Source organism: Thalassotalea sp. PS06, from assembly GCF_007197775.1.
Classification (GTDB): Bacteria; Pseudomonadota; Gammaproteobacteria; order Enterobacterales; family Alteromonadaceae; genus Thalassotalea_A.
This window is the reverse complement of record NZ_CP041638.1, coordinates 346,029-576,714: the sequence shown is the minus strand read 5'-3', so window position 1 is coordinate 576,714 and position 230,686 is coordinate 346,029. Positions and strand designations below refer to the sequence as shown.

The following is a 230,686-nucleotide window of genomic DNA, read 5'->3' as shown; positions in this document are numbered from 1 at the left end:
CTTCAGTAGATAAAGGACGTTGTTCTTTTGAAGGCAACGCCAGCATAGCTTGCGCTTCTTCAGATAACTCCTGAACACCCTGAAGGTTCTGGAATACGTGTGGCATACCAACATCTTTGAACGTTACATTGTTAACACCGAATGGACGCGCTGGATCGACATAGAAACCACGTAGATACGTGTAAATCCAGTCAGCTCCGCCTTTACGGGAACGGGCAACAAGTGTTAGATCCGGTGGCGCCGCACCAAACCAGGCCGCAGCTTCTGCCGCTGGCATGTTATTGGTAATGTGATCACCTGGCTTTTCACCGGTAAACATCAAGGTTGCCATGCCTTCCTTTTCGTCAATGCCCAAATCCTTAAAGGTACGATTGTAGCGTTGAAATTTCAAAGAGTGACAGCCCAGACAATAGTTCATAAAGGTTTCAGCACCGTTGCGCAATGAAGCCTTGTCAGTAATGTCGTTGTTAGCTTTATCCAATGGTCCGGTTGCGCCGGCAGCAAGTGCCAACGCAGGGAATAGACATAATAGGGTTACTAGAATTTTTTTCATTATTAAGACATCCTTTCCGGAACTGGCTTGGTATCTTCGTTTTTCGAATAGAACCAAAGCGCAATGAAGAAACCAAAGTAACCTAGAGATGCGATACGACCAATCAGGTTCGCTAAATCAGACGCAGGCATGGTTCCTAAAACACCCAGAATCACAAAACAAATCGCAAATTGGGTTAAGTTTAGCACGTGCCACTTGCTACGATAGCGGATAGAACGCACCGTACCGCGGTCGAACCAAGGAAGGGCGAACAGCATACCGATAGCCGCGAACATACCAACCATACCAAGTAACTTGTCCGGGATTACACGTAAGATGGTGTAGAACGGACCGAAGTACCAAACTGGAACGATGTTTTCAGGCGTTTTCAAGGCATTTGCTGGTTCGAAGTTAGGTGCTTCAAGGAAGTAACCACCGCCTTCTGGTGCGAAGAACATCACCCAACAGAATAAGATTAAGAAACCAACAACGCCCATGATATCTTTTACTGAGTAATACGGGTGGAACGGCACCGCATCAACGATGTCATATTTCTTGGTGTAGCTCTCGTGGAACTTGAACTGACTCTGCTCAGACTCTGGAACACTGCCCTTAGGCTTCTTGATGTCAGTACCTTCTGGGTTGTTTGAACCTACTTCGTGCAATGCAAGAATATGTAGGAAAACCAGTACAACTAGGACTAGCGGTAGAGCAATAACATGAAGTGCGAAGAAACGGTTTAGCGTTGCACCAGAGATAACGTAATCACCACGAATCCAGGTAGTCAGGTCATCACCAATGATTGGAATCGCACCAAACAAGGAGATGATAACCTGGGCACCCCAGTAAGACATATTACCCCAAGGTAGTAAGTAACCCATGAAGGCTTCAGCCATAAGCACTAAGAAGATCAACATACCGAAGATCCATAGAAGCTCGCGAGGCTTTTGATAAGAACCGTACATTAATCCACGGAACATGTGCAGATATACGACGACAAAGAACGCCGAAGCACCAGTGGAGTGCATGTAACGCAACAACCAGCCGTAATCGACATCACGCATGATGTACTCAACGGAGGCGAATGCACCATCACCTGATGGTTCATAATTCATCGTTAACCAGATACCAGTAACGATTTGGTTTACTAGTACCAACATGGCTAGAGAGCCGAAAAAGTACCAGAAATTGAAGTTTTTAGGAGCGGGATACTGACCGACGTGCTTGTTCCACGCTTCAGTAACCGGTAGGCGCTGGTCAATCCAGGCCATGAAATTAGCGAACATTATGCATCTCCCTTACCAACACCAATGATTAGGGTGTTGTCATCTAAGAATGAATGCTCAGGAACCACAAGGTTTAACGGAGCAGGTACACCAGAGAATACTCGGCCTGCCATATCAAACTTGGAACCGTGGCACGGACAGAAGAAGCCATAATCAACGCCCTCGACCTGTTCTGCGAAATCACCTTTTTGATAAGATGGTGCGCAACCCAAGTGCGTACAAACCCCTTCAGCAACCAGATATTCTGGGTTAATGGAGCGATATTGATTTTGCGCGTATTCAGGCTGTTGCGCTTCGTTTGATTGCGGATCGCTTAGTTGATCTTCGTGACCACCTAAGGCGTCAATCACGTCCTGACCACGGCGTACTATATAAATCGGTTTACCACGATAGTTTGTACGAACCAACTGGCCAGTAGCAATTTTACTGATATTAACTTCCACAGGGGCACCGGCAGCTTTCGCTTTTTCGCTCGGATTCCAGGAAGCAATGAAAGGCACAGCTGCACCAACAACACCTGCTCCGCCTACTACCGAAGTAGCGACTGTCAGAAAGCGTCGACGGCCGTTATCCACGGGCGCATTGCTCATTCCATCTCTCCATTATTAACTAGACAATAAATTTTAAGTTTTTATTTCGTTCCCTTTTGCATTGCTCAATTTCAGCGAATTGCAACAAGGTGTTTCAGGGACTAAAAAATTTTGCCTATGATAATGAAATAGCCTTTTTTTTACAAGGTAAAACAATCATCACGGCCGATAAACCGTAAAATAAGTACGGGAATAAAATTCAACGGGAATGGGAGTTTTGAAAGTGTCGCAGAAGTTTTAAGCAGATGTTAAAAGTTTAGAGTGTTCAGCGACAGGGATCAGTGTTTGGCGCCTGTTTAGACAGTTCAGTAGGAGGTGCTGGTAAATTCAGATATAAACCCTGACTAGCACCATCCATGGCTCGTGAGGAGATGTAAAGGGATGGTTCTATTAACGTTAATTGTTGAAGTGGTACGTATACCAAAATAGGTCATCTACGGACGTTATGTGCCACAAGCGGGAGTAGAAACTCCCTGAGTACGTATCGTAAACGATACTCCGGGTACGTGACGGAAAACGTCACTTCGAGTACACAATCAAAGATTGTTCCGGGTTACCGACATGGATGTTGGTATGCAGAATTTGTCTGGAACCGAAATTCTGTACCCGCGACAAAAACGTCGCTTCGAGTAAAAAGCAAAAACCCTTGCGTCATTCCCTGATACTACAGGGAATCTTGGCTTGGGCCGAATGTCTCTAGTGTGCCAGGAGCTTCAGTTAACTTTTTATTGGGGTGAGGACTGCGTCGGTGAGGATTTCATCGCTGAGGACGCTGTCGGTGAGGACGCTGTCGAAGTTTTATTCGAGTCATTGCGGCGTAGGCCGTAATCTCGTTTTTTTGGCAAAATTCCAGTCTACCCGAACGTCTCTGAAGTGCCATTCAGAGTCGTTCAGATATTCCTTGCAATTAAGTGCGTTTTACAAAAGCAGACGTTCTGTAACGCCCCGCCCAGGGGCAAAAATAATGTGGGCTATCATAACGAGCGGAGCGAGGACAGCCCACATATTTTTGTCCAAGCCCTGCTTTTTTTTGGGCGAATGAAGCGACTTGTTATGCGTCTTTTTGACTTTCACAGAAATCCTCTGTAAAAAAGTTACCATAGTGAACGCTATTAGGATCCCATACGTCGTCAAGTAGCCCGTAATGCAAATCGACTTTCGATTGCTGAATATTTAACTCTGATAGTTTCGTTGAAAATTCGGTAGGATCATAAAATTCCAAGACTTTTCCAGTGTCAATTTGAAGAACAAAGTATCCTTTTTTCTTTTCTGCAATGGCATAAGGAAACTTTCCACAAATCTTATCGTGTACTGGAGTATGTATACCGATAACGAAGTCGCCTATTTTCTGATAGTCATGGATTGTAGGCCCAACAATAACCTCACCATGTCTTTCAATTTTCCAATCGTCATACCTTCCTAGTTTCACTTCATAACCGTATCCAATTTCCCAAATAGTGTCATGGGCTAAATACAGAAGAGCAAATAAAGGAATTAGATAGATAAATTTATTGGTCAATGTACCCCATGCTCCATGACTCATAACAATTTAATAGTGCGCAAATCGCGCATATTTCTGATTTGCGGTCGCGCACTTTTTTGAATGGGTTAGTTTTAACAAAGTTGATAACTAGTTGCCAGCGTTATTAAAAATATGCGGTATTAATTTTTTGAGAGAGACAAAAGTAAGCAAATTGCTCATTTTCATGAATATAGGGGAAAGTTACTAAATTCTGTATTTACACAGTGCCGTTAATTGACAATTTATGAGTTTGTTAGCAATCCGTCCGCTTTGTAGAACTTACCAAATATTGCCTTATATTCATAACCGTCTGTAGAACGCTCTTTATAGTCATCCCTGGTATGAGAGGATTAGTAAAAGGATTTACGATATGTCGATATATCAGGGATGACAATATATCGACTAAGCACGTTCCTAATGCAAACCCTTGCTAGCACCATCCATGGCTCGCAAGGATAAATACAATCCCTGTATAAAAAAAAGCCGGTAAAAACCGGCTTTTTTGCAATATAGAAGTAAAATTAACGCTTCGAGAATTGTGGACGTTTACGCGCTTTGTGTAAACCAACTTTCTTACGTTCAACTTTACGAGCATCACGAGTAACGAAACCAGCTTTACGCAGGTCACTACGTAGGCTTTCGTCGAATTGCATCAATGCACGAGTGATACCGTGACGGATAGCACCAGCTTGACCAGAGATACCACCACCAACAACAGTGATGTTAAGGTCAAACTTTTCAATCATCTCAACTAGCTCAAGCGGTTGACGAACAACCATACGAGCAGTCTCACGACCGAAGTACTCAGAGATGTCTTTTTTGTTGATTGTGATGGTACCGTTACCAGCTTTCAAGAACACACGAGCAGTTGAGCTCTTGCGACGACCAGTACCGTAATATTGATTATCAGCCATTGCTTAAAGCTCCAAAACTTTAGGTTGTTGTGCCGCATGCTTGTGCTCAGGACCAGCATACACTTTTAATTTACGATACATGTCACGACCTAGAGGGCCTTTAGGTAACATGCCTTTAACTGCAAACTCAATTGCACGCTCAGGCGCTTTCTCGATTAGCTTTTCAAAGCTAATTTGCTTCAAACCACCAGGGAACTCAGTGTGCGAGTAGTAAATTTTACCTTTCGCTTTGTTACCAGTAACGTGAACTTTCTCAGCGTTAACAACAACGATGTAATCGCCAGTGTCAGCGTGAGGAGTGTATTCTGGCTTGTGCTTACCACGTAAACGACGAGCAATCTCAGTAGCGATACGACCTAAAGTTTTACCTTCAGCGTCCACTACAAACCATTCGCGTTGTACGCTGTCTGGCTTAGCTACAAAAGTTTTCATTAAAAAAACCCATAATTAAAAAAGTTACATTAAAAAGCAGAATTGATTCTGCCGGTTAATAAAGACTTCGCTATTACCCCTTCGAGTATCGAGTCTGTTGCCTGAAAACAGGCGTTGTAACGTTGGGAGGCGCGAATTATAGAGAAATTTTATCAAAAGATCACGTATAAATTTCAAACAATGAGAAAAAACTTAATATTTGAGGAGGTAAGCTTCGCTGGTGGAAGGTGGAAGGTGGAAGGTTATGGCCAGGGATTGGCCGGTATGCCGAAAATGCACAAGAACATGGATGTTCGCAGGTAGAATAACGCACTAATACATGGATGTATGTAGCTAGAATAACGCAGGAGCAGTTTTCGAGGAGCAGTTATCGAGGAGCAATTTTCGGTGGAAGAATAAATCAACTTGCCTACAAATGAACCTCAATCTCAAATGCACTCGGGCCTCGGAGACTCCAACCTAAAATATGACGCAGCGGAATATTTTACTCCCTCTTCGTCAGAGTCCACCATAAAACACGAGGAAATCGAGTGTTTTACTCCACCCTCGTTAAAATCCACCATAAAACACGAGGAAATCGAGTGTTTTACTCTACCCTCGTTAGAATCCACCATAAAACACGAGGAAATCGAGTGTTTTACTCCACCCTCGTTAGACTCCACCTTAAAACACGAGGAAATCGAGTGTTTTACTCCACCCTCGTTAGACTCCACCTTAAAACACGAGGAAATCGAGTGTTTTACTCCACCTGCTACGGAATATGTTCTGCGGCCAGATAATCCACCGACTGCATTTCCTGTAGGCGACTCAAGCAGCGTTTAAATTCGAAATTTAAGGTGCCATCGGTATATAACGCTTCCATCGCAACTTCGGCTGAGATAATCAATTTAACCTTGCGCTCATAAAACTCATCCACCAAGGCGATAAAACGGCGCGCCGCATCATCATTGCTCTGCCCCATTACTTTCACGTCGCTGACAATTACCGTCTGGTAAAGCCTGGATATTTCCATGTAATCGGTTTGGCTTCGAGCAGTTTCACACAACTCGTGAAAACTGAAATAAACGATACCGTCGGCTTCCAATACCGTTTCTAGCTCGCGATTACTGATTTCGATAACCTGACCTGCCCGCCCTGCTTCCGGCGCCAGCTGCTTAAAATACTTCTGTAATTGGGTAGACGCTTCGTCATTCAAAGGATGATGGAAGAGGTTTGCCTGCTGCAAGGTGCGTAATCGATAATCGACGCCGCTATCCACATTCACAACCTCAGTGTGCTCATTTATCAATTTTATCGCCGGTAAGAAACGAGCCCGTTGAAGACCATTTCTGTATAAGTCATCGGGAATAATGTTTGAGGTAGCAACCAGGGTAACCCCATGGGAAAACAGATTCTCAAATAAAGTACCAAGAATCATTGCATCGGTGATATCAGAGACAAAGAATTCATCAAAACATATAATTCGGGTTTCATCGGCAAACTTTTTAGCGATGATCTGCAACGGGTCGGACTGCCCCGACAACGACTTCATTTCTTGGTGCACCCGATGCATGAAGCGATGAAAATGAACGCGCATTTTATCTTCAAACGGTAAGCAATCGTAAAAGGTATCAACCAGATAGGTTTTACCGCGACCGACGCCGCCCCAGAAATAGAGGCCTTTTACCGGCTGCGGTTTAGATTTACTGTAGACTTTTTTCCAACCCGACCAGACCTTTCTAAAACCACTAACCGCCACCGGTTGCACCATCAGATCATCGTACAGGCGCTGTAAATGTTTGATGGCGTTTTCCTGTGCCGGGTCGTAACTAAAATCGTCGCGTTGCAGATCCTGTTGATATTTTTGTAATGGCGTAAGCTTGAGCATAATCGTCTACAGGGCTGGTTTTACCAGCCGCTTTTGCAAAATAAGTTAATGTACTGAAGTCAATTTGCGGCTATTATAAAAGAATATAAGAACAAGTGGCACTGTTGTTTTCACAGCCAATTGTCCGCCACACGTATCGCTATTATAAGGGTAAAATATGGATATCATTATTTCGCTAAGTATCTTTGTTGCCGGTTTAGTTATCGGAATCGTTGCAACTCGTCTGTTGTCCAGTGCCAGCCAGGAAAACCAACGTTTAGAAAAAGAAGTTGAAGAGAGTCGTACATCATTGGAGTCCTATCAACAAGACGTGGCCGTTCATTTGAAAAGCTCGATGGAGCTATTGGGACAAATGAATGAAGCCTGTACCAAAGCCATGTTACAAATGGAAAAAAGCACGGAATTACTTAACAAAGTAAATCAGGAAACCAATGGCATGCCATTTTTTGGGGCCGAAACAGAAGCAGAATTACAAGCCGTTGCTAAAATGCAACGCCGTAAGAAAAAAGTAGAAAACCTTACCGAAGCGCCTCGCGACTATTCCTCTGATCCAAGCGGACTGTTTGACAAATAAAAACAATTCGTTACATTTAGGTTCGGCTCAATTTGGAACTTTCAATTGAGCCCGGAGTCTTTACCTCCTGAGGGGCTATCAGTCTGCCTGTGCCATTGGCGCCACCGGCTTCAGATTGGTTTGTTCACAACCCTTGAGTTTTGCTAAATAAATACCAATAAATATGCAATAGGATGAAAAACCTCATCTGGCACGGCATTTTTATATGTTTGTAGTAAATTTTGGAGTCTCGATACCTATGAAAAAACTCTCTTCTATTACTTCACTGGCACTGATTGTCGGCTCACTGGCACTGTCAGCACCGAACAGCTACGCAGCCTTACCACAATTCTTCGAAGATGAACCCATGCCAAGTCTGGCGCCAATGCTGGAAATGACAACTCCCGCAGTGGTCAGTATTTCTGTTGCCGGTACCCAGGAGGTACAGCAACAGATCCCAGACGCCTTTAAGTTTTTCTTCGGTCAGCGTCGCGGCCAGCAACCTCAGGAAAGACCATTCAGAGGCCTGGGTTCTGGTGTCATCATCGACGCTAAGAAAGGATATATCGTTACCAACAACCATGTGGTTGATGAAGCAGACGAAATTCAGATTAACTTAAAAGACGGTCGCCAGTTTGAAGCGAAGAAAATTGGTAGCGATGCCGAAAGCGATATCGCCTTGCTGCAAATAAAAGCCGACGATCTGACAGAAATCAAACTTGCCGATTCCGATGATTTACGAGTTGGCGATTTTGCCGTTGCTATCGGTAGTCCTTTTGGTCTAGGTCAGACGGTAACATCAGGAATCGTTTCAGCTTTGGGTCGAAGTGGCCTTAATATTGAAAACTTCGAAGACTTTATCCAAACCGACGCTGCTATCAATTCAGGTAACTCAGGTGGCGCTCTGGTTAACCTCAAAGGCGAATTGATTGGTATTAACACGGCTATTTTAGGCCCGAGTGGTGGTAATGTTGGTATCGGTTTTGCCATTCCATCGAATATGATGCGCAATCTTACCAACCAGATCATTGAATTTGGTGAGGTCCGCCGCGGTGTCCTAGGTGTTACCGGTAATAGCATCAATGCCGAATTAGCCAAAGCCATGGATTTAGATACCAATCAAGGTGGCTTTATCAGCCAGGTCGCGCCAGATTCGGCGGCTGAAAACGCCGGTATTAAAGCCGGTGACATCATCATTGCGGTTAATGGCAAGAAAGTAAAAACCTTTAATGAGCTGCGTGGAAAGATTGGTTCGATTGGCGCCGGCAAAGAAGTTGAGCTTACTATCTTGCGTGATGGTCGGGAAAAGGACGTTACTGCAAAACTGAAACCTGCCGCGGATGCTAACATTGCTGCAGCAACCATGCACCCAATGCTGAAAGGCGCACAATTCAGTAGCGCTGAAAACAACCAGGGGGTTGAGGTCACCGAGCTAGAAGGGAATTCTCCAGCTCAGGCGGTGGGCCTTCGTAAAGGCGATACTATCATCGGCGTTAACCGTAAAAAGGTCAGCAATCTGGCCCAACTTCGCAGCGCTTTAGAAGGCGTTAAAGGCGTTGTGGCACTGAATGTTGTACGCGGAAATACCGAACTCTACTTAATGATCCGCTAATCATATCGCTGCCTGTGTCCCATGGCCCAGGCAGCACCCTTACCTCTTTTACCTACTACAATCCCCTGCAAATAAATGCTACTCTTTAGACTATACCAATAACAACTTACTGAAATCTTTTGAAAATAGTTCCCGCACTTACCTATATCCTGCGTGCCACCAGCTATGGGCTGTTAACCGCAGTTGTGTTACTTATTCTTGTGCCTGAATTGCGCTCTGGCAGTTCCGCATCGCTGAACATTTTCAAACCGGTCGATGAAAAACCCAAGCCAGTCTCCTACGCCAGTGCCGTTGCCAAAGCGGCGCCTGCAGTAGTGAATATTTACAGTGAAAGCATAGAAACGAATCCAAGATACCGCAGCCGCTCATTACAGCGAATAAAGCTGGGCTCCGGCGTTATCATGGACAGTCGCGGCTATATCCTGACTAATTATCATGTGGTATTAAACGCGGATCTAATTACCGTGGTTTTACAAAATCAAACTGAGCTAACGGCGGAACTAATTGGCAGTGATGAATTAACCGATTTAGCGGTTCTTAAAGTTCAGGCAAGCAACCTGCCGGTGATCCCAATGGATGACTCACAAACGCCATTAGTCGGCGATGTAGTTTTAGCTATTGGCAATCCTTTAAACCTTGGCCAGACAATTACCCAGGGAATAATTTCCGCGACTGGGAGAAGTGGTTTAAGCAGCACCAGTTATCGAGAATTTCTACAAATGGATGCTGCCATCAATGATGGTAATTCCGGCGGCGCGTTAGTAAATTCTAATGGCGATCTGGTCGGCATCACAACCGCACAATTCAAACGCTTAAACCCGCAGATAAATATTCAGGGTATATTTTTCGCAATACCTTATAAGTTAGCGAAAAAAGTCATGTTGGAGTTGATAAGTAATGGGCGCGTTGTCCGCGGTTGGTTGGGCATTAGTTCGCAGCGTTATAATCCGCAATTAAAAGGCTTTGTTATTGACGCTACAACGCCTGGAAGTCCTGCTCAGGTTGCTGGTCTACAAAAGGATGATGTGGTTTATAAAATCGATGGTACCGCGATAGTAAGTATTAACCATGCCCTGGATATTGTTGCCGAAACCAAACCTGGGACCGTACTTAATTTTTCAGTGATTCGTAATAAACAAGCGATAGAAGTACCGGTAAAAATCGTTGAACTTAATCGTTAAAATCCAAATAAAGCTTCAGGCACAAAAAAGGCGCACCTAAAGTGCGCCTTTTTATTCACTGTTTAGCCGTTACTACATTTACTTATCAAAACGAGTGATATCTGCACCTAGCTTTTGAAGCTTATCTTCGATGTGCTGGTAACCACGGTCAATATGATAAATTCTATCGACAATGGTTTCACCTTGAGCAACCAGACCTGCAATTACCAGACTCGCAGAGGCTCTGAGATCTGTTGCCATCACCTGTGCGCCCGTTAAGGTTTCTACACCTACAGATATCGCAGTGTTGCCTTCCAGTTTCATATCGGCTCCCATGCGTTGAAGCTCAGGAACATGCATGAAACGATTTTCAAAAATCGTTTCTACGGTCGTTGCTGTGCCCTCGGCGATAGCATTTAGGGTGACGAACTGAGCCTGCATATCAGTAGGGAATGCCGGGTGTGGTGCGGTACGAATATTTACCGCTTTTGGACGCTGGGTCATTTCCAACTCGATCCAGTCATCACCAGTCGTCACATTTGCACCCGCTTCCTGAAGCTTACTGATAACCGCTTCTAAGGCAGTTGCGTCAGTATTCAAACAACGAATCTTACCGCCAGTAACCGCAGCTGCTACCAGGAAGGTACCGGTTTCAATACGATCAGGCATTACCGGGTAATCAGCTCCTTGTAATGCTTCTACACCTTCAATGGTCAGAGTGTCGGTACCCGCTCCGGATACTTTAGCACCCATCAGATTGAGGAAATTCGCTAAATCGACAATTTCAGGTTCTCTGGCCGCATTCTCAATAACGGTTGTACCTTCGGCAAGCGCTGCCGCCATCATCAGGTTTTCAGTGCCTGTTACGCTAACCGCATCCATAAAGAATCTGGCACCCTGCAATCGACCTTCTTTACGAGCGATGATATAACCATTTTCTACAGTAATTTCAGCACCCATAGCCTTAAGGCCCTGGATATGCAAATCCACGGGTCGAGCGCCAATAGCGCAACCGCCTGGAAGCGAAACTTCGGCGTGACCAAATCTTGCAAGCAGAGGTCCTAGCACTAAAATCGATGCGCGCATGGTTTTTACCAACTCATACGGCGCCAGGCAGTTATTGATATTACTGGCGTCAATTGCCACGCTGTTGTGCGAAGACCAGTCGACTTTAGCACCGAGCTCTGCCAGTAATTTAAGCGTTGTATTGATGTCGTTCAGGCGTGGAACATTGCTCACCTGCAGAGGCGATTCTGCGAGAATGGTGGCAAAAAGAATGGGTAAAGCGGCGTTCTTTGCGCCAGAAATGGTAACGTCCCCATGTAATTCGTTACCGCTGTGAATTCTAAATGCTTGCAAAGTAGTTCTTCTTTTCAGGTTAACTTAAGACGGTAGTAAAAATTTCTTTTCCCGTTGCCACTGGCTATTGGTAAAAGTTTTGATACTGACGGCATGAATATGGCCCTGATTGATGGCCTCGGTTAGGGGGGCGTAAACAGTTTGTTGCTTTTTGACGCGACTCATTTCTTCAAATTCATCGGAAACAGCAATAATACTGCATTGTGAACCGTCAAAGGTTACGTGCAGATCATCAAGACTTAGTGCGTCATTTAAAATTTTTTCGATATCGGCGGCTTGCAATGTCCATTCTCCAATATTAGTTATCTTTAATCGGCAATAGCTGCTCGACTCGGCTCAGTCTGGCGAGTTTAACCAATTCTGCAGGCGGATTGGAATAGCTAATTACAATTTGTTTTTTAGTTGCCAGCTCTACCAAGGCCAGTAGCCAGCTAAGTCCCGCCGTATCTACCTTGTTTAGAGCTTTAAGATCAACACGTTGCTGATTCGACGCTAATATTTCGAGAAAGTTTTTGTTTTGGTTACCAATAATGGATTTTCTCGTCAGCTCACCATTTAATTGCACATTTTCGCCATCAATTCGCGCAATGGTCAGCGATTCACTGCTCATTATTTTTCAATTCCTATCTCTTTCATGGCGTCGTCTTTACCGTTTTTCTTGAAAACGATGTCGCGTTTACTTTTCTCAAGCAACATTTCAGTAACTTTAGGCACCCCATTTTGAGCCAGTATACTGCGCAGTTCTTTTTGTTTTGCATCTAAAAGGCTTACACCTTCGGCAACCAGATCAAACGCCTGCCATTCGTTCGTTTTGGTGTTCTTACGTACCTTAAACTTCAGATTTATCGGAGGTCGATTACCATCAATAACGTCGACACCAACCATAACTATCTTTTCTTTGTCGAAACTTTTTTCCGGTTCAAACTGGATCTTCTGGTGATCATACAGGGTAAAAACCTGCGCGTAGGACGTTATCAGATACTCGCGAAACGCAACAATAAAGGCTTTAATCTCTTCGTTACTCGCATTTTTACGATAGTTACCTAACACTTTCAGCGCCGCATACTGATAGAACACGTAAGGCATCATTTCTTCCTCTACAATGCCTTTTAGCAAGTTCGGATCGGCTTTAATCTGTGCTTCTTCTTTGGCTAACCGATCAAAAGTAATCTGCGATACTTCGTTGATCATCTTATAGGGATCTTCTTTGCTCACCTCTGCCGCAAAAGCATTCGCTGTGAAAACCAAAACGCTTAGTAATACCGCTTTTAAAGATATAAATTTCATCATTTCCTCTTAATCGTCGCTTCCCTGACTAAATAAAAACTGGCCAATCATTTCTTCTAAGACCAGAGCCGACTTGGTATCTTCAATATAATCACCCGGTTGCAAAGTACCAATTCCCAGGTCTTCATCAATAAATCCAGGTTCCAATCCAAGATATTGTTCACCAAGCAAACCCGCCGTTAAGATCGACAGCGACGATGACTCGGAAAAACCTTCGTATTGAGAATAAATGCTCAATGTAACCACTGGCATATAATCGTCAGAATCCAGGGCAATCTTTTCCACTCTTCCTATGATTACACCGCCAACTTTGATCGGGGATCTGACTTTAAGCCCGCCTATATTGTCGAATTTAGCATACAGATTATACGTTTGGCCATTGCCCTGGATGCCTGCATCTGCAACTTTCAATGCTAACATCAGTAATGCCGCAATCCCTGCCGCTACGAATAAACCAACCATTAATTCAATTTTTTTTGACACCATGTCAATTCACCAATTTTCCTAACTTTCAATAACGCATCAAGCTACCTTAGCTGGTAAACATCAATGCCGTTAAAATAAAATCTAAACCTAAAACGCAAAGCGACGATTGCACTACGGTTGCCGTTGTCGCGCGACTAATGCCCTCAGAAGTAGGCACGCAATCGTAACCTTTATAGACGGCAATCCAGGTAACAACAAAAGCAAACACCACGGACTTGATCACGCCATTGAGAATATCATTATACAAGTCTACCTGGGCCTGCATAACAGACCAGAATGTCCCTTGATCGACACCTAACCAGTCGACACCGACTAAGTGAGCGCCGAGAATACCAACCGCGGAGAAAATCGCCGCAAGCAAAGGTAAACTGATAAAACCGGCCCAGAATCGTGGTGCAATAATCTGGCGCAACGGATCAACCGCCATCATTTCCAGACTACTCAACTGCTCAGTAGCCTTCATCAAACCTATTTCAGCGGTAAGTGCAGAACCTGCGCGACCGGCAAAAAGCAATGCCGCGACAACAGGCCCCAGTTCTCTTAATAAGGATAATGCTACTAATGGTCCTAAACTTGCCTCGGCGCCAAAGCCTACCAATATGGTATAGCCCTGCAACGATAACACCATACCGATAAACGTACCCGACACTAAAATAATCACCAGAGACAACACACCTACTGAATATAGTTGCGTCATTAATAACGGCATGCCTTTTCTTGGTGAAGGCCGATGTACGATTGCTGAAAGCAACATCAACATGGCTCTTCCTAACCCGGAGATAAGGGCAATGGTGTTGTGCCCTAACCTTTGAAAATATTCTAACATCCTTATTATTTTCCTATTAACTGCTTGGCGTAAGGCTCAGCCGGAAAATGAAACGGTACCGGACCATCATCTTCACCTTTGATAAACTGTTGTACCAGTGGTGATTGTTGCTGTCGAATTTCGTCTGCGGTGCCATGACCGATAATTTTCTGTTCGGCAATGATATAAATATAATCGGCGATGCTCATGACCTCAGGAACATCGTGAGATACGACAATAGAAGTTAACCCCAGGGCATCATTGAGGTCACGAATCAGGCGAACGATGACGCCCATGGAAATGGGATCCTGACCGGCGAATGGCTCATCGTACATGATAAGTTCAGGATCTAAGGCAATAGCCCGGGCCAGAGCCGCTCGTCTTGCCATACCACCGGAAAGCTCAGAGGGCTTCAAGTGCATAGCGCCACGTAAACCAACCACTTCAAGTTTCATCATTACCATCTTTTCAATGATGTCTTCGGGCAACTTGCTGTGCTCGCGAATTGGAAATGCGACGTTGTCGAAAACCGTCATATCGGTAAACAAGGCGCCTGATTGAAACAGCATGCTCATACGCTTGCGGCTTTCATAGAGATCATGGCGAGAAAGTTTATTGATGTCGTTGCCGGCAAACTCGATGTTACCCCGGGTTGGCTTTAACTGCCCGCCAATAAGTTTCAACAAGGTAGTTTTACCGATACCACTAGGGCCCATGATAGCCGTGACCTTGCCCTTCGGGATCGTCAAATTGATGCCGTTATAAATACAGCGTTGTTCACGATAGAACGACAGGTCGTTGATATTTACCAGATTATCCGTCATAAGGTAGCGAGATGTGTTCTCATTATCAGTTATCCAAACAACAGGATTCTACCTAAGCAGAATCGCCGCTGCAGCTTTAAATCGTAATAATTTGTAAACTATATCATTATTGAGCAGCAAGTGACCATTTCATCAATGATATAAGTTAGTTCGATTAAATCGATTGAATAGATCATTTAGAACGTTGAATTATTTCATCGAATGATAGCAAATGTCGGGTCACCGACCTGAGAATTCAAGCCAGTGACAACGATAGTTGTGAGCAATAATGCTAAGTGGAAGAGCATGACAGAAATTTTTGCATCAATCTCTTAGCGATTTTAAAACCCTGTAAGTGGATAGATGAATTAATTTTCTTTAAGCCAGACATCAACACATGGTGACTTTAAAAGTGATAACCAATTCGCCAGATTAACGCATCACCGTAATCGTCAACGCCAAGTTTATTAGAAAAGTAGCGATACTGCAGGCCGACATAAAACTTTTTCGAAACGTCATACCAGAGCCCGAACGCGCCATTCAACCCGGTATCACCGTTTTGGTAATCGGCATATTCGTGGTTGCGGGCAAACTCTATTTCATTCCAGTTAGTCAGCATAAAACTGGCACTACCAATATTGAAAAACCATCCCAGGTTCCAGCCCAACATTCCGCCGTTGTAACCGGAAATATTGTTACCAAATGGATCACTGAATGGTGAGGTAACATGATGGAAGCCCAGAAACGGTTTGAACCAATAGTTATCGCTACTCCACCCCAGATAACCAAAACCAAGTACCCGATTCTGTTCATCGACAAAACCACCAGATTCAGAATAATCATAAACCTGCCCGTATAAAGTCAGGTTGGTATGAACTCGGTAATGAGCGCTTGCTTTGAATGCTTGAGATCTGACTTCCGCGTCCTTATCTAATTTCTCCGCTTCCATAAAGCCATAAGCTTCGCCCCAGTCAAAGGTTATCCCGGCCTCTATTCCCCAGGTTATGTGGTCGTCTCGATCTTCGCTGACATCGATTCCATTATATCCCTGAGTCCCCTGTTTCCAGGATAAGTAATCAACATAGGTATTGGCGAAACCAAACTGATACTCAGCAGTAGAACCAGAAAACGACGCAAGTGTTGTCAGTAAGATAAGCGTTTTTCGCATTGAGCACCCTGGATATCGAATGATTAAAGCGTTGATTTATTGATTATTAAACGGATACCACGGCGGTTAAATATAGTGCGGCCGTATTTACAACTATCCATTCGCTAATACTAGCTGCAATTACGAAAAATCTTACCTTAGGTCAATGCCTTATTGGTCAAAACATGTACATTTTGTCGTTCTGATATGATTTTTGTGAATTTTACCCGGTTTATGCTTTTCATTTTGATGCTGACAAGCGACAATTTAGACAGCGAATATGGAGTACTGAATGTTCACAGAAATACTAATATTAATTATCTCACTGGCTATTCTGGTCTGGAGTGCTGATAAGTTTGTCTATGGCGCAGCTTCGGTCGCCAGAAATTTAGGAATCGCGCCGATGATTATCGGCTTAACCATTGTGGCAATGGGCTCTTCCGCTCCGGAAATGGTTGTAGCGGCAACGGCAGCCCTGCAGGGAGCACCGGATACCGCAATAGGTAACGCCATTGGTTCGAATATTACCAATATCGCATTGGTATTGGGTATAACCGCAATATGTAAACCTCTTCTGGTTTCTTCTTCAACCCTAAAACGAGAAATCCCGCTCCTACTTATCGTTACCTTTTTCGCCAGCGTGATGCTTTATAACCTTTATTTCAGTTTTGCTGAGGGTCTGGCACTATTGATAGGGTTCATTCTGTTTATCACCGTGTTGGTAATCATTTCCTTGCGTCAGAGCAAAGAAGAGCGAGACAAAGATCCAATGCTAGCTGACGCAGTTTCGGAAATACCCGAAGACGTTGGCACGATGGCAGCTTTGTTCTGGCTTATCCTTGGGATGACATTGCTCCCCTTGAGCGCAAACTTTCTGGTAGATTCGGCCACTAGTATCGCCAAGGATTTTGGCGTTAGTGATTTGGTCATCGGCTTGACCATCATCGCTATTGGCACCAGTTTGCCTGAATTAGCGGCTAGTGTCGTCAGTATCATCAAGAAAGAGGATGACCTGGCACTAGGCAATATCATTGGTTCAAATATCTTTAATATTCTCGCCGTACTGGCAATTCCTGGACTCCTCTCACCAGGTGATGTAGATCCACAGGTTGCCAGTCGCGATGTACCTTATATGATGGGGCTTACCCTACTTTTATTCTTCCTTTGTTTCAGTTTAAAGGGTAAATTTGTTATTCGACGCATTGAAGGCGGTATACTAGTTGCCGCGTTTATATTCTATCAATATCTGATTTTTTCCCAGATGGCATAGATAATGGCCGAATAAGGAATCCATATGACGTCTAATAACGAATTTATTGAGCTCGCAAAGCAGGTCATTGCCATAGAGCAAGAGGCCGTTGCTAACCTGGATCAATACATTGACGAGCGTTTCGCCAATGCCTGCCAGTTGATTTTTAAAACCCGCGGGCGGGTTATCGTTATTGGCATGGGTAAATCCGGGCACATTGGTGGCAAAATTGCCGCGACGTTGGCGAGCACAGGCACTCCGGCATTTTTTGTACACCCGGGTGAAGCCAGTCATGGTGACCTGGGGATGATAACCAGTGACGACGTGGTGTTGGCGATCTCCAATTCTGGGCGCACTAATGAAGTGCTGGCAATAATGCCGGTATTAAAACGTATTGGCTGTAATATCATTGCCATGACGTCTAATCCTTCGTCAACTTTGGCAACCCTTGCAGACGAGCATATCTGTATCAGCGTACCTAAAGAAGCTTGTCCGCTCGGATTGGCGCCGACTTCGAGTACCACGGCGACATTAGTAATGGGCGATGCTATAGCGGTAGCACTATTAAATGCTAAAGGATTCAGCGCTGACGATTTCGCCTTATCCCACCCAGGTGGCAGTTTAGGGAAACGGTTATTATTACGCTTAATCGATATCATGCATACCAAAGAGCGGTTACCGGTTGTTCGAGAACAAGCAAGTATCAAGGAAGCATTATTGGAAATGTCAGAAAAAGGTCTGGGCATGACCGCGATAATAAATTCCGAAGGGGTTCTGGTTGGTTTATTTACAGATGGTGATTTGCGGCGTATTCTCGAAACCGATGTAAACATCCATTCCGATACCATCGTTGAGGTAATGACTAAAAATCCAATTGTTGCTAAACAGGATATGCTTGCCGCTCAGGCGTTGAAAATGATGGAAGATAAAAGAATCAATGGCTTAATCATTGTCGATGAGCAACAGCGTCCAACAGGTGCAATGAACATGCACGATATTTTAAAAGCAGGAGTTTTGTAAACATGGCTGGATCGCAAACCGATACCTTATATGGACCGGTTGAAAGCAGAATTTTAAAGATTGCCAGTAAGATCAAATTGCTGGTGTGCGATGTAGACGGCGTTTTTTCCGATGGACGCATTTATTTAGGTAATGACGGCGAAGAACTGAAATGCTTCAATACCAAAGACGGGTTTGGTATCAAAGCATTGCAAAAAGCCGGGGTTGAAGTTGCTATAATCACTGGACGAACTTCAAATATCGTAACCAATCGTATGACCAACTTGGGCGTAAAACATCTGGTACAGGGAGAAGAAGATAAGCTTCCGGCGATGAAGAAAATTATGGAAACCTGTAAGGTATCCATGGATCAAGTCGCATACATCGGTGATGATGTTCCAGATATGCCTTGCATTATCGAAGCGGCGCTAGGCGTTGCGGTTAGCGATGCCCACCCACTGGTGAGTCAGCACGCTAACTACATCACCTTTTTAAATGGTGGGTGCGGCGCTGTCCGCGAGCTTTGTGATTTAATCATCCAGGCAAAAGGGGTAAGTGCTTCGGTGATAGGAAAAAGTCAATGACCCGTACACACGCCATTTCAACATTAATTTTCGTGATCGCCCTGGGTATTTACGGATATATGCAATGGCAAAACGCCAATATGCTTGATGCTCTATTGGCAACTGATGAAGAAAAGCCCGATTTTATCGCTAATGATTTACAGACCAGTAAGTTTGATAGTGATGGTAACCTGAGTCATACCATTTATGCGGAGCAAATGAGTCATTACGCCAACAGCGAAGAGACTTTGTTTAAGCATCCTTCTTATACCTTATATCCAAATGATGGCACGACACCTTGGAATATTTCTGCAATTGAAGGTAAGTTAATCTCCAATCAGGAATTGCTGCTTCAACGCCGGGTCAGAGCGGTTGCCGACCAGGGTGACAACTTTATTTCAGAAATCCACTCAAAAGCGTTACAGTTAGATTTAATTAACAATACTATTAGCTCGGATCAGACCATCATGATCAAAGGTCGTGATTTTACTATGTATGGGTCCGGACTGTTCGTCGATATCGACACGACAAAGATGACAATAAATGAACATGTACAAACCATCTACAAGAATCAATAAACCACTTTGGTCCCTGTTATTATCCCTTGTTGTGCTGATGCCTTCAGCACACGGTGCGCAATCCGACTTTGAACAGGAAGTGGTAATTCAGGCCAAACGTCAGGCCAGCGATTTGAAGAATAAAATCGCTAGGTACCTCGATGATGTAAAAATAACCCAGGGTAGCCTTACCATTACCGCTGACGTTGTTCAGGTTGTCAACGACCCGAAAACGCAGAATAAAAGTTATCAGGCCAAGGGTGAACCAACCCGCTTTAGTCAGCGTCTGGATGACGGCAAACTGATCGAAATCGAAGCGGAGGAAATTACCTATACACCCAGCACCAATACCCTGGTTATCAAAGGTAATGCTAAAGTGAGCCAGGAAGGCAGCATGGTTCAAGGTGACATCATTACCTACAACATGGTGACAGAACAACTCACAGCAGAAAGTCTTGATGATACGGTGACCACCATTTTGCAACCAGAGAAAAAGGACGAGCCGCAAAAGTCAGGTAGCGAACAACAACCTGAAGATGAACAGCAACAGCCAGAGCAGAACGAAGAACAACAGCAGAACACTGAGTCAGGTGAGGAGCAATAGCGTGGCAAATCGTTTAGAAGCCCGTCACCTGGCAAAATCCTATAAAAATCGTCAGGTGGTTAAAGATGTGAGCCTCGCGGTGAGTGCCGGCCAGGTGGTTGGATTGCTTGGTCCAAATGGTGCCGGAAAAACAACGTCGTTCTATATGATTGTAGGTCTGGTTCCCAGTGATTCCGGTTCCGTTACTCTCGATGAGGAAGACCTGACACTTTTGCCGATGCATGAAAGAGCGCGGCAAGGTATAGGTTACCTGCCCCAGGAAGCATCAATTTTTCGCAAACTCTCGGTGCGCGACAACATCATGGCAATATTACAGACTCGAAAAGATTTAGATAATGATGGTCGTGAAGAAAAACTGGAAAGCCTGGTTGAAGAGTTTAATATAGGTCATATTATTGATAATACAGGGCAAAGTTTGTCTGGCGGGGAACGTAGACGCGTAGAAATTGCGCGAGCTTTAGCGGCTGACCCGCACTTTATTCTCCTGGACGAACCCTTTGCGGGTGTCGACCCTATCTCCGTTAGCGATATCAAGAAAATTATTCTGCACTTAAAGCAACGCGGTATTGGTGTACTCATTACTGACCATAACGTCCGTGAAACTCTCGATGTTTGCGAACATGCTTATATTGTTAGTCGCGGCGAATTGATCGCCGAAGGAAACGCCGAACAAGTATTGAGTAACCAGCAAGTACGCGATGTCTATCTAGGTGAGAAATTCACGCTATAGTTAAATACGGAAGACATAAATTTTGATTATTGGAAGAAGTAAGTAGACTCAGATGAGACCCAGTCTCCAGCTCCGAATGGGGCAACACTTAACCATGACGCCGCAGTTGCAGCAAGCGATCAAGTTGCTGCAACTATCGACGCTTGACCTGCAACAGGAAATCCAGGAAGCCCTGGATAGCAACCCGTTGCTGGAAGTCGACGAATCAAGCCTGAATGCTGACAGTGACAATTCTGAAACAAATAATCTTGACTCGCTTGAAGCAAGCAGTAACGTCAATGGCGAAGGCGACGAAATCTCTACCAGTGATGCCCTGAAAACCGACAATATCCCTGAAGAATTACCTACCGATTCACAATGGGAAGATTCTTATAGTGCCTCGGTTTCGTCCGCAAGTTCCCAGCCTGCAGATGACAGTTACGTTTTTCAGGGTGAGACCAAAGATTCAATTCAAGACCACCTGCTGTGGCAAATGGAACTAACCCCATTTTCTGAAACCGATAAATCCATCGCCATTGCCATCATTGATGCCATTGACGATAAAGGTTATTTGACCATCAGCAGTGAAGATGTATTAGAAAGCCTGGGCAATGATGAGGTCGAGCTTGATGAAGTTGAGGCGGTACTTAAACGTATCAATATGTTTGATCCTATCGGTGTTGGGGCTCGCTCAATTGCAGAGTGCCTGATTATCCAGTTGAATCAATTTGCCAAAGATACCCCTTATCTGGAAGAAGCGAAAATGCTAATCGATAAGTATATCGATTTATTGGCGATACGCGATTTTCGACAAATCATGCGCAAAACCAAGCTCAAAGAGCCACAACTCAAAGAGACCATGCGTCTAATCCATTCTTTAAACCCGCGGCCGGGTGATGTCATTAATGAAAGTGACGACCAATATGTTATCCCAGATGTTAGCGTGTTTAAAAAAGGTGGCCGCTGGGTGGTAGAGCTAAACGCTGACAGTGCGCCAAAACTGGCAATCAATAACCAATATGCAGCCCTTGCCCGCTCAACATCTTCCAGTGATAGTCAATTTATTCGTTCTCATTTACAAGAAGCGAAATGGTTCATCAAAAGCCTGGAATCACGTAATGATACCTTGCTGAAAGTCTCCAATTGTATCGTTCAGCAACAACAGGCATTTTTTGAATATGGTCCAGAGGCCATGCGCCCTATGGTCCTGAATGACATCGCCGAAGCCGTTGATATGCACGAATCAACCATTTCCCGGGTTACCACTCAAAAATACATGCACACCCCACGGGGCATTTTCGAATTAAAATATTTCTTCTCCAGCCATGTCAGTACTGAAAATGGCGGCGAATGTTCATCCACTGCGATCAGGGCACTGATTAAAAAAATGGTGGATGCAGAAATACCAAGTAAGCCACTAAGCGATAGTAAAATTGCCGACCTTCTTGCCGATCAAGGCATTAATGTCGCCCGTCGAACTATTGCTAAATATCGGGAATCCTTGGCAATCCCGCCCTCAAATCAGAGGAAGAGCTTACTTTAACAGCCAAAACCGTTCTGAGGAGCCGAAAAATGCAAATTAATTTGTCAGGTCACCATGTTGAGATTACGGACTCTTTAAAAGGATTTGTGGATAGTAAATTTGAAAAGCTAGAGCGACATTTTGACCACATAAATAATGTCTATGTGGTACTGACCGTCGAAAAACTCCAGCAAATTGCCGAAGCCACCGTCAATGTAAATGGTGGCGAAATCCACGCTTCCTCAGAACATCAGGATATGTATGCCGCGATAGATAGCTTAATCGACAAACTCGATCGGCAAGTGATTAAACACAAAGAAAAAATATCGAAACATTAACTATATAACCCAATGAAATTAGAACAATTATTATCCCCGGACTGTACTGTGTGTGCAGTACCGGGAACCAGTAAAAAGGGTGTGCTACAACAAATTAGTCGAATCGCGGCAAATGCGTTTAAAAATGCCACGGAAAAAGAATTATTAAACGCCTTGGTTGCCCGGGAAAAGCTGTCCAGTACAGGTATTGGTAAAGGTATCGCAATTCCCCATGGGCGCTTACAGCAGCATCAGCAAATCATTGCCGTTTTAGTGACGACCGAAAAACCGGTTTCGTTTGATGCAATTGACGACCAACCTGTAGATATTTTCTTTGCGCTTTTCGTTCCCGAAGACCATTGCCAGCAACATTTGCAAACCCTGGCAGCCATTGCTGCTTTTCTTGGGGATAAAAGCAATGCTAAGCGCTTGCGTCGGTGTAAAAGCTCCGAGCAATTATTTAAGATAGCCACGGGTCAGGAAGACTAAGGAAGCTTCAATGAAATTGCTAATCGTCAGTGGCCGTTCAGGTTCAGGTAAGTCCGTTGCATTGCGAGTACTTGAAGATCTTGGTTATTACTGTGTCGATAATATACCGGTAAACCTGTTACCGGCATTAACCCATACGGTAATCAACGATTACGATAAAGTAGCGGTGTCTCTCGATGTGCGTAACTTACCAAGTAACCCAGAAGACGCCCGGGAAATTATCAATTACCTGCCAAATACCGTTGAACTCAACGTCCTTTATCTCGACGCCGATGATGATGAATTGATTCGCCGCTATAGCGAAACCCGCCGCCTACATCCATTGATCAAGAAAGATATGGCTCTTGATCAGGCGATTGAAATGGAGAAAACCCTTCTCGAACCTGTCGCCGAACGCACCGATCTGTATATTGATACCTCAATGCTTACCCCCCATCAACTTGCAGATATTGTTCGCGAGCGGGTGCTTGGTTCAAAGACCGGAAATATGGTTATTGTCTTTGAATCCTTTGGTTTTAAAAACGGTGTACCTAATGATGCCGATTTTGTCTTCGATGGGCGATTCCTGCCTAACCCATTTTGGGAACAAGACCTCAAGCATAAAACCGGCGCAGATCAGGAAGTAAAAGATTTCTTTGCCAGTCAACCGATCGTCACCAAGTTCATATGGCAAATCAATAGTTTCCTGATGACCTGGTTACCGCATCTGGAGCGTAACAACCGCAGTTACCTCACTATTGCCATCGGTTGTACCGGTGGACAGCATCGCAGTGTTTATATTGCCGAAACCCTCGCCAAGCATTTTGATAAGCAGGAAAATGATGTGCAAATACGGCACCGGGATCTCAATGAAAAATGAGTAAATATCAGCAGAAAGTCACCATAGTTAACAAGCTGGGTTTACATGCAAGGGCAGCAACGAAGCTAGCTAAACTCACCCAAAAGTTTAGCGCTGCGATTACCTTACAACTCGGTGATAAACACGCTCAGGCCGACTCGATAATGGCGTTAATGCTGCTAACCGGCAGCCAGGGTAAAGAAGTATTAGTAACTGCGGAAGGTGACGATGCAGAGGCAGCATTACAGGCTGTTTGTCAGCTATTTAGCGATCGTTTTGACGAACCGGAATAAAAATTCCGCTCCGACCATAAAATAGCTGAACATCTCGTTAACATAAGATACACTTGCCCTAACCAACTAAATAAAATCATTAAGATTTTTAATCGATCGCTTTTGCGCAGAAAAGCAACAAGTTAGACCGCAGCTCAGGGTGATTCATGCCAGAAACTTCAGAGCAAGAAATTAGTCAACAACGTTTTTTGGAAATCAATACCGCTCTACAAAGTGGTATGTTCGTTTACGTCCGAAAAATGTTTCAGACTATGCCTCCTTACGATATTGCTCTGTTACTGGAATCCTCGACATCAAAATCCCGTAACCTGCTTTGGCAATTAGTCGATCCTGATTTACACGGTGAAATCCTCGAAGAACTTTCTGAAGAAGTTCGTAAAGGCATTCTCAAAAGCATGGACCCGGAAAAGGTCGCCGCCGTTGCCGAAGGCATGGACATCGATGACTTAGCCGAGGTTTTACGCACCTTACCCGATGCGGTTTATCAGGAAGTTTTGCGCTCAATGGATTCCCAGGATCGAGCCCGGGTTGAGCAGGCATTATCCTACGATGAGGATACCGCCGGCGGTATCATGAATACCGATACCATTACCCTGCGCCCGGATGTCACCATTGACGTAATTCTTCGTTATCTGCGCTTAAAAGGTGAATTACCAGAAGCGACAGATTCCTTTTACGTGGTATCAAGAAACGATAAGTTTATCGGCTCGGTTTCCTTAGCCGACTTGGTGACAGCTCGCCCGGAGCAAACCATTGCCGATATCACCGACTACAATACGGTTCCGGTGCAGGTAAACATGTCCGATACCGAAGTGGCGACATTGTTTGAACGGTACGATTGGTTTTCAGCCCCTGTTCTAGACGAAGAAGGTCATTTGCTTGGCCGTATCACCATTGATGATGTCATTGATATTATTCGTGAGGACGCCGAACACTCGATGTTGAGCATGGCCGGTCTAGACGATGAGGCAGATACCTTTGCACCGGTTTTCAAGAGTACCAGGCAGCGTTCTGTATGGCTTGGCGTCAATCTGGTTACGGCCTTAATGGCTGTCGCCGTGTCTTCAATGTTCGAGGGGATATTGGCACAAATGGCGATTCTCGCAGTACTTAACACCCTTGTACCTAGCATGGGCGGTGTCGCCGGTGGACAGACGTTAACCCTGGTGATTCGTGGTATGGCACTCGGCCATATCAGTGACAGCAACGCCCGCAGTATATTTACCAAAGAGCTGGCGATTGGTTTTCTTAACGGTCTAATCTGGGCGATTCTGGTAGCCGGCATTGTCGCTATTTGGAAACAGGATTTAATGCTCGGCGGGATCATTGCCTTTGCTATGCTAATGAACCTGACGGCTGCCGGGGTAGCGGGCGTAAGTGTACCTATTCTATTAAAACGAATGAATATCGATCCAGCATTAGCTGGAAGTGTGATTCTCACCACCGTCACTGATGTGGTCGGTATCTTTGCATTTCTTGGCACAGCAACCTTGTTGCTCGGCCAGTAACAAACAATTATTGCCAATGAAGGAAAGTAGTTAACGTGGCTTTGTGGTTATCAGTAACGATTCTGTGCCTGGGCGCAGTAGGATTAATGTTATTAATCGTTGGCGGTCTGTTCAGTGCAATTGACGCCCTTGGTAAAAAGCACTATGTGTTTGGCTGGCTGAATTTTTTAATTATTCCAGCCATTGTTTATTGCGCATTACACTGGCGCGATGCCCGATATCCGGCAAAACTAACCTTTTCGGGTTTAGCTTTGCTTTTGCTTACCGGGCTTATTATTGTAATTTCTGAATTACTATAAACGCTATTGACCGGATACCTGCATCTGTTCAATTAATACCGAACCGGTTCTGATTGAGCCTCGCTCATCAAAATCGCTACCAGTTGACACCAAGCCTTTGAACATATCTTTGAGGTTTCCGGCGATCGTGACTTCCGCGACCGGGTAGGCAATTCCACCATTTTCTACCCAAAATCCAGCAGCACCTCGTGAATAATCACCATTAACGATATTCACCCCTTGTCCCATCAGCTCGGTAACCAATAACCCAGTTCCCAATTGTTTTAACATGGCATCAAAATCACCACCATTGGCCGATATTTGCCAGTTATGGATGCCACCAGCGTGACCATTGGTCTGGCGTTGTAGTTTACGTGCTGAATAACTGGTTAACAGAAAGTTTTGTAATACCCCATCGTTGATGATTTCCATATCAGCGGTTTTTACCCCTTCAGAATCAAAGCTGCTACTCGCCAATCCTTTGAGGATATGTGGGCGCTCGACGACATTCAGGTGCGATGGGAATACTTCCTCGCCCAGCGCGTCCAGTAAAAATGACGATTTACGATATAAATTGCCGCCACTGATTGCCGCGATTAAATGTCCAAATAACCCATTGGCTATATCTGCACGGAATAATACTGGCACTTTTTGGGTAGCAATCTTTCGGGTACCGAGGCGATTAAGTGTTTCCTTTGCTGCCAACTCTCCAACCCGCTTTGGCGACCATAATTGTTGATAATCACGACTTACACTGTAGGCGTAATCTCGCTGCATTTCGTCACCTTCACTGGCAATCAGCATACAGCTCAGTGAATGGCGGCTGCTCGGATAACTAACTAATTGTCCATGGGTATTACCATAAACCTTGAAGCCCTCATAGCTAGCAAAGTTAGCGCCGTCAGAGTTGGTCAGCCTTGTATCCAATTGTAACGCCGTCATTTCGGTTTCTTTGGCGATATCAATCGCTTGTTCAGATGTAAAGGCATGGGGATGGTATAGGTCTAAATCTGCTGGCTGATATTCCAGAAGCTCGGCATCAGCCAACCCTGAACAAGGATCTACCGATGTATATTTAGCAATTTCGATTGCCGCCTGAACCGCCTGTTCAAGAGCCGAATCAGATAAATCTGCCGTTGACGCAGAACCCTTTCGGCCTTGTTGATACACGGTAATACCTAACGCCCCATCATTGGTAAACTCGACCGTTTCTACTTCACCAAACCGGGTCGCTACACTCAATCCCTGTTGCTTACTCATTGAAGCTTCTGCAGCATCCGCGCCTAATTTTTTGGCTTTATCTAGGACATCCGCGAGGCGTTGTTTCACCAGTTGCATTTGTTCGGTCAGGGTTTGTGACTCCGACATGATTTAATCCAATTAAATAATCCACATTCTTTGATGCAAGCTTAACATAGACATCACCTTGATGATGAATAAAGTCAGGGTAATGATGTATAATTTTGCCATTACTTATTTATAAGCAGTCATCAATGAGCAAAAAACACGATATCGACGACCAACAAGATGAGGAAATCATCTACGTCAGCAAATCTGAATTAAAGCGAGACATGAAAGAATTGCAGGAATTTTCGGTAAAGATAACTAAGTTAAACAATAAGCAACGCGATTTGTTGCCGCTAAATGAAGAAGTTCGCGAAGCTCTGGTAATCGCCGATAAAATCCGCAACAAACATGATGCCTTTCATCGTAACATTCAGTTTATCGCTAAACAGTTATACAGCGACAATTTCGAAGAAGTCAAAACGGCTTACGATAAAATCACCAACAAACATGCCCAGGAACTTATTAAAGTTTCCAAACTGGAAAAAATCCGTGAGGATTTAATTAACGGTGGCAATGATATCATCGAAGAATTGTTGGCAGAAAACCAAGGCTTCGAACGCCAACGCTTGCGACAACTGACAAGGCAGGCGGCGAAAGAGGTAAAAACAGGAAAGCCCGGCAAAAGCTTTAAGGAGTTGTACAAATATCTGTCGGAGAATGTTTCGATTTAAATTAACTGCCAGGTATGACACAGCTTTGCATACGAGTCTGATTCTCGCTTACTGCATGCGGTGATGTTAGTTTTTCAGGAATTTGCGACAGGATACGTTGTTTACAGATATCTTCAAAAGCATAAGCAGTATCGAGACAGTTGTAATAATCAACACTGTCTGAATGCCCACCGGCAACGCTAAGACACAAGCGTTCCACGCCTGCCATGGCATCACCAAGCACAGAATCCGAAGATCGCTGAAATTCGGGTTCTGACGATGCGAATATGATGTCTAATTTATATAATGCTAAAGCCGATACTACCAGCAGGCCAAGCAGAAATTTGTTCATGCCTACTTCCCTGTTTGCAAAACCTTGAGACTACTTCCATTTGCTCAATATTCAACCTTAACGTGTTTAAGGAAAAATGACAACGCTAACTTGCTCCCTCGGCGGGAAAGTAAAATCGCTGTTAGCTGGCTAATTCTATAGAGGCGCCAGTGCTCGGAAATTAGTTTAAAAAGCAAACACTGTTAACTGGTGCCACCTACGGTCAACTCGTCGACCTTTAAGGTCGGCTGACCAACCCCTACCGGTACACTTTGACCATCTTTACCACATACGCCAACACCATGATCCAAGGCTAAGTCATCGGCGACCATACTTACTTTCTGCATGGCTTCAGGACCCGAGCCAATTAATGTTGCGCCTTTTACTGGTGAAGTGATTTTACCATTCTCAATTAAATAGGCTTCGGCGGTGGTAAACACGAATTTGCCACTGGTGATGTCTACCTGACCACCGGCAAAATTTGGGGCATAAATACCTTTTTCAACGGAAGCAATGATATCATCTTTGCTATGTGGACCGTTCAGCATATAGGTATTGGTCATACGAGGCATGGGCAAATGCGCATAAGATTCACGTCGGCCATTACCGGTTGGCGATACGCCCATTAACCGGGCATTTTGCTTATCCTGCATATAGCCTTTAAGAATACCGTCTTGAATTAATACATTATATTGTCCCGGCGTTCCTTCATCATCAATCGATAACGATCCGCGGCGATTGCTCATCGTCCCGTCGTCGACCACTGTGCATAATTCAGATGCAACTTTTTCACCAACTTTTCCGGAAAATGCCGATGAGCCTTTACGATTGAAATCTCCTTCAAGACCGTGCCCTACCGCTTCATGCAGTAATACGCCCGGCCAACCAGCACCAAGCACCACAGGTAATGTACCTGCTGGTGCGTCAACAGCGCTGAGATTCACTAGTGCCTGACGAACCGCTTCTTTGGCATAGAAATGGAATCGAGGCTCATTATTTTGTGCTTCAAAGAAATAATCGTAGCCAAATCGACCACCGCCACCACTACTTCCGCGCTCACGTTTACCATTCTCTTCCACTAACACAGAACAATTTAAGCGCACCAACGGGCGAATGTCGGTGGCATAGGTGCCGTCGCTGGCGGCAACGAGAACTTTCTCGTAAACACCAGAAAGGCTGACGATAACCTGTTTTACCCGCCCATCCGTTTGTCGGGCACAGGCTTCGACATCATGTAACAAGGCAATTTTTTGCTGCTGATTGAGACTACCAAGTGGGTTATGGGCGCTATAAAAACTATGCACTGACTGCTGAGAAAATGCATTTATCGTAAAGCTTTGATTCTCTCGAGTGATACCTCGAGCCGCATCTGCGGCTCTGTTCAGGGCGTTAAGATTTATGTCATCGGAATAAGCGAATCCGGTTTTTTCACCGCTAATGGCTCGCACGCCAACGCCACGCTCGATATTAAAAGAACCTTCTTTAACAATGCCATCTTCCAGCACCCAAGACTCATGATTTGAAGACTGAAAATACAGATCGGCGTAATCTATCTGCTTTTGACAAATAAAACTCAATGTTGATTGCAGATCATCTGCAGTCAACTGGCTACTATCTAATAGTTCTTGTTCAACAAGGTTCATAATTATCGAATTAAAACTTAATTTCGGAGATTGAAGAATATAGAGGCTATTTTACACTGTCTGGCAACATTTCGCTCAGATAATTAGCACCACCGTGCAGGAAATCAGCTTAAGGGTGCCCGCTTATATTGAGTTATCAATCCGACTTAAGGTCGACGATAAAACGATTATGTTCGTTAACCGGGATATTGCGCCTGACGGTCTCCAGAAAATCAGCATCGAATTGCAGTGACGCGAAGCCCTCTCCTGCTCCTGCAAACACAGTGCACTCGCCCCAGGGATCAACGATCATTGCATGACCAAAGGTTTCCCGACCATTGGCATGCACCCCTTGTTGTGCTGCGGCGACGATATAAACCTGATTTTCTATCGCCCTGGCTTTTAATAAGGCAAACCAGTGCGCTTCTCCTGTCACCCGGGTAAACGCGCTCGGTACACAAATGACCTTCGCCCCCAGTTGCCGATAAGCGCGAAACAATTCTGGAAAACGTAAGTCATAGCAAATTGCCAAGCCAACCTGAATACCCGCAATGTTGACGCAGCTCAATTTTGTTCCCGCTTCGGTCAGATTGGACTCACGATATTGCCGGGTGCCATCATCAACATTAACGTCAAACAGGTGCAGTTTTTGGTAATCGGCAATTAACTTGCCATCGGGTGAGTAAAGCAAGCTGTTGGCATAAAATTTATTAGCTAACGGGCTTTTCACCGGCACTGACCCTGCGAGTAAAAAACATTGGTACTGGCGCGCCAAAGCCGCCAATTGAGTCTGCATACAGTTATCGGCAGCATCGCTTAGAGGCTCGGCGATCTGAGATTGCTGCTTATCACTTCCCCCAAAATACAGACAACATTCTGGCAACACCACCAGATGCTCTGATTGTGTATCAAAGGTTTGTTGATGCTGTTGTAACAAGCGCTCGATTTGCGCGAGATTCTCACTGACATCCGGAACAGAGGTCATCTGCATAGCGGTAAGCAACATTGCTATTGTTTTCCTTTGCCTTCTTGCTTAACGTTTTGTTTATTTTCTGGTAGAGATGCAACCGGTTTTCCGACACTCGGTGCGGGAGATACAATTTCAGTTGTGGGTTTGCGATCGTCGACTTTGATTCTGCGACTCTTACGTTCAAGTTCTTTAAATACTGGCTCATCAATGGTACCGGTTAGTTCAAAGCTTATCACCGAGATAACTTCCGATTGCTGCAGGACTTCATCCACAACCATAGCGCCGAGTCCTGCCGCCGGGTTAACCGCAAACGCGAGGATAATTGGAATCGACGAAGTCACTTTCGGTGCAAATGACATACGATAATCAAGGCTTTCATCGATAAGGTTGGTATTACCTTTGATGGTAACGTTACCGGCTACGCCATCCATGCGCAGATTATCGGTATAGATGACACCATTATTTAAAATAAAATCGCCTTTGATATCGTTGTAGAACATGCCTTTGGCGAATACATCGCGAAAATCGAGAGTGAGTTTACGAACCAGAGACTGGATACTAAACAGCGCCAGTAATCTCGCTCCTTTGTCATCAACATCCGCGAGATAACCGTCGTCAAGACGAGCACTTACCTTGCCATGCAAGCTTTCAAGCTCAAAATTTTGCGGACCACCCTGCCAGTTAAAACTAAAGGTAGAACTGATACCACTATCGCGGATTTCCGAGCCAAAACCCAGTCGGTCCATTTCCGAACCGAGATCTTTGGCGGTAAACTTACCTTGTATATCGGTAATGTTCGCTTCGTCATTAACCAGCCATTGCCCAGTCAGGTTGAGGTTGAAGCCTTTGCGCGAAGCAGTAAAGCTCTCTAATTTCGCGACATTTGTTCCTGTTTTAACTAAGGAAAAGTTAACCTTACCAAGGTCAAGACTTTGATATTTGCAGCTTGCGCACTTGAACAGAATTTTTGGCATATCCTCCGGCAGAAAAGCCACTTCAGAAATCGCTTCTTCTATTTCCACTATTTCCTGCTCAAGCTGCTCTTCGGTTTCAGGAATGTCTTCCATCAGGTGAATGAAATCCGCATCAATCTCAATTCCCTGGCGGGCAAAATCGTGATGAAATTTAACCCGGCTGCGAGCCTCATCAGAATTTAGCTGCAGTAGCCACCACGCTTCTTTATCAACCAAATTAAACGATACATCATTTAAATCCTGATCTAACAGCTGCAATTGCGCGATGCTGCCACGAATCCGCTCTGGAGCCTGAATAAAGCTTGGTGCCGAAGACTCGCCGGCAGTGCTGGGAATACTCTCTAAAATATCACTGACCAGGGTATACCAGGGTTGTAACTCTATTTGTGGTAAATCCGTGGTGATATGAAAGCCTTCAAGCGGTAAAAACATTTTCTCCCGGCCGAGAATTAAGTGGGAACGTTTAAATCGGACCTGTTGATGAAGTAATTCACCAAAAAATTTCAGGTCTTCACCCAGATTAACTTCGATATTTGAGTTGCTAACCCTGCCGCTGGCTTTGGCATTTAATGCCAGAGTTTGGCCTTCAGGTTTCCGGTATGGTTTCGGTAAGGTCAGGTCGGCATTTTGTAAATCGGAGTTAATGTCCAGCTTGTAGCTAAATTGCCCTTCTTCAGGCATAAAAAGGGCGAGTTTCCCCTGCCAATCCAGGCCTCCGGAAAGGTAGTGTTGCAGTGGCTCAGGGATCTCATTTTGATAATGCTGCGGCTGCCAATTGCCGGCCAGGTCTAAATCCACCTGATAGAAGTTATCTTCTATGCGACCATCCACGTTCATGTTAAGTGGCAGGTTACGCCAAAGCATATTCAGGCCGGTAGCTTTTATCGCTGAGTTTTCAAAGCTTAGTTTTCCACTGATGTTATTAAACTGCATCGCTGGCGCATTAAGGCTAGCCGATAAATTCGTGAAGTTTACGTCACCTTTGGCAACCGCTTTACTCGTATCAGTAAGCGGCAAATCCAGAGAAAACCAACCAGAGACATCACCTTGGGGATTAATAAATGTCAGCGTTTCGCCAACACTCTCTTGCAATGGGCTGTCCAGCATCAAGGCTTTTAAACGTTCACCATTAGTAGAGACCGGAGTTCTCACCGTAAGCATACCTGCAGCGCTTTTTAATTCAGGTATACCAACTTTTACGTTACGAGTTGGGATCCCCTTTAACCGGCCATCATGGGCGGTAATCATCATCGAGTTATTGGTGAAATTCAGATTAGCTTTTAAATTTTCAATCGCCGGCCAATCTTTGTGGAACTGGTATTTACTCTGCTCTATTTGTGCATCGACAACGAATACACCGGATTTATCGGTAAATGGAAAGTCCTGCAGATCGCCATTGAACAACACCTTAGCTTCAGTGAGGTTGCCATAAAAAATTGACTGGTTCAGATACGCTACCAGCGCCGGTGACATCTTCTTGAGCGGTAGATAATATTTCGCCCGGCTAACATCGCCATCAGTGACTTTTACGGCAAGCGCCATATTCATTGGCGCATTTTTCGGACTGGCGAGTTTCATCTGACCATCAACAGACAACTCATCAGAATCGAGATTTATCTTATCCGCCTCGAGACGCCAAAAGCCTTTTCCGTAATTTACTCTGACGTTGGCATTCAGCTCGGTGACCGGTATTGGCCTTGCAAAGTGCTCGCCAAAATCTAGTTCGCTGTCACTACTGGTTACGCTGGCAAAAATCTTATTATTAACGCGAGTCACAGTGCCGTGGAAGTTTTCGATGCCCGGTATGGCACCCACATTTTTCCAGCTAAAGTCTTGCATTTTCATTGACGCGAGTTGGTATCTGGGGCGCTGCTGCACATGCAGTTGTGCTACGTCGCCTTTAAGCTGCAGTTGTGAGACAAGCTCATATTGTTCAAACAGGCCTTCCGTTACTGGCAGGATTTGTGACCACTCTGAGACCGAAATTCTTGGTACATAGGTATGGCGAATACCTTTATCCTGCAAGATCGACAGACGCAACGGTGACAATGGCTGATTGTTGAGGGTTAATTGCAGTGGTGAAGACTGTAACCGAAAATTATTACCCTGACCGATACGTTGCCAATCGATTTGCCCTTGAGTCAGGCGAAGATCTAAAGGTTGTTCACCTTGCTCCCATTGCAGTGAATTCTCGCCAAGCTTGAGACGCATCGAAGTTACCAGTCCCTGAGAAACTTCAAACCAGGATTGGAAGTTAATGTTAGATGCTAACTCGTTACCCCGTTCACCTAAAAAGGTATCCAAAAATGGCGTGATATTAAGATTTGAAGCCTGCAGATACATTTTTCCAGCAAGCCCCTGTTCGGTGCCAGAGCGCAAATCTATGAGTAATTTGGCGGAATTATCAGCTAGTCCCTGCAAGTGAATATTACCGACTCCGCGATGGCGCTTACCCTCATTGAGCCAGGCCATCTGCGCAATTTCAAACGTGTGCTGTTGCTCGCCTTTGTCGACGACAAAGAAGCTGTCCTCAACCGTAAAGCGGCGAGTTTTCTGCAGGAATATATCGACAATAGATTGTACATCCGTGTTCGACTGTTTGTTTTGTTGCTGAATAAGTTGTTGCGGATTTACTGTTAACTGAGCACCGATCAGATGAAAGTTTTTGGCGATGAATGCACGCTGTTGAGCACTATTTATAATATCCAAAGAAACATCGATTTGTTGAATCTGCAGATCCAATGCCTGTTCTTGAGATACCGTCACATCTTTAACGACCAACGCCGGTCCAAAATTTTTCCAGCCTGCTGAAAGTTCCCCTATGGTGATTTCGCCGTCATACAGTTCATTGACGTAATCTTCAAGGCTGGCTTTGTAGGTGTGAGCATAAGGCAGAAACAAACGTGCAGCTGAAAACAGCACTGCGAACAGCACGAGCAACACCGCCAAGGTTTTGTAGAGGCGGTTGAGCCAGATGTTAAGCCATCGCTTCACGCCTTTCACTACATCATCACCACATCAAATTGTTCCTGGTTGTACATAGCCTCTGCCTGCACTTTGATCTGTTTGCCGACAAATACCTCTAGTTCTGCCAAATGATGGTATTCATCTTCGTTGAGAGATTCACTCACTGCGGGAGATGCATAAACAATAAACTTGTCGGCATCATAGGCACGGTTTACCCGAACAATTTCCCGTAATATTTCAAAACAGACCGTTTCTACCGTCTTCATATTGCCGCGGCCATCACAAACCGGGCATTGTGAGCACAATACGTGCTCGAGACTTTCACGTGTACGCTTTCGGGTCATTTCCACTAACCCGAGAGACGAAAAGCCGCTTACAGAATACTTCACCTTGTCTTTAGACATGGCTAATTCCAAACTGTTCAATACCCGTTTTTGATGCTCATTATTAGTCATATCTATAAAATCAACAATGATGATACCGCCGAGGTTTCTCAGTCTTAATTGCCGGGCGATCGCCTGAGTGGCTTCTATGTTGGTATTGAAAATGGTTTGTTCGAGGTTACGGTGACCAACAAATGCGCCGGTATTTATGTCGATAGTGGTCATAGCTTCGGTCTGATCGATGATCAGATACCCACCGGACTTGAGTTCGACTTTACGCTGTAAGGCTCGCTGTATTTCATTTTCAACATCGAATAAATCGAAAATAGGCCTTTCCCCCGGGTAATACTCAATGATTGGCGACATTTCGGGCACAAATTCCTGGGTAAATTCTTTGATTTCTTCGAAGCTTAGTTTTGAGTCAACCCGAATTCGCTCCAGGCCGCCACCGACAAAATCACGAATAACCCGAACCGCGAGGTCAAGATCCTGGTAAAGAGGCAGTTTGGTTTGTTTACGTTGCTTTCGCTCAGCAACTTTTTTCCAGACTCTTCGCAAAAATTCGGCATCGTGTCGAACTTCTTCATCCCCCGCGCCCTCTGCCGCAGTGCGGACAATAAAGCCACTTTGTTCATCACAATATGGGGTAACAATAGATTTTAAGCGTGCTCGTTCCTGTTCGCCGTCAATACGCTGGGAAACGCCGGCATGACTAGCGTTTGGCATCATAACCAGGTAACGCGAGGCAATGGTGATGTCAGTTGTGAGTCGGGCGCCTTTAGTGCCAAGCGGATCTTTTACCACTTGTACCATCAGATACTGGCCTTCGTGAACTAAGCTTCGGATATCTTTTTCGCTATCGTCTTTCTCGGTTCTGTCAGCAGTTATGAGGCGGGTGCGGATATCACTGGCGTGGAGAAATGCGGCTTTATCAAGGTTTATATCGACAAATGCCGCCTGCATACCAGGTAGTACACGAATGATTTTACCCAGATAGATGTTACCGACAATGCCGCGTTTACCATTACGTTCAATGTGCACTTCCTGCAAGGTGCCATTTTCTATCAGGGCAACACGAGTTTCACTTGGGGTAACGTTTATCAGAAGCTCGCCACTCATCGACTTATCGGTATCCTTTATTTTAAAAAGCGATTTAATACTTGTTCGGTCTCGTATAAGGGTAGGCCAACTATTGCAGAATAGCTGCCATCAATGCGGGTTACGAATTTGCCACCAATACCCTGAATTGCATAGCCGCCGGCTTTGTCGCAAGGCTCAGTGGTTTGCCAATAGGCTAGCATTTCTTGCTCATCGATTGACCGAAAATACACACTGGATTCGACTAACACTTCCTCGAGGCGTTCAGCGCAACGAACCGCAACCGCGGTTAGTACCCGGTGACGGTTGCCAGATAATCGTATAAACATGCGTCTAAAATCGTCATAATCCTGGGGCTTTTCGAGCACCGTATCATCGACCACCACTATGGTATCTGAGCCCAACACCAATGCTGATGAATCGAGATTTTTCTGACCTGCAGCAGACTTTTCCCGAGCCAGACGAACCACATATTGCTCTGGTGTTTCTCCGACAACAGGAAACTCTTCCACTGAACCGTCAATCAGTTGAAATTCTACACCGAGTTGACTTAATAGCTCCTGTCGCCTTGGCGATTTTGAAGCGAGATATAACATATCGGGGCCTAACGAACCTTAAACTGTCGTCGTATTTTCCGTAACAGTAGAAATATCACCCACCAAAGACTGGCACTGGTTATAACCGGTATCAGGTAGGTCATGGAAAAATCAACGCCGAATACAAACCGCTGTACCCAGAAAATAATCAAATGATAAAAAGCGGTTAATAATCCGATGATAAGCGATTGTTGCCAAAGAGAAAAGTTTCTAATGGTCTGATAATTATTGACCATCACATAAACCACTACCGCAAGCGCAAATGCATTGATTCCAAGAACACTACCAAGCAGTACATCGAGGAGCAGGCCTACGAACCAAGCCGTCAATACACTGACTCGATTAGGCAAAGCCATCGACCAGTAACACAGCACCAACAGCGCCCAGTTTGGACGGTAGGCGTCGACAGCTATCGGTAAAGGAATAATTGAAAAAATTAATGAGATAAAGATGGTGATATAAATCACCTTGGTATTATGTTTTGCCTTCATCCCTGACCTTCCTGGCTTTTCTCATTTGCTTCTTTATCGGGAGAATTCGGAGATACCTGTTGATTTGGCATATCTGGCCAAAGCAGCAATAAATAGCGCAAACGATCAATTTGTACCAGAGGTTTAATAGTGACTTCGGCGAACTCCCGGAAACTGTTAGCACTAATTTTGGTAACATTTGCAACCGGATAGCCCTCAGGGAATTTACCGCCAAGTCCTGAAGTCACCAACAAATCACCTTCTTGGATGTCTGTCGATAAAGGCACATGAATGACTTCCATGACATTTACACTACCGGTACCTTTACCAATCAGGCGAATTCCATTGCGATGAATGCGCAAAGGGATTGCATGGGAAATATCGGTAAGTAGCAGAACCCGGGAGTTATTCACTCCGACATGAAGAATTTGACCAGCAACACCATGGTCATCAACCACAGGTTGTCCTTCATAGAGTCCATCTTCCAACCCCCGATTAATTACTACCTGATGGGAATATGGATCTGAGTCAACGGCGAGTATTTCCGCGACCATTTTTTTGTAGTCCTGACGAACTGGTGATGCTAAAAGATTGCGAAGACGATCGTTCTCCTGCTTGAGAATATCCATCTGCAACAACTTTTCTTTTAACTTGAGTTCGTTTACCTGATAACGTTGATTTTCGGTCATCAGTTGCTTGCGACTCACCAGATTTTCAGCAGTGGAGTCCAGAAACTGCTTAGGTGCGTTGGCAAGATATTGCAAAGGGCTAACCAGGGACTGCATAAACCCCCTGGCCACTTCGAAACTCTCCAGCTCGTGATCGCAATACATAAAAGCTCCGGACAGAACCAGAGCTAAGAACATGCGTCGATGGCTGGAAAACCCTTCAACAAAAATTGGATTCATGGTTATTTCTCTTCCTTAATGTCGAGAAATGTGACTATTCATCAGAGAATATATCACCACCATGCATATCGATCATTTCTAAAGCTTTACCACCACCTCGAGCCACACAGGTCAATGGATCTTCAGCAACGATAACCGGGATACCGGTTTCTTCGGCCAACAGGCGGTCAAGATCTTTCAATAAAGCACCACCACCAGTCAATACCATACCGCGTTCAGAAATATCTGAGGCTAGTTCTGGTGGAGACTGTTCAAGGGCAACCATAATCGCACTAACGATACCTGTAAGAGGCTCTTGCAAGGCTTCAAGAATTTCATTGCTGTTCAAGGTAAAGCTGCGCGGTACACCTTCTGCCAGATTGCGACCACGAACCTCAATTTCAACCAGCTCTTCACCCGGATAGGCAGAACCAATTTCATGCTTGATGCGCTCAGCAGTAGCTTCACCGATAAGGCTACCGAAATTACGACGAACGTAGTTAATGATGGCTTCATCAAACTTGTCACCGCCAATACGAACCGACGACGAATAAACCAAACCATTTAGAGAAATGATACCCACTTCGGTTGTACCACCACCGATATCGACAACCATAGAACCAGTTGCTGCAGATACTGGCATATCAGCACCGATTGCCGCTGCCATTGGCTCATCAATCAAGTACACGTCACGTGCGCCAGCACCCAATGCTGACTCTTTAATCGCACGACGTTCAACCTGAGTAGAACCACAAGGAACACATACCAATACACGTGGGCTTGGACGAAGTAAGTTATTTGAGTGAACCTGCTTGATGAAATGCTGAAGCATTTTCTCGGTCACAAAGAAGTTGGCAATTACGCCGTCTTTCATCGGACGAATCGCTTCAATGTTGCCAGGTGTACGACCTAACATTTGTTTTGCAGCGGTACCTACGGCGGCAACGCTTTTCTGACCACCAGCGCGCTCCTGACGGATAGCGACAACCGATGGTTCGTCAAGGACAATGCCCTGATCTTTTACGTAAATAAGTGTATTAGCGGTTCCCAGATCGATAGATAGATCATTAGAGAACATGCCACGTAAATATTTAAACATGGTCGTATTTTCCTCTCGATACCACAAGGTATTTTTGCAACCCACAACCTGGACTTGCCGTGGGTGTGTACAACCAAGAATGGGGGTTCTTGAGTGAGTAATTAATTGGCCTAATCATACCCCAGTAAAATCAGTATGTATCGCCTAAATTTGAAAAAATAAGTAAAATTTTGCATTTTTTTTCGGAACACAAAACAAGCTCTTAAATTTCAGTTTGTTAGACTAGGTTTAGCGCCGTTTTTTATGACCAAAAAGTTAATAAAAAGTTGCCCTGGAAACAAATTTCTTTATCTAAACCATATCTCATTGCGGTTTTCTGAGAGGCCAGATTAAACAGAGTGCCCTGTTCACAAGCTGTTTAAATTTCAATCGCACAACATTAACCTACTGTGTTGGCGCACTGACGATTATTTTGGGTACAATAACAATATGCCCATCAATAAAAGTGTGTAATTGTGTCATTCGATCTGACATTGCCTTCGCCGATTCAGACTCTTTCGCATCCTTTGCTGGAACAAAAATCCATTAAGGTCTGGATAAAACGGGATGATTTAATCCACCCTGTCCTTTCAGGCAATAAATGGCGCAAATTAGTCGCTAATGTCGAACACTGTAAAGACAACAATATAAAACGCATCATAAGTTTTGGTGGTGCATATTCTAACCATATACATGCTCTGGCTTACGTTGGTATGCAATTTGGGATTAAGACCACGGGCATCATTCGGGGTGAATCACATTACGCCGATAACTATACGCTGCGCTGGGCCAGGCACTGGGGGATGGAACTGGAGTTTGTCGACCGTAAAACTTATCGCCTCAGAGATGATGCTGAATATGTTGCGCAGTTGCAGCAGCGTTTCCCAAATGCGGTGATTATCCCAGAGGGAGGCAGTAATGATCTTGCGCTCAATGGCGTTGGTAACATCATTAGAGAATTGGCAGATCAGGTAGACTACCAATATCTGCTTTGCCCGGTTGGCAGCGGTGGCACTATTGCCGGCCTTATTAACGCTGCTGACAACAAGAAAACGATAATTGGCATCAGTGCCTTAAAACAAGATGGTTATCTCAATGATCAGGTAACTGAGTTAATTGGTGACAAGGTTACTGGTGCAAAATGGGAAATTCGAAACGACTATCACTGTGGCGGTTATGGCAAATTTAAACCCCAGCATTTACAGCAAATGATTGAGCTAAAAGATCAGTTAAATATCCCTCTTGAGCCGGTTTATTCCGGAAAAATGATGCTCGGCTTTTTGGATTTGCTACGAAACGATAAGTTTCCCCCTGGCAGTCGCATTGTTTTACTGCACACAGGAGGCTTGCAGGGCCTTGGCGGAATGGCTGAACGCGGATTGATTGATGGCAAGCAATGGCCGATTCCTGAATTGCCTGCGGCAGATTAGTCGAGGGTTAGTCCTCGGCAATTGCTCCACACATTGCTCTAATAGGTTACTTCCCTGTACGACCGACACAATCGATATACCAACATCCTTGTAGGTAACCATTCATGGCTCGTAAGGAAATGTAAAGGGATTTACGGAATGTCGAGATATCATGGATGACAATATCTCGACGAAATACATCCATGTATAAACCCTCACTATCACCATCCATGGCTCGTGAGGATAAATACATCCATGTATAAAAAAAGCCGGCATTGCCGGCTTTTCCTTAAACAACTTTAGTTGCTTATGCTTCTGGGATAACAACTAGCTTGATAGCAGTGTCAACGTCCGCGTGTAAGTGAATTGCGATTTCGAACTCACCAGTTTCACGGATTGTACCTAGAGGCAAACGAACTTCAGCTTTAGTTACTTCTACGCCAGCTTCAGTGATCGCGTCAGCGATGTCACGAGTACCGATAGAACCGAAAAGCTTACCTTCGTCACCAGCTTTTGAAGCGATAGTCACTTCAGCTAGTTCGTTAAGCTTAGCAGCGCGAGCTTCAGCAGCAGCTAAAACTTCACCTAATTGCTTTTCAAGTTCAGCACGACGTGCTTCGAAGTGTTCAACGTTAGCTTTTGATGCAATAACAGCCTTACCTTTAGGTAGAAGGTAGTTACGTGCATATCCAGACTTAACAGTTACCTGATCACCCAGGCCGCCTAATTTGGCGATTTTATCTAGAAGAATTACTTCCATTTTAACAGCCCCTTTAGGTTACTTGTGAAGATCAGTATATGGTAATAGAGATAAGTAACGAGCACGCTTGATCGCACGACCAAGTTGACGTTGATACTTAGCTGAAGTACCAGTGATACGGCTAGGAACGATTTTACCACTTTCAGTGATATAGTTTTTCAACGTTGCGATATCTTTGTAATCGATTTCGCTTACGCCTTCTGCGCTGAAGCGACAGAACTTACGACGTCTAAAGAAACGAGACATTTAATTTCTCCTAATTAATCATTTCAATCTGTTGGGCATGTAACACCAGAATGGGATTGCCATTTCGGCTTTCATGGCGATTAATAAAGCCACGAATTTTTACGTTACAGCCTGCAGTTAAATCACGAGTTAAGCTTTGTGACCATTGTCCCGTTGCCACCACCTGCATTCTGACAAATGCGTTACGGGTTAAGCCATCTTCTGTTTGCACTGATTTGTGGTCAATCACAAATTGACAATGATGAATCCCGGCGGGGCTGGTTGATAACTTTGGTGGTTTAACCACCTCACCTGTCAACTCAAGACAATTATCAGTCACTTAAGTACTATTCTTCGCTTGCAGCTTCTTCGGCTTTTGCTTCAGGTGCTGGAGCAGCTTCAGTAGTCACTTCTTTTTAGCTTCGCGGCGCTCATCGCGACGGTCTTCTTTAGCCATTGGAGAGGCTTCAGATACCGCGCCTTTAGTGCGCATGATCATGTTACGAATAACAACGTCGTTATAACGGAAAGAAGTTTCTAATTCATCAATCACAGCTTGTGGAGCTTCAACGTTCATAAGAACGTAGTGAGCTTTGTGCAGCTTGTTGATTGGGTAAGCTAACTGACGACGACCCCAGTCTTCTAGACGGTGGATCTGGCCTTCAGCGCCTTTGATCAGGTCGGTATAACGTTGGATCATACCAGTAACTTGTTCACTCTGATCAGGGTGAACCATAAATACGATTTCGTAATGACGCATTACGAGCTCCTTACGGTTGTAGCCTCTTGCTGGCTCAGCCATCACCAGTATAAAGGCAAGGAACAAAATATTAAGGCTGAATTAAGGTCGCGTATTGTAGGGAAAATAGTCAGCTAACGCAAGTAAAAGTGAAACGGGGGTTGGAAGTTCTTCAGAACGCATCGCAAGCGATGCTTCGAGCACGTGACGGAAAACGTCACTTCGGGTACACAATCAAAGATTGTTCCGGGTACGCGACAAAAAACGTCGCTTCGAGTAAAAAGCAAAAAACCTTGCGTCATTCCCTGATACTACAGGGAATCTTAGCTAGAGCCGAATGACTCTAGTGTGCCATAAGCCGAAGTTACCACTTTCTTTAGAAGAGGACAGCGTCGAAGAGAACGTTGTCGTAGAGGACTCCGTCGGTTTTGGCCATGGATGGCTTATATGCAGAAAATGCAGGAGCAATTTTCTGTGAGGACGCTGTCGAAATTCGTCATTGCGGCGACGGCCGTAATCTCGTTTTTCGGGATGGAATTTCAAAGTGCCTGAATGACTCTAGTGTGCCACAAGCGGGAGTTTAAACTCCCTGAGTATGTATCGTAAACGATACTCCGGGTACGCGACAAAAAAACGTCGCTTCGAGTGAGGTAAGCTTCGCTGAGGGAGGTGGGAGGTTTTGGCCAGGGATTGGCCTATATGCCGAAAATGCAGGAGCAATTTTCGGTGGAAGAATGCATCAAAAAACTTTGCGTCATTCCCTGATACTACCGGGAATCTTAGCTAGGGCCGAATGTCTCTAGTGTGCCAATAGCTGCCCGTTAGCAATTGCTAATATACGCTGGTTTCGAGGTGATAACGCCTCGTTAAGAGGCAATAAAATTGTTGGCTAAAATTAAGCGACGAAGGAGTAAAAGCCAACAGTTTTTTGTCCTTTTTTAAACGACTTGTTAGGGATATTACTCCAACAAAGCCTCTTTAGTTTCAATGAGTAAGCGAGCAACTTCAAGTGCCTTTTTACTATTTGCGGACATTCCCATTGAGCCTGACTCTACTTTAATTAAATAAGCTGAAACCTCATGATCTTTCGAGTTGTTAAGTAACAATTTAAAAACTTGCGGTAAATAGGATTGGTACTCATCACGAGCCATCGGTATATCGCAAACACCTATAGGATCCCAAAGGTAAAATAGGATTTCATCAACTCGACGATATAGCCCTTTTTCTGAAGTACTGAGCTTATTATTCATATATCCCTAACAGTTTATTATGTAGACGGCTTAGTAATTCCCGTCTATTTTGGTCCCCTTAAATTACCAGAAAGAAACTAAAATTCAATCAGTTAAAAATCATCCAAGCGCCAATGTGCCAGTTTTCGCGGAAATTACTGAGAAGGCTTAGTAATCACTCTCATGAAAGGTTGAGAATTTTCTTTCATTTTAGGTGGTTAGCTAGATTTTCGATAAACGTCAGGAATTACTTAGAATTCTTAGTAATTCTCGTTTGGGGGAATTCTGAATGACTGCAGATCGCTCCAATCAGCCGATCACGACTGCCTATAAATATCTTATGAACTTAGTTCAAATTTGCATGTGGTAATTAGCCCCTTAGGAGACTCGGTTTCACTTGTGGCAATGAAGAACCACTTTTTCACAGCATTTATGCAGCTCTGTTCGAATACGCCTTTTGGCGAGCATTCTAAAACTTCTATATTATGCGGTTTACTCGATTCATTAAGCTTAATATCGAAAGAGACACGGCAATATCCTTCTATGTTTTGTTCAAAAGCATCTTTCGGATACATTGCTTCAATATGTACGACTGGCTTTATCTCATCTCTATTCTCAATTGCGTTCGCAATCACAGGAGAAACACTGCTTGTTTTCTCAGATGTTGTTTGACACCCTGAGAGTAGTAAAAAGGCTGAAAGTAACCCTGTTTTTATAATTATTTTCACAACTTATTCCTATTCATTTTACGTCTGCTTCTCGCTCTTCTGAGACATTAACCGTTTCTTACTGTTAACGTCAATCGAGTAATTCAATTACAACTGACGGATTGTAATTATGTATATTGACGAGCTATTTTATTTCTTTAACTCGGCGATAATTTTGTCTGCGCGTGCAGGTGAATGATTCCTTTCAACGGTTAAATATTCATATAACGAAGCCGCCGTTCTGCCACCCAAAGAGTAGCTTTCAATCGTTGCTCCATGATTCAGCAGCGTTTTCGCATTCCTATAGTTGCCGATCATTACAGCTAGTAAAAGAGGTGAATAGCCAGATTCGTTAATTGTATTCACATTGATTTTATTGAGACTAAGGAGATATTCGAGCGTGGTCTCATGGGCAGCAGACGCATGTAGTAAATTGGAACCATGAGAATTTGTTTCAGTTACAACTTCTGGGGACGATTCAACGATCGACTTTAAAATGTCTAAACGTTCCCAGTCAACAGCGTAAAGGGCCTTGGTAATATCGGGAACATTCATAGCCAAAATATCCGGAGTAAAATCGATAATTTCCACCCCTTCAAAATCATCTATAAAAACCAAACGATTATCGATTATCTTATGTGGAGGCACCATAAGCCTCAGATTGCTGTAACCAGAGTGATTATCAACCTTGCCCGCATAATCAAAGCTAACACCATTACATGGGTCCATAAAGCCACCGTCTGTTTTGGAAACAGAACAGCCTAATATGGGGCTGGACATACTATAAATTCCAAATTCAGGGTTCTCGCTCATGTAAACATTATTCTCTGTTATATATTGTTCTGTGAACTGACGAATCGCGCTAGCAAATTCATTGCCCCGTACCCTTGCAATAGATTGATAATAAGTAAAACGGTCACGCTTATCTGGAGTGTTTTCAAAAGACTCCTGAATTAATTTTAATTGTGCCGGAGTTCTTCGATGAATCAGTATAGGGTATCCGTTCCAAGAAGTTTTCTGTATTGAATCTAAGGGTGGATTTACTAAATTTATCTGTTCTGGTTTTAGGGAAGTCCCTTCAGAAATAAAGGAAAGTGATAATAGCGCGATAGCTAAGCAGGCATGCGTTTTAGTAATTAGTCTAGAGTCCAATTTAAAAATAAAATTCATCCTAATCCTTGAGGAATTATCCCTCTCTTTAAGCTTTTTCCGTAATTAAAGTTCAATACAATTAGAGATAAACCTATACGTGACGAATGTCTCTAGATCGCTCATTTCAGCCCCTGGTGCCTACTTATTCAAGCTACCACTGAATAGCTTGGGTTTAATATACAAAATAACTGAGCCAATACAAAATGACACGGGTACAACAATCAAATTTGTAACTGTCGCCTCAATGAGCGAGGCCATAATCATTTCAGGCTCGTAGGTTTTGTAGTAGTAAACATCAAATGTTAGATAGGCGAAGAACACTAAGTAAGTTAATACACCTGTCCCTACAAGGCGTGTGTAGATACTGCGCTTATGAAATACAAAACCGACAACTGTTGAATAAATTATTAGACCTGTAAACAACTCAATGATCCTTATGTTTTAGTTGCCGGAAACTCTTCTCTTCAATATAAAAACTAACGAACCGGAATGTCTCTGATTCGCTCACACCAGCCGCTCGCGACTAGCAATGTTTCAATAATTTACGTTATTTATGGCGACGTCGCAAATGTGCCAACAGCCGCCCGTTAGCTATTGCAAATATACGTTGGTTTTGAGGTGCGTTAACGCCCCTGCCATAGTGATCTTGTTAGTAACGACCAAATTTAGCTAACTTAATTATTTCCAATATTTCAGAGTCTGAATAAGGCGAAAGCTGTATGCTAAGAAGTAGGCTAGCTGTATCAATAGCCTTTGAGCCATTTCTCGATAGTACATTTCTATTGTATTTAACCCTTAGTTTCAAAAACCTTCCACTTTTGAACCTAAACACGGATGCATCTAAAATACTTCCCCAAGGAATTAGGTTTTTAAACCCATATTTATTCAGTCCATTTTGGACGATACCTTCCTCATGAATTTCAACTCGTGCTGCTCGTGCTGAAAGAAGAGTTACACAAACAAATACAATACTTATTCCAAAAGGAACGAGAAACATCACAATGAGAAGTTCACCGTTATTTAGAATATCAGTAATATTCCCGACCTTATAAAATAGCGCACCAAAGAATAGTGTGTTTATCATCAGGCTTGTAAACAAAATAGAATTTTTGATGGTAGCTTTTGTTGGTTTTAACTTAATAGGTAACTTCATCGTAAAGTCGCTAACAATTTTATAGTACGCAAGTTGCGCATATTTTTGGGTGTGGAAGAAAGCTCGAAGTTCAGCAGCTAAAAAAGAACAGCTTTCCAAAACATCAACGGCTGCAGATCGCTCAATCCTGCCCTTCGGCTTTCAGCAAAGTTTTTTCAAGACTTCGTTTCTTATAGTTTCTTCGCCCAGCCAAGTACCCAAATAGATAAATTAACGGCATACTCAGAACAATTACAGTGGAAATGTTTACAAATAGCTTGGGAACGTGGATTTCCAATGTACGTGCGCTTCTGACTTCAATTAAGTCAGCAAGTTGTTCCGTGGTTAATTGAACCTCTCCTGTTCTAAGATCTTTCGCGAGTTCAGTACCTGATTGCTCTTGCTGGAATTGAGAATCCAGGTAAGTTTCTAGAGTTGAATTCAACTTAAAACTAATTACTATCGAACATGCTATTAGCACTATGACCTGTAACAATACTCTATGCATTTCATTCTCAATTAATTATTTTTATAAGTCTAAAACGGCTGTTTATCGCTCATCAGAGACATTAACCTTTTCAAACTATTGACGTCAAATCTATGCCAACCAGAGTCATTCAACATTTCTATTGCATCGGAAAAGCGAGAAAACTAAACAGCTATTCCCCAACAGGTAATGCATCCCAGCCCAAGTCTTCAACCAGCTTTTGCAATTGCGGCGGACGATAGCTGCTGTCGCTTTCATAGCGCGACTTTACACTAGGATGAATCAAGGTTGGCTTATCAGCAATTAGCAAGGGCCTGTCTAAGGGTTTCTTTACCCGATACACATGCTTTCGAGAACGGTGAATGGGAGCCAGAGTACCATCGGTTAATTCTTCATTGATATGAGGTTCAAGCTCAAGACCCGTTGCTTGTGCCTCTTTTAACATCCAGGCTAGAGGCGTATCTGCGGCCACCCGCCCCGTATCTTTCTCAGGCGGATAAGAACCGCCTACATCAGAGTGCACTCCGGCAAACCAAACCTGTTTTAAATCAACGCCTGGTCTTGGTACCCAAACCGTAGGCTCAAAATCCTGACGTTTCTCATCGATTGCCAGGGCGTGGCGGGCAAAACTAATGTTCGATCCCATCTTGGTATCGTAAAACTCATCATGACTTTCAAATAAGCCCATGAAGCTAAACGGGATCCCTAAGGCTCCGACGGTGTCCCAGACACCAACGAAGTGGATATGTTTTGATGGATGGCAGTAATCATTAAAGAAAGCTTTGGCGTGGTCGCCTTTTGGATTGTTTTTATCGACCGGGCTTTTATAGATTTGCCAGGCCTCACTAATACGGTTTGCGTGTTGGCGCTTTAAAATTCCACAATTGTTTATTAATCCACTTAATGCTCTTACCGTATAGGCACCACGGCTAAAGCCAAACAGATAAATCTGGTCACCTTCCGCGTAGTTTTGCACGATATAACGATAACCATCGAGAATGTTTTTATGGATACCTGCGCCAGTTGCGCCCGCGCCGGCAGAGTTGTGATAGGAACCCAGACCCCAGTCATAGAATACGTGTTGTTTATTTTCACTGCTACCCGGAGAAATTGCTCGTGCCAGTTTTAATACGTTGGTAGGGAAGTCTTTTTGCAAGTCTTCTTCAGGTCGATTCCAGGTACCATCAGCACAGATAATAATGTTTGCCATGAGTAATCTCTCAAAGAGCCATAACATTAGTGTACCCAGATTTATAAGTTTCTCAATAAAAGCAGATAGATGGAGAGGTAAATACCAAGAGGGCAAAGTCGTTAATGTTGTCAACCACCCTGCCCCCCTTTCGCAACGAGAGGGGCTCAAGGTGATTATGAACTTAGATTCTGGCGAACAATCTCAAATAGGCAGATACCACAGGCAACGGAAACATTTAAGCTTGAAACCGCCCCAGCCATAGGGAGTTTTACCAACTCATCACAGGTTTCTCGAGTCAGTCGGCGCATGCCTTTACCTTCAGCTCCCATCACTAAGGCAATTGGGCCGGTAAGTTTGCAATCATAAATCGATTGTTGTGCTTCTCCGGCAGTACCCACTAACCAGACACCAAGTTCCTGCATGGCTTTCATTGAGCGGGCTAAGTTCGTTACCTGTACCAACGGAATTGTTTCGGCGGCGCCTACGGCGACTTTTCTTACTGTGGAAGTAATGCGTGCAGCGTTATCTTTTGGAACAACAATAGCATCGACACCAGCGGCATCGGCATTACGCAAACAAGCACCGAGATTATGCGGATCGGTAACCCCATCAAGAATTAGTAGAAAAGGATTCTTTCCCGATTGCTTAGCGTTTTCAATAATAGCGTCCAGATCGTTTTCGGTGTATGTCTTACCGGGTTTTACCCGAGCAATGACTCCCTGATGCTGCTCTCCCTGGCTTTTATCATCAAGCGCTTTACGGTGCACAAACTGCACTGACACACCATATTTGCGCGCCAGGTTAATAATCGGCAGCAGGCGCTCATCTTCGCGGCCTTTTAAAAACCAGATTTCAATAAACCGCTCTGGTGCGCGTTTAATTAACGCGTTTACGGCATGGATACCGAAGACAAGTTCGTCGTGTTTTGCCATATCTGTTACTAAATTACCTTTGATATATCAATATTATGTCGTTTTGCAGGGCGTTGTTATTTTTTCTGCGGTTATTTCGACGTCTTCTTGCGAGCATTTTTTCCCTGGCGACTTCGGCGTTTTTTTACACTGCCTTTTTTGGCCTTTGGTCCTCGTTTATCTGCGGGTTTATTCGCAGAATCCTTATCTGCTTGCCCTCTGGAGTTTGTTGGTTTGGCTTGAGAGGTCGTATTTGAACCACCCGCCCCCGGCTTAGTCCGACGTCGCAGACCTTTGGCTTTGCCTTTTGATTTGGCCTTACCGCCATTAACGGGATCTTTAATGGTTAAATCAATTTTTTTATCGTCAATATTAACCGCTGCCACCTGCACTTCGATAATATCACCGACATGATACTTGACCCGGCTATTTTCGCCAATCAAACACATCCGCACTTCATCATGATGGAAAAAGTCCTGACCTAAAGAGCTAATATGTACCAGCCCCTCAATGTGAAAGTCCTGGAGCCGTACAAACATACCAAAATTAGTCACCGTAGCAATAACACCCATGAATGAATCACCGACGTGATCTTGCATAAACTCACATTTTAAGAAGTCTGCTACGTCACGGGTGGCTTCATCGGCACGACGCTCTGTCATCGAACAGTGTTCACCTAGCTCAGTCACCTGCCCCAAGTCATATTCGTAAAAACCGACATTAACCTTATCGTTTTGTTGTTGTTCCAGAATCGATTTGATCACTCTGTGCACGACTAAATCCGGATACCGTCGGATCGGTGAGGTGAAATGGGCATAGGACTGTAGGGCTAAACCAAAATGACCAATATTTTCCGCCTGATAAACGGCCTGCTTCATCGAGCGCAGCAACATGGTTTGAATCAGTTCCTGGTCCGGGCGTTCACTAATTTTATCAATGATATCGCCAAAATCCGCCGGCTCTGGGTCTTTCTTTTTCTCCAGTTGAATGCCGAGCTCGCCCAGATAACCTAGTAAATTGCCGTATTTTTCTTCATTGGGCTTGTCATGAACCCGGAACAACCCGGGTTTTTGATGTTTTTCAATAAACTTGGCAGTCGCAACGTTGGCCAGAATCATGCACTCTTCAATGATTTTGTGAGCATCGTTACGAACCACAGGTTCAACCGATTCAATCTTGCGATTAGCATTAAAGATAAAGCGAACTTCTTCAGTTTCAAATTCGATAGCACCACGATTACGGCGAGCTTGTACTAAGCAATGATAAAGCTTATGCAGATTTTCTAAATCTGTTACCTGGGCCTGATATTGCTCTCGAAGCTCAACATCACCATCTAAAATCTTCGCCACTTTGGTATAGGTGAAACGTGCATGGGAGCGCATTAATGCAGGATAAAATTTCGCGCCGGATAACTTACCACGCGCACTCACCGTCATTTCAGCAACCATACATAAGCGGTCAACATGAGGATTTAACGAACATAATCCATTTGATAACACTTCCGGCAGCATCGGGATCACCTGCTCCGGGAAATATACCGAGTTACCGCGCTTTATGGCTTCACCATCTAAAGCCGTCCCTGGGCGAACGTAATAACTGACATCAGCGATAGCAACCCACAATCGCCAACCGCCTGATGGATTCGGCTGACAATAAACCGCATCATCAAAATCGCGGGCATCTTCGCCATCGATGGTGACAAGGGGTAGCTTGGTTAAATCAATTCGTCCCTGCTTTGCCGATTCAGGTACTTCTTCGGTTAAGCTCGAGGTTTCCGCCAGCAATTCATCACTCCAGGTATGGGGTAAATCGTGCTGATGAATGGCAACCTGAATTTCCATCCCTGGGGCCATATGATCGCCCAGAACTTCGGTGATTTTACCAATGGCAGAAGAACGTTTCGATGGCCGTTGTAATAAATCAACGATCACCATCTGGCCATGTCGGGCGGCACCACGTTTGTCCTGGGGAATAATGATTTCGTGAGTTATTCGCGCATCTTCTGGAACCACAACCAGAGTCTGATGCTCAACAAATAAACGACCGATAATGCCTTCTTTTCTCGGCACTAATACATCCAGGATTTTAACTTCCTGCTTGCCCTTATTATCGACACCTTCAACAACACGAGCTTCAACGATATCGCCATGAATCACATTGCGCATTTCGTGGAATGGGATAAATAGATCTTTATCGCCTTCATCGGGCTTTAGGAACCCAAAACCATCACGATGACCGATAATTTCCCCGGTAATAATCGTGGCTTCACTCGCTTTTGCATATTGTTTAAACTTGGTAAAAACCAATTGCCCGGCATTTTCCATCGCCCGCAATCGCCTTTTCAGGGCGACTTTTTGTGTTTCGTCTTTGTAGGACAGGAGTTTACATATCTGGACAAAGGTAAGCGGATGGCCTTTTTCTTCAATCAAAGACACCAGGAATTCTCGACTGGCTATTGGCTTGTCGTATTTTTGTGCCTCGCGGCTAAAGTGGGGATCTTTGGATTTCACTATGTCCGAACGTCCTATCCAAGTTGAGAACAGCGCAACTGAGGTAACTGACAATGACTCGTCATAAGTCGCCGTGTGCGTAGGAAAACTTTTTCAACAGTATATCGTAGATAGGTTGCTATCACCTAACTTTGTATAAATGTAAAACTTTTTGCTTCGAGACGAAGCGTCGAATATAACCTATGAATAGTATTGAATATTCCAGGTAAGACCTGTATAAATTTGCCCTCTAAGCAGAATTCTTTTAATTAGAACGAGAACGAAATATGAAAAAGTTATTAATCTCCAGCTTAATTTGTGCGGTTGCATTTTCTTCACAAGCGATGGCAAACGACGTACACCCGATGTGCGGCGAAACCGAACTTGCTGACATCATGGGCGATATGAAAGACAACATGAAAGCTTATAAAAAAGCGATGAAAGCTGGCGATACTGAAGCGATGAACGCAGTAGTAACAGACCTACTTGCCAACATCGATAAAAGTGATGACTTAATCCCACTACAAATCTCAGATAACAAAGAGTTAAGCGCTGAACAGCAGGCTGACTTTGAAAAGTATCAAAAAGGTATGGCATTTTTACAAGGCGCGGTTGAAGAGCTAGGCAAAGCGACAAACGATGATGAGCGCAAAGCGGCACTAGGTAAAATAGGTAAAGCCAGTAAGCAAGGCCATAAAGCCTACAAAATGGATTGTGAAGACTAATTAGTTAGTTAATTTAAGTTTATGTCGAGTAATACTGTAAAAATCTGGGATAGTTTTACCCGAGTTTACCATCTGAGCCAGCTGATTTTGCTGGCTTTGCTTTGGTATACGGGTGAAGAAGGGATGTTCGAATGGCATTTTATTGCGGGTTTTACCCTGCTTGCACTTTGGCTAACCCGGATATTCTGGGGCTTTGCTGGCAGTCATACATCAAGGTTCGTTAACTTTGTTAAATCGCCGGTAACCGTATTTAAGGCCTGGCGCTGCAATGACATTGCCCGTCCACATGTTGGCCATAACCCGGTTGGCGCGTATATGGTTATGGCATTATTACTCACCTTAGGCTTACAGCTTACCACCGGATTGTTCAGCTCTGACGATGTATTCAGTGAAGGGCCACTGTATGCCTTTGTCGGTGAAGATACCGCGTCATTTATGGTGTCATGGCACAAAACCCTGTTTGATGTACTGCTGGTATTGATTGCTATTCATGCACTCGCTGGCATCTTACATGTTATCCGTGGCGATAATGTCATTGGCGCGATTATTACCGGTCGTAAGAAACAAAAAGCCTTGCCGGTAAATGACAATGAGATAAGGTTCAAGAATGGCCTGATTGCGATCACCGTGTGGTTACTGCTAGCCGCGGTGGTTAACTACTTTGGTCTGAACTTCTCTAGCTACTAAACCACAGATACTGCAATCAAAGAGTTAGCGACAGATTGCCTGCCTTTTTGTCGCTAACAATAAAATTTCCCATAAAATCAATAACTCCCCTTTGCATTTCGTTAAGCTTGTGTTGCAATGAAACCTCAATGAAGCAGTAACCTTGAAATCCCCATGAAAATACCCGCAGCATTTATCTCTATCTTTTCCTGCCTTTACTGTGTATGCATGGTCTCTCTGGCCAATCCATCAGCAGCGCAACCGCAACAATGTGGCAATGTTCCGGAAGCGGAAGCTTTGGTGACATTAATCGCAAATGATCCTCAACAGCAGCGTCCTCATCTTCGTTGCAATGGATTATTAACAAAGCTGGCGTTAGAAAAAGCCAAGGTTATGGCTGAAAGAGGATTAGTGATGCATAACTTAAATGGTAGCCCTAACTCCCATCTTAGAAATGGCGGTTATCAGTTACCGAACTATTATGGGGGAATGATGAGTAATCAGGTAGAAGCCATCGCTGGTGGCTACAGCTCTGCGGAACAAGTCTGGCGAGCGTTTAAGCTATCTGATGCGCACCGCCAGCATTTGCTTGGCGAGTTACCGTTTTACCGGGAACAGGATGAAATTGGTGTCGGATTTTTCCTTGATGAGAATGCTCCTCATGTTCAGTACTGGGTGGTGTACGTGAGTAAAGGCGATAGTCCTGATCAACAAAGTGAATTTACCAAAGAGCAGATCCCCAATAAATCAATATTTGATCCTGTCTTAGAATCTGATAACAATCAGGAGGGTTTCTAACATGCCGAGCCAACCAATAACTGTCTGGGTAGATGCCGATGCCTGCCCGGTAGCCATAAAAGAGATACTTTTTAAAGCGGCAGATCGTACCCAGACTCCAACCCGATTACTGGCTAATCACTCAATGCGGGTGCCACCATCGCGATACATACACTTTACTCAGGTAAGTGCTGGTTTTGATGTGGCAGATAATGAAATCGTGCGCAGGGTGCAAGCAAATGATCTGGTGATCACTCAGGATATTCCCTTGGCAAAAGAAGTCATCGACAAAGGCGCAATCGCACTGTCCCCCAGAGGTGAACTATTCAGTAAAGAAAATATCGGTGCTCGCCTTAATATGCGCGACTTTTACGACACTATGCGTGCCAGTGGCGTACAGACATCCGGTCCAGCGGCTTTATCTGCGGCTGATAAACAACAGTTTGCCAATCAACTGGATAGATATTTACAGCAACACCGAAAATAAAAGCGGTTGAACGCTTTCATGTGTCGACAAACGGCGTTAACTTATAAAAAACAACAATGCCGTATCCGTAACATGTCAGAAATACAACAAACCACCCCCTCTAAATTTCGTCAACAGCTTTGGTTCAAGGTATTAATTGCCCTAATTCTCGGCTTCGCTGTTGGCACACTATTTAGTGAAAACCTTGCTCTTATCGACAGCGCTACGGCCAAATCTATCGGTCAGTGGCTGGCATTACCCGGCACTATTTTTATGATGCTACTGAAATTTATCGTGTTACCTTTGGTGCTCAGCTCGGTGATATTGGGTATCGCCAGTTCCAATGATGTCAGAGCTATTAAAACCCTGGGCTTTGGCGTTATTTACATTCTCCTCACTAGCACAATAGCGATTGCATTAGCCTTTCTATTAGCAGGTTGGATCCAACCAGGCGCGGTGATGAACTCAGATTATCTGGGCAGCCTGACGAATCCCGATATGAAACAACTAGACCTTACTGAAAATGGTTTGATTGGCATCATTACCGGCATATTCCCCAATAACGTGTTTAGCCATTTAAGCAAAAACCAAATGCTTCAGGTTGTCGTTGCGGCGATTATTTTTGGCTTTGGGTTGTTGCACATGGACAGAAAAAGCGCGCGACCGTTACTTGAATTAATGGAAAGTGTGCAGTCGTTATGCATGACTATCGTATTGTGGTTAATGAAATACACCCCGATTGTAGTGTTTGGCCTGATTGCCAATGTCATTATTACTAAAGGGTTAGGAGCAATTAGTGCGGTGTCGATGTTTTTCGCCAATGTTCTCATTGGATTGTTGTGTATCATCGCACTGTACCTTGTGCTCGTTGCCCTCGTTGCCAACAAATCTCCAATGACATTTCTGAAGAATTGCCGGGAAGTGATGGCGCTGGCATTAGCGACTTCATCGTCAAGTGCAACCATGCCTGTCACTTTACGAGTTACCGAAACCCTGCACGGCGTCAAACCTCAGGTTAGTCGACTCATCGTGCCATTAGGTACCACCATTAATATGGATGCTACGGCTATGTATCAGGCGACTGTGGTGCTATTTATCGCTCAGGCATTTGGTATTGATTTAACCAACACACAAATGGTGACTATCGTCTTGCTAAGCCTGGTCGCCTCGATTGGTGCCCCCGGCATTCCTTCATCTTCTCTACCAATACTTGCTGGAACATTAGCCAGTCAGGGACTGCCCGTTGAAGGTATGGCGCTGATTTTAGGTGTTGATCGGTTATTAGATATGGGCCGCTCGGTGGTTAATGTCACGGGCGATATGACAGCGGCAACGGTAATGAATCGCTTTATCAATGATGACAGTGCTGTGCCCAATAAGAAAACTTAGCCTCACCATGTTAACCCGATAACCGGCTGAATGTGCAACCAAGCCTATGCTCGACAATTGGTAAGAGTTTCACTGTCGAAAATTCTTTCTCCGGTGCCTATTGATGATTAATTAAAGCACCGGAAAAAGAATAGTTATATTGGCTTTTCTGAGAAGGCTACAGCAATTGTTCGACAGTTCCATTTTCATCCAGCAATACCGCTTCGCTCATCAGGTTATTGTTATTTAAATAGCGTGCGATTGACGTAAATGTTGCCGTGTAAATCTTACCACTATGGTCTTTCATGGTTAGATCCTTCATAAACGCAGAGCCTAGCATTAAGGTTATAGGGCTGGTTTTTATCCGTTGCGGCTGAAAATGCGCTTCGGCATTGGCTTTTAGCTTCGCCATATCGGTCGTCTGATAAATACTGGCATTAATCAGATCTAACGTATGCTCGGTACAGTTTTGATATTCGTTATTGAACGGATTCGACATTACCGAATACTCTGCGTTATGTACCTTAACGTTGTCACCCCGGGCAATCGCCTGTATCAGCCTTTGCTGCAGCGCCGGCTCAGGAATAATGATCCCGGCTTTAAGCTCATGCACACCCCAGAAGAAATCTATCGGGTAATCGGTAACTAACTCACTCTTACTCTTATCATCCTCCTTGGTATATAAGTTGTGAACGGCGTAACCCTGCACCTTATCACCATTATCCAGCTGTATTTGCGAATACACAGCGATTGCCGCATGGGTAAATGTTACTCCGTCTGGCAATTGCGATTTAGGTCGGCCAACTCTGCCGATAATAAACGCTCTGGCTCCCTGCTCTGCGGCGTAACGCTCCACGTTCTTCGCAAAAGACTTTAATACCTCTACATCATGTTGATTATCCTCTGGGCTGGCACTGCCAGCCCAACTGCTGTTAATCGAAAGGCTTAATATCAAGCCAAGTGCTATTGATTTAATCCAGGATAAGTTTCGCATCAGTATTACTCCTGACCATCATTGTCTTGCTGACCGACATTGGCCTGTTGATTGTCAATGTTGATCACGACATTTGGCGCTGGATCGGCATTAACCGTTTCTACCGGAGATGAGGTAACCGTAAGGTCGCTGATAAGCAAGGGTTCGGTAGTAATGGCATTGGTCATTAACGCATCGCCGGCTTTACCACTGGCGTTACCAGCCACGCCAAGCACGGTTAACGGCACCGCCACCACACCACTTACGGCTTTGCCACTGGCAACACCGGCATTGGATACCGCCAAGCTAGTATGCTTACCCGCTTGCCCGGAATGTTCAGATACACCGCCAGCCGCAATTGCCGAGCCAGACATCAATGCCAGAATCATTGTTGAGATAGTTGAGATAATCGTTAGAGTTTTCATAATGGTTTCCTTCTAAAAGTTTGTTATCTACTTCAATCGATGAAGCACGGTAACTATGGAAGGGGAATGCAATTATGTATACCAACAATGTTAACGTCGTGTTAATCTCAACCTAAGGTATTATAAAAATGTACTTTTGATAAGAATTGAACTTTCTTGAGGCGAAAATAAGACATGTCACAAATTCCCAAGACAATGCAATTGCTTAAAAAGCTGCTAAAACAGCAACACTTAACCTATGCCGATATTGCCCGGCGTTTTTCGATGAGTGAAGCCAATGTAAAGCGATTCTTTTCGCAGCAAAAGCTAACCATGGATCGCCTCGAACAACTTTGCCAATTACTGGAACTTAGCCTGTCGGACTTTTTTCTTCTGGTAGAGCAGCAAGAACAGAAAATCTCCCAGTTAACCCTGGAGCAGGAGCAGGAATTGGTTGATGATCCCAGGCTTTTATTGGTTGCCGCCTGCGTCCGCGATGGCTGGAGTTACCAGGAAATTATCGAGCAATATCAAATAGAGCCTCTTGAGGCGGTACGATTAATGGTGCGTCTCGATAAATTAAACATGATTCAGCTGTTGCCGAACAATCACTATAAGCTTCTTATCGCTCAGGATTTTCAGTGGATTAATCGCGGTCCACTGGAACGATTTATTGCTAATGACGTAATGAATAAGTTTCTGATGTCCGATTTTCAGGATGATCATGCTTTTCGGTTTTACTTAAGAGGCAGCTATAGCGCTTCGAGTATCAATCTGATTAAGAAAAAACTTCAATACCTGAAACAGGAATGCGCAGAATTGAATCAACAGGACAGTCATATTCCCCCATCCGACAGACAGAATATCGGCGTGCTTTTAGCCATGCGTCCATGGGAGCTTTCCACCTTCCGGAAACTGCGTCGGGACACATAGCAATTACCGCCTAATTCAGGCACACTATAGCGAAATTTAAAACGGACATGGACTACTTCAAATATGGCTGATTTATCCGTTGCGGTAACGCAAATAAAACAAATGTTAACGATGCAAGATGCGATGAATTCACGTGTCAGCGAAACTTGGCGCGAAAACGGTTTTGAGTGGTATCGCGCAATCTGGGTAGAATGTGCAGAAATGCTCGATCATCACGGTTGGAAATGGTGGAAGCATCAGGAATGTGACGTGCCACAAGTACAACTTGAACTGGTTGATATCTTCCACTTTGGATTAAGTTTACGTCTAATGCAGGAAGCAGATACCAATAAAATCGCAGAAACCCTGGCGACGGAAATTCAACAACCGTTAGCGGGTGATGATTTTAAAAAAGTGTTAGAGGTGTTAGCGGGCGCAGCAGTTAGTGAGCAGCGTTTCGATGGCCCAAGTTTCGCTGCCTGTTTGCAATTGATGGAAATGGATCTGGACGAACTATTCCGCCAGTATGTAGGTAAAAACACCCTTAACTTCTTCCGCCAGGATCATGGCTATAAAGATGGGACTTACATCAAAGTCTGGAATGGTAAAGAGGACAATGAAGTGTTAGCCGATTTAGTCGACTCATTGGATAGCAGCGCCAGCGACTTCCAGCAGCAGGTCTACAACGGCTTGAAAGCGGCCTACCCAGCTTAAGCAAACAAGCAAAACAATAATTCATACGAAAAGACCTGAGCAATATACCTCGGGTCTTTTTTTATGCCTAGCTCTCACCTTTTGTGGCTCAATACTTTATAATCCGCACACTTAACTAATTTCCAAAGGTCATTGCATGAAAGTCGGTATCATTGGGGCGATGGAGCCCGAAGTTGCTATTTTGAAATCGAAACTGGAAAATCCAGTGGAATCTACCCATGCGGGTTACACCTTCTACAGCGGCACCATTGAGGGTACTGACGTAGTTTTAGTACAATCGGGCATCGGCAAAGTTGCATCTGCCCTTGCGACCGCCTTATTGATTGATAAGTTCTCTCCAGATTACGTGGTAAATACTGGTAGCGCCGGCGGCTTTGAGCAGTCGTTAAAAGTTGGTGATATCGTGATCAGTTCAGAAGTTCGTTATCATGACGCCGACGTAACTGCATTTGGTTACGAAATTGGTCAACTCCCGGCAATGCCAGCAGCGTTTATTCCGCACCCGACGCTGGTAGAAGCGGCACAAACAGGAATTAATCAGCTAGAAGGTATCCAGACCCTCACTGGACTTATCACTACGGGTGATACCTTTATGACTAAAGACGAAGATATCGCTAAAGCGCGCGCAAATTTCCCAACCATGGCTGCGGTAGAAATGGAAGGCGCGGCGATCGCGCAAACCTGTCATCAGTTTTCTGTGCCATTTGTAGTGATCCGTTCAATGTCAGATATTGCTGGTAAAGAATCACCGACATCATTTGAAGCCTACCTTGAGACGGCGTCGGTTAATTCATCACAAATTGTTCTGAATATGCTAAATGCGCTAAAAGACAAGACCTTATAGGGCGTTAGCAATTCGGAAACCGCCGGTTTATCATCCGCCGCCGTAACACTTCAATGGGTTTCGGTGGTAATATGCGCCACTAACCATTAAACTTCAAGTTAAGCTTGCCAATAAGGGAGTGAACATGAAAAAGCCGCTTTCTCTGGCGCTATTAGCGCTGTTTCTGTTTGCCTGTGCCGAAAAACTACCTATTAGCCCAACCGATTTATCCGAGGAAACGACACAAAGTCAGTTGTTGGTGATGCTGGAAAGTGACGAAGACTTTTTGCTGCTCGATGTCAGAAGTATTGAAGAGTTTACCGAGAGTCACATTACTGGTGCGGTCAACATCCCTCACGAACAAATCGAACAGAACATTTCCCTGCTAGCTCCATATAAAGATAAAAATATTGTGGTGTATTGTCGCTCCGGACGTCGGGCACAAATCGCGATAGATGCCCTCAACAAAAATAACTTTCAAAGGGTCAGCCATTTACAGGGAGATTTTCAGCAATGGCAGGCCAATAAGCTACCCTTAACAGAAGAGACGATTAACACTGAAACTATAGACTGATATCGCGATGGAAGAACACCACATCTCGGCTTTTATCGAGTATTCAAACTCTATCGCGATTGTGGCGTTTGCATTATCTGGTGCGTTAACTGCTGGGCGTTATCGCCTCGATCCTTTCGGAGTCATGGTGCTTGCTGCGGTTACGGCAGTCGGAGGCGGTACTATACGTGATTTGATCATGGGAGTTGAAGTATTCTGGCTGTCGCGAAACGACTACATATACTCTATCGTCATAACATCCCTGGTAACCATGTTATTTGTGCGGCGGCCTAGCCACGTACCGATGCGATTATTAATGGTTGTTGATGCCTTTGGATTGGCTATGTTTGCGGTTTTAAGTGCACAAAAAGCGCTCGATTATCAAATGACCGGACTGATGGCAGTCATCATGGGAACCATTACAGGTGTAGCCGGGGGGATAATTCGTGACATTATATGTAATCAAATCCCGTTATTACTGCGCCGCGAATTCTATGCGGTTGTCGCGTTATTTTCCGCCAGTTTATTCGTTATATTTGATGGCCTGGGATTAAGTGAAAACTTTTCGCTGTTTGTAGCGATGGCTTGTGGATTGATGTTAAGGCTAGCTGCCATTTATTGGGGATTTTCGTTACCAGCATTTTCTATCGATGACGATGACGATGTTCATAACCAGCGTGGTCACGAGGATGAAGAGGAACACTAAGCCAGTCAGACGAGGCGACTATTCGCTCTCGTCGAAATGTACACCCCAGCCATCGTTATAGCCATCATATTGGCGCGCCAGTTTTTCAAAGTACGCTTCTTTGACGCGGATATTGTCATAGCTAGGTATCATTTTTACCGTGCAATCCACATCCCAAACCTCAGGGGTTTGATCCGGGTGCAATTTAACCTCAATGACTTCTTCCTGAGTTTTCAAAAAGTCTGCCATTGCCTGAGCATTATCCTTTACTTCAAACAGCTGAAAAAATTCAACAACCACAGGCTGACTCAAATCCATACCAGCATCCTGCATATCCAGTAATACCGAGCCAATTTCATCATTAGGAATGGTCATAGTTTGTCTCGTTTATATAAATTGCCGCCATTATACTCAAACCCACCGATGGGACAACTACTTGCTGTTCGCTCTGAGTCTAGATAAATCCAGTAAAGATTCCTGAACTGCTTCAATAATCAACTGACGATTTTCGTCGGAAGTGTTTTTCGGCTTCATTTTCAACGGACTGCTCTGACGGTAAACCGAGCGCATGTTTGAGGTGGAAATCAAATCGATAATTAACATATCGGTACGGATCTTCCTGTTAAGGCTGCGCTGCTCTTTCTCTGTACAAATAAGGCAAGCCTTTACTTTACGATTGTAGTTCTTCAACTCCTGCAAACTGGTTTGTACCAGAAAGTAGCTAACAACCACATCAGCTTCGTCCTGCTCCGTATAGGAAAACGCCAGCTCATCCATAGCATGCTCAATAGCAAGCTCAATGCGATTGCGTTGAAAATCACTTAATCGTTGCACATCATTGAACTCATGGTGGCGCGGGAACAGGCTATAGCTGGATATATCAACAAAGTCATAATCCGCATTGTATTGTGCACTAGGCTGGCTAGAGCAGCCTGTTATTAACAGGCACAAAAAAAGCCAGGAGAAGATAATTTGCAGGGGAGATCGACGGTAACTCAATGTTATTCTTAATTTGTTGCCCTAGTTTTTACTTTATACCAAATCCTAAAATTAATCACTCACTGAGTGTCTCGCAAATCGCCCTATGACATAAGTTTTAACGATTATATGCAAATTCAGGTTAGTAATTTCAGATGATTCGAAAATTGTTTTACTAATTTACAGGCAATTAAAAAGCCGGCAACGCCGGCTTTAAGAATCACTATAAGCAATTACAATTAGCTCAGGGTAACCTTGGCAAACTTACGTTTACCTACCTGGTAAATCGCCGTGGTGCCCGCTAAACATGCCTGTTTATTATCGGTAACTTTTTCACCATCAAGCTTAACCGCGCCTTGCTTGACCATACGCATCGCTTCGGACGTTGAAGATACTAATCCCGCTTCTTTAAGCAGATTACTAATACCTATTTCACCATTTTCCGTGGCGATATCCATTTCTGGGATATCGTCAGGCATCGCGCCTTTTTGGAAACGATTGATAAACTCCTGATGCGCCGCATCAGCTGCTTGCTGATCATGGAAACGGGCAATTAGCTCTTTGGCTAATTCAATTTTGATATCGCGCGGATTTGCACCCTGCTCTACCTGAGATTTGTAACCTTCAATTACCTCAAGTTCTTTGAACGACAATAAGTCGTAATAACGCCACATCAGATCATCGGAAATTGACATCACTTTACCAAACATTTCCGTTGGCGAATCAGTGATACCGATATAGTTACCTAAGGATTTTGACATTTTCTGAACGCCATCAAGACCTTCAAGCAATGGCATCATAAGTACAGTTTGTGGGCGTTGGCCTTCGGCCTTTTGTAACTCACGCCCCATTAACAGGTTGAACTTTTGATCGGTTCCACCCAATTCAACGTCGGCTTCTAATGCTACGGAATCCCAACCTTGCACCAGTGGATACATAAACTCATGAATAGCAATTGACTGGCCTTCTTTAAAACGTTTTTTAAAGTCATCACGTTCCATCATCCGCGCAACCGTTTGCCGAGCAGCAAGTTTAAGCATGCCAGCAGCGCCTAGCTTCTCCATCCAGGTAGAGTTAAATTCAACGCGGGTTTTCGCTGGATCAAGAATTTTGAATACCTGCTCTTTGTAAGTCTGAGCGTTGGCAAGCACATCTTCTTGAGTCAACGGCTTACGAGTAACATTTTTACCCGTAGGGTCACCAATCATGCCGGTGAAATCACCAATCAGGAAAATGACTTCGTGGCCCTGCTGCTGAAATTGACGCAGTTTATTAATTAATACCGTATGACCTAAGTGCAAATCTGGCGCGGTTGGATCGAAGCCAGCTTTAATTTTTAACGGCTTGCCGGTTTTTAGCTTTTCCAATAACTCATCTTCAAGCAATATTTCTTCGGCGCCACGTTTAATCTCAGCAAACGCCTTGTTGATATCGGTCATTAAGTTGTCTCATTTGAATTCGAATAAATCACTATTGGTTACAATTCTACTGTATATTTTCGGGCAATTTAAGTGTAAAAGTTATGTGGATTTTGCTTTTTTTGTTATAGTTTAAAATGATACACCCATGAAAATCCCAAGAAATAGCGTTAATACTTTGAATAATATAATTAATCTTTATTCACAACTTCCCCGTAAGCATCAAATGTTAATCATTTGTTGCAGCTTTTTCGTGCTATTTTTGCTGCTTTTGCCATCAAAGTCCGGCAAGGACCATAAAGTTGCAGGTTTACCATCAGTCGCGATCGGTGAGAAAAACAAGTTAGAGCTTACCCATCTGGCAGTAACAAGCGAACAGAGCGAAGCTAGCAATGCTTCAGACTCAGTTCATTGGCAAACCGTTACGGTCAATGGTGGCGATTCCCTCGGCAAAATTCTTTCCCGTTTGGGTTTTAGCGCAAAAACTACGCATCAAATTGCTAATACCGAAGGCGCTGACGTTCTCAAACGACTCAAAGTTGGTGATGAAATAGAAATCGCCAGCAATGATGATAAACAATTAATCGCGCTGAAATATGCAGTATCGCCGATTAAAACCTTATTGCTCAACGAGCAAGATAGCGGCTATGCAGTAACCTACGACGAGAAACAAGTTGAGCGTCGCATTTCTTATGCTCAAGCTACCATTAAGTCAAACTTCTGGAACGCAGCTCTAGGTGCTGGCATGACTAATGCCCAGATCATGAATCTGGCCAATATTTTTGGTTGGGATATTGATTTCGCTTTAGATATTCGTGCTGGAGACAACTTCAGTGTGATGTACGAAAACGAATACATTGATGGTGAATTTGTCGGCCATGGTGCAATCCTTGCCGCAGAATTCGAAAACCAGGGCGAAATGTTCCAGGCGGTGCGTTTTAAAGATGGCGAGTACTACACGCCTAGTGGTAAAAGCATGCGCAAATCCTTCTTACGAGCGCCGGTTAGCTTTAACTACATCAGTTCCAATTTCAAACCTAAACGTTATCATCCAATCTTAAAACGATATAAAGCCCACAATGGTGTTGATTATCGAGCGCCAACAGGAACTCCTGTAAAAGCTGCGGGTAATGGCCGAGTTATCGCCTCGACGTACAACAAGTACAACGGTAACTATGTGTTTATTCAGCACGCCAATAATATCGTAACCAAATATCTGCACTTTTCTAAACGTGCGGTTAAAAAGGGTCAACGCGTGAAACAGGGCCAGGTAATCGGATACGTCGGTTCAACTGGATTATCACAAGCACCACATTTGCATTACGAATTCCTGCTAAACGGCGTACATCGTAATCCACGTACCGTTAAACTGCCTGACGCCTTACCTATCGATAAGAAATATCAGGAAGAGTTTACCGCTTCGGCAACTCAGTTATTAACCGAACTTCAGGGTTCAAAACGCACTTTATTGGCCGCTACGGATGTCAGCCAAGAACCAGTCGCCGAATAACCAAACCAGCCTTTATATTGGCTTAATGTCTGGAACCAGCGCTGATGGTATCGATTTGGCGCTGGTCGATTTTGCCCATTCACAGCCGCAATTAATCGCCAGCTATTTCACCCCATACAGCAAAGAAATCCGCGAGCAAATTACCTCGCTTTATGTACCCGGTGACAATGAGATTGATCGTGCCGGCTCTCTGGATAAAGCTTTGGCAGTGTACTTTTCTAACGCAATCAATGAATTTTTGGTGCAGCAGAACTTAACGGCTTCCGATATCTGCGCAATCGCCAATCATGGCCAGACTATCCGCCATCGCCCTGAAGGCAAAACCCCATTTACCCTGCAAATCGGTTGCAACCAAACATTAGCCTGCCAGACAGGTATTCGTGTTATCGGTCAATTTCGACAAAAAGACATGGCTCTCGGCGGCCAGGGTGCACCTTTGGTGCCAGCTTATCATCAGGCGATTTTTCACCGTGATAATGCCAATGTATGTGTCATTAATATCGGCGGCATTAGTAATATTACTTTCCTGCCGGCACATAGTGAGCAAGACATATGCGGCTTCGATATTGGCCCTGGCAATGCATTACTCGATGACTGGTACCGCCAGCACAATCCTGACTGCAGCCATGGCATCGACATCAATAGCGACTGGGCGAATCAGGGTAATGTGATAGCTGAGTTATTGAAAATATTTAAACGCGATCCTTTTTTCGCATTGCCTTATCCGAAAAGTACAGGCCGTGAGTATTTTCAGATGGACTGGTTAAACGAGAGGTTAGCTGAATTTACCTCGGGTGCTATGGAAAATGCACCACAGGATATACAGGCAACTTTATTGGCACTAACGTGTGAAACCATTGCCGATACCGTGCTTGAGCTTAGTAGCTCTGGCGAGGTTATCATTTGTGGTGGCGGCGCTAACAACCAACGTTTACTTGACGCCCTTGCGCAATTACTACCTAAGCATCAAGTGATGAATTCGTCCGATAAAGGCGTCGATAATGAAACTCTTGAAGCCGAAGTATTTGCCTGGTTAGGCCGACAATTTGACCTTAAATTACCATCCAATTTGCCGTGTGTAACCGGTGCGTCTAAAGCCGTCCCACTGGGTATTGAATACCTGCCTTAAATTACTTTTCTCAAAACTTAGAAATTAATTTGAACTATTACGCCAAAGCTGAGTCTTAATCTTCGTTGTCGGCATAACGCCGGCCCATATCTATCACTTTCACTAAAACTCGGAGGAAGTATGGATTTTGACAAGATTCGCATAGGAATGATCTGCGGTAGTCGAAAGGGAAGTGGCACGGTAACCTGGGTTGATGGTGCAACTCAGACGGTTTATCTCACGGATTTACAGGACAACCACAGTTTTGAAGTGGGACTTGAAGAGATAATAGACGACCCGCAAATACACAATCATGACGATTATTATTACTAAATCGTAGTATCGATTTAAACAGTTTCTCCCTCTCACGCCAGAGTCGCGGTTACGGACTCTGGCGTGTTTTTATCTACTAATACATTCCACTATCCATTAAATCCGATTCCGGTTACTCTAGAATTATTGTTTAACAAAGAGCTGTGATCTTGGTTGAAAAAGAACTTGCCGTTGGTGAACTCGCCAAGCGCACCGGCGTCGCTATCTCCACGCTACATTTTTATGAGAATAAAGGATTGATCAAATCCTTTCTTGACAGCAGCAATCATCGCCGTTAACACGATTCGGGTCATAACCGTAATTAAAATTTCCATTAGCCTGGCACAAATAAAACAACAATTCGATCAGTTACCCAACCACAAGAAAGTCACCACCAGCGACTGGCAACAATTATCCCGCAATTGGCATCAGCAGTTAGACGAGCAAATAAAGGCGTTAACAGCGCTAAGGGACAATATTGATGGTTGCATCGGCTGTGGATGTTTATCAATGAAACGTTGTCAATTGGTTAATCCAGGTGATATTGCCGCAGAACAAGGCCCGGGCCTACATATCGAAACCCAATAAATGGTCGTTTAAAGTACTGGCGCGAACAAGCGACATGCATTAACAGCAAATTTAAACCAGATAGATTTATTACTGTAATCGTCATCATTCATCATCGTACTTCGGCCAAAATCCGATTCGAACATTGACTGGACATCTTTTGCAAATTCCTCACTACCGACGAGCGCCGTTATTTCGAAGTTGAGTCGAAAGGAGCGATTATCAAAATTGGCTGTACCTATGGATGACAAGTTATCATCGACTAATAAAACTTTCTGGTGAGTAAACCCTACCTGATAGCGATAAAAATTGACGCCACTGTTTACCAAATCGTCGAAAAAACTGAAAGCGGCAAAATAGGTGAGTAGATTGTCAGGAACCTCTGGTACGATTATTCGAACATCAACGCCGCGAAGCCTTGCTAATTTTAGAGCGAGAATAACCGATTCATCGGGAACAAAATACGGTGTCGATATCCAGATACGATGTTCGGCATTATTGATGATATGGGAGAACATCAACAAAGCCGTATCCATTTCGTCGGCGGGTCCCGTAGGCACGATAAGTACGGGTTGTTGTTCGTCATGTTGAGCGGTGATTTGCCAGGTTAGATCCGGAAAGTAATCCGCCGCCCAGCGGAAGTCTTCCAAAAACGAAACCTGCGCCGCAAGTGCTGCAGGTCCAGAGATTTTTACATGGGTATCTCGCCAAGGGCTCATTTTTTCATCTTTCCCAAGATATTCATCACCGACATTATGGCCACCAATCCAGGCAACCTGGCCATCGACAACCACCACTTTGCGGTGATTTCGAAAATTAACCTGAAATAAGTTATGAATGCCTTTGCGGGTATTGAATGGATGCACAACGACATTCGCTTCCTGCAATTGTTGAATATAAGACGTACCAATACCGACTGAGCCAAGTTCATCATATAAAAAGAATACCCGCACCCCCTGCCTGGCTTTTTCAATCAGCAGGTTTTTTAAGCGATTCCCTAAGCCATCTGGGCGGACAATGTAAAACTGCACCAGCACATAATCCTTAGCTTGTTCTATCCCAGCAAAAATAGAGTCAAATGTGGCTTCGCCATTTATCAATAATTCACAATAATTCCCGGTAACCAATGGCACTCTTGCCATCCGTTCAGCAGCGTGAATCTGAGGGTTAAGTTCCTGTTGTGATACAACGTATGGCTTGATATGGGTTACCATATCGGCAGGGTCGTCCTCTTGATTATCAAGCAACTTTTTCCGCGCCAGCACATAGCCTTCAAATTTTTTACGCCCGAAGATCCAATAGGCGGGAACGGCGATAAAAGGAAAGGACAACAACGAAAGTGCCCAGGCAATAGCGCCCTGAGATGTACGATTATAAATGACAGCATGAAATGCTGAGATAATACCCAGTACGTAGAGTACCGATAAAACTATACCGATAATGATCAAGATTTAGGCCGAACGCGCTTTAGAAATTCCCAGATTAATATCGAAGAAAATCCGCCAACAACACCGGATACGTAATCAGGCAGGGAAAAACCTAAAATACTGCGCACTAGCAAACCAATTAAAAAGCTTACTACTAACATGACGGCAAGCGTAATGAGACAGCGTTTCCACAAAGGCAGCATAGTCGAGGTAGATTTAATGTCAGTCATGATAATCCTCGAATGAATATAATCACTTATACCAATTTCACCGGGTGTTTTCCTTACTCGGTGAGAATTTAATCGAATTGGTATTAGTCTAGTCGGCGATTATCATAAGGAGCAACTTGTCAGGGTTTATCTACCAAGATTTTAGGTGGAATTGTCTGAGGTTTAAGAATAATCAACGGTCATCAAAAAAGCCGATGCGATGCATCGGCTTTTTCATGTTATTCAGGTATCACTGCAAATCAATCGATTAGAAGCGACCAACCAGGGTAACCATCGCATTTAGTGGCGCACCTACGGTTGCCTGGTGCGTTGAATGCGCATTCGGGAAGTAAAGCTCGTCAGTTAAGTTTTCAATGTTTAACTGTACGCGCAACTCGTCGCTTACATCGTAATAAGCTGAGGCATCAACGCGAGTATAGCTTGGTAATACACGGGTGTTACCATTGTCGATGAAGCTATCATCCTGATAAATCGCGCCCAAACCAAAACCGAAGGCATGGGTTACCTGATAAGTAGACCATACAGAGAAGGTGTTTTCTGGCAATTCACGAGGTGTTTTGCCGGTACTGCCATTCTCACCTTCAAGGTTGCTGTAGTTAACAGAAAGTGACCAGTCGTCTGTCAACTGACCGGCAAGTTGCAATTCAAAACCAGAGATTTCTGACTCGATGACATCAAGCTTTGAAGAATCATTATCGGAAACCTGTGGCGATTTCTGTTCATTTTCAAATACCGCCGCCGTAAAACTTAAGCCTTGCGCGAAATCCCACTTAAGACCGATTTCTTTACTCTTGTAGGTATCAGGATCTAGTTGATCATTATCACCATTGATGTTGGCGTACTGCTCACCACTGCGAGGTAAAAATGATTCGCTGTAGCTCGCATAAAGCGAGATATTCTCTTTTGGCTTATAGATTAAACCGGCACGAGGAGACACTTCTTCATCGGTACGTGAGCGTGTTTCAAGTACATCCGGGTCAGCATTGAAAACTTCGATATCGAAGCTGTCAAAACGCGCCCCTAAAACTAAATCAAAGTTATCGGTTAACTGAATTTCATCCTGAATATAAACCGAGTAAACATCCAAAGTTACTCGAGTATCATCATTGAGGTCGCTAAAGGTAGCTGTAACTGCAAGACCCTGAGCATTTACACCAGCTAAACTGCTAAAATCCAGTGGTCGGCTAGCGATGAAGCTTTCTTTGTCATTGCCAGTGGAAGAAAATACTGGATTGATTCGGTCCTGATCGGAATTAGTCTGAATATATTCACCACCAAAGATTAAGGTATGCTCAAGAGAGCCTGTCATGAAATCACCAACCAAATTAGCAGACAAGATTAGATTGTCGCGTTCGGTGCTATCGACATAACCATCAAGCGTCACGATATTGGTGGTCTGGTCATAGCCGCTTGCGTAAAAGTTGGAATAAACTTTATCGTATTCACCGTAAAAGGCGTTGAAGTTACCTTTTAGGTTGTCATTAAATTCTTGCTCTAAAGACGCTCGGAATACATGTGCATCAAGAGTTTGATAGTTATTATCCGGGTCGCCAAATACCACATCTTTTAACGCTTCAACTGGCTTGCCATCAATACCGGTTGGAATACCACGATCGATAAAGCGATCATGATTAATATACTCGTAAGATAAATCTAAGGTTGAATAATCACTTAATTGAAAGCGAGCCGTTGGGTTGAAACCGATGCGCTCACCGTCAAAAAAATCACGATCATTCTCTAATTGCTCGTACATGGCATTGATACGAACCGCTGAAGATTTAGAGGTAGAAAAGTTAGTATCGATTTCCGCATCCCAGCCACCGAAGGAATTCGCATAGGCTTTATAACCGGTAAATTGATCACCAATTTCGGCTTTTTTAGTTACACGGTTTAAAATACCGCCTGTACCGCCACGACCGAACAATAAAGCATTTGGGCCACGTAGGATTTCAACCTGCTCGATGTTGTAAAGCGCACGGTAGTACTGAACGTCATCACGATTACCGTCAATAAAGAAATCTGCAGTTGAACGCACACCACGGAACACTACCGAGTCACGATGACCTTCACCTTGAGAGGTATTTACACCCGGGGTGTAATCAATGATATCGCCAATGCTGGTAAAACCCTGCTCGGTGATTTGCTGTGCAGTAACAATGGAAAGACTTTGTGGTACATCGATGATAGGCGTCGGAGATTTAATCGAATTGGATTCATTGATAGAAAGGTATCGCCCTTCAACTACAATTTTCTCAATATCTTTGTGATCATCCGCAATTACAGAATTACTTACAATCAAAGCAGCTGCGATACTTGTCAGTTTAAATTTCACTTTATTAGCCTTTGTTAGTCGTTGTACCAGATAAGATCGGTATCCGTCGCAAGTGAGCGATAATTCGCTAGTTTACACCTGCGCTTTCGGAGTTAAGAAGAATTGGGCGTAATATTAATGCGAACTATTATCATTTGCAAATAAAATTTAAGAATATTCACAAACTAAAATTTTATCAAATCACCTGACGAAAAAAGCAATGGAGCTAATTGGGGTTTCCTGAGGATCACCAATAACGGAAGGCATTAAAACAACGATAGTTTATAGCGATATTCTCGCCCAAATAAGGTTAGCTATAACTCATGCTATTATTAAGGAACTTCAACACCAAAAAAAAAGGCCTGCAAAAACAGGCCTTTATTATAAAAATCAACAAAGTCAATTTTGTTAGTCGTTAAAACGGAATATCGTCGTCAAAATCCATTACCGGCTCTTGTGGGTTTACCTTAGGAGCCTGCTGTTGGTTATTTTGCTGGAAACCGCCCTGGTTTTGCTGGAAGCCACCCTGTTGTTGTGGTTGCTGAGCCGCAGGTTGTGAAGATTGCTGATTAAAGCCACCCTGGTTTTGCTGATAACCACCCTGCTGCATTGCTGGTTGTTGAGCAGATTGCTGGTTGAATCCACCAGCCTGGCTTTGGTTAAAACCACCACCTTGGCCAGCGCCCTGGCCTGCACCACGAGAATCTAACATTTGCATTTCGTTAGCACGGATTTCCGTAGTGTACTGATCCTGTCCCTGCTGATTCTGCCATTTACGTGTCTGTAAGCGACCTTCAACATAAACTTTTGAACCTTTTTTCAGGTACTCGCCAGCAATTTCCGCCAGGCGATTGTTGAATACGACGCGATGCCACTCGGTGATCTCTTTTTGCTCACCGGTTTGCTTGTCTTTCCAGCTTTCTGAGGTTGCGATCGTTACGTTACATACCGCACCACCGCTAGGGAAAAAACGAACTTCAGGGTCTTGCCCTAAATTACCTACAATAATTACTTTATTTACACCACGACTGGCCATGATTAAATCCTGTATTGTCTTTTGCTAATTATGATAATAACTCGCCGTTAAGGAGTGTGTACGAGCTACATTCGCTGTGTCCTTCGCGACAAAATCTGCGAAGAAGAAAATCAGTTTATCACTCGAAAGCGAGATTCTAAAGTAAAAATATGCACCTTTAAAGACACTTTTTCAGCTACTAATTTTTTGCCTTATTCAGCGCTTTTTTCGATGAAAAAACAAAAGCCACGCAATGCGTGGCTTTTGTAATAAATATCAAGATGTAACCCTCTATTTTTCAATCTTCATTGACAGAGTTACACGTCGACAAGCTTAGTCTTCAAAGAAAAATGGCTGACGCTCATTATCATAATTGCCAACTTCATTCATGGTGTTGGCATCGTATAATCGACCATTGATCATCACTTGCTCAACACGATCAGACTTACGGATATCCTGAGTAACGTCGCCATCAACAACGATAATATCGGCAAGCTTGCCTGCGCTAAGAGAACCTAGCTGCTTATCAAGACCTAAATGCTTTGCCGGATCTATGGTTGCTGTGCGGATTGCTTCCAGAGCGGTCATGCCACCCTGAGCCATCATCCACATCTCCCAGTGAGCACCTAAACCTTCGCGCTGACCATGGGCACCGATTCCCACAAGAATATCCATATCCAGCATTTCTTTAGCCACTTCAGCAACACTGATGTGATTGTAGTGATGCTCAGGCGCTGTAGTGCGACGCATAGAGCGCGGTGCTAGTACGTCCATTGGCACATACTTGCTCAATAGCGGATGTTTCCAGACTTCAGTTTTATCATACCAGTAGTGCTCGCCAGAGATACCACCGTAGGCGACAACCAAGGTTGGAACGTATGCGGTATCCGTCGCTTTCCAGAACTGACGAATATCATCATAAATCTTAGCGGTGGAAATCGAGTGCTCAAGGGAAGTATGACCGTCGGCAACCATGGTCAGGTTGTGTTGCAATAACGAACCACCCTCTGGTACCACCATTACGCCCATTTCACGACCAGCCTGAATAATTTGCTGACGTTGGTTACGACGCGGTTGGTTATACGATTTCACCGTAAATGCACCAACTGACTTTAATCGTTCCACCTGAAAACGGGCATCATCGAGGCTATCTACATGAGACGTATAACCAGGTGCAGAGGCACCGTATAGGATACTACCGGTTGAGAAAATACGCGGCGCGACAATTTGACCATTTTTCTGCAATTCACTGGCAGCGAAAATCTCTGTCGTGTCATTAGACGGGTCATGGATTGTGGTAACACCCAAGGCTAATGTTGCGTAATTTTTCCAGTTTTGCTGAGGAATGATTTCATTGCTACCCTGTGCACCATGAGCATGCGCATCAATTAACCCAGGCATAACGGTTTTGCCACTAGTATCGATAACTTTTGCCGATTTAGGGATAGTAATATCGGCCTTGGTACCAACGGCTTTAATGTGATTACCTTCAACTAAAACCACACCATCGTTAATAACTTTATCACCTTCCATCGTCACGACTTTACCACCGACAAAGGCGACTAAACCTTCTGGCGCATCAGTTTTCTTCTCAAAACCGATTGCGGTTACCACAGGCTCAGACGCTTCGGCTGTATCTGCGTCTGTATCTGCATCTGCGGATTTGATATCAAACATCCCCGATAAAGAAGCCTGATAAAGATTTGGTCCAAGGCTCCAGTAGATTTCATCACTGTCGCCATTGAAACTGATACTCTCACCAGCTCGGGCAGAAAGCTTGCGAACCGGAATATTAGTCGCTGATGGACCGATGTTGATCACATCACCGCGTTCCACGAGAGGCGTGACAAATACTTTGAAGCGCTCAGCAAAAGCCAGATACTGACCATTTGGTGCTACGCGAAACTCGGTTGCATACTTACCTGTGTACAAGGTTTTTTCATTCTTGCCATCAAGATCAATGCGCGCTAGTTCTGGCATTTCACCGTAACGTTGCAGATAAATACGATCATTACGATCGGCAAATTGTGGCTGAATACCGTTCTCGGTAATTAGATTGGCATCACCACCTTTAGCAGAAACCGCATAAATACCAGGCTCCAAGCTATGAGCCGGTGGGGTGATAAATCCTCCCTGGGCTTTTCGGTAAACCACGGTTTTACCGTCCGGAGAAAATACCGGTTCGATATATTTACCCGGCTCTTCTAATAGGTTTTTACCACGGCCACTGCGTGCTGATACCACACGAATATTGCCTTGTTTTTGATCATTCCAGGTAGCAAAAACAATTTGCTTACCATCGCGAGAAAAGCTCGGGTTTAATTCAAAATGGCTAGTCTGCTTAGTTAAGCGCTTAGGCTTACCATCCGGCAGAGAGCGCACATAGACATGACCTAATGCTTCGAACACCACTTTGCTGCCATCAGGTGAAATTTCAACATCGCGAAGCATCTTCACGTCAAAGTTTTCAACGTCGATATCCTGCTCAAAACGCACGGTTTCCTGCATTTGCTTTTCAGTTTTTACATGAAAATCAATCACGCTGGATTCTTGGCTATCAACATCCAATTTATGGATTTTACCGCCGGCCCAGAAAATAATCTCGTCGTTATCTGGTGTCCAGGCCATGGTTGGATAAACACCGTGAATCGCCCAGGTTTCCTGCATGTCACGATCTAGCTTGTCGTAGACTGCGATTTTTTCACCGGTTTCAATATCGTAGATAAATAGGGTGCTCTGAAAATCAACACGGCTGATATAAGCAAGCTTCTTACCGTCGGGAGATGGCGTTGGGCGAATCGCACCACCGCGGCCTGACAAGATCACTTCGATATCGCCGGTTTCACGATCCAGACGCTTAATTTTATAAATGCCCTTTTCACTATCTTTTGAGTAGTGGAAGGTCTTACCCGGGGTCGCATCCTGTGAGAAATAGACATAACGGCCATCAGGAGAAAATGCCGGCTCACCCAAATCTTTTTGTTGATTCGGACGTTTGGTCAACATCATGCCACTACCACCGGTCTTGTGGTACATCCAGACTTCACCGGCGCCAAGTGAGCGAGAACCGGTAAAATGTTTACGGCCAACTAAATAGTTGCCATCTGGACTCCAGGCTGGAGAGTTCACAAGACGAAATGTTTCTTTGGTAACGGCAACAGGGTTTGAACCATCAGCTTCCATCACCCAAAGGTTATCTCCACCGCCCTGATCCGATGTAAATGCGATGTACTTGCCGTCAGGAGAAAAGGTTGGCTGCATTTGCCAGGCGATATCGGTCATTAGCGCTTTCGCTTCACCGCCAGTCACCGGCATGGTGTAAATGTCACCGAGCAAATCAAATACCAGTGTTTTACCATCAGGACTGATATCCACATTCATCCAGGTCCCTTCAGTAACATCAATGGTTACTGATTTAAATTCACCCATAGGATCATTTACCGACCATTCAGCCTTTGCTTTTTCAGAATTTTCTGTCGCCTTTTCAGCAGCGATTGCACTGCCTTGCGATGCAAAGAACAGAGAAAGACTCGCCGCAATCAGCGACGGCTTTAAACCTCGATATGACATAGCGCCTACCTTGTTATTTTCTTGAAGTAAGTATTTATACCAATCCCACTAAGTTTGTGCACAACTCAGAGTTAGGGCCGAGGTTCATTTGCAACATAGATTTTATTGATATAGTCATTCTATATTAATGAAATATAGGGCAGTAAATGGGCCTCTCACTAACTCCCTACGGGTGAGTTTTAAAGGCGTTTATCCTGCGTTACTGATTTTGACAATGGAATAACCATTCTCTGCAATCAAAGCCTTGTCTAAAAGCCTTTAAATTCTCACTGAGTGAGCAATAATTTAATAGGATTGGTATTACGTTATGGCAATAAACCATAAAGGCAAGAGGGAGTAAAGAAACTGGGAGTTAAAGGCGAGGAAATATGAGATAAAACGGAAATTATTTTCGACAGCTAGCATTATATGCAGGAAAAAATGGCAATTATTGTTACTTAACCGAATAATTGCCACATAACCGAATAATCGCCAAATACCAGATTAATTACTGTAACCCCAACGTGGCATAATATCTTGATCTATGCCTAAATGATCGAGCATGCGTCCAACCATAAAATCAATCAAGTCTTCAATAGACGTTGGATTGTGATAAAACCCTGGCGCTGCCGGCATAATGGTGACGCCCATTTGCGACAAGCTGTGCATATTGGCTAAGTGAATGGTTGAAAATGGGGTTTCTCTGGGCACCAGAATTAATTGCCCTCTTTCTTTAATGACCACATCGGCTGCGCGTTCAATCAGGTTATCACTCATGCCCTGACTAATGGCCGCCAGAGTTCCGGTACTGCAGGGACACACCACCATTTGTCTGGGTGCCGCTGAACCTGAAGCCACTGGTGAAAACCACTGATCTTTACCAAACACCTGAATCTGTTCATCTTTACAATCAAAATGCTTGATTAAAAACTCACTTGCCTTTTCCGGGTTTCCTGGAATTTTCACGCCAATTTCGGTATCAAAAACCACCCTGGCAGCGGAAGATACCAGAACATAAACCTGATAGTCCGCATGTAATAGGCATTCGAGTAACCGCATGGCATAAGCACTACCGGATGCACCGGTTATGGCCAACGTAATTTTGCCCTTAAATTCAGCCAATTGAATTTCCTTTGTTGATCCGTAACTAATTTATTTCTTTAAGATATCTAGAAGCTTAGTATGAAAGCCTGAAAAGCCGCCATTACTCATCACCACAATGTGATCGCCGCTTTGTGCATAGTCACTGACTTCACCAAGCAATTCGTCAATATCATTATGAGCACTTGCGCTGTTGCTGATCTGCTCACAGACGTCATCAACTGACCAGTCAAACGATGAGTCTTTGAAAATAAACACCCGATCGGCATCAGTAAACGCCTGCGCCAATGTATCTTTATGAACACCGGCTTTCATAGTGTTAGATCTTGGCTCTAAAACGGCTATTAATCGCTTATCACCAATATGGCTGCGCATTGCATTTAAGGTTTTGGTGATGGCCGTTGGGTGGTGGGCAAAATCATCGTAGACATGAATGTCATTTGGGGAACCCAATAATTCCTGGCGGCGTTTGGTATTGATAAATCCGGCTAACGCCTCACAGGATACCGAAACCGGAACCCCGGCATGACGAGCGGCACCGATAGCCATCAGGGCGTTATCAATATTAAAGTCACCTAATAATGACCAATGCACTTCACCTTGCTTTTCGCTATTAAAAAACACTTCAAACGCACTGCCATCACCGTGGATCTTATTTGCCTGCCAGCCCTGAGAACTGCGGCTTAACTCAGTCTCAGTCCACAATCCCTGGGCCAGGGTTTCTTGAATATAATTTTCATTATCCGGCGCCAGAATCAAACCGTTCCCCGGAACCATCCGAATCAAGTGATGGAGCTGGCGCTGGATATCTTTGATCGAGTCAAAGATATCAGCATGGTCGAATTCTAAATTGTTAATCACCAGGGTTCTTGGACGGTAATGAACAAACTTCGAGCGCTTATCAAAAAACGCAGTGTCATATTCATCGGCTTCGATCACGAAAAAAGGCGCATTGCCAAGACGTGCGGATTTATCGAAGTTCTGTGGCACACCACCGATTAAAAAACCTGGTGTTAGTTTCGCGTATTCGAGAATCCAGGTCAGCATACTGCTGGTCGTGGTTTTGCCGTGGGTTCCAGACACAGCCAAAACCCATCGCTGTTGCAGAACGTTATCCTGAAGCCACTGCGGGCCGGAGGTATAGGGAATGTTACGCTCTAGAACATATTCAACCATAGGATTGCCACGGGACATGGCGTTGCCAATAATAACCAAATCGGGTTCATCAGCAAGATGCTCTGGCAGATAACCGGATTTAAGCTCAATGCCCAATGCTTCAAGCTGAGTGCTCATCGGTGGGTAAACATTGGCATCGGAGCCAGAAACCCGAAATCCCAATTCCTTAGCTATAGCGGCGATACCTCCCATAAAGGTACCGCACACCCCTAAAATATGAATATGTTTGCTCATTAACGCGACAGCCTGTTAATCACTTCCTATTGGTGAACCCGGTGGTAATTTTACTTTTGCTTCCGGGGTAAACACCTTACCTTGCTGCAGACTATACATGATCTGGCCTGCAAGCAAGTGATACTGGCTTGATAACTTATCGTTTCCGGCTCTGTCAGCATTAATCTGCAACCAGTCTTTTAAACCCAAAAGATGTTTGTGAACATCAGCTCGCACTTCTCCAACAAGCTCTGGGTGATGATACAAGCCAAGAAGGCTGTCCAGGGTTTGCTGGTTAACTCGTTGTTGCACAATAAATTCCATTCCACCTGCAGCACCCGCTTTGATGGTTTTGGTGGTTAATTGGTTGAGTAAATCTGTTACGCCTGGGATGGTGTTATCCCGGGCATTATGCTGTTGTAAGCGAGCTAAACGTTGCGGTTCGAGCATCAGGCTAATCGTGTGTTTAGCACTCGCTTGTGCCGCCGATACCGGATCGAACGCTACTCCGGTTTTGCTCGGAAAACTCTCACGATCGCGATAATAGCCATAGGCTTTCGGTGGTATTAACGCCAGAATCGATTCCGGTAAGGTTAAAAATTTGCTATCCAGCGTTGATAACAGGGCATAAATAGCCTGTTGCTGTTTGGCGGCAGGAATTAATTTAACCGGTGATTTGTCCTCACCTTTTACCGCATACTGATAATCAAGGCCGGCGATAAGTTTAACCGCCGCTTCCACCTGGTAGCGATGAAAGTTATAGATAGGGACTAAGGTGTTTTCTAGCTCCGAAAACGGCGTACCCGCAGGGATACTGTCAGTACCAAAACTTTCCAATGCTTTTTGACGAACGTCGCTGACTCTGGTTAATTCTTTAACAGCATCTTCACCATTATCCCAAAGATGACCGTGGGCGTCAGCGCCAGAACGAGGACGAGCATCAGGATCTGACATATATTTCAGTCCCTTGTCTTTAGCGTCGCGAATCACATTCTTTAAAGCTTTATCTTCGTCTTTATAAATGCCATAAGCATAAGCGATAACATGTTTATCCCAGGCGCCAATTCCAACATCATAGGCGTTCGATAAATCGATTTCACCGGTTTCATTCAAGGTTACATAAGGATGTGGATAATCCATAACTGAGGCGCGGTTGTTAGCACTCGCTGAGAAGTTATGAGCAATACCTAAGGTGTGTCCCACTTCATGCGCAGACAATTGACGGATTCGCGCTAACGCCATCTCTTTCATCTCTGAGGTATCGGTTTGTGCTCCACCTTTAAATGGCGAGGTTAAACCAAGGGCAATTAAATAATCCTGCCGGACTCGCAATGAGCCGAGAGTTACGTGACCTTTTAAAATTTCCCCGGTTCTCGGGTCAATAACCGAAGCTCCATATGACCAACCGCGAGTGGCACGGTGAACCCATTGAATGACGTTATAGCGAACGTCCATAGGGTCGGCGTCTTTCGGCAACATTTTCACTTGGAATGCATCGATAAAACCAAGCTCTGCAAACGCTTCATTCCACCACATGGCACCATCTATCAGCGCACTTTTTACTGGCTCAGGAACACCTGGATCCAAGTAGTAGATAATCGGCTCAACCGCTTCACTTCGCTCGGCATTTGGGTTTTTCTTTACTAAGCGATGACGAGGGATTAGGCGTTGGATTAAGTTATCTTCAATAGCGCTGGCGTAATCGGCAAATTCCACCGACCACATTCCCGAGAACGGGTGAAACGTGCGGGTCTGGTAATTATCATCGGGAAGACGAATCATCGAATGATGCAGATTAACCGAGACGGCATTGGCATCCGGTGTCACCGATTTTAAATAGCTGCCGGTCCCCTGTCCTTTAAAGGTAACGATCGCTTCTAGCTCAGTATTATCAACAAACGCTTTCGTTCGTTCCTGATAAACTGCACTACGACTTTTATCAACACTAAAACTCCCTTGTTTGCGCTGTTTCAGGGTATTAGCTAAATCATGAATATCCGATAGAAGAAAATCGGTGTAATCGATAATCACTCGATTTTTATCTGAGGTTACAACACTAAACCCCTGAATGATGGAACTCGCGAAGGCTTCACCTACCGCCTGGCGCTCCATGGCATTGTCACTGTTGGCTCGATAGTAAGTGTTCAGCTGCCTTAAGAAAACTTTATCGCCGCGCTTTTCAAACTGAACCAATCGGGTATCACCAAGTTGGCCGCGATCCAGACCTATATCATTAGAACCGACACCATGGGGAAGGCTGCTTTGAAACAAAAATGGTTCATTGAATTCTGTGATTTGTAAATATACCTTGCCGGAATCATTGTCCAAATAAAATGGGACAAAACCGTCAAAGTATTGTTTGCCGTTAGAAAATTCCGACAAAGATTGAGCATTGAGCTGTGAACTCACTACAACCACAAGAAATATAAGGATTTTATAGATGCGCATGACTAGCCTTTAAAATTATTCTTAGAAGTTCAATATACATTAATTCCGTTTGTACAACTAATACAAAACCGTATAGAACTATCAGTATTAGGACAAATTACGCGTAGTGATTTTTTGGGATCTTTTGTACAATAAATGCTCTTAACAATAAATTCATAAATATCAGGCAAAATTATGCAACGTCTCGCTCCTGCTCTTCGTGAAGATAACGTCCCTCTGGATCTGATCTCATTAATCAAAACCATCCTGGCCGCGACTAAAGAAATTTCATTTCGTGTAGGTCAAGGTCACTTAAGTGAGGTTATGGGTTCTACGCTCGATGAAAACATTCAAGGTGAAGTTCAAAAACAATTGGATGTCGTAGCTAACCAACTCCTTAAAGATATTTTACTTGAGTCTGGTTTCGTCAAAGCCATTTCATCAGAAGAAGAGGATACATCGGTAGCCGGAAGCGAAAACGGCAAATACCTGGTTTCATTTGATCCACTAGATGGTAGTTCCAACATCGAAATCAACTCTCTGATTGGTACGATTTTCTCAATCATGGAATCCCCTGAAGGTATGGATGGCGCGAATCCAGATATCTTCAAGCAACCGGGTCACAAGCAGGTTTGTGCCGGTTATGTATTGTATGGACCTAGCACTACATTGGCAATGACCACAGGTAACGGTACACATTTTTATACGCTGGATAAAACTCATGGTAGTTACATGCTCACTGAGCGCAATATTCAGGTACCACAGGAAACCTCTGAATTTGCCATCAACATGTCCAATCAACGTTTCTGGGAAGCGCCAATGGCCGCTTACATTAACGATTTATTATTGGGTAAAGAAGGACCTAGAGGACGTAACTTCAATATGCGCTGGAACGGCGCCATGGTTGGCGACGTGCATCGTATTTTAACCCGAGGCGGTTTCTTCAGTTATCCGGTAGATAACAAAAACCCGGAAAAACCGGCAAAATTACGCCTTATGTATGAAGCCAATCCAATGAGCTTTCTAATTGAACAAGCCGGTGGTTTAAGTGTTACCAGTCAAGGCCGTATCATGGATATTGAACCTGATGATATCCATCAACGTGTTGAAGTAATCCTTGGCTCTAAGCAAGAAGTAGAACAATGCTTAAATTATTACACCGACAAGTAGCCTAATTTAGCAACCTTTTAAAACCGGCAACCGCCGGTTTTTTTTTCGCTTCGTATTTACTTTCTTTCTCGCAAAAACGTCAGCCTGAACCATACTAATAGATTGTCAATTCTCTACTGTAAATGACTTTTTATTTTAATGATGTCAAATGGTTAAGGTTTTTTGAGATGCAAGGTCAACCGCACAATAAAACTATACTTGTTGCCATTAGCATGGCACTGTTGTTAGCAATCTTCCTTTCCCCTTGTATCAGTGCCGCCCCGCCCAAACCTAACGTACTATATCAAGACCTATATGTTGAAGAGGAAAGTCAGGAACAGCCAGTCTCTCAGCAAGAGGAAGACGAAGATCAAATACAAAAGCCTGACAGCATTTTACCCGAACCTGAAAGTGTCGCTAATGCCGAAGATAATCCGCAAGGCCAACTAGAACAATTTGAAACAGAATTTGCCGAACTGAAAGATAAAGTCGACAATTTAACCCGAAGCCCCAATGACTATAAGGAGTTTTATTTTCGACTAAGACCCGTTATTGAAGAAAAAGTCGCTCAATTTGAAAAGGATTTACTCTCCGACAAAACAGATTTGAGCCTTTTTGCACAAATAAACAACGACGAGTACTTTCAACATTTATTCGCACAGGCTATCGAAGTAAAAAACCTGTTTTATCTTCGCGAAAAAATATTCAATGAAGCCCCTCCAGAGTTTGTCTCTTTACACACCAGCACTAAACTCGATGGTATTAAAGAGGCCAGGCTTGAAGCTAGTTATATAAAGCTGGAGCTGTTGGTTATCGCCAAAGCAACCTATGACCGCTTCAAGGAAATACCAAAGCGATTTGAGCTGGCTCCTTTAGGCATAATTACCACGATTTTAAAAATGCTACTGGCGATTTTTCTTTTTTACATGTGGCGTTCATGGTCTAAGGATGGCTTTCCAGATTGGCGAAAACGGATTCTAGATAAAAAGCCGGTTAGTAGTATCAAGCGCAAATATGCGCGTTTTATCTGGTATTTCGACAAAACTCGCAGCCCTTTAGAATGGCTAATCTTTATAAACATAATTTTAGCTTTTTTAGACGTGCTGCAAATCCCTATCTCAAAAGCGACCATATCCACCGTTGCGTTTTGGACCTGTATCACCATATTCATTTTCAAACTCTTAGAGAAAATGATCGAAAGGGGAAAACAAGGGTTATTGAAGGGCATTAGTAAGCAGCAATCCCGTTCGATTAAATTGTTAATCTGGTGGTTTGGCCTATTTATGATGATGGACTCTTTATTGAGTCTTTATATCGGTGAGGTCACCATCTTCGCATGGCTTTCAAGGCTTTTTCTGCTGCTCTTTATTCCTGTATATCTATATTTGATTAGCAAATGGCGAAAGGATGCTTTCCAGGTCGTAGGACAGGAAAGGGATGCACCTGAATGGATAAAGCGCATACACAACAATCAAACCGGTTTAAAAGGCTTTATCAGCGCCAATATTTGTGTGCTCTACTCGATATACATGGGCACTATACATATCTTTTTACAGATCATATCCAAAGCCGAAACCGGTCGGCGATTTACGACGGAAATATACCGGAAAAAGTTCATCAACGATAATCAGGAAGCGATCGATAAACACAGTCATTTGCCAGATATAGATGCGTCTTTAAAGGAAAAGTTAATATCCGCTGATGGCGGTGAAGTAAAAAGTGTCCATGCCAAGCATATAAAACTTGTGAAAAGGATGATGGATAGCGGCGACTTGAGTCATGTCTCGGTAGTCGGAGAAAGAGGAATTGGAAAAACATTCTTGCTGAACTCGTTAAGTAAAATTACCCCAAATCATTTGCGACTAAACTGCAAACCGAGCTTCAAAAATCTCCTTTGCGATCTTGCCCAACAGCTTAATGTACCCATTAACCAGTCAATGATGGAGCAGGTTCGAAACGCTATAGTAGAAAAAAACATTCGACTTATCCTAATCGACAATTGTCATTTGTTATTATCTCCCAAGGCAAACGGTCAAAAACAAATTAGAAGGCTTTGCTCATGGGTCAATAACCTGTCTGGACAATGTTTATGTGTACTTACCTTCAATAGTAGCTCCTGGCCTCTTGTCAAAGCATTGGGATTAGAGCCAGAACACAACACGACCTCCATCAAACTTAGTCCATGGAGCCAAAATGAAATTGAAACATTGCTTGATCAACGAACAGCTCAGAATAATATTGACCCGGATTTTTCGCAGTTAATCATTCCGCGGCAACTCGCTGACAATGAGGGTGAGGAACCCGAAAATCAGAAAAAGAGTGGCGTATATCGAGTCATTTGGGGCTATGCCGATGGTAATCCAGCGATTAGCTGTCGGTTACTTTCGGATTCTTTAGCTCAGGACAAAGACAAGATTATCGTTAGATTACCTGATTATCCAGATACCACGTTGATGGAGGGGTACGAAATAACAACGTTATTATTGTTAAGGGTCATTTGTCAGTTTGGGGCAATCTCATTAAAAGAAATTAAGGGGAATCTCGGTTATCGCAACTTTGCCGTAAAAAGCGCACTGGCGAGATGTCAGGCGAATGGGATGATTGGTTTTCATGATAATAAATACTCAATAAGCTGGCTTTGGTATCGCTCAGTATCCCGATACCTGTCTCGTCAAAATTTATTAATCAGGTAGAAGTCCATGCAGATAATTCATAGATTACTTAGTACCTTAATGATGATGCTATTTATTAACCCTGCCTATGGTGAAGAGGCTTCGCAAGAACTTCAGGTCATTACGACTCTCGCAGATGTTATCAGACCCGCAGGCCTTTTCGTTTCATTAATTCTTATTATCGTCGTTTGGATTTTACTCAATGTCATCAAAAAAATTGTTACTGAGTTAACTGATGTTTTTGCTGAACGACGCTTACTATTTCAAAAAGTTCTTCTTTTTGTTCAGTTTATTATCTATTTTGCCACCTTCGCTACTGTCATCTTACTGAGTTTCGACATAAGTAAAGAGCTCCTGGCAATCATGGGCGGTACACTCGCTGTAGCAATTGGATTTGCGATGAAAGATTTGGCAGCATCGATCGTTGCCGGCATTACCATTATGTTTGACCGCCCCTTTCAGGTTGGTGACCGAGTAAGATTTGGCGGAGAATACGGTGATGTCATCAATATAGGTTTGCGATCCGTTAAACTCCAAACACTCAACGACGATGTGGTAACCATACCAAATAACGTGTTCCTTAGTGATATCACCGCATCTGGCAATTATGGTGAATTGGACATGCAAATTCAGATAGAGTTTTTTGTCGACCCTTATCAAGACCTTATTAAGGCAGAAAGAATCATTAGGGAAAACGCGGCATTAAGTAAATTTGTTTATCTAAATAAGCCAATAGTGGTTAATATCTCTCAAGTGTTAAAGCATAACTTTGTTGTATATCAGCTAGTTCTCAAACTCTATGTACTCGATACCCGGTATGAAAAAAATCTTCAAACCGATATAACTTTGAGAGTTAAAGAGCAATTTGAATTGCACGGCATTAAACTACCAAGTATTGAACTCAACAGAGTTCCACGCGATTCAAGGGTGGAGTCGAATCCGTAACCGATTCGAAGGTCTTGGTCATAGATGACCTTTATGCAAAAATGCACATATACATGGAAGTATGCAGTTAGAATAACGCAGGAGCAGTTATCGAGGAGCAGTTATCGAGGAGCAATTTTTGGTGGAGTTGCAGCAAAGCTGCAATGAAAAAGGTTATTAGGTATCCCAAAACTCGAGGAAGTCGAGTGTTTTGCTCCACCCTCGTTAGACTCCACCCAAAATGCGACGCAGGGAGTATTTTATCCACCTGCGCTAGCGTCCCTCAAACGCAAAAAGCCCGCTCAACTGAGCGGGCTTTATAATTTTTCTGATTCTTCAGCCAATATTAAATACTTACGCGGCCTAGCGATAAGCTACAGGGATGTAGTGAATGTCGAAAATGCAGGAGCAACTTTTCGACTACCTGCGCTCACATGCGTTCCCGCAAGTAGTTTTCTCGGCCCTATTAACGACAAAAGCCCACTCGATTGAGTGGGCTTTTGTCGTTAATTAGAAGCCTAGCGATGACCTACTCTCACATGGGAACTCCCACACTACCATCGGCGCTATTGCGTTTCACTTCTGAGTTCGGCATGGGATCAGGTGGTTCCACAACGCTATTGTCGCTAGACAAAAATCGTACGCTAGAAGATTTTTGCCCCGTTGGCGAACGGGGCCTCCTGATGCGTTCTGAGTATTGTTTACTCCGCTATCAAGACGCTTCTAACTTTAATTCGAAAAGCTGTATTAATTTCAATTCTTACTCTATCTATTTGACTGCGTAGCATGTCAAACAACACAATTTTCTTTGGTGTTGTATGGTTAAGCCTCACGGGCAATTAGTATCAGTTAGCTCAATGCCTCGCAGCACTTACACACCTGACCTATCAACGTTGTAGTCTCCAACGACCCTTTAGGGAGCTTAAAGCTCCAGTGAGAACTCATCTCAAAGCCTGCTTCCCGCTTAGATGCTTTCAGCGGTTATCAGTTCCGAACATAGCTACCCGGCAATGCCACTGGCGTGACAACCGGAACACCAGAGGTTCGTCCACTCCGGTCCTCTCGTACTAGGAGCAGCCCTCTTCAATTCTCAAACGCCCACGGCAGATAGGGACCGAACTGTCTCACGACGTTCTAAACCCAGCTCGCGTACCACTTTAAATGGCGAACAGCCATACCCTTGGGACCGACTTCAGCCCCAGGATGTGATGAGCCGACATCGAGGTGCCAAACACCGCCGTCGATATGAACTCTTGGGCGGTATCAGCCTGTTATCCCCGGAGTACCTTTTATCCGTTGAGCGATGGCCCTTCCATACAGAACCACCGGATCACTATGACCTACTTTCGTACCTGCTCGACGTGTCTGTCTCGCAGTTAAGCTGGCTTATGCCATTGCACTAACCGTATGATGTCCGACCATACTTAGCCAACCTTCGTGCTCCTCCGTTACGCTTTGGGAGGAGACCGCCCCAGTCAAACTACCCACCAGACAGTGTCCCCAAGCCCGATTAGGGCCCCAGGTTAGAACATCACGCATACAAGGGTGGTATTTCAAGATTGGCTCCACTCTATCTGGCGACAAAGTTTCAAAGCCTCCCACCTATCCTACACATGTAGGAGCAATGTTCACTGTCAAGCTATAGTAAAGGTTCACGGGGTCTTTCCGTCTAGCCGCGGGTATACGGCATCTTAACCGCAAATTCAATTTCACTGAGTCTCGGGTGGAGACAGTGTGGCCATGATTACGCCATTCGTGCAGGTCGGAACTTACCCGACAAGGAATTTCGCTACCTTAGGACCGTTATAGTTACGGCCGCCGTTTACCGGGGCTTCGATCATGAGCTTCGCTTACGCTAACCCAATCAATTAACCTTCCGGCACCGGGCAGGCGTCACACCGTATACGTCATCTTTCGATTTTGCACAGTGCTGTGTTTTTAATAAACAGTTCCAGCCACCTGGTTACTTCGACCGACCGAGGCTTAGAGAGCAAGTCTCATCACCCTAGCCGGCGTACCTTCTCCCGAAGTTACGGTACTATTTTGCCTAGTTCCTTCACCCGAGTTCTCTCAAGCGCCTTAGTATTCTCTACCTAACCACCTGTGTCGGTTTGGGGTACGGTTCCTTATAATCTGATGCTTAGAAGCTTTTCCTGGAAGTAGGGCATCAACAACTTCAGCTCCGTAGAGCCTCGTCTCGTATCTCAGCCTTAAGAAGAACCGGATTTACCTAATTCTTCAGCCTACATACTTTCACATGGACAACCAACGCCATGCTTGCCTAGCCTGCTCCGTCCCTCCTTCGCAATTATAAGAAGTACAGAAATATTAATCTGTTTCCCATCGACTACGCGTTTCCGCCTCGCCTTAGGGGCCGACTTACCCTGCCCTGATTAACATGGGACAGGAAACCTTGGTCTTTCGGCGTGGGGGTTTTTCACCCCCATTATCGTTACTCATGTCAGCATTCGCACTTCTGATACCTCCAGCAAACTTCTCAGTTCACCTTCAACGGCTTACAGAACGCTCCCCTACCACTGGAGCATATCCTAAAATCATCTCTATCCGCACAGCCCATCGACTGTTTGGGGACGCTTGAGTGTTTTCTCTTCATTTATCAAAAAGAAGAAAACACAGAAGTCTTAAATAACTTTAGTGATATGCTCCAATCCGCAGCTTCGGTGCATAGTTTAGCCCCGTTACATCTTCCGCGCAGACCGACTCGACTAGTGAGCTATTACGCTTTCTTTAAAGGGTGGCTGCTTCTAAGCCAACCTCCTAGCTGTCTATGCCTTTCCACATCGTTTCCCACTTAACTATGACTTTGGGACCTTAGCTGGCGGTCTGGGTTGTTTCCCTTTCCACTATGGACGTTAGCACCCATAGTGTGTCTCCCGGATAGCACTCATTGGTATTCGGAGTTTGCAAAGGGTTGGTAAGTCGGGATGACCCCCTAGCCTTAACAGTGCTCTACCCCCAATGGTGTTCGTCCGAGGCTCTACCTAAATAGATTTCGGGGAGAACCAGCTATCTCCCGGCTTGATTAGCCTTTCACTCCGACCCACAGGTCATCACCGCATTTTTCAACATACGTGTGTTCGGTCCTCCAGTTGATGTTACTCAACCTTCAACCTGCCCATGGGTAGATCGCCGGGTTTCGGGTCTATGCCCTGCAACTGAACGCGCAGTTAACACTCGCTTTCGCTACGGCTCCCCTATTCGGTTAACCTAGCTACAGAACATAAGTCGCTGACCCATTATACAAAAGGTACGCAGTCACCCCATCTCAAATGACTCTTGTCATTTGAACCATCATCGGTTCTATTTCTTCGGTGTGTCTTTGAGTGAGCAAGCAAAGCTTCTCACAGAAAGAACCCATAAAGAGTTATTCGAAATAAACCTTTAACTCTGCTAGGTTGCAGAATTGGTTCTATTTCTTCGGTGTGTCTTTGAGTGAGCAAGCAAAGCTTCTCACAGAAAGAACCCATAAAAGCCATTTGATGATGGGGCTTCCACTGCTTGTACGTATGCGGTTTCAGGTTCTATTTCACTCCCCTCACAGGGGTTCTTTTCGCCTTTCCCTCACGGTACTGGTTCACTATCGGTCAGTTAGGAGTATTTAGCCTTGGAGGATGGTCCCCCCATATTCAGTCAAGATTTCTCGTGTCCCGACCTACTCGATTTCACGGTAAGTTCATTTTCGTGTACGGGGCTATCACCCTGTATCGCTGAGCTTTCCAGCTCATTCCACTAACTTACAAACCGCTTAAGGGCTAATTCCCGTTCGCTCGCCGCTACTAAGGAAATCTCGGTTGATTTCTTTTCCTCGGGGTACTTAGATGTTTCAGTTCTCCCGGTTCGCCTCGTTAAGCTATGAATTCACTTAACGATACCCGCCTGATGACGGGTGGGTTTCCCCATTCGGACATCTGAGCCTATAACGCCTTTTATCGGCTTAACTCAGCTTTTCGCAGATTAACACGTCCTTCATCGCCTCTAACTGCCAAGGCATCCACCACATACGCTTAGTCACTTAACCATACAACCCAAAGAAAACTCACGAAGAATCTCTTCAAGACGACAGACGGCATAATTCAGCGAGCAGAAACTGCTTACTGTGCTCTGTTGTCTTTTGTTGTATGTCTGACAATTTCACGCAATCTAATAGATTACTTGAGTAAGAATTAATAATCATAAAGATTATTAGCCGGATAACTTACGTTATCCGATTTGGTATTTATATTGAACCAACACCTCGCGCGACACGAGTTGTTGAATATAAACACCGGGTTTAATATCAGCTTTCCAAATTGTTAAAGAACAGGTTTCTAAAGATAGAAACTAAAGATAAAAACTCGCCAATTAAGCTTAGCTCTTATCTTTAATTTCTTGATGACAATGTAATTTCGGTTTTATCAAGGCGTTTTGGCGCGACGTTTATTTTTCAATAAACGAGTGGCAAAACAACGCAGAGAAAATGAAATTTGGTAGGTCTGAGTAGACTTGAACTACCGACCTCACCCTTATCAGGGGTGCGCTCTAACCAGCTGAGCTACAGACCTACAGTATTTTCAAACCTGTCAGTCGTGAAATGGTGGAGCTAAGCAGGATCGAACTGCTGACCTCCTGCGTGCAAGGCAGGCGCTCTCCCAGCTGAGCTATAGCCCCATAATTCTGACGTACAGGGTCATCGTCTTTATTCGTTATCAAAGCAATTTGTGTGAACACTCAAGAAAGTTGTTTTACTTAAGGTAAGGAGGTGATCCAACCCCAGGTTCCCCTAGGGTTACCTTGTTACGACTTCACCCCAGTCATGAATCACAAAGTGGTAACCGTCCCCCCGAAGGTTAAACTAGCTACTTCTTTTGCAACCCACTCCCATGGTGTGACGGGCGGTGTGTACAAGGCCCGGGAACGTATTCACCGTGGCATTCTGATCCACGATTACTAGCGATTCCGACTTCATGGAGTCGAGTTGCAGACTCCAATCCGGACTACGACAGACTTTGTGGGATTCGCTCCACCTCGCGGTCTTGCTGCCCTCTGTATCTGCCATTGTAGCACGTGTGTAGCCCATCCCGTAAGGGCCATGATGACTTGACGTCGTCCCCACCTTCCTCCGGTTTATCACCGGCAGTCTCCTTAAAGTTCCCGCCATGACGCGCTGGCAAATAAGGATAGGGGTTGCGCTCGTTGCGGGACTTAACCCAACATTTCACAACACGAGCTGACGACAGCCATGCAGCACCTGTCTCAGAGTTCCCGAAGGCACCAATCTATCTCTAGAAAGTTCTCTGGATGTCAAGGGATGGTAAGGTTCTTCGCGTTGCATCGAATTAAACCACATGCTCCACCGCTTGTGCGGGCCCCCGTCAATTCATTTGAGTTTTAACCTTGCGGCCGTACTCCCCAGGCGGTCAACTTAGTGCGTTAGCTGCGCTACCCACGGATCAAGTCCACAGACAGCTAGTTGACATCGTTTACGGCGTGGACTACCAGGGTATCTAATCCTGTTTGCTCCCCACGCTTTCGTGCCTCAGCGTCAGTTTTTGTCCAGGTGGCCGCCTTCGCCACTGATGTTCCTTCCAATCTCTACGCATTTCACCGCTACACTGGAAATTCCACCACCCTCTACAAAACTCTAGTCATACAGTTCGAAATGCAGTTCCCAGGTTAAGCCCGGGGCTTTCACATCTCGCTTATACAACCGCCTACGCACGCTTTACGCCCAGTAATTCCGATTAACGCTCGCACCCTCCGTATTACCGCGGCTGCTGGCACGGAGTTAGCCGGTGCTTCTTCTGCGAGTAACGTCACAGCTAGCAGTTATTAGCTACTAACCTTTCCTCCTCGCTGAAAGTGCTTTACAACCCGAAGGCCTTCTTCACACACGCGGCATGGCTGCATCAGGGTTTCCCCCATTGTGCAATATTCCCCACTGCTGCCTCCCGTAGGAGTCTGGGCCGTGTCTCAGTCCCAGTGTGGCTGATCATCCTCTCAAACCAGCTAGAGATCGTCGCCTTGGTAGGCCATTACCCCACCAACTAGCTAATCTCACTTGGGCTAATCAAAAGGCGAAAGGTCCGAAGATCCCCTCCTTTGGTCCGTAGACATTATGCGGTATTAGCAGTCGTTTCCAACTGTTGTCCCCCACCTTAAGGCATATTCCCAAGCATTACTCACCCGTCCGCCGCTCGACGCCGAAGGTGCAAGCACCTTCTCGTTTCCGCTCGACTTGCATGTGTTAAGCCTGCCGCCAGCGTTCAATCTGAGCCATGATCAAACTCTTCAATTAAAAAGTTGTTGTCCTTGCGGACCATGCTCAATGAATCACTTGTTACCAATTAAGGTAACTGACATATAAACGTATATTAAATAAATTAATAAAGACTCATGTGTCACAAATCATTAAGACTTTTATATTGCTCTTACGAGCTATATGGTAAAACTGTCTTAACTTGAGTGCCCACACAAATTGCTTGATAACTAATTGTTAAAGATGCGCTTTTAAAAAAGCCGAGAATTAATCGCATTCGTTAATCTCGTTGTTTCGCTGCAGGCCTTGCCCGAAGCAGGATGCGCATTCTACGCCATCCAGTTTTGATGTCAACCGCTTTTTGATAATTATTTCGAAAAAGTTGTTTTCGAATATTTCTCAGTTTCGGTCGTGATAACCGGGTTAAACCCTTGAGGTTATCGTATCAAAACACTTCGTTGGGATGTCCCGTGGAAGTGGATGCGCATTTTAGGGATTTTGAATTTCCCGTCAACTCTTTTTTTCAAAAAATTTCATTTATTTGCTTACTTGAACAATAATTAAGCAAAAGGGATTTTATGTTGATTATTAATTGTCCTTGTAGTTAGATAGGAGGGGCAAAGTATGAAGAATTAACCTAAAAGAACATTAATATATGAAACGCCTATTTTGCTTAGTTTTACTAATATGCTGTAACCTGACGCTCTCCTCTACTAGTTTCGCTAACGAAGCAAGCAAACAGGAGCAACTGTTACAAAACCTGATTGAAGCTCAGTTGTCGAATACTAACTCGATGAAACGAAGTGTTAGTAGTTTAATCAAACATTACCCCCACCACGAAGCCTTCATACTCAATTACACCTTTAAAAACTATCCGGAACAATACAAACAAATTATCCATGGTGCATTATCAGCTAACCCGCATTCCAGCGATGATGTTGTATCCACAGCATTAGCCTACGAAGTCGCGGCCTGTGATGAAGTCATAGCAACAGCTATTGATGCCGAGCCAGGATACGCTGGCGATATTGTAAAAACTGCTACACAACTAAGGCCGAATCAGCTTGACCAGATAATACGCGTTGCGATAACGACAAAGCCGATCATGGCGGATACTATTATCAACAGCGCAGCCAAAGAAAATCCTGATGCGTTCGAACTTATTATGACCATGGCTTTTGAAGAATTGCCAGATAGGTTTATGTCACTTTTAAGCAATGCTTTCTCGAACTTCCCGGAAAACTCTGAAGAAGTGGTAGAGATAGCTGTATCGTCATCGGAAAATGTAGATGCCAGATTAGTCGTAGATAAAGCGGTCGAAGCGGGCTTAAGTCAGGAAGCTGCGGTTAAGGCAGCACTTGCCGGAGGTGCTAAACAAGACACGTTAGTTAAAAACAACTAACATGTGTCCGCCAGCGTCGTTAAAAACGTAAGAACAAAAAAGCCAGCTTGACGCTGGCTTTTTTAATTTGGTGTCTAGAGATTAAACTCTTTCGAATACCGTTGCGATACCCTGACCTAAACCGATACACATAGTTGCAAGACCAATGTTAACGTCTTTTGACTCCATCAGGTTAATCAAAGTACCGGATATACGCGAACCAGAACAACCAAGCGGGTGACCTAAAGCGATCGCGCCACCATTTAAGTTTATCTTGTCGTCGATTTGATCCAACATGCCAAGCGACTTGATACAAGACAGAGCCTGAGCCGCGAACGCTTCGTTGAACTCAGCAAGTTCAATATCAGCAACCGTCAAGCCTGCGCGCTGTAATGCTTTCTTTGTTGCAGGAACAGGGCCGAAGCCCATAGTTGCTGGATCGCAACCTGCGACACCCATGCCACGGATCTTAACGCGAGGGGTTAAGCCAAGCTGTTTTGCTTTTTCAGCAGACATTACCAACATCGCACTGGCGCCATCGGAAATCGCCGAAGACGTACCTGCAGTCACGGTACCATTAGCTGGATCGAATACCGGGCGTAAACCAGACAAGCTTTCAACAGTACATTCTGGGCGAACCACTTCATCGTAATCAACCATAGTCAATGCGCCCTGCTGATCGTGACCGGCGATCGATACAATCTCATTTGCCCAGCGGCCTTCAAGATGTGCGGCGTAAGCTCTCTGATGAGAACGTGCTGCAAACTCATCCTGCATTTCACGACTAATGCCGTGCTGACGACCAAGAAGTTCGGCGGTTAAACCCATGTTACCTGCAGCTTTTGCCATATATTTGGCCATTGCCGGAGCAAAATCGATGTCATACATCATAGGAACATGGCCCATGTGCTCAACACCACCGATTAGGTATACGTCACCAATGCCTGCCATGATGCTGGTAGATGCATCATGAAGCGCCTGCATCGAAGAACCACATAAACGGTTAACCGTTACACCAGCTACTTGTTTTGGAATGCCAGCCATCAATGCGGCATTACGGGCAATATTAAAACCCTGTTCTTTGGTTTGCTTTACACAGCCCCAGATCACGTCTTCAATATCTGCCGGATCAAGTGCAGGATTGCGAATTAACAGAGCACGCATTAACTGTGCAGATAACTCTTCAGCGCGAACGTTCCTGAAAACACCACCTTTGGAGCGACCCATAGGTGAACGTACGCAATCGACTATTACTACTTCATTCATCATAATTTGTGCTCCCTTAACCTTTTTTCACATCAGTTGAAAAATAAGATTTACCTGATGCTGCCATTTCACGTAATCCATCAGTGACCTGATAGTACTCGCCTAAATGGGCGTAGTTATCGGCCATTGCGATAAACTCGTTCAAACCTAGGGTTTCAAGATAACGAATTGGACCACCTCTAAATGGCGGGAAACCAAGACCATAAATCATTCCCATGTCGGCTTCTGCGGCAGAAGCTACAATGCCCTCTTCCAGACAACGGATGGTTTCGTTAACCATAGGGATCATTAAGCGGGCAATGATTTCATCTTTGCTGAATTCTTCGCCTTGCTTAGTAACCCCGCTCAACAGGTTCAGGCTGTCAGCGCTCAGGACTTTCTGAGGACGACCACGTTTGTCTTTCGAGTACTCATAGAAACCTACGCCATTTTTCTGACCGTAACGGCTGTCATTAACCAAAAGCGAAATTGGATCATTCTCAATTTGCGCCATACGGGTTGGGAAACCTTCTGCCATCACATGAGTACAGTGATTTGCGGTATCTAAACCAACCACGTCTAACAAATATGCAGGACCCATTGGCCAGCCAAATTCTTTTTCCATCACTTTATCGACGGTGGCGATATCGGCACCATCTAATACCAGCTGACTAAAGCCGGCAAGATATGGGAATAACACACGGTTAATGTAAAAACCCGGGCAGTCGTTTACGACAATTGGTGATTTACCCATGCTTGCTGCGTATGCAACGACAGTCGCAACCGTTTCATCACTGGTATCTTTACCGCGAATAACTTCTACTAATGGCATCTTATGCACTGGGTTAAAAAAGTGCATGCCACAAAAACGCTCAGGCTTGTTGACACTTTTAGCGAGTAAATCGATAGAGATGGTTGATGTGTTTGAAGCAATAATGGCGTCAGCAGAAACCACACCTTCAACTTCTTTTAATACAGAAGCTTTAACATCAGGGTTTTCGACAACCGCTTCAACGACGATATCGGTATCTTTGATACTGTCGTAGTTAAGGCTTGGGGTAATATTATTCAATACACCTGCCATTTTCTTGGCATTTAAGCGACCGCGCTCAACCTGCTTACCTAAAATATCGGCAGCAGTGCTAAGGCCTAAATCAAGGGCTTTATTGCTAATGTCTTTCATTACAATCGGCGTACCTTTATAAGCCGACTGATAAGCAATACCACCCCCCATGATGCCCGCGCCTAACACTGCAGCACGTTCAACTTTCTTGTCGACAGATTTCGCCGCTTTCTTAGCTTTGCTTTTTACTACCTGATCAGACAGGAACAGGCCAACCTGAGCTGCTGCCGCATCGGTTTTTGCCAGCATGCCAAATGCCTGGTTTTCCATAAGCATGGCTTCAGTTCGGTTAACTAAGACCGATTTTTCCAGTAACTTGACCATTGCCATTGGCGCTGGATAATGCTTACCAGCTTTTGCCGCTACCATACCTTTAGCGGTATTGAAGCTCATGATGTGTTCAATTTCAGAAAGCTTAACTGGTTCCAGTTTTTCCTGACGTTTTGCCTGCCAGTCTAATGTTCCAGCGATCGCCTGCTTAAGCATTTTGATTGCCGCATCACGCAAGTCTTCCGGAGCAACAACGGCGTCGATGGCGTTGAATGCCAGCGCTTGTTCCGCTTTATACGGCTTACCTGTGGTCATCCACTCTAACGCGTTATCAACACCAATAATTCTTGGCAGCCGAACGGTACCACCAAAACCAGGCATTAAACCTAATTTAACTTCCGGCAAACCGATTCTGGCTGTAGTGTCCGCGACACGATAGTCACACACTAATGCCGTTTCACAACCACCACCTAACGCAAATCCAGTGATCGCAGCAATGGTTGGAACTTGCAGGTCTTCGAACATATCGAAGATATCGCTGCTACTTTTAAACACGCCGGCAATTTCTTCGTCCGGGGTTTTGAACATCTCGGTAAATTCAGTAATGTCAGCACCAGCGATAAATGCCGATTTTGCTGAGGTTACCACCACACCTTTTGCTTCGCTGCTCCCAGCAATAGCTTCGATGGCTTGTTTGTATTCCTGTAAGGTTGCCAGATTAAGGACGTTTACTGACCCTTTGGCATTGAATTGCAACTCAACGATACCACCGTCAAGCAACTGGGCAGTTAGGCTATCGCCTTGATATAACATGCCGGAACTCCTTCTTTGAATATGAGGATTGTCTTGTTGTAACGAGAATTTGTGTTAATTCTAGACGTCCGAGTTTGCCTTGTCCTGTATCGCAAAGCAAGTTTTTTTAAACAACCGTTTTAATTTGGCGTTTAAATGTGAATACTTGCATATTTCACACTGAATCTATTACTAAAAATATGAAAAATAAGAACAGTACTTGTTAAAAATTATTCCGGTGTTGAATCGTGTTTTTATTTCAAAAACGACAAAAGCACCCGAAGGTGCTTTTGTTTAATACGGCTTTATTATTTTAGAATGCAGGCTTTTCGTCCGCCTCTTCATAACGTTTAACGCTAGACAAAATTTCATCTTTTGCCGCTTGAGCGTCTGCCCAACCGTCAATCTTAACCCATTTGTTTGGCTCAAGATCTTTATAACGCTCAAAGAAGTGAGAAATTTGGTTAAGCAATAGCTCAGGCATTTCGGTCGCTTCGTTAATGCCACGGTAGATAGTCGATAACTTATCTACTGGAACCGCTAATACTTTTGCATCTTCGCCTGACTCATCAGTCATGTTCAATACGCCGATTGGACGACAACGAATAACAGCACCTGGCATTAATGGGAATGGAGTAGGAACCAGAACGTCTACCGGGTCGCCATCTAAAGATAGGGTGTGAGGAACATAACCGTAGTTAGTTGGGTAGTGCATACAAGTGGACATGAAGCGGTCTACGAAAATAGCACCAGACTCTTTATCAACTTCATACTTCACCGGATCCGCGTGAGCCGGGATTTCGATGATTACATTAATTTCATCAGGTAAGTTCTTACCTGCAGGTACTTTGTTAAGGCTCATGGCTCTTCCTACTTGTTAGGCTGATTTTTAAAAGGGCATTATTATACCCACATTAAATTTAAATTCGAGATATTCGCTGTGAAAATAAGCAATATTTTCGGGAATTTTCGTCAGTTTTCCTAAAGAAAACCTAAGATTAACTACACTTTTTACAAAACTAGGAGTAATGTAAGTAAACAAAGGTAGTTAAAACCGGGGTCAGCAGTACCAGTATTTTCGGAAAATTTTCGTGATACTACCAAGGTTCGCTGTTTACTATCGGGGTTCCACCGACTGTCCATGTTGTCTTATCGGTAACTCTTAAGAGATCGAATATAAGAACAAGTATCGCAAAACCTGTGATAACAAGAACAATGGGGATTCTATGGATAATCTACTTTATCTACCACCTATCCTGGGCCTGGTCGGCCTGATCTTCGCATATATTCTCTACAGTATTATTAAATCCTACAGCGCCGGAAATGCCACTTTAGAGAAAATTGCCGAACAAATTCATATCGGTGCCATGGTATTTATGCATCGAGAATACAAAATGCTGGCACTATTCTCACTAGCGCTGATCATTCTTTTATATTTTTTCGTCAGTGAAAATACAGCACTGGCATTCTTTGTTGGTGCTGTATCATCAGCACTAGCCGGATATATCGGGATGTTCACTGCCACCAAGGCTAATGTCAGGACTACCAATGCAGCCCATGAGAAGGGAGCCGGCCCTGCGCTTACCGTTGCCTTCTTTGGCGGTTCCGTGATGGGGTTATGTGTCGCTTCACTTGGCCTGATTGGTTTAGGTACTTTGTACTGGTACTTTGGCGGCGATCCAACGACGACTCACTATATTCACGGTTTCGGTATGGGTGCTTCCTCGGTGGCTCTATTCTCGCGTGTTGGGGGCGGTATCTACACAAAAAGTGCCGACGTAGGCGCAGACCTAGTGGGTAAAATTGAAGCCGGCATTCCAGAAGATGATCCAAGAAACCCCGGAGTTATCGCCGATAACGTTGGTGACAACGTTGGTGATGTTGCCGGTATGGGGTCTGATATCTTCGAATCTTACTGTGGCTCGATGATTGCCTCTATCGCGATTGCATCGACAATGGCAGTGGATATGCTAGGTGATCGCAGTGCGCTAATGGCTCTGCCACTCATGTTGGCCTCTCTCGGTTTAGTCTGTTCGATACTGGGTATTTTGATTGTAAAATCCATGTCCGGTAACAAGGCCGAATTAGCCCTTCGCGCCGGCACCATATCTTCAGCAGTAATATTTATCATAACCTCTTACTTTCTGGTGCAATGGATGGGTATTAACTCTGCTATCTGGGGAGCCGTCTTAGTAGGTGCTATCGGCGGCATCATTATCGGTCTGGTAACTGAGTTTTATACGTCCGCAGCGCCGGTTCGAAAAATTGCCCGTGCTGGTGAAACGGGTCCTGCTACGGTAATGATTACTGGTCTGTCCGTCGGCATGGAGTCGGTTGTGGTACCCATTCTTACCATCTGCGCCATTATCTTCACTTCCACATATTTAGCCGGCCTATATGGGGTCGGTATTGCCGCTGTGGGTATGCTAGCAACGGTTGGTATCACGATGGCAATTGATGCCTATGGTCCGGTCGCGGATAACGCCGGCGGTATTGCAGAAATGGCCGGTCTTGGCCAAGAAACCCGGGAAATCACCGACTCCTTGGATGAGCTAGGTAATACTACGGCTGCAATCGGTAAAGGTTTTGCCATCGGTGCAGCAGCGTTGGCTGCTCTGGCGATTATCGCTGCCTATGTAGAAACCATGGGACAGAAAATCGATAATTTTAGTCTTCACCTCGGAGACCCACAGGTATTGGTTGGCCTATTCATTGGTGGCATGGTGCCTTTTTTCATCGCCTCTATCACCATGACAGCTGTCGGTGATGCGGCGTTTGCAATGATCCATGAAATTCGTCGGCAATTCAGAGAAATCGACGGTTTGCTGGAAGGTAAAGCCGAACCAGATACTGCCAGATGTGTAGATATCGCCACTACGGCTGCCCTGAAGAAAATGATTTTTCCAGGAGTGGTAGCTGTCTCAGTTCCTGTTATAGTCGGTTTTGGTATTAGCCCGCAGGCATTAGGCGGAATGTTAGGCGGCGCATTATTAGGCTGCGTATTGATGGCACTAATGATGGCCAATGCTGGTGGTGCCTGGGATAATGCTAAAAAATACGTTGAGAAAGGTAACTTGGGCGGTAAGGGATCTGAAACCCACGCAGCAACGGTTGTCGGCGATACCGTTGGCGATCCGTTTAAAGATACCTCAGGCCCATCAATGAATATCTTGATTAACGTAATGGCGATTGTTTCTTTGGTAATCGCACCGGTTTTATAGAATCAAACCTGAGTTATCTTTTGAGAGGGAGCAATCCAGCTCCTTCTCAAAACTAAACTCCGATAGCCCACCGGCCATGCTGGCTACACCAAACACCTCAATACAGGCGGTCCGGCATTCAGACTCTTAGCGTGAATTGGCGTACCTTTATCTATTAGATAATAATGATAAATCGAATAATATTTATACCAATTTCATTAATATAGAATGACTATATCAATAAAATTTATGTTGTAACTGAACCTCTGCCCTAACTCTGAGTTGTGCACAAACTTAGTGTGATTGGTATTAGTCATTAACGTTGTGGCGTGTTAGTATGCGAGCGTTAAATTTGTTCTACCCCATGTCGATCACCGCTGTATTGCATTAATTCTTCGTTAGTCACTAATGTTTCTCTCTTGAATAATTGTTTATGAGCTACTCGCGTCAGTTAGTTCCTATTTAGCAAGATTGTTAATTTTATTTTGGAGTATTTTATGTCTAAAACAACAGGCACCGTAAAGTGGTTTAACGAAACAAAAGGTTTTGGTTTTATTTCTCAGGAAAACGGTGGTAAAGACGTTTTTGTTCATTATCGTGCAATTGCCTCTGAGGGTTTCAGGAGCCTGACTGAAGGGCAGCAAGTTGCATTTTCAGTAGAAGAAGGCCAAAAAGGTCCTCAAGCTGCTGACGTAACTGTGATCTCGTAGTTTATTCAAAGCCAGGCATTCGTCTGGCTTTTGTCCCAGGCCTCTTTTAAACACACACAATTTAACAACATCTCGTTTTGTCATTTATCTGACCTTTATGGTAGCTGGCTTTGCGCTTTGCACTAGGAACAGTAATGACCTGCATACGTCTTAAATATCAAACAATCGAATTCGGTAACACCGATATCCACCTTTGCGGATTACGCAATAAGCAAGAGTTTCATGACCCTGACGGAATTGCAGCGAAAATGGGAATTTCATCTGCGTCCTGGCCAATCTTTGGCATTTTGTGGCCCTCCAGTATCGTACTTGCTAAATTCATCCAGGATTTTGATACCGATAAAAAAAGAATTCTTGAGGTAGGTTGTGGGTTAGGTTTAACCAGCCTGATGTTGAACAAACAAGGCGATGATATAACCGCCACAGACCATCACCCTGAAGTAAATCGGTTTCTTAAACGAAATACAACCTTAAACAACGACCCGGAAATTCCTTTTGAACGAGTAGACTGGACAGATAAGACTGACACTCTGGGATTATTCGACTTAATTATTGGCAGTGATTTATTGTATGAAGATGAGCATATTGAACTACTCGCCAAGTTTATAGAGTCCCACGCTCTTCAGACCTGTCAAATTGTCATTGTCGACCCTGGCCGGGGAAGAAAAGCCAAATTAGTAAAAAGACTGAGCTTGTCAGGTTTTTCGAACCACACACAATCGGCAGAAAACTCTCCCGAATTACCGGATGGATACAAGGGTTACGTATTAATATTTACTCGCGTATTAGCTAGCAAATGATTTAACAAAGATATTTTCACGTTTCGTCATTCGTGTTGCCGCCTCCTTTAAATCGCAAACACCATGAAAAGCAAAGACATTAAAAGTGATTATCGCTTCCACCGTTTTAGTAAACAAAGAGTGTCGAGGTCAACTTACCTCTAAGGTGTGACTAATAATGATACGGGAGCGAAACTCCCGTTATATCCCATCACCATCAGTATGCAAACCACACTCGCGCTGCATACCGTTAAAGCGAGTATCCTGCTCTTCCATCTGTGCCGACAATGGCAAACTGGAATGCTTATCTCCTACGGAAACATAACCCTGTTCCCAAAGCGGATGATATGGCAGGTTGTTGGCGGTTAGATATTCATGCACCTGTTTGTTGTTCCAATCAATGATTGGATGCACTTTAAAGCGACCACGGATAACTTGCAGCACAGACAGGCTCTTTCGATGATCGGTTTGGCTGCGACGTACACCGGAAAACCAGGTATTTACGCTTAATTGTTCAAGCCCACGTTCTAACGGCTCAACCTTATTGCGTTGATTGTAATCCTTAAGCGCATTTTCGTCTTGCTGCCATTGTTCGCCATAGCGGGCACGTTGCCAGGCTGGAGAAATATCTGCGCGAACCACATGCAGGTTCAGGTTAAAACGGTCGGTTAACTCATCGATAAAGCGATAAGTTTCCTCAAACAGATAACCGGTATCGGTAAGGATCACCGGAATATCAGGTTGAATTTGCGTCATCATATGCAACATGACCGCTGACTGAATACCAAAACTGGATGTGAGTGCAAAGTGGGTTGGTAAATTTTCCAACGCCCACTCTACCCGCTCAACGGCAGATTTTTGCTCCAATTGCTGATTCCACTGCAACAACAGGGAATCGGGCAATGAAGCAGGAAAGCGATTATTTACAGCGAGATTCGTCATAATCATTACCCATAAAAATCAGTTGCACTGACTTTCACTTCTTTTACTATCCCTTCACGAATAACAAAGTCACCAAATGCCTCTTCAGCATTACGCTTGGCAACCCATAAGCCAATTAGCTCGTCAATGTGGCCGAGGATTTCTGTCGAGTTGATGTTGTCTTTGTACAACTTAGGTACACGAGTACCAGCAATATTGCCGCCCAAATACAGGTTGTACTTATCTGGTCCACGACCTACCAGGCCAATTTCCGCCAACATGGCGCGTCCACAGCCGTTAGGACAACCGGTAACACGGAAAATAATGTGCTCATCGGCAATACCATGTTTGGCCAGCAAGCCTTCAATCTGAGTAACATAACCCGGAAGAAAACGTTCAGCTTCTGCCATCGCAAGTGGACAGGTTGGAAACGCCACACAAGCCATCGAGTTTTTACGCTGGTTACTCACCGTTGCATCCATCAAACCGTGAGCTACCGCGATTTCTTCAATGCGTGCTTTATCCGCTTCATTGACACCAGCAACAATCAGGTTCTGGTTTGCGGTCATGCGAAAATCACCGCTATGGATTTCAGCGATTTTGCGAACACCGGTTTTCAGCGGTGCGTCATCATTATCTTTGATGCGGCCATTTTCGATGAATAAGGTTAAATGATGCTTGTTATCTACACCTTCAACCCAACCAATACGATCACCTCGCTCGGTAAATTCATAAGGTTTTGACGCTTCGAATTTAATACCCGCGCGGTTTTCCACTTCTTCTTTAAAACGATCACTGCCTACACGATCCAGGGTGTATTTGGTTTTCGCATTTTTACGATTAACACGATTACCCCAGTCACGCTGGGTAGTTACCACAGCGGCAGCTACATCTAAAGTTTTTTCCAGTGGAATAAAGCCAAAGTCATCGGCGCGGCGCGGATAGGTTGACTCATCACCGAAGGTCATTGCCAGACCGCCACCAACAAGAACGTTAAAGCCAATCAATTTATCGCCATCGCCAATGGCTACAAAGTTCAAATCATTGGCGTGCACATCGACATCATTTTGCGGTGGGATCACTACCGTGGTTTTAAACTTACGCGGCAGATAGGTCTTGCCCAGAATTGGCTCGACATCATCGCTGGTCTGTTCAACTTTCTCACCATCAAGCCAGATTTCTGCGTAAGCTTTGGTTTTAGGAAGTAAGTGCTCGCTAATTTTGATAGCCCACTCATAGGCTTCCTGATGTAGTTTCGACTCAACCGGATTCGAGGTACAAAGCACGTTACGGTTTACATCACCAGCAGTAGCAATGGAATCAATACCAATTTTGTTCAGTGTCTGGTGCATCAATTTGATTTTCGGCTTTAACACGCCGTGAAACTGGAACGTCTGACGCGTCGTCAAGCGGATGCTGCCATAGCTAGTATGATCATCGGCAAAGGTATCGATAGCTAACCATTGCTCAGGGGTGATCACGCCACCTGGCATACGGGCACGTAGCATTACATTATGCAATGGCTCAAGCTTTTGCTTGCTGCGTTCAGCACGGATATCACGGTCGTCCTGCTGGTACATCCCGTGGAATCGAATCAACTGGAAATTATCAGCGGTAAAGCCTCCGGTGATCTCATCTTTAAGATCGTCGGCAATGGTGCCACGCAAATATTTGCTTTCAGTCTTAATGCGTTCGTTTTCCGCTAAAGCACCCTGGACAATAACGTCTTCTGGAATATTGCCTTTCATTAATAAACGTCCTTTTGATAGCGCTTTTCAATTCGCATTTGTTTCAAATACTCTTCTGCCTGCTCTTGGTTCTTACCACCCTGTTCGGCGATAATTTCTACCAGAGCCTGATGCACGTCTTTGGCCATACGCGACATATCACCACAAATGTATAAATGAGCGCCCTGCTCCAGCCACTGATACACTTGTTCAGCGTTTTGCTTGAGCTTATGTTGTACATACACTTTTTGTTCCTGATCGCGGGAGAAGGCCACATCTAAACGGGTCAACTCACCAGATTTCAGGTAAGCCTGCCATTCGGTTTGATACAGGAAATCCTGAGTAAATGTCTGGTCGCCAAAGAACAACCAGCTCTTGCCATCGGCGTCACGAGCGCTGCGCTCCTGGACAAAAGCACGGAATGGTGCAACACCTGTGCCCGGGCCAATCATGATGACGTCAGTAGAATCATTTTCAGGCAGACGGAAGTTATTGTTGTGTTCAATAAACACATCGATTTCTGCGTCTGCTTCTAGCTGCTCAATCAGGTACGAAGATGCGGTACCGCTGCGCAATTCACCATCGATTTCAAATTGCATCAAACCAACCGTTAAATGCACTTCTTCATCAACTTCCTGCTGAGACGAAGCAATGGAATATAAACGTGGCGTTAACGCCGGAAGCAACTCAACCAAGGCTTGTGCGGATACAGTGCCTGGGTAAAGCTTTACAACATCGATAAATTGTTTTTGATTAATAAGCGCACGAGTCTGCTCGCCATCGGCTAATAGCTGTGCAAGCTCGTCACTATCACAAAGCTGTTGCCAACGGATCAGTGTCGCTTTCGCCAACGGACCAATTTCACGTTTAGCAGTCAGTGCTTCAGCCAATGAAAGTTCAGCACCATCGATAGACACGGTTTCTTCTGCTGACAGAGATAAAGCTTCAATAAGCGCTGCTACACTCGATGGTGAGTTTTTCGGCCAGATACCCAAGGCATCGCCGGGCTGATATTGAATACCACTTTCGGCCAAATCAATTTCAAGGTGCTGCACGACCTTATTAGAATCACGACCAGTAATTTTTTGATTCTCAAGAATCACCGCCGTAAACGGGTTTTCCTTAGAGTAAGAGCTGGTGTATACAGAACTTGCTACTTCATTACCGGCAACTGGAAGTTGCACAACCTGAGCGGTATTGGCCGCAAACAGCTCTTTTACTTTTTCAAGCTGAGCGTTTTGCCAGGCATCGGCGTCAGACTGATAGTCAACATCACAATCAACACGCTCGCCCAAGCGTTTAGCACCAAGCTTTTGCAGATACTGATCGAAGTCTTTACCCGTCTGACAATAGAATTCGTAGCTGGAATCACCCAAGGCCAATACCGAGTAATGTAAGTTTTCTAACTGAGGCGCACGTTTTGACGATAAGAATTCATGCAATGCCATGGCATCATCAGGTGGCTCACCCTCACCATTAGTACTGGTAACGATCAATAAATGGGTTTCGTTTTTGATGTTCTTCGGCTTGTAATCACCCATGTTTGCCAATGTGGCAGCAATACCCATGGATTGAGCTGATTGCAGCACTTTTTCAGCAACACCTTTAGCATTACCGGTTTGTGAACCATATAAAATTGTCAGGCTGGACTGTGTCTCAGCACCTGCTGCAGGCAGCGCGGTTGCCCCTGCACCTTCACTTTTTGCCGCCAGATAGCCACTAGCCCAGGCTAGCTGCAATGGCGAATACTGATGAATAACCTGCTGTAACTGCTTGAGCTGATCGGCGCTCAAGCTGGCAGCGTTATCATTATTTGCTTTAACCAACATGCGTTGTCCAAATAGAAGACGGATGAATAATGGCTAAAGGATAAACATTGCTTAGTAAAACATAAAAGAATAGATAACCATTTTTTATTCCAAAATGGCATACATGAGATATTTGGTTTTATAGATTTGTCAAAATCAGTCGATTTCAGGAATATTACATGGTTTTAGGAATTTCTCGCCTAAATTTACCCCGTAACAGTCTCCCCATAATGAAGAGGTGCGATTCGCGCTTCTTTAAAAAAAGATAGAAGTTTTTAAAAAAGACAGAAGCTTTTTTAATCAACACGAGGTCTTCCGTGCTTTAAGTAAGTAATCCCTCACCAAGCAAATTACTATCTGTCTGAATTTAAAATGGCACAGCAATCAAAAAAGGATTACCGATAGGTGACCGTGCCGAGATAATCCTGCTGTGATTACACAATGGTAATCATTTGTCGGTTACTAAATTGAATTAATACATCTGAGGAAGGATTCCAAAGTGAGTTCGAATGACTGTTATGTCGACTTACCACTACATTTCGCGGACACACTACAACTGTTGTGGGAACACAACAGGAGGTGTTAATGACAAATGGTTAAAGTTGCAAACGATATCCTGCCGAATTTAAGAAGTTGGTTACTATTTAACGGTTTTCCAGTTCCTAGCAGATGTTCTTCCTGCCAATGACGTAATTACTGAGTTTCCTACCCCATCCGAAGAGTTGTGCAGTTTCTTAGCTTTTTTGCGTTTTTTCTTTTTAGATTTGTTAATATTTTTTTGTCGGGACTTAAAACTCTCTATGGCTTCAGATATCGAACAACCAGATATTCGGCGAATTTTCAAAATGGAGAGTTTTTCTTTCCGGCCATAAATTTCTAATAAACAGAACTCTGGGTCTTTAAAGGCAGGAACTAGCTCATAAGATTTCCGTTCAATTACATCAAGGCATAAAAATTTGTTTGATGGCGACTTTTTCATAAAACCTCCGATATATTGTAGCGAGCGAATCTCGCATTTTTCTGACCGGGATTCGATCGCTTTCCTGAGCATTAGAGAAAAATATTAATTTAGTGCTTGTATACTAAGTTAAATTGATCACTTTAATACTCATACGACTTCGGAAAATCCCTTATCAGCGATTAGTTTATCGAAGTATGAATTATTTAGTAGGCGTTTAGCTTCTGCATGCAATTGTTCAAAGTTAGCCTCCTGGTCTAATGTTATGAAAAGTTTATCACCACTTTTCTGTACTTTTGTAACGAACTCTAATAGTTCGATATCTTGAATGAACGCAGATAAGTGCATTTCAAAATTTTCTTCTTCTGGCAAAAATGGACGATTCACATTCAAATCTGATTCGGAAACTTTTCTGACTGATAATTTATACTGCATGATACTCCTTTACTGTTTATTTGCATCCTAAATTGAGCCAGTTTTAACGAAAGATTGCATTAGAAAGTCAGCCATCAATGTTACACCAACAGACTGATTTGTAGGATATAAAATCATCTGGGGTGGGTCAAATTTCAATGCAACTTGTGGATCAGTTTTAAGTGCAAATTAACAGGCATTGGGGGCATTCCCGATGAGTTTATGCTCGATAATGGGACAGCATACACCGCCAATCGTGTTCTCGAATTCATCACACAACTAACAGACCTGAAATTCGCGCGGGCACATCATGGTGACGATAAACCTCATGTTGAGCGTTTTTTTGGGACTTTGATCACCCACTTTCTTGAAACTTATCCAGGGTATATGCCAAAACGTTTTTCCAGAAATAGTGCTGAAGCCAAAGAAATTGGCAAGAAAAAATTATGGACGTTTGATGAATTCGAACGTGAGTTAAAAAACTTCCTTGATGATTATAACCACCGTGAGGACCTAAATGAAACTCGATAAGCGGCTTTTTAAAAACCCAGGCGATGCATTCAAATCACTAATCAATGAAAGTGAATGGTATTCCGATAAGAATATTCCCGCCGAAAATCTTCGCATTGGCTTTAAAGCCAATGTGAAAATGGATCGCAAAAATGGGTTTCGCATAGGGCATCAAAAATTCGCAACCAATTCGGACGTATTCTTTAAGCTAGGTGCAACGAATTCAGTAAAATCAATCGTCATAGAAGTGTATTTTGACCCTTATGACTGCCGCAATGTAAGTTGCATTGCCTATGACCAAAAAGAACACCCTATTGAATTCGAAACACATAATGTGGTCTATAAATATAGTGAGCACCCAATCTCTTTTGATGATGCTATCCCTTATCAAACAGCGTACCAAAACAAACTTGCTTACCACGAGCCAAGTACGGAAGGTAAGCATGTCAAAAAAGACAAGCAGGACCATTCCAGAGACAAAACCACCTCCGTCAATCTGGAGAATGATACTTTCATTCCAGCCGACACAATAAAAAATGGCGGAAAAAAACCATCGAAACAGATCAAAAACAAGAAAGCTAACAAAGATTTATTAAAAAGCGGTACAAGCCAAACTGGACGTACCCTCATTCGTAAAAAAAATTATGGGGAAATAGACAATAATGACTGATAGTTCACCTATCGATTATGCGGCTACATTTGAGAAACGGCCGACATTCACATATCCACAGTTCGACACGGCGTTAGAGCAATTATCATTTACCTACAACATGCAGAGCTATTCAAAACGCCTGGCTTTGGTGGTGGGAGTCTCGGGCACGGGTAAGTCGATGGTTGCTCAAGCTTTCGTCAACAAACTGAATCGAGGAAACGAATACCCGATAGCTTATAGGGTTGAACTAAATCGGCCTAAAAGTATTACTGTGTTACTGGAACAAATCGCCGCCCCACTGGTCACTCTAAGCACAAAGGTCGGGGAATCTAGCATGCGATACGGTCTGTGCGCGGCCATCCAATCTCAGAACATTAAATTTATCGCCATAGATAATGCTCATCACGCTCTGCCTATAGATGAGAACTGCTCTCTGAAGCAGGCTTTGTCGGAAGAGTTTAATCACCTTAATGATTCTTGTGATGCGACGTTTGTTTTATTCGGCACCGAGCCAACTGAAAGTAATATGCTGGAGGCAGAATACAAAAAGTTATCATTTGGGCGGCTAGAAACTCGTACCAATGCCATCGTAAGAATGCATAGCTTTAAATTCGATGAAACTTGGTTCGAGGCAATGAAATACATGCTGTCACACATCGCTGCACCGCATGTTTTGAAGCTAAATAACGAGTTGTTATTTAAAATGTTTGTGGCAACAGATGGCAATTTTATGGTTTTGAACGATTTGCTAATTGGTGCACATGTACTGGTTGATCAGGGTCAGTTTAATGTAATCGATGACGATACTCTAGCTTGGGCTTTTGACCATGTATGCAGCAAGACGGCAGCAAACCCGTTTCTCACTGACTTCAATTCCCTAAAAGAAATTTTTAGTTACCTCGAATATCAAACAAGCCCAGAGGAATAAGGTTAATGAAACTTACTCAGAGCTTAATCAGTTTACTCGCCGAGAAAGCCAAAGTACTAGGTGGGATGAGATTCTTCGAACTTGTGAGTGAGCGGGATTATCTCGCTCTTATTCGAAATCGATTTTACAAGTTGAGTTTTGCCGTCAAGAACCTGCTTGACTTAAACAACAACAACTTTAATGAATTTGAAATCACTACACCGCGAGTATGTGTAAAGTGCCTACATGAAAAAAAGCATTATGAAGAATTTCAAAGTGCAAATCTGGTAATTTGCCCCAAACATCATCTTTTACTGGAAGATCACTGTCATCAATGCAGGAAAGCGCTAGTCTTTGACGTAAACCTATTTCGGGGTATTTGTCCAAACCCTCGGTGTTTTACCAGATTACCCATAAACTCGGGGACCAAAGAGATAGCATCACTCCTTCCTCGCCAAGTACGTGACTGCATTCAGGTCGGAGTAATTTCAATAGCGATTCGACATGGAGATGTCACATCCCAAAGCTGTTCTGAACCAAAAGCAGAATTTTCCAATGGTTTTGATACATTAAGCTGCCAGCATAATTTCGATAAGTTATTAGCCGATATCTATACATACTTGAAAGCGGAATACCTGCCACAACACTTTTTTAGGAACGCGGTTAAAGGGCTATTGGGTGGTGTAGATATGAATACTTGGCCTGTAAATTCAGACGCCTTTAACAAGCCAAACAATCGTGAGCTTTCAGCTCTTAACTCACCAACTCATATGCAATTTGGCGAATTTTGCGAGTATTTAGGGATTTCTAAAAATACTGGGAAATTTTTGATTCGTTCTAATCATATTGAATGTTCAAGCGGTTCTCGTGTGACCAAAAAATCAGTCATCAACATTACTCCGTTCCTGCAATGGCTTTCAAACTGTCAGTTTAAATCTGCAGGGAAGTTGTTAGATGTTCACAGTTTTAACATACACCACCCTGGATTTAATGCCACTGCATGTGATGTATTCACCGCGGCAATTAACGGAAAACTTACCTTAAGTTATAAAGCAAATACAACGCTGGAAGACAGTTTAAAATTTGACCCGCAAGATTTGATTGACTACTACTTGAACAACGGTCAGTCCGAACATGGCGATACGATTGATTTTAAAAGTGCCTGTGACGTTTTGAAAAAAAGCCCTCCAGAGCTGGAACTTTTGATCCGCAATAGGCGGTTAATTATGAAATACGAAAAAGAACATGGCGGCTACGTGTTAGACCGAAAACAAGTCATGGACTACCTATCATCGAACCGCTCTATCCACCAACAGTCTCTCCTTTTTTAAAAAATCACCTTCATTTAAAAACGACATCCATGATGTCGTTTTTTGCCATCGACGTCTCTAGTTAATTTGCTATATTACTGAAATTGTGCAAACTTAGGTTGTGCAAGTAAAGGTAATAAGTAGCGCCTGAATCTCTCGGGAAGAGCCCTTATAAATATTCCTGAAAATTATGAAATAAATCATAAATATTCACGAATTATTTGAAATTCTCATTTTGAGAATATCAATTAAATCAATCCAATAAAATTCCTAGAATTCCTAAAAACAAAATATTTAACAGATTGTTGTTGTCAAAATCAGTCGATTTCAGGAATATTACATGGTTTTAGGAATTTCTCGCCTAAATTTACCCCGTAACAGTCTCCCCATAATGAAGAGGTGCGATTCGCGCTTCTTTAAAAAAAGATAGAAGTTTTTAAAAAAGACAGAAGCTTTTTTAATCAACACGAGGTCTTCCGTGCTTTAAGTAAGTAATCCCTCACCAAGCAAATTACTATCTGTCTGAATTTAAAATGGCACAGCAATCGTTTGTCGGTTACTAAATTGAATTAATACGACTGCTGAACGATTTAATGAGTGTGTTGCGTCCATCGGTTGAACTCACAGCCAGGAACGGTCTGTTAGCAATTGCTAATATACCAATATGTTACTACTACCAGCGAGGTAAATATTGAAGAAAAGTTCAAGAAATATTTTACGGAGTCGATTAACTGCACATGCTCAATCCTTCTCACTTCAGATATTACAATGCCCAATACCACACAATATAGCTGTACCAAAAGGAAGAATTGATATAGACCACCGAATTAGAGGATGATAACACTATTTTCTGTTTATCAGGAGCTTACGCTAGATTAGACAAGCAAACTGGGAAGAAAAAGCACTTACGTTAACGCTTGGGTTATCGCAATTGAATTTTCGAGTCATCTACTATCAATCTGCTGGTGTAATATAGCAAGTAACTAAAAACCACCCAGTGTTTGCGTTATGCCAGATAAACTGCTTTCAGGTATACAAAAAACTAAAAAATTAAGTAGGGCGACAATAATCAGCCCCAATTTAATTCGAGCCCATAATTTAGGGGTGCCGCCCCACATTTTTACTTATTTATTTCCCTGGTAATCACCCCAAAAATACAGTACAAAGAGATAACCCCCTGTTTCTTCAGGATAGTTGCACTTCGTTCAATCTCGTTGATTAATAGAGCAAATTTTCAATCCAATCAATGTTACTTAAATATTCTAAAGAAGCATCAGTCCATTTATTATTCGTAAGATCAACTTCGGCTAGCGAAGGGTTAAACGAAAAATCAATTTCAGTGAGATGATTTGAAGAAAGATTTAAATTCTCGATATTAGGTAATAGGCTGAGATCTATATTTCCCAACTCGTTACTTTCTAAATTCAACGTTATTAAAGACGGTAAATCTAAATCTACAAATTGAATATCACCTTCAACAATCAATTGAGTTAAAGCCTCATGATTTTTAAGAGTTAAAGAAGAAAACCTTGCTCCTGTAATAACTACTTCAGTTAGCTTCTCGTTATATTCCAATGAAAGTGATATTAAACTTCCTTCACTAACTAGCCCATTTCCGTCTTCATCAATGTAAAAAAACTTCGTATACAAATGCAAAGATTCCAGCTCACTTAAATTAATTAAATCAATTGCTTCCAGAGGACTCTCGCTAATAGTAATTTCTTTTAACTTAACCGCATTGGAAACATCGACTGTGGTTAGTAATAGGTTATTTTGCAGATCAAGTTCTACTAGGTTTTCTAAATTATTAACATCGAGATAATTCAGTTTTGAAGATGTTAGAGCGAAGTTCCTAATCCCAGGAAAGTCATATGCATTAATGATGCTGCTATTACCTACTCCATGGAAACCAACACTCGCTAGGTTTGGAAAGTTTGCAAGATCTGCAGTTGTGTCTATATACGTAGCATTACAGAAAAATTCAACTAACTCGTCCGCATAAACAAGTCCATCATCTGAAGATGATGCCAACACACATTCTTTAACGATATCTGAAGTAAAATCAATATCTTCTATTTTAACCGTTTGTCATTATCGTCAGAACAAGCCGACGCCAATAAGGTTGAAAGTAACAATAAATAAATTCTGTACATGTTGTTAATCGCTAGCATTAAAAGGCTAGCTCCTCCTGAAGTATTAAAGACCTGCTTGCTGTTTTAAGCTTGCGAGAGATGAAGTGTAATTTGCGCCTTTAAATTGATCTTTATATGACGAAATCAGTTGATTCTTCTTATTATTCGCTGCATTGTAACCAAACGAACCATGATGTTGGTATCTATACCAATATGTAGCGCCGTCTATTTCGTCACGTACCTTATAGTCATAACAAATGGCTCGAATTGTACAGTTTGTGGTTTGATGGGAAGTCATTCGAACTTCACCATTAATATAGCTATCCGTGTCATTCCCTGCTTGAAGGTATTTATTGTAGAGGGGTTGTAATGAAGACTCTAAGTCTTGTTGATCAAACTCCCCTGTGTTAACTAATTCCTCGAAGAAAGAAACTCTCAACCCAATAGCTACGCCAAGGTGACCAGTTAATAAATAATGATCTGTTACATTGATAGGGTTAAAAGCGGCGTGATTAACGGCGTTTGAGGTTTGATTTTCTACACTATCTAAATTGAAACCACTACTGCTTTTCGAATATACAGACATACTATCCGCAGCCGAATCAATAGTCTGTTGCAAAGCAGAGACTTGAGTTACGCTCAAAGAGCCGACAACAGTATCTTTGATCTCTTGGACTTGTGCATTAGAAAGTCCCGTATAGACGTTAACTTCAAACAGACTATTTATAATTCCAAAATTACCAGGGGAAGCAGTTACAAGATTTTCTGCAATATCATCAAATATGAAAATTGATGCGTTCGCTTGAGAAGTAAATGCTAACGATGCAGCTAAAACTACATTTTTTATTTTCGTAGACAGTTTCATTTTGATTTTTGTCCTTCAAACGTAATGAATTTTTATTATGCAAGTTGAAGCAAAGCCAACTTCAAATTCATTCTCACGTCATCAACAAAAGAATTAAAGAGGGGAGCGGCACTCCCCATAAAATCAAAATATTTTTTACTGAGGCAATATTTTCCCAATAAAAGCTCTGTGCATAGGCTAGTCCTCTTTTTCACACCAAGGTTTAGGTTGGCAAAGAGTTTCAGGATCATCAACACTCAGTTCGATATGAGCAACGACACTCGTGCTAATGCTGGCCATAAATAGACAATTTGCGGTTATCAATAAAGCAAAAGTTTTTTGATCAACATAACAATGTACTCCTAACTATGAATTCATCACAGATAGTACGCAAATTCATTAAATTATCGTGTATAAAATTCACTCTATTTTATTGGGAATTTATTGCTAGTTATTTATATAGCTTATATTTAGTGCCTTTTTAATGTGTAACTGCTTACGTGAGAGTTGTTTGCGGTATGTTTACTAAAAAGAATAGAATCATCATAAAGTGAAAAGTTCCATACCCCTTTAAATGGCAAATTTATGTTTTCTATCTCATCAGTATCCATATCAAACTTAAGAAGCGACTCCGCAGATGCAAAATAGAGCTTCCCGTTCGAATATTCCCAACTATTGTTGGAAGAGATTTCATGTTTAGCTTTGTACTTAACTACATCTTCTAGTTTCATTGAAGAGTTGAATATTTTAATTAATTGATCCCCAGTCAAGTACCCCGCATATTTATTCTCAAGACAATCACTTTTAACTAAATCCACATTGGAATTAATTAGAGATACTTTACCCTCTTGATTTAAATAAAGGTTAGTCAAGCCTTTCGAGTGAATAGTATATAATATCGCTCGACCATCGCATGCAAAAACAGCACTCATAACCTTTCCTTCAAAGGTATGAATAGGTTTAATAACTAAATTTTGAATGTTGAGTGTGAATACATTGAAATTTTTGATGAAAAGAAGGTTTTCGCCATCATTAGAAAACGATAAATTGCTTAAATTTTTATCTTCATCATAAGAGGTCAGTTGAGTTAATTTTTCTTTACTCTTTAAATAAATTTGAGAAACTCCTGTGCGGTTTGAAGTGAATGCAATTTGGTTATGTTTATTCATTACAGGTTCTTTATCTAAAAACGACGACGAAATTACTTGAGAATATGTCGCAGCGCCTTTACCTATCAGCCCATGATAGATGTTATTTTTTAAACTCCTACCTTCGACAACAAGTAACTCCTCTGGCGCGATGAGTTCAGCAAAAGAAATGCGATCATCTAATGTTAAAAATGATGACTCTTTATTCGTTTTTAAATCGAAAACCATCAACTCTTCTTTTTTAGGAAATACAATTTGATTTTCATCTAACCAAAAAGCCGAAAAAACAGGATAATCTACAGTATGAAGACTCTTTGTAACACCGTCACTAAGATTTAATTTTACTAAGGAATAAACTTTAGAATTTTCTTTCCTAACTATTAATAAATCGTCTTTATTCAAATGGTGAAAATAATTAAAATCAGTCGAATGGATATCACCAGTTTTTGATTCGATTTCACCTGTATTGATATCTAGTTCATAGATATTAATTCCGATATCTTCATTTACTTTCCCAGAAAAGTAGATCTTATTTTTCAGGTTACTTATAGGTGATGTAATGATATTAGACCCACAACTAACTAAATGTGCTGTTTCTCTAAATTCAAACTTGTTTTCGTGTGTGTAAGCTACTTTATATAGTTCACAACTATCGCTCTCATGCTTTTGAATGAATATATCTTTGGTACCCTTCGCAAAACCAACTGAAGTTATATTTTCTTCGACATCGCTTTCATAGAGTATTTCCGTACTTTTAAAATCTTTGATTACAAGTTGGAACTGCCCAGAACCTTCATGCATCCGGATATAACTAATATATTTTTTATCACTTGAAATGCTCGGATAAGATATTTGACCATCTTTATAAGAAAGAAACTTCTTGCCCGTAATTTCAATGTTCTCAGGGTGAGAATTGCCCACAAAAAAAACAAAAACCAAGAGAGTGATGAAAAATAATGATAAGGCTATAATTTTTTCTGTTAATTTATTCTCTTTGGCTACTGGAGGTTGAGATTGCTCCTTTTCAATAGTGGTTTTAATTGCCGCAACAAATGAATAGCCAATTTTAGGATGAGTTTTTATATATTTGTTTCTTTCTTTGCTGCCTTCTATGTTCAACAGCTTTCTAAGTTCAGATATTGTGGAATTGATTGTGTAATCTGAGACAATTCGTTTATCCCACACATGCTCTAGTAATTCATCTCTCGTTATAACTTTATTTGGGTTAGCCAAAAAGTACATTAGAAGCTTAGCTATTTTAGCTTCCATAATAATGGACTCACCACTTTCATGAACTAAAAGAGCCTCACGCGCCTTAAAAGTCCACTTTTCAAATAAATCTTTTTCTTCCATTAACTTAGCACAAATACAACATCTAGCTTGCTAGAACTTTAACAGATATTAGTTTACTTCAACAGACCAAGTTGTTTTTTGGGGAGCGCTATTATCAATGCAGCCCCTGAGGAATAACACGGCATGTCATTCAATAAACCGATATTTGACGAATGTTTCTAGATCGCTCATTACAGCCCCTGGCTGCTTATCCAAATTACCGGATTAAGCCTACTTAGGCAATCAACCAAATTCAGTCCTTAAGTAAAAAGTGTTAATTTGCACTTAAACCTGATCCACAATTTGCATTGAAATTTGACCCACCCCAGATGAGTTTATATCCTACAAATCAGTCTGTTGGTGTTAGATTGATGGCTGACTTTCTAATGCAATCTTTCGTTAAAACTGGCTCAATTTAGGATGCAAATCAACATTGGCCACTATAGATCGTTATGAGTACCTATCCTGATTGTCTTTCCGATTGAAACTGACTGTTGAACAATAGGACTCAGTAAGAATGAGTATTGATAATCTTTTGGCTTCAATTGATATTTTTCCCATGCGGTTGCGCCCCAGCTATTGTCGCCACCGACCCCCGTTTGCTTATAATCCACATTCACACTAACTAAGTCTTTTTTCACAATATCAATATAGTGACGCTGGGCTTTTTTAATGCCTGGATCAAAGTCCTGTAATGGTTGATGATGTGCGCTAAAATCAAACGTCGGGAGGCCGGATATTTTTACGCCGAAGCCATCATTATTCACGAAAGAAGCCCAGCGTATATCACTGCGGTTGCCGTTTTCCTGAGGGCGAATATAGTTAAATGCCAGATCTTCAACTTTGCCCTGATAAAGCCCTACAAATGATGAGCTTTTGCGATCCCAATAATTCTCATGCGGGCCCCGGCCATAATAGGTGACATTGTCAAATTCACTCAGCAATTGAAAATTGCTACCGATGCGCGGTATCGAACTAAATGAATTTTTAGTTCGGTCACCATGAAAGGAAAATGCCACATCAACTTTAATGACACCATCGCTGCTGATGTTATAACGGTAGCTCATCGTTGAATCCACTTCTTGCAATTCCACTTGTTGTTCGAGTACAAGAAGTTTGTCCGTGTGCGAAATGACACTTATACCAAGCGCTTTTTGATTATAAGTTGCTCTTTTCCAGGGCTGCGCCTTAATTACGTAGGCATTTTCATCTCCTCCAAAATCATTGTCTGTCGGCGCTCGCCATAAATTAAACTTAAGAGGTTGTTTGATTAGTTGAGTTTCTCTCACCTGATAACCAGATAGGTAACCTAATCGATCAAACGTTATTAACGTTTCTCCCGCGTCAATAACGGTCTGCTCACGCTCGCGAACAATTGATATTCCGGCTTCATTTTCTGTAATAAGCTTATTCAATTCACCCTTTTGTAATTGAATTTGCTCACTTGAAAGTAAGTGGCCTGCATCGATTATCGGTAACCCTTCTTTGGCATAAGCATAGAAATTAATGAAATACTCTTTGCCCTTTTTAAACTTTGGTAATTGACTGGCTAAATCTATCAATGCAGTGCTTTGAGCTCGAACTTCTTTGTTGACGATACCTTCTTTAATCACTTTGCCATCTTCAATAAGGCGCCATTTGATGCTCACATCAGATGAATCTGCAAAGAAACGTTCATTATAAATACTGAACGTCGACTTTGATTGCTTAGCAAAGTGAAAGTCTTGGTAAACCTTTTTAACTTCAAAAAGTGCTGGATGAGGCGTCCTATCCGGATTTACTAACCCGTTTAAGCAAAAGTTATTATCGTGATGCACGCCTTCAGGTTCAAAGTCTCCACCATATCCCCAAAACTCTTCTCCATTATGGTTTTGTGTGATTAAGCCTTGATCCATCCAGTCCCATATAAAGCCGCCTTGCAACTGTCTTTCATTGCGAACAGTGTCCCAGTAATCTTTAAAGTTGCCACTAGAGTTCCCCATCGCATGGGAATACTCTATCCAGAAAAATGGTCGATTGGGATAATGTCCCAAATATTGTAGCTTAATCCAGTCCATTGATGCATACATCCATGTGACGGCATCTTGATGAGGTCGAGTGTCTTTAGTGTAAATGGATTTCTGTTCAGCTCTTTCGTAAATTGTTAATCGAGAGTCGTCTCGTTGTTTTAGCCAATCGTAACCTTTTACAAAGGTTAAGCCATCACCCGCTTCGTTTCCCATTGACCAAAAAGTTATCGATGGATGGTTTTTATCGCGCTCGACCATTTGCTGTATTCGAGCTAAATGCATCGCTTCAAACTCAGGTTTATTAGCAGGTGTATCCTCTGGCTCATAATAAAACCCGTGCGACTCTATGTTGGCCTCATTTATTACATATAAACCATATTTATCAGCAAGGTGGTAAAAGTAAGGGTCATTCGGGTAATGAGATGTGCGAACAGCATTAATATTATTTTCTTTAAACATTTTAACGTCAGCAAGCATGTCTTCTTTACTCACTACGTGTGCTGTGCGCTCGTTATGTTCATGACGATTAACGCCTTTCAATAATAGAGCTTTACCATTTAACAAAAGTTGACCATCGCTAAGCTCGACTTTTTTAAATCCGATCTGTTCACCGATATATTGAGACGGAGTGCCATCTTGATAACTTATTTTCAGTGAAAGCTGATAGAGGCTAGGCATTTCTGCCGACCAGGCATTGACATGCTTAACAGTCAGCTTCGTATTTATCTCATGTTGCTGATTGGACAAGATTGTGACTGTACGTCTATCTTTTACGACAGGTTTACTAGTCTCAGCCTCGCTTAATTCAATATCAACAGTTAACTGCTTAGCCAGTGCGTCATTGTTTTCAAAAGCAAGTGATAAATCCAACTGACCATTTTGATAATTATCTGATAGGGTTGTTTTTGCAAAGAAGTCCCTCAAGTATGCATTTGGCGTAGTAAACAAAAATACATCACGTTCAATTCCGGATACTCGCCAAAAATCCTGATCTTCTAAGTAACTACCGTCACTAAATCGAATCACTTTTACCGCCAATAAATTCTCGTCGGGTTGCAAATACTCAGTGATATTAAATTCTGCTGGAGTCTTAGACCCTTCACTGTAACCAACTTGTTGTCCATTCACGTATAAATAAAATGCTGAATTTACTGCTCCAAAGTGAATAAATACTTGTTTGTTTCTCCATTCTGGCGGTATTTGGAACGATTTCCGGTAAACCCCTGTAGGATTATCATCGCTTGGTACATAAGGTGGATTTTTAGGAAAAGGATATTTGATATTGCTATATATTGGATAATCATAACCGTGCATTTGCCAATTGCTTGGCACCGGGAGTTGATCCCAAGACGAGTCTTCATACTCTATCTCATAAAAGTTGTCCGGCACCGCAGTCGGATTAGCTGACCATAAAAACTTCCAGTTATCATTTAGTAATCTGTAATAGGGTGAGCGACTATAATCATCGGCTTTGAGTTTTTCAGCACTATCAAATGGAATAAAAGTTGCGCGAGGTAGCTCTGTGTTAACTTTATAAACACTTAAATCTTGCCAGTACTCTGATTTCTTTGCGTTAAGATTAACTGCACCAAATTGTGCGATTAAAAATGTAAATAAAATAGTTAATCGTTTCATTATCGTTTCCGTTTAAGCGAAAGACATTTCAGGGATGTCTCCCGGAACGATAAGTGTGCCCGCGGTTTTGGCGACTATCTCTTCAACTGAAACGCCAGGAGCTCTCTCTCTTAGAACAAACTCACCATTGGCAATTTCAAGGTAAGCCAAATCGGTAATAACTTTGGTGATACAGTTAACGCCTGTTAAAGGTAGCGAGCATTTAGCCATTAATTTAGACTCTCCGTCCTTGCTGGCATGTGTCATTGTGACGATAATATTTTCAGCACCAGCAACTAAATCCATAGCACCTCCCATGCCTTTAACTAACTTCCCTGGGATCATGTATGATGCGATATTTCCTTGTTGATCAACTTCAAAAGCGCCAAGCACGGTTACATCAACATGACCGCCACGAATCATCGCAAAAGATTGTGCAGAACTAAAAATAGCCGCTCCAGTGGCAGCGGTGACGGTTTCTTTACCGGCGTTTATCATATCTGCATCGACATTGTCTTTTTCTGGGTAAGGCCCCATTCCCAACAACCCATTTTCAGATTGCAACATCACTTCTACACCATCAGGGATATAGTTAGCAGCAAGTGTCGGAATACCTATTCCCAAATTGATGTAGTCACCGTCGTTAAACTCTTTCGCAACACGCATAGCAATTTGTTTTCTTGTTAATGCCATAAATTTACCTTTAGTTGCTTAATGTTATTTTTTCGATACGTTTTTCAAAATCACCTTTTATAACGCGATCTACGTATATTCCCGGAGTATGAATGATGGAGGGTTCTAGCTCGCCAGGCTCAACGATTTCTTCGGCTTCGACAACGGTGATCTTAGCGGCGGTTGCGGCCATAGGATTGAAATTTTGCGCGGTGTGACGATAAATGCAGTTGCCATAGCGATCAGCTTTCCACGCTTTGATAATGGCAAAGTCACCAACAATGCTTTGCTCAAGAATATAATTTTTTCCATTGAAACATTTCGTTTCTTTACCTTCACCTACTAAGGTGCCATAACCAGTTGCGGTATAAAATGCAGGAATTCCGGCACCGCCAGCTCTCATTTTTTCGGCTAATGTTCCTTGTGGTGTTAGCTCTACCTCTAGTTCCCCATCTAACAACTGCTGCTCAAACAATGCATTTTCACCGACGTAAGATGAGATCATTTTTTTAATTTGTTTATCTTTGAGTAAAATGCCCAGGCCGAAGCCATCGATACCACAATTATTGGACACGACGGTTAATCCTTTAGTGCCTTTACGTTTGATCTCGCTAATCAATCCCTCGGGAATGCCACAAATCCCAAAGCCACCGGAAATTACAACCATATCGTCTTCCAGACCACTCATTGCTTGCGAGTAATCGGTGACAACTTTGTCAAACCCAGCCATAAACACCTTACTTTTTCTAATTCTAAATAAGGCTTACTATGAAGTTTTAACTAAAGAAAACAATTGATAAATTTGAAGGGGTTGTTTAGAAAAACTAAACAAATTAAAAAAGACAAGATGTTGGCATTACTTTCTCAGCCTTGATAGGTCAGCACTTTCTTCAATTTGTTTGATTAACCAAGATTGAAATACTTTTATCTTTTTAAAATGTGACTTCTCTTTTCTACAAACAAAGTACCAACTGTATAGGTGAGAACAGCGTAATTCAGGAAATGGCTCAATTAACATACCGCTTGCTAACTCCGTCTGCAGGTAAGGTTGCATACCAATAGCAATTCCAAACCCTTGTAACGCAGTCGATAACGCGTGATCATAACTATCGAATTGCAATCCTGAATCAGGGTCAACATTCTCAAGTTTGGCATTTTTCAACCAGAACAACCAGTCATGTTTTGACGGGTGTACCTGCAGTAGCGACGCATCTTTAAGGTTATCAATAGTAAGTTGAGCTGGAAATTTTTGCAGGTAACCGGGGCTACAAACAGGAAATAACTCTGAAGTAAATAAATAGCTATAATCGAGGTCAGCCTCCCTTGCCGAACCAATTTTTATGCAAGCATCAACATCACTATGAGAAAAATCAACATCTTCATGAGATGTATGTAATCTGACATTTATTTCCGGATAGCGCCTCTGAAAATCTGGTAACTTGGGGATTAACCAACGAATAGCGATAGTGGAATACAGCTGAATTGTGAGCGTTTTTGAATCCTGTGGCTTCAGCAGTTTTTCGGTACCATAAGCGAGCAAATCAAATGCTTCCCTTAAGACCGGATAATATTTTATGCCAGCATCTGTTAACTCAATATTTCGGTTTTTACGACTAAACAGATCAACGCCCACATAAGCCTCTAATTGTTTTATTTGATGGCTAATTGCGGAAACAGAAACACAGAGTTCATCAGCAGCGCCATTAAAAGAACCTTGCCTCGCTGCCGCCTCAAAACTTTTTAGAGAATTAAGTGGTGGTATTTTTCTCATTATTATTTACTCAATTCCAGTTGAATAAAACTCAAGTTAATTAGGTAACTTCAATTTGTCAAATGGCAATAACACTGTCAATATCATCAAAAACAATAATAAATTTAATATGACACAATCTGAAATCATGCATTTAATTCAACGAGGGCAAAAGCTATTGGCGAGCGGGCAATCGCGAGAAGCATACAGTATTGGCCTAGCCGCAGTAGCAAACTCACCTGATTCAACGGACTCTCATCTTCTGGTTGCGATAGCGGCTCAACAACTTAAAAAACTTGAAATCGCATTTGATTCAATCACCAAAGTTATTAAATTAAATCCCAATATCGAATTAGCGCACGTCGTTCGTGCAAACATTTCGAGCCAACTTAATTCTGTTAAAACTACCGTGGAATTGTGTAAAAACAGTATCCAGTACTTTCCTAACAATTCGCAGATTTGGTTTCAATTAAGTCAAAGTGAATATAAGTTAAATAATCATGCTTCAGCCGACACCGCTTTTAAAAAGCATTTGGTATTATCCGCCAGCTCTCCAGTATTAGGTGAAGCACTAAAGCAGTTTTTTAAACAGGATTTTTTATCCAGCGAAAAAGCAGTCAGACAGCACCTAAATAAACATCCAAATGATGTAAGTGCCCTAAGACTGCTGGGTGAAATCGCATTAAATTTAGGGGTTTTCGACGACGCCCAACGTTTGTTTGAAAAAGCACTTTCCTTAGCACCTAAATATAGTTTAGCCCGCCTTAATTACGCTCATGTGCTGACCAAGCGAGAACGAAACAAAGAAGCCTTAAAGCAAATTCAATTGCTGGAAAAACAGCAACCAAATCACCCTCCAATACTAACAATTAAAGCTGCTACATTAGTGAAGTTAGGCCGATATAAGGAATCTATATCGTTATATCAGGAATTGTTAGAAGCACAGCCTAATCAACCCGAGTTATGGGCATCATTAGGTCATACATATAAAACCACAGGGGAAAAGCAAAAGTGCGTTAGCGCTTACCTTAACGCATTGAAATTCAACCCGGATTATGGTGACGCATACTGGAGCTTAGCAAATCTAAAGACGTATGAATTTAATGAAGAACAAGTCACTCAAATGCATCAAAGCTACGCACGGTGTCATCAACATCAAAATGAAAATCTCGCACAAATATGTTTTGCACTTGCAAAAGCATTAGAATCAAAAAAGAAAATTGATGAGTCATTTTCTTATTATCAAATCGGTAACCAAATAAAAAGTGAACTTGAGCCTTATGATAGAAAGGAGTTAGAACAGCTGGTTCAACGAAGCAAAGCTTATTTTAATCGAGAAAAAATATCTGCGATTTCAACCTTGAAGCACAGCAAACCACATAAAACCACGCCAATATTTATTGTTGGTCTCCCTCGATCTGGTTCGACGTTGTTAGAACAAATCCTTGCAACTCATAGTCAAGTCGACGGAACTAAAGAATTAGCAGACATAGTTTCACTCGCTCGAAAATTAGGTAATAGAAAGAAAAAGCAAGATAATGATGAGTATCCGCAATCGATTGCTAAATTAACGGAACGAGAAAAGTGGTTATTAGGTCAAGAATATATAAATAGCAGTGCTCATTTGCGTAACGACGCTCCGTATTTTATCGATAAAATGCCAAATAATTTTCAGCACATAGGTTTAATTAAAACCATTTTACCCAACGCTAAAATAATAGATGCGAGAAGAAACCCTGTCGCTTCCGGCTTCAGTTGCTATAAACAGCTTTTCGCCACGGGACAAAACTTCAGCTACGATTTGAAAAATATTCAACATTACTATCAACACTATTTGTTGCAAATGGAGTTTTGGCAATCCTGCTTTCCAGACGATATTATTACCATCCAATATGAAAATGTTATCCATCAAACCGAGCAACAAATTCGGAAACTATTAGAATTCCTTAATCTTAATTTTGAAGTTAATTGTCTAGATTTTTATAAAAATGAACGTGCTGTTGCAACAGCAAGCGCTGAACAGGTTCGTCAGCCTATCAATACTAAGGGACTTGACGCCTGGCAACCATATCAACATCACTTATCAATATTGCTCTCAATATAATATTCACACTACTGTTTAGATTTTCTAAACAGTAGTTAACAATAACTCGTTTGAACTTCACTTTAATCGCTTGATAGTCTGAAACAGCTATTTAGTAAAAAACCAAAAAAATAAACCGGTTAGCTAACACTTTAAGTGAAGGTTGCCGCGCCATAAGAATAAATAAAAAATTATAAAACGGGGAAGGTTTATGAAAAGAGCAACCACAATAGTTCAAAACAAAACCAAAATTTCATTAGCCATTAATCATGCGCTTTACGGTTCAGTCATAGCTGGCTCCATTTTATCGACAACAATTTTTACCCCTATTGCGCATGCTCAACCTCAAGAGAACAACGCAAAAGATGTTTCAGGGATTGAAATCATTGAAGTTACCTCTCGAAAACGCGTTGAGAATATTCAAAATGTCCCAAGTAGTGTTCAAGCGTTATCGAGTTCAGACCTTGAAGAGCAAGGCATTGAAAACTTTGAAGACTATGCGTTGTTACTACCCAGCTTATCATTTACCAGTGCAGGTCCAGGTCAAGCTCAGGTATACATGCGCGGTGCTGCTGACGGTGGTGACGGCAATGCTTCAGGTTCTCAACCGAGTGTAGCAATCTATCTGGATGAACAGCCTGTCACAGCGATTGGCAGAAACTTAGATTTACACATATATGATATTGAGCGAATAGAGGCATTAGCAGGTCCTCAAAGCACACTATTTGGGGCAAGTTCACAATCAGGTACTCTGCGCATAATTACCAATAAACCAGACGTCGACGCATTCGAATCTGGCGTTAGTGTTGATTTTAGTACAACTAAAGAGGGCGAACCTAGCCATACCATTGAAGGTTTCGTCAATTTACCACTAACGGACAATACTGCGATCAGAGTTGTTGGTTGGAATAAACATGACGGTGGTTATATAGATAATGTTGCCGGCACACATACGTCTGCGTTATTTACTAATGGTGGAGAGTTATCTTTTGTTGAAAACACCAACGAACGCTTCGTAGAAGAAGACTTTAACACGCTTGATAATTCGGGATTAAGGGCTAGTTTAAAAACTGAAATAAATAATGACTGGGAAGCTGTACTGACAGCTATATATCAAAAACAAGAAACAAATGGCGTGTGGTATCACGACCCTGATGCACCAAACGGAGAAGTTGGGGATTTAGAAGTGCAACGATTCAATCCCGAGACCATGGATGACGAATTTACTCAAGCATCTTTGACCATTACCGGAGACTTGGGGGATACCGAACTTGTGTATGCCGGCTCCCTCATGGAACGCGATGTTCAATTTAACAGTGATTATTCCGATTATACCGATTATTACTCCACGAGCTGGATACAGTATTACGGCTGTGAATACTATGGCAGTGCAACAGCCGACTGCACCAATATGATGATCGCCTATAACGATGACAATAAATACGAGCGCGATACTCACGAGCTGCGATTGCAAAGCATCAGCGATTCGAACTTTCAATTTACCATAGGCCTATATCATGAGAGCTCGAGCCATGATTACAGACAAGAATGGGTAATGGAAGGTATCGCGAAAGGCCCTGACTTTGAACAGTTTGGCGTTCCAGATCTTTGGTATCTTACCGATCAAAAACGAGAAGACAATCAATCTGCAGTTTTCGGCGAATTTACCTACGATCTAAACGAAAAACTATCTCTGACTTTAGGTGGACGATATTTTGAAAATGAAAGTAAATTATCAGGTACATCTGGATATGGTGTGATAGCCCCAGGGTTTCCAATTATCGATGTAGATACAGATATTGACGATAGTGGCTCTATATTTAAAGCCAATACCAGTTACCAACTTACTGACAATCAACTCATTTATTTAACATGGTCAGAAGGTTATCGTCCCGGCGGTATTAACCGTGATGAGACAGAGGTAGTTCCTCGTACCTATAAAGCCGATTTTGTCGAAAATATTGAGCTTGGTTGGAAAACCATGTCTGAAGATCAAAACCTGCGATTCAATGGTGCCATCTACACAATGAGTTGGGACGATATGCAGTTGACTCGCTATGATGCCTCGTTTGGCTCTCCGGTCGGCCTGACAATAAACGTCACCGAGTCTTCTATTATCGGCATCGAATCAGATTTAACTTATATGTTAACAGCTAATCTTCGACTCAGTGCTGCCGCAAGTTACAACCAAGCTGAATTGGCAGAAGATCTAACCGTTGGCAATAATTTTTCGCCAGAGGGTACTGAGTTACCAAACGTTCCTGAATTTAAAGGCAACATCTCTGCCCGATATTATGTGCCTGTGATGACTTACGATGGATACATTCAAGCAACCTACTCGTATGTTGGCGAACGCCAAAGCGACATATTCAAATATTCAGGAGGCGATTTTGACACTGACCAACGTGAAGATCTAGCAGCGTATAGTATTACAAATCTTTCTGCAGGTATTGAAGCTGGTAACTGGACAGCCTCCATTTACGTCAGAAATCTAACCGATGAGCGTGCGGAGTTATCAAAAGGAATCGCAAGTTGGGACTCTACTATAACTGTCAATCGTCCAAGAACGATAGGAGTATCGTTTAGTTACCTTTTTGAATAAACCATCAATTTAAGCGATTTAGGATAAGGATAGATAATGACAAAGCCCATTATCACATTAAGCGATAATTTTGTTGCTTTGATTTCCGCTGGCGCAAGCGGTATCGGTAAAGTGATTGCTGAACATTTGCTGGCACTAGGAGCAAATGTACACATTTGCGACATCTCAGAAAAAGCCATTTCAGATTTTATTGAGGCAAACCCTAGTGCATCTGCCTCGTTGTGCGATGTGTCAGATTATCAACAGGTTAACAAGGTTTACAATGAGTTAAGAGATACCTATGGTAAATTAGATTTATTAGTTAACAATGCTGGTATTGCTGGTCCAACAGCAAAAGTCGAAGACATCGACCCCACAGATTGGCGTGCGACAGTTGAAGTAGATTTACATGCGCAGTTTTATTTTACGAAGCTTGCTGTACCACTTTTAAAACATAACCCGCAAGGAGGGAGTATTATCAATATTTCCTCAAATGCTGCATTTTTCGGTTTTCCATTACGCTCCCCTTATACGGCTTGCAAATGGGCGCTTATTGGCTTAACCAAAACCTGGGCGATGGAGTTGGGCCCAGATAATATTCGCGTAAACGCCATATGTCCCGGGAGTGTAAAAGGCTCAAGGATAGATGGCGTTATAGAGAGAGACGCCGCAGAGCGAGGAGTTAGCAGTGATAAAATTCGTGAAATTTACCAAATGCAAAGCTCAATGAGATTATTTGTTGGACCAGAAGATATCGCCAATACTATCGCGTTTTTAGCGTCACCACTCGGGGCATGTATTTCAGGCCAAGCAATTGGATTAGACGGGCATACTGAAAGCCTGTCGAATAATTTATAAAATTTAGGAGTAATTATGAAAGCCGCATGGTTTAAAACATTTGGAGCACCAGCTGAAACCATAGTTTTAGGAGATCTTGAAAAGCCCACCCCGAAAGCCGGCGAAGTATTAGTCAAAATCAAAACAACCGGAGTTAACCCTTCTGATACTAAAAAACGTGCTGGGGCATTTCCTGACTTGCTCGATGATGGTTTGGTCGTTCCTCACAGTGATGGCGCAGGAATGATTGAAGCAGTCGGTGAAGGTGTAGACCCAGGGAGAGTTGGCGAGCGTGTGTGGCTATATCAAGCTCAATTTGGCCGACGTTTTGGAACAGCCGCTGAATATATTGCTATTGATGCAAGCCGTGCCCCTAAACTGGCAGATAAAGCCTCCTTTGAGGTTGGCGCGGTACTAGGTATTCCGGTAATGACCGCACACCGCTGTGTATTCGCCGATGGTCCAGTTGAAGGCAAAATCATACTAGTAACAGGAGGCGCTGGCCGTGTGGGGTATTATGCTATTCAATGGGCTAAATACGGTGGAGCTACTGTCGTAGCGACGGCCAGTAACGACTCAGATAAAGCCCTTTGCCTGGAGATGGGTGCGGATCATGTAGTGAATCACCGGGAAATTAATTGGGCTCAACACGTACTGGAGGCGACAGGGGGTAAAAAAGTAGATCGCGTGGTAGAGGTTGAATTTGGTCAAAATTTACCACAAGTTTTAGATTGTATTGCGGTTGGCGGCACCATTGCGACTTACTCCTCTATGGTAGTCCCTGAGCCACAATTGCCTTTTAAACGCATGATGTTCATGGATCTTACCATACGTATGGTTATCGTTTACGCAATCCCTGAAGAAGCTAAACAGCAAGCAATCTCTGATATTGATACGGTTTTATCAAAACAGCTTTTCTCTCACCGTATTGCTCATAGTTTGCCATTCGAAGAGATGGCTGCTTCACATGAGCTAATAGAGAAAGGTGGCTTTGGTGGTTGCGTAGTAGTAAATATTGCTTAGCAGATTCTCCCTAAATGGTAGTCTAAGAGTTCTTTTTAAAAAAGCTGTTCTTAAACTACCATTTTCTTTTTATTTAATACGACTTAATTGATAGTCTTTGATTTACGTAAGTAAATTAAATAAACCCTCCAAGAAAAGTAGCAGTATTTGCACCGCAATAAGACTGCGACGTTTTTAAGAATAATAAAAATACCAAAGGATTTATTAATGAGCGGTAGTCAAATAGATCGGCCAATGTTTATTACCACGCTGATGGTAATTATTGGTATAACTTTTCCCATTGTGGTTTTTAATGAGAGTTCAGGCAGCTTTATAACCTCCCTCTATGATAGCATTACCAGCCATTTTGGTTGGATTTACCAATGGTATGCCTTATTGGCTTTAGTATTTTTACTATGGTTGGCGTTTAGCAAATACGGATCAGTTAAACTCGCTTATCGCCAAGATGAAACCCCTGAGTACAGTACACTCGCCTGGATAACCATGATTTTCTGTGCTGGTGTCGGAGCTGGACTTTTATATTGGGCAGTCATTGAATGGTCATATTATTTAAAAACTCCGCCGTTAGGTATAGCCCAAGGCAGCAATGCAGCTAAAGAATGGGCAACGACTTACCCTTTGTTTCATTGGGGGATCAGTGCTTGGGCAATATACTGCTTACCGGCAGTTGCAATCGCCTACCCATTTTACGTTCGTAAAATTCCGTTTCTAAGACTAAGTACAGGTTGCGGTCACTTTTATTCGAGTGCAGAAGCCAACAATGCTGGTGGCCGGAAAGGACGCATTGTCGACTTTCTTTATATGTTAAGTTTAATCGGTGGTGCGGGTACCTCTTTAGGTCTATCGACCCCAATGATTGCAGCGAGTATTGCGGAAATTTTAGGTGTAAGCCACGACTTAGTATTAGAGATTGCCGTGGTCCTATTTTGCATAGTAATCTTTGGTAGCAGCGCTTTTTTGGGGTTAGATAAAGGCTTTAAACGCTTATCAGAGCTAAATTTAATAGCAACTTTTTCCCTTCTATTATTTGTGTTAGTTGCAGGTCCAAGTCTCTACATTCTTAAATCTGGAACGAATAGCATAGGTTTAATCATCCAACACTTTTTTGAGATGAGTTTGTGGACTGATCCTGTAAGCAATAGCGGTTTTGTTGAAAGTTGGACAGTTTTTTACTGGGCATGGTGGGTTGCCTATGGCCCATTTGTTGGCTTATTTGTAACCCGGATTTCAAAAGGTCGAACCATTAAGCAGTTAATATTAGGTATGTTATGCTTCGGTAGCCTGGGTGCTTGGTTATTTTTTATTGTCTTTGGCAACTACGCAATCGATTTACAGCTTTCGAATACGCTCAATATTAATGCCCTTATAGCCACATCAGGTGAAGCCACAGCCATATCAAAAATTATTCTCGCGCTACCTTTAGGTCAATTCGCTTTACTATTGTTTGCGATTGTTTCTGTCGTTTTTCTAGTTACCACATATGACTCAGCCTCTTATACCTTGGCTTCGGTAACTACCGCAAAATTGAAAGAAGGACAAAACCCGAATCGATGGAATCGACTTTTTTGGGCTTGCGCTCTGGGTATTGTGCCTGTTGCTCTAATGTATATTGATGGCGGATTAAAAGTGATTTTATCAACAACCATTGTCGTTTCTCTGCCTTTACTCGTTGTCAGTGCATTTCTCGCTTATTCGTTGGTAAAAATGTTGCAAGCCGATCATTTGTCATCTGAAGAGCTTTACAAATGACAACTCGAATTTTTAATTACTTCTTCAGTTTAATTTTTCTCAGTATTTTTAGCAGCCAACTATTGGCGATTGAAATATTGAAGAGTCAAATGGTAAAAATGCGTGATGGCATTCATCTCTCGACTGACGTTTATTTTAAAGGAGATTCAACGGTACCTAGACCAACAATTTTGATCAGAACAGTCTACAACAAAAATAAAACCTTTGATTGGAATCCCGTTTGGCGACAACTCATTGAACAAGGATATATTGTTGTTATACAAGATATCCGGGGAAGATTTGAATCAGAAGGCCACTATAAAGTCGGTTATGGCCGAAGAGAAGATGGAATAGATACATTAGATTGGATTGTTGCTCAACCTTGGTCTAATGGTAAGGTTGGTCTAAGTGGATGCTCCTATTTGGGCGAGGCGCAAGTGGTTCTCGAAACCACAAAACATCCAGCTTTAGTTGTCGGCCAACCACAGTCAGCCGCATCCGGTTATTATCGACCAGGTCGAGCGTGGCAGTCTTTTAGCGGTGGTGCGTTCGAATTAGCCCAAACTGCTGGTTGGTTTGCCAGTAACGGCTCAATCATTTTTTATGGTCCGAATTTAACTGGCCAGGCCCGAAGCCATTGGTTCAATTCTCCACAAGCAAAGCATTTTAGGATGCTACCGGACTATGATTTCAAAAAACATTTGGCGAACTTAAAGTCATTACCAACGATTGATTTGCTTGCTAAAAGCCACGCATACCCTAGTGATTACCAATTGTGGCGAAATCGTTCTCCCGACGACGTATATTTTCGGAATATGGATTTAGTAAAGCAAGATGACACAGTGTCCGTACCCAATCTATTTTTTGATACTTGGTATGATTATGGCGCTCGCGAAACGTTAATGATGGCCGAACAATTTCGTCAGTCAGCCCAAAACAAAAACACCCAGCATCAGTATGTCATTATTGGACCTGGTACCCATTGTAATTTCCCGCAAAAAGATGACGAGTTAACTGCTGGCAACAGACCGCTTGCAAATACCGCGCAACCTTATAATCAAATTCAGCTCGATTGGTTCAATTATTGGCTTAAAGGTCAGGAAAATAGTGCCACACAGCGCCCTTTCCTTACTTACTATGTGTTAGGTGCCGATGAATGGCGCACAGCTAACGAATGGCCAATAAAAAATACACAGTATCAGAAGTGGTTCTTAAGTCATACTTCCGAAGCCAACTCGCGATTAGGTGGAGGCCGATTAGTGACATCTCCTAAAAGCTCTGTTGCTCAAGATCAATTTATCTATACACCTGAAAATCCTGTACCTTCTCTCGGTGGACATACTTGTTGCACGGGTACTGATACCGGAGCGGGTGGCTATGACCAGTCAACCATAGAATTGCGACAAGATGTGCTTGTCTATACTTCAGTCCCACTTAAACAGGGAATTGAAATGACAGGGTTAATCAAAGCAAACATTTATGTCAGCTCATCAACTACCGACACCGATTTTACGGTAAAGCTAGTGGACGTATATCCAGATGGTACGGCATATAATATTCAAGAAGGCATTACCCGTATGCGTTACAGGAACTCTTTACGTGAGCCGTCTTTAATTACACCCAATCAAATATATGAGATTCAAGTCGACTTAAATGCCAGTAGTAACTACTTTGCTGAGGGACATCGAATTCGTGTAGAAATTAGCAGCTCGAACTTTCCTCGGTTTGAACGTAATCTAAATACTGGTCAACCTAACCACTTAGGCACAACCTTTGTAAACGCAGTCAATAGTGTTTTTCACGGTGGAGACAAAGCTTCTTATATTGAGCTACCAATAATTCCTTAACCATTTCAAATCCTGAAATAAGCATCGCATTTACGTGGTTATCTAACGTTAAAATTTACTCAACAAAGATTGAAAAATCATCAAGTTAAAACATATCGATTTGCATTGCACAGACATACATAACACGTGATATTCATATAATCCTGTTTATAAATATTAATAAAACTAAGACAAACCAAGCTGGGGAAATATGAAAATGACGAATATTAATAAAGGTGTAGTACTGGCGCTTTTATGCGCTCTCACACCATTGGCTAATGCGGAGGTCATAGATCCTGCAGATCCCAACATCCAATACACAGGGCGCTGGAACTTTGATAACCCATCCACACCCAAAGTAACCTGGCATGGTTCTAAACTAGTTTTTCGCTTTAATGGAACGAGTGCCTCAATAGATATTGATGCTGGTGCCCGCAGTCCATACGGCAATCAATGGCAGGAACAATACCGTGTAATTATTGACGGTGTGCCAAGCCCTGATCGCATTTTTATGCCACGTGGACGAAGCACCTACACATTAGCAAATAACCTCCCTGCGGGCGACCATACCATAGAGCTGTTTAAAGAAACCACCTATGCATATACCTCAGCCAGTACCATATACGGCATTAATATTGATGGCTCATTGCTTGCCCCACCACCGAGGCCTACTCTTAGAATTGAGTTTTTAGGTGATTCGAATATGGATGGTACCTCTAACTATAGTGAGCAAGATCAAGGTGAATCCGGTGGGTATTACGCGTATCCGGCAATGGTTACACGTATGTTAAACGCCGAAATGAACTTGCAAGCTGTTGGCGGCGCAACGCTAGACGCTAATGGTGACAACGACGTGCAATCCTTTATCTTTTCACAAAATTATAAAGATCAAGATATTAACTATCGAAGCGGTTTTAACCCGCATGTCATTGTTGTCAATGCCGGTGCTAATGACGTGGGCGCCGGAAAGGAGGAAATAAAAAGTCGTTATAAAAAGGTAATCGCTGATTTACGTACGGTATATGGAGACACCCCACATATTGTTTTGTGGAATGCTTATGGCTGGAATCTTGACGAACCTGCCAATTACAGTCATGAAGTAGTGGCTGAAGTCGGTGGTAATTTAACGGCGGTGAAATATCCCTGGATGTGGGAACAGTTCCACGGTTCTATGTGGGATCACAGTGGCCAAGCTCATATGTTAGCGGAACATATTGCGTCATTAAACCCCGCTTGGTCTATCCAAAATACCAATGATATCGCGGATGCCTACACGAAAAATGGCAACGTTGCTAACGGTAGTTTCGAGCACGTTGCGCCATTTGGCAGCTTCGGTTGGCGTTATTTTGATGATCCCGGCGTTGAACGGGTTTACGACCCTGCCGGAGCAGTTGATGGTAACTACTATGTTCGCCTAACTGCTGACACTCAAGCTCGTGGAGTTCATCAAGCGACCGATGCAACCGGTGATTTACTCCGTGGTGCAACTCAAGGTGGAGAGACATATACTATTACCGCTAAAGTCAGAGGTACAGCTCCCGGCGCCCAGGCAAAGTTTGAAACGCACTTCCAGGGTCAAGCTATGTGGACACACAAAACTGAAGATGGCAGCCCTTGGCCCTATGCAATTAAAGCTTTCGATGTAACGACAGACTGGCAAGAATATAGCCATACCTTTACCGCTGAGGCGGGTGTCTGGATGCTATTTAACTATATTTTTGCCACCCAGGGCTCAGTAGAGTTTGACGATGTACAACTTACCGTGGGAGCAGGGCAACCACCAACAAACCAAGCGCCTACAGCCAGTTTTACTGTTGATACAAACGAATTAACCGCCAGCTTTACAGATACCAGCTCAGATTCAGACGGTAGTATAGTGGGCTATAGTTGGGATTTTGGTGATGGAAATACATCTGTTAGCCAACATCCAGTTCACAACTACGCAGCTAATGGTATTTATACGGTTGAGTTAACAGTAACCGATGACGATGGTGCGAGTAGTATCAGTAGCCAGCAAGTAGACGTAGCTCAAGCATCGGGTAGCGATATTACGATGGAAATTACATCAGGCTCGCTCAGCCAAAAGGGCCGTTTAGTCGTAAACCTTTCCTGGACGAATGCAACAGGCTCTAACGTCGATATTTACCGCAATGGCGAATTTCTATGGACAACTACTAATGATGGTAGTTACAAAGACGTATCTAATGGAATGAATAGTGGTACTTATACCTACCAGGTTTGTGAACAAAACAGTAGCGTTTGTTCGTCAGAACAGTCAATTAATTTATAAAGCGTTGCCATTATCCAGGTCGGTGAAACTATGTTTACCGACCTGTCTATTCATTTCCTGCGTTAAACATAAGTGTTAAGAATTACACTCATTGGGCTATATTCAGCTAGTTCTTTTTTCAAATCTATCTGCTTAGAAAAACGAATTTCGCTCCCCGTCTGCGATAGAAAACCAGAGCATAATAATCAAATGATCTAGATAAAATCTACGTTACAGCTATGCGCTATCAACATCACGCTAATGAATAGTTAACCTGGTCAACCAGTTGACAGCCAATGTAAGCCATTGATCGGTACCATGCTCTTCATGTCCAGCGCCAAAGCCATGACTTCCTGTCGCAAATAAATGCAACTCTGCAGGCACACGGTTCTTTTGTAATGCTTCGGCATATAAGGTTGATTCAGTGTAATGGCAAGTGTCATCATCCATCGCATGTACTAAAAACGCGGGAGGAGTATTAACATCCACATGATTCAATAAGGTGTTATAGCTAACTTCCTGTGCAGTAAGAGGCCTGTGATAAAGCGTATCTTGTAACCATTGTTGGTTTTCTTTGTTTAACTTAGTTACCCCGTAAATCAGCATTGAAAAGTTGGGGTTTTCTTGGCTGTTTTCGGACAAATGTACGCTAGCAACAGTTGCCAAATGACTGCCCGCAGAAAAACCCAAGACGCCGACTTTACCTGGATTAATTTCGAATCGAGGAGCCTGCTCTCGCAGTAAGCTTAACGCCTTGCGAACATCGGTAACGGGTACTAGCTCAGGCGAGTTTGATGACTTTGGGTTAGGCAAACGATATTTCAATACTGCAGCAGTAATTCCTTTATGAGCCAACTCCTTAGCAACATCGAACCCTTCGTGATAAATGGCTTCCACTTCGTATCCACCACCGGGAAGTATGACAACAGCAACCCCTGTATTATTTCCTTGTGCAGGAAATACGGTCATTTCAGCTTCGGTCACGTCCGTTACTACAGTCGTGCCCCACAACTGTTTTTCATGCTCTACCAGATCATTACTTTTATAATACGGTGGCGTTTGGCTTTGCCATAAAAGCCACTTTTCTACCTTCGGTGTTGAATGGGCGTAGCTCGTCAATAGCGTACTTAAAACTAACCCATTCAATAGTTTTCTTATTAGATCCCACTTCAACACGGCCATTACTTAAAAGGCTTAAATGCAAATGAAAAGCGATAATCTAACCAAGGTAAAATATAGTTAGGTAGTGGCGCAGAACCCCAAGAATCTGTGCCACCAACACCACGCTGACGATAATCGATATTAACGAAAATTCTGTCTTGTTTTTCCAGCTCATGCGGGTGCAGATTACGTCTTACGTGATCGTCTTTTGATGCATCGTAATCGTCAGTGGCGTAGAATTCGGCACCAAAACCTATTACACCTTTTCGCTTACTTCCCTCTTTATCGACACCAGCAAAAGTAATGCCCTTACCGTGTTTATTGATAAAAGAGACATGCCGGACATCAGTTCGATAACCGTTTTCTGACGGACGTACATACGGTACATACATATCCTCGACATTAGTCTCATATAAACCAACAAATGCAGATGATTTTCTATCATCATAATTTTCATGTGGCCCACGACCATAGTAACTGATTTGTTCAAACTCTGGCGCTATCTGGAACATATTGCCAATACGCGGTAGCTCGCTGTATTTTTTATGCGGCGCAGCATAAAACCAATTATCTACCTGGACCTCACCATTGCCATAAATATGGTAGGTCAGTAAATAACGGCTCTCTACCGCTTCAAGCGCCAGCTCAACATCAACCTTGGCATAAGAGTCAGACACCTGTTTAACCACCATACTGGTTAATTTGCTATTACGGCCTAGTTGCTGCCAAACGGCGAAGCTACTTTCATAACTTGCAATTTCTAGGTCGTTATAAACCGGCGCTCGCCAGAACTCAGGGCGTGCTTGTGCTTTTAGGAACTCAGTGCCTTGATAATTAATCGATGAAATTAATCCAGATGTATTGTTGATGCTTATCGAAAAGCCTTCACCACTAAATTGCGTTTGCTTAATTTGGCGGTTTATCTTTAATAGTTGTTGGTTAGCTTTAGTTACAGCTACATTCACCGCGTCAAACGCTAACTGCTCTTGAGCAACAATATGGCCTTTGGCTAATAAGCCGTCTTGTGTTTTTAAGCTAACATCAAGGTTTAAGAAATATTCATGCCCTGCTTTACGCGAAGTTTTAATCGCTAAGCTGTGCAGTTCAATCTCACCCGCTTTGGCAGATAAGCTACCTATCTTACCTTGTTCAACTTGCTTGCCGTTTTCTAACAAGCGCCAAGATAATTGATAATCAGTTAAGTCTTTAAAATAGTGTTTATTAATAACCTTTATTTTGCCTTGGTTTAAGTCGACAGCTTCAACACTAATATTTTGTTGTACTTGTTTTACTTCCCACAAATAAGGGTAAGGAGAGCGATCGGCAAATACTAAGCCGTTGGCACAAAAACTATCACTGTTAGGTGTTCCTGCTGGTTCTAAATCACCGCCGTAAGCTTGGAAAACTATGCCGTCATCTGTCGTTTGCTCGATAGTTTGATCAACCCAATCCCACACGAAGCCTCCTTGCAAGCTGTCGTACTTTTCAAAGGCGTCCCAGTATTCCTGGAAATTCCCCAGCGAGTTACCCATCGCATGTTCATATTCAATTAAAATAACCGGACGATCATCATGCGCGGTTTCTGCATAACGAATAATATCAGGCAATGGTGCATACATTTGTCCGTAAGCATCGGTATGCCGTCGTAGCTGCGCTTGTTCAGACATTACAGGCGAATTTTCTTGAGCCTTAAGCCAATCATAAGTTGCTTCTAAGTTGGGGCCATCGCCCGATTCATTACCCAGTGAACGAATAATGACAGATGGATTGTTTTTACTGCGTTCGTACATATTGGAAACACGGTCAATGTATGCTGCTTTCCACTCGGGCTTGTTGACAATATGTTTATCAGGATCATACGAACTTCCTTGATTCGATGCTCCTAGACCATGAGATTCAGTATTGGCTTCATCCATTACATATAAGCCGTATTTATCCGCCAAATCATAGATGTACTGATTTTGTGGATAATGCGCCATACGCACGGCATTGATGTTAAACTCTTTCATTAACCTAACATCGTGTTCCATAGATTCACGTGAGACGACATGGCCAGTTTTAGGATCATGCTCGTGACGGTTAACCCCTTTAAATAGTACCGGCTTTCCATTTACTAAGAAGTTACCGTTTTTATATTCAGTTGAGCGGAATCCGATATGACGGCGAATATACTGAGTGCCTTGCCCTTTCGCATTCAATAAGGTTAAACGAATATCATATAAATCAGGCTGCTCAGCACTCCATAAGTTAGGAGAGTCAATTTTCGCGGTAAAACTAACACGAGTTTTTTCCTGATATTTAAGAGATTTGACTTTAAGTGCTTTAGTGTAAATTACTCGTTGGTTATCATCTAATAGTTCAACTTTTAAGGATTGAACTTGAGAGTTTTGTTTTCCACGGTTATCAATATCAGCGTCGAATTTTAAAATGCCATTTTGATATGAATCGTCCAAAGTTGTATAAGCGTGAAAATCACGAATTGCTGTTTTAGGCGTACTGTAAACATATACATCGCGTTCTATACCACTAACTCGCCACATATCCTGACACTCAAAATAAGAACCATCGGAATAACGATAAACTTCCAGAGCTAACAAGTTTTCACCAGGCTGGATGTACTTAGTTATATCAAAGGCTGCCTCAGTCTTTGAATCTTGTGAATATCCTACTTTTTTGCCATTGACCCAGATATAGAACGCTGATTTAACTGCGCCAAAGTGAATAAATACTTGTTGGCCGTTCCAGCTTTCCGGCACATCAAATGCTTTTCGGTACGAGCCAACCGGATTGTAGTCTACGCCCTTTTCAGGTAACACTAAGTCATCATCAAAGCAGGCATGACTGTGATAAAACGGTATGCCGTAGCCATTTAATTCCCAATTTGCTGGAACAGGGAACATTCCCCAGTTGCTGTCATCATAATCTGTTTGAAAAAACTTTTGTGGACGTTTGCTTGGATGATCTACCCAGTTAAATTTCCAATCACCATTTAGTAATAAGTGATTACTTTGTTGCCATGGCAATTCAGAAGCCAGCGCCTGTTCATTGTTTAAGGAATAAAAAAAACTCCGAGCAGGCTCTTTGTTAATTCTAAATATTTCTGGATTGCGCCACTCTTCGACAGCAACACTAGTAAACGATGTCACTGCCAATACAAACAACAAGCAATTTAAATTAAATAATTTCATTTACTAATGTCTCTAATTGTTATTTCTCTTTTTTGGGATAAACAGCCTTGCACATGCTAATAGGTATAAAAGTGACCAGGACGCACCTGAGTCATCAGATTTATTAGTTTCGGGCGTGGGCTCTGGGTCAGGATTCGTATTCGAGTTATCGTCAATAGTGAAACGTGTTAAATGGGCTGCTGTAATAGGTCTCTCTAATGCACCATCAGGTAGTTGCCAGCCTACTGAGAGGTTATCCCCGCCGTTATGCTCTTTGTGCAAGGTTTCAACATAATATTTTTGACCAGCGATTAAATAAATAGCTTCCGATTGCTGAGATTCGTACTTATCCCACTCTCGAAAGTTGTTCCAATCGCTGCTGTAAGCAATTTTTTGCTTATTTGCCGGATCTTCATCCGTACTTAACCACAATTCACCTTGGTTGTCCGATGCAATCCAGAACTTGTACTCACCACTTGCGGGAGCACATACATAGCCTCGAATTCGTGTACCATAGTTATCCCCCGTATCAGCTTCTATTTCAAAAACACTAATCGTTGTTTCTGTCGCTGGTTCGCTGAATGGGATGCTTGAAGGCGACGAGTCTTGGCTGTAATCACCTGTCTCGACAATATTCATCCACGTCTCAAGATTGAGGTATCCGTCAGATTCACATTCTTGTTCAGCTAAAACGGTAACCGCCTGCGTTTGAATATAGGTGTCTGAGCCAAAGTTGTTGGTAGCAGTTAGTTCAACGTCATAACTTCCTGCTCTCGCATAGGTGATTTCCGGAGACGTCAAGTTGCTCGCTTCAGGAGAACCTCCCGGAAATGACCACAATAAACTATCCGGCGCGTTAGTTGTCGTGCTAGAAAAACTGACAACGCCTCCTTCTGCCACCTTCACGCGATTTTGGATAAAACTTGGATGAGGTGATGAAGAAACATCGGTTAAATCCGCCACTAAGGTCACAATTGATTTGGCAGGAACAGTATACCCATCCAATAGTTGCTCACTGGCCAGCATACTCAAGTCTTCGGCGTTATTGGTGAGATACGGTACGAATGAGCTAACCACTTTATCTTGTGGCAAACCCAACATTTCAAAAGAAATATCTTGCGCAGCGCCACTTGCATTTGCCAGAACAACTACAATTCTTTCATCACTATCACTTTTATAGGCTGACGCCATCAAACCATTCAGGTTATCGACTCGGTCTAGACCTATACGGACGTAGCCCGGGCGAATGAATCGGCTGTAATGCCCCAGAGTCCACAGCACTTTAGATGTTTGCAAAGATTCCGCATCGAGTTCGCTATTAACTTTAATTAAACCATCTTTGTAGTTATAAGCAGTTACCCCGAGCCACCAGTGCCATGCACTCGCATTTAAACGTGTTAAATCTCTGTGAAGTACTTTAGACACGTGCAATGCATAGTCGATATCGTTGACATCCCATCCATTGCCGTCAAAATTACGCGCATCACCAGTACCACCTAGAATGGAAAATTCACTCATCCATATTTTCGCATCTGGGGATACAGCTGTTACATTTTCATTAACGAGATCTCTTAACTCACCCATACGATCAGCCCATATATCGGAGAAATAACCGTGAAGTGAGATCTTATTACCTAGCTTTTCACGCAACCCTTCATCGCCTAGCAATTTATCAATATAATTACGATAAAGACCAAGCCCTTTGCTATTCATGCCACCGCCATAGTTACTATGGCTGTTACTAAAATCACGATAGCGACTATCACTAAGGGCTGCGGTATATTCAGCAACTTCACCGGCATCGATCTCTACTTGGTGGTTTAAACCTGCTCGTTGCAAAGCATTATAAAGCTCACTGTATACTCTAATTAAATCCTCGTTGTTGTATCGATTGCCTTCTTGTGATTTGCCCTGCCACTCCCAACTAGGTTCATTTACAGGGCTAATATAATTTACAGGTACGCCAACAATATCGCCTCGCAAGTACTCAAGCACATCGACTAAAAATTCAGCATATTGCGTCACTTTATCGGGATCTAAATTGGTTGAACCTATACCACTTCCGTCATTGGGATGAGCTAAGCCATTTTTTGTTGCCCACACAGGAGGACTATTAGAGAATGCGACGAAGTCTGAAACACCACGATGGTAGGCTTCCTGTAAAAATCGTATCTGGCCGGATTGTTTTTCAGGTTCAATATCTGCACCGGAATCAGGCTGCAATAATTCGGCCCTACGATAATCTTTATTTAGGTTATCTAAACCTATCAGGCTATTAGCTCCCTGTTCGCTACTTCCCGCCCCTATATTAAAACGCCACCCAGACAATCCTATTCCTGACTCCTCAGAAAATAATAGGTTTGCTAATTTTTCGATATCCTTTTCTTTACCTTGTCTTTGCCATTTGCTAATCAGAGGATTGATAATCCACGCATCTGATGCTCCAAAATTATCTATCGTTTGGAATTCCTTGTCGTATTCAATGGTTAACTTCGTTTCGGCATTAGATAGGAAATGCATACCCAAACATCCAAACAGCACTATTAGCCTTTTTTGTTTAGTTATATTTAAATGTTTCATGTTGCTATCCCTCGAATTAGCCAAGCTGTAATCGTTAAAAAACACTTAACTGATAATCTGTAACTATCATTTAACGTCTTATGTTACTAAAGAAATTTTCCCCTTGAATATCAAAAAAAACTCAACAATCGATGAGAAAATATCACCAATTAAATTTATCTACGATTTCGGCTCTAACACCTGCCCCCTAAGTTCCTCTGTAGCTCCCGACATACTTAGCCTTGCGTTTTTCATAACAATATTAAGCACCAGTTACACATCACCTTTTTTGAATTTAAGGACCTTTGTCCTTGATTGACATCGGATAAGCCATAAAGCAGTTTTAGTAGGCATACAAAATCGGGGTGATTTAATAATTTGAGATAACAACATGAAAAAAACGATTATAAAATATCCATGGATTATCCTATCCATTCTCGCGTTGACAGCCTGCGGAGAAGGCGCTGAAGACGTATCTATAGACTATGACCCGTCTTCTTTGACATCAGAGAATGCGTCAAACGTATATGAAGAGCCGCCACGCGCACCTGATGGATTCAAAGTAATTTACTATGTAGACGCTGGTGACGGAACTCCCGGAAAACTGGAAGTTCTAGAAACATTTGGAACGCGCAGTAGCAACGAAGATCAAGCTTTCAGTCCAGATATAACCACCGGGTACTCATGGGGATATACCGCAGAAGCCTCACAATATTATGCTGATGCTGATAAATGGGGAAGTATTCGAGGTGATGAACGCGACACTCCTGGCCTTGGTGTTGAATATGCCTTTGAGTTAGATCAAGGCAGTTATACCGTAGTCATTGGTTTTGATGATCCTTGGGATGCTGAAGGTACTCGCCACGTTGATATCGTACTTGATGGAAATGTTGTTAGCGAAGGCTTTTTTATTCCTGCAGATGCCGCATATGAACGCTTTGATGATATTGAGGTCACTGATGGTGTTTTAGAGCTTTCAGTACAACGTACAGCAAGTAACACCGATGGCAGTGCCGATCCGCAAATTTCCTGGATTGAAATCTGGGGCGACACTGATGAAGAAGTCGCTGCTCCTGTACAAAAAATTTGGATTTCTGGTGAATTTCAAATAAATGATTGGGAGTTAAGCCAAGCGCCTGAAATGAAGCCGGAAGCTGATAGCTGGTATGAAATGACCGTTCACTTCCAAGATGCAGGCACCTTTAACTTTGTTGATCAAACAGCAAACTGGGATGAATACTACGGGACTGACGATAACGGCAATATCATCTACTCAGGCAGTGGCGGTTCTATGTCTGTTGATGCTGCAGGTTATTACACTATTCGCTTTAACTTAGAGTCGCTTGAGTACTCTGTTACTGAAACTGACCTATCGGCAGTGACTCCACAAGAGACTATGTACATTTGGGGTAAAGGCTTCCCTCAGTACCCTGATCACGACTGGTGGGATGAAAGCACTTCATATTTTGACATTGCCGACGCCATACCTTTGACCAAAAACTTTAACGATATGGGCGAACATGTATTTGGAATTCAAGGTTTAGATTTTTCAGATGCTATTGAACTGCAATTTGTCAATTCTACCGATGCTGACACTGCCGTTCAGTTTGGCTTTAGCGGAATTGATCTATTAAATGCTAGTGCGTCTGAATTTTATTGGCATGAGACAGTACAGGAAGACTGGCAATATATCACCTATAACGGTGCAGCAGGTACTTACACACTAATCTTTGACTATGCAGTAGGAAGAGCAACCCTAATAAAAGAATCAACCTCAATCTATATGGTTGGCGCAGGAACTCCAGGGGACTGGGACATTTCTCAGGCGGTAGAGTTAACACCATCGAATGAATGGCCGGGCTGGTATTATATTGACATCCGCTTTACCAATGAAGATTCAGGTGATGCGCTTAAACCTTACGGAGACTATAAATTTGTTAGCGAACAAAGCTGGAATGGCGACAATTATGGTTTAGCTGATATCACTGTTGACACAACCACAATGGAAAACTCTGGTGACAGCGATGGCATTCCAGCCCCAGCTCCGGGTTATTATACCGTATGGTTTGAGCCTTCAACATTGACCTACGAGTTATACGACTTATCCGCAGAAACCACTCATAGTGAAATGTTCATCGTTGGTAAAGGCTATGTCGATTACCCAGATCTAGACTGGAATCCAGACGCAGCCATACCTATGAACATCAACTTCCAGGGCGAAGGTGACTATGTCTTTGGTCTCGATTGCTTAGAGTTTAGTGACGCTGTTGATATGAAATTTTTGGGTCAAACATCCTGGGATGGTTTAGACGTGGGCTTTGTTAAAGGTGGAGAACAAACAGCTCCTATTGTTTGGGCTAAAACTGCAAGTGGTGATGGTACGTCAGACCTAAAGATTAACGGCCAAGCTGGATTTTATGATGTCTCGTTCGATTACCTATTAGGACGAGCCAGCGTTTTGCCAAATGACACCGGCACCTGTAATTAGAGCCCGAATAATTACCCAACAAGAATAAAAATGTGGCCACCGACTATATGTCGGTGGCATGCAGGAGCAAACTTATGAATTACTCAAAAACAATAAAAAAAAATTCTAAACGCTTATTTTGTTTAAGCTTTCTATCTATTTGTATCAGTAACGCTCTAGCCCAAGAGCAACTTGATTCGTCAGATGAAAACCTCAATGATATAGAAGTTATCGAGGTTAACGGCTATACAGATAGCGTGAAAAAATCCATTTTATCTAAAAAAGCGGCTGATAGTATTATCGATACTATCGAAGCTGAAGATTTAGGAAAATTTCCCGATACTAATATTGCAGAATCTTTACAACGGGTTACTGGTATATCCATAGATAGAAACGGTGGTGAAGGTAGTAAAGTCAGTGTTAGGGGCTTAGGCCCTGAATTTAGTGTTACTACGTTCAATAACCGGGTTTTGCCTAACCCTGATGGCACACGTTCATTTAGTTATGACATTTTAGCTTCTGAAATGGTATCAGGCGTAGATGTATTCAAAACGTCAAAAGCAGAGCTATACGATGGCGGTATTGGTGGTGTCATAAACGTAAGAAGTTTAAAACCACTCAATTTGGAACAAGGAATAACAGGCGCAGCATCAGTTAAAGCGATGCATGATGAGTTGTCGGGCGAAACTGATCCTCAATACTCAGCGGTTACCAGTTATAAAAATGATTCTGGCACTTTCGGTGTTTCTGCTTCATTCGCATCACATCAACGCACAGCACGCGCAGATTATATGGGCACCGGAGGTTGGGGCGAGGTAAGATTTGACTTAGATTCTAATGGGGCCAGAGAACTAGTAGCATTAACGCCTTCATATGTTGATTATGGCGTAGAGGAAGTCGATAGAGATAGAAACTCTGGCATGGTAGTTGTTCAGTTTGCCCCGAACGACGACATTACCTTTACCGTTGACGGTTTATACTCACAATACGATACATATTCCAATTACAACTCCTTTACTCATTATTGGGGCGGGATTAACACTAACCACGCTGGTCCTGGTAGCGTCAAAATAGACGAAGAAGGAACCATGGTTTATTGGGCCGGTCATGCAGCACCATCCGAAATGGTTCATTCTACCGGTCACAGACCTACTGAAACTTATATGCTTGGCTTTAACGTTGAAAAGTACTTTGACGATGGCGCTTTATTATCCTTTGATATATCCCATGCTAAATCGCAAAACACAGCAGGTGGAACCCAAAGCTTTGCCGTAAGTGGTTTTAGAAACACCACTGAGAGTTCAAGTATTTTCGAAATTAGGCCGGGCGATACGATTCCATCAATTACTTTTCCTGCCTATGATGAGAATGGCATACCTACGGGCGAGTATGTATCGAGTCCTTCTTATTTAACGGATAATTCTCTGTTGGCAAATCACTTTATGGTTGTTGAAGGTGATGATAATGAGGATACCATCAATGACGTAAAAGTTGACTGGTTCAAACCGCTAGAGCTAGGGCCAATAGTTGCTGTTAAGGCTGGTGCATTTGGCAACGAAAGAGAATTTCAACGAACTCGAATCCGTAGCGCCGACGAAGTAAATAATGGCACATCAACGGGTTTCGGTGATGATATTCCCGATCATATTGGCTCAATAATTAAACCTAGTGACTTTTTAAGTGGCGTTTCTGGTAGCTTCCCTATGGCTTGGCTGCAAACTGATAACGAAGCATTACGCGCTTATTATGAATCTGACGAATTTATCAAAAATGGGGAATACTATAATCAAAGAGTGGATGAAAATGGCAATCCCATCCCTAATCTAGATTACACTCCAGCGGTGGAACTTGCTAATAGTCCAGGAGTTAAAGAGCGCAATATTGGTGCCTACGTACAATTAGATCTCGAAGGTGAACTAGGTACGATGCTGTGGTCTGGTAATGTGGGGGTACGTTACGTTGAAACAAAGCAAACCTCAACGGGTTGGGGAGAAGAGATAATTAGCATTACACCCAACCCTGATGATCCAACCGTAAGCATCATGGAAACAACTGATCCATCCCCTCGAGAAGTAGTTCGTACTTATGACGAAGTATTACCTTCTATGAACCTCAAACTGGAAACTACTGATAATACAGATATTCGTTTATCTATTTCTGAAACGATAACGCGCCCTGAGTTATGGCGTATTGGAGTAGATACTGGTTACAATACCAGACCTAGCGATCCCGATGGCGAAGGTATCATGTATTTTGGCGTATCTGGTGGTAACCCCTATTTAAAACCTTATACTGCGCTTAGCTTAGATTTAGCTGCCAACTGGTATATCAATGATTCTTCATATTTAGGGATTACATATATGAAGAAAGATATTGACGACTTTATCGTTAATACCACTCAAAAGGTAGTAATTAATGGTTACAACTTTATATCCTCCCAAGACGATAATTTAGAGAACATTACCATTTCTTCAGTTGAAGTCGCTGCAAACTTTATTTTTGATTTTCTACCTGGCGCATTCAGTGGTTTAGGTACGCAAATCAACTACACCTTTGTTGACAGTGCCGATTCATATGTAACTACCGAGTTTTATAGTGTAGGGATAGATGGTTTTTCTGACACAGGAAACTTCATCTTATTCTACGAGTATGGTGGTTTAGAATTACGAGCTTCTTATAACTGGCGAGACAAAACAATCTCAGGCGCGAGCCAAACTGATTCATACTGGAATACAGCTTACGGTCAATGGGACGCTAGTGCCAGTTATGATATCACTGAAAATATTTCAATCTTCGCAGAAGGAGTAAACTTAACTGAAGAGGCCACTGCAGGTTATCAGGGCAGCGCTAATAGATTAACGAATTACGCGTATTATGGCCGTAGATTTTCACTAGGAGTAAGAGCTGAATTTTAATAAATTACACTCGCAGATTCTCTATGGGGTTCAGTTAACGTTTAACCGTTGCCGCCCTTAACCTTAAAATGTAAAAAAGCCACTTGCTAAAAGTGGCTTTTGTTTTTGTGCGCAATTCAATGGCAAATTTATAGAAACTCCACTAGGATTTACCAGCTTAAAGTCAGGGCAGAGATTCTTTGGGACATAGTATTCAATTCGACCTTTCCTTAATTCCCGTTTAATCGTCGATTAAAGGTAATAAAGGATCAGGATCCCTGCCAGCAGAAATGCTACCCAAAAGACCATGGTTTCAATAGGCCAAAGTTTGGCAAAGTAACCTTTCGGTTGGTTTTTATCGTCATCATAAGAAGTGCTGATTAATCGGCGAATACCAATCGTTGCCAACCTTTCCAACTTATCCATCGCCTGAGTGATTGAATAGTAAATAGGCACCACAATTCCAGGCGCTAGCTTACGATAAAACCAGTCGCTATCGAGGTTAGTCGATGGCAATTCCGGCGGATACAGATTTCTTAAATTCAACCACACAAAGGCAAGCGCCGAGAAAAACAGTAACTGCAGCTGCGTCAGCACGTGAGTGATATCATAAGGCTGGTAATCCACTTCCCAAGGCAATAACGCATATACAGTTTGTGCAGGGAAGGTACCTATGATGATACACAATGCTGCGGCAATCGCCATTGCCGCCAACATGTTCTTCGGTGGTTCAGTTGTGCGAATACCTGAATCATGGGCAAAGAATGCAAAGTAAGGAATTTTAATACCGGCATGGTGGAATACACCGGCAGCGGCAAATAATAACGCCAACCAGACATAATCATAACCTTCAGCGACGGCGGCGCTCATGATCATCGATTTTGACACAAAGCCACTGAATAGTGGGAAGGCGGATATCGATGCTGCGCCGACAATACAGAGTATGGTGGTTTTCGGCATGCTTTTATAAAGGCCACCGAGCTCCGAGCCATTGATGCGCCCTGTCATATGCAGCACCGCACCCATGCTCATCATTAGCAAGCCTTTAAAGATAACATCGTTAAAGGCGTGGGCAACGGCGCCGTTTAGGGAAAGTGCGGTACCAATACCAACACCAACGACCATAAAGCCTACCTGGTTAATCATGCTGTATGCCAATACCCGGCGCAGATCATTTTCAATTACCGCATAGAAGATTGGGAAACAGGCCATGGTAACCCCAATCCAAACCAGAAGTTCGGTGCCAGGAAAGCCTCGGGCCAATGAGTATACGGCAACTTTAGTGGTAAATGATGCCAGGAATATCGCCCCGGTCGGTGTTGATTCCGGATAGGCATCGGTTAACCAGTTATGGAAGAATGGGAAGGCACACTTGATGCCAAAGGCAATAAATATTAACCAGGCACCCAGGCTTATTATGCCATCATGCTCAAGGCCGATTTCTGCAAATCTGACGCTACCGGTTTGGGTAATAATAATGACCGCACCGGTTAATAGCAAAATCCCCGACAGCACTTTCATCACGATATAGCGCATACCGGCACCATAGGCACGATCGGTACGGCGAGCCCAGATCAAAAATACTGAGGTTAATGCCAGCATTTCCCAAAAAATAAACAGGGTAATTAAATCGCCGGCAAATACCGCACCAACGGCGCTGGCCGCATAGCTTAAACCGGCAACATGCTGCAATGTATCTTTTAGATGCAGGGCATACACCACAGCGATAAATGCGGCTAAGTGGAACAGGTAGCCAAACATCAGGCTGAGCTTATCGACTCTGACAGGCTCTAGCTCAAACCCCAGTAGTTGGAACGTCCAGTAGACGCCCGGATCTAATACCAGAAGTTGCAGTGCACCCCAAATTGGCGCCAATAACATAATGACACTGCGGATGTGACCACGAAGAAAAATCGCCGCTAATGAGCCGATTAATAGCGGCAGGAATGGCGGCAACTGTGGCAATAGCTGCGACAGAAATTCGGAAAGGCTATTTATCATAATAATCTTCCCCACGCATCAGCACTTTGCGCATCACTTTGGCAATCAATACCAAGATCACACAACCGACAAAACCATAGATTGCATAAAATGCCGGGACGTTTTCCCAGTCATGATAAATGTGGCGATGGACGATGAAATCGGCGATCACTAACAGCACACAAATCGTATAGAACACCTTAAGTATCTTGCTGATATTCTTCGGCTTATCGAAGAAGCCCGGCTTGTTTTGCTCGTCACTCATTAAGACTGCCCTCTGAAATCGGTAGACACGCCAGGTATCAAATTAATCAAATCGATAATCGGTTGCGGATAGAAAAACAGCACCACACAAAGGGTTGAGGTAATGCTGATAGCAATCAGGCTAGGTAACGGTGTTTTTATCGTCTCAGCCCTGGTCCATGGCTGTTGATTATCGTCTTTCGGGGTTAAAAACGCTTTTATCGGAATCGGTAAAAGGTAAGCGATGTTCAGCAGCGTACTTATGGTTAGTACCACAACAATAATCAATTTATCGGCTTCCAATGCACCTGCAACCAAATACCATTTACTCCAGGTGCCCGCCATTGGTGGCAAACCGATGATGCTAAGAGAACCAATGGCAAACGCTACCATAGTTAACGGCATTTTCCGGCCCAAACCGACCATCTCGCTAATATTCTTTTTATGGGCGGCAACCATGATGGCGCCAGCACAGAAGAATAAGGTAATTTTACCAACCGCATGGGTAACGATGTGCAAGGTAGCACCAGCGGCGGCAATCGAAGACGCTAATAAGGCGCCAACGACAATGTAGCTAAGCTGACTAACGGTTGAATAGGCTAATCGTGCTTTTAAGTTGTCTTTGGTCATGGCAACACATGAAGAAAGCAGAACCGTCGCCGCGGCAATATACAGCATCAAATCAGTTGTCATTATCTGACTCAGATTTTCAATGCCAAAGATATAAATAACCACTTTGAGAATGGTAAACACACCGGCTTTTACAACAGCAACCGCATGCAATAACGCACTTACCGGCGTGGGTGCGACCATTGCTGCAGGCAACCAACGGTGAAAAGGCATCAACGCCGCTTTACCAATACCGTAACAGAACAGCACCAGTAGCATGGCAATTAAGCCATCAGATTGTGCGTCGGTGAAAATCCCGCCTGGAGTGAATTCTAACGTTCCAGCACTAACCCAGGTACCCAAAATGGCAAACAGTAAAAATGCGATAGAGGTACCAAGGAGAATGCCTAAGTAAACCCTACCACCGCGTTTGGCATCTTCGGTGCCTGCATGGGTAACCAGCGAATAAGTCGACAGCGTCAGTAGCTCGTAAAAGATGAATAAGGTTAACAGGTTGGCGGAAAAACAAATCGCCATAACCGTACTGATTGCCAGCGCAAAGCAGCAATAAAAGCGGGTCTGGTTTTGCTCATTATGACCACGCATATAGCCAATGGCGTAAATGGTAGTGATAATCCATAAAAAGCTCGCGACTAACGCAAACAGCACACCCAGGGGTTCGACGGAAAATGAGATTTCTAATCCGGATAATAAGCTTGCCCAGGTTGTCGCCATCGCGACCTGTTTAAAGGTGTTATCGGCAATGCTTAACACTAAGGTGAACAGTACAATGGCAACTGCAATCGATACGGTTTCCCGAAGGTTCGGATATTTGCCGGTCAATACAACAAGTGCGGCGCCAATCAGCGGCACAATGATAGTAAGGTTTATCAGTAAAGATGGCTCCAGAGCTGACCAGATATTCATCGCGCCGCTCCCATTTCAGAAGCCGCTTGGGCTGACGTTTGAGACACCGCCTGTGCCGCTGACTGGGCGCCAGGCTCAAACAACCAGTTCGCAGCCGCATCGGCAGCGGTAACACTCAGCGAGGTATCAATGCCAAAATAGATATTGGCCAGAACCAAAATCCACATCGGCACTAGCATCATTAATGGTGCTTCTTTTATGGTTTTCTCTGAAACAGGTTCCACCGCTTCTTTGAAATAGGCCGCTTCAAGAATTCGGCCGATATAAACCACCGCTAACAATGAGCCGATAAGCACTAAAAATGCAATCACCCAATGTTGCTGCTCAAGTGCTGCGGTCACTAAATACCATTTACTGACAAAACCGGCGGTAAGAGGAACACCGATAATACTTAAACCGGCAATGGTAAATGCCGCCATGGTCCATGGCATGGTTTTGCCAAGGCCACGAAACGCTTTAATATCGACAGAACCGGTTCTGTAAAACACGGCGCCAACGGCCATAAACAGCGCCCCTTTCATTAGCGCGTGATTAAAGATATGCAGTAAGCCGGCCATTAAACCTGCAGCGGTGACCAAACTAATACCGAGAATCATATAGCCAATTTGCGCCACACTACTGTATGCCAGCATGGTTTTTACGTTGCTTTGGACGGTCGCGACATATGAGCAATTGAAGATAGCGACAATCGCCAGTACCAACAGGATCACGTCCATGCCCATTCGATAAAATACGTATTCGGCACCGTAGATGGTAAAGATGAAACGGATCATCACGTACACCGCAACCTTAGTTGCGGTACTGGCCAAAAATGCACTGACTGCCGATGGCGCGTGGGTGTACGCTGGTGGCAACCACATATGCAGTGGGAACAAAGCTAACTTGATACATACACCAATAAGGATGAACGCCAAACCGGTATTTAGAGTGCGGTTATAATCGTATTCGCCGATAAGCGCCGCCAAGTCCAGCATGTTCAAGGTACCGGTTTTCATATACATCATGCCAACGCCGATGAGTATGAACGTGGCACCTATGGTTCCCATTACCAGATAGCGGAATGCGGCGGTAAGTGCGCGTCGATCAGACGCAAGGCTCACCAGGGTATAAGTGGCAAGAGAAGAAATCTCTAAAAATACAAACAGGTTGAAAGCATCGCCGGTGGTTAAGATCCCCGACAAACCGGCAAGACACATTAGATGTGCGGTATAGAACAAGGTATGTTGGTTTACCGGAATTTCTTTAGCAACACTGGCTTTTGCATACACCAAAACCAGGGTAGAGATACCGGTGACAACGCTTAATACCAAAGCGTTGGCGACATCAAGGCGCATTTCAATGCCCCAGGGTGCCTCCCAGCCACCTAAGGCATAACTCAATACGCCCTGATCCAGTGTCATCACCAACAAGGCAGCAGCCATACAAAAACTTATACCGCTTACGATAGTTGCCAGTAACCAGGCTAGCTGGCTTCTGCCTAGCAGCATACATAAAGGTGCCGCAATTAACGGCAATATAATAGGTAAAACAGGAAAGTGCTGTTCAAACATCAGATTAGCGCGTCCTTGTCTTCAAATTCATTTTCTTCAACGGTACCGTAGGCACGTTTAATTCTAACTACTAACGCCAGGCCAACGGCCGTAGTCGCAACACCTACCACAATGGCGGTAAGAATCAGTACATGAGGTAAAGGGTTGGAATAACTGGTGATACCATCGGCAACGATTGGCGCACTGCCGCCCTGCACTTTACCAATTGAAATGTACATCATGAAAACTGACGTTTGGAAAATATTCAGTCCAACAATTTTCTTCACCAGATTGTTGGCTGAGATAACGATGTAAAACCCCGCCATCATCAAAAATACAACAATCCAGTAGTTGTAATAATCAACTATAAAACTCATTGAATGTTCTTCCTTTCCGCTTGCGCAGCGAATCCATAAAAAATACCCAGCATGGCTGCGAAAACCGTCACACCGATACCAAATTCAATAACGATGATACCGATATGTTGGCCAACAACCGGATCACTAGCCAGAACGTTATAATCGAGGAAATTACCACCCAGGAAGAAGCTCGCCACACCAGTTCCGGCGTAAATCAACACACCTAATGAGGCCAGTACTTTAAGAAAATTTGGTCGCACAACCTGAGTAGCCATGGGCAGTCCAAACACCAGGGCATACAGAATAATGGCGGCGGCAGCAATTACCCCGGCCTGAAAACCACCCCCGGGTCCATAATCGCCATGGAACTGCACATAAAGAGCGAATAGTACTGTCATCGGGATGACTAACTTTGCCACGACTCTAAGTACCAGATGTGATTTCAATCCTGAATCGATGGCAACATTGCCCTTGCTTGGCAAGCCCAACAAACTGAACACACCAATTGCCGCTGCGAATACAACGGCGGTTTCACCTAAGGTATCAAATGCACGATAGCTAGCCAGTACCGAGGTCACCATATTCGGTAATCCAATCTCCTTGGGAGACTCTTCGATATAGCGAGGCGCTACGTGTTCATGGGCAGGATTATCGGGATGACCAAATGGTGGCATATCCAAAGTACCGTATATCAGAGCAGCACCGGTTACGATAACGACCAACAAAGGTAAAACGGCTGTATGAGTGTTCTCTTTTTCTTTTCGTCCGGTTAACGCCAATGTGCCAAGCATCAGAACCGTCGATATTCCGGCACCAACGGCCGCCTCAGTAAATGCCACATCAACGGCATCAAGGTTGACGAAAATCAGTGCCGATAAAAAGCTATACAAACCAAATAGCATAACCACGGCAAACAAGTCTTTTAAGAAAATAACCCGCAGTGCGGTTATCGCCAGCATACCGAGTAAGACCAGATCAATAATCTCAACCATTAGTCGTTACCCTCTTGCTTACTCTTCTGTTGGCTACCTTGTTTGCTCTTTTGTTTTTCAGCTAACGTCAACAAACCACCATGGCGGGCAGATTTAGCCAGAGCATGGGATGCGGTTGGGCTGGTAAGTAATAAAAACACCAAAATAAACAATAATTTTACGGCCACAAGGTCGAACTCTGTTCGTAAAATTAAGCCGCTAATAATAAGGATGGTTGCGATAGAGTCGGTGACACTCGCGGCGTGTACCCGGGTAAAAAAATCTGGAAATTTGAATAAGCCAATGGCGCCTGTGAGACTAAAAAAAGCGCCTAATACCAACAAGATTGTACTGATGGTTTCCAATATCATTCAGACTTCTCCTGTATGTCTTCATCGGTTTCCGTTGCCGTGTATTCGAAAAAACGCAGCACAGCTATCATGCCGATAAAGTTAATTAGCGCATAAACAATGGCTATATCGAGGAAATCGGGACGCCCATTAAGAAAGCCCATGATGGCAATAAACAAAGCCGTTTTGGTGCCCACCATATTTACGCCGAGAATTCGGTCGTAAACGGTATCGGCCTTCAACGCCCTGGCTAACGCCAGTGCCATTACTGAGAGTACGGCAACCGAAGTTGCAGCCAGCGCTAACATCAGTTTTTCTCTCCTGTTGCTTTGGTAATCCTGCTCGCCATTTCACCTTCTTGCAGTGACTTAATGGATTCTTCATCAAGAGCGTGCACGGTGACGTGTTTATCATCGATATCAACACTAAGTGTGCCCGGTGTCATGGTGATTGAGTTGGCGTATAGAACGCGTGAATTTTTGGGAATGTCGGTGATGGGTAATTTCGCGGTAGCAGGAGACAGGTTTTTAGCGCTTCCCCAAACCAATTTAGCGACTTCGAGACTGGACACAACAACCTGGCCGATAAGCCAGACGAGGTAACGGTAAAAACGAGGATTTAAGGTAAGTTTCTGGGGCTCCTTGTCGGTGTTATCCATGCGCCAGATTAAAAATACAACCACGGCCACAGATGCCAGACCAAAGCCAAGCAACAGAGGTTTCAAATATCCTGATAACAGTAGCCAGAAAACCGCCAGGGTAACTGTCCAGATCACTAAGTTAATTATTGTTTTTCTTTCCATAGTCAACTTTAAAGAATCCTGGTTACGCTAGTTTAGTAACTAGGCTCTTATTAATATTCAATAATATCCAATTAATATTTTTCAAATGGATCGTGTTTATGCGTTGAGAAGTTTGGATGTTAGTCAATTATTTATGCGCATTACACATTAACATAAGTGGAGCGTTATTATCTGTTATCGATAACCAAACTAGCAACAATGTAAAAACGGGATGCCTAAACACTATCCGTTGGTTTATCCTCTACAAGCAATCTATTTTCTGCTTTCGATAATCAGAGAATCCGTCCGTAAATGATGGATCACTTTCTCGGCTACATTGCCAAATAACACACCTGGTAAGCCACTTTTCCCCTTACTGCCCATAATGACCAGTTCAGCTTTTAGTTCATTGGCACAGTGAGGTATGGTTCGCTCTGGCGCACCAGCAGCGACATGTAAATTAACGTCAGGTAAATCGTATCCGTTAAGTAATTCTGTAAGTTTTTCTACACCTTCGCCTCGGTGTTTCCTTGCATATTCCTCCACATCAATAATATCCAACTCTCTTAAGATATTAGAAACGGGAAGGCTGTATACCACATGGATGGTGCAATCGAATTTCTCAGCCCACTTTTTTGTCCATGTTAATATCGCGTCATTTAATTGACGATGAACCTCATCTTTTGCTGTTGGATCAATGGCAGCTAAAACTACATGTTTGTTGCGCCATTTCTGCTGACTGGCAATCAGTACCGGAACCTCTAAGCTGCGCGTTAATTCCCAATCGCAAGGCGTATGAAACAAGGTTTCCGAACGATGACCCGCTTTGACCACTAAATCGAAGTCAATTTCCTGGCAATAGTCACTAACCCATTTGACGATATCGTCGGTAACAACAACCTGGCTTTTGATCAGTTCCTTGTATTGATAATCGGCGAACACTTCTTGTACAGATGCTGCCAGCGCTTCAGAGTGACTATCAAGGTCTACGCTGTCTGCTTGCTCCGCAGAGTTTGCCTTAATGAAGCGTACCGCTTCTATTTCAGTGCCCAATGGCCCGGCGATTTCAAGAGCCTTCTTTAATGAACAATTATTGGTTTCATTGACATCGGTCATCACTAAAATCGATTTGGGCATAGCTATCCTGCAAAATTTACAACAACGATTAATTTATCGAGTTAATATTACCCCGTCAAGACGATGTAGGTAGTTGCTCACTTTGAGTATGCCTTAGCAATACATAACAGATGTTTGCATTAACTATCAGAATGTTGCGAAAAAGTGCCATTAAAAACAGGCACTGAACGAGCGGCGGTTATTAGCGTTTTATTGTTCGGATAGCCTGATGAAACTGCCACATTGGAATAAGGAAAATCAGGGTTTATAGCAGGGCGTAAGAGAGGTTTCTGGTCACTAACAGGGCCGTCAGTGACCAGAACAAAAAGAGGAGTTTATTGCCTAAATCGTTAAGGAAACGAGTAACGTACAATCCGCTTTAGCACCGAAGAATACTGACTTATAAAACTACCAGTGTTGTAATGAATGCCATGCTGGTTAAAGATTGCCTGTACTTTAGGCGCTATCTCCCGATAACGTTTTGCCGGCATACTTGGAAATAAATGGTGCTCTATCTGGAAACTTAAATGCCCCGTCATCAGATGGAACCAGTTACCACCTTTGATATTGGAAGAACCCAGAGCCTGGCGATAATACCACTGCCCTTTGCTTTCATTTTCACACTCTTGCTCGGTAAAGGTTTGCACATCGCCGGTAAAGTGACCGCAAAAAATGATGGTGGAGGTCCACAAATTGCGAAGCACATTCGCCAGCAAATTACCGAAAAACACCCACAGAAAGAACGGGCCCGCCAATATCGGGAAGATCAGATAATCTTTAACAATCTGCCTTGTGCCTTTACTGAAAAAACGCTTTTTCAGTTCCTGATGGGAAACTTTGTAGTCACGGTTTTCTTTTTTCTTACCAAAAAACACTCGTTCAGCGGCAAGTTCATGATAGGCAATGCCCCATTCGAACAGAACGCTGAGATTAATGTAGGTAATAAACTGCCAAAGATTCTTTATTCGCCATTTAAAATCATTAGACAGTCGCAGCAGACCATATCCAAAATCACGATCTTTGCCGATAATATTGGTAAAGGTATGGTGTTCATAGTTATGCACCCGATTCCAGCTTTTACCATCACAAGCAATGTCCCATTCATAACTTTTTGAATTAATGTGTTTGTCATTCATCCAGTCATATTGGCCATGCATAACATTGTGACCAATTTCCATATTATCCAATATCTTAGCGGCTGCCAGAGCTAGTACCCCGATACCCCATAACCAGGGGCTAATAAACCCAAGTACCAACAGAATTCGACCAGACCATTCCAGTACTCGTTGCATGACAATAACCTTACGAATGTAGCCTGCATCACTGCTTCCTACTTTCGCCATAGTCTCATCACGAACCTGATTAAGTTGTTGCTCCAGCAACTGGTAATTTGGTTGACTCACTTGGGTCATAGTTCTAACTCCACATCACTGACTACCTGAGAAACACATAACTGAATAAGCTCTTCACCAAAATCCGAGAGCTTGCCGCTGCGCACATCCTTAACCACGCCTTTTTTCTTAACGCACTGGCACTGGTGACAAATACCCATACCGCAGCCATAGCTGACATTAATATTCTGGTTTTGTACCTGGGTTAACAGGGTTTGTTGATTGTCAGCAACGAAAGAATTGCCATTATGTGAAACCTGGAACTGCTGTTTGTCACTGTCATTCGCTAGCATTGGCAAAATCGAGAAATGCTCGCTGGTTAGGCTAACCTGAGCTTGATTGGCGTACTCTGCGACCGGCTGATAAAACTCTGCCGGACCACAAACCATAAAGTCGGTATCGGTAAATCGCGACAGGTGCTCACAAACATCGCCATCGTTCTGACGAGTCAATAACTCAAGGGTAAAACTCTGGTCCTCGGCGGCGATACCATTAAGCTCATCGACAAGCAGGTGCTCGCCAGCTTTGGCGTAATAAAGCAAATGAACCGGGTGCGTAAGTTGTGACTTTGCTTGCTGCAACATGGCGATAAAAGGCGTGATCCCAGAACCTGCAGCAAACATGGTTACCGGTTTTTCAGACGACAATAAAAATTCGCCTTTAGGCGCGGAAATATTGAGCCAGTCACCAGCTTTCAATTCAGATAAAAATGGCGTGAACAGACCGCCTTGATTGGTCTTAATGACAAGGCGAATAACCTGCTGTTCGATTGCCTTTTTAGAACTGGATGCAATGGTGAACACTCGGGTCTTTAAACTACCGTTCACTTCCATGGTCAATTCAATATGTTGACCGGCCTGATGAACTGGCCAATCAGAGCCAGGTTGTAATGCCAGAGACAGGGTATCTGCGCCGATGTTTGAGACCGTCAAAACCCGGGCACGATAATAACCGCTTCGCCATGCGGGTTTAAATAATTGCATTACGGGTTCTAAATACCCGGCCAGCGATGAGTGATGCAAAAAGCGCTGACTAAACCAATTACTAACTGGTTGGAAAGGTGATTTCATTTTAAGTTTACACGTGTACACTAATTTCAGCGCACGATTGTAAACTGAAATTAAAAATAAGCAAGAGATCCTACCAGTTAAAGCTAAAATTTATTCATAACAATTACCTTTGGTGAACAACTGTACTCTTAGTGTGACATTTAGAGACATAAATAGGATGTAAGGCGATAAAAAGGCGAAAGCCAGCAAATTTTTTCACGGTTTAATTTCCCATAAACTTAAAACCTGAGGTTAAGGGAGAAAGAGCAAGTACCTATAGTTGAGGCTTTGATACGACTCTGCTATCTTGCCCCTAATCCATTAAACAAGAGATTTTATTATGCCTAAGGCAAGTGAAGTTAAAAAAAATGCTGCCATCGAATTTAATGATGGCGTTTACATCATCAAAGATATCGAGCGCTCGGTACCGCAAGGTCGTGCCGGTGGAAGTCTGTACCGCATGCGTATGTACAACGTGGTAACAGGTCACAAGATTGATGAGACGTTTAAAGATGTAGAAATGCTGACAATGGCTGATCTAGTGCGTCGTCCAGCCACTTTCTCTTATATCGACGGTGACGAATATGTGTTTATGGATGATGAAGATTACACGCCATATAACATCAACAAAGACAACATCAGCGATCAGGTACCTTTCATTACCGAAAATACCCAGGGCATTTATGCCATTATCGTTGATGACAATCCTGTAGGTATCGATTTACCAGCAAGTGTTGAGTTGGAAGTTACGGAAACTGAACCTTCTATCAAAGGCGCGTCAGCAACGTCTCGCAACAAGCCTGCAACGCTCTCTACCGGACTTGTGATTCAAGTACCTGAGCATATCTCTACCGGCGATACGATCAAAGTAAACACCGAAGAGCGCAAATTTATGGGCCGCGGTGACAAATAGCCTTCGGTAATACGGATGCCAATGTAAGCGAGATATTGGCATCTATTTTCCGCTGTTTAAATTCCTATTTTTCCCTTATCTAACTTCCTGTCCCAAACGTGCTATTTATGACTTAATCACGTCATAGAAACCCCATAATTTTCAGCATTTTCTGTTCCTTGAACTATTCTTTTAACTGGCATTATTTTGTCGTAACCCATCGTAATGAAATTCGATTCAGGAGAAGTTGATGCTCAAGTTAACATTAATAAAGCGAGTCATTACAATCGCTTCCGTTCTATTACTCTCTTGCCTTTCCGCGTTATCCGTTGCCAAAGACAAACCAAATATCCTGGTTATCTGGGGTGATGATATCGGTTGGCAGAATTTAACCTCTTATGGCATGGGCGTCATGGGCTATACCACTCCCAATATTGATCGGATTGCCAACGAAGGGATCCGGTTTACCGATCATTATGCGCAACCTTCATGTACGGCAGGACGCGCAGCTTTTATCACCGGTCAGTATCCAATCCGATCGGGCATGACCACCGTTGGTCAACCAGGCGATAGCTTGGGCTTGCAGGCGGAGTCTCCGAGTCTGGCAGAGGTGTTAAAAGACGAGGGATATGCTACCGGACATTTTGGCAAAAACCATCTGGGTGATCGAAATGAACACCTGCCCACTGTTCATGGATTTGATGAGTTTTTCGGTAATTTATATCATTTGAATACTCAGGAAGAAGCCGAACAACGTGACTATCAGGCGTTTGGTAAGCAATTTTCCGGTGACTTAGAAAGCTATGAGAACAAGTTCGGCACCCGAGGGGTGATTCATTCGTTTGCCACCGACAAAAATGATAAAACCGAAGATCCAAGATTCGGTGTCGTCGGTAAGCAAACCATCGAAGATACCGGGCCACTAACCCAGGAACGGATGAAAAACTTCGATGAGGGAGAAGTGATCCCGAAAGCGCTGGATTTTATGAAAACCGCGAAAAAGGATGGCAAACCTTTCTTCGTTTGGCTCAACACCAGCCGTATGCATCTATACACTCGCTTGAACGATAAATGGCGCTATGCAGCAGAAAAGTATACGTCTGAAGCGGATTATCATGGCTCGGGGATGTTACAGCACGACCACGATATCGGCATCGTCCTCGATTTTCTTGAAGACAATGACTTAGATGAAAATACCATTGTCTGGTATTCAACCGATAATGGCCCTGAGCATTCATCATGGCCGCATGGTGCTACGACCCCATTCCGTGGAGAAAAGATGACCACCTATGAAGGTGGTGTCCGGGTTCCGTCAATGATCCGTTGGCCGGCAAAACTCAAAGCCGGAAAGATCTTAAATGGCATCCAGGGTCATCAGGATATGTTTACTAGCTTGGCAGCTGCAGCCGGGGTCGAGGATGTAGCCAAAGATATGATGGACCAGAAAAAACAATACATTGATGGTGTGAATAATCTGCCTTATTGGATGGGTGATTCAGAGCAGTCGGCTCGCAATCATATATTTCATTATTACGAGTCCAAGTTGACCGCGGTTCGCATGGGACCTTGGAAGTTCCACTTCTCTACCAAAGAAGATTACTACGCTAACGTAGTTCCGAGGACGGTGCCTTTAGTATTTAATATTCGTATGGATCCTTTTGAAACTTATGATAATTCCGATTCTTACGGGCATTTACTGCAAAAGGTTTCATGGCTCATTCAACCTATGGGGGTATTAATGGGGGAACATTTGAAAACCCTGTCCGATTATCCTCCGGTGCAAGGCGGTAAGTCATTTGATATGTCTAATGTGGTAGAGGAATATATCAACAAGAGTAAACAGTAGATATTGGCAATAGAAAACAAAAAGCCTGTAGCACCTTATTGATGTTACAGGCTTTTTAGTAAATGACAGGCTAGCTTATACCAATCCCACTAAGTTTGTGCACAACTCAGAGTTAGGGCCGAGGTTCATTTACAACATAGATTTTATTGATATAGTCATTCTATATTAATGAAATATAGGGCCGTAAATGGGCCTCTCACTAACTCCCTACGGGTGAGTTTTAAAGGCGTTTATCCCGCGTTACTGATTTTGACAATGGAATAACCATTCTCTGCAATCAAAGCCTTGTCTAAAAGCCTTTAAATTCTCACTGAGTGAGCAATAATTTAATGGGATTGGTATTATTGCAGCGTAAAGCCTTTTTGCAGAACAATATTGTCGCTGGCGGTACCAATAAGCACTTCGAACTCACCCGGTTCGGCGAGCCAGTCGTTACTGTCCACATCCCAGAACGACATATCACGCTTATCAATTTCAATGAATACGTCCTGGCTTTCTCCCGGTTTTAAAAACACCTTGGCGAAACCTTTCAGCTCTTTATAAGGGCGCTCCACTTTTGCTTTAACATCATGTAGATATAACTGCACTACTTCCGCGCCTTGACGCTGGCCGGTATTGGTGACGTTTACCGTTACACCCAGCTTACCCTCGCCATCAAAGCTATCCGTTGATAAACGCAGATCCTGTAACGTAAAGCTTGTGTAGGAAAGACCGTGACCAAAGGCAAATAAAGGCTCAATGTTTTGTTGCTCAAACCAACGATGCCCGATAAATACCCCTTCTTTATAGAATGACTCAATCTCATTGTAATCATCCAGGGCGATTGCCGGAGAATCTTCAAGGCGCTTTGGCAACACCATTGGCATTTTAGCGCCCGGGTTCACATCGCCGAAGATAACATCAGCAAAGGCATTTCCAGCTTCCTGACCACCGTACCAGCCCCAGACAATCGCTTTGGCGTCCTGCTCCCACGGCATTTCAACTGCAGAACCTGCAACTAAAAACACTAATGTGTCTGGATTTGCGGACAACAACTTGCTGATGATTTCATCCTGGGAGTTAGGTAATTTCATATCCGGACGGTCTATCGCTTCACGATCATCACCATGGCTCAAGCCACCGAAATATATTACCGCATCGGCATCTTTCGCGGCGGCAAGATATTCCTCTTCCGGCGTAAACAAGCTACCCGGCGCATCCCAACCAAGCACATATTCACCACTACCACTGTAGTTGATAGTGAATTCGTATTCCGTACCGGCGGTAAGTTGCGCCTCAGCGGTAAAACTCTGTTTATCGGCGCCAGTCGACTCAGTAATCACCGACTCACCATTGATAGCAATATCGATGTCGCCGGCAACTTGCAGATTCAAAGTATGTATTCCGGACTGTAAAGGCTTAACCTGAGCCTTCATAGTTACATAAGTCTGCTCAGCATTTTTCGCTTTAAATTCAGAGTTAACAATCCAGTTCTCGCTAACCAGCTCGGTTCGCTCTGCATCCTGATAATACGCAACCGTCCATGCAGGTGTACCGGTCCAGTGACGACTGGCAATGTAATCGGCCGCAATTGGCGCTAAAGAACTGGAACGCGCTCGCATCACCTGGATATTCACACCTTCACCTAAGGCATTTTTCAGCCCTTGCAGCGGCGTTACTTCATACAAAGATTTAACTTCTGAAGAACCACCACCCTGGCCATGCTTTTTATCGGTATTAGGACCAAGCACCAGAACGTTCTTCAACTTACTTTTATCAAGAGGCAAGATGTTATCCTGGTTTTTTAGCAGCACCACACCATTGGCGCCAATGGTTCTGGCCGCTTGCTGATGCTCTTTGGTATTGCGACTGCCGGCAAGTCGATTGTCATCGAATAAGCCAACACGCTGCATCAAACGAAGCACGCGGCGAACCTTATCATCAAGCACAGACTCGTCAATCTTGCCCTCTTCAATCATTTTCTGGAATGGTTTGGCAAGAAAGTAATCATCATAATTTTCAACGTTAGTACCCATTTCCAGATCCAGACCATTCACGGCGGCATCATAGGTATTGATATCAACGTTCCAGTCCGTTAACAGCACACCGTCAAAGCCCCACTCACCTTTTAAGATATCCATAACCAGGTGTTTCGACTGGTTAGCATTGGTGCCACGAAACTCGTTATATGCGCCCATGATTGAGTACACGCCACCTTCTTTAACCGCGGCTTCAAACGCCGGCAGGTAAACTTCTCGCAGGGTGCGTTCGTCAGGCTTAGCGTTTACCCCAATGCGGTTTAGCTCTTGGGTATTTAACGCATAGTGTTTGGCATTTGCCGCCACATCATGGCTTTGAATCGCGTGAACTTCCGGTACGACCAGGCTCGCCGCCAGGAAAGGGTCTTCCCCCATATATTCAAAGTTACGGCCATACAAAGGTAAACGGGCGAGATTTATGCCCGGCCCTAAGATAATGTCCTTACCGCGATCTCTGGCCTCTGCGCCTAAAACGTTGCCATGCATGGTCGCCATATTCGGATCCCAACTGGCAGCCACAGAAGTCAAATGTGGTAAATAGGTAGAATGATCATCATCCCAGCCAGCTGAATCCCAGCTATAACGTGCGATCTGATGCCGGACTCCGTGAGGACCATCGGATAACCAAAGTTCGGGAATACCCAGTCGTTCAATAGCATCAATATGAAACTTACCACTGGCATGAACCAGGGAGATTTTCTCTTCCAGAGTCAATTGCGATAACAGTGTTTCTACATTGGTTTCAACGGCGGCCAAACGTGCTTGTTTATCGGCATAGCTGTTGCTCGCCGTTTCTGTAGATTGATTATTTTCGCTTGCCGGCTTAGGGCTACAAGCCACCAGGGCCGAAGCCATGGCAATGGTTAATAATTTACGTTTTTGCATAATAAATCCTGTTTCCTGAGTTAATCCATTGCCAGAGTTTTTTGCGATTGTGGTTGCGGTGTATCTTCGTCTGATAATCGATCCCACCACATCCGTTTTAAATAAATTGACGTCACTGCCACTAAGCCCAGGCTAACGTATAGTTCGGTCCAGGACTGAATAACCAGGAAGATAGCAGTCGCCGTTAACGACGTATGCCAGATAATCCCTACCAAAACATTGCCCATATCGCGAGCGAATTGGCGATTCGGTTCAAAGTCTGGTTGTTGTTTTTGAATCTCTGCAATCACCGGTTTCCAAAAGCCCCACGGTCGGGTCTTTCGATAAAAATTCGTTAAGGTTTCCATGTCTTCAGCTGGCGTCAGATAGGTGGCAACGATACAACCGAGCAAGGATGCGGCAAACAGTAACGGGAATCCTTCAAGTGGCGATAAGTCGACAAAAGCCAATGGCACGGTCGCGACCATACCGGTAAGCATACCGATGAAATAACCGTGGCCATTGAAGCGCCACCAATACCATTTCAACATGTTAGCAGCGGTATATCCGCCCCAAAGCGCCGATACCAACCAAAGAATGATGTCATTTAAAGACGGGACAAATAAACCGATTGCGGTACCGATAATAACAAACACCAGCGATACCAGATAACTGACTTTCACATAAGTTTTGTCTTCGGCATTGGGGTTAATGTATTTCTTATAAATATCATTTACCACGTATGCTGGGGCGGCGTTGGTCGTTGCGGCGAAGGTCGACATAAAGCTTGCCAGTAAACCGGCAACCACAATACCTAATAAACCTGTGGGAATATAATTACTCAGGGCAAAGGGCAGGATTTGTTCAAAATCGACATCGTCACCCATGGCTGCCAGATCCGGGATAAAGAAGGCCAGCGCTAACACCGCCAGACCGGTGATCATCATGTAACGTGGAACAATCAGCACAACATTCACAAACCAGCTCATTTTTGCCGCTTCTACCGGCGTTCGCGCCGACAATATCCGCTGCATATCATAGTTTGGTGCGGGGCCTGCCATGCTTGATAAAATGCCTTTAAATAGCACCAGCATCATAAACACAGTAAACAGAGAAAATCCGTCATCAACGATACGCTGATTGGCTGAATCTAAAATACCGCGCCAGTCCAGATCCAACTGCCAGCCAAAGCCAACGTCATACCAACCATCCGGCGTCACTGCGGCGAGCATTTCTGGAGAAACCTGCATCATCGCAATAACGCCAATCGCGATACTGGCAATCGTCATAATGAAAAACTGCAACACTTCGGTGATAACCACCGAGAACATGCCGCCTTTGACTACATAGATGGTGGTAATGGCGGTGAAAATCAGACCATAGGCAATTTCATTGTGATGAGGGTCTGCGGCTAACTGCCAGGGTAGGAATGCGGCGGCAAACTTACCAATACCGACAAAACCATAGGCGAGAAAACCAAGCACGGAAAATAGCGCGAATACCACAACAATCAGGTGGCTAAGCTTTGCTCCACGCCCTTCGCCAAATCGAAAGTTTATCCATTCAGCCCCTGTCATAACGCCTGAGCGGCGCAACCAGATTGATAGAAACACCATCAGGAAAATCTGATTGAATGTCGGCCATAGCCAGGGAATATAGATACTTTTCAGGCCGTATATAAACAGTAAATAAACGAGCCACATGGTACCGCTGATATCAAACATACCAGAAGCATTCGACAGTCCGAGGTAATACCAGGGTAAGGTTTTACCACCCAGGAAGTAGCCTTCAATATTCTTAGAAGCGCGTTTGGAAATCCAAAAACCCACCGCTAATGTGGCAATTAAATATAAGGCAATGATGCCTAAATCGAGTGTTGTGAGGTTCATTGTTATCGTAATACTCAACAAAAAAAACTTGCATTTTGACGCGTGAAACGCAAAATGTAACCGGTTACCATACAATCTATAATGAATCGGACTAAATTACAATCCGGTTATTAAAACACCATCATCAGTGGATGCTGACAGACAAATGAAACAAAAAAGTATCACTATTCGTGAAGTCGCCAAGCATATCGGGGTATCAATCGCCACGGTATCAAGAGCGATCAGTCAGCCACAGCGGGTCAGTAAAAAGACGCTGGAGAAAGTTCAAAAGGCAGTTGATGAGTTAGGCTATCGTCCAAATCTGCTGTCGCAAAATTTTCGTCATAAACGTTCCAACACCCTGATTGTACTGATCCCAAATATTGAAAACCTATTCTTCGCGCAATTAATACGGGGCATAGAATCGGTGGCCCAACAGGCGGGATATAATGTGTTGTTAGGAGATACCCAAGACAGTCCTCTGCGGGAAGATAAATTTATCAATCTGGTGGAAACCCAGCAGGCAGATGGCATTATTCAGCTTGCGACTTTCAACCCGAGTATTTCCCTGTTACCGACTACCGAAATTCCATTAATTTCCGCTGGTGGTAGCGCCAATACCCCCTACCCGACCATTCGTATCGATAATGCCGGTGCCGCCGCCGACATTGCTGAACACCTGATTGCATTGGGGCATCAAGATGCCGCGATTATTACCGGCCTTAGCGATGATCAAAATACCTATGAACGTCTGAAGGGATTTCGAAGAGCCTGGCAGGCAAAAGGGCTAGCGCTCGATGACAAGCAAATCGTTGCCGGCGATTACTCACTAAAATCAGGATATCTGGCCGGTAAAGAAATCATCCATAGACTTCCTGAAACCACAGCTATCTTTTGCTTTAATGACGAAATGGCGATGGGCGCCTGCAAAGCTGTTCGAGAAGCAGGCCTTAATATACCCGACGATATTTCTGTGGTTGGTTTTGATGGTTTACAGGTAGGAGAATATAACGAGCCACCGCTAACGACGGTTCAACAACCTGGGCGTTTGCTTGGCGAGCAGGCGGCTCAATATTTGTTGCAATGGATTGAGGGTAACAAGCCAGCCGATGCAGATATTATCGTCAAACATCAGCTGCTTGTCAGAAAAAGTACAGGCCCTGTGCAAAAGGGCTAGCGATTAGCCTTTGCTTAGTAGTTCGCGTAAATCGATTAGCGCGGCGTTAGCTCGTGAGATGTAGTTAGCCATTACTAATGAATGGTTGGCGGATAAACCAAAGCCGCTACCATTTAACACCATTGGGCTCCATACGGTCGCCTGACTAGCTTCCAGCTCACGAATAATTTGCTGCAAACTGACGTTGGCGTTTTTATCTTTTAATACATCGGCAAAATCGACTTCCACCGCTTTTAGAAAATGCAGTAGTGCCCAACACGCACCTCGAGCTTCGTAAAACTCATCATCAATTTTCCACCAGCTGGTTTTTACCATATATTCCGGGCTACCCTGAGTAGACTGACGGGCGTTACGATCACCCGCTAAATCGGTATTTAACTGGCTACGCCCCACGCTGGCACTTAAGCGTTGCGAATAGCTACCTAATCGTTTCTCCACTTCTCGCAACCAGTCGTGCAAGTTGTCAGCACGAGCATAAAACTGTGCACCTTGTTGCGAAGGGTCGGCAAGCACATTGCGGTATTTATATAGATCCTGAACACCTTTTTTATACATACTTTCAGCACTTGGAAACGCCCATTTATGAGCGTCATTGTTAAACTTAGGCTGAGCGCTTTTCAGGAATTTATTTTCCGAAGACTGGGATTGTGAACGGGAGAATGACTGACGCATGGCAAGGGATAGATCCCGGGTCATTTCCAGAACCCCGAATTCCCAGGCAGGAATATTATCGAGAAATACCGAAGGCGGCATAATGTCATTCGACAGATACCCACCAGGTTTATCCCAAAGCTTTTCGGCAACTTTAATCAAGGTCGTTGTGGTGGTGTAGCCCACAACCGGATCAACATTGTTCGCCTTGGCTTCTTGTATCGCCGCTTCTTTAACATTGAAGGTGTCTGGTTCGAAGCTCCAGAAACCCCCTAATAAATAAAACAGAAACACCACCACAGCACCGGCAATAGAAAGTGCTCGAAAAGACGTGAAAAAAGCCATGTTAGTTTCCTTAGCGTTTATTGTGCGTTTGCGGAGCGTTTATTGCGAAGGGCCTAGCCGTTCGACTTACGCTCTAATGGTTATGAGCAGGTTTTAAGCCTTTTACCGGCATTGAAACCTCGGTTTTCTGCTCATCATCAAAGTGCAGAACCAGGTTTACCTGCTCGCCGGCTTTAACCGGTGAAGACGGATTAAACACCATCAAATGCAAGCCATGAGGCTGTAACGTCACTTCGTCATTGGCCTTAATAATAATAGAATCAAGCTTCCCCATTTGCATCATGCCATCTTTCATGGTGTGTTCATGAATTTCAATTCTTGGGCTCACATCGCCACTTACCGCTACCAGCTTAATGTCTTCATCACCGTTATTTTTAATGGTCATATAGGCCGATGTGACTTTTGTGCCGGGGATTAATTCGCGCATGTAAGGTTCGTTAACTTCTACATCAAGAGCGAAAGCACTTGGAAGTAAAAACAGTAGACTGATTAAAGAAATGATTTTTTTCATCGATTGATACCTTTGGAACTACACCTTGTAATAACTCTTTTACAATAATCTCTTATTTATCAATGCTCAGCAAGCGAGTTTTATTCTGTTTATACCAATTACACTAAGTTTGTGCACAGCTCAGAGTTAGGGCAGAGGTTCAGTTACAACATAGATTTCATTGATATAGTCAATCTATATTACTGAAATATAGGGCCGTAAATAGGCCTCTGATAAACTCCCTTCGGGTGAGTTTTAAAGGCGTTTATACTGCGTTACTGATTTTGACCGATTTTGGTAAAGGAGCGACTATTCTCTGTACTCAAAACCTTACCTAAAAGCCTTTAAATGCTCACTGAGTGAGTAATAATTTAATGTGATTGGTATTATGTAGTTCCAGGTAGTTTGGTTTTGTTTTGTTTATTCAGGCGCAGGCTCTTTACAAAGTAACCAGACGATAAATCCGATTAATAATATTGGCCAGAAAACGGTTAGACCGACAAATGCCAGACCAGCCAATGCCGCGAGTAGCACCAGAATCAGCGTACCAAAAACGCTGATAAAAATTGTCAGGCCAACCACAAACAGGATCACTCCAACGAGTGCGGCGATGGCAATACCTTCAATGGGCTCAACGACGTGGTCATCTACCACAATATCCACGCCCAACCAGGAGAACACAGTGTTGCCGAACAAATAGGTCAGCAATAATGTGGCAATAATGGCCAGTAACAAGGACTTGGTGAATGACATGATAACTCCTTTATTTCACTTAAGTGCAGCCCCATGCAGCACTTAGGGGTTGTTGACCTTTTAGGGTCATTTTTGCAGTGAATTGTTTGGAGCTTGAACAAGTCTTTTTCTTTTTATCGTACTCATTGTACGGTAAGAAGAAAAAACGCAGGTCAGGTTCAAAACAAACGCTGTTCGAAGAATTCAATTGATTGTTTCTTCATTATTTTTTCGTCAATCTATCTTTTTCGTAATTTCACTTTTGTTGATTGAACAAAATTCGGCCAGAAAAGGTTAACTAGCCCTACAAATACCTATTAGGCATGATTAGCGCGGCGACACCGTAGGCAACTAAAGTTACGGTTGGCATCATAATTAACGCTAAAATAGCTAACACTCGTACCACGATACGTGGCATTGAAAAATGACGCGCAAGTCCGGCACAAACGCCACAGATTTTTTTATGAACCTGGTCTTTGGCAATGCTGCGCTCAATTTTATATTTCACTTTATTCATACATCCTCCGCAAAAAACACTTCATCTTAACCATGCAAATAACGAGTTAACCCAAATACACCGGCACCGATAAAAAAGGTGACTACGGGTACTAACCAAACTGTCATCATCAGTGAAAACGGGAACATAACCTTCTCCTTAATTCTTCAGCACTTACTTTGTGGCTGAATACTGTTGCCAACTATCCGTTGGCAACTTTCTTTTTAATTGCTTGTAACTCTTCTTCGATAGACTCTTCAGCTTCCAGCTCCTGGAACTGAGCTTCCAGCGATTTCGCTTCGGTCATATCATAGGCTTCAACCTGAGCTTCAAGACCATCAACTTTTTGCTGAAACTTCTCAAAACGTAAAATCGCATCGTCAATTTGCTCAAACTTTACCGTTTCGCGAACTTTCAAACGCACTTCGGCAGTTTTTTGGCGCTTAAGGCAAGCTTCTTGACGCTGTTTTGCTTCATTTAACTTGTCCTGAAGACGAGCCGTATCGTTCTGAATCGACTCAAGTAATTCTTCAACCTGAGCAAGTTGCGCTTCTAAGTCTTCAATTACCGGCTGACATTGCTGTTTTGCTACTAGTGCCTGGCGAGCTAAATCGTCACGACCTTTGCTGATAGCAAGTTCAGCTTTTTCCTGCCATTGCGCAGATTTTTCTGTTTGCGCACGTAGCTGGCGAGTTAGCGTCTTCTTTTCAGCGATTTGCTTGGCGGCCGAGGTGCGAACCTCGACCAGGGTTTCTTCCATTTCCTGGATGATCAAGCGGATCATCTTTTCAGGGTTTTCCGCCTTATCCAGCAAGCTATTGATGTTGGCGTTAATAATGTCCGTCAGACGAGAAAACATACCCATTTTTATTCTCCTGTTGCTTCTTTAGATTTTTCTGAATCAGCTTCATCTTTATCGAAGTTGCTGATTTCGGTGATGGTTACAGTAGGTACACCTTTGTCGGTTACATACTGAGCATCAATTTTGAAGTTATTCACTTCCTGAGCGATGCTGTTTGCAACTTGTTGGTCCAACTGATTTGCCACCATTTGACTTTGATTTTCTACCATCATGTCCAGGGCCGTTTGCAAAGACACCAACTGCTCAGCCTTTGCACCCGTGGAGAAGAAAGCACTTGTAGCAAGTACTAATGAGGCGATACCGATTTGTTTACTTAACGTGTTCATTTTCAACCCTTACCATACTGATATGTATGTTTTGTTAATTAATCACTAATTGATGGTTTAGTACTTACAAGTGCTGTGCCAATTTGTTATTTTTTGTTAACCCATTGTTTTTAAAGGGCTGTAGAGGATGGTGATTTTTTAACAGGGAAAAGTGGCTCGATGCTTTTGTTCGTTAATTGGCAAATTTCACCAACCGGTTAGTGGATTTGACCAACCATAACAAAAAGGTGGGAGAATAAGGTGGGAGGTGGAAGATAAGAGCACACTGCGTTCCTAGCATGTTTCACGCCCGGCACGCTGATAATCAGCTCCTAGCATGCAATCGAAGATTGCGCTTAGCACTAGAGGGGTGAAGGTGGAAGTGGAAGGTGGAAGTCGAAGGTGGAAGGTGGAAGATCAGAGCACACTTCGTTCCTGGCACGTTTCACTCCTGGCACGCTGATAAGGGTCATTTGTTTCGAGTACACCGAAAGTAATTTCGGTTCCGGGTACACAAAATCAAGATTTTGTTCCGGGTACGGGCAGACAACGCCCTTCGAGTTTAGAGCCGCTCTAACCCGAAATGAATCTTCGATTCATGTACTCGGAGCAACGATTTACGTTGCGTACCCGGAATAAACCTGTGGTTTATGTACCCGTAGTGTCGCATGCGACATGTCCCCTTCGTTCTAAGCATGCAATCGAAGATTGCGCCTAGCGCTGGTTGGCAGGTGGAAGGTGGAAGCAGAAGTGGCTTTTTCTTCCACCGAAAATTGAATCGGAAATATGTTCCAGACATTTCCGACATACCAGCGTCCATGCCGGCATCCATGCATTTTCGGCATACCGACCAATCCATGGCCATAACCAGCAGCGCTTACCTCTTCCACCAGCAGCGCTTACCTCTTAGGCAAATAAAGCTTTTAGTTGCGTCATTCCCTGACACTACAGGGAATCAAAATTTAATAGTGAAATTGGATGTTGGAGAACCTTGTTGCAGGGCAACGAGTGGAGCGGAGATTAAATAAGGAGTTAGTCTGGGGCCGAGATTAGTTATTGTTCGTAGAAGGCATTTGCGACTTACGCACAGACTCAAGGTTTTCCCGTTCCAGAAGCGACGCAATGATAGAACTACCCAGCAAACAGGCTGCCGGAACCATTAAGATAGCGAAAAAAACAATTAAATTTGGCATGTCAGCCTCGTCCTAATCTCAGTTAAAATTACCAAACCCGGTGTTGTTCAGGTTACTTTGTATTGCTGGGTCTACTGCTCTTTGTATTGCTCTTTGAATTAATAGAGTACATTCTGTACCAGCTTTTAAACCACTCTTACCATGTCTTGGTTTGGATTTACTCTTTAGTCGCAGCAAACTACAAAAAGGTTCAGTTTGGCGCAAATAAAAATAAATTAATTTTCGAAACCTTTACGAAGCAAGCCTTTCTTCGGTTCAATCCACAAGGTTAAGAGAAAAACAATCAAGTAGATTTCCGTAAATCAGGACCGATTTTCCGATATGGGGATATGACTTGAAACTGTCGGTTTAAATGCGGGATGTAAAAGAGACAGGATCAAAAACGGGACAGTTAAAGTGTCCCGCTTAACATTGCATTTAACGCTGGATTAAGATGTAGTAGCTAAGACGCCTGTTCAGTAACCGCCTGGCCGGTCAAAGCAAAGGCTTCGCGCAGCACTTGCGAATCCGCGCCCTCTTTACCTGCATTCTCAGACAAATAGCGACGGAACTTTCTCGCGCCTGGCAAACCATTACATAACCCCAGCATATGACGAACGATATGCCAGACACGCGGTGTATGCTGTCCCGGTGCTGCAGGCTTTATTTGCTGATCAATATAAGCGCACATCTCATCGATAATCGCTTCGCGGGTTAAAATGGGTGTGTCTTTACCGTAAATCACCTGATCGGCAATTGCCATCAAATAGGGATTTTGGTAAAACTCGCGGCCAATCATCACCCCATCAATATGATTCAGGTGCTCTAAAGACTGCTCGAAGCTGGTGATACCACCATTAATGGAGATTTTCAGCGCTTCAAAATCCTGTTTAATTTGATAGACGCGAGAATAATCCAGTGGTGGAATTTCCCGATTTTCTTTCGGGCTCAAACCGCTTAACCAGGCTTTGCGAGCGTGAATGATAAAATGCTCGCATCCTGCAGCGGAAACAATCTCAATAAACTTTTGCAAGAACTCATAGCTATCCTGATCATCAATACCGATACGGGATTTGACCGTAACTGGCACTGAAACCGCTGCTTGCATATCGCTGACACATTGCGCCACCAGCTCAGGTTCTGCCATTAAACAAGCACCGAAGCGACCATTTTGTACCCTGTCCGATGGACAACCAACATTAATGTTGATGGCATCATAGCCGCGCTGCTCAGCGATTTTGGCACATTCGGTCATCGCTTTTGGGTCACTACCACCAAGTTGCAACACCACAGGATGTTCTTCTTCATTAAACGCCAGGTAATCGCCCTTACCAAAAAGAATCGCCCCGGTTGTCACCATTTCGGTATACAACACCGTCTCTTTACTCATCACCCGGTAGAAATAACGACAATGGCGATCAGTCCAATCCAGCATTGGCGCCACAGAAAGTCTATCGTTCACACACATTTCTCAAAAACTAAAGTGCTGCAATTATAACGCAGGGGCTTGTAGACCAACAAGTTCAGGATGCTTGGATACAAATTTAAACAAATAAATTTCTCGAAATTTTCAGTAAAAATTTGAGTAGCAATCTTTCTTTTAACTTGTTGATTCAATTGAAACAATAAACAAATTATGTGCTATCAGCTGTTGATATGGCAGGCTAAGGAGGGCGGTATTAGGGGTAAATGCCCGGAAAAGGGCGAGCAACTTTTTGAGGTTTTAGTACACTAAAAATTAGATCTGCTGTTTTTGAGGGCGTATTATGCAAGAAACGAATGCTAATAAAGTATCATCTGACTCCGAAGAAACTGAGGAGTTGAGAAATCAACACCGCCAGGAGAGCATGAACACTGGTTCTACAAAACGCGATGAGCGTCGTCAGGTAGAGAAAGACGAAACGTGTTTTGTCTTAGGCTATAACTAATCGCCATCTACCTTCAGAAAAACGCTCTATTGTGTTTTGAAGCGTAGCAATAGCTGCGCCCATTTGCCCAGAACTCCCAGCCCCGGAAGCAAGCTTTGGAGCTAGATTTCGCTGAGTCCGTTTTAACAGCAAGATGTTTTCACTCGCGGTTTCTCAGGACTGCAGCATGACGGTTTAGCTTTTGACGTTTCTATAACATCAGCTTGAGCAACTTCCTTTTCTATACGCGCTTTCGTTTGTATATTTCTCTCACTGTAGCGGTCAACCAACATGTCTTTGTTGTCACGTGTTAATAGCGTGAACTTCATTAACTCTTCCATCACATCAACAATACGCTCGCGAAATGCGGATGCTTTCATCGATCCATCCTCGTTAAATTCCTGCCAGGCTTTGGCTACAGACGATTGGTTTGGGATGGTTAACATTCGCATCCAACGGCCAAGAATTCGCATATTATTCACAGCATTAAAGCTTTGCGAACCGCCACTTACCTGCATGACCGCCAGAGTTTTCCCTTGGGTTGGGCGCACCGCACCATCGCTTAACGGGATCCAGTCAATCTGGTTTTTCATTACCCCAGACATATTGCCGTGGATTTCCGGCGATGACCAAACCTGAGCTTCTGACCATTTCACCAGCTCGCGCAGTTCCTGCACCTTTGGGTGCTGCACAGATTCGCCATTATCAAACAATGGCAGGTCTTTTGGATTAAAGAATTTTATCTCAGCGCCAAAGTACTCGAGAATTTTTCCCGCTTCAATGGCCGCATAACGGCTCATGGATTTTTCTCGCAGTGAGCCATAAAGTACGAGTATGCGTGGCTTGTGGGTACTTGTCGCCAAAGTTTTGGGCGCAAAGTTAAAGGTTTCGTTTTGCAAATAGTCCATAATTTCTCCTGGTTCCTGGACATTTTACTTATAAGACGAAGGCCGTTAGAAAAAGACGAAATTAATTTAAGTATTTTCCATAGTTGTAGAGGGAAGCTTCGCAGTTGGAGTCAAAATACTGAGTATTTTGAAGGTGGAGTTTCAGTAAACTGAAATGTTGGAGTCGAGATATTACTTATCTCGAGGAGCATCTAAATATGCTTCTAGTTGCCGTTAGCTAGTTACGGTCAGGGTGTCTTCCTAAGGAAAGTCCCAACGGTAACTAGCTTCAATTATTTTTATTTAAGCAACTGATTCAAGGTGTAATAAACCTTATCAACACTTACCTGACGGCCTTTTGTATCGCGAAGGCCAGTAAAGTCTATCTGCACTACTCTGTCGGCGGTTAAGGGCAACAAAACATCAATAGATTTACCATCATCAGCTAGGGTTGCCTTGGAATAGTATCTGGAAATAGCTCTCAGGCATTAGCTATTGCTAATTGTCTGGTGAAAGGCCCTGCTCTGCAGGGCTTTTTTATGAGAGATTTTGTTTGATGTGCGTTAACAGGCGCCAACTCGCGACAGCGCCAATAACCGATATCACCGCCAGCAATAGGAACAAGTGATGGAAACCGGTAACGCCCGGTGCGCCGTCCAATAATCGTCCGGCAATTGGTGCAAAGAAAATATCCGGAGTAAATCCGACTACGGAAATAATACCCACGGCAATGCCGGTACGACTGGTTGCCACCTGACTTTCTTCCAACAAGGCAAAATAAATTGCCCTCACCGCAAACACCAACAAAAAGGTGGCAACAATATTGACTTTAATCCACACGGTTTCCGCATCGCCAAACGGCAGGTAGATAAGGAAACTTGCCAGAAGCAACACAAAAATTGCAGTAACGGTTTTGCCTATGCCTATTTTGTCGGCTATCACCCCTGCCACTATTGCAGCGCCAAGTCTGACATACGACACATTGGCAACAAATTGCGAGGATTCAATAGGGGTATAAGAAAACACGGTGGTTAGATACAGGCCAAAATAATCCAGCCCTTTGTATCCACAATAAGCGGTCAGAACAATTAACCCTTGTAACCAGATAACCGGACGCTTAAGCACATAACCAATATCTTCCCAAAGGGTATACTCTGAACGAACGCTTTGCCCAGATTGCTGCTCCCCCGGCTTATCAATGGGGCTATTAACCGGGTTATCAAGCGGCTTATCAATGGGTTTATCAGACGATTCATTGAATTGCGCTGTATCCGATTTATCCTGATGATTTTCCGATGGGATAATAAGTAATACCAGAAGTCCTGCCGAAAATGTGGCGATGCCATAGAAACTGATAACCGCTTGCAGGCCCTGGCGCTGCTGTTCAGCGCCATTGGTTACTTCTGGAGCTACCAACGCCATTAATACGACCCCAATGGTTGCTGCGCCGGCAGCGACAAAACCGCGTCCACCATCCAATACTGCAAATGCCTTACCTTGTGAATTTTCACCGCCCCATAAGCGGGTAAGCTTGATCATTGCTGCCCAGAATAGAAAAATCGTCGTCACGCCCCAGTAGGCAAATAACCAGGTAAGTCCACTCAACGACGGAATTTGCACCAGATAAAGACCGCCGGCGGCGGTAAGCCAGAGCGATATCGTCATTAATATTTTTGCGGAAAATCTGTCGGCTAACGGACCACCTGGAAAGTAAGCGAGCATTGCTAACAAACCATAAAGGCCAAACACGTCCCCTAACTGAGTGTTGTTAAGCTGAAAAACTTCGAGAAAGCTGGGTCGAAAAAAACGCGCTACATGAAATGGCAGGCTGAAGATTATCTCACCGCTAAATACCAGGGTGAAAATAATTAAGATGCGTCGAAACGGAGAGATGGTCTGGATAATAAATCCTGTAGGTTAGCACGTAAGTGCGGTTCAATTACCTTGCATCAAGCTTGGCTCACATCCATGGATAACTCAAATTCCGCATCTTGTGAGCCGCATAACTATCTAATTAGCTTGAACAAGTCGGCTAAGCCTATTGGGCAGGATAGCCTGACTATTTCTGGTATTGCTGCAAGAAGGTGAGCAATGCCTGATAGGATTTTTCTACGGCCTGCATCCGGGTTAGTCCCTCCGGATTTTCCTCCTGCTCAACCACCAGCCAGTGGGTACCGCCGACTTCAATATTGGCGCTTACCAAAGCTGGCCAATCGGTAGCTCCCTCACCAATCAGCGGCACCAAATCTGGATATTTATCCTTAGCCACCACTTTGTAATGAGTCGTTTGCGTGCGTCCCGGATAGCGTTTCACATATTCAACCGGATCTTTACCAGCATACGTGGTCCAGCCAACATCCTGCTGCATGATTACAGAACCTTGGGTATTACGGGCGATATAATCCCAGAACGTTGCGTTTTGGTAGGTGTTAAATTCGTGGTCATGATTATGAAAGCCAACCTGCATATCATAAGCCTTGAGGTCTTCAGCCGCCTGATTTAACAGAGTCACCACTTCATCAATTCGCTTTTCATCCCAGGCTCTCTCATCCCAGCCAATAATCAAATAACTTACCCCCAGAGTGCGATAAAAAGCGACGGTTTGTTTAATGTTATCGGAGTTTAACTGTTCAAAGCTGACATGAGCACCACTGCCAGTAAGCCCCAACGCATCCATTTTTTGCTTTAGTGCTTCAGGATTATCCGCATATTTACCGAATTCTCCGGCAAATTCGACACCGGCGAATCCAAGTTCGGCAAGTTTTGTTAAGGTGCCATCGACATCTTTGGCTAAGTCTTCTTTTACCGACCACAGCTGAACACTGACTTGAGGCAGGGTTTTAGCGGGTTTTGCCATCACTAGCGGACTCGTAACCGCCATACAAAGCATGGCAAACACAGACACTAAGGCAGACATTACTCGTTTCATTTTTCATACCTCTATATTCGTTTATTTTTCATTTCGTTAGCGCAATATGCTGCGGCGCGAGCAGTAAAAGCCATAAATGTCAGCGACGGATTAACAACCGCCGATGAGCAAAATGCACTACCATCGGTCACGAACAAATTAGGAATATCATGGCTCTGGTTATATCCGTTAAGTACCGATTGTTTCGGGTCTTTGCCCATCCTGGCGGTGCCAACTTCGTGAATGGCCAACCCAGGATTATTGCGATCATAGGACGTCCAGGATTCCACATCTTTAAGACCCGCATCGCTCAGCATTTTCCCTGCCTGCTCTGCGGCATCGTCCATCATTAATCGCTCATTTTCAGACCAGGTACAGTTGATATGCAGTTGCGGAATACCCCACTTATCTTTTTTAGTCGGATGCAGCGATACCTGATTTTCAAATCTGGGGAGCATTTCCCCCTGGGCATACAGGCGGAAAAACCAATTCCCCGGTTTAATTAATGACGCTTTGTAATCCGCACCTATACCTGGGTTCTGGCTGTTATAACGCCAGTCTTCTCTGCCGGCAGCGCCAGCTAGTGCATAACCGCGCACAAAGCCTTTTCCATAGCGGCTGGGCTCATAGCGAAAGTTGGGAATATAAGGACCGGTAGGTCGGCGGCCCGAGTAAAACTCATTATCGAAACCATCAACTGTGCCCTGGGCACCGGCATTGTAGTTGTGATCCATCAGATAGTGACCAAGAACCCCGGAGCTGTTAGCCAGGCCTTTAGGGAAAGATTTTGATGTTGAATTTAATAGTACCTGGGTAGAGCCTAACGTTGATGCACATAAGAAAACGACATTAGCGAAGTATTCGCGAGTGCTGAGATCGTCATTATCAATTACCCGAACACCGCGGACCCGATTCGTTTGCTCATCATAAATTAAACTGTCTACCACGCTATTCGGTGCAATATGCAGATTGCCGGTTTTCGCTGCCGCCGGCAAGGTAGAACTTTGCGAAGAGAAATAGGCACCAAATGAACAGCCTTTTTGACATTCATCCCGCGCCATACAACGCATTCGGCCTTGTTCAATGTGATACTGAGTCGGTTCGGTTAGATGCGCACACCGGCCCATAACCATAGGTCTGTCCGGATATAGGGAAGCGAGCTTTTGTTGCAGCATTTTTTCCGGAGAATTCATCTCAAATGGCGGCAAAAATTCACTGTCTGGCAATTGTGGGAGATTGTCATGATGCCCTGAAATGCCTGCATGTTTTTCTACATGTGAATACCATGACTGCAGATCGTTATAGCGAACTGGCCAGTCTATACCGTGACCGTCGGCCTTATTGGCATTAAAGTCGTAATCGCTCCAACGATAGCTTTGTCGATGCCAGAGTAGAGATTTGCCACCTAGCTGGTTAGCACGGATCCAGTCAAAACCAGTTCCTTCTGCTGTCGAATAAGGTAAATCTCTGTCATTGCCGAAAAAATGCTTGGTGGCATCGGTAAAGGCATAACATTTTCGCTGCACTTTGTACTGCTGCTCTGCCAGCAAGTTATCGACTTTGGTTCGGTTCGGAAACTGCCAGGGGCCTTTACCTTCCGATACATAGTCTTTACGATGTTCAACCACACGACCGCGTTCTATCAGTAACGTCTTAAACCCTCGTTCACAAAACTCTTTTGCCGCCCAACCACCGCTAAGCCCTGAGCCAACCACCATTACGTCAAACGTCTCTTTAGTGTCATTAATGTAGCGATATTGAGCCATAAGTGATTCCGTTATTGATATTATTGTTAAGTGTTTAAACCTTTGTTAATAAAACGCTCTGGAGCCGTAGTTTTTAGTGTCCGCTGTAAACGGAATAGAGCCCTGATATCCGCCGGGCACCGCCTGATAATTTAATACCTGGGTAGCACCAACTTCTGAAGTAAAATAAGCAAAGGCATTTAAAGATTTCAGAAACGCAAATTGCTCTTGTATCTGAGCTTCGCCCCAGGCTCCCCTTTCTAAATCCTGCAGGCATTCGGTCTGTTGTAAGGGCTGAAGTTGAGTAAAAGATAACTGATATTGGCCGTAGCAATATTCTTCGACGCCACCAAGAACCTCTACAATAGCCTGTTGTTGCGATTTGCCATAAACCACCTGCAGTTGATGATCGATAAAGCCGTGGCAATCTAAATCGGCAGCGCCGGGTGTATCGGTTTTCGGGATGATGGTTTGGCAAATTTGCGCCAGGGTTTGCAATTGCGCCCGGTTCAGTAGTTTCGATTTACGATTATCAACGTTACGTTGATAAGCAAAGGCTGAGCTCAGGCTAGCACCATTAACGATAATCAAAGCTGCTCCCGCGCCAAGCGCGCGGGTTACACCATTTAGAAACTGACGTCTGTTCAGATCCATATCTCTCTCCGATACTTAGCTTGCAACCTCAGGTTGGTTTGTTCGTTTTTTAATCAACACATATAGAATGACGAAAGCCGCGATTAAAATCAAAGGGAACATCAACAGGTTCTGCAATACACTTTGACCGGCGAATATACTTGCCTGCACTTCAGTCAGATTCATTTGCTGCGCTTCATTCGAGGCGGTATCTATCCAGCCACCAATCACCGGATTCCACATACTGACCGCAAACATACCGACGCCGCCGATTAATGACATACCAAGCGCACCGGTTTTTGGCGTGTATTCGGCAACGCAACCAAGCATGGTTGGCCAAAAGTATGTGCAGCCAATCGCAAATAATATCGCAGCAACATACACCATATTGCCTGAAGCAATACTCATGGTATAGATACCTGCGCTGGCAAATACCGCCGAGCCCAACAATACACCGGTTGGATTAAAAGCTTTGATAATCGGACCTGCAAAATAGCGACCAACCGCCATTAAACCGGTTATCAGTGCCAGCACTAGCATTGGTGATGCACCACTGGCACCGAGAATTTTCTCAATCCATTGCTGGGTACCTAATTCGGTTGTCGCGGTAAATGTCATACAAACGACTAAAAACAAATACAGAGGGTTGAGCAGGTGATTAATATTGTCCGTGGTTGAATGCAATATATCGTCATAGGAAGGAAATACGGTTTTCAGCATCATTGCCCCGTATATCAGCGTTGGGATCAGAATAATGCCAACCTGCCATTGCCAGTTAAGACCATAGCTGGTCATCAGGCTTGATAGTAAGGCACCGATGACAATACCGCCTGGGAACCAAACGTGGAATCGATTAAGCATGGTGGTTTTACGGTTTGGATAGATTTCTGCAATCAATGGATTACATCCGGCTTCTACCGCACCATTGGCAAATCCAATCAAGAAAGTTGAGATCAACAAGCCCCAGAAGCCACCCGCAGTTATAGTTAATACCAACCCCAGTAAATGACAGATAAAAGCCAAGGCTATTAGCTTTCGGGCACCAATGGCGTTGTAAATAACACCACCAACCATAGTGGCGATAGGAAAGCCAAGAAATGCCATAGCATTTACCCAGCCAAGCTCTTCGCCGTTTAAACCAAAGTCAGCACCAAGCTGACCTAGAATGCCTGCCCGTATGGCGAAGGTCATCGAGGTAACGGTTAAAGCAATACAACATAAATTAAAGATTTTTTGGTTATTATTATCGCTCATCTGGAGCTCCTTAATTGTTGCGCAAATTTAATGCGGTTATAAGCCAAGTATACGGTTATTAAATTCCCGGTCAGGCTCGGCGCCGGCAAAATCATCAAAGGCTTTTTCGGTTGGCTTAATCAAATGTTCACTGATGAATTTCGCTCCTTCGGTGGCGCCATCAACGGGGTTTTTGATACAGCACTCCCACTCGAGAACGGCCCAGCCGTCAAAGCCATATTGAGTTAGCTTGCTAAAGATTTGTTTAAAATCAATTTGCCCGTCACCAAGCGAACGGAACCGTCCGGCACGCTCTGCCCAGGAGGCATAACCACCATAAACGCCGCATTTTCCAGACGGATTAAATTCCGCATCTTTAACGTGAAACGCCTTGATTCGCTCATGGTAAATATCAATAAATGCCAGGTAATCAAGCTGCTGTAAAACAAAGTGGCTTGGGTCGTATAAGACATTTGCGCGAGGATGATGATTCGTCGCATCAAGGAAACGTTCAAAGGTGATACCATCATGTAAGTCTTCACCAGGGTGTAACTCATAACAGACATCAACACCGGCTTCATCAAACTGATTAAGAATCGGTAACCAACGCTCTGCCAAAGCTTCAAAACCTTGTTCGACGAGCCCTTGTGGTCGTTGCGGCCAAGGGTAGACGGTATGCCACAAATAGGCACCGGAGAAGGTCGCGTGGGATTTTAATCCCAGATAACCACTGGCTTTGGCCGCTAGCTGCATTTGCTGTGTCGCCCAGATTTGCCGCTCTTTAGGATTTTTGCGAAACTCCGGCGGCGCAAAGTTATCAAACATCGCATCATAGGCCGGATTTACCGCTACCAGTTGGCCCTGAAGATGAGTCGATAGCTCGCTAATGGCTAAGCCATGCTCCGCGGCAATACCTTTGATCTCATCACAATAGGTTTTCGACTCCCCTGCCAACTCCAAATCAAATAAGCGTTTATCCCAGCTAGGGATCTGAATCGCCTTATAACCTAAACTGGAAACCCACTCACAAATGGCAGGTAGACTGTTATAAGGGGCAACGTCATCTGCAAACTGCGCAAGAAATATTGCCGGGCCCTTTATTGCTTTCATTGCGGTCATTATTTGGCTTCCTTGTAAATTAACTTTTAGATACGGCTGGCGTTAATGACAGAGGATGCCATTTTTGCTCAGAGCTACTTGCCGCCACCGCATTTTCAATAAATGCCATGCCGCGAATGGCTTCTTCAATACCGGGGACATCAAAGCTGTGATTGTCGCAGGGTTGCTGTTGATTGCAGGCATGGAGTTGTGCGGCGAAATTACGATAAATATTAGCGAAGGCTTCAAGATAGCCTTCCGGATGACCTGCTGGGGTACGAGTTGCAGCCTGAGCCTGCGGATAAAGCTGGCCAACACCGGTACGGTATAACTGCGCAGGTTTGTCATTGAATACCTGCCAAAGACTATTGGGTTCCTGCTGCGACCATTTCAGACCCGCATGCTCACCATAGATGCGAATGTTTAACGCGTTCTCCTCACCGACGGATATCTGACTTGCCATTAATACGCCTTTTGCGCCCTCGGAAAATTTCAACAACACCACGCCGTCATCGTCCAGTTCTCTGCCGGCAACGATGGAATTTAAATCGGCACAAATTTCATCAATATGATCGCCACAGATATACTCGGCTAAATTCGCGGCATGAACACCAATATCGCCCATACAACAACTGATACCACTTTGCGCCGGGTCCAAACGCCAGGCCGCTTGTTTATTATCACGATCAGGCTCCGCGGCTAACCAGCCTTGCGGGTACTCCACGACCACTTTGCGAACTTTTCCCAGCTCACCATTGGCAATCATGGCTTTTGCCTGTTTCACCATCGGGTAGCCGGTATAGGTGTGTGTCAGTGCGTACAGTCGCTGATGTTTATCAATTAATTTCTCAAGGTCGAGAGCTTCTTGCAGGTTAAAGGTTGCCGGTTTGTCGGATAAGACATGAAAGCCATGCTCAAGCGCAAGTTTGGCAATGCCATAATGGGAATTATTGGGAGTGACAACCGCCACGAAATCCATGCGTTGCTCGGCAGGGAGTTCCGCTTCCATCGCAAACATTTGCTGGTAGCTGGTGTAACAACGATTCGGATCAAGGCATAGGGCTCGACCGGTTTCGACACAGTTATCCGGGTTGCGACTGAAGGCCCCACAAACCAGTTCAATTTGACCATCAAGGGCTGCTGCCATGCGATGCACTTCACCTATGAATGCACCCTGGCCACCGCCGACCATCCCCATACGAATTTTTCTTGTTTTCGAATCCATACTGCCCTTCTTTTGATTATTAATAGGTAAAACAAGCAGATACTGGTACGCTAGCTTTGCTCTAATTATTTTAGGAAAATCAGAGAAACAGAGAGGTACTCTTTGAGTCTATCGTCTGATAACGAATAGCGTTAACACAAAATCGGACACAATTTGTACAAATTCGGCGTTTAAAAAAATTCATTCATAGCGTAATATGAATGAAAATAACTCATGGCGTGCAGGCTAATGGACTATTTGCGACAGCTGAAAAACTTTAATTCAGAACAACTTATTACCATCTTTGAGTTCATACCGGATATTTTGTTCTGGGTGAAGGATACTCAATCACAAATTTTATATGCCAATCAGGCATTTCTCGATAATTTGGGGATTAACCAATTGGACAAGATATTGGGACAGTCCGATTATGCGTTTTCTCCCCATCATATTGCCAAGCAGTTTATCCGCGACGATCAGCGAATTCTCGCCGGTGAGCTGGTGACCAACCGGATTGAGATGAATGTGCTGGAAGGAGAGGATATTGGCTGGTTTACTACCACCAAACGCCCTTTGCGGGACGACACCGGCACCATAATTGGTTCCTATGGATACACCCGCTCGCTAGGCAAAACGCCGCAACTATTCAAATCGTTAGATGCGATTAATATTCCTCTGGAATACATCAAGCAACATTATCAGCAACCAATCGCCATTGAGACTCTGGCAGAAATTACCTGTATTTCCATCAGCGCATTGGAAAGGCGCTTTAAAAAGCACTTAGGTAAAACCCCAAAGCAGTTTATTAACGAGTTTCGACTGGAAAAGGCCCGTAAACTATTACTGGAAACTCAGCTGCCGATTGCTGAAGTGGCCTATGCCACAGGTTTTACCGATCACAGTTATTTTTGTCGGCAATACAAGAAGATGTTTGATGAGCAACCGTCGGAGATTCGTCAGTTAGTCTAGCTGGTCAATAATTTAATGTGATTGGTATTAGCTAGCGCTTTTGGCGAAAACGCGGGCGCAGGCCTTTGGAAGGGGGAACAATTTGTTGCCCCTGCTTCATTGAATATTCAATACGGTTGAGAGTTTCGAGCCCTTCTCCGGGATCTTTTGCTAACACCAGAAAACTGGCATCGCAGCCGACATCAAAGCAGGCGATTTTGCGATTGGGAAACAGGTATCTGGCGGTAGCGAACAGGGTATTGAGTGTTTCCTGGCGAGAAAATGCGCCAATTAGATAATAGTGCTTCGCTTCATCAAAGACTCTGGCGTAACCACCACTGCCCATCAGAATCGGTATGTTATTGGCTTTAAGCATTTGCAGATTATTGCGTTGCAGCTGATAGTGCGCAGCCAGTGCTGGTGTATCTTCGATGGTTTGTTTGCGTTGTCTGGCAACGGTTCGGGACAAGTGATAAACCGGGATCACTTTGACATCATTATCTCGTATCGCCTGCAGGGTTTTCAGAGTTAATTTGTCATAGGCTTGAACTTTATCTTTGTTGCTCAGGCTGTGCCCAGGTAACTGGGTAATAAAGTCGACTCCGGCATTGGCAGCGATTTGTGCATCGTAATCAGTTTCCACCTGAGCCATCACCTTAATGCCATAGTGGTGAAACGTCTCTACCACATTATCCATCAGGTCAGGGTCGACCCCATAGATGGTTTCCACATTAAGGCGATTTTTGCGAGAGTGATGGCGCTCAGAATGATACAGGAATACTTTAACCAGTTTACTGCCCTGCTCATTCAATACTTTTACGGTTTTTGGAATATCGAATTTATCTTTAATGCGATACACCTGATTACTCGTACTTTTATTCAGCTCGTAAGGCGTAGGAGCAAGACCTGCAAGGCTGTTATCAATTTCTTTGAAATCTGAGGTTATGGCGCCGTGCACCAGCGCCAAATCAAAGGTGTTCGCGCGATTGAAAAATGGCCGGAAGCGAGATAATTCAGTGCTCGAAGCATTCGCGTTCATGGTGTAGAAAACACCAGTTCTGAGAAGCTTATCACTACTGGTTCTGTCCACAGCAGCGACATAGTGTTGAGCATCAGCAAATGGTGGCACCAGAAAATAGTCTGACAATGAAACTTTTTTGCTTTGTCGGAAACACTTACTCAACACCACAAATTTTTGACGTTCTACGCACAAATCTTTTTTAATGAAGCCAAGGGAGGGATCCCAGACCTTGCCGTCCATAAACAGAGTCGGCTGTCCGTTAGCATTAGAATTAAATGCGGGAAAGATGAAGCCCAATATCAACAGGATTGACAGTGGAAAGCGAAAATTCATAAACAAATCTCAATGCCAGCATTTTGAACTGCTCAATCAAATCGCCTGGGAAAACTCAAATAAAGTAATTTTTATTCACAATCTCTGTCTATATGTTAGTACAGCTTTGCTTGCGGATAAAATTTAAACAGAAAATTCCATGATTACAAACGTAAACGACAATGGATTGTGGATTAATACTTATCGCATTTACTGTGATACACTGGAGGCAAAGTCACTATGTTTTTCGTTTATGAACCCAGAACAGCTTCTCCAACTCGCCCAACAAACCTGTAAAAAACGCGGTGCACGATTAACCAGCGCCCGGGAACAGGTGTTTATGTTGATGGCAGAAAATGAACAGGCAATTGGTGCCTATGATTTATTGGAAAAGTTAAAAGAAGTGGACCCGGGTGCCAAACCGGCAACCGTTTACCGAGCACTGGACTTTTTGTCCAAGCAAGGTTTTGTTCATAAGATCGAATCGATTAATGCGTTTGTTCTGTGTCACCACTTCAGTGATTGCTCACATCCAGTGCAATTGTTGATATGCGATAGCTGTGGCAATGTCGAAGAAATTCAGTCGGGCAATCTGGATTTAGCCCTCAGAGCCATGGCGGATGCCAGTGGATTTACCATTATTCATCAGGTTGTCGAGGCCCATGGCACCTGCCGAGCCTGTCATTAGTTCAGGTTTTTACGCTCAGGAATATACCTGACGATCCCCTAGAGAGTTTCGAACATGGCAATCGCCATCTAAGATTGCGACGATAATTTTGTCATCGCGATACCCCTGCGGAAGGATAACGCGCTGATTTTTCTCAACGTCTAAACCCGACAACACTTCGGAGCAAATGGATGTCATATCGGTTTGATCGTAATACAGCACTGTAATTGCGTTGTTGTTGGTTTCCATGGTGAAGACCTTTTATCTGTATTGTCCCCGTCCTCTGCTGCTGAGGCGGGAAATTAAGGAATATAGTGATACCAATCACTATAGTCCTAGTTTGATAAAACGTCTATTTTGACCCGGGCAGTGATATTACACAAAAGCTCATAGGCGATAGTTTCCGCCTGCTCTGCCACTTCTTCGATGGCCAGGTGTTTACCCCATAACTCCACATAATCACCTACTTTGGCACTACTGTCAGGGCCTAGATCTACCGTGATCATATCCATAGAAACTCGCCCCACCAAAGATACACGTTGGCCATTGACCAGCACTGGCGTGCCGGCCTTTGCATGCCGTGGGTAACCGTCGCCATAACCAATAGCAACAACGCCAATGCGGGTATCGCGCTCTGCGGTGTAAGTCGCGCCATAACCGACACTATCGCCGGCACGAATCGGTTTTACTGCAATTAAAGAGGAATGCAATGTCATCACTGGTTGTAATCCGGCACTGTCTTTGCGGGCTGAATACAGAGGGTTTACGCCATAGAGCATAACGCCCGGGCGGACCCATTGATAATGACATTGTGGCCAGGCAAGAATCGCTCCGGAATTTGCTAATGAACGTTCGAATTCGCCTTGCTGGCAGGTATCTTCAAACAGTTGGATTTGCCTTGTGGTTTCGTCATTGTCGAGCTCATCAGAGCAACTTAAATGACTAATCACAATAATCTCATCATCGACTACCGGACAATCGACAAGACGCTGATAAAACTCGTTAAACTGCTCCGGCTCAATTCCTAAACGATGCATGCCAGTATCGATTTTCAACCAGACTTTAAGTGTTGATTTTTGTTTTAACGACAGTGCTTCCAGAGCTTGCAACTGAAATTCGCTGTGCACCACGACCTGTAGATTTTGCTCGAAGATAAGCGGCAATTCTAACGCCGAAAAGAAACCTTCCATCAACACAATATCGGTAAAGATTCCCGCTTCGCGAAGCGACATGGCTTCATCAATTCGAGCCACACCGTAAGCATCGGCAGCAAGGTGTTTTGCCACGGTAAGAGCACCATGGCCATAGGCGTTGGCTTTTAACAGGGCCAGCACTTTACTGTCAGGCGCCAGCTGTTTGACCAGTTTGAAATTGTGATCCAGCGCGTCTAGGTGAATATCTGCGGTAGCAATGGCCTGCATATCAGCGTCCTGCAATACTTCTTAATTAATCTTCTTCAAACGCCGGACCGGCATAATTATCAAAGCGAGAGAATTGCCCCTGGAAGGTTAAGCGTACCCGACCAATCGGGCCGTTACGCTGTTTACCGATAATAATTTCAGCAGTGCCCTTGTCTGGAGAGTCGTCGTGATAAACTTCGTCACGATAGATGAACATGATCAAATCGGCATCCTGCTCGATAGAGCCGGATTCACGCAAATCCGAGTTTACCGGACGCTTATCGGCACGTTGCTCCAAACTACGGTTTAGCTGTGACAGGGCGATAACCGGAACCTGCAGTTCCTTCGCCAGTGCTTTTAATGAACGGGAGATTTCGGCAATTTCCAAAGTACGGTTATCACTAAACGACGGAACACGCATCAATTGCAGATAATCAATCATAATCATCGACAAACCACCGTGATCACGGTGGATACGGCGCGCTCGGGAACGCACTTCGGTTGGAGTAAGGCCAGATGCGTCATCGACGAACATCTTCCCCTTTTCAATCAATAACCCCATGGTTGATGATAATCGTGCCCAATCCTCATCGCCAAGCTGGCCAGTACGGATTTTGGTTTGGTCAATACGACCAAGAGAGGCAAGCATCCTCATCATGATTTGTTCTGACGGCATCTCCAGCGAGAAAATAAGCGCAGGTTTGTCCTGCATCATCGCTGCATTTTCCGCCAGGTTCATCGCAAACGTGGTTTTACCCATGGAAGGACGAGCAGCGACAATGATTAAGTCCGATGGCTGTAAGCCAGCGGTCATTTTATCGAGATCCTGGAAACCGGTACTTACACCAGTTACACCATCATGTGGCTGGCCATAAAGCTTTTCGATTTTATCGACGGTTTTTTCCAGTACCGAATGAATATTTTCCGGGCCTTCAGATTTATTTGCACGCTGCTCCGCAATCTGGAAAACCTTCGATTCGGCGTAATCGAGTAATTCACTACTTTCCCGGCCCTGAGGATCATAACCGGCGTCAGCAATATCATTAGCTACTGATATCAATTCCCGGGTTACCGCACGTTCACGCACGATATCCGCATAAGCATAAATATTTGATGCACTCGGGGTGTTTTTCATCATCTCGGCGAGATAGACAAAGCCACCAACATCACCAATTTGCTGTTGGTTTTCCAGGGCTTCGGAAAGGGTGATCAAATCCACTGGATTGCCTTTTTCAATCAGATCACCAATGGTATTAAAAATAATCCGGTGAGAACGCGAGTAAAAATCCTGGGAAACAACGCGCTCGGCAACATTATCCCAGGCCTCATTATCCAACAACAAACCACCCAATACGGATTGTTCCGCTTCCATAGAGTGAGGGGCAACTTTGAGTTGCTCAACCTGTTTATCACGTTCGAATTTGTTAGTTTGCGGTTGCGCTGCCTGCTTTTGCGCCATGAATTCTGGACCCTGCTCGATGCTAATCTGATTCAGCTATTATCGCTGATTTGACTCTCCAAGATAAGCTATTGCGGGATATAATTGAAGTGAAAATTACACCTTCACAACAAAATAGTAGAGATATCCCTACTACCTTGTTGGTTGAAGATGACAAAGCCCTTAAGTTTTATCCAGTTTCGGCGGACAGCTACCGATGACGCGACTGTTGCCGTTCTCTTCCTTTTGCACCAATTTAACGTCAAATTTCCACAGATAATATAAGTGCTTTAACACTTCCTGATAGGAAGGATGTAAAGGTACTTTTTCATGGGGCACATATTCCAAAGTCAGGGTTCTATCGCCGTCAATGTCAGCACTAACTACCTGAATGTTCGGTTCAATTTCACTTAGGTTATATTGGTTCGACAAGGCCTGGCGGATACGACGGTAGCCACTTTCGTTATGAATAGACTCAACCCGGATATAAGGGCTGGTGGCATCATCTTTGATATGAAATAGCTTGAAGTCACGTATTAGCTTTGGTGATAGATACTGACTGATAAAACTCTCATCCTTGAAGTTTTCCATGGCGAAATGCACGGCATCAAGCCAGTCACTGCCAGCTAGCTCAGGAAACCACTCTTTATCTTCATCAGTAGGATTTTCGCAGATACGGCGAATATCCATAAACATATGAAAGCCTAACGCATAGGGATTAATGCCCGAATAGCCCTGACTGTTGTAGCTCGGTTGGGTAATAACGTTGGAGTGGTGATGCACAAACTCAAGCATGAATTTGTCGCTGAGTTTGCCTTCATCATAAAGGTGATTAAGCAAGGTGTAATGCCAAAAGCAGGCCCAGCCTTCGTTCATCACCTGGGTTTGTTTTTGCGGATAGAAATATTGCGCCATTTTCCGCACGATGCGGACAATCTCTCGCTGCCAGGATTGCAGCAAAGGCGAGTTCTTTTCAATAAAGTACAACAGGTTTTCCTGAGGCTGTTCAGGAAAACGCGGTGCCCGCTGCTCTTTGGTGCGTTCAGATTTCGCCACTTTTTGCCATAAGCTGTTTACCTGCGACTGCAGGTATTCCTGACGTTCTTTCTGTCGTTTACGTTCTTCGCTCAAAGATATCCGCTGTGGCCGTTTGTAACGGTCGACACCGTGGGCCATCAGCGCATGGCAGGCATCCAGGGTGGTTTCAACTTCATCAACGCCATACAGTTCTTCGCAGCGGGCGATGTAGTTGCGAGCAAATAATAAGTAATCAATGATGGAACTGGCATCGGTCCAGGATTTAAACAGATAGTTACCTTTGAAAAAGGAATTATGCCCATAACAGGCATGGGCCATCACTAACGCCTGCATCGTTAAGGTATTCTCTTCCATCAAATAGGCGATACAAGGATTGGAATTAATAACAATTTCGTAAGCAAGCCCCATATATCCGCGCTTGTAGGTTTGCTGGGTTTGTATGAACTTTTTACCGAACGACCAGTGGTTGTAGCCGATCGGCATACCGACGCTGGCATAGGCATCCATCATTTGTTCAGAGGTGATCATTTCAATCTGGTTCGGGTAGGTATCGAGTCGGTAATGCTCGGCAACCCGTGCCAATTCATCCTCATAACGTTCGAGATCGGGAAACGTCCAATCTGCACAATCCGGCAGGCTGCCAACATAAGCACCTGTAGCTTCAGATACCTGGGATTTAGTCTTTGACATTAGCTACCCCCGCCGTCGTGGCATTCGGTGTTTTCTTGAATAAATCCCTGAATACTGGATAAATATCCTCAATTTCGCGGATCCGGCGCATTGCAAAGTGCCCTTCTCGATTCGCCAGTGAACGATAACGCTGCCATAAAGATTTATGCAGATCCTGGGTAATTTCGATGTAGGCATAAAAGCGCACCGCCGGGAGAATATTATTCTTTAGCAGCTCATAACATTTTTCCGTATCATCCTGCCAGTTATCGCCATCGGAAGCCTGTGCGGCATAGATATTCCAGTCGCCGGAGCTATAGCGTTCTTCGACGATTTCCTGCATCAATTCCAGTGCACTTGAGACTATGGTGCCACCCGTTTCCCGGGAATAGAAAAAGTCCTGTTCATCCACTTCTTTGGCCTGGGTATGGTGGATGATATAAACCACATCTATGGTTTGGTAGGTGCGGCTCAAAAACAGATAAAGCAGAATATAAAAGCGCTTGGCGATATCTTTGGTGGCTTGCACCATGGAGCCAGAGACATCCATCAGACAAAACATTACCGCTTTTGATGTTGGCACTGCCTGCTTTTCATAGTTTCGATAATGTAGGTCAAAACTGTCGATAAAAGGCACGGCTTTAATGCGCTCTTTGAGCATCTCGATTTGCGCCTGCAATTGCGCCACTACCTGTTGGTCCGGCTCTTCCTTGGCCAACACTTGCTGTAACTCCTGCTCACAGGCTTTCAGCTCGCGGCGCTTACTACTGGTCATCGCAATTCTGCGGGCAATGGAGCCTTGCAAGGATTTAACAATGTCGATATTGGCAGGAACACCCTCAGCACAATAACCGGCTCGGACCGTCTTGTACTCCACTAGCTTGTCGAGCTGATTCTTTTGCAAATTTGGCAGTTCTAAATCATCAAAGAGCAGATTCAGATATTCATCATGGGAAATGCTAAACACAAAATCGTCTTCGCCCTGCCCTTTGTCGCTGGCATTAGAACCTGAGCCCTGCCCACCCTGGGCTTTCGGTCGTGGGATTTTGTCCCCTTCCGCAAACTGGTCATTACCGGTAAATACCCGGTTTTTGGTACCACCATCACCTTGTCTAAAAACCGGTTCAACTAAATCTTTACGGGCAATCGAAACATCCTGGCCAGTCGTTAGATCGGTGACCTGACGGTTGTTAATACCATCGGCCAGTGATCGTTTAATCTGATTTTTGTGACGACGAAAGAATCTCTGGCGATTAACCATAGATTTATTTTTACTGTTCAGTCGTCGATCAATAAAATTAGCCATGTCTTGTTAGCCTTAATCAGGCCATTCCCTGGCACATTACCCCGCATCCGTTGCCGGTATTTCGTTTGTAATTGTCTATCAAGAGGACTTTCTTACCCGCAGGTACCACTCGCTCAACAGGCGCACCTGTTTTCGGGTATAGCCCTTGGTTATCATACGTTCGACAAACTCATCGTGTTTCTTCTGATCGTCCGATGAGGTCTTAGTGTTAAAGGAAATGACTGGCAGCAGATCTTCGGTATTTGAGAACATTTTCTTCTCAATGACTGTGCGCAGTTTTTCATAACTGGTCCATACCGGATTGTTGCCGTTATTGTTCGCTTTGGCGCGAAGTACGAAATTCACAATCTCGTTGCGAAAATCTTTAGGGTTGGAGATACCAGCCGGTTTCTCGATTTTTTCCAGCTCGTTGTTCAGAGCACTGCGGTCTAAAATCTGACCGGTTTCGGCATCACGATATTCTTGATCCTGAATCCAGAAATCCGCATAAACCACATATCGGTCGAAAATGTTTTGACCATACTCCGAGTAGGATTCGAGATAAGCGGTTTGAATTTCCTTACCAATAAACTCGATATATTGCGGGATCATGTAGCCTTTGATGAACTCTAAATAACGATCAGCGGTTTCTTTTGGCAATTGTTCACGTTCAATTTGCTGCTCAAGTACATAAAAAAGATGCACAGGGTTTGCCGCCACTTCGTTGTGATCAAAGTTGAATACCCGGGATAAAATCTTAAAGGCAAAGCGGGTTGAAAGCCCCGACATGCCTTCATCGATACCAGCATAATCACGATATTCCTGGAAGGATTTCGCTTTCGGGTCGGTATCTTTTAAGGTTTCGCCGTTATACACCCGCATTTTCGAATAGATGCTGGAGTTTTCCGGCACGACCAAACGCGACAACACTGTGAACTGGGCAAGGATATCTAGGGTGCCTGGCGCACATTGGGCGTCGACCAGTTCTGAGTTTTTCAGCAGTTTCTGATAAATCTTTATCTCTTCATCAACGCGCATGCAATATGGCACTTTGACGATATAAACCCTATCGAGAAACGCTTCGTTGTTTTTGTTATTTTTAAACGATAGCCATTCAGATTCATTGGAATGGGCAAGGATAATGCCGTCGAAAGGCAAGGCTGAAAGGCCTTCGGTTGGGTTGTAATTGCCTTCCTGAGTAGCGGTAAGTAGTGGATGCAGAACCTTGATAGGCGCTTTGAACATCTCGACAAATTCCATCAAGCCCTGGTTAGCACGGCACAAAGCGCCTGAGTAGCCATAGGCGTCGGGATCATTTTGCGCGAAGTGCTCAAGCTGACGGATATCAACTTTACCCACTAACGATGAGATATCCTGATTGTTGTCATCACCGGGTTCGGTTTTGGCGATAGCGATTTGATCGAGAATCGAAGGATAGACTTTGACCACTTTAAACTGGGCGATATCCCCTTTGAATTCGTGCAGGCGCTTCGCCGCCCATGGCGACATAATGCCGTTTAGGTAACGGTTCGGGATATTGTATTCCTGTTCGAGAATTTTGCCGTCATTCTCGCTGTCGAATAACGACAATGGATGGTCGTTAACCGGGCTGCGCTGGCCATTGGCACTTAGCACATAAATCGGTTGCGACTGCATCAGGGTTTTTAATTTTTCCGCCAAAGACGATTTACCGCCACCGACAGGCCCTAGCAAATACAATACTTGTTTCTTTTCTTCCAGTCCCTGAGACGCATGCATCAGATAGGAAACAATTTGCTCGATGGCATCTTCCATGCCATAGAATTCAGAAAAGGCCGGATATCTGGCAATAACCCGGTTAGAAAAAATGCGGCTCAAAACAGGCTGCCGGGAAGTGTCGATCATTTCCGGTTCGCCGATAGCTGCTAACAGCCGCTCGGCAGCGTTGGCATAGGCCATTTTGTCGTCACGACAAAGCTCAAGAAACTGCGCTAAGGTATACTCCTCTTCCTGGGCCTGATCGTAGCGGCTTTGGAACTGCTGAAAAATACTCATAGTTGCCCCCACAAAATCATTCCACGCATAGATCTGTATATCTGTCTGGGTTAATGTTTAAGGAGAAATCAACGGCGTCCTTTTCAACTCATTATTCAATCTACGACTGATCATAGTTCGATAAAAAGCACGAAGTGACCAAAAGCTGGTGTAGATAGATCTACAGACCTTGATTAATTAGACCGCAAAAACGGCCATTAATTTAACTATAAGCGCAAATTTTCTGATGTGCCTGTAATTAAAGTGATTAATTCAACACTTGTATTTTCGAAAAAAGATGCTAATTCAGCAGCTTGCATCTTTATATTTTTTTACAATTGAAACGGATGGGTTTCTGATGGATTGCTGATAGTTCGCTTTAAATCAGATACGAAAAAGCCCCTGACGGGGCTTTTTGAAATTGTGAATCAGCCGTTAACTAGTGAGTAACTCGAACCGTACCACTCACCGTACTAGCTTTAACAGACGCGGCACCGGTGCCAATTTGCGTTTCAAGGCGAGAGCTCGGGCCATATTTCGCCTTAACAACTTTATCATCTGAGATACCGTTAACGATTTTACCGCCAGCATTGCTATCGACTCGAACGCTTACGTTGGCTTCTTTTTGCATCACCAGTGAGATATCACCACTTACCGAAGACATTTTCACGATACCGTCATCCAAAAGCACCACATTTGCATCAACATCACCACTAACACTAGATAACGCTAAGTTAGATAAACCCTGATAGTTAACTTGTAAATCTCCGGATACCACATTGGCGATGAGCTCTTTGGCTTCACCATTAGCGTCGATATTGCCGCTCACTGCATTTAATTCAACTAACCCGTTGGAATTCTTGTCTTTAATATCGCCGCTAACCGTAGATAAAGATATTTTACCTTTTAGATCAACACTATCGATATCACCACTGACGGTTTCAAGGCGAACTCTTTCAGCCAGCTGTTTGCCTTCAATATCGCCGCTTACGGTTTTCAAGTGAACCGCCTGAATCAGATTTTCTGCCGATACGTCAGAAGATACGCCCGCAAATCTCACCCTTACATCAGCTGGCAAACGCACGGTGAAATCACTCTCACTCTGTTCGGAGTTCCAAAAGCTGCTATTCATCTGCGAAGGCATTTTCACCTGAACATAAATGGTGTTGCCTTTCTGTTCGAAAATAAAATCCGTCGCCTTTTCATCGATAATTCCTTTTACCCAAACCTCCTCGCTGTCATCGCCGATGATTTCTACCTGACCTCGCATATTTTCAATAACCACTGTAACGTTATCGCTTGCGGGTAAGCGGACATCGACGTTTCGATCTTCAATAGCAAATGCAGAGGTAATCAGTGTCGAAAAAAGTATTGGAATATAAATAAAGCGCATTGTGTTAACCTCTTATATGGTCTGCCATTTCGGGCTGTATAATTGTTCAAGCAGATTCAGTTCCTGCTGCTGGGTCCACTTGAGAAGATTCAGTAAATCCGGATTTTGCGGATCATCTTCAAGGGCGGTCAGCAAAGATTCGCGAGCCGACTGAATTTCATCAAACTGTTTGCTGATTTTCGGTGGCAGTTTGCTCAAGTCCGGTTTACCAAAACTCACCAACATATTCTGCTTTTCCTGCAGGTACTGTTGCTCAATCACTTCGAGTGCGGTTAACTCTGGTACCTGTTCGGTTTGACTCTGATAGCTAAAGGTCACCACCACCGCCAGGACAATAGATGCGGCCCAGGCATAAGGCTGAAAATTAACGTTAACAACGTTATCTTTTTTCGCAGTAGGTTTATCCTGTTCCTGACTCTTCATCTCGATGGCACGTTCAATGCCCTGCCATAAATCACGCTGCGGTTGAATGTCCGCGGATAAGTCATCGATTTGCTGCTGTAGCTGTTGTTCATTCATGGTTTCTTTCATGATCACAACCACTCCTGTAATAATTTCTTTGCTCTGTGGTAATGGGATTTACTCGATCCCACGGCCATATTTAACATGCTGGCTATCTCTTCATGGCGGTAACCTTCAACCGCGAACATCACAAATACCAGGCGGGCTTTTTCCGGCAACTTCAGAATGGTTTTATCCAGGTCTGATAGTTCCGGATGCTCATTAATGGTTGGCTCGCTGGTATTGGTCTCTTCAATAGAGAACATCCGTTGCATCCAGTTTTTCTGCTTGCGCAGATGGCTCAATACCGTATTGGTTGCCACTGAATGTAACCAGGTAGAAAACTTGCTGTCGCCGCGAAAGTTATCGAGCTTCAACCACACCTGCACAAACACTTCCTGCGCCACATCCTCAGCCTGTTCGCGATCCGCCAGCATCCGTAGACACAGGCCATATACCTTGCCAATGTGCAGCTGATAGAGCTGTTGAAACGCCTGTCTGTCGCCGCTTTTCGCCAGCTCAATCCATTCCAGCTCCTGTTTAGAAGCAAACATTTGCTGTGCGTCTATCACGGTTTGTTGTCCTGATATGGTCACTGAATTCTTAACTTAATCATTGATTTGCTAGTTATGATGCAGTATCTGACAAAAAGGTTTAAAGCGAAATGAAAAAAATTAAAAGTTTTCTCCGGGGTCAGCCCCAATTTGCTTAGCTGTTCAAAAAGAAAGTTGGTTCTGTTGTTAAGAGCGGTTGGAATCGGAGGTTGGGCAGGTTTTGAGGCTAAGCACAACCGTCAGGCCTATGCCCAGGAAAATGCCGATGGTAATTTTGAGCCAAAGGTTTTCTAAGGCAAAGAACAAGCTGTAACTGCCAAAGCCAAGGATCATCAATACGGCGATGAATTTAGTTTTGCCACTGATGCAGCGGTGTTGTTGCCAGTCTTTGATTAACGGGCCAAATACCCGATTGTTGCGAAGCCAATTGTGGAGTTTGGGGGAGGACTTAGCGAAACAGGCTGCGGCGACGAGCACAAAAGGAGTCGTGGGGAGGCCCGGCAAGATGGCGCCGAGAGTGGCGAGGCCAACCATCAATAATCCTAAGATTAAATATGCGTAACGACTGAACATCGAAAAATACTACAGCTGTTTAATTTCGATATTTGCTTCCCTGGTATAGCCGGTAACGGCCAGCGCATCCAGATATTCCTGCCATAAACGCTGCTTATTATGAGCAAATTCCTGTAACAATAAATGCCGATATACCGCCTGATGACCATCGTCGAAATGGATTCTCAAGCCGTGCTTACCAACATTATCGATGGCCGTGATAGCCACTAACTTTTTGTTGCTAACCGGTGGTTTCGGTTTACCTTTAGCCGAAGTTTGTTCCAAAGGAGAATAAACCCGCAAAAATTCTGCGCTCAGCGCTGCACTGAAATCATCATTAAAGGTTAAAGTAAGCTCTCGTTGTTTCTTACTATGAACAATTTCAGTGACCGCCATGGCTTATCTCCTTTGTAAGATTGGAGCCGATTCAAAGTTCCGGGTTACAAGATAAAGCGGCTTAAGTCTTCATCCTGAACCAGTATATCGAGTTTGCTCTGTACATAAGCTTTATCGATAGTCACCAGATTACCACTGTGATCATCGGCATGGAATGATAAATCTTCCATCAAGCGTTCCATTACCGTATGTAGACGACGAGCACCTATGTTCTCTGTGGTTTCGTTTACCTGCCAGGCGGCAGTTGCCAGCGCCTGGATACCATCTTCCGAGAACTCAATTTTCACACCTTCGGTTGCCATCAGGGCAATGTATTGCTCGGTCAATGACGCGTTAGGTTCGGTCAGAATGCGAACAAAATCCTCCGTGGTTAGAGCTTTTAGTTCCACGCGAATTGGCAAACGGCCCTGTAGCTCCGGGATCAAATCGGAAGGTTTGGCCATTTGGAAAGCGCCTGATGCAATAAACAGAATATGGTCGGTTTTAACCATACCGTGCTTAGTAGATACCGTAGAGCCTTCAACTAAAGGCAGTAAGTCACGTTGCACACCTTCACGGGATACGTCAGGACCTGAGGTATCGCCACGCTTACAGATTTTATCTACCTCATCCAAGAACACGATACCGTGTTGTTCGACTGCTTCTAAGGCTTTTTCTTTCAACTCATCTGGATTCAGAAGTTTCGATGCTTCTTCTTCCTGCAAAGCTTTAAACGCATCTTTAATTTTAAGCTTACGTTTTTTACTCTTATCCTGGGAAAGGTTCTGGAACATGCTTTGTAATTGCGACGTCATGTCCTCCATTCCCGGAGGCGCCATAATTTCCAAGCCAACCTGTGGCTGGATGATGTCGATTTCGATTTCTTTATCGTCTAGTTTGCCTTCACGAAGCTTTTTACGAAATACCTGACGGGTCGAAGAATTGTCAGTTTCCTGCTCTTCTCCAAAGCTGTTGCGAGGATTAGGAATTAAAACATCCAAGATGCGCTCTTCAGCCGCTTCTTCAGCAAGATGACGAACCCGCTGCATTTCCTGCTCTTTGGTCATTTTCATCGCCATATCCGTCAAATCACGGATAATGGTTTCCACTTCCTTACCGACATAACCGACTTCGGTAAATTTAGTGGCTTCAACTTTAATGAAAGGCGCTTTTGCAAGTTTTGCTAAACGGCGAGCGATTTCGGTTTTACCAACACCGGTTGGACCTATCATCAGGATATTTTTCGGTGTTACCTCGGCGCGCAACTCATCATCAAGTTGCATCCGACGCCAGCGGTTTCTTAAAGCGATGGCTACGGCTTTTTTCGCATCCATCTGGCCGATAATATGTTGATCAAGTTCGTGAACGATTTCACGAGGAGTCATGTTAGACATTAAACTAATTCCTTAACCTATAATTCATCGATGGTTAAATTCTGGTTGGTGAACACACAGATATCACCGGCGATCTTCAAAGACTTTTCGACAATGTCACGAGCACCCAGTTCGGTATTCTCAAATAACGCTGTCGCCGCCGCCTGGGCATAATTGCCACCGCTACCGATTGCGATTAGATCATTTTCCGGTTGCACCACATCACCATTACCGGTGATGATTAATGAAGCGGTGTGATCGGCGACAACCAGCATAGCTTCAAGACGACGCAGTGCTCTGTCGCTGCGCCAGTCTTTCGCTAACTCAACCGCCGCCTTGGTCAGGTGCCCCTGATGCATTTCTAATTTGTTTTCAAATCGCTCAAACAGGGTAAATGCATCGGCGGTACCACCGGCAAAACCCGCTAAAACTTTGTCATGATACAAACGACGTACTTTACGGGCGTTGCCCTTCATTACCGTGTTGCCAAGAGAAACCTGGCCATCGCCGCCAATACATACTTTGCCATCACGGCGTACTGAAACAATCGTAGTCACTATTGACCCCTTGTTAGTTCGGTTCGTTCATAAACTGGCTGCGCCCTGTTCATGCAATAACCCAATATACGAGAGCCGCTGTCAGAGTGTCCGACAACGGCCTATAAAGACATAGTAGATTATGTGGGAATGGTCAGGCTGGATTTCAAGACCAGGGGTAGATAATGCAGTAATTAATTCCATTACTGCGCAACTCGTGCTTTAGCTTTTCTGCGGCGCGTTTGTTTTCGAACGGTCCAAGCTGCACAACATATAGAACGCCGTTTGAACCTTCTTTACGAATTACATCTGAGGGCTGTCCCGTGGTAAAGGCTATCTTTGCTTTCAGTTCTTCGGCTCTTTGACGAGAACGCAAAGACGCACATTGGAGCTTACGTTTTTTCGGATCAGAGACTTCGTAGCCGCCGTTAACTTCAACTTTTTTCTCCGGAAGGGTGGTCCAGAACGCAAGTTCCTCTTCAGGTTTTTCCGGAAGTGGATCTTCTTCTTGTTGCGATTTTTGCTGAGCCTGTTGCTGAACCTGAGCAATTTGTGATTCGATAGACTGACCCTGTTCCGCCAGCGGTCCCGGATTTTCATCAATAAAATTAAGAAAATAAACACCACCACCGACGATAGCCAGTAAAGCTACAAGCTTAAGGCGAAATCCCCAATCGACAGGCGCACGCTTTTTCGCCGCTGTTTTTTTGCGATACGGGTTACTTTTCTTTTTTGGACGAGTCTTGGAAATATAGTCTTTGTGAGCCATTGTGTTTCGAACTTGATCTTACCTTGATCCTAAGGCCAATTTTATCGAACCTGTTTCGAATGTACAGCACTATTCTTGGCTATTTCAAAGCGGTCAAAATTTCTACCAACTCATATCCTGAGGATCGATATCCACATGCCAACGAACCTTATTCTTATCTGCATGTTGCTCAGCATAATGAATAAAGCGATTAGTGGTTTTATGAAGACTCTGACGATCTTTACCAAGGATAGTCAGGTGATAACGAAATTTTCCCGCCTTTTTCTCCATTGGCGCAGCTACCGGTCCGCACATAGCACAATCGCTATCTGTTATTTGTGCGGTGATATCGCGAAGAAATTGCTCCGGCAAATATCCATGATTGGCTTCAGCTCTTATTAGTGCTTGAAAGGTAAAAGGCGGCATCATCGCCTGCTGTCTTTCCATCAATGCAAATCGGGCAAAATGTTCATAGCCGTTATTAATTAAGTCCTGAAGCAAAGGGTGCTGGGGGTAATGGGTCTGAATCAATACATGGCCTGGCTTGCTGGCTCGCCCGGCTCTACCAGCGACCTGAACCAGTAATTGCGCCATTTTCTCAGGTGCCCGAAAATCATAACTAAAGAGTGCGCCATCGACATCCAGCATCACCACTAAGGTCACATTCGGAAAATGATGGCCCTTGGCCAACATCTGGGTACCAACCAGAATTTGGTATTCATTATTAGCAATGGCTTCCAGGTGCTTCTCCAGCTCTCCCTTTCTGCGTGTACTATCTCTGTCGATTCGCACGGAATTAAATTGCGGAAACAATTCTTCTAGTCGCTGTTCCAGTTGTTCCGTCCCTTGCCCCAGAGGTTTTATCCGCACACTGCCACAATTTTGACATTGGCGCTCGACTCGCTTTTGATTGCCACAATGGTGGCAGACCAACAATTGTTGATTGTGATGGAAGGTAAATGGCCGGTTGCAGCGCTGGCATTCACTAATCCAATGACATTCCTGACAGGAAATCGCCGGAGCAAAACCACGACGATTCAAAAACAGTAAAACCTGCTCGCCTTTTTCCAGCGTTGCCTGCATGGCTTTTTGCACCTGCGCCGATAAACCATAGACCAATGGCTGAGTGGAAACATCCACCAACTGCATGGTAGCCAACTTACTACTGCCTGGTCGCTGGGTTAACTGATGATAATGATAACGCTGGGCCTTGGCATTGTGTAAAGATTCCAATGAAGGCGTGGCACTGCCGAGGATAACCGGCAACTGTTGTTGCTGTGCTCGCAATATCGCCAAATCACGGCAGTGATAACGAAATCCTTCCTGTTGTTTTAATGAGGCATCATGTTCTTCATCAACAATAATCAGACCAAGGTTTGGCATTGGCGTGAATACACCGGAGCGAGTCGCTAAAACAATCGCCGCACTACCTAGCCGGGCCGACTGCCAAGTTTGCAAGCGCTCACCATCATTTAAACCACTATGATGTAACATGATCGGAACATTAAAGCGTTGCTCAAAACGATGCAGAGTTTGAGGGGTTAAGCCGATTTCCGGAACTATCACCAGCACCTGCTGGTTTTGCTCCAATACCTTTTCCATGACCTGTAAATACACTTCGGTTTTGCCGCTGCCAGTAATACCGTCGATTAAATGACAGGAAAACTGGTTCAGATGTTGAGTAATCTGACTGACAACAAGCGCCTGCTCTGTGGTCAATTGCAGTCGGTTTTCAGTCGCGACAACATTTTCATCGAATTGAAATACGTTATTGGGTAATCGCGACTCAACTAATAATTGCCGGTTAATCAGAGCGTTTAATTGCGATTTAGTAAATCCGGACAAGCGAATCTGGGGCCAGGTCATCGCCCCTTGTTTTTGCAGCAAAGAGAATAATGCTTTTTGCTTGATAGCCGTTTTAGCAATGCTTGCCAGCTTTTCCTGCAGTTGTTCAGGCGATAACTGCGGATCAACTTGCCAACATAAGGGTTGGCGCAAATCGATTTCATTGGTCTGGCGAAGCAATACCGGAAGTGCCTGGGAAAATACATCACCAACGGGGTGATGGTAATAGCGGGCACAGATCAGTAAAAATTTAACCTGTTGGGCGTTCAGATGGCTCTCTGCCGGCAATATCCCCTGAACATCTTTAATTTTCTCTGCATCAAGCTCACAGTCTGCCTGTTCTGATAAAACTACCCCTATCAGCGAGCGATTACCAAAAGGTACCAGAACTCTGGCGCCAACCTCAATACTTTGCTCCTGCAGACGCTCGGGCAAACGATAGGTAAAGGTCTGACGCATGGGTACAGGTATCGCAATATTAAAAAAGCGCGGCATTTGACTCAAAAACTGTCCTTAAGTTACTCAGCAGATATGAACAACTGTCCCTGTTGGGGTAGGTTTACAATGTCTGTTATTCTGACCCGATTGTTCAGAATTGGCAATCATCGGATGTGGCCCATTGCAGGTGGTCTCAGTTTGCCTAACGCGAAAAAAACCTACTAATTCCTGCCTGGTTATCGACAAAGTGAATTACAGGGCTAAAATTGGCTATTTTTTAACGTTTTTAGTTGATCGCGGCGAGATGATCCCGTATTATTCGCCCCCTTATTGATAACTCGTATGGTATCTGGCACTGGATCAGATGGCGATACGGCCTTAAAACAGAGGTTTTCCATGAAAGACGGTATTCACCCAAATTACACTGCTATCAAGGCAACTTGTTCTTGTGGCAACGTAATCGAAACTCGCTCAACGTTGGGCAAAGATATTCACCTGGACGTTTGTTCTGAGTGTCACCCATTCTACACTGGTAAGCAGAAAGCTGCTGAGACCGGTGGTCGTGTTGACAAGTTCAACAAACGTTTTGGTATGTTGGGCAAAAAATAATTGCCGAACAGCAAAACCGAAAAAAGCGCCTGATGGCGCTTTTTTTTGTATTCGCAGCCACTAATTTCACATTCTATTTACAAACCCTTGTACCTTATCCTTACCACGTTATACTGTGAAATAGTTAAAGTCGGAGATTTCCATGGAATACAACACCTCAGAATTATGTAACCTGTACACTGACATGGTCGATGTATTAGAGCCAATGCTGAGTAATTATGGTGGCCGCAGTTCCTTTGGAGGCCAGGTGGTGACGGTAAAGTGTTTTGAAGCTAATGGCCTTATCACCCAAATCGTTGAAAGTGACGGTACCGGTAAAGTCCTGGTGGTTGATGGCGGCGGCTCTTCTCGTCGTGCCTTGATTGATGCCTATATTGCCGATGCGGCAGCGAAAAACAATTGGGAAGGCATTATTTGTTACGGTAGTGTCCGTGATGTCGATGCATTAGAAGAGATTGACATTGGCATTCAGGCGATTATATCAATCCCGGTTGGTGCTACCGATAATGAGGATGGCGAAACCGACGTAGCGGTAAATTTTGCAGGTGTAACTATCTTACCGGAAGATCACATCTATGCCGACAACACTGGCATTGTCCTTTCCCCGGATCCTCTGGATATTGAATAAGTATTGAAATAAATTAACCAACAAAAAGGGAAGCTTAGCTTCCCTTTTTGTCATAATATTCTAATATTCGGGCAATCAAAGCTGAATGATCTTATAGCCTTTATCCTCTAACTGCTTTAGAACGCCTTCATCACCAACCAGGTGTAAAGCGCCGACTAAAACAAATTCCACTTCTTTGGTGCTGAAATAACCCTCAATGTCATCCATCCAGTTGTTATTTCTGTCAACGATTAGCGACTGATAAGATTGTGGGAACTTCTGTTTCCAATCCTTAGTACCTAAATTATATAGAGCATCACTATCACCGGTGCGCCATGCAGTTTTCATTTCGGTCATCATGTCGCCAATTTTGCTGATATCGTCGAGAGTGTAATTAATGAACTCATCCTCATAGCCTTTACCTAGCGCCGCTAAGAAATCCAACTGTTCTTCCGGTAACTCAAGAAATGCAAAAGATTTGTTATCCGCCTGACCACGTTGGGTATAGAACAAATCCACACCAGCACCGAAAATACCTAAACGTTGTAATTCCAACATGCTCAAGGTAACCGATAACATCGAGGGCTTAAGCACTTTCAGGTTATCAACCGGAAGGTTACGCTCAGCCATATATGCATCAAGACGTTTAACGGTTTCAGGCTTTAAATCGTCCGCATAAGTGCCGCCACCGGTATACATCATTTTCTCCATCATCGCCTGTTGAAACTGAGGTGTACCCGTCGCACTCATATCCATTTCAAAAACCAGTATCTGAGATTGGTCGTATGCCTTATCAAATTCTTCCGGTAGGGGATAATCACTTTGTGCCAGTACATGCACAGTGCCACCTAAATAAACAGTTTGCCCGTCTTTGGTAACCTGCCAAACCGACGATTTGGCCGATGCAAACAAAGCAACTAGCGACAGAGAAATCGCGACACTGAACTTCCATAAATTAGACATGCTTTTTCCTTTTCAATGAATAACCAGAATTGGTTTTGATGTTCGAATATCGGTGTGAACTTCATTTATTGTAAAACAGTTTTGTGAAACATTGATAACGATATCATGGCGTTATGGAAAAATATATCAGATAGTCAGTATCGCTCGCAGTGCAAATGCCCAGTTAGAATCGGTTTCCTTAAGGTTGGCTGTTTTTTTCAGCCATTGCAGATCCGGAGTCAGTGAAAAGTTTGGAGACAGTTGGATACGACATATTAAACCAGTCTAGCTGAAAGATAACCGGGAAATTACCCTGACCTATATCAATGAAAACCTTAAAAGTTAACATTTTGTTACGTTTAGCGTGAGTAGTTGTTAATCCAGTAGAATTATCCAATCGTAAAGGAGAGGTACGCAGCGTAACGACCTTGCATCTAACGGACGTGAGGCCAGGGTCAAAATCTGTTGGAGAAAGGTTCTTCATCAGGCGCTAAATAAATTATTAACGACCATAGGAAAAAACCATGAAAACGTTATTGAAAGTCCCTGCCCTCGCATTTTTGTTTCTGTTCTCTGCAATGACATTAGCCGGCGGCGGTTATAGCAAAGACTCAAAAGACATTGTCGACGTCGCCGCCAGCAACGATGATTTTTCGACCCTGGTGGCTGCTGTTCAGGCTGCTGGTTTAGTCGACACATTGAAAGGCGACGGACCTTTCACCGTGTTTGCTCCGACTAACGAAGCGTTCGCGAAATTACCAGAAGGTACCGTGGACAGCTTATTGTTGCCGGAAAACAAAGATAAATTAGTCGCCATCCTGACATATCATGTGGTACCGGGTAAAGTGTTGGCTGCAGATGTGGTGGATTTAAACTCTGCAACAACGGTGCAAGGCGGTGATATTGCCATTAAAGCTGATTCAGGCGGGGTAATGGTTGATGGTGCTAACGTTGTAGCGACCGATATTGAGGCCTCAAACGGTGTGATCCATGTGATCGACACCGTAATTATGCCTCAGGAATAATTTCTGGATTCTCTAATCCGCATCAATGCGGAGTAGAATGACAAAACGGCCGCCAGGCCGTTTTGTCATTGTCTTTTTAACGATACGTTTCGTTACTTGCGAAAATCGATACCCGTCTGCGCGGCAAAGTATGCAAACATGGTGTATACCGCAGTATTCTGGCGTAAATCATCAGGATTTACCTTATCTAAGGTATCATTCATGGTGTGGTGTATATCAAAATACCTGGAACCATCCGGAGCAAATCGAGCTGCAGGAACACCTTGCTGGGTCACCAGACTCATATCGGATTGACCCTGAGCATTATTCACCGGGTTGAAGGATACGCCAAGAGGCGCCAGAACCTGAGCAAACTCCCGAGCTCCTGCTAGAGCTTCAGCGCCTACGCCGGTTTTAAATTCGTAAATACGACCCAGGCCAAAATCCCATTCTGCACCAATCACGTGATTTTTAAGATTATCCTGATGCACGTTTACATACTCTCTGGCACCGAGAAGGCCAACTTCCTCACCAGCGAAAAGAATCACTCGAATCGTACGTTTTGGACGTTCAGAAAGCTTAGAAATATGCGACGTCGCCGCCATCATCATTGCCATACCTAAACCATCATCTACCGCGCCAGTTCCAACATCCCAGCTATCCAGGTGAGCGCCAAGAGCAACGATTTGCTCCGGATATTCAGAGCCAGTGATTTCTCCGATCACATTCGCACCTTTAACAGTCACTCTTTCATTACGTACCGCAGTCACCTTCAGGAAAAATTCTACCGGTTTATTACGCTTAAACTGATTTACCAGCATATCTGCATCTGGATTGGATAAGGCTACAGCGGCGATACGTTTAACACCGTCTTTATAACGAGTTATGCCAGTGTGTCCGGTACGGTTATCGTCGGTACCCACCGAACGCATCATAAAGGCTACTGCGCCTTTTTCAGCCGCAACCTGGGCTCCTAATACCCGCGCGCCAACCGCTTTACCATAGCCTTTGCCACTGATATGACGCTCCATGCGGTAAGCGACAAACGCAATTTTACCTTCCAGACTTCCTGGTTCAGCGGCCTTTAGGGCATCAAAATTTTCAAAGTGGACAACTTCTGCCTGAATCCCTTTTTCGCCAGTGCCTACACTCTCACCTAACGCAATAGCTACGACAGGTTGCGGAAACGGTGCGATTACTTTGGCTTCAACGTCACCACGAACCCACTGGTAATGGGTCACTTCTTCGGTCCAGACTTTATCGAAGCCCAGATCTTTCATCTTTTGTACCGACCAGGCAATGGCACGTTTGTCACCCTCAGTACCTATCATTCGCGCACCAACTTCTGTTGTCAGTGATTCTAAAATTTCATAGGAAAGGCCAGATTCTAAAGTAGTCTCTTTCAACGCTTGTAATTGCTGTAATTCTGCTTCATTGAGAAACTCGGCACGAGCAACAAATGTACTCAATGCGAAAATTGCCAGTGCGGCAATACGAGGCATGCGGTTAAACATAAGGTTCCTTATACTTCTTCGAACGTATTCATCAGCGGCTGAGGTTGCGATTTACGCGGACGAATAGTGGGTTTGGATTTTGCTTTCCTTGATGTTTTTACATCACGTAAAGCAATTAAACATGGCGTTAGGATTAACGTTAACAGAGTAGCAAATGCTAAACCACCAGCTACTGCAGTGGCTAGCTGCGCCCACCATTGAGTCGATGGTGCGCCAAAACTGATTTCTCGGGTAATGAAGTCGATATTCATCTGCAATACCATAGGCATCAAGCCGAGAATCGTAGTGATGGTGGTTAACAATACCGGACGTAAACGCTGAGCACCGGTTCTGAGGATTGCTTCTTTGGCTTTTAAGCCTTGTTTGCGCAACACATTATAAGTGTCGATTAGCACGATATTATTGTTTACCACTATACCAGCCAGAGAAATGACGCCAAGGCCAGACATTACCGTGCCAAACGGCTTACCCGTTAAATAAAGCGCAAAGAACACACCAACGGTTGAGAACAGTACGGCGGAGAGAATTAAGAAGGCCTGATAAAAACTATTAAATTGAGTAACAAGAATAATTGCCATCACAAACAGTGCAACCATAAAAGCATTGCCTAAAAATTGTTGCGATTCCATTTGTTCTTCATTTTGTCCTTTCACCTGCATGCTTACCTGAAACCAATCAATATCAGAGTTTTCCATTTTCTTTTGCAATTTTGGCAATTCTTTCACCAATTGTGCTCCGGGTTTTAAATCCGCCTGCACAATCACCACCCGTTTTGAATCGACACGGCGAATGGTATCAACTTTCTGAGCAGCCTGACGTTCAACGAAGTTGGTTACCGGCACCAGACCATCAAAGGTTTTTAATCGCAAATCATCAAGGCGGGCTATATTGCGCTTTTCCAACGGAAAACGAACCCGAATATCTAACTCATCATCAACATCATCAGGACGATACTCGCCAAGCTTTAAACCATTGGTAACCATCTGTACCGAAGTACCTACCAAAGTAGCATCGGCACTAAAGGTTGCTGCAAGCGCCCTATCTACTTTTAACTGCCATTCAATACCAGGTTTCGAGGAAGCGTCTTCGATGTTGGTGAAATTACCATTTGCTTCAAGTAGTCTTCGTGCAGTGCGAACAGTCTCCTGCAATAACTCTGGGTTTTTGGAGGCAAATTCAATTTTTAAATCTTTACCCTGCTGCGGCCCCATTTGATCTTTGCGAACCTCAACCTCTACGCCCGCATAATCAGCAAAACGCTGTTGTAAATCCGTAACAATCTCGTCAGCCGTTCTGCGTTTTTGCCAGTTTCTGAGGTTAATCCGGAATGTACCCACCAAATCATTACCACCAGTGCGCGTATACAAAGATTCAATATCATCAAGGTCTAGCGTGCGACGTTCAATCTCACGCATGATTTCATCCTTCTCATGAATCGATAAATCACCATAAGAGCGAACCGTCATGTTCATGCCATCAGGTTCAACGTCTGGGAAGTACTCCATACCAAGGTCTGAATTGTAGTAGCTAAACCCCACGGCGGTCGAAAAGATAAGGGTTACAACCAGGATTAGGAAAGGATGGGCAATTGCTTTATTTAATACCCTTACGTACTTGCCCTGAAGCCCAGGAAGAGTATTTAAATCCCCCGTCTCCGCCTGCAACATACGTTGTTTGGTTACTTCGCTTACCTCCCGGCTTTTACCAAACAGTGCGCCCATGGTCGGTACAAACACTAGTGCCATTAACAGTGAAGCGGATAACACCGCAATCAAAGTAATGGGCATGTATTTCATAAATTCGCCAGTAGTATCGGGCCAAAACAGTAACGGTGCAAAGGCCGCCAGTGTCGTTGCCGTTGAAGCAATAATAGGCCAGGCCATACGTTTCGCCGCATGCGCATAAGCCTGCTTTTTCTCCATGCCTTCGCTCATTTCCCGGTCGGCAAATTCGGTGACAACAATTGCTCCATCGACCAGCATACCAACAGCCATTATCAACGCGAAAAGCACAACGATGTTAACCGTCAGGCCGAATACGGCGAGTACCATGATGCCAGTTAGGAACGAGCCTGGTATCGACAGCCCGACCAATAACGCGGTTCTTGCACCGAGAGTGGCAATAATGACAATTACGACTAAAAGAACTGCGGAGATAACATTGTTTTGCAGGTCGGTAAGCATGTCCTTAACGAACTTAGATTGATCACCGACATAGTCAACGCGAATGTGTTTTGGCCATAGCACTCGTTCTTTTTCAATGAGCGCTTTCACATTTTCGACTGTTTCAATAATGTTTTGGCCTGGGCGTTTCTTTACTTCAATAGAAATCGCTCTTTGCCCGTTCAGACGGGCAAATGATGTAGGATCTTTATATGAGCGGCGCACGGCAGCAACATCCTGAAAACGGATAACCCGATCGCCCTCAACCTTCACTGGCAATTCATAAAGATCTTTTACCGATTCGAAAACCGAAGGAACTTTTATCGCAAATCGACCTCGGCCGGTATCCATGGTTCCGGCAGGCACCAGGCGGTTGTTGCGCGATACCAGATTAAAAATATCATTCTGATCCAGACCATAGCTTTCCATCAACAATGGGTCGACGATGATTTCCAGCATATCCTCACGATCACCACCAATATCCACCTCGAGTACCTGCGGCATGGCGGCTATCTTATCCTGCATATCCCGGGCAATAGTAATTAATCCGCGCTCAGATACCGGCCCCGATAAAAACACTATTACCGCTGGTTGCTGGTTCGCCATGGTCACTTCCTGTACCACAGGCTCCTCGGTTTCATCGGGCAATTTCGCTTTCGCCAGGGTTACTTTGTCGCGAACGTCTGCCAGTGCTTCTTTAGGATCTAAGCCGGCGACAAATTCTAAGGTGACACTGGCATACCCCTCGCTGGCGTTAGAACGCATCTCGTCAACACCTTCAATGGATTTCAGTTCATTTTCCATTGGCCGAACTAACATGCGTTCAGCATCTTCCGGTGAAATGCCATCGTGGATCATCGAAACATAAATAACCGGAATGGTTATATCTGGGTTAGATTCTTTGGGAATAGAATAGTAAGTGGCTCCGCCGGCGAGAAGCAGTAGGATAAAAATTAACACGACGGAGCGAGTGCGAAATAATGCGGCATCGATTAATGCGAGCATATATTAGGGCTCCACTGGAGCAGAAGTAACTGCCTGCACTTTATCGCCAGGGCGAACAAAGCCCTGACCAAGAGTGATGATTTGCACGGTGTCATCTAATCCAGTTAACCAGACTCCGTCTTGTTCACTTTTTACCATCTGAATTGGCGTAAATTTAACAATATCGTCTTCAACCGTTTTCACCCCAATATTGCCCACTTCATCCAGTGTTAGGATCGCAGGCGATACTTTAATCGCATTGACTTCCTGCAACGGCAGCTCTACTTCGGAACTGATACCGGCGCGATAACGATAATTGGGATTAGCGATAGCAATTTCAGCTTTAAAGGTATTGGTTTGCTCATTAGCGACACTGGCAAGATAACGTAGGGTACCGGTTAAATCACGATGGGCAAGCAAATGAATATTGGCACTTTGTCGCTCGCGAACCCGGACAATCTGATTCTCAGTTAAATGCGCTCGAATAACTAATGGGTCTAAATCCGCAATCATTGCGATTTCATCACCAGGGCTTAAGTAATCTCCAACCTCTACCATGCGTTCGTTTAACACCCCGGAAAATGGTGCAACCACTGTGGTATTTTCAATATCGGTCTCGGTCTGAGCTAATAAAGCTTTGGCATCGGTGACATCAGAAAGTTTTTGCGCCAACGCTGATTCGCCCTGAAAGCCACCACTGAATAACTTTTTAGTGCCGTAATAATCGATTCGGCGTTGTTTGAGTAAGGTCTGGTAGTGCTCAAGTTTTGCAGGCAAATCATTTAACGCTATCTTGGCAATAACATCGCCTTTGTTAACGTAACTACCACGTTCGGCAAACACTTCGGTTATCGCGCCTTTAACCTGAGCTCTTAAGGTAACGATTCGATCTGGCTCAGTACGACCATATAGTTGAATGGTGTTGATGATTGGCTGGCTTTGAAAGGTTTCAACTTTTACCTGCGGCAGCGGTAATTCTTCTACGCCTGGCTCTTCATCGCTTGATGTCTTGAAAATAAAACCACTAGCCAGCCACAGTATCAGCACGACACTGATAACAATAGCAATGATATAAGGGCTTTTGGTGTCGCCCGAGTGATCGGGTGTATTGGCTTGCATCCAAGGCCTTGCAAAAAAACGTTTTTACAAGTGTAAAAAATTCTGCCTGAATAAGCATCAATTTTTTGTAAATCGACGCTTAATCATAAACGTTAGGGGAATTACCGGGAAGTTAGATGGAAAATGATGAACCACAACCGCAGGTTGTTTCGGCGTTCGGGTTATCAACCAGGAAACGAGAACCTTCCAGACCTTCGACGTAATCTACAGTACCACCAACAAGATATTGCAGGCTCATTGGGTCAACGACCATAGTTACGCCCTGCTTCTCAATGGTCATATCACCGTCGTTAACTTTTTCATCAAAGGTAAAGCCATACTGGAAGCCCGAGCAACCGCCACCGGTTACATAAACACGCAGTTTTAACTCAGGATTTTCTTCTTCGCTGATCAATACTTTAACTTTACTGGCAGCAGCATCGCTGAATTGAATTGGCATCTCTGGAGTTGACATAAATCTCTACTTGCTTAGCATCTGAAAAAAGGTAATTGCCAGGCTGTACACCTAGCGAGCGCAAATTATCTTAAACCCGACAAGTTTAATCAAGTATTAGCGCACATTTACAACAATTTCATAACGATTTTGCAATTTTGCACTAAAAAAGCCGGGCTTTATGTTGAAATAAGATTGATTGCTATTGTCCAACGGACGTTTCCGGTTCTGGCCAAGGGTAGGATTCTTCCAGACGACGGTATTTCTGCGAACCTTTAGCGGGGAGAATTGCCGCAACTTGAATCTTCTCAGGAACAAAGTCTTTAGGAAGATTGAAATCGCCTTCAATCACCTGAAAATAACGGAAATTAAACGAACGTTTTTTACTGTCGAGCTCGGAAACACTGGCCAGCTTTATGGTCGCCGGGCGATTATTTAAGCTGCCGACAAACTCCACTTCGATATGGCCAGACGCGAAGCGTTTTGATTTGAGCTGCTGAACCAATACGACTTTCAAACGATAGTGATTTTCACTGGCGCTTGCTGCTACCGAGACTTCATCGATAACAAAACCCTGCGCCTGTTTCTCTGGCGCCATGATTTTTTCATAGAAGGCTAACTGTTTTTTCAGTTCAAACTGCTGTTTTTCAAATTCATTAAGATTTGCCAACGCTTCCTGGTTGGCAAGTCGCTCAATCTCCAGCTCGACATTAAGAATGTTTATTTTGCTTTGTTGTTCATCATTCAGACGATACAGACGTTCTAATCGCTCATTTTGGGTAGCGATAATCTTTTCTTGATGACTCTGATAGAAATTGCCAATTCGATACCCAATCTGGCTGATAATCAGAAGTGTGATGAGGGTAAAAATCCAGAGTTTAAAAGCGCCAAACCTCTGGTGCAGCCCTGCTAAAGTTATTTTTTTTAACCAGTTCATTATTAACGTATTTCTACTGCACTTATGTTAAACTGCTTTGCATTGGTTAGAAACAAACTATCACAGAAACCTACTCTGAGGGAAGAATGGCATTAGCCAATTTAAGAATAAAACTCGCTAAACCTGAGCCATCCTGGCAGCTGTGTTTATTAGCGGTATTAGGTGCTACCACTGCGGCCATCTTTATTATTCTTTTTCGTCTGGCGTTTGAATCAATTCAGTTATTATTTCTGCAAAGCGCTGATGATTACACTAGCTTAACAGATATCGAGCGCTTAATAACACCGATAATTGCCACCTTAGGGATCCTGTTTGTCGCCTGGATTACCGGCTTTCAATATACCCGTAGTGGTATTCCATTTGTTATCCATCGTCTGAAAACCGCCTATGGCGCTATTCCATTTCTCAATACCATCAATCAATTTTTCGGTAGTATTTTTGCTCTGGCCGGTGGTTTTTCCGTTGGCCGTGAAGGCCCGGCAGTTCATATTGGCGCAGCCTGTACAACACTTTTGGCGAAACGTTTTTCCTTACCTCAAAATTCGATGCGAACTCTCTGTGCCTGTGGCGTTGCTGCAGGTATTTCCGCGAGTTTCAATACGCCGTTGGCAGCAGTTATTTTTGTGATGGAGGTGATACTGCGAGAGTACAAACTACATATGTTCGTACCCGTAATCCTTGCGTCCATCATTGGCTCATTAATGACCCATGCGGCGTTTGGTTCTTACCATGAATATGAATTTTTCTCTTATCTGGTCATTGATTATTCTCATTACCCCTGGCTGATCTTGTTTGGTATTGGTTTGGGGTTTCTTGCCAAAGCATTTAATGTCGGCATGCTTACCGTGATTCGAGTCAGCCAAAACCATCACATGATAGTGAGGCTATTGGTCGCGGCATTAATTATGGGTACTATGGGCTTTTGGGTACCTGAGAGTATGGGTTCGGGTTTGAGTGCCATCGATCTGATCCTTGAAGAAGAAATGTTCTTTACCCTGATCTTAAGCCTGTTAATTGCCAAGATGCTGGCAACCATAGGCGTACTTGGGCTTGGTATTCCTGGTGGTATTATCGGCCCTACGCTCGGCATAGGCGCCATTGCCGGGGCCTTAATGGCACTATTTGTCAGCTTGTTTTTCGACAACATGACCTTTGCCGGTGATTACGCCTTGCTAGGTATGGCGGGAATGCTGGCGGCAACTTTGAATGCACCTTTAGCGGCATTATTGGCAATTATTGAGCTCGCGGATCAACTGCAATTAGCTCTGCCGGCTATGGTGGTCATCACATCCGCCTATCTGACGTCGAGCCAGTTTCTGAAAAACCGTTCGATTTTCCTACAACAGCTTGAGTTCCAAAACTTAAGCTATCAGCCTTCACCCGTTGAAAATATCCTGCAAAAATATGGTGTTCTCGCCTATATGGAAGATAAATATGTGGTGGTGAAAGATACCGAGGAAGATAATCTGTCAGAAATTATTCGCGCCACCCCAGGCGATGAGCAAATCATTGTTCATTTTCCTGCGGATGAAGACAGCCCGGAGCAATTTAAATTAGTGCAATATGATTTAAATCTGCATCCGTTAGAACATGAAGGGCCATCCTACCACCTTACGCCAATGCCGGCAGTAGACAGTCAGGCAACCTTATCGGAAGCCTATTTCGCCTTGGTTGAAAAACGTCAGGGCGCGGTTTATGTCTATCACAAGGACGAAGATAATATCATTGGTATCGTTTCTTTTGATAAGATCCGCGGGTTGTTAACCAAAGGAGCGATTTAACGTGAGTTGGTATCTTACCATCAAAGCCCTACATATCATTTTTATGGTTGCCTGGTTTGCAGGCATTTTTTATTTACCGCGAATTTTCGTGTATCACGCAGAAAGCGATAGCAGCGAGGTGCGCGCCCAGCTGGCAATTATGGCGAAACGCCTGTTGTACTTTATTACTCCCTTTGCCATTCTGACCTTAATGTTTGGTATCGCTCTTATCGCCATGCAGGGCATGGATTGGTTTCGATTGTCTATCTGGCTGCACATTAAAATGTTGCTGGTACTTATCCTTTACGTATACCACGGTTACTGTTTTGTGTTGCTGAAGCGTTTTCAAAACGACAACAACCAGCGCACCGGATTGTATTACCGGATATTTAATGAAGTTCCGGTGTTGTTTTTGTTCGCAATCATACTGTTAGCGGTTATCAAACCTTTTTATGGTTAGGTGTCGTTAGAATTACAATATTCAGCGGAAATATGCTAAAGTTGCGCGCAGATTTTGCCCTGAACCCTCACGGTTACTAACACAGTATTAGGCACAGTATCAGGTACAGTATCAGGTACAGTATCTAATACAGTGACTTGGCCGCGAGCTTGACCGGGCACCAACTAGATTCAGGTTTTGCGATATGATGCAATTTCAAGGTAGCCACATTCTGTCCGTGGCTCAGTTCGATCGAGAGTCCGTGTGCCGCATTCTCGACGTTGCCAAATTAATGATCCCCTACGCCAGCAGGCAAAAACGCTGTCATGTTTTAGAAGGCGCAATCTTAAACAATCTGTTTTTCGAACCTTCAACCCGTACCCGGGTTTCATTTGGTACTGCCTTTCAGTTGCTTGGCGGATTCGTTCATGAAACCGTCGGCCAGGAAAGCTCGAGCCTATCCAAAGGCGAAAGCCTGTTCGATACCGCAAGAGTGATTTCCGGATATGCTGACGTTATTGCCATGCGCCACCCAGACATGTATTCAGTCGGCGAATTTGCCGAAGGCTCTACAGTGCCGGTAATTAATGGCGGTGACGGTGCCAATGAACACCCTACCCAGGCACTACTCGACCTATTCACCATCGAAGCTGAGATGACTCGTTACGGAAAGGGTATTGATGACTTGAATATCGTTTTGATGGGTGATCTGAAACATGGTCGTACCGTACACTCCCTGTCTAAACTATTAAGTCTTTATAAGAATCTCAACGTCACTTTGCTCTCACCAGAAGCCTTGCAAATGCCATCATCGGTTGTCGATGTGCTAGAAAATGCCGGGCACAAAATAACCATCACCGATAGCATGGCCGGTAATCTGGAAAGTGATGTGGTATATCAGACGCGAATTCAGCAGGAACGCTTCGCCAGCAAGGAAGAAGCTGACCAGTATCGCGGTCATTTTAGTCTGAACAAACGTGTGTACGAGCAGTACTGTAAAGACCATACGGTTATCATGCATCCGCTGCCACGGGATTCCCGTCCAGAAGCAAATGAACTGGACGTTGATTTAAATGATCACAACAATCTCGCCATATTCCGCCAGGCACAAAACGGTGTATTGGTTCGCATGGCGTTGTTTGCCCTGACCCTTGGGGTTGACGAAATTCTTCACAAACACGAAAAACCGGTGACCTGGTTTTCCAACAAACAAATAAGTGAGTAAGTATGTCTCATTCTGAACAATTATTTGAGCAAGCTCAGGAAACCATTCCAGGTGGAGTGAACTCTCCGGTTCGTGCTTTCAAAAGCGTTGGCGGTACACCTTGTTTTATTAAGCATGCCGATGGTCCATATATTTATGATGCCGACGATAACAAATACATTGATTATGTCGGTTCCTGGGGACCGATGATCCTTGGTCACAACCACCCGAAGATTCGTGAAGCGGTGATCAGCACCGCGCAAAATGGCTTGAGCTTCGGGGCACCAACCGAATTAGAAATCACCATGGCGGAAAAAGTGCGTGAGTTAGTACCATCAATGGAAAAACTGCGCATGGTTAGCTCAGGTACAGAAGCGACCATGAGTGCTATCCGCTTAGCCCGTGGTTACACCGGTCGCGATAAAATCTTAAAGTTTGAAGGTTGCTACCACGGCCATGCCGACTCGCTTCTAGTTAAAGCGGGGTCTGGAGCCTTAACACTTGGTGTTCCAAATTCTCCGGGCATCCCAGAGGATTTTGCCAAACATACCTTAACGGTAACCTTCAACGATTTGGATTCAGTGAAAGAAATCTTTACCGAATATGGCGATGAAATTGCCTGTATCATTGTTGAACCAGTAGCTGGCAACATGAACTGTATTCCACCACAACCTGGCTTCCTTGAAGGCCTGCGTTCGATTTGTGATGAGTACAAATCGGTACTGATCCTTGACGAAGTCATGACAGGTTTTCGCGTATCGTTAGGTGGTGCGCAAGAGTATTACAACATCAAGCCAGATTTAACCACACTTGGTAAAGTTATTGGTGGCGGTATGCCGGTTGGCGCTTTTGGCGGTAAGGCTGAGATTATGGATTACATCGCGCCAGTAGGCCCGGTATACCAGGCAGGCACCTTATCAGGTAACCCAATCGCTATGGCGGCAGGTTTAACGGCGCTTAATCTTTTAAGTGAGAAAGACCATCACACCCAATTAGCGGCGAATACCAAACGCCTTGCGGAAGGCTTGAAGCAAGCTGCAGATGAAGTTGGTATTCCGATGGCGATTAACTACGTCGGTGCCATGTTTGGTTTCTTCTTTACCGAACAGGAAAAAGTGACTTCTTTTGCTCAAGCTACAGCTTGCGACGGTGACCGTTTCAATCGCTTCTTCCACTTAATGTTGGAAGAAGGTGTATACCTGGCACCAAGTGCTTTTGAAGCTGGCTTCCTGTCCACCGCTCATTCCGACGAAGATATTGATGCAACGATAGCTGCGGCTAAACGCTGTTTAGAAAAGCTGTAAATAACTCGTATTTACGTCTATACACGGAAAAGGCCTGTTCTTTGATAAGAACAGGCCTTTTTGTTGAATCATTAAAAAATCTCGAAAGTAGAAAATTCAGGTTTCGTAGTCTTTTTCTCTCTCTTCTATTGGTGGTTTACTGGCGAAGATTAGCGACAGCCGATTAACGGCTTTTAGAGATCTTGCCAACACAATGACCCCTTTTCCAAGCCAACGATTTTGCTTGTAGCCCGCCGCGTCCAAGTAGTTGAACAGACGTTGATAATACCCATGAAAACCCAGATGGCGACGAAATAGCGATTTAAACTTTACCATTACGCCCCAGTGCCCACTGAGATAACCACGCCAGTTTTGTGAAAGATGATCCTGCTCACCGCGTCGGATTTTTACCAAGGTTTTATTTAAAAAGTGCTGACTATATCCTTCCTTGGCTAAGCGCATGGACAACTCCCAGTCCTCGGTTTGTCGAAACCTTGGATCAAAGCCTCCGGTTTGCCTGAAAACATGGGTTTTCATCATCACACTTTGGAACATAACCTGAGCCGAGTGCACTAAATCCGCCACCGTTAATTGGCTTGGCTTGTCGTTATATTCTGCATCGGGCCTGTTCTCACCGAAAATACAACAGCCGGTATGAAGCAGGTCGACATCGGGATGTTTTTCCATGTAGTTATATTGCAACTCCAGCTTTTCAGGATGCCAGATATCATCGCTATCAATAAACGCGATATATTCGCCTTTTGCCAAATTTACACCAATATTGCGGGCTTCGGAAACCCCATGGTTTTCCGGTAAATCAATGATGGTTGCTACGTTTTCGTATTGCTCCAGAAATTCTGATGAGTCGCCTCCCGAACCATCATTAACAATGATGATTTCCCGTGGCGGCATTGACTGGCCAAGCACGGACTGCATGGTCTGATCGAACACCGATTGTCGCTGATAAAACGGGATAATTACGCTGACATTTATAGTCACCTTTAACTCCTTATTGTTATTGTCAATATCTTCCATGAATGCGCACGGTTAGAGCCAGGGCAGGACGTCGAATTTAGCGTTAGGCGAATATCGAATTTGTTCTCGATTGTGGAGGTGCCTAAACACCTTGCGAACCCCAATGGTGCCGTTAGAAGTTTGTTTCGAACGAGCACTTAGCAATGTCCATGTTTTGCAAAGAAAATCTACGTGTAAACTCATTCCTTTTATTGAGCATAGAAAATATTGACGTGAAATCAATATATTGGTGGCATCTTTAGTATCGACCAGAAAATGCTATGCTAGATTCATCTTGGCGGTAATACCAGAGAACTTAACATGTACAAAGTCGCAGTATTCTCCAGTAAAAAATACGATCAACAATTTCTCGAACAGTTTAATCAGGGCGGGCAATTGGACCTGCATTTTTTTGAATCCCGCCTTAGTCGCCAAACGGTTGAGCTAGCCCAGGGTTTTCAGGCGGTTTGTGTATTCGTCAACGATGTAGTTGATCATCATGTTCTCGAGCAACTGCACACATTCGGAGTTAATGTAGTGGCACTGCGCTGCGCCGGGTTTAATAATCTCGATTTAAAAGCCGCTCGTCAGTTCAACATCAAGATTTGCCGGGTTCCCGAATACTCTCCAGAGGCAGTGGCAGAACACACGGTTGGCATCCTGCTGACATTAAGCCGAAAATTTCATAAGGCTTACTGGCGAGTCAGAGAAAACAATTTTGCCCTTGATGGTCTGATGGGTTTTAACCTTCATGGGAAAACCATTGGCGTTATCGGTACCGGAAAAATTGGCCTGGCTACCATTAAGATCTTGCTTGGTTTTGGTTGTCAGGTTCATTGCTACGACCCTTATCCAAATCCGGATTTACAAACCCTTGGCGCTAAGTACGTCACCCTCGACGACTTATTCAGTCAATCGGACATAATTAGTCTGCATTGCCCCCTGACTCCTGATACCAAGCACATAATCGACAGTGAAGCCTTAGCAAAAATGAAGACCGGCGTGGTGATAATCAATACGTCGAGAGGTGGCCTGGTAGATAGCAACGCCATCATTGGCGGGTTGAAATCGAGAAAAATTGGATTTCTTGGACTCGATGTTTATGAGCTGGAAAGTGAACTGTTTTTTGAAGATTTATCCGATGATATTGTGCAGGACGATATTTTTACCCGATTACTCACCTTCCCCAATGTGTTTATTACCGGGCATCAGGGATTTTTTACTGAAGAAGCGCTGATCACCATAGCCCAGACCACCCTGGATAATATTGAAACCCTGTTATCGGGGAAAGACTGCGATAACTTAATTGCCTGAAGTCAGAGATACTAAGTGCCTTTCGTTGCCTGAAGCTTATCGCTTGGTAACACCAGGAGGCTGAATTGTGCCAGTTTTCTTAATACGTATCCTCTGGCCCCCCCTTTGGCGTAGCCCAATCGCTCAAATCGTTTACTGACACAGGCAAGAGCACCAAAAAACCCTAAAGTTTCGATATAGTGCCTGCGATATATCCAGGTAACTTTCATCTGTCCTTTAAAAACTGCCCAGCTACGATTTGTCAGCTTATCTTCATGTCCCTGATGAATATCGGTGAGCGGTTTAGTTAAGAATGCGATTTTATCGCCGCGGGTAATGATCCGCATTGCCAGTTCATAATCCTGACAATTGCGCATATGTTGAGTAAAGCCCCCAAGACTGAGAAAGTAATCTCTATCGATCATTGCGCTTTGAATTTTAAACTGGTTCTCCAGTAACTGATCCTTAAATTGCAATATCGCCGGTTTATCATTAAAGGTATTCACCTTGCCATTGGCATAGACGTTGCGACAACCTGTATGCGACACCTTGATATCAGGATGGGATTGCAAAAATATCACCTGATTGGCAAGTTTTTGTGGGTGCCAGGTATCATCGCTATCCAAAAAAGCGACAAAGTCTCCAGACGCGGCGGACACACCGATATTGCGGGCCTGAGCGGCACCGACATTTTGCCCGAGACTGATGAGCTTGACGTGTTGCGAGAATTGCGAAAGGTATTCGCTTGCATCACCTTGAGAATTATCATCGACGACAATGATTTCGTGGACAGGATAAGTTTGCGCCAGTACAGATGCCAGGGAGTTATGGAAACAATGCTGACGACGATAAAAGGGGATAATAACGCTTATTTTCATTGCTCTTCTTCCATGAGGTTCGTTACGAATTACACCGCTTTTTTTAAACCTAGTGGAAATAACAATAAATACAAGAATTGTCGCTAAACGTTAGCTACCTCCGGCAGCGGTATCCGATGAGCCACCAAACCAGCGTTGAAACCAGGATTTTTTTTCTGGCTTGGGTTGCAAACATTGATCAGAGTGGAACAATCCATCCCGGACCGCAGGATAGCGAACCATCGACATACACTCACTGGTTACCGCATTCCCCGTTGCCACTTCAAAGTCGGTCATCTCGATACCTTCGGGCAGCAGGTCAAAACGACTGGCGCCACCCTGAGCCTTAAAGAAGCCAGAAAACAAAGACAGAGCACCGCTACTGCCAGTTAATCCCATGGGCTTATTATCGTCTCTGCCTATCCAGGTGGTTACCAAAGTCTGTTGATCGAATCCTACAAACCAGGAATCACGAAGGTCGTTACTGGTTCCGGTTTTGCCTGCCAGCACAAGGTCAGGAAACTGCCAGCTAAGACGCTTCGCGGTTCCCTCTTTGGTTACTTTTTTCAATGCGTAATCGATTAAGTAAGCGCCTTGCAGTGATAAGCGCTGATCGGCATATTGGGGTTGTTCCCAAATCACCTTACCGCCACTGGTATAAATTGCAGTAATCGCCCGAGACTGGTTATACATGCCGTTGTTAGCAATGGTCGAATACCATTGATTTACTTCTAATGGCGACATACTAATGGAGCCTAACAAGGTACTTGGGTTCTTTGGTACCGTCTCTTCATAGCCAAGGGCATTTAAGGTATCCGCAACGCTATCGAGTCCGAGTGTCATTCCCAGGTTAACCGTTGGAATATTTAACGATTGGCTCAACCCCTGGATCAAGGTCACTTTTTCCCGGAATTTGCCATCGTAGTTTTTCGGCTGCCAGGTTTGCCCTTGATCATTTTGCAGGGTAATAGGTTCATCCGCTAACGGCGTGGCCAGGTTGTATTGTTCAAAACGCTCCAATGCCGACAGATAAACCGCAGGCTTAATTAAAGAACCAATAGGACGTTTGGCATCCAGAGCGCGATTAAAACCCGAATACTTAACGTTACGATCGCCAACGATAGCGGCAATTGATGCGTCTTTGACATTGGTAACAATCATCGCTGTTTGCAGATCATCAACGCCTTGTTTCTGCTCCAATAAGTCCAGCTGATTCAAAACCGTGCGCTCGGCATTTAGCTGCTTCACGAAATCAAACCCGGTAAAGATTCGAAGACCAGATTGCAGCGATTGGCTGGCACCAAATTGCTTTAATTCTCGACGTACCTGCTGGCTGTAAGCCGGGAAAGTACGTTGTGCAAATCGTCTGTTCGGGCGAATATTTAAGCCTGACTCGATACCCTGCTGATAGGTTTCACGGTCCAACAAGTGGTTTTCAAACATCACCCGAAGTACTAGGTCGCGACGCTCAGTTGCCCGCTCCGGATATTTCCAGGGATCGTAATAGGAAGGCCCCTTAACGATACCAACCAATAAGGCGATTTGTTCTTCATCGAGCTGTGATAGCGGTTTGCCAAAATAGAAATTAGACGCCAGCCCCATGCCATAAATACCACTACCGTAGTGCTGCCCGACATAGACTTCATTAACGTAGGCTTCCAGTATCTGATCTTTGGAATAGCGAAGCTCAAGAATGACTGCGATAATGGCTTCATTAATCTTCCGCCACAGGGTTTTTTCCCGGTTCAAATACATGTTTTTGGCGAGCTGTTGCGTCAGGGTACTTCCTCCCTGGACTCTCGCCCCGGCTCTCAAATTACTCCAAAAGGCACGAGCAATACCGGTAAAGGACAAACCATGGTGATGATAAAAGTCTTTGTCTTCGACAAACAATAATGTTTCTACCATGGATTGTGGAATTTGTTCGAGAGGAACAAAGACACGGTCTTCTCCCTGAGATGAGACGATTCGTTCCAGCAGAATCGGTTCTAACTGAACTTTATAGGTTTCATGATCATTGTAAGTAAGGCGGTAAACTTCACCGTTTTTCTGTTCGATTTCAATCTTCGCCGGAGCCTCTAAGCCAAGGCCAAAATCAAACTGACGGCGATAAATAATCAGGCGAGGACCTTTGCGGGTAAACTCACCAGGTTCGTCTACGCGTGAAACCCGGGAATATTTGAGTTGCAGTAGCTGCAATTCAATATTGTCAAAATTTACGTTCTGTTCCTGAGTAAAAGTTGGTATCGCTCCATAAACCTGAGCCGGTACCTGCCAGCGTTGCCCCTCAAATTTATGACGCACTTTACCATCAAGATAAAGGCCATATGCGGTAATCAACACCAAACCGATAAATGCCAGTTTAAGCCCGGTTATGATTAAGTAACGGGTAAATGTCTGTCCGTGGGTTTTCGCCCGAGTTTGGTTTTTGCTCGGTTTTTTATTTTTTGACTTTGCTTTAGCGCTCATCTTGCATTCGTTTTTTGGTTTTATTGGTTGCCGGGGCATTTGCCGGATCATCAGGCCAGAAATGTTTAGGGTATCTTCCCTTCATTTCTTTTTGTACTTCTCGATAACTGCCTTGCCAAAAGCCGGCAAGGTCCTGGGTCACTTGTATTGGTCGACCCGCTGGAGATAATAACTCCAGAGTAACAGCGATTTTACCATTGGCGACTGTCGGAGATGCGCAGAGTCCATAGACTTCCTGCATGGGTAATGACACTTTGGGGGGCTGGTCAATGGTATAGTGTAAACGCCGTCGATTACCTGTAGGACTACTATAATATTGCGGAGCCCACTCCTGCAACCCTGATTGCTGTTCATAGCTAAGACTATTAAACAGAATATCGGTGAGGTTTAAAGCTTTTAGCCCTTTGAGACTGCGAATATCATGGAGATAAGGGCCCAACCATTCTGATAACGTTTCGCTAAGGGCTGTTTCACTCCAATCGGGTAATTTAATCGAATCGTTTAACAAAGGCTGGTGAGTTAGCCAACGACTTCGTGCTAAAAGCTCAAGGGCTGAATCACTGAAATTTAACAATGCCAGGCCTTTCTTGCGAATGTATTCACACCACATATCGACAAGCGTGTCGGCACTAATGAGGTCTGGAGCATCTTCTCTCTCCAGTACTAAATGCTCAATACAAACCTGCCGTTGAGCGGTAATTTTTTGTCGTTGTTCATCAAATTCAAGTGTTACCCGAGTATTAATGTGCTCTTTAAAATGTAACTGCAATTGCATTAGCGATATTGGCGCACTCAAACGAATTTCCATGCCTTTAGCATGTAGATTAGCAATCGCGATAAATGCCTGATTCGAAAATTTATCCTGAGGATGCAATTTCGCGCCTTTTCCATTAACGCATAAATATCCCTGCCCTTGCGCACGGCGACCGGCAATGCGCTCAGGATAGGCAAACGCAATTAACAAACCGAGATAATCAAGTGGCAGTTTATGCTCAACAAGAGCCAGTGAGCCTATATTTAACTGCCGCGCCAACTGCTTAGCCTGAGTCAAAATGCGCTGTTTAATGCCTTTATTGTGGTTTTTGCCAGAACCGGAGTTTTGACTCGAGAGTAACTGATGAATTCTCAGAGCCAGGTCGCTTTCATAAAATTCAGGGTTATATTGCAGCAGATCCCGCTCTTCCAAAAGAGCTGCGACCAGACATGCCAGGTCGCTGAGATTATCAACACCTTGGGTATCCTCAATATCCCGAGCACGCAGCAACATATGAGCGAAGCGAGGATGTGCCGCAAACTTACTCACGGCTTTTCCGTGAGCGGTTAACTGGTGTTTCGCTGAGACGATATCCAGCTGCTCCAGAATATGCCAGTTTCGAGACTCGGTGATGTCATCTGGACAGTCAAGAAAAGCCAGTTGCTTGAATTCACTGGCGCCCCAGGCGGCAACCTCAATAGTTGCCGGCAATAAATCCAACTGCAGAATATCGGGCTTACCCTGCTCTGGGCGACGAGCAAACTCTTCGTTGCCATAAAGGCGAATCGCTTTACCTGGGCCTGTACGACCGGCACGACCGCTACGTTGAATTGCTGAAGATTTAGCTATTGGTTGGCGCCTAAGTTCGTTCGTCAGAGTATCCTGATTAAAGCTAGCCATATTCGCCAGCCCTGAATCTATGACCAGAGAGATACCGTCGATTGTAATCGAAGTTTCAGCAATATTTGTCGCCAGCACGACTTTTCGATGCCCTTGTTTGGGCGTTTTAATTGCATCTTGTTGCGCCTGCATAGATAAGTCTCCATACAGGGGCAAAACCTCAACTGCGTCTAACTTTTGACTGCCTACAAATTCTTCGAGATGTGTCTGCAAAAAACGGATATCCGCAGCGCCCGGCAGGAACACCAGAATAGAACCGGTTTGTGATAACAAGGCATTCTTAGTGACAGCCAGTGCATGTTGACGAAAATCGAACCCTGGCTTTATCGGTTGATATTCGATGTCAACGGGATAGCTTCTACCCGGGCTACTTAAGGTGATGGCGTCTGGCAATGCGTGTTGCAGATCCTGTAAATCCAGGGTTGCTGACATGATCAGCATGATTAGATCATCCCGGAGTGCTTGTTGGCTGTCGCGGCTTAATGCAAATGCCAAATCCGCATGCAGATTACGCTCATGGAATTCATCGAATATCACCATGGCGACCCCTTCAAGTTCTGGGTCATGTTGTAACATGCGCGCTAAAACCCCTTCCGTTACCACTTGCAACCGAGTGTTTTCCCCGACTTTGGATTCATTGCGAATTCGATAACCTACACTTTCACCAACCGATTCACCGAGCTGTTTGGCAAGTCGCATAGCGACTGATTTTGCCGCTAGCCTGCGCGGTTGCAGCATAATGATAGTGCCATCGAGTTGAATCGAATCACTCGGCTGGTTTTGCCCGTGTTGCAGAAGCCATAACGGCAACTGTGTCGATTTACCGGCGCCGGGTGGTGCACTTAATAAAATGGTGTTGTGGCTTTTAAGGGCGGCGATAAAATCCGATTTAATCGAATCTATCGGTAATTCGGTTAAGGCGTTTTGGCGAGAATCAAAGGTCAAAGGTTACTCGAAAATCAACAAGGATAAGAGGTCGTAGCTACTAGAGTGATTTATAGCATAAATGGCCATGTTCATGAACAGCGGGAGTTCATTCACTTTGGAGAGAGGACTGCGTCGAAGAGGACGTTGTCGGTGAGGATTTCATCGGTTTTGGCCATGGATTGGCCTATATACAGAAAATGTACTAATACATGGATGTATGTAGTTAGAATAACGCAGGAGCAGTTATCGAGGAGCAATTTTCTGTGAGGACGCTGTCGAAATTCGTCATTGCGGCGACGGCCGTAATCTCGTTTTTCGGGATGGTATTTCAAAGTGGCCGAATGACTCTTCAGTGCCAGCCAGAGTCATACGCTATCCCGTTTATATACTCCGTCATCCCCTGCTCCGACAGGGGACCTCCCTTCGTTTTACTGATACTTGTTTACTTAGCTCTTTAGTTAAGAAGTTGAAATAAATAGGATCACAGCACGCGATAGGAGGTCCCGCATCAAGTGCGGGATGACGGCGTATTATTAAAAGAAAGTGGGAGGTTCAATGACTCTAAATCGCTCTTCAGAGACATTAACTTTTTCAATCTGTTAACGTCAAATTTGTGCCATTCTCAGTCGTTCGGGAGATTAATAAATAGGGTGGCTATGGTTAGTTGCTACCCATGTTTTGACAGGTATCCATCGACTAAAAGTATCGACGTAGCATCGTCCAGTTTCATTAGTCTCTATCAAGTCTTTCGAACATTCCTGCATATCATTACTAACTTCCAGATGATAAGCATAGTTTACTTGAACGCTCATATCATCTTGCGTTTGGTAATGAGAAAATCGCCAACTATCGATTAAGCTACCATCGATTGACCAACCCAAACTATTTTTAAAGAAGAAGGCATTTTTCAACTGCATCTTTTCTGCGATTTCAATAACTTCTGCGAGGTTGTAGTTGGTGACACTTTGCATTCTACCCTCATCATTTCGAATGCTAACATCCTGCACATTACCGTTTAAAAACCAAACCCTAGTATATGAAGTCTTATCAAGTGCAATGATGATTTCATCCATTGAACTTTCTTTTAACCAAAGCCAAGTTAAATCTTTGACTAAACCTTTAGGCCAATGATTGATTTGAGAAAGAGCTGCTGCTGAAAGAATTGTTACTGCAAGAATTATCGACACTACTTTTTTCATATTTCAAATAACTATTCCTTGAGATATTGGTCTGCTGTTCGCTCTAAGCCGCCATAGAACTACAGGAACTTTCCAATGGCTTGGCCTATTTGAATGCCTGAAACCATTATCAGCGCTCCACACAAAAACGCAACTAGTACAATTAAACCAGACTTCTGTTTAGCTGGCATCTTAATCCACCAACTTTTAAGTTCATCCATATTGTTGATAGTAAATCCCCTAATCCCTTTGGAGTTGAAAATTTATCTTAAATGACTCTAAGTCGCTCACAAGAGACATTAACCTTTTCAATCAGTTAACTTCAACTCAGTGCCAAACTTGGTCGGTTAGCAATTGCTAATATACGATTTATTAGTTTGCTTTAACCCTTTCTAAAACAAACTCAAAACCTTGCTCTACGGTTCCGGAAAATGAAGTAAACCTCCATAAATCATTGTCCATTACAGCTCTTACGCCACCTGAACTAGTCCCATACTTGGTTCCTTTTACAATAAGAAGCCTGCAATCATTGTTATTTGTAAACGTTTCATTAACAGCATCGAATAATTCTTTGCCATGGCTCACTGTTAAAGGCGCATCACCTAAATCTTTAGATAGCGCCCTTACCTTTTTAACAAAGACGCCATCTTTATGATTATATATATTCCGTTCTTTATCTTTGTGATCTTGTTCAGCAGTAAACACAAAATGATTTTCTGTTTTAGAAATCCATGAATACTGATCTCTTTGAGTTGCACCGTATACTTTAAGTGCATTTTTCAAACCATTTATAAATTTTGGTAACGGCTTAGATGGTTGCATAAAATCTCCGGTAGCAAGCTAACAATTTATTATTTAGTCGGCTCAATAATTTTCTTTTATGGGAATATCGAGTGACTCTAAATCGCTCATTATAGTCATTTTCTCTGGTTTCAAATAGCCACTAAAATCGTAACTAAACCAATCGTGCTATTACCTTTGCAACCCATTTATCCATAAACCTGTCATCATATCAAGGAGGCAAAATTGATGAAATTGCAATAACTCAGTCCCAAGCGAAACCCAAGTGGAAAACAGTTAGCTTTTCTTTTTTGTGCCCGGCAAAAAGCCTATGAAGGCCAACACAATAGCGAGAAGAAGAGAACCTAACATTCCAGGGATTGCAAAACGTTCGCCTAGTTGCTGCCCGGCCATTTCTGCATTTTGCGGGTCACTCACTCCGGCGTAAACCCCTAATGAAAACATAGTGAGTATCCAAAACAGCAACCCAAAGCCTAAAGCGACAAAGAAAACAATGACTAAAGAGCGCTTTTTAGGTTCTTTCTGCACTTCGACAAGAGACCCACAAGAGGGGCATTTTATGGTGGAACAATCATATGCGGGGGCTTTATAGGGAGTATTTTCCATTGCCAATCCTTGTTGCAATAAACGTTAATGAAATCCGAATTAGAGAATTAAATTAACAATCTACTGCACAATTAACAACCCGTTAAAAATTCCTGAAAGCAATGGTCAAACGCTTTTACCTAAACTGCAGCCGTTTGTTTTTGAGCAAACAATAGAGAATCAGCAACTTGATGGCGTTTATTTACCACTTCACCAACAACAATTAACGCCGGTCCCTGAAACTCATGGGCGGAAAAAACCTGCTCGGCGGTTGCCAATGTCGCGCAAACCACCTTTTGTTCTGCCAGTGTGCCCTGATCGATAATCGCCATAGGCATATCGTTGCGCATTCCATGATGCTGCAATCGCTCGGCGATTTGTACGATACGTGACAGTCCCATATAAAACACTAAGGTGTCTTTTTCCTGGGCTAACGCTTGCCAGTCACAGCTTAAATCATCACTTTTTAACGAAGCTGTGACGAATTTTACCCCCTGGGCGCAATCGCGATGGGTAAGAGGTATTCCCGCATAGGCGGCGCAACCGGAAGCTGCGGTAATTCCAGGGATCACCGCCACGGGAATATTGTGCTGATTAAGGATTTCGGTTTCTTCCGCAAGACGACCAAAAATACTTGGATCGCCACCTTTAAGACGTACTACGCGGCGACCGGTTTTCGCTTTCGCCAGCAATAATTCGCAGATTTCGTCCTGCTTCATGCTGTGCTTACCACATCGTTTGCCAACAAATAGCACTTCGGCAGTTTTCGGAAAGAACTGATAGATATCTTTGGATACCAACCAATCGACCAGAATAATATCTGCACTGGCAATCAATCGATGCGCTTTCAAGGTCAGAAGCTCCGGATCGCCAACGCCAGCACCTATGATATAGACACTGTAATCCATCGAGCCTTTACCGCTGGTACCAATATTGGCGCCAAAACCAGAATTAGAGCCAGACCCCATACCAGAATTAGCGCCTTTATCATTTTTAAAGCGCTGCCAGGAGTCGTTTATTTTCCTAAAAACTGGGTGAATATCGGCGATAGCTGCGATCATGCGACCTCCTTGCTGGGTATAACTTTTGACGGATCGGGAGCAACGGCAGTTTTGCGTTGGCCGTTTGGATTGGCATTGGCGTGCTTGTCGATAAGCGCTGCCAGTTCAGGTTTGCAGGAACCACATTTGCCGCCACAGCTTAGCGTTTCGGTTAACGCTTCGACGGTGTTGGCACCTTCGGCAATGGCATCAATAATCGGCTGTTCGTGTACCCCAAAACAGCTACACACCTGTCTCCCCAGACTAAATAGCGCCGATACCTTTGAACTAAGCAGTGCGGTTCTGTCGGCACTGTCTAGTTGTTCCTGACTAAAACAATGTTGCAACCAGCTACGGTTTACCCCTTGAGTCTGGGTCGCAACGTTATTAGATACCTGGGCATAAAATGCGAGTTTCTCGTCATCAAAGGCCAGTAATGTGGTTTTTTGCTTGCTGTTATCCACCTGCATTAACCAGCGATAATCACCGGGTAATAGCGACTTACACCAAGCCAATATATCCGCTGGCGTTTCATCCATAGCCAATTGCCATAATTGCAAATCTCGATGCGGGTAATTCAGCCAGAAATCGTCCTGATTAAGCTGCTTTGGCAAAAGCGCTGAAAAACGATTATCGGATTCATTAGCGAAACGCTTAGCAACCAGAGTGATATAGCTTTGGTATGATTTGGCGGCAACCGCAACCGGAGTTTGCTTAATTTCCGGCTGACCGGAGATAGGGTCATTGGTACTCGAATAAAGTGCCGACACACAAGCGTGGGAGGCAAAGCTTCGACTCCAGTGAATAGGTGCAAATAGCTCGCCCCGGCGCACATCTTCGGTTACTGATGCGGTCATAATCAGCTCGCCAAAAATTGATTTGGCTGTCATTAACTGACCGTTTTCAATCTTGTGGATTGCCGCATCTTCCGGATGAATTTGCAATAACGGCTGTGAACTATGTTCATTCAGGGTATCGGCTCGACTGGTGCGCGTCATGGTATGCCATTGATCGCGAAGGCGACCGGAATTTAGGATAAAAGGATATTGATCACAGGCAATCGCTTTTGGCAATTGTGGTTCGATAGCGATGAATCGAGCTTTACCCGATGGTGTTGAAAAACGCTTGTCGCGAAAAACCTGCGCACAACCTTCCGGATTATCCTGACTAACCGGCCATTGTACGGGTTTTAACTGTTGGTATTCCTCATTTGATAGGTCAGCAAGACCTGAGATGTCTAACAGGCGCTCGCCGTTGTTATCGTATCCGGTTAATGCCGCATACTCTCTGAATACATCGGCAACGTTTGCAAAATCAAACCCAGCAAAGCCCATAGCTTTGGCAACATCGGCAATGATTTGCCAATCGCCTTTGCTTTCACCAGGCGCTGACACTACACCGCGCTGTCTTGAAATGCGACGTTCTGAATTAGTAACAATGCCGTCTTTTTCCAACCAACCGGTGGCGGGTAATTTAACATGAGCCTTGCTCAGGGTATCGTTAGTGGCCACACAATCGGAAACCACCACTAATTCACAGTTATCTAACGCCTGTTCGATTTCATTGCGGTTCGGCATACTGACCAAAGGGTTGGTTGCCATTACCCAAACGGCTTTGATCTTACCCTGTTTCATTGCCTCGAACATATCTACCGCTTTAAGACCTGCCTGCTCTGTCATCGTCGGGCTTTGCCAAAACGTTTGTACGCTATTACGATGCTGGGCATTTTCGATATCCATATGCGCAGTAAGCTGATTGGCTAAACCGCCGACTTCCCTGCCCCCCATGGCATTGGGTTGCCCAGTAATAGAGAACGGGCCGCAACCTGG

General features: G+C 43.9%; 197 protein-coding genes, 2 tRNA genes and 3 rRNA genes (2 of these 202 only partly in view). 68 read left to right on the top strand and 134 right to left on the bottom strand.

The features are described 5' to 3' along the window. From FNC98_RS02530 to zapE, 7 genes are all read right to left on the bottom strand, one after another. Positions 1-553: the 5' portion of a cytochrome c1 gene (locus tag FNC98_RS02530; RefSeq protein ID WP_143579786.1), read on the bottom strand. Its footprint begins 203 nt before the window's first position; only the first 553 of its 756 coding nucleotides appear in the window; the start codon lies at positions 551-553; its stop codon lies off the left edge, out of view. Positions 554-555: 2 nt separating this feature from the next. Next, the gene (locus tag FNC98_RS02525) at positions 556-1,818 is read right to left on the bottom strand and encodes a cytochrome b (protein ID WP_143579785.1); all 1,263 of its coding nucleotides are present in this window, start codon (positions 1,816-1,818) and stop codon (positions 556-558) included. Beyond that, entirely contained in the window at positions 1,818-2,408 is a 591-nt protein-coding gene (petA, locus tag FNC98_RS02520; protein WP_143579784.1) for a ubiquinol-cytochrome c reductase iron-sulfur subunit, read from the bottom strand. Before petA ends, FNC98_RS02525 begins: the two co-directional genes overlap by 1 nt. A 1,051-nt stretch (positions 2,409-3,459) precedes the next feature. After that, a complete protein-coding gene (locus tag FNC98_RS02515) occupies positions 3,460-3,951 on the bottom strand; it encodes a hypothetical protein (RefSeq protein ID WP_185968037.1) in 492 nt (163 codons plus the stop codon). Positions 3,952-4,451: 500 nt separating this feature from the next. After that, positions 4,452-4,844 carry a 30S ribosomal protein S9 gene (gene rpsI, locus FNC98_RS02510; protein WP_143579782.1) on the bottom strand — a complete coding sequence of 131 codons (393 nt, stop codon included), beginning with the start codon at positions 4,842-4,844 and terminating at the stop codon, positions 4,452-4,454. Positions 4,845-4,847: 3 nt separating this feature from the next. Further along, positions 4,848-5,276 carry a 50S ribosomal protein L13 gene (gene rplM / locus FNC98_RS02505; RefSeq protein ID WP_143579781.1) on the bottom strand — a complete coding sequence of 143 codons (429 nt, stop codon included), beginning with the start codon at positions 5,274-5,276 and terminating at the stop codon, positions 4,848-4,850. Positions 5,277-6,027: 751 nt separating this feature from the next. Further along, positions 6,028-7,143: a cell division protein ZapE gene (zapE, locus tag FNC98_RS02500; protein ID WP_143579780.1), complete on the bottom strand. Its 1,116-nt coding sequence runs from the start codon at positions 7,141-7,143 to the stop codon at positions 6,028-6,030. A gap of 157 nt (positions 7,144-7,300) precedes the next feature. Here zapE and FNC98_RS02495 point away from each other — a divergent pair, with 157 nt between their 5' ends. The 3 genes from FNC98_RS02495 to FNC98_RS02485 all read left to right on the top strand — a co-directional run bounded on the left by FNC98_RS02495 (position 7,301) and on the right by FNC98_RS02485 (position 10,489). Continuing rightward, complete coding sequence (locus FNC98_RS02495; protein WP_143579779.1) at positions 7,301-7,717, top strand: YhcB family protein; 417 nt, start codon at positions 7,301-7,303, stop codon at positions 7,715-7,717. Positions 7,718-7,955: 238 nt separating this feature from the next. After that, on the top strand, positions 7,956-9,308 hold the full coding sequence (locus FNC98_RS02490; protein ID WP_143579778.1) for a Do family serine endopeptidase: 1,353 nt from the start codon (positions 7,956-7,958) through the stop codon (positions 9,306-9,308). Between the two features lie 119 nt (positions 9,309-9,427). Next, complete coding sequence (locus tag FNC98_RS02485; RefSeq protein ID WP_143579777.1) at positions 9,428-10,489, top strand: trypsin-like peptidase domain-containing protein; 1,062 nt, start codon at positions 9,428-9,430, stop codon at positions 10,487-10,489. A 78-nt stretch (positions 10,490-10,567) separates the two neighbouring features. On the opposite strand, the gene murA is transcribed toward FNC98_RS02485, so the two are convergent. From murA to FNC98_RS02445, 8 genes are all read right to left on the bottom strand, one after another. Beyond that, positions 10,568-11,827 (bottom strand): UDP-N-acetylglucosamine 1-carboxyvinyltransferase, encoded by a 1,260-nt coding sequence (gene murA / locus FNC98_RS02480; RefSeq protein WP_143579776.1) that lies wholly within the window; start codon positions 11,825-11,827, stop codon positions 10,568-10,570. 24 nt (positions 11,828-11,851) lie between these two features. Next, positions 11,852-12,109, bottom strand: a complete 258-nt coding sequence (locus tag FNC98_RS02475; RefSeq protein WP_143579775.1) for a BolA family protein — start codon at positions 12,107-12,109, stop codon at positions 11,852-11,854. Between the two features lie 16 nt (positions 12,110-12,125). Further along, entirely contained in the window at positions 12,126-12,437 is a 312-nt protein-coding gene (locus FNC98_RS02470; protein ID WP_143579774.1) for a lipid asymmetry maintenance protein MlaB, read from the bottom strand. Continuing rightward, positions 12,437-13,114, bottom strand: a complete 678-nt coding sequence (gene mlaC, locus FNC98_RS02465) for a phospholipid-binding protein MlaC (RefSeq protein WP_221932915.1) — start codon at positions 13,112-13,114, stop codon at positions 12,437-12,439. Before mlaC ends, FNC98_RS02470 begins: the two co-directional genes overlap by 1 nt. 9 nt (positions 13,115-13,123) lie before the next feature. Next, positions 13,124-13,600 (bottom strand): outer membrane lipid asymmetry maintenance protein MlaD, encoded by a 477-nt coding sequence (mlaD, locus tag FNC98_RS02460; RefSeq protein WP_143579772.1) that lies wholly within the window; start codon positions 13,598-13,600, stop codon positions 13,124-13,126. Between the two features lie 46 nt (positions 13,601-13,646). Beyond that, a complete protein-coding gene (mlaE, locus tag FNC98_RS02455; RefSeq protein WP_143579771.1) occupies positions 13,647-14,426 on the bottom strand; it encodes a lipid asymmetry maintenance ABC transporter permease subunit MlaE in 780 nt (259 codons plus the stop codon). A gap of 5 nt (positions 14,427-14,431) precedes the next feature. Next, entirely contained in the window at positions 14,432-15,229 is a 798-nt protein-coding gene (gene mlaF / locus FNC98_RS02450; RefSeq protein WP_143579770.1) for a phospholipid ABC transporter ATP-binding protein MlaF, read from the bottom strand. 385 nt (positions 15,230-15,614) lie between these two features. Then, positions 15,615-16,376 carry an outer membrane protein OmpK gene (locus FNC98_RS02445; RefSeq protein ID WP_143579769.1) on the bottom strand — a complete coding sequence of 254 codons (762 nt, stop codon included), beginning with the start codon at positions 16,374-16,376 and terminating at the stop codon, positions 15,615-15,617. Positions 16,377-16,647: 271 nt separating this feature from the next. Here FNC98_RS02445 and FNC98_RS02440 point away from each other — a divergent pair, with 271 nt between their 5' ends. The 13 genes from FNC98_RS02440 to FNC98_RS02380 all read left to right on the top strand — a co-directional run bounded on the left by FNC98_RS02440 (position 16,648) and on the right by FNC98_RS02380 (position 26,302). Then, a complete protein-coding gene (locus FNC98_RS02440) occupies positions 16,648-17,625 on the top strand; it encodes a calcium/sodium antiporter (protein WP_143579768.1) in 978 nt (325 codons plus the stop codon). 24 nt (positions 17,626-17,649) lie between these two features. Further along, positions 17,650-18,624 (top strand): KpsF/GutQ family sugar-phosphate isomerase, encoded by a 975-nt coding sequence (locus FNC98_RS02435; protein ID WP_143579767.1) that lies wholly within the window; start codon positions 17,650-17,652, stop codon positions 18,622-18,624. Between the two features lie 2 nt (positions 18,625-18,626). Next, positions 18,627-19,187: a 3-deoxy-manno-octulosonate-8-phosphatase KdsC gene (gene kdsC / locus FNC98_RS02430; RefSeq protein WP_143579766.1), complete on the top strand. Its 561-nt coding sequence runs from the start codon at positions 18,627-18,629 to the stop codon at positions 19,185-19,187. Then, positions 19,184-19,744: an LPS export ABC transporter periplasmic protein LptC gene (gene lptC, locus FNC98_RS02425; protein ID WP_143579765.1), complete on the top strand. Its 561-nt coding sequence runs from the start codon at positions 19,184-19,186 to the stop codon at positions 19,742-19,744. Before kdsC ends, lptC begins: the two co-directional genes overlap by 4 nt. Further along, positions 19,710-20,327 carry a lipopolysaccharide transport periplasmic protein LptA gene (gene lptA, locus FNC98_RS02420; RefSeq protein WP_260680416.1) on the top strand — a complete coding sequence of 206 codons (618 nt, stop codon included), beginning with the start codon at positions 19,710-19,712 and terminating at the stop codon, positions 20,325-20,327. The genes lptC and lptA overlap by 35 nt, the downstream gene beginning before the upstream one ends. A gap of 1 nt (position 20,328) precedes the next feature. Then, complete coding sequence (gene lptB, locus FNC98_RS02415; protein WP_260680415.1) at positions 20,329-21,057, top strand: LPS export ABC transporter ATP-binding protein; 729 nt, start codon at positions 20,329-20,331, stop codon at positions 21,055-21,057. Positions 21,058-21,109: 52 nt separating this feature from the next. After that, positions 21,110-22,579, top strand: coding sequence for an RNA polymerase factor sigma-54 (locus FNC98_RS02410; protein WP_143579763.1), 1,470 nt, complete (start codon positions 21,110-21,112; stop codon positions 22,577-22,579). 29 nt (positions 22,580-22,608) lie between these two features. Beyond that, positions 22,609-22,896: a ribosome hibernation promoting factor gene (gene hpf, locus FNC98_RS02405; RefSeq protein ID WP_143579762.1), complete on the top strand. Its 288-nt coding sequence runs from the start codon at positions 22,609-22,611 to the stop codon at positions 22,894-22,896. Positions 22,897-22,908: 12 nt separating this feature from the next. Then, complete coding sequence (ptsN, locus tag FNC98_RS02400) at positions 22,909-23,364, top strand: PTS IIA-like nitrogen regulatory protein PtsN (RefSeq protein WP_143579761.1); 456 nt, start codon at positions 22,909-22,911, stop codon at positions 23,362-23,364. 10 nt (positions 23,365-23,374) lie between these two features. Continuing rightward, positions 23,375-24,223 (top strand): RNase adapter RapZ, encoded by an 849-nt coding sequence (gene rapZ, locus FNC98_RS02395; RefSeq protein WP_143579760.1) that lies wholly within the window; start codon positions 23,375-23,377, stop codon positions 24,221-24,223. Next, positions 24,220-24,495, top strand: a complete 276-nt coding sequence (locus FNC98_RS02390; RefSeq protein WP_143579759.1) for an HPr family phosphocarrier protein — start codon at positions 24,220-24,222, stop codon at positions 24,493-24,495. Before rapZ ends, FNC98_RS02390 begins: the two co-directional genes overlap by 4 nt. A 146-nt stretch (positions 24,496-24,641) precedes the next feature. Further along, positions 24,642-26,003 (top strand): magnesium transporter, encoded by a 1,362-nt coding sequence (mgtE, locus tag FNC98_RS02385; RefSeq protein WP_143579758.1) that lies wholly within the window; start codon positions 24,642-24,644, stop codon positions 26,001-26,003. Between the two features lie 35 nt (positions 26,004-26,038). Continuing rightward, positions 26,039-26,302, top strand: coding sequence for a hypothetical protein (locus tag FNC98_RS02380; RefSeq protein WP_143579757.1), 264 nt, complete (start codon positions 26,039-26,041; stop codon positions 26,300-26,302). 3 nt (positions 26,303-26,305) lie between these two features. Here the strand turns inward: FNC98_RS02380 and pmbA are convergent, their stop codons facing one another. Continuing rightward, positions 26,306-27,649, bottom strand: coding sequence for a metalloprotease PmbA (gene pmbA, locus FNC98_RS02375; protein ID WP_143579756.1), 1,344 nt, complete (start codon positions 27,647-27,649; stop codon positions 26,306-26,308). Between the two features lie 125 nt (positions 27,650-27,774). Here pmbA and yjgA point away from each other — a divergent pair, with 125 nt between their 5' ends. Further along, entirely contained in the window at positions 27,775-28,299 is a 525-nt protein-coding gene (yjgA, locus tag FNC98_RS02370) for a ribosome biogenesis factor YjgA (RefSeq protein ID WP_143579755.1), read from the top strand. A 1-nt stretch (position 28,300) separates the two neighbouring features. Here yjgA and FNC98_RS02365 read toward each other — a convergent pair whose 3' ends face one another. The 9 genes from FNC98_RS02365 to FNC98_RS02325 all read right to left on the bottom strand — a co-directional run bounded on the left by FNC98_RS02365 (position 28,301) and on the right by FNC98_RS02325 (position 39,675). Further along, positions 28,301-28,630, bottom strand: a complete 330-nt coding sequence (locus FNC98_RS02365; protein WP_143579754.1) for a hypothetical protein — start codon at positions 28,628-28,630, stop codon at positions 28,301-28,303. A 182-nt stretch (positions 28,631-28,812) separates the two neighbouring features. Next, the gene (tldD, locus tag FNC98_RS02360) at positions 28,813-30,252 is read right to left on the bottom strand and encodes a metalloprotease TldD (RefSeq protein ID WP_143579753.1); all 1,440 of its coding nucleotides are present in this window, start codon (positions 30,250-30,252) and stop codon (positions 28,813-28,815) included. Positions 30,253-30,388: 136 nt separating this feature from the next. Continuing rightward, entirely contained in the window at positions 30,389-31,237 is an 849-nt protein-coding gene (locus FNC98_RS02355; protein ID WP_143579752.1) for a carbon-nitrogen hydrolase family protein, read from the bottom strand. A 2-nt stretch (positions 31,238-31,239) separates the two neighbouring features. Beyond that, positions 31,240-35,169: a YhdP family protein gene (locus tag FNC98_RS02350; RefSeq protein WP_185968036.1), complete on the bottom strand. Its 3,930-nt coding sequence runs from the start codon at positions 35,167-35,169 to the stop codon at positions 31,240-31,242. A gap of 8 nt (positions 35,170-35,177) precedes the next feature. Then, positions 35,178-36,644: a ribonuclease G gene (gene rng / locus FNC98_RS02345; RefSeq protein ID WP_143579750.1), complete on the bottom strand. Its 1,467-nt coding sequence runs from the start codon at positions 36,642-36,644 to the stop codon at positions 35,178-35,180. Positions 36,645-36,661: 17 nt separating this feature from the next. Beyond that, positions 36,662-37,219, bottom strand: coding sequence for a Maf family protein (locus tag FNC98_RS02340; protein ID WP_143579749.1), 558 nt, complete (start codon positions 37,217-37,219; stop codon positions 36,662-36,664). A gap of 8 nt (positions 37,220-37,227) precedes the next feature. Then, positions 37,228-37,710: a rod shape-determining protein MreD gene (gene mreD, locus FNC98_RS02335; RefSeq protein ID WP_143579748.1), complete on the bottom strand. Its 483-nt coding sequence runs from the start codon at positions 37,708-37,710 to the stop codon at positions 37,228-37,230. Beyond that, positions 37,707-38,597, bottom strand: a complete 891-nt coding sequence (mreC, locus tag FNC98_RS02330) for a rod shape-determining protein MreC (protein ID WP_143579747.1) — start codon at positions 38,595-38,597, stop codon at positions 37,707-37,709. The genes mreD and mreC overlap by 4 nt, the downstream gene beginning before the upstream one ends. Positions 38,598-38,631: 34 nt before the next feature. Next, positions 38,632-39,675 (bottom strand): rod shape-determining protein, encoded by a 1,044-nt coding sequence (locus FNC98_RS02325; RefSeq protein WP_136734061.1) that lies wholly within the window; start codon positions 39,673-39,675, stop codon positions 38,632-38,634. Between the two features lie 455 nt (positions 39,676-40,130). On the opposite strand from FNC98_RS02325, the gene FNC98_RS02320 reads away from it, so the two are divergent. Then, complete coding sequence (locus FNC98_RS02320; protein ID WP_260680414.1) at positions 40,131-41,084, top strand: 1-aminocyclopropane-1-carboxylate deaminase/D-cysteine desulfhydrase; 954 nt, start codon at positions 40,131-40,133, stop codon at positions 41,082-41,084. 46 nt (positions 41,085-41,130) lie between these two features. Here the strand turns inward: FNC98_RS02320 and FNC98_RS16760 are convergent, their stop codons facing one another. From FNC98_RS16760 to rnr, 12 genes are all read right to left on the bottom strand, one after another. After that, on the bottom strand, positions 41,131-41,268 hold the full coding sequence (locus tag FNC98_RS16760) for a hypothetical protein (RefSeq protein WP_185968035.1): 138 nt from the start codon (positions 41,266-41,268) through the stop codon (positions 41,131-41,133). A gap of 102 nt (positions 41,269-41,370) precedes the next feature. Continuing rightward, positions 41,371-41,823, bottom strand: coding sequence for a 50S ribosomal protein L9 (rplI, locus tag FNC98_RS02315; RefSeq protein ID WP_143579746.1), 453 nt, complete (start codon positions 41,821-41,823; stop codon positions 41,371-41,373). A gap of 18 nt (positions 41,824-41,841) precedes the next feature. Beyond that, positions 41,842-42,069 carry a 30S ribosomal protein S18 gene (rpsR, locus tag FNC98_RS02310; protein ID WP_136734056.1) on the bottom strand — a complete coding sequence of 76 codons (228 nt, stop codon included), beginning with the start codon at positions 42,067-42,069 and terminating at the stop codon, positions 41,842-41,844. A gap of 10 nt (positions 42,070-42,079) precedes the next feature. Continuing rightward, entirely contained in the window at positions 42,080-42,388 is a 309-nt protein-coding gene (gene priB / locus FNC98_RS02305; RefSeq protein WP_143579745.1) for a primosomal replication protein N, read from the bottom strand. 66 nt (positions 42,389-42,454) lie between these two features. Further along, positions 42,455-42,808, bottom strand: a complete 354-nt coding sequence (gene rpsF / locus FNC98_RS02300; protein WP_143579744.1) for a 30S ribosomal protein S6 — start codon at positions 42,806-42,808, stop codon at positions 42,455-42,457. A 938-nt stretch (positions 42,809-43,746) separates the two neighbouring features. After that, positions 43,747-44,037, bottom strand: coding sequence for a hypothetical protein (locus FNC98_RS02295; protein ID WP_143579743.1), 291 nt, complete (start codon positions 44,035-44,037; stop codon positions 43,747-43,749). Between the two features lie 317 nt (positions 44,038-44,354). Continuing rightward, positions 44,355-44,744, bottom strand: coding sequence for an energy transducer TonB (locus FNC98_RS02290; RefSeq protein ID WP_143579742.1), 390 nt, complete (start codon positions 44,742-44,744; stop codon positions 44,355-44,357). A gap of 129 nt (positions 44,745-44,873) precedes the next feature. Continuing rightward, positions 44,874-45,893: an ankyrin repeat domain-containing protein gene (locus FNC98_RS02285; RefSeq protein ID WP_143579741.1), complete on the bottom strand. Its 1,020-nt coding sequence runs from the start codon at positions 45,891-45,893 to the stop codon at positions 44,874-44,876. A 631-nt stretch (positions 45,894-46,524) separates the two neighbouring features. After that, on the bottom strand, positions 46,525-47,028 hold the full coding sequence (locus FNC98_RS02280; protein WP_143579740.1) for a hypothetical protein: 504 nt from the start codon (positions 47,026-47,028) through the stop codon (positions 46,525-46,527). A gap of 638 nt (positions 47,029-47,666) precedes the next feature. After that, positions 47,667-48,704 carry a DUF2235 domain-containing protein gene (locus FNC98_RS02275; RefSeq protein ID WP_143579739.1) on the bottom strand — a complete coding sequence of 346 codons (1,038 nt, stop codon included), beginning with the start codon at positions 48,702-48,704 and terminating at the stop codon, positions 47,667-47,669. 155 nt (positions 48,705-48,859) lie between these two features. After that, positions 48,860-49,618, bottom strand: a complete 759-nt coding sequence (gene rlmB, locus FNC98_RS02270; protein ID WP_143579738.1) for a 23S rRNA (guanosine(2251)-2'-O)-methyltransferase RlmB — start codon at positions 49,616-49,618, stop codon at positions 48,860-48,862. A gap of 71 nt (positions 49,619-49,689) precedes the next feature. Continuing rightward, positions 49,690-52,107, bottom strand: a complete 2,418-nt coding sequence (gene rnr / locus FNC98_RS02265) for a ribonuclease R (RefSeq protein ID WP_143579737.1) — start codon at positions 52,105-52,107, stop codon at positions 49,690-49,692. 266 nt (positions 52,108-52,373) lie between these two features. Here rnr and FNC98_RS02260 point away from each other — a divergent pair, with 266 nt between their 5' ends. From FNC98_RS02260 to FNC98_RS02240, 5 genes are all read left to right on the top strand, one after another. Then, the gene (locus FNC98_RS02260) at positions 52,374-52,811 is read left to right on the top strand and encodes a cytochrome b562 (RefSeq protein ID WP_143579736.1); all 438 of its coding nucleotides are present in this window, start codon (positions 52,374-52,376) and stop codon (positions 52,809-52,811) included. A 21-nt stretch (positions 52,812-52,832) separates the two neighbouring features. Then, positions 52,833-53,498, top strand: coding sequence for a cytochrome b/b6 domain-containing protein (locus tag FNC98_RS02255; protein ID WP_143579735.1), 666 nt, complete (start codon positions 52,833-52,835; stop codon positions 53,496-53,498). 153 nt (positions 53,499-53,651) lie between these two features. Further along, the gene (locus FNC98_RS02250) at positions 53,652-54,275 is read left to right on the top strand and encodes a CAP domain-containing protein (protein WP_260680413.1); all 624 of its coding nucleotides are present in this window, start codon (positions 53,652-53,654) and stop codon (positions 54,273-54,275) included. 16 nt (positions 54,276-54,291) lie between these two features. After that, complete coding sequence (locus FNC98_RS02245) at positions 54,292-54,741, top strand: YaiI/YqxD family protein (protein ID WP_185968101.1); 450 nt, start codon at positions 54,292-54,294, stop codon at positions 54,739-54,741. A gap of 18 nt (positions 54,742-54,759) precedes the next feature. Continuing rightward, positions 54,760-56,109 carry a dicarboxylate/amino acid:cation symporter gene (locus FNC98_RS02240; RefSeq protein WP_143579733.1) on the top strand — a complete coding sequence of 450 codons (1,350 nt, stop codon included), beginning with the start codon at positions 54,760-54,762 and terminating at the stop codon, positions 56,107-56,109. 157 nt (positions 56,110-56,266) lie between these two features. On the opposite strand, the gene FNC98_RS02235 is transcribed toward FNC98_RS02240, so the two are convergent. Together FNC98_RS02235 and FNC98_RS02230 are read right to left on the bottom strand one after the other, a co-directional pair. Next, entirely contained in the window at positions 56,267-57,082 is an 816-nt protein-coding gene (locus FNC98_RS02235) for a DUF2145 domain-containing protein (protein WP_143579732.1), read from the bottom strand. Between the two features lie 5 nt (positions 57,083-57,087). After that, a complete protein-coding gene (locus FNC98_RS02230) occupies positions 57,088-57,486 on the bottom strand; it encodes a hypothetical protein (RefSeq protein WP_143579731.1) in 399 nt (132 codons plus the stop codon). 174 nt (positions 57,487-57,660) lie between these two features. Between FNC98_RS02230 and FNC98_RS02225 the strand changes: the two genes are divergently transcribed. The 5 genes from FNC98_RS02225 (at position 57,661) to FNC98_RS02205 (ending at position 61,173) form a co-directional block, all read left to right on the top strand. Beyond that, entirely contained in the window at positions 57,661-58,398 is a 738-nt protein-coding gene (locus FNC98_RS02225) for a helix-turn-helix domain-containing protein (RefSeq protein ID WP_143579730.1), read from the top strand. Between the two features lie 63 nt (positions 58,399-58,461). Next, a complete protein-coding gene (locus FNC98_RS02220) occupies positions 58,462-59,091 on the top strand; it encodes a dUTP diphosphatase (RefSeq protein WP_143579729.1) in 630 nt (209 codons plus the stop codon). A gap of 136 nt (positions 59,092-59,227) precedes the next feature. Beyond that, positions 59,228-59,935 (top strand): 5'-methylthioadenosine/S-adenosylhomocysteine nucleosidase, encoded by a 708-nt coding sequence (mtnN, locus tag FNC98_RS02215; protein ID WP_143579728.1) that lies wholly within the window; start codon positions 59,228-59,230, stop codon positions 59,933-59,935. Positions 59,936-60,059: 124 nt separating this feature from the next. Next, a complete protein-coding gene (locus FNC98_RS02210) occupies positions 60,060-60,488 on the top strand; it encodes a rhodanese-like domain-containing protein (RefSeq protein ID WP_143579727.1) in 429 nt (142 codons plus the stop codon). A 7-nt stretch (positions 60,489-60,495) separates the two neighbouring features. Next, entirely contained in the window at positions 60,496-61,173 is a 678-nt protein-coding gene (locus FNC98_RS02205) for a trimeric intracellular cation channel family protein (protein ID WP_143579726.1), read from the top strand. An 18-nt stretch (positions 61,174-61,191) separates the two neighbouring features. On the opposite strand, the gene FNC98_RS02200 is transcribed toward FNC98_RS02205, so the two are convergent. From FNC98_RS02200 to tyrS, 3 genes are all read right to left on the bottom strand, one after another. After that, a complete protein-coding gene (locus FNC98_RS02200) occupies positions 61,192-61,527 on the bottom strand; it encodes a ribonuclease E inhibitor RraB (RefSeq protein ID WP_143579725.1) in 336 nt (111 codons plus the stop codon). Between the two features lie 57 nt (positions 61,528-61,584). After that, entirely contained in the window at positions 61,585-62,151 is a 567-nt protein-coding gene (locus FNC98_RS02195; RefSeq protein WP_185968034.1) for a DUF4136 domain-containing protein, read from the bottom strand. Positions 62,152-62,369: 218 nt separating this feature from the next. Continuing rightward, positions 62,370-63,569 carry a tyrosine--tRNA ligase gene (gene tyrS, locus FNC98_RS02190; RefSeq protein WP_143579723.1) on the bottom strand — a complete coding sequence of 400 codons (1,200 nt, stop codon included), beginning with the start codon at positions 63,567-63,569 and terminating at the stop codon, positions 62,370-62,372. Positions 63,570-63,774: 205 nt separating this feature from the next. Between tyrS and FNC98_RS02185 the strand changes: the two genes are divergently transcribed. From FNC98_RS02185 to FNC98_RS02170, 5 genes are all read left to right on the top strand, one after another. Continuing rightward, positions 63,775-65,058 (top strand): peptidoglycan DD-metalloendopeptidase family protein, encoded by a 1,284-nt coding sequence (locus FNC98_RS02185; RefSeq protein WP_260680412.1) that lies wholly within the window; start codon positions 63,775-63,777, stop codon positions 65,056-65,058. Next, the gene (locus FNC98_RS02180) at positions 65,030-66,187 is read left to right on the top strand and encodes an anhydro-N-acetylmuramic acid kinase (protein WP_143579721.1); all 1,158 of its coding nucleotides are present in this window, start codon (positions 65,030-65,032) and stop codon (positions 66,185-66,187) included. The genes FNC98_RS02185 and FNC98_RS02180 overlap by 29 nt, the downstream gene beginning before the upstream one ends. Positions 66,188-66,307: 120 nt before the next feature. Next, positions 66,308-66,499 (top strand): hypothetical protein, encoded by a 192-nt coding sequence (locus tag FNC98_RS02175; RefSeq protein ID WP_143579720.1) that lies wholly within the window; start codon positions 66,308-66,310, stop codon positions 66,497-66,499. A gap of 149 nt (positions 66,500-66,648) precedes the next feature. Further along, the gene (locus tag FNC98_RS17045) at positions 66,649-66,777 is read left to right on the top strand and encodes a MerR family DNA-binding transcriptional regulator (protein ID WP_409574564.1); all 129 of its coding nucleotides are present in this window, start codon (positions 66,649-66,651) and stop codon (positions 66,775-66,777) included. After that, on the top strand, positions 66,752-67,066 hold the full coding sequence (locus FNC98_RS02170; RefSeq protein ID WP_409574563.1) for a MerR family DNA-binding protein: 315 nt from the start codon (positions 66,752-66,754) through the stop codon (positions 67,064-67,066). Before FNC98_RS17045 ends, FNC98_RS02170 begins: the two co-directional genes overlap by 26 nt. Positions 67,067-67,074: 8 nt before the next feature. Here FNC98_RS02170 and cls read toward each other — a convergent pair whose 3' ends face one another. The 8 genes from cls to FNC98_RS02130 all read right to left on the bottom strand — a co-directional run bounded on the left by cls (position 67,075) and on the right by FNC98_RS02130 (position 80,515). Next, a complete protein-coding gene (gene cls / locus FNC98_RS02165) occupies positions 67,075-68,493 on the bottom strand; it encodes a cardiolipin synthase (RefSeq protein WP_221932913.1) in 1,419 nt (472 codons plus the stop codon). Next, positions 68,490-68,702, bottom strand: coding sequence for a hypothetical protein (locus FNC98_RS02160; RefSeq protein ID WP_143579718.1), 213 nt, complete (start codon positions 68,700-68,702; stop codon positions 68,490-68,492). The genes cls and FNC98_RS02160 overlap by 4 nt, the downstream gene beginning before the upstream one ends. Before the next feature lie 247 nt (positions 68,703-68,949). Beyond that, positions 68,950-71,034 carry a TonB-dependent receptor gene (locus tag FNC98_RS02155; protein WP_143579717.1) on the bottom strand — a complete coding sequence of 695 codons (2,085 nt, stop codon included), beginning with the start codon at positions 71,032-71,034 and terminating at the stop codon, positions 68,950-68,952. Positions 71,035-71,428: 394 nt separating this feature from the next. Beyond that, positions 71,429-72,049 carry a single-stranded DNA-binding protein gene (gene ssb, locus FNC98_RS02150; RefSeq protein ID WP_143579716.1) on the bottom strand — a complete coding sequence of 207 codons (621 nt, stop codon included), beginning with the start codon at positions 72,047-72,049 and terminating at the stop codon, positions 71,429-71,431. A 312-nt stretch (positions 72,050-72,361) separates the two neighbouring features. After that, positions 72,362-75,598 (bottom strand): amidohydrolase family protein, encoded by a 3,237-nt coding sequence (locus FNC98_RS02145; protein WP_143579715.1) that lies wholly within the window; start codon positions 75,596-75,598, stop codon positions 72,362-72,364. Between the two features lie 483 nt (positions 75,599-76,081). Continuing rightward, positions 76,082-76,699: a flavin prenyltransferase UbiX gene (locus tag FNC98_RS02140; RefSeq protein ID WP_143579714.1), complete on the bottom strand. Its 618-nt coding sequence runs from the start codon at positions 76,697-76,699 to the stop codon at positions 76,082-76,084. Between the two features lie 30 nt (positions 76,700-76,729). After that, the gene (mpl, locus tag FNC98_RS02135) at positions 76,730-78,088 is read right to left on the bottom strand and encodes a UDP-N-acetylmuramate:L-alanyl-gamma-D-glutamyl-meso-diaminopimelate ligase (RefSeq protein ID WP_143579713.1); all 1,359 of its coding nucleotides are present in this window, start codon (positions 78,086-78,088) and stop codon (positions 76,730-76,732) included. Positions 78,089-78,103: 15 nt separating this feature from the next. Then, complete coding sequence (locus FNC98_RS02130) at positions 78,104-80,515, bottom strand: zinc-dependent metalloprotease (protein ID WP_143579712.1); 2,412 nt, start codon at positions 80,513-80,515, stop codon at positions 78,104-78,106. A 174-nt stretch (positions 80,516-80,689) separates the two neighbouring features. Here FNC98_RS02130 and FNC98_RS02125 point away from each other — a divergent pair, with 174 nt between their 5' ends. From FNC98_RS02125 to FNC98_RS16910, 4 genes are all read left to right on the top strand, one after another. After that, positions 80,690-81,664: a class 1 fructose-bisphosphatase gene (locus tag FNC98_RS02125; RefSeq protein ID WP_143579711.1), complete on the top strand. Its 975-nt coding sequence runs from the start codon at positions 80,690-80,692 to the stop codon at positions 81,662-81,664. A gap of 167 nt (positions 81,665-81,831) precedes the next feature. Next, the gene (locus FNC98_RS02120) at positions 81,832-84,336 is read left to right on the top strand and encodes an AAA family ATPase (protein WP_185968033.1); all 2,505 of its coding nucleotides are present in this window, start codon (positions 81,832-81,834) and stop codon (positions 84,334-84,336) included. Between the two features lie 6 nt (positions 84,337-84,342). Then, complete coding sequence (locus tag FNC98_RS02115; RefSeq protein WP_143579709.1) at positions 84,343-85,260, top strand: mechanosensitive ion channel family protein; 918 nt, start codon at positions 84,343-84,345, stop codon at positions 85,258-85,260. 370 nt (positions 85,261-85,630) lie between these two features. After that, positions 85,631-85,753, top strand: a complete 123-nt coding sequence (locus tag FNC98_RS16910) for a hypothetical protein (RefSeq protein ID WP_260680411.1) — start codon at positions 85,631-85,633, stop codon at positions 85,751-85,753. A gap of 2 nt (positions 85,754-85,755) precedes the next feature. On the opposite strand, the gene rrf is transcribed toward FNC98_RS16910, so the two are convergent. The 5 genes from rrf to FNC98_RS02090 form a co-directional block, all read right to left on the bottom strand. Further along, positions 85,756-85,870 (bottom strand): 5S ribosomal RNA (gene rrf / locus FNC98_RS02110). Positions 85,871-86,057: 187 nt separating this feature from the next. Next, positions 86,058-89,278: ribosomal RNA gene (locus FNC98_RS02105) — 23S ribosomal RNA — on the bottom strand. Between the two features lie 446 nt (positions 89,279-89,724). Further along, positions 89,725-89,801, bottom strand: a tRNA-Ile gene (locus FNC98_RS02100). 30 nt (positions 89,802-89,831) lie between these two features. Next, positions 89,832-89,907: transfer RNA gene (locus FNC98_RS02095), tRNA-Ala, on the bottom strand. Between the two features lie 84 nt (positions 89,908-89,991). Then, positions 89,992-91,534: ribosomal RNA gene (locus tag FNC98_RS02090) — 16S ribosomal RNA — on the bottom strand. Together the 16S, 23S and 5S rRNA genes with 2 tRNA genes alongside form the textbook arrangement of a ribosomal RNA operon. 616 nt (positions 91,535-92,150) lie before the next feature. Between FNC98_RS02090 and FNC98_RS02085 the strand changes: the two genes are divergently transcribed. Beyond that, positions 92,151-92,897, top strand: coding sequence for a hypothetical protein (locus FNC98_RS02085; RefSeq protein WP_143579708.1), 747 nt, complete (start codon positions 92,151-92,153; stop codon positions 92,895-92,897). An 81-nt stretch (positions 92,898-92,978) separates the two neighbouring features. Here the strand turns inward: FNC98_RS02085 and fadA are convergent, their stop codons facing one another. From fadA to ppa, 3 genes are all read right to left on the bottom strand, one after another. Then, positions 92,979-94,142: an acetyl-CoA C-acyltransferase FadA gene (fadA, locus tag FNC98_RS02080; protein WP_144035419.1), complete on the bottom strand. Its 1,164-nt coding sequence runs from the start codon at positions 94,140-94,142 to the stop codon at positions 92,979-92,981. A gap of 16 nt (positions 94,143-94,158) precedes the next feature. Next, on the bottom strand, positions 94,159-96,327 hold the full coding sequence (fadB, locus tag FNC98_RS02075) for a fatty acid oxidation complex subunit alpha FadB (protein ID WP_143579707.1): 2,169 nt from the start codon (positions 96,325-96,327) through the stop codon (positions 94,159-94,161). A gap of 292 nt (positions 96,328-96,619) precedes the next feature. Beyond that, on the bottom strand, positions 96,620-97,168 hold the full coding sequence (gene ppa, locus FNC98_RS02070) for an inorganic diphosphatase (RefSeq protein ID WP_143579706.1): 549 nt from the start codon (positions 97,166-97,168) through the stop codon (positions 96,620-96,622). Positions 97,169-97,532: 364 nt separating this feature from the next. Here ppa and FNC98_RS02065 point away from each other — a divergent pair, with 364 nt between their 5' ends. From FNC98_RS02065 to FNC98_RS02055, 3 genes are all read left to right on the top strand, one after another. Next, a complete protein-coding gene (locus FNC98_RS02065) occupies positions 97,533-99,527 on the top strand; it encodes a sodium-translocating pyrophosphatase (protein ID WP_143579705.1) in 1,995 nt (664 codons plus the stop codon). A 476-nt stretch (positions 99,528-100,003) separates the two neighbouring features. Then, on the top strand, positions 100,004-100,216 hold the full coding sequence (locus FNC98_RS02060) for a cold-shock protein (RefSeq protein WP_143579704.1): 213 nt from the start codon (positions 100,004-100,006) through the stop codon (positions 100,214-100,216). A 134-nt stretch (positions 100,217-100,350) separates the two neighbouring features. Further along, positions 100,351-101,016 carry a class I SAM-dependent methyltransferase gene (locus tag FNC98_RS02055; protein WP_143579703.1) on the top strand — a complete coding sequence of 222 codons (666 nt, stop codon included), beginning with the start codon at positions 100,351-100,353 and terminating at the stop codon, positions 101,014-101,016. A gap of 180 nt (positions 101,017-101,196) precedes the next feature. Here FNC98_RS02055 and FNC98_RS02050 read toward each other — a convergent pair whose 3' ends face one another. The 5 genes from FNC98_RS02050 to FNC98_RS02030 all read right to left on the bottom strand — a co-directional run bounded on the left by FNC98_RS02050 (position 101,197) and on the right by FNC98_RS02030 (position 106,844). Then, positions 101,197-101,943: a phosphoadenylyl-sulfate reductase gene (locus FNC98_RS02050; RefSeq protein WP_143579702.1), complete on the bottom strand. Its 747-nt coding sequence runs from the start codon at positions 101,941-101,943 to the stop codon at positions 101,197-101,199. Next, complete coding sequence (gene cysI / locus FNC98_RS02045; protein ID WP_143579701.1) at positions 101,943-103,664, bottom strand: assimilatory sulfite reductase (NADPH) hemoprotein subunit; 1,722 nt, start codon at positions 103,662-103,664, stop codon at positions 101,943-101,945. Before cysI ends, FNC98_RS02050 begins: the two co-directional genes overlap by 1 nt. Further along, positions 103,664-105,472: an assimilatory sulfite reductase (NADPH) flavoprotein subunit gene (locus FNC98_RS02040; protein WP_143579700.1), complete on the bottom strand. Its 1,809-nt coding sequence runs from the start codon at positions 105,470-105,472 to the stop codon at positions 103,664-103,666. The genes cysI and FNC98_RS02040 overlap by 1 nt, the downstream gene beginning before the upstream one ends. Positions 105,473-106,091: 619 nt before the next feature. Then, positions 106,092-106,430, bottom strand: a complete 339-nt coding sequence (locus FNC98_RS02035; protein ID WP_143579699.1) for a hypothetical protein — start codon at positions 106,428-106,430, stop codon at positions 106,092-106,094. A 129-nt stretch (positions 106,431-106,559) separates the two neighbouring features. After that, positions 106,560-106,844, bottom strand: coding sequence for a hypothetical protein (locus FNC98_RS02030; protein ID WP_143579698.1), 285 nt, complete (start codon positions 106,842-106,844; stop codon positions 106,560-106,562). A gap of 144 nt (positions 106,845-106,988) precedes the next feature. On the opposite strand from FNC98_RS02030, the gene FNC98_RS02025 reads away from it, so the two are divergent. The 4 genes from FNC98_RS02025 to FNC98_RS02010 are packed head-to-tail and all read left to right on the top strand — an operon-like array spanning position 106,989 to position 110,223. Then, positions 106,989-107,354 (top strand): DDE-type integrase/transposase/recombinase, encoded by a 366-nt coding sequence (locus FNC98_RS02025; protein WP_143579697.1) that lies wholly within the window; start codon positions 106,989-106,991, stop codon positions 107,352-107,354. Beyond that, on the top strand, positions 107,341-108,003 hold the full coding sequence (locus FNC98_RS02020; protein ID WP_143579696.1) for a hypothetical protein: 663 nt from the start codon (positions 107,341-107,343) through the stop codon (positions 108,001-108,003). The genes FNC98_RS02025 and FNC98_RS02020 overlap by 14 nt, the downstream gene beginning before the upstream one ends. Continuing rightward, positions 107,996-108,913 (top strand): ATP-binding protein, encoded by a 918-nt coding sequence (locus tag FNC98_RS02015; protein ID WP_143579695.1) that lies wholly within the window; start codon positions 107,996-107,998, stop codon positions 108,911-108,913. Before FNC98_RS02020 ends, FNC98_RS02015 begins: the two co-directional genes overlap by 8 nt. Positions 108,914-108,918: 5 nt before the next feature. Beyond that, positions 108,919-110,223: a hypothetical protein gene (locus FNC98_RS02010; protein WP_143579694.1), complete on the top strand. Its 1,305-nt coding sequence runs from the start codon at positions 108,919-108,921 to the stop codon at positions 110,221-110,223. 1,197 nt (positions 110,224-111,420) lie between these two features. Here FNC98_RS02010 and FNC98_RS02005 read toward each other — a convergent pair. The 7 genes from FNC98_RS02005 to gcvA all read right to left on the bottom strand — a co-directional run bounded on the left by FNC98_RS02005 (position 111,421) and on the right by gcvA (position 121,724). After that, positions 111,421-112,233 carry a hypothetical protein gene (locus tag FNC98_RS02005; protein WP_143579693.1) on the bottom strand — a complete coding sequence of 271 codons (813 nt, stop codon included), beginning with the start codon at positions 112,231-112,233 and terminating at the stop codon, positions 111,421-111,423. Positions 112,234-112,398: 165 nt separating this feature from the next. After that, complete coding sequence (locus tag FNC98_RS02000) at positions 112,399-113,199, bottom strand: hypothetical protein (protein WP_143579692.1); 801 nt, start codon at positions 113,197-113,199, stop codon at positions 112,399-112,401. Between the two features lie 449 nt (positions 113,200-113,648). Continuing rightward, positions 113,649-115,679: a winged helix-turn-helix domain-containing protein gene (locus tag FNC98_RS01995; RefSeq protein WP_143579691.1), complete on the bottom strand. Its 2,031-nt coding sequence runs from the start codon at positions 115,677-115,679 to the stop codon at positions 113,649-113,651. Between the two features lie 419 nt (positions 115,680-116,098). Beyond that, on the bottom strand, positions 116,099-119,302 hold the full coding sequence (locus tag FNC98_RS01990; protein WP_143579690.1) for a glycoside hydrolase family 2 TIM barrel-domain containing protein: 3,204 nt from the start codon (positions 119,300-119,302) through the stop codon (positions 116,099-116,101). Between the two features lie 12 nt (positions 119,303-119,314). Beyond that, a complete protein-coding gene (locus FNC98_RS01985) occupies positions 119,315-119,974 on the bottom strand; it encodes a 3-oxoacid CoA-transferase subunit B (RefSeq protein ID WP_143579689.1) in 660 nt (219 codons plus the stop codon). Between the two features lie 10 nt (positions 119,975-119,984). Next, the gene (locus tag FNC98_RS01980) at positions 119,985-120,683 is read right to left on the bottom strand and encodes a CoA transferase subunit A (RefSeq protein WP_143579688.1); all 699 of its coding nucleotides are present in this window, start codon (positions 120,681-120,683) and stop codon (positions 119,985-119,987) included. A gap of 126 nt (positions 120,684-120,809) precedes the next feature. Continuing rightward, positions 120,810-121,724, bottom strand: coding sequence for a transcriptional regulator GcvA (gcvA, locus tag FNC98_RS01975; protein WP_260680409.1), 915 nt, complete (start codon positions 121,722-121,724; stop codon positions 120,810-120,812). Positions 121,725-121,833: 109 nt separating this feature from the next. On the opposite strand from gcvA, the gene FNC98_RS01970 reads away from it, so the two are divergent. The 7 genes from FNC98_RS01970 to FNC98_RS01940 all read left to right on the top strand — a co-directional run bounded on the left by FNC98_RS01970 (position 121,834) and on the right by FNC98_RS01940 (position 134,071). Next, positions 121,834-123,807: a tetratricopeptide repeat-containing sulfotransferase family protein gene (locus FNC98_RS01970; RefSeq protein ID WP_221932912.1), complete on the top strand. Its 1,974-nt coding sequence runs from the start codon at positions 121,834-121,836 to the stop codon at positions 123,805-123,807. Positions 123,808-123,997: 190 nt separating this feature from the next. Beyond that, positions 123,998-126,388, top strand: a complete 2,391-nt coding sequence (locus FNC98_RS01965; RefSeq protein ID WP_143579685.1) for a TonB-dependent receptor — start codon at positions 123,998-124,000, stop codon at positions 126,386-126,388. 36 nt (positions 126,389-126,424) lie between these two features. Next, a complete protein-coding gene (locus FNC98_RS01960) occupies positions 126,425-127,225 on the top strand; it encodes an SDR family oxidoreductase (protein ID WP_143579684.1) in 801 nt (266 codons plus the stop codon). Positions 127,226-127,240: 15 nt separating this feature from the next. Further along, positions 127,241-128,227 carry an NADPH:quinone reductase gene (locus FNC98_RS01955; RefSeq protein ID WP_143579683.1) on the top strand — a complete coding sequence of 329 codons (987 nt, stop codon included), beginning with the start codon at positions 127,241-127,243 and terminating at the stop codon, positions 128,225-128,227. Positions 128,228-128,434: 207 nt separating this feature from the next. Further along, positions 128,435-129,976, top strand: coding sequence for a BCCT family transporter (locus FNC98_RS01950; protein WP_143579682.1), 1,542 nt, complete (start codon positions 128,435-128,437; stop codon positions 129,974-129,976). Continuing rightward, complete coding sequence (locus tag FNC98_RS01945; RefSeq protein ID WP_143579681.1) at positions 129,973-131,802, top strand: CocE/NonD family hydrolase; 1,830 nt, start codon at positions 129,973-129,975, stop codon at positions 131,800-131,802. The genes FNC98_RS01950 and FNC98_RS01945 overlap by 4 nt, the downstream gene beginning before the upstream one ends. A gap of 196 nt (positions 131,803-131,998) precedes the next feature. Next, a complete protein-coding gene (locus FNC98_RS01940; protein WP_185968032.1) occupies positions 131,999-134,071 on the top strand; it encodes a PKD domain-containing protein in 2,073 nt (690 codons plus the stop codon). A gap of 237 nt (positions 134,072-134,308) precedes the next feature. On the opposite strand, the gene FNC98_RS01935 is transcribed toward FNC98_RS01940, so the two are convergent. Genes FNC98_RS01935 through FNC98_RS01925 form a run of 3 tightly spaced genes read right to left on the bottom strand, consistent with a single transcriptional unit; the run spans position 134,309 to position 140,958 of the window. After that, positions 134,309-135,196, bottom strand: a complete 888-nt coding sequence (locus FNC98_RS01935) for an alpha/beta hydrolase (protein ID WP_185968031.1) — start codon at positions 135,194-135,196, stop codon at positions 134,309-134,311. 35 nt (positions 135,197-135,231) lie between these two features. Next, positions 135,232-138,399 carry a glycoside hydrolase family 2 TIM barrel-domain containing protein gene (locus FNC98_RS01930; RefSeq protein WP_143579678.1) on the bottom strand — a complete coding sequence of 1,056 codons (3,168 nt, stop codon included), beginning with the start codon at positions 138,397-138,399 and terminating at the stop codon, positions 135,232-135,234. 12 nt (positions 138,400-138,411) lie between these two features. Continuing rightward, on the bottom strand, positions 138,412-140,958 hold the full coding sequence (locus FNC98_RS01925; RefSeq protein ID WP_143579677.1) for a glycoside hydrolase: 2,547 nt from the start codon (positions 140,956-140,958) through the stop codon (positions 138,412-138,414). A gap of 370 nt (positions 140,959-141,328) precedes the next feature. Here FNC98_RS01925 and FNC98_RS01920 point away from each other — a divergent pair, with 370 nt between their 5' ends. Together FNC98_RS01920 and FNC98_RS01915 are read left to right on the top strand one after the other, a co-directional pair. Next, positions 141,329-143,425 carry a SusF/SusE family outer membrane protein gene (locus FNC98_RS01920; protein WP_143579676.1) on the top strand — a complete coding sequence of 699 codons (2,097 nt, stop codon included), beginning with the start codon at positions 141,329-141,331 and terminating at the stop codon, positions 143,423-143,425. Between the two features lie 74 nt (positions 143,426-143,499). After that, positions 143,500-146,319: a TonB-dependent receptor gene (locus tag FNC98_RS01915; RefSeq protein WP_185968030.1), complete on the top strand. Its 2,820-nt coding sequence runs from the start codon at positions 143,500-143,502 to the stop codon at positions 146,317-146,319. Positions 146,320-146,550: 231 nt separating this feature from the next. On the opposite strand, the gene FNC98_RS01910 is transcribed toward FNC98_RS01915, so the two are convergent. The 12 genes from FNC98_RS01910 to FNC98_RS01855 form a co-directional block, all read right to left on the bottom strand. Beyond that, entirely contained in the window at positions 146,551-148,299 is a 1,749-nt protein-coding gene (locus FNC98_RS01910) for a Na(+)/H(+) antiporter subunit D (protein WP_143579674.1), read from the bottom strand. Further along, positions 148,289-148,543: a hypothetical protein gene (locus FNC98_RS01905; protein WP_143579673.1), complete on the bottom strand. Its 255-nt coding sequence runs from the start codon at positions 148,541-148,543 to the stop codon at positions 148,289-148,291. Before FNC98_RS01905 ends, FNC98_RS01910 begins: the two co-directional genes overlap by 11 nt. Next, the gene (locus FNC98_RS01900; protein ID WP_143579672.1) at positions 148,543-150,057 is read right to left on the bottom strand and encodes a proton-conducting transporter membrane subunit; all 1,515 of its coding nucleotides are present in this window, start codon (positions 150,055-150,057) and stop codon (positions 148,543-148,545) included. Before FNC98_RS01900 ends, FNC98_RS01905 begins: the two co-directional genes overlap by 1 nt. Beyond that, entirely contained in the window at positions 150,054-151,607 is a 1,554-nt protein-coding gene (locus FNC98_RS01895; protein ID WP_143579671.1) for a monovalent cation/H+ antiporter subunit D family protein, read from the bottom strand. The genes FNC98_RS01900 and FNC98_RS01895 overlap by 4 nt, the downstream gene beginning before the upstream one ends. Continuing rightward, the gene (locus tag FNC98_RS01890) at positions 151,607-151,963 is read right to left on the bottom strand and encodes a cation:proton antiporter subunit C (RefSeq protein ID WP_138320338.1); all 357 of its coding nucleotides are present in this window, start codon (positions 151,961-151,963) and stop codon (positions 151,607-151,609) included. The genes FNC98_RS01895 and FNC98_RS01890 overlap by 1 nt, the downstream gene beginning before the upstream one ends. Continuing rightward, positions 151,960-152,937 carry a DUF4040 domain-containing protein gene (locus FNC98_RS01885; RefSeq protein WP_143579670.1) on the bottom strand — a complete coding sequence of 326 codons (978 nt, stop codon included), beginning with the start codon at positions 152,935-152,937 and terminating at the stop codon, positions 151,960-151,962. The genes FNC98_RS01890 and FNC98_RS01885 overlap by 4 nt, the downstream gene beginning before the upstream one ends. Next, positions 152,937-153,287, bottom strand: a complete 351-nt coding sequence (mnhG, locus tag FNC98_RS01880; protein WP_143579669.1) for a monovalent cation/H(+) antiporter subunit G — start codon at positions 153,285-153,287, stop codon at positions 152,937-152,939. The genes FNC98_RS01885 and mnhG overlap by 1 nt, the downstream gene beginning before the upstream one ends. After that, the gene (locus FNC98_RS01875; RefSeq protein WP_143579668.1) at positions 153,284-153,574 is read right to left on the bottom strand and encodes a monovalent cation/H+ antiporter complex subunit F; all 291 of its coding nucleotides are present in this window, start codon (positions 153,572-153,574) and stop codon (positions 153,284-153,286) included. Before FNC98_RS01875 ends, mnhG begins: the two co-directional genes overlap by 4 nt. Then, positions 153,574-154,068: a Na+/H+ antiporter subunit E gene (locus tag FNC98_RS01870; protein WP_143579667.1), complete on the bottom strand. Its 495-nt coding sequence runs from the start codon at positions 154,066-154,068 to the stop codon at positions 153,574-153,576. The genes FNC98_RS01875 and FNC98_RS01870 overlap by 1 nt, the downstream gene beginning before the upstream one ends. 252 nt (positions 154,069-154,320) lie before the next feature. Next, on the bottom strand, positions 154,321-155,184 hold the full coding sequence (locus FNC98_RS01865) for a universal stress protein (protein WP_143579666.1): 864 nt from the start codon (positions 155,182-155,184) through the stop codon (positions 154,321-154,323). Between the two features lie 329 nt (positions 155,185-155,513). Next, the gene (locus FNC98_RS01860) at positions 155,514-156,506 is read right to left on the bottom strand and encodes a fatty acid desaturase family protein (RefSeq protein WP_409574572.1); all 993 of its coding nucleotides are present in this window, start codon (positions 156,504-156,506) and stop codon (positions 155,514-155,516) included. A 65-nt stretch (positions 156,507-156,571) separates the two neighbouring features. Continuing rightward, positions 156,572-157,537 carry a flavin reductase family protein gene (locus FNC98_RS01855; RefSeq protein WP_143579664.1) on the bottom strand — a complete coding sequence of 322 codons (966 nt, stop codon included), beginning with the start codon at positions 157,535-157,537 and terminating at the stop codon, positions 156,572-156,574. Between the two features lie 406 nt (positions 157,538-157,943). Here FNC98_RS01855 and yeiP point away from each other — a divergent pair, with 406 nt between their 5' ends. Next, entirely contained in the window at positions 157,944-158,516 is a 573-nt protein-coding gene (gene yeiP / locus FNC98_RS01850) for an elongation factor P-like protein YeiP (RefSeq protein WP_143579663.1), read from the top strand. 229 nt (positions 158,517-158,745) lie between these two features. Continuing rightward, the gene (locus FNC98_RS01845; protein WP_143579662.1) at positions 158,746-160,341 is read left to right on the top strand and encodes an arylsulfatase; all 1,596 of its coding nucleotides are present in this window, start codon (positions 158,746-158,748) and stop codon (positions 160,339-160,341) included. Positions 160,342-160,682: 341 nt separating this feature from the next. Here the strand turns inward: FNC98_RS01845 and FNC98_RS01840 are convergent, their stop codons facing one another. Both FNC98_RS01840 and FNC98_RS01835 read right to left on the bottom strand, forming a co-directional pair. Then, a complete protein-coding gene (locus FNC98_RS01840) occupies positions 160,683-163,244 on the bottom strand; it encodes a glycoside hydrolase family 3 C-terminal domain-containing protein (protein ID WP_143579661.1) in 2,562 nt (853 codons plus the stop codon). A 20-nt stretch (positions 163,245-163,264) separates the two neighbouring features. Then, complete coding sequence (locus tag FNC98_RS01835; protein WP_143579660.1) at positions 163,265-165,112, bottom strand: sodium:solute symporter family protein; 1,848 nt, start codon at positions 165,110-165,112, stop codon at positions 163,265-163,267. Positions 165,113-165,257: 145 nt separating this feature from the next. On the opposite strand from FNC98_RS01835, the gene FNC98_RS01830 reads away from it, so the two are divergent. After that, positions 165,258-166,268 (top strand): LacI family DNA-binding transcriptional regulator, encoded by a 1,011-nt coding sequence (locus FNC98_RS01830; protein ID WP_143579659.1) that lies wholly within the window; start codon positions 165,258-165,260, stop codon positions 166,266-166,268. Positions 166,269-166,271: 3 nt separating this feature from the next. Here the strand turns inward: FNC98_RS01830 and FNC98_RS01825 are convergent, their stop codons facing one another. The 8 genes from FNC98_RS01825 to dusA form a co-directional block, all read right to left on the bottom strand. Then, positions 166,272-167,264 (bottom strand): DUF2333 family protein, encoded by a 993-nt coding sequence (locus FNC98_RS01825; protein WP_143579658.1) that lies wholly within the window; start codon positions 167,262-167,264, stop codon positions 166,272-166,274. 73 nt (positions 167,265-167,337) lie between these two features. Next, positions 167,338-167,775: a copper chaperone PCu(A)C gene (locus tag FNC98_RS01820; protein WP_143579657.1), complete on the bottom strand. Its 438-nt coding sequence runs from the start codon at positions 167,773-167,775 to the stop codon at positions 167,338-167,340. 399 nt (positions 167,776-168,174) lie between these two features. Next, complete coding sequence (locus FNC98_RS01815; protein ID WP_143579656.1) at positions 168,175-168,507, bottom strand: hypothetical protein; 333 nt, start codon at positions 168,505-168,507, stop codon at positions 168,175-168,177. A gap of 283 nt (positions 168,508-168,790) precedes the next feature. Next, positions 168,791-169,003: a PspC domain-containing protein gene (locus FNC98_RS01810; RefSeq protein WP_143579655.1), complete on the bottom strand. Its 213-nt coding sequence runs from the start codon at positions 169,001-169,003 to the stop codon at positions 168,791-168,793. 181 nt (positions 169,004-169,184) lie between these two features. Beyond that, on the bottom strand, positions 169,185-169,847 hold the full coding sequence (gene pspA, locus FNC98_RS01805; protein WP_143579654.1) for a phage shock protein PspA: 663 nt from the start codon (positions 169,845-169,847) through the stop codon (positions 169,185-169,187). 2 nt (positions 169,848-169,849) lie between these two features. Then, positions 169,850-170,170 (bottom strand): hypothetical protein, encoded by a 321-nt coding sequence (locus FNC98_RS01800; RefSeq protein WP_143579653.1) that lies wholly within the window; start codon positions 170,168-170,170, stop codon positions 169,850-169,852. 668 nt (positions 170,171-170,838) lie between these two features. Next, the gene (locus FNC98_RS01795) at positions 170,839-171,039 is read right to left on the bottom strand and encodes a hypothetical protein (protein ID WP_143579652.1); all 201 of its coding nucleotides are present in this window, start codon (positions 171,037-171,039) and stop codon (positions 170,839-170,841) included. A 745-nt stretch (positions 171,040-171,784) separates the two neighbouring features. After that, positions 171,785-172,756: a tRNA dihydrouridine(20/20a) synthase DusA gene (gene dusA / locus FNC98_RS01790; RefSeq protein WP_260680640.1), complete on the bottom strand. Its 972-nt coding sequence runs from the start codon at positions 172,754-172,756 to the stop codon at positions 171,785-171,787. A 331-nt stretch (positions 172,757-173,087) separates the two neighbouring features. Here dusA and FNC98_RS16755 point away from each other — a divergent pair, with 331 nt between their 5' ends. Then, entirely contained in the window at positions 173,088-173,249 is a 162-nt protein-coding gene (locus FNC98_RS16755) for a hypothetical protein (RefSeq protein ID WP_185968029.1), read from the top strand. Between the two features lie 122 nt (positions 173,250-173,371). Here the strand turns inward: FNC98_RS16755 and arsH are convergent, their stop codons facing one another. The 8 genes from arsH to FNC98_RS01750 form a co-directional block, all read right to left on the bottom strand. After that, positions 173,372-174,136, bottom strand: coding sequence for an arsenical resistance protein ArsH (gene arsH, locus FNC98_RS01785; protein WP_143579650.1), 765 nt, complete (start codon positions 174,134-174,136; stop codon positions 173,372-173,374). 516 nt (positions 174,137-174,652) lie between these two features. After that, a complete protein-coding gene (locus FNC98_RS01780; protein ID WP_409574571.1) occupies positions 174,653-175,972 on the bottom strand; it encodes an MFS transporter in 1,320 nt (439 codons plus the stop codon). 202 nt (positions 175,973-176,174) lie between these two features. Further along, positions 176,175-177,044, bottom strand: a complete 870-nt coding sequence (locus FNC98_RS01775; protein ID WP_143579648.1) for a sugar phosphate isomerase/epimerase family protein — start codon at positions 177,042-177,044, stop codon at positions 176,175-176,177. 11 nt (positions 177,045-177,055) lie between these two features. After that, on the bottom strand, positions 177,056-178,789 hold the full coding sequence (locus tag FNC98_RS01770; RefSeq protein ID WP_143579647.1) for a GMC oxidoreductase: 1,734 nt from the start codon (positions 178,787-178,789) through the stop codon (positions 177,056-177,058). 45 nt (positions 178,790-178,834) lie between these two features. Further along, positions 178,835-179,422, bottom strand: coding sequence for a gluconate 2-dehydrogenase subunit 3 family protein (locus FNC98_RS01765; protein WP_143579646.1), 588 nt, complete (start codon positions 179,420-179,422; stop codon positions 178,835-178,837). Between the two features lie 15 nt (positions 179,423-179,437). Then, entirely contained in the window at positions 179,438-180,655 is a 1,218-nt protein-coding gene (locus FNC98_RS01760; RefSeq protein ID WP_143579645.1) for an MFS transporter, read from the bottom strand. Between the two features lie 36 nt (positions 180,656-180,691). Continuing rightward, positions 180,692-181,744, bottom strand: coding sequence for a sugar phosphate isomerase/epimerase family protein (locus FNC98_RS01755; protein ID WP_144035418.1), 1,053 nt, complete (start codon positions 181,742-181,744; stop codon positions 180,692-180,694). A 28-nt stretch (positions 181,745-181,772) separates the two neighbouring features. Further along, positions 181,773-182,957: a Gfo/Idh/MocA family protein gene (locus FNC98_RS01750; protein WP_143579644.1), complete on the bottom strand. Its 1,185-nt coding sequence runs from the start codon at positions 182,955-182,957 to the stop codon at positions 181,773-181,775. A gap of 228 nt (positions 182,958-183,185) precedes the next feature. Between FNC98_RS01750 and FNC98_RS01745 the strand changes: the two genes are divergently transcribed. Further along, positions 183,186-183,905 (top strand): AraC family transcriptional regulator, encoded by a 720-nt coding sequence (locus FNC98_RS01745; protein WP_143579643.1) that lies wholly within the window; start codon positions 183,186-183,188, stop codon positions 183,903-183,905. A gap of 31 nt (positions 183,906-183,936) precedes the next feature. Here the strand turns inward: FNC98_RS01745 and FNC98_RS01740 are convergent, their stop codons facing one another. Next, positions 183,937-185,238: a hypothetical protein gene (locus FNC98_RS01740; protein ID WP_143579642.1), complete on the bottom strand. Its 1,302-nt coding sequence runs from the start codon at positions 185,236-185,238 to the stop codon at positions 183,937-183,939. A gap of 232 nt (positions 185,239-185,470) precedes the next feature. Between FNC98_RS01740 and zur the strand changes: the two genes are divergently transcribed. Then, positions 185,471-185,905 carry a zinc uptake transcriptional repressor Zur gene (zur, locus tag FNC98_RS01735; RefSeq protein WP_144035417.1) on the top strand — a complete coding sequence of 145 codons (435 nt, stop codon included), beginning with the start codon at positions 185,471-185,473 and terminating at the stop codon, positions 185,903-185,905. 15 nt (positions 185,906-185,920) lie between these two features. Here zur and FNC98_RS01730 read toward each other — a convergent pair whose 3' ends face one another. The 15 genes from FNC98_RS01730 to priA form a co-directional block, all read right to left on the bottom strand. Beyond that, a complete protein-coding gene (locus FNC98_RS01730) occupies positions 185,921-186,133 on the bottom strand; it encodes a DUF2375 family protein (RefSeq protein WP_143579641.1) in 213 nt (70 codons plus the stop codon). Between the two features lie 86 nt (positions 186,134-186,219). Continuing rightward, complete coding sequence (alr, locus tag FNC98_RS01725; protein ID WP_143579640.1) at positions 186,220-187,305, bottom strand: alanine racemase; 1,086 nt, start codon at positions 187,303-187,305, stop codon at positions 186,220-186,222. 25 nt (positions 187,306-187,330) lie between these two features. Next, positions 187,331-188,743 carry a replicative DNA helicase gene (gene dnaB / locus FNC98_RS01720; RefSeq protein ID WP_143579639.1) on the bottom strand — a complete coding sequence of 471 codons (1,413 nt, stop codon included), beginning with the start codon at positions 188,741-188,743 and terminating at the stop codon, positions 187,331-187,333. A 162-nt stretch (positions 188,744-188,905) separates the two neighbouring features. Further along, entirely contained in the window at positions 188,906-190,450 is a 1,545-nt protein-coding gene (locus FNC98_RS01715; RefSeq protein ID WP_143579638.1) for a SpoVR family protein, read from the bottom strand. After that, entirely contained in the window at positions 190,437-191,735 is a 1,299-nt protein-coding gene (locus FNC98_RS01710; RefSeq protein ID WP_143579637.1) for a YeaH/YhbH family protein, read from the bottom strand. The genes FNC98_RS01715 and FNC98_RS01710 overlap by 14 nt, the downstream gene beginning before the upstream one ends. Positions 191,736-191,813: 78 nt before the next feature. Beyond that, complete coding sequence (locus FNC98_RS01705) at positions 191,814-193,748, bottom strand: PrkA family serine protein kinase (protein ID WP_143579636.1); 1,935 nt, start codon at positions 193,746-193,748, stop codon at positions 191,814-191,816. A 418-nt stretch (positions 193,749-194,166) separates the two neighbouring features. Continuing rightward, entirely contained in the window at positions 194,167-195,120 is a 954-nt protein-coding gene (locus tag FNC98_RS01700; protein ID WP_143579635.1) for a DUF4097 family beta strand repeat-containing protein, read from the bottom strand. A gap of 12 nt (positions 195,121-195,132) precedes the next feature. Continuing rightward, on the bottom strand, positions 195,133-195,651 hold the full coding sequence (locus tag FNC98_RS01695; RefSeq protein ID WP_143579634.1) for a hypothetical protein: 519 nt from the start codon (positions 195,649-195,651) through the stop codon (positions 195,133-195,135). Positions 195,652-195,653: 2 nt separating this feature from the next. Then, positions 195,654-196,175, bottom strand: coding sequence for an RNA polymerase sigma factor (locus FNC98_RS01690; protein WP_144035416.1), 522 nt, complete (start codon positions 196,173-196,175; stop codon positions 195,654-195,656). 186 nt (positions 196,176-196,361) lie between these two features. After that, a complete protein-coding gene (locus FNC98_RS01685) occupies positions 196,362-196,709 on the bottom strand; it encodes a YbaN family protein (protein ID WP_260680408.1) in 348 nt (115 codons plus the stop codon). A gap of 48 nt (positions 196,710-196,757) precedes the next feature. Then, positions 196,758-197,123, bottom strand: a complete 366-nt coding sequence (locus FNC98_RS01680; protein ID WP_143579632.1) for a gamma-butyrobetaine hydroxylase-like domain-containing protein — start codon at positions 197,121-197,123, stop codon at positions 196,758-196,760. A 44-nt stretch (positions 197,124-197,167) separates the two neighbouring features. Next, a complete protein-coding gene (hslU, locus tag FNC98_RS01675; RefSeq protein WP_143579631.1) occupies positions 197,168-198,496 on the bottom strand; it encodes an HslU--HslV peptidase ATPase subunit in 1,329 nt (442 codons plus the stop codon). A gap of 17 nt (positions 198,497-198,513) precedes the next feature. Further along, complete coding sequence (gene hslV, locus FNC98_RS01670; RefSeq protein ID WP_143579630.1) at positions 198,514-199,032, bottom strand: ATP-dependent protease subunit HslV; 519 nt, start codon at positions 199,030-199,032, stop codon at positions 198,514-198,516. Between the two features lie 145 nt (positions 199,033-199,177). Next, positions 199,178-199,780: an SPOR domain-containing protein gene (locus FNC98_RS01665; RefSeq protein WP_143579629.1), complete on the bottom strand. Its 603-nt coding sequence runs from the start codon at positions 199,778-199,780 to the stop codon at positions 199,178-199,180. A gap of 102 nt (positions 199,781-199,882) precedes the next feature. Continuing rightward, positions 199,883-202,099: a primosomal protein N' gene (gene priA, locus FNC98_RS01660; RefSeq protein ID WP_144035415.1), complete on the bottom strand. Its 2,217-nt coding sequence runs from the start codon at positions 202,097-202,099 to the stop codon at positions 199,883-199,885. 339 nt (positions 202,100-202,438) lie between these two features. Between priA and rpmE the strand changes: the two genes are divergently transcribed. Both rpmE and rraA read left to right on the top strand, forming a co-directional pair. Beyond that, positions 202,439-202,651: a 50S ribosomal protein L31 gene (gene rpmE / locus FNC98_RS01655; protein WP_143579628.1), complete on the top strand. Its 213-nt coding sequence runs from the start codon at positions 202,439-202,441 to the stop codon at positions 202,649-202,651. 142 nt (positions 202,652-202,793) lie between these two features. Continuing rightward, positions 202,794-203,279 carry a ribonuclease E activity regulator RraA gene (gene rraA, locus FNC98_RS01650; protein WP_143579627.1) on the top strand — a complete coding sequence of 162 codons (486 nt, stop codon included), beginning with the start codon at positions 202,794-202,796 and terminating at the stop codon, positions 203,277-203,279. 75 nt (positions 203,280-203,354) lie between these two features. On the opposite strand, the gene FNC98_RS01645 is transcribed toward rraA, so the two are convergent. Further along, positions 203,355-204,221 carry a TraB/GumN family protein gene (locus FNC98_RS01645; protein ID WP_143579626.1) on the bottom strand — a complete coding sequence of 289 codons (867 nt, stop codon included), beginning with the start codon at positions 204,219-204,221 and terminating at the stop codon, positions 203,355-203,357. 503 nt (positions 204,222-204,724) lie between these two features. Here FNC98_RS01645 and FNC98_RS01635 point away from each other — a divergent pair. Next, complete coding sequence (locus FNC98_RS01635) at positions 204,725-205,225, top strand: fasciclin domain-containing protein (RefSeq protein WP_143579625.1); 501 nt, start codon at positions 204,725-204,727, stop codon at positions 205,223-205,225. A 92-nt stretch (positions 205,226-205,317) separates the two neighbouring features. Here FNC98_RS01635 and FNC98_RS01630 read toward each other — a convergent pair whose 3' ends face one another. The 5 genes from FNC98_RS01630 to FNC98_RS01610 form a co-directional block, all read right to left on the bottom strand. Beyond that, positions 205,318-206,718 carry a M20/M25/M40 family metallo-hydrolase gene (locus FNC98_RS01630; RefSeq protein WP_143579624.1) on the bottom strand — a complete coding sequence of 467 codons (1,401 nt, stop codon included), beginning with the start codon at positions 206,716-206,718 and terminating at the stop codon, positions 205,318-205,320. A gap of 8 nt (positions 206,719-206,726) precedes the next feature. Beyond that, positions 206,727-209,885 carry an efflux RND transporter permease subunit gene (locus tag FNC98_RS01625; RefSeq protein WP_143579623.1) on the bottom strand — a complete coding sequence of 1,053 codons (3,159 nt, stop codon included), beginning with the start codon at positions 209,883-209,885 and terminating at the stop codon, positions 206,727-206,729. 3 nt (positions 209,886-209,888) lie between these two features. After that, positions 209,889-210,983, bottom strand: a complete 1,095-nt coding sequence (locus FNC98_RS01620; protein WP_143579622.1) for an efflux RND transporter periplasmic adaptor subunit — start codon at positions 210,981-210,983, stop codon at positions 209,889-209,891. Positions 210,984-211,095: 112 nt separating this feature from the next. Then, a complete protein-coding gene (gene erpA, locus FNC98_RS01615) occupies positions 211,096-211,437 on the bottom strand; it encodes an iron-sulfur cluster insertion protein ErpA (protein WP_143579621.1) in 342 nt (113 codons plus the stop codon). Positions 211,438-211,618: 181 nt separating this feature from the next. Then, complete coding sequence (locus FNC98_RS01610; protein WP_143579620.1) at positions 211,619-212,353, bottom strand: DUF6776 family protein; 735 nt, start codon at positions 212,351-212,353, stop codon at positions 211,619-211,621. Between the two features lie 86 nt (positions 212,354-212,439). Here FNC98_RS01610 and FNC98_RS01605 point away from each other — a divergent pair, with 86 nt between their 5' ends. The 4 genes from FNC98_RS01605 to hemL all read left to right on the top strand — a co-directional run bounded on the left by FNC98_RS01605 (position 212,440) and on the right by hemL (position 217,060). After that, entirely contained in the window at positions 212,440-214,134 is a 1,695-nt protein-coding gene (locus tag FNC98_RS01605) for a chloride channel protein (protein WP_143579619.1), read from the top strand. 1 nt (position 214,135) lies between these two features. Further along, on the top strand, positions 214,136-214,573 hold the full coding sequence (locus FNC98_RS01600; protein WP_143579618.1) for a CopD family protein: 438 nt from the start codon (positions 214,136-214,138) through the stop codon (positions 214,571-214,573). A gap of 184 nt (positions 214,574-214,757) precedes the next feature. After that, positions 214,758-215,777, top strand: a complete 1,020-nt coding sequence (locus tag FNC98_RS01595) for an aspartate carbamoyltransferase (protein ID WP_185968028.1) — start codon at positions 214,758-214,760, stop codon at positions 215,775-215,777. Positions 215,778-215,779: 2 nt separating this feature from the next. Next, positions 215,780-217,060 carry a glutamate-1-semialdehyde 2,1-aminomutase gene (gene hemL, locus FNC98_RS01590; RefSeq protein WP_143579617.1) on the top strand — a complete coding sequence of 427 codons (1,281 nt, stop codon included), beginning with the start codon at positions 215,780-215,782 and terminating at the stop codon, positions 217,058-217,060. A 96-nt stretch (positions 217,061-217,156) separates the two neighbouring features. Here hemL and FNC98_RS01585 read toward each other — a convergent pair whose 3' ends face one another. Continuing rightward, positions 217,157-218,038 carry a glycosyltransferase family 2 protein gene (locus FNC98_RS01585; RefSeq protein ID WP_185968027.1) on the bottom strand — a complete coding sequence of 294 codons (882 nt, stop codon included), beginning with the start codon at positions 218,036-218,038 and terminating at the stop codon, positions 217,157-217,159. A 336-nt stretch (positions 218,039-218,374) separates the two neighbouring features. Here FNC98_RS01585 and FNC98_RS01580 point away from each other — a divergent pair, with 336 nt between their 5' ends. Beyond that, positions 218,375-219,367 (top strand): 2-hydroxyacid dehydrogenase, encoded by a 993-nt coding sequence (locus tag FNC98_RS01580; protein WP_143579615.1) that lies wholly within the window; start codon positions 218,375-218,377, stop codon positions 219,365-219,367. Positions 219,368-219,378: 11 nt separating this feature from the next. Here FNC98_RS01580 and FNC98_RS01575 read toward each other — a convergent pair whose 3' ends face one another. The 8 genes from FNC98_RS01575 to FNC98_RS01540 form a co-directional block, all read right to left on the bottom strand. After that, positions 219,379-220,224, bottom strand: coding sequence for a glycosyltransferase family 2 protein (locus tag FNC98_RS01575; RefSeq protein WP_143579614.1), 846 nt, complete (start codon positions 220,222-220,224; stop codon positions 219,379-219,381). Between the two features lie 90 nt (positions 220,225-220,314). Further along, positions 220,315-222,672: a penicillin-binding protein 1B gene (mrcB, locus tag FNC98_RS01570; RefSeq protein ID WP_143579613.1), complete on the bottom strand. Its 2,358-nt coding sequence runs from the start codon at positions 222,670-222,672 to the stop codon at positions 220,315-220,317. Next, complete coding sequence (gene hrpB, locus FNC98_RS01565; RefSeq protein WP_143579612.1) at positions 222,662-225,271, bottom strand: ATP-dependent helicase HrpB; 2,610 nt, start codon at positions 225,269-225,271, stop codon at positions 222,662-222,664. The genes mrcB and hrpB overlap by 11 nt, the downstream gene beginning before the upstream one ends. Positions 225,272-225,891: 620 nt before the next feature. Then, positions 225,892-226,452 carry a hypothetical protein gene (locus FNC98_RS01560; RefSeq protein ID WP_143579611.1) on the bottom strand — a complete coding sequence of 187 codons (561 nt, stop codon included), beginning with the start codon at positions 226,450-226,452 and terminating at the stop codon, positions 225,892-225,894. Positions 226,453-226,803: 351 nt separating this feature from the next. Further along, a complete protein-coding gene (locus FNC98_RS01555) occupies positions 226,804-227,253 on the bottom strand; it encodes a hypothetical protein (protein WP_138321424.1) in 450 nt (149 codons plus the stop codon). 255 nt (positions 227,254-227,508) lie between these two features. Beyond that, on the bottom strand, positions 227,509-227,838 hold the full coding sequence (locus FNC98_RS01550) for a hypothetical protein (protein ID WP_143579610.1): 330 nt from the start codon (positions 227,836-227,838) through the stop codon (positions 227,509-227,511). Between the two features lie 119 nt (positions 227,839-227,957). Next, complete coding sequence (gene cobA, locus FNC98_RS01545) at positions 227,958-228,878, bottom strand: uroporphyrinogen-III C-methyltransferase (protein ID WP_143579609.1); 921 nt, start codon at positions 228,876-228,878, stop codon at positions 227,958-227,960. After that, positions 228,875-230,686, bottom strand: partial view of a nitrate reductase gene (locus FNC98_RS01540; RefSeq protein WP_143579608.1) — the 3' portion only. Its footprint extends 990 nt past the window's final position; 1,812 of the gene's 2,802 nt are visible here — the last part of the coding sequence; its start codon lies beyond the right edge, outside the window; the stop codon is at positions 228,875-228,877. Before FNC98_RS01540 ends, cobA begins: the two co-directional genes overlap by 4 nt.

What these genes read in the sequence shown, in the direction of transcription:
- FNC98_RS02525 (WP_143579785.1), bottom strand. Translation starts at nt 1,818, where the DNA reads ATGTTCGCTAATTTCATGGCCTGGATTGACCAGCGCCTACCGGTTACT.
- petA (WP_143579784.1), bottom strand. Translation starts at nt 2,408, where the DNA reads ATGAGCAATGCGCCCGTGGATAACGGCCGTCGACGCTTTCTGACAGTC.
- FNC98_RS02515 (WP_185968037.1), bottom strand. Translation starts at nt 3,951, where the DNA reads ATGAGTCATGGAGCATGGGGTACATTGACCAATAAATTTATCTATCTA.
- rpsI (WP_143579782.1), bottom strand. Translation starts at nt 4,844, where the DNA reads ATGGCTGATAATCAATATTACGGTACTGGTCGTCGCAAGAGCTCAACT.
- rplM (WP_143579781.1), bottom strand. Translation starts at nt 5,276, where the DNA reads ATGAAAACTTTTGTAGCTAAGCCAGACAGCGTACAACGCGAATGGTTT.
- zapE (WP_143579780.1), bottom strand. Translation starts at nt 7,143, where the DNA reads ATGCTCAAGCTTACGCCATTACAAAAATATCAACAGGATCTGCAACGC.
- FNC98_RS02495 (WP_143579779.1), top strand. Translation starts at nt 7,301, where the DNA reads ATGGATATCATTATTTCGCTAAGTATCTTTGTTGCCGGTTTAGTTATC.
- FNC98_RS02490 (WP_143579778.1), top strand. Translation starts at nt 7,956, where the DNA reads ATGAAAAAACTCTCTTCTATTACTTCACTGGCACTGATTGTCGGCTCA.
- FNC98_RS02470 (WP_143579774.1), bottom strand. Translation starts at nt 12,437, where the DNA reads ATGAGCAGTGAATCGCTGACCATTGCGCGAATTGATGGCGAAAATGTG.
- mlaC (WP_221932915.1), bottom strand. Translation starts at nt 13,114, where the DNA reads ATGAAATTTATATCTTTAAAAGCGGTATTACTAAGCGTTTTGGTTTTC.
- mlaD (WP_143579772.1), bottom strand. Translation starts at nt 13,600, where the DNA reads ATGGTGTCAAAAAAAATTGAATTAATGGTTGGTTTATTCGTAGCGGCA.
- mlaE (WP_143579771.1), bottom strand. Translation starts at nt 14,426, where the DNA reads ATGTTAGAATATTTTCAAAGGTTAGGGCACAACACCATTGCCCTTATC.
- mlaF (WP_143579770.1), bottom strand. Translation starts at nt 15,229, where the DNA reads ATGACGGATAATCTGGTAAATATCAACGACCTGTCGTTCTATCGTGAA.
- FNC98_RS02445 (WP_143579769.1), bottom strand. Translation starts at nt 16,376, where the DNA reads ATGCGAAAAACGCTTATCTTACTGACAACACTTGCGTCGTTTTCTGGT.
- FNC98_RS02440 (WP_143579768.1), top strand. Translation starts at nt 16,648, where the DNA reads ATGTTCACAGAAATACTAATATTAATTATCTCACTGGCTATTCTGGTC.
- FNC98_RS02435 (WP_143579767.1), top strand. Translation starts at nt 17,650, where the DNA reads ATGACGTCTAATAACGAATTTATTGAGCTCGCAAAGCAGGTCATTGCC.
- kdsC (WP_143579766.1), top strand. Translation starts at nt 18,627, where the DNA reads ATGGCTGGATCGCAAACCGATACCTTATATGGACCGGTTGAAAGCAGA.
- lptC (WP_143579765.1), top strand. Translation starts at nt 19,184, where the DNA reads ATGACCCGTACACACGCCATTTCAACATTAATTTTCGTGATCGCCCTG.
- lptA (WP_260680416.1), top strand. Translation starts at nt 19,710, where the DNA reads ATGAACATGTACAAACCATCTACAAGAATCAATAAACCACTTTGGTCC.
- FNC98_RS02410 (WP_143579763.1), top strand. Translation starts at nt 21,110, where the DNA reads ATGAGACCCAGTCTCCAGCTCCGAATGGGGCAACACTTAACCATGACG.
- hpf (WP_143579762.1), top strand. Translation starts at nt 22,609, where the DNA reads ATGCAAATTAATTTGTCAGGTCACCATGTTGAGATTACGGACTCTTTA.
- ptsN (WP_143579761.1), top strand. Translation starts at nt 22,909, where the DNA reads ATGAAATTAGAACAATTATTATCCCCGGACTGTACTGTGTGTGCAGTA.
- rapZ (WP_143579760.1), top strand. Translation starts at nt 23,375, where the DNA reads ATGAAATTGCTAATCGTCAGTGGCCGTTCAGGTTCAGGTAAGTCCGTT.
- FNC98_RS02390 (WP_143579759.1), top strand. Translation starts at nt 24,220, where the DNA reads ATGAGTAAATATCAGCAGAAAGTCACCATAGTTAACAAGCTGGGTTTA.
- mgtE (WP_143579758.1), top strand. Translation starts at nt 24,642, where the DNA reads ATGCCAGAAACTTCAGAGCAAGAAATTAGTCAACAACGTTTTTTGGAA.
- pmbA (WP_143579756.1), bottom strand. Translation starts at nt 27,649, where the DNA reads ATGTCGGAGTCACAAACCCTGACCGAACAAATGCAACTGGTGAAACAA.
- yjgA (WP_143579755.1), top strand. Translation starts at nt 27,775, where the DNA reads ATGAGCAAAAAACACGATATCGACGACCAACAAGATGAGGAAATCATC.
- FNC98_RS02365 (WP_143579754.1), bottom strand. Translation starts at nt 28,630, where the DNA reads ATGAACAAATTTCTGCTTGGCCTGCTGGTAGTATCGGCTTTAGCATTA.
- tldD (WP_143579753.1), bottom strand. Translation starts at nt 30,252, where the DNA reads ATGAACCTTGTTGAACAAGAACTATTAGATAGTAGCCAGTTGACTGCA.
- FNC98_RS02355 (WP_143579752.1), bottom strand. Translation starts at nt 31,237, where the DNA reads ATGTTGCTTACCGCTATGCAGATGACCTCTGTTCCGGATGTCAGTGAG.
- rng (WP_143579750.1), bottom strand. Translation starts at nt 36,644, where the DNA reads ATGAGTGGCGAGCTTCTGATAAACGTTACCCCAAGTGAAACTCGTGTT.
- FNC98_RS02340 (WP_143579749.1), bottom strand. Translation starts at nt 37,219, where the DNA reads ATGTTATATCTCGCTTCAAAATCGCCAAGGCGACAGGAGCTATTAAGT.
- mreD (WP_143579748.1), bottom strand. Translation starts at nt 37,710, where the DNA reads ATGAAGGCAAAACATAATACCAAGGTGATTTATATCACCATCTTTATC.
- mreC (WP_143579747.1), bottom strand. Translation starts at nt 38,597, where the DNA reads ATGAATCCAATTTTTGTTGAAGGGTTTTCCAGCCATCGACGCATGTTC.
- FNC98_RS02325 (WP_136734061.1), bottom strand. Translation starts at nt 39,675, where the DNA reads ATGTTTAAATATTTACGTGGCATGTTCTCTAATGATCTATCTATCGAT.
- FNC98_RS16760 (WP_185968035.1), bottom strand. Translation starts at nt 41,268, where the DNA reads ATGGATGTATTTCGTCGAGATATTGTCATCCATGATATCTCGACATTC.
- rplI (WP_143579746.1), bottom strand. Translation starts at nt 41,823, where the DNA reads ATGGAAGTAATTCTTCTAGATAAAATCGCCAAATTAGGCGGCCTGGGT.
- rpsR (WP_136734056.1), bottom strand. Translation starts at nt 42,069, where the DNA reads ATGTCTCGTTTCTTTAGACGTCGTAAGTTCTGTCGCTTCAGCGCAGAA.
- rpsF (WP_143579744.1), bottom strand. Translation starts at nt 42,808, where the DNA reads ATGCGTCATTACGAAATCGTATTTATGGTTCACCCTGATCAGAGTGAA.
- FNC98_RS02295 (WP_143579743.1), bottom strand. Translation starts at nt 44,037, where the DNA reads ATGAATAATAAGCTCAGTACTTCAGAAAAAGGGCTATATCGTCGAGTT.
- FNC98_RS02285 (WP_143579741.1), bottom strand. Translation starts at nt 45,893, where the DNA reads ATGAATTTTATTTTTAAATTGGACTCTAGACTAATTACTAAAACGCAT.
- FNC98_RS02280 (WP_143579740.1), bottom strand. Translation starts at nt 47,028, where the DNA reads ATGAAGTTACCTATTAAGTTAAAACCAACAAAAGCTACCATCAAAAAT.
- FNC98_RS02275 (WP_143579739.1), bottom strand. Translation starts at nt 48,704, where the DNA reads ATGGCAAACATTATTATCTGTGCTGATGGTACCTGGAATCGACCTGAA.
- rlmB (WP_143579738.1), bottom strand. Translation starts at nt 49,618, where the DNA reads ATGGCAAAACACGACGAACTTGTCTTCGGTATCCATGCCGTAAACGCG.
- FNC98_RS02260 (WP_143579736.1), top strand. Translation starts at nt 52,374, where the DNA reads ATGAAAAAGTTATTAATCTCCAGCTTAATTTGTGCGGTTGCATTTTCT.
- FNC98_RS02255 (WP_143579735.1), top strand. Translation starts at nt 52,833, where the DNA reads ATGTCGAGTAATACTGTAAAAATCTGGGATAGTTTTACCCGAGTTTAC.
- FNC98_RS02250 (WP_260680413.1), top strand. Translation starts at nt 53,652, where the DNA reads ATGAAAATACCCGCAGCATTTATCTCTATCTTTTCCTGCCTTTACTGT.
- FNC98_RS02240 (WP_143579733.1), top strand. Translation starts at nt 54,760, where the DNA reads ATGTGTCGACAAACGGCGTTAACTTATAAAAAACAACAATGCCGTATC.
- FNC98_RS02235 (WP_143579732.1), bottom strand. Translation starts at nt 57,082, where the DNA reads ATGCGAAACTTATCCTGGATTAAATCAATAGCACTTGGCTTGATATTA.
- FNC98_RS02230 (WP_143579731.1), bottom strand. Translation starts at nt 57,486, where the DNA reads ATGAAAACTCTAACGATTATCTCAACTATCTCAACAATGATTCTGGCA.
- FNC98_RS02225 (WP_143579730.1), top strand. Translation starts at nt 57,661, where the DNA reads ATGTCACAAATTCCCAAGACAATGCAATTGCTTAAAAAGCTGCTAAAA.
- FNC98_RS02220 (WP_143579729.1), top strand. Translation starts at nt 58,462, where the DNA reads ATGGCTGATTTATCCGTTGCGGTAACGCAAATAAAACAAATGTTAACG.
- mtnN (WP_143579728.1), top strand. Translation starts at nt 59,228, where the DNA reads ATGAAAGTCGGTATCATTGGGGCGATGGAGCCCGAAGTTGCTATTTTG.
- FNC98_RS02210 (WP_143579727.1), top strand. Translation starts at nt 60,060, where the DNA reads ATGAAAAAGCCGCTTTCTCTGGCGCTATTAGCGCTGTTTCTGTTTGCC.
- FNC98_RS02205 (WP_143579726.1), top strand. Translation starts at nt 60,496, where the DNA reads ATGGAAGAACACCACATCTCGGCTTTTATCGAGTATTCAAACTCTATC.
- FNC98_RS02200 (WP_143579725.1), bottom strand. Translation starts at nt 61,527, where the DNA reads ATGACCATTCCTAATGATGAAATTGGCTCGGTATTACTGGATATGCAG.
- tyrS (WP_143579723.1), bottom strand. Translation starts at nt 63,569, where the DNA reads ATGACCGATATCAACAAGGCGTTTGCTGAGATTAAACGTGGCGCCGAA.
- FNC98_RS02185 (WP_260680412.1), top strand. Translation starts at nt 63,775, where the DNA reads ATGTTAATCATTTGTTGCAGCTTTTTCGTGCTATTTTTGCTGCTTTTG.
- FNC98_RS02180 (WP_143579721.1), top strand. Translation starts at nt 65,030, where the DNA reads ATGTCAGCCAAGAACCAGTCGCCGAATAACCAAACCAGCCTTTATATT.
- FNC98_RS02175 (WP_143579720.1), top strand. Translation starts at nt 66,308, where the DNA reads ATGGATTTTGACAAGATTCGCATAGGAATGATCTGCGGTAGTCGAAAG.
- FNC98_RS02160 (WP_143579718.1), bottom strand. Translation starts at nt 68,702, where the DNA reads ATGACTGACATTAAATCTACCTCGACTATGCTGCCTTTGTGGAAACGC.
- ssb (WP_143579716.1), bottom strand. Translation starts at nt 72,049, where the DNA reads ATGGCCAGTCGTGGTGTAAATAAAGTAATTATTGTAGGTAATTTAGGG.
- FNC98_RS02145 (WP_143579715.1), bottom strand. Translation starts at nt 75,598, where the DNA reads ATGTCATATCGAGGTTTAAAGCCGTCGCTGATTGCGGCGAGTCTTTCT.
- mpl (WP_143579713.1), bottom strand. Translation starts at nt 78,088, where the DNA reads ATGAGCAAACATATTCATATTTTAGGGGTGTGCGGTACCTTTATGGGA.
- FNC98_RS02130 (WP_143579712.1), bottom strand. Translation starts at nt 80,515, where the DNA reads ATGCGCATCTATAAAATCCTTATATTTCTTGTGGTTGTAGTGAGTTCA.
- FNC98_RS02125 (WP_143579711.1), top strand. Translation starts at nt 80,690, where the DNA reads ATGCAACGTCTCGCTCCTGCTCTTCGTGAAGATAACGTCCCTCTGGAT.
- FNC98_RS02120 (WP_185968033.1), top strand. Translation starts at nt 81,832, where the DNA reads ATGCAAGGTCAACCGCACAATAAAACTATACTTGTTGCCATTAGCATG.
- FNC98_RS02115 (WP_143579709.1), top strand. Translation starts at nt 84,343, where the DNA reads ATGCAGATAATTCATAGATTACTTAGTACCTTAATGATGATGCTATTT.
- FNC98_RS16910 (WP_260680411.1), top strand. Translation starts at nt 85,631, where the DNA reads ATGTCGAAAATGCAGGAGCAACTTTTCGACTACCTGCGCTCACATGCG.
- FNC98_RS02085 (WP_143579708.1), top strand. Translation starts at nt 92,151, where the DNA reads ATGAAACGCCTATTTTGCTTAGTTTTACTAATATGCTGTAACCTGACG.
- fadA (WP_144035419.1), bottom strand. Translation starts at nt 94,142, where the DNA reads ATGAATGAAGTAGTAATAGTCGATTGCGTACGTTCACCTATGGGTCGC.
- fadB (WP_143579707.1), bottom strand. Translation starts at nt 96,327, where the DNA reads ATGTTATATCAAGGCGATAGCCTAACTGCCCAGTTGCTTGACGGTGGT.
- ppa (WP_143579706.1), bottom strand. Translation starts at nt 97,168, where the DNA reads ATGAGCCTTAACAAAGTACCTGCAGGTAAGAACTTACCTGATGAAATT.
- FNC98_RS02065 (WP_143579705.1), top strand. Translation starts at nt 97,533, where the DNA reads ATGGATAATCTACTTTATCTACCACCTATCCTGGGCCTGGTCGGCCTG.
- FNC98_RS02060 (WP_143579704.1), top strand. Translation starts at nt 100,004, where the DNA reads ATGTCTAAAACAACAGGCACCGTAAAGTGGTTTAACGAAACAAAAGGT.
- FNC98_RS02055 (WP_143579703.1), top strand. Translation starts at nt 100,351, where the DNA reads ATGACCTGCATACGTCTTAAATATCAAACAATCGAATTCGGTAACACC.
- FNC98_RS02050 (WP_143579702.1), bottom strand. Translation starts at nt 101,943, where the DNA reads ATGATTATGACGAATCTCGCTGTAAATAATCGCTTTCCTGCTTCATTG.
- cysI (WP_143579701.1), bottom strand. Translation starts at nt 103,664, where the DNA reads ATGAAAGGCAATATTCCAGAAGACGTTATTGTCCAGGGTGCTTTAGCG.
- FNC98_RS02040 (WP_143579700.1), bottom strand. Translation starts at nt 105,472, where the DNA reads ATGTTGGTTAAAGCAAATAATGATAACGCTGCCAGCTTGAGCGCCGAT.
- FNC98_RS02035 (WP_143579699.1), bottom strand. Translation starts at nt 106,430, where the DNA reads ATGAAAAAGTCGCCATCAAACAAATTTTTATGCCTTGATGTAATTGAA.
- FNC98_RS02030 (WP_143579698.1), bottom strand. Translation starts at nt 106,844, where the DNA reads ATGCAGTATAAATTATCAGTCAGAAAAGTTTCCGAATCAGATTTGAAT.
- FNC98_RS02020 (WP_143579696.1), top strand. Translation starts at nt 107,341, where the DNA reads ATGAAACTCGATAAGCGGCTTTTTAAAAACCCAGGCGATGCATTCAAA.
- FNC98_RS02015 (WP_143579695.1), top strand. Translation starts at nt 107,996, where the DNA reads ATGACTGATAGTTCACCTATCGATTATGCGGCTACATTTGAGAAACGG.
- FNC98_RS02010 (WP_143579694.1), top strand. Translation starts at nt 108,919, where the DNA reads ATGAAACTTACTCAGAGCTTAATCAGTTTACTCGCCGAGAAAGCCAAA.
- FNC98_RS02000 (WP_143579692.1), bottom strand. Translation starts at nt 113,199, where the DNA reads ATGAAACTGTCTACGAAAATAAAAAATGTAGTTTTAGCTGCATCGTTA.
- FNC98_RS01995 (WP_143579691.1), bottom strand. Translation starts at nt 115,679, where the DNA reads ATGGAAGAAAAAGATTTATTTGAAAAGTGGACTTTTAAGGCGCGTGAG.
- FNC98_RS01990 (WP_143579690.1), bottom strand. Translation starts at nt 119,302, where the DNA reads ATGAAACGATTAACTATTTTATTTACATTTTTAATCGCACAATTTGGT.
- FNC98_RS01985 (WP_143579689.1), bottom strand. Translation starts at nt 119,974, where the DNA reads ATGGCATTAACAAGAAAACAAATTGCTATGCGTGTTGCGAAAGAGTTT.
- FNC98_RS01980 (WP_143579688.1), bottom strand. Translation starts at nt 120,683, where the DNA reads ATGGCTGGGTTTGACAAAGTTGTCACCGATTACTCGCAAGCAATGAGT.
- gcvA (WP_260680409.1), bottom strand. Translation starts at nt 121,724, where the DNA reads ATGAGAAAAATACCACCACTTAATTCTCTAAAAAGTTTTGAGGCGGCA.
- FNC98_RS01970 (WP_221932912.1), top strand. Translation starts at nt 121,834, where the DNA reads ATGACACAATCTGAAATCATGCATTTAATTCAACGAGGGCAAAAGCTA.
- FNC98_RS01965 (WP_143579685.1), top strand. Translation starts at nt 123,998, where the DNA reads ATGAAAAGAGCAACCACAATAGTTCAAAACAAAACCAAAATTTCATTA.
- FNC98_RS01960 (WP_143579684.1), top strand. Translation starts at nt 126,425, where the DNA reads ATGACAAAGCCCATTATCACATTAAGCGATAATTTTGTTGCTTTGATT.
- FNC98_RS01955 (WP_143579683.1), top strand. Translation starts at nt 127,241, where the DNA reads ATGAAAGCCGCATGGTTTAAAACATTTGGAGCACCAGCTGAAACCATA.
- FNC98_RS01950 (WP_143579682.1), top strand. Translation starts at nt 128,435, where the DNA reads ATGAGCGGTAGTCAAATAGATCGGCCAATGTTTATTACCACGCTGATG.
- FNC98_RS01945 (WP_143579681.1), top strand. Translation starts at nt 129,973, where the DNA reads ATGACAACTCGAATTTTTAATTACTTCTTCAGTTTAATTTTTCTCAGT.
- FNC98_RS01940 (WP_185968032.1), top strand. Translation starts at nt 131,999, where the DNA reads ATGACGAATATTAATAAAGGTGTAGTACTGGCGCTTTTATGCGCTCTC.
- FNC98_RS01930 (WP_143579678.1), bottom strand. Translation starts at nt 138,399, where the DNA reads ATGAAATTATTTAATTTAAATTGCTTGTTGTTTGTATTGGCAGTGACA.
- FNC98_RS01925 (WP_143579677.1), bottom strand. Translation starts at nt 140,958, where the DNA reads ATGAAACATTTAAATATAACTAAACAAAAAAGGCTAATAGTGCTGTTT.
- FNC98_RS01920 (WP_143579676.1), top strand. Translation starts at nt 141,329, where the DNA reads ATGAAAAAAACGATTATAAAATATCCATGGATTATCCTATCCATTCTC.
- FNC98_RS01915 (WP_185968030.1), top strand. Translation starts at nt 143,500, where the DNA reads ATGAATTACTCAAAAACAATAAAAAAAAATTCTAAACGCTTATTTTGT.
- FNC98_RS01910 (WP_143579674.1), bottom strand. Translation starts at nt 148,299, where the DNA reads ATGATAAATAGCCTTTCCGAATTTCTGTCGCAGCTATTGCCACAGTTG.
- FNC98_RS01905 (WP_143579673.1), bottom strand. Translation starts at nt 148,543, where the DNA reads ATGAGTGACGAGCAAAACAAGCCGGGCTTCTTCGATAAGCCGAAGAAT.
- FNC98_RS01900 (WP_143579672.1), bottom strand. Translation starts at nt 150,057, where the DNA reads ATGAATATCTGGTCAGCTCTGGAGCCATCTTTACTGATAAACCTTACT.
- FNC98_RS01895 (WP_143579671.1), bottom strand. Translation starts at nt 151,607, where the DNA reads ATGTTTGAACAGCACTTTCCTGTTTTACCTATTATATTGCCGTTAATT.
- FNC98_RS01890 (WP_138320338.1), bottom strand. Translation starts at nt 151,963, where the DNA reads ATGAGTTTTATAGTTGATTATTACAACTACTGGATTGTTGTATTTTTG.
- FNC98_RS01885 (WP_143579670.1), bottom strand. Translation starts at nt 152,937, where the DNA reads ATGGTTGAGATTATTGATCTGGTCTTACTCGGTATGCTGGCGATAACC.
- mnhG (WP_143579669.1), bottom strand. Translation starts at nt 153,287, where the DNA reads ATGATATTGGAAACCATCAGTACAATCTTGTTGGTATTAGGCGCTTTT.
- FNC98_RS01875 (WP_143579668.1), bottom strand. Translation starts at nt 153,574, where the DNA reads ATGTTAGCGCTGGCTGCAACTTCGGTTGCCGTACTCTCAGTAATGGCA.
- FNC98_RS01870 (WP_143579667.1), bottom strand. Translation starts at nt 154,068, where the DNA reads ATGGAAAGAAAAACAATAATTAACTTAGTGATCTGGACAGTTACCCTG.
- FNC98_RS01865 (WP_143579666.1), bottom strand. Translation starts at nt 155,184, where the DNA reads ATGCCCAAATCGATTTTAGTGATGACCGATGTCAATGAAACCAATAAT.
- FNC98_RS01860 (WP_409574572.1), bottom strand. Translation starts at nt 156,506, where the DNA reads ATGGCGAAAGTAGGAAGCAGTGATGCAGGCTACATTCGTAAGGTTATT.
- FNC98_RS01855 (WP_143579664.1), bottom strand. Translation starts at nt 157,537, where the DNA reads ATGCAATTATTTAAACCCGCATGGCGAAGCGGTTATTATCGTGCCCGG.
- yeiP (WP_143579663.1), top strand. Translation starts at nt 157,944, where the DNA reads ATGCCTAAGGCAAGTGAAGTTAAAAAAAATGCTGCCATCGAATTTAAT.
- FNC98_RS01845 (WP_143579662.1), top strand. Translation starts at nt 158,746, where the DNA reads ATGCTCAAGTTAACATTAATAAAGCGAGTCATTACAATCGCTTCCGTT.
- FNC98_RS01840 (WP_143579661.1), bottom strand. Translation starts at nt 163,244, where the DNA reads ATGCAAAAACGTAAATTATTAACCATTGCCATGGCTTCGGCCCTGGTG.
- FNC98_RS01835 (WP_143579660.1), bottom strand. Translation starts at nt 165,112, where the DNA reads ATGAACCTCACAACACTCGATTTAGGCATCATTGCCTTATATTTAATT.
- FNC98_RS01830 (WP_143579659.1), top strand. Translation starts at nt 165,258, where the DNA reads ATGAAACAAAAAAGTATCACTATTCGTGAAGTCGCCAAGCATATCGGG.
- FNC98_RS01825 (WP_143579658.1), bottom strand. Translation starts at nt 167,264, where the DNA reads ATGGCTTTTTTCACGTCTTTTCGAGCACTTTCTATTGCCGGTGCTGTG.
- FNC98_RS01820 (WP_143579657.1), bottom strand. Translation starts at nt 167,775, where the DNA reads ATGAAAAAAATCATTTCTTTAATCAGTCTACTGTTTTTACTTCCAAGT.
- FNC98_RS01815 (WP_143579656.1), bottom strand. Translation starts at nt 168,507, where the DNA reads ATGTCATTCACCAAGTCCTTGTTACTGGCCATTATTGCCACATTATTG.
- FNC98_RS01810 (WP_143579655.1), bottom strand. Translation starts at nt 169,003, where the DNA reads ATGAATAAAGTGAAATATAAAATTGAGCGCAGCATTGCCAAAGACCAG.
- pspA (WP_143579654.1), bottom strand. Translation starts at nt 169,847, where the DNA reads ATGGGTATGTTTTCTCGTCTGACGGACATTATTAACGCCAACATCAAT.
- FNC98_RS01800 (WP_143579653.1), bottom strand. Translation starts at nt 170,170, where the DNA reads ATGAACACGTTAAGTAAACAAATCGGTATCGCCTCATTAGTACTTGCT.
- dusA (WP_260680640.1), bottom strand. Translation starts at nt 172,756, where the DNA reads ATGCTGGATTGGACTGATCGCCATTGTCGTTATTTCTACCGGGTGATG.
- FNC98_RS16755 (WP_185968029.1), top strand. Translation starts at nt 173,088, where the DNA reads ATGCAAGAAACGAATGCTAATAAAGTATCATCTGACTCCGAAGAAACT.
- arsH (WP_143579650.1), bottom strand. Translation starts at nt 174,136, where the DNA reads ATGGACTATTTGCAAAACGAAACCTTTAACTTTGCGCCCAAAACTTTG.
- FNC98_RS01775 (WP_143579648.1), bottom strand. Translation starts at nt 177,044, where the DNA reads ATGAAACGAGTAATGTCTGCCTTAGTGTCTGTGTTTGCCATGCTTTGT.
- FNC98_RS01770 (WP_143579647.1), bottom strand. Translation starts at nt 178,789, where the DNA reads ATGGCTCAATATCGCTACATTAATGACACTAAAGAGACGTTTGACGTA.
- FNC98_RS01765 (WP_143579646.1), bottom strand. Translation starts at nt 179,422, where the DNA reads ATGGATCTGAACAGACGTCAGTTTCTAAATGGTGTAACCCGCGCGCTT.
- FNC98_RS01760 (WP_143579645.1), bottom strand. Translation starts at nt 180,655, where the DNA reads ATGAGCGATAATAATAACCAAAAAATCTTTAATTTATGTTGTATTGCT.
- FNC98_RS01755 (WP_144035418.1), bottom strand. Translation starts at nt 181,744, where the DNA reads ATGAAAGCAATAAAGGGCCCGGCAATATTTCTTGCGCAGTTTGCAGAT.
- FNC98_RS01750 (WP_143579644.1), bottom strand. Translation starts at nt 182,957, where the DNA reads ATGGATTCGAAAACAAGAAAAATTCGTATGGGGATGGTCGGCGGTGGC.
- FNC98_RS01745 (WP_143579643.1), top strand. Translation starts at nt 183,186, where the DNA reads ATGGACTATTTGCGACAGCTGAAAAACTTTAATTCAGAACAACTTATT.
- FNC98_RS01740 (WP_143579642.1), bottom strand. Translation starts at nt 185,238, where the DNA reads ATGAATTTTCGCTTTCCACTGTCAATCCTGTTGATATTGGGCTTCATC.
- zur (WP_144035417.1), top strand. Translation starts at nt 185,471, where the DNA reads ATGAACCCAGAACAGCTTCTCCAACTCGCCCAACAAACCTGTAAAAAA.
- FNC98_RS01730 (WP_143579641.1), bottom strand. Translation starts at nt 186,133, where the DNA reads ATGGAAACCAACAACAACGCAATTACAGTGCTGTATTACGATCAAACC.
- alr (WP_143579640.1), bottom strand. Translation starts at nt 187,305, where the DNA reads ATGCAGGCCATTGCTACCGCAGATATTCACCTAGACGCGCTGGATCAC.
- dnaB (WP_143579639.1), bottom strand. Translation starts at nt 188,743, where the DNA reads ATGGCGCAAAAGCAGGCAGCGCAACCGCAAACTAACAAATTCGAACGT.
- FNC98_RS01715 (WP_143579638.1), bottom strand. Translation starts at nt 190,450, where the DNA reads ATGTCAAAGACTAAATCCCAGGTATCTGAAGCTACAGGTGCTTATGTT.
- FNC98_RS01710 (WP_143579637.1), bottom strand. Translation starts at nt 191,735, where the DNA reads ATGGCTAATTTTATTGATCGACGACTGAACAGTAAAAATAAATCTATG.
- FNC98_RS01705 (WP_143579636.1), bottom strand. Translation starts at nt 193,748, where the DNA reads ATGAGTATTTTTCAGCAGTTCCAAAGCCGCTACGATCAGGCCCAGGAA.
- FNC98_RS01700 (WP_143579635.1), bottom strand. Translation starts at nt 195,120, where the DNA reads ATGCGCTTTATTTATATTCCAATACTTTTTTCGACACTGATTACCTCT.
- FNC98_RS01695 (WP_143579634.1), bottom strand. Translation starts at nt 195,651, where the DNA reads ATGAAAGAAACCATGAATGAACAACAGCTACAGCAGCAAATCGATGAC.
- FNC98_RS01690 (WP_144035416.1), bottom strand. Translation starts at nt 196,175, where the DNA reads ATGTTTGCTTCTAAACAGGAGCTGGAATGGATTGAGCTGGCGAAAAGC.
- FNC98_RS01685 (WP_260680408.1), bottom strand. Translation starts at nt 196,709, where the DNA reads ATGGTTGGCCTCGCCACTCTCGGCGCCATCTTGCCGGGCCTCCCCACG.
- FNC98_RS01680 (WP_143579632.1), bottom strand. Translation starts at nt 197,123, where the DNA reads ATGGCGGTCACTGAAATTGTTCATAGTAAGAAACAACGAGAGCTTACT.
- hslU (WP_143579631.1), bottom strand. Translation starts at nt 198,496, where the DNA reads ATGTCTAACATGACTCCTCGTGAAATCGTTCACGAACTTGATCAACAT.
- FNC98_RS01665 (WP_143579629.1), bottom strand. Translation starts at nt 199,780, where the DNA reads ATGGCTCACAAAGACTATATTTCCAAGACTCGTCCAAAAAAGAAAAGT.
- priA (WP_144035415.1), bottom strand. Translation starts at nt 202,099, where the DNA reads ATGCCGCGCTTTTTTAATATTGCGATACCTGTACCCATGCGTCAGACC.
- rpmE (WP_143579628.1), top strand. Translation starts at nt 202,439, where the DNA reads ATGAAAGACGGTATTCACCCAAATTACACTGCTATCAAGGCAACTTGT.
- rraA (WP_143579627.1), top strand. Translation starts at nt 202,794, where the DNA reads ATGGAATACAACACCTCAGAATTATGTAACCTGTACACTGACATGGTC.
- FNC98_RS01645 (WP_143579626.1), bottom strand. Translation starts at nt 204,221, where the DNA reads ATGTCTAATTTATGGAAGTTCAGTGTCGCGATTTCTCTGTCGCTAGTT.
- FNC98_RS01635 (WP_143579625.1), top strand. Translation starts at nt 204,725, where the DNA reads ATGAAAACGTTATTGAAAGTCCCTGCCCTCGCATTTTTGTTTCTGTTC.
- FNC98_RS01630 (WP_143579624.1), bottom strand. Translation starts at nt 206,718, where the DNA reads ATGTTTAACCGCATGCCTCGTATTGCCGCACTGGCAATTTTCGCATTG.
- FNC98_RS01625 (WP_143579623.1), bottom strand. Translation starts at nt 209,885, where the DNA reads ATGCTCGCATTAATCGATGCCGCATTATTTCGCACTCGCTCCGTCGTG.
- FNC98_RS01620 (WP_143579622.1), bottom strand. Translation starts at nt 210,983, where the DNA reads ATGCAAGCCAATACACCCGATCACTCGGGCGACACCAAAAGCCCTTAT.
- erpA (WP_143579621.1), bottom strand. Translation starts at nt 211,437, where the DNA reads ATGTCAACTCCAGAGATGCCAATTCAATTCAGCGATGCTGCTGCCAGT.
- FNC98_RS01610 (WP_143579620.1), bottom strand. Translation starts at nt 212,353, where the DNA reads ATGAACTGGTTAAAAAAAATAACTTTAGCAGGGCTGCACCAGAGGTTT.
- FNC98_RS01605 (WP_143579619.1), top strand. Translation starts at nt 212,440, where the DNA reads ATGGCATTAGCCAATTTAAGAATAAAACTCGCTAAACCTGAGCCATCC.
- FNC98_RS01595 (WP_185968028.1), top strand. Translation starts at nt 214,758, where the DNA reads ATGATGCAATTTCAAGGTAGCCACATTCTGTCCGTGGCTCAGTTCGAT.
- hemL (WP_143579617.1), top strand. Translation starts at nt 215,780, where the DNA reads ATGTCTCATTCTGAACAATTATTTGAGCAAGCTCAGGAAACCATTCCA.
- FNC98_RS01580 (WP_143579615.1), top strand. Translation starts at nt 218,375, where the DNA reads ATGTACAAAGTCGCAGTATTCTCCAGTAAAAAATACGATCAACAATTT.
- FNC98_RS01575 (WP_143579614.1), bottom strand. Translation starts at nt 220,224, where the DNA reads ATGAAAATAAGCGTTATTATCCCCTTTTATCGTCGTCAGCATTGTTTC.
- mrcB (WP_143579613.1), bottom strand. Translation starts at nt 222,672, where the DNA reads ATGAGCGCTAAAGCAAAGTCAAAAAATAAAAAACCGAGCAAAAACCAA.
- FNC98_RS01560 (WP_143579611.1), bottom strand. Translation starts at nt 226,452, where the DNA reads ATGAAAAAAGTAGTGTCGATAATTCTTGCAGTAACAATTCTTTCAGCA.
- FNC98_RS01555 (WP_138321424.1), bottom strand. Translation starts at nt 227,253, where the DNA reads ATGCAACCATCTAAGCCGTTACCAAAATTTATAAATGGTTTGAAAAAT.
- FNC98_RS01550 (WP_143579610.1), bottom strand. Translation starts at nt 227,838, where the DNA reads ATGGAAAATACTCCCTATAAAGCCCCCGCATATGATTGTTCCACCATA.
- cobA (WP_143579609.1), bottom strand. Translation starts at nt 228,878, where the DNA reads ATGATCGCAGCTATCGCCGATATTCACCCAGTTTTTAGGAAAATAAAC.